The sequence below is a fragment of the Paludibacterium denitrificans genome (assembly GCF_009707705.1).
GTDB lineage: Bacteria > Pseudomonadota > Gammaproteobacteria > Burkholderiales > Chromobacteriaceae > Paludibacterium_A > Paludibacterium_A denitrificans.
On sequence record NZ_WLYX01000001.1, the window covers coordinates 1,375,490 to 1,591,296 of the forward strand.

Annotated in this window: 247 protein-coding genes, 4 tRNA genes, 6 rRNA genes, 67 pseudogenes and 1 riboswitch (1 of these 325 cut by a window edge); of the genes and pseudogenes, 170 read left to right on the top strand and 154 right to left on the bottom strand. The window is 59.6% G+C overall.

Annotated features, from left to right (window positions below; all coding sequences use genetic code 11):
- Positions 1-1,728, bottom strand: a pseudogene (parC, locus tag GKE73_RS09115) (DNA topoisomerase IV subunit A) (it extends 629 nt beyond the left edge of the window).
- A 295-nt stretch (positions 1,729-2,023) separates the two neighbouring features.
- On the opposite strand from parC, the gene GKE73_RS23100 reads away from it, so the two are divergent.
- From GKE73_RS23100 to yedF, 14 genes and pseudogenes are all read left to right on the top strand, one after another.
- Positions 2,024-2,497, top strand: a complete 474-nt coding sequence (locus tag GKE73_RS23100; RefSeq protein ID WP_280954853.1) for a thiamine pyrophosphate-binding protein — start codon at positions 2,024-2,026, stop codon at positions 2,495-2,497.
- A 35-nt stretch (positions 2,498-2,532) separates the two neighbouring features.
- Positions 2,533-2,962: pseudogene (locus tag GKE73_RS23105) on the top strand (thiamine pyrophosphate-binding protein); the annotation flags it as partial.
- Between the two features lie 49 nt (positions 2,963-3,011).
- A complete protein-coding gene (locus GKE73_RS09125) occupies positions 3,012-3,938 on the top strand; it encodes a transketolase-like TK C-terminal-containing protein (RefSeq protein ID WP_230369816.1) in 927 nt (308 codons plus the stop codon).
- A gap of 202 nt (positions 3,939-4,140) precedes the next feature.
- A pseudogene (gene gap, locus GKE73_RS09130) lies at positions 4,141-5,153 on the top strand (type I glyceraldehyde-3-phosphate dehydrogenase).
- A gap of 142 nt (positions 5,154-5,295) precedes the next feature.
- Positions 5,296-6,374, top strand: a pseudogene (locus tag GKE73_RS09135) (phosphoglycerate kinase).
- 337 nt (positions 6,375-6,711) lie between these two features.
- A complete protein-coding gene (locus GKE73_RS09140) occupies positions 6,712-7,152 on the top strand; it encodes a LysE family translocator (protein ID WP_230369817.1) in 441 nt (146 codons plus the stop codon).
- Positions 7,153-7,234: 82 nt separating this feature from the next.
- Positions 7,235-8,297 (top strand): annotated as a pseudogene (fba, locus tag GKE73_RS09145) (class II fructose-bisphosphate aldolase).
- A gap of 91 nt (positions 8,298-8,388) precedes the next feature.
- A complete protein-coding gene (locus GKE73_RS23110; protein WP_280954855.1) occupies positions 8,389-8,523 on the top strand; it encodes a hypothetical protein in 135 nt (44 codons plus the stop codon).
- 63 nt (positions 8,524-8,586) lie between these two features.
- On the top strand, positions 8,587-8,757 hold the full coding sequence (locus GKE73_RS25605; RefSeq protein WP_230369818.1) for an AIM24 family protein: 171 nt from the start codon (positions 8,587-8,589) through the stop codon (positions 8,755-8,757).
- Entirely contained in the window at positions 8,712-9,815 is a 1,104-nt protein-coding gene (locus tag GKE73_RS25610; RefSeq protein ID WP_230369819.1) for an AIM24 family protein, read from the top strand. Before GKE73_RS25605 ends, GKE73_RS25610 begins: the two co-directional genes overlap by 46 nt.
- Positions 9,816-9,899: 84 nt before the next feature.
- The gene (locus tag GKE73_RS09160) at positions 9,900-10,472 is read left to right on the top strand and encodes a YeeE/YedE thiosulfate transporter family protein (protein WP_230369820.1); all 573 of its coding nucleotides are present in this window, start codon (positions 9,900-9,902) and stop codon (positions 10,470-10,472) included.
- Positions 10,450-10,500: pseudogene (locus GKE73_RS25615) on the top strand (hypothetical protein); the annotation flags it as partial. The gene GKE73_RS09160 and the pseudogene GKE73_RS25615, both read left to right, overlap by 23 nt.
- Before the next feature lie 28 nt (positions 10,501-10,528).
- Entirely contained in the window at positions 10,529-10,759 is a 231-nt protein-coding gene (locus GKE73_RS09165; RefSeq protein WP_230369821.1) for a hypothetical protein, read from the top strand.
- A 32-nt stretch (positions 10,760-10,791) separates the two neighbouring features.
- Positions 10,792-10,989: pseudogene (gene yedF / locus GKE73_RS09170) on the top strand (sulfurtransferase-like selenium metabolism protein YedF); the annotation flags it as partial.
- A gap of 97 nt (positions 10,990-11,086) precedes the next feature.
- Here yedF and GKE73_RS09175 read toward each other — a convergent pair.
- The 13 genes and pseudogenes from GKE73_RS09175 to GKE73_RS09235 form a co-directional block, all read right to left on the bottom strand.
- Positions 11,087-12,166, bottom strand: a pseudogene (locus GKE73_RS09175) (3-deoxy-7-phosphoheptulonate synthase).
- Positions 12,167-12,919: 753 nt separating this feature from the next.
- Complete coding sequence (locus GKE73_RS09180; RefSeq protein ID WP_230369823.1) at positions 12,920-13,384, bottom strand: hypothetical protein; 465 nt, start codon at positions 13,382-13,384, stop codon at positions 12,920-12,922.
- Positions 13,342-13,578 (bottom strand): hypothetical protein, encoded by a 237-nt coding sequence (locus GKE73_RS09185; protein ID WP_230369824.1) that lies wholly within the window; start codon positions 13,576-13,578, stop codon positions 13,342-13,344. Before GKE73_RS09185 ends, GKE73_RS09180 begins: the two co-directional genes overlap by 43 nt.
- Before the next feature lie 41 nt (positions 13,579-13,619).
- Positions 13,620-14,580: pseudogene (locus GKE73_RS09190) on the bottom strand (IS5 family transposase).
- Positions 14,581-14,654: 74 nt separating this feature from the next.
- A complete protein-coding gene (locus GKE73_RS09195; protein ID WP_230369825.1) occupies positions 14,655-15,014 on the bottom strand; it encodes a hypothetical protein in 360 nt (119 codons plus the stop codon).
- A gap of 49 nt (positions 15,015-15,063) precedes the next feature.
- Positions 15,064-15,450 (bottom strand): hypothetical protein, encoded by a 387-nt coding sequence (locus GKE73_RS09200; protein ID WP_230369826.1) that lies wholly within the window; start codon positions 15,448-15,450, stop codon positions 15,064-15,066.
- 550 nt (positions 15,451-16,000) lie between these two features.
- Positions 16,001-17,510, bottom strand: a pseudogene (locus GKE73_RS09205) (DUF2345 domain-containing protein); the annotation flags it as partial.
- A 240-nt stretch (positions 17,511-17,750) separates the two neighbouring features.
- Entirely contained in the window at positions 17,751-18,161 is a 411-nt protein-coding gene (gene dksA / locus GKE73_RS09210; protein WP_230369827.1) for an RNA polymerase-binding protein DksA, read from the bottom strand.
- 201 nt (positions 18,162-18,362) lie between these two features.
- A complete protein-coding gene (locus GKE73_RS09215) occupies positions 18,363-18,668 on the bottom strand; it encodes a c-type cytochrome (protein ID WP_230369828.1) in 306 nt (101 codons plus the stop codon).
- Between the two features lie 81 nt (positions 18,669-18,749).
- A complete protein-coding gene (locus GKE73_RS09220; RefSeq protein WP_230369829.1) occupies positions 18,750-19,022 on the bottom strand; it encodes a YggT family protein in 273 nt (90 codons plus the stop codon).
- A complete protein-coding gene (locus tag GKE73_RS09225; protein ID WP_230369830.1) occupies positions 18,986-19,327 on the bottom strand; it encodes a YggT family protein in 342 nt (113 codons plus the stop codon). Before GKE73_RS09225 ends, GKE73_RS09220 begins: the two co-directional genes overlap by 37 nt.
- Before the next feature lie 2 nt (positions 19,328-19,329).
- A complete protein-coding gene (gene proC, locus GKE73_RS09230; protein ID WP_230369831.1) occupies positions 19,330-20,136 on the bottom strand; it encodes a pyrroline-5-carboxylate reductase in 807 nt (268 codons plus the stop codon).
- 67 nt (positions 20,137-20,203) lie between these two features.
- Entirely contained in the window at positions 20,204-20,896 is a 693-nt protein-coding gene (locus tag GKE73_RS09235; RefSeq protein WP_230371447.1) for a YggS family pyridoxal phosphate-dependent enzyme, read from the bottom strand.
- Between the two features lie 158 nt (positions 20,897-21,054).
- Here GKE73_RS09235 and GKE73_RS09240 point away from each other — a divergent pair.
- The 3 genes and pseudogenes from GKE73_RS09240 (at position 21,055) to thpR (ending at position 23,857) form a co-directional block, all read left to right on the top strand.
- A pseudogene (locus tag GKE73_RS09240) lies at positions 21,055-22,093 on the top strand (type IV pilus twitching motility protein PilT).
- Positions 22,094-22,138: 45 nt separating this feature from the next.
- A pseudogene (locus GKE73_RS09245) lies at positions 22,139-23,271 on the top strand (PilT/PilU family type 4a pilus ATPase).
- Positions 23,243-23,857, top strand: coding sequence for an RNA 2',3'-cyclic phosphodiesterase (thpR, locus tag GKE73_RS09250; RefSeq protein WP_230369832.1), 615 nt, complete (start codon positions 23,243-23,245; stop codon positions 23,855-23,857). Before GKE73_RS09245 ends, thpR begins: the two are co-directional and overlap by 29 nt.
- Before the next feature lie 84 nt (positions 23,858-23,941).
- On the opposite strand, the gene GKE73_RS09255 is transcribed toward thpR, so the two are convergent.
- From GKE73_RS09255 to cyaY, 9 genes and pseudogenes are all read right to left on the bottom strand, one after another.
- Positions 23,942-24,676: an amino acid ABC transporter ATP-binding protein gene (locus tag GKE73_RS09255; RefSeq protein ID WP_230371448.1), complete on the bottom strand. Its 735-nt coding sequence runs from the start codon at positions 24,674-24,676 to the stop codon at positions 23,942-23,944.
- Between the two features lie 79 nt (positions 24,677-24,755).
- Positions 24,756-25,253 (bottom strand): ABC transporter permease subunit, encoded by a 498-nt coding sequence (locus tag GKE73_RS09260; protein ID WP_230369833.1) that lies wholly within the window; start codon positions 25,251-25,253, stop codon positions 24,756-24,758.
- A 102-nt stretch (positions 25,254-25,355) separates the two neighbouring features.
- Entirely contained in the window at positions 25,356-26,099 is a 744-nt protein-coding gene (locus GKE73_RS09265) for an amino acid ABC transporter permease (RefSeq protein WP_230369834.1), read from the bottom strand.
- A 126-nt stretch (positions 26,100-26,225) separates the two neighbouring features.
- Entirely contained in the window at positions 26,226-27,125 is a 900-nt protein-coding gene (locus GKE73_RS09270) for a glutamate/aspartate ABC transporter substrate-binding protein (RefSeq protein WP_280954857.1), read from the bottom strand.
- 207 nt (positions 27,126-27,332) lie between these two features.
- Positions 27,333-28,070, bottom strand: a complete 738-nt coding sequence (locus GKE73_RS09275; protein WP_230369835.1) for an amino acid ABC transporter ATP-binding protein — start codon at positions 28,068-28,070, stop codon at positions 27,333-27,335.
- Between the two features lie 153 nt (positions 28,071-28,223).
- A pseudogene (rsmA, locus tag GKE73_RS09280) lies at positions 28,224-28,963 on the bottom strand (16S rRNA (adenine(1518)-N(6)/adenine(1519)-N(6))-dimethyltransferase RsmA).
- Between the two features lie 267 nt (positions 28,964-29,230).
- Positions 29,231-29,434 carry a hypothetical protein gene (locus GKE73_RS09285; RefSeq protein WP_230369836.1) on the bottom strand — a complete coding sequence of 68 codons (204 nt, stop codon included), beginning with the start codon at positions 29,432-29,434 and terminating at the stop codon, positions 29,231-29,233.
- Positions 29,435-29,437: 3 nt separating this feature from the next.
- Positions 29,438-29,566, bottom strand: a complete 129-nt coding sequence (locus GKE73_RS23125; RefSeq protein ID WP_280954858.1) for a hypothetical protein — start codon at positions 29,564-29,566, stop codon at positions 29,438-29,440.
- Complete coding sequence (gene cyaY, locus GKE73_RS09290) at positions 29,566-29,883, bottom strand: iron donor protein CyaY (RefSeq protein WP_230369837.1); 318 nt, start codon at positions 29,881-29,883, stop codon at positions 29,566-29,568. Before cyaY ends, GKE73_RS23125 begins: the two co-directional genes overlap by 1 nt.
- Positions 29,884-29,989: 106 nt before the next feature.
- Here cyaY and lptM point away from each other — a divergent pair, with 106 nt between their 5' ends.
- Entirely contained in the window at positions 29,990-30,127 is a 138-nt protein-coding gene (gene lptM / locus GKE73_RS09295) for an LPS translocon maturation chaperone LptM (protein WP_230371450.1), read from the top strand.
- 44 nt (positions 30,128-30,171) lie between these two features.
- On the opposite strand, the gene GKE73_RS09300 is transcribed toward lptM, so the two are convergent.
- The 3 genes from GKE73_RS09300 to GKE73_RS23130 are packed head-to-tail and all read right to left on the bottom strand — an operon-like array spanning position 30,172 to position 31,705.
- Entirely contained in the window at positions 30,172-31,008 is an 837-nt protein-coding gene (locus GKE73_RS09300) for an MFS transporter (RefSeq protein WP_230369838.1), read from the bottom strand.
- Entirely contained in the window at positions 30,996-31,568 is a 573-nt protein-coding gene (locus tag GKE73_RS09305; RefSeq protein ID WP_230369839.1) for an MFS transporter, read from the bottom strand. Before GKE73_RS09305 ends, GKE73_RS09300 begins: the two co-directional genes overlap by 13 nt.
- A gap of 2 nt (positions 31,569-31,570) precedes the next feature.
- Positions 31,571-31,705, bottom strand: a complete 135-nt coding sequence (locus GKE73_RS23130; protein WP_280954859.1) for a hypothetical protein — start codon at positions 31,703-31,705, stop codon at positions 31,571-31,573.
- Positions 31,706-31,765: 60 nt separating this feature from the next.
- Between GKE73_RS23130 and GKE73_RS09310 the strand changes: the two genes are divergently transcribed.
- From GKE73_RS09310 to GKE73_RS09320, 3 genes are read left to right on the top strand one after another with little or no spacing between them, the layout of a single operon-like run.
- Positions 31,766-32,053 carry a LysR family transcriptional regulator gene (locus GKE73_RS09310; protein WP_230369840.1) on the top strand — a complete coding sequence of 96 codons (288 nt, stop codon included), beginning with the start codon at positions 31,766-31,768 and terminating at the stop codon, positions 32,051-32,053.
- A gap of 53 nt (positions 32,054-32,106) precedes the next feature.
- Positions 32,107-32,247, top strand: a complete 141-nt coding sequence (locus GKE73_RS09315; protein ID WP_230369841.1) for a type 2 periplasmic-binding domain-containing protein — start codon at positions 32,107-32,109, stop codon at positions 32,245-32,247.
- Positions 32,207-32,692: a type 2 periplasmic-binding domain-containing protein gene (locus tag GKE73_RS09320; RefSeq protein ID WP_230369842.1), complete on the top strand. Its 486-nt coding sequence runs from the start codon at positions 32,207-32,209 to the stop codon at positions 32,690-32,692. The genes GKE73_RS09315 and GKE73_RS09320 overlap by 41 nt, the downstream gene beginning before the upstream one ends.
- Positions 32,693-32,772: 80 nt before the next feature.
- Here the strand turns inward: GKE73_RS09320 and GKE73_RS26985 are convergent, their stop codons facing one another.
- From GKE73_RS26985 to GKE73_RS09335, 4 genes are all read right to left on the bottom strand, one after another.
- Positions 32,773-32,847, bottom strand: coding sequence for a hypothetical protein (locus GKE73_RS26985; protein ID WP_512698920.1), 75 nt, complete (start codon positions 32,845-32,847; stop codon positions 32,773-32,775).
- Positions 32,814-33,128 carry an FKBP-type peptidyl-prolyl cis-trans isomerase gene (locus tag GKE73_RS09325; RefSeq protein ID WP_512698921.1) on the bottom strand — a complete coding sequence of 105 codons (315 nt, stop codon included), beginning with the start codon at positions 33,126-33,128 and terminating at the stop codon, positions 32,814-32,816. Before GKE73_RS09325 ends, GKE73_RS26985 begins: the two co-directional genes overlap by 34 nt.
- Positions 33,129-33,348: 220 nt before the next feature.
- The gene (locus tag GKE73_RS09330; protein WP_230369843.1) at positions 33,349-34,017 is read right to left on the bottom strand and encodes a LysR substrate-binding domain-containing protein; all 669 of its coding nucleotides are present in this window, start codon (positions 34,015-34,017) and stop codon (positions 33,349-33,351) included.
- Between the two features lie 5 nt (positions 34,018-34,022).
- Positions 34,023-34,202 carry a helix-turn-helix domain-containing protein gene (locus tag GKE73_RS09335; RefSeq protein WP_230369844.1) on the bottom strand — a complete coding sequence of 60 codons (180 nt, stop codon included), beginning with the start codon at positions 34,200-34,202 and terminating at the stop codon, positions 34,023-34,025.
- Between the two features lie 99 nt (positions 34,203-34,301).
- Here GKE73_RS09335 and GKE73_RS09340 point away from each other — a divergent pair, with 99 nt between their 5' ends.
- The 3 genes from GKE73_RS09340 to GKE73_RS09350 are packed head-to-tail and all read left to right on the top strand — an operon-like array spanning position 34,302 to position 35,394.
- A complete protein-coding gene (locus tag GKE73_RS09340; RefSeq protein ID WP_230369845.1) occupies positions 34,302-34,847 on the top strand; it encodes an EamA family transporter in 546 nt (181 codons plus the stop codon).
- 26 nt (positions 34,848-34,873) lie between these two features.
- The gene (locus GKE73_RS09345; RefSeq protein WP_230369846.1) at positions 34,874-35,203 is read left to right on the top strand and encodes an EamA family transporter; all 330 of its coding nucleotides are present in this window, start codon (positions 34,874-34,876) and stop codon (positions 35,201-35,203) included.
- Positions 35,191-35,394 (top strand): tautomerase family protein, encoded by a 204-nt coding sequence (locus tag GKE73_RS09350; protein ID WP_230369847.1) that lies wholly within the window; start codon positions 35,191-35,193, stop codon positions 35,392-35,394. Before GKE73_RS09345 ends, GKE73_RS09350 begins: the two co-directional genes overlap by 13 nt.
- An 84-nt stretch (positions 35,395-35,478) precedes the next feature.
- On the opposite strand, the pseudogene hemL reads toward GKE73_RS09350, so the two are convergent.
- From hemL to GKE73_RS09380, 6 genes and pseudogenes are all read right to left on the bottom strand, one after another.
- Positions 35,479-36,761 (bottom strand): annotated as a pseudogene (gene hemL / locus GKE73_RS09355) (glutamate-1-semialdehyde 2,1-aminomutase).
- Positions 36,762-36,809: 48 nt separating this feature from the next.
- On the bottom strand, positions 36,810-37,280 hold the full coding sequence (locus GKE73_RS09360) for a CYTH domain-containing protein (protein ID WP_230369848.1): 471 nt from the start codon (positions 37,278-37,280) through the stop codon (positions 36,810-36,812).
- Positions 37,281-37,294: 14 nt separating this feature from the next.
- Positions 37,295-37,711, bottom strand: a complete 417-nt coding sequence (locus GKE73_RS09365; protein WP_230369849.1) for a CopD family protein — start codon at positions 37,709-37,711, stop codon at positions 37,295-37,297.
- Positions 37,712-37,786: 75 nt separating this feature from the next.
- Positions 37,787-38,350, bottom strand: coding sequence for a M48 family metallopeptidase (locus GKE73_RS09370; protein WP_230369850.1), 564 nt, complete (start codon positions 38,348-38,350; stop codon positions 37,787-37,789).
- A complete protein-coding gene (locus GKE73_RS09375) occupies positions 38,305-38,631 on the bottom strand; it encodes a hypothetical protein (protein WP_230369851.1) in 327 nt (108 codons plus the stop codon). The genes GKE73_RS09370 and GKE73_RS09375 overlap by 46 nt, the downstream gene beginning before the upstream one ends.
- A gap of 24 nt (positions 38,632-38,655) precedes the next feature.
- Complete coding sequence (locus GKE73_RS09380; RefSeq protein WP_230369852.1) at positions 38,656-38,820, bottom strand: rubredoxin; 165 nt, start codon at positions 38,818-38,820, stop codon at positions 38,656-38,658.
- 155 nt (positions 38,821-38,975) lie between these two features.
- Between GKE73_RS09380 and thiD the strand changes: the two genes are divergently transcribed.
- The 3 genes from thiD to thiE are packed head-to-tail and all read left to right on the top strand — an operon-like array spanning position 38,976 to position 40,322.
- Positions 38,976-39,578: a bifunctional hydroxymethylpyrimidine kinase/phosphomethylpyrimidine kinase gene (gene thiD, locus GKE73_RS09385; RefSeq protein ID WP_230369853.1), complete on the top strand. Its 603-nt coding sequence runs from the start codon at positions 38,976-38,978 to the stop codon at positions 39,576-39,578.
- A 2-nt stretch (positions 39,579-39,580) separates the two neighbouring features.
- On the top strand, positions 39,581-39,754 hold the full coding sequence (locus tag GKE73_RS26505; RefSeq protein WP_230369854.1) for a hydroxymethylpyrimidine/phosphomethylpyrimidine kinase: 174 nt from the start codon (positions 39,581-39,583) through the stop codon (positions 39,752-39,754).
- On the top strand, positions 39,741-40,322 hold the full coding sequence (gene thiE, locus GKE73_RS09395) for a thiamine phosphate synthase (RefSeq protein ID WP_230369855.1): 582 nt from the start codon (positions 39,741-39,743) through the stop codon (positions 40,320-40,322). The genes GKE73_RS26505 and thiE overlap by 14 nt, the downstream gene beginning before the upstream one ends.
- 106 nt (positions 40,323-40,428) lie before the next feature.
- On the opposite strand, the gene GKE73_RS09400 is transcribed toward thiE, so the two are convergent.
- The 8 genes and pseudogenes from GKE73_RS09400 to waaC all read right to left on the bottom strand — a co-directional run bounded on the left by GKE73_RS09400 (position 40,429) and on the right by waaC (position 45,263).
- Positions 40,429-40,644: a TOBE domain-containing protein gene (locus GKE73_RS09400; protein WP_230369856.1), complete on the bottom strand. Its 216-nt coding sequence runs from the start codon at positions 40,642-40,644 to the stop codon at positions 40,429-40,431.
- A 29-nt stretch (positions 40,645-40,673) separates the two neighbouring features.
- A complete protein-coding gene (locus GKE73_RS09405) occupies positions 40,674-40,919 on the bottom strand; it encodes a P-loop NTPase family protein (protein ID WP_230369857.1) in 246 nt (81 codons plus the stop codon).
- A 35-nt stretch (positions 40,920-40,954) separates the two neighbouring features.
- Positions 40,955-41,308, bottom strand: a complete 354-nt coding sequence (locus GKE73_RS09410) for an ATP-binding cassette domain-containing protein (RefSeq protein WP_230369858.1) — start codon at positions 41,306-41,308, stop codon at positions 40,955-40,957.
- Positions 41,309-41,319: 11 nt separating this feature from the next.
- Positions 41,320-41,973 (bottom strand): aliphatic sulfonate ABC transporter permease SsuC, encoded by a 654-nt coding sequence (gene ssuC, locus GKE73_RS09415; protein ID WP_230369859.1) that lies wholly within the window; start codon positions 41,971-41,973, stop codon positions 41,320-41,322.
- Positions 41,936-42,169: a hypothetical protein gene (locus GKE73_RS09420; RefSeq protein WP_230369860.1), complete on the bottom strand. Its 234-nt coding sequence runs from the start codon at positions 42,167-42,169 to the stop codon at positions 41,936-41,938. The genes ssuC and GKE73_RS09420 overlap by 38 nt, the downstream gene beginning before the upstream one ends.
- Positions 42,170-42,262: 93 nt before the next feature.
- Positions 42,263-42,852 (bottom strand): annotated as a pseudogene (gene ssuE, locus GKE73_RS25620) (NADPH-dependent FMN reductase).
- A gap of 161 nt (positions 42,853-43,013) precedes the next feature.
- Entirely contained in the window at positions 43,014-44,303 is a 1,290-nt protein-coding gene (waaA, locus tag GKE73_RS09430) for a lipid IV(A) 3-deoxy-D-manno-octulosonic acid transferase (RefSeq protein ID WP_230369861.1), read from the bottom strand.
- Positions 44,300-45,263: pseudogene (gene waaC / locus GKE73_RS09435) on the bottom strand (lipopolysaccharide heptosyltransferase I). Before waaC ends, waaA begins: the two are co-directional and overlap by 4 nt.
- 548 nt (positions 45,264-45,811) lie before the next feature.
- Here waaC and GKE73_RS09440 point away from each other — a divergent pair.
- From GKE73_RS09440 to GKE73_RS25635, 6 genes are all read left to right on the top strand, one after another.
- On the top strand, positions 45,812-46,519 hold the full coding sequence (locus GKE73_RS09440; RefSeq protein ID WP_230369862.1) for a glycosyltransferase family 2 protein: 708 nt from the start codon (positions 45,812-45,814) through the stop codon (positions 46,517-46,519).
- Positions 46,516-47,331 (top strand): SDR family NAD(P)-dependent oxidoreductase, encoded by an 816-nt coding sequence (locus GKE73_RS09445; protein WP_230369863.1) that lies wholly within the window; start codon positions 46,516-46,518, stop codon positions 47,329-47,331. Before GKE73_RS09440 ends, GKE73_RS09445 begins: the two co-directional genes overlap by 4 nt.
- 14 nt (positions 47,332-47,345) lie before the next feature.
- Entirely contained in the window at positions 47,346-47,486 is a 141-nt protein-coding gene (locus tag GKE73_RS09450) for a hypothetical protein (protein ID WP_230369864.1), read from the top strand.
- Positions 47,487-47,969: 483 nt separating this feature from the next.
- Positions 47,970-48,233 (top strand): hypothetical protein, encoded by a 264-nt coding sequence (locus GKE73_RS25625; RefSeq protein WP_376767319.1) that lies wholly within the window; start codon positions 47,970-47,972, stop codon positions 48,231-48,233.
- On the top strand, positions 48,191-48,616 hold the full coding sequence (locus tag GKE73_RS25630; RefSeq protein WP_376767321.1) for a hypothetical protein: 426 nt from the start codon (positions 48,191-48,193) through the stop codon (positions 48,614-48,616). The genes GKE73_RS25625 and GKE73_RS25630 overlap by 43 nt, the downstream gene beginning before the upstream one ends.
- 218 nt (positions 48,617-48,834) lie before the next feature.
- Positions 48,835-49,422 carry an acetyl-CoA hydrolase/transferase C-terminal domain-containing protein gene (locus GKE73_RS25635; RefSeq protein WP_376767322.1) on the top strand — a complete coding sequence of 196 codons (588 nt, stop codon included), beginning with the start codon at positions 48,835-48,837 and terminating at the stop codon, positions 49,420-49,422.
- A 73-nt stretch (positions 49,423-49,495) separates the two neighbouring features.
- Here the strand turns inward: GKE73_RS25635 and GKE73_RS09460 are convergent, their stop codons facing one another.
- The 6 genes and pseudogenes from GKE73_RS09460 to GKE73_RS09485 all read right to left on the bottom strand — a co-directional run bounded on the left by GKE73_RS09460 (position 49,496) and on the right by GKE73_RS09485 (position 52,741).
- Positions 49,496-50,020, bottom strand: a complete 525-nt coding sequence (locus tag GKE73_RS09460; protein ID WP_245393836.1) for a transporter associated domain-containing protein — start codon at positions 50,018-50,020, stop codon at positions 49,496-49,498.
- A 54-nt stretch (positions 50,021-50,074) separates the two neighbouring features.
- A pseudogene (locus GKE73_RS25640) lies at positions 50,075-50,248 on the bottom strand (hypothetical protein); the annotation flags it as partial.
- Between the two features lie 34 nt (positions 50,249-50,282).
- Positions 50,283-50,759, bottom strand: a pseudogene (locus GKE73_RS25645) (CNNM domain-containing protein); the annotation flags it as partial.
- A 152-nt stretch (positions 50,760-50,911) separates the two neighbouring features.
- A pseudogene (gene ung, locus GKE73_RS09475) lies at positions 50,912-51,668 on the bottom strand (uracil-DNA glycosylase).
- A gap of 88 nt (positions 51,669-51,756) precedes the next feature.
- Positions 51,757-52,083, bottom strand: coding sequence for a rhodanese-like domain-containing protein (locus GKE73_RS09480; RefSeq protein ID WP_230369868.1), 327 nt, complete (start codon positions 52,081-52,083; stop codon positions 51,757-51,759).
- Positions 52,083-52,741 (bottom strand): annotated as a pseudogene (locus GKE73_RS09485) (protein-L-isoaspartate O-methyltransferase family protein). Before GKE73_RS09485 ends, GKE73_RS09480 begins: the two are co-directional and overlap by 1 nt.
- 419 nt (positions 52,742-53,160) lie before the next feature.
- Between GKE73_RS09485 and GKE73_RS09490 the strand changes: the two are divergent.
- Positions 53,161-53,605, top strand: a pseudogene (locus tag GKE73_RS09490) (phosphomethylpyrimidine synthase ThiC); the annotation flags it as partial.
- Positions 53,582-55,035, top strand: a pseudogene (gene thiC, locus GKE73_RS09495) (phosphomethylpyrimidine synthase ThiC). The pseudogenes GKE73_RS09490 and thiC, both read left to right, overlap by 24 nt.
- A 124-nt stretch (positions 55,036-55,159) precedes the next feature.
- Here thiC and GKE73_RS09500 read toward each other — a convergent pair.
- On the bottom strand, positions 55,160-55,444 hold the full coding sequence (locus tag GKE73_RS09500; protein ID WP_230369870.1) for a hypothetical protein: 285 nt from the start codon (positions 55,442-55,444) through the stop codon (positions 55,160-55,162).
- 158 nt (positions 55,445-55,602) lie between these two features.
- Here GKE73_RS09500 and GKE73_RS09505 point away from each other — a divergent pair, with 158 nt between their 5' ends.
- Complete coding sequence (locus GKE73_RS09505) at positions 55,603-55,770, top strand: hypothetical protein (RefSeq protein ID WP_230369871.1); 168 nt, start codon at positions 55,603-55,605, stop codon at positions 55,768-55,770.
- 71 nt (positions 55,771-55,841) lie between these two features.
- Here GKE73_RS09505 and GKE73_RS09510 read toward each other — a convergent pair whose 3' ends face one another.
- The 3 genes from GKE73_RS09510 to GKE73_RS09520 are packed head-to-tail and all read right to left on the bottom strand — an operon-like array spanning position 55,842 to position 57,227.
- On the bottom strand, positions 55,842-56,285 hold the full coding sequence (locus tag GKE73_RS09510) for an acetyl-CoA hydrolase/transferase C-terminal domain-containing protein (RefSeq protein WP_230369872.1): 444 nt from the start codon (positions 56,283-56,285) through the stop codon (positions 55,842-55,844).
- Complete coding sequence (locus GKE73_RS09515; RefSeq protein WP_230369873.1) at positions 56,227-56,763, bottom strand: hypothetical protein; 537 nt, start codon at positions 56,761-56,763, stop codon at positions 56,227-56,229. The genes GKE73_RS09510 and GKE73_RS09515 overlap by 59 nt, the downstream gene beginning before the upstream one ends.
- A complete protein-coding gene (locus GKE73_RS09520; protein WP_230369874.1) occupies positions 56,736-57,227 on the bottom strand; it encodes a sugar phosphate isomerase family in 492 nt (163 codons plus the stop codon). The genes GKE73_RS09515 and GKE73_RS09520 overlap by 28 nt, the downstream gene beginning before the upstream one ends.
- Before the next feature lie 235 nt (positions 57,228-57,462).
- Between GKE73_RS09520 and GKE73_RS09525 the strand changes: the two genes are divergently transcribed.
- The 10 genes and pseudogenes from GKE73_RS09525 to GKE73_RS23155 form a co-directional block, all read left to right on the top strand.
- Positions 57,463-59,088: a peptidase U32 family protein gene (locus GKE73_RS09525; protein ID WP_312854414.1), complete on the top strand. Its 1,626-nt coding sequence runs from the start codon at positions 57,463-57,465 to the stop codon at positions 59,086-59,088.
- 33 nt (positions 59,089-59,121) lie between these two features.
- On the top strand, positions 59,122-59,484 hold the full coding sequence (locus GKE73_RS24725; RefSeq protein WP_312854415.1) for a hypothetical protein: 363 nt from the start codon (positions 59,122-59,124) through the stop codon (positions 59,482-59,484).
- 17 nt (positions 59,485-59,501) lie between these two features.
- Entirely contained in the window at positions 59,502-59,969 is a 468-nt protein-coding gene (locus tag GKE73_RS09530; RefSeq protein ID WP_230369875.1) for a DMT family transporter, read from the top strand.
- A gap of 156 nt (positions 59,970-60,125) precedes the next feature.
- Positions 60,126-60,626, top strand: coding sequence for an HD-GYP domain-containing protein (locus tag GKE73_RS09535; protein WP_230369876.1), 501 nt, complete (start codon positions 60,126-60,128; stop codon positions 60,624-60,626).
- A gap of 29 nt (positions 60,627-60,655) precedes the next feature.
- Positions 60,656-60,778: a hypothetical protein gene (locus GKE73_RS23145; protein WP_280954861.1), complete on the top strand. Its 123-nt coding sequence runs from the start codon at positions 60,656-60,658 to the stop codon at positions 60,776-60,778.
- Positions 60,766-61,743: an HD-GYP domain-containing protein gene (locus GKE73_RS26510; protein ID WP_230369877.1), complete on the top strand. Its 978-nt coding sequence runs from the start codon at positions 60,766-60,768 to the stop codon at positions 61,741-61,743. The genes GKE73_RS23145 and GKE73_RS26510 overlap by 13 nt, the downstream gene beginning before the upstream one ends.
- A 412-nt stretch (positions 61,744-62,155) precedes the next feature.
- A complete protein-coding gene (locus tag GKE73_RS09545; RefSeq protein ID WP_230369878.1) occupies positions 62,156-62,428 on the top strand; it encodes a VF530 family protein in 273 nt (90 codons plus the stop codon).
- 88 nt (positions 62,429-62,516) lie between these two features.
- On the top strand, positions 62,517-62,867 hold the full coding sequence (locus tag GKE73_RS09550) for a nucleotide pyrophosphohydrolase (RefSeq protein WP_230369879.1): 351 nt from the start codon (positions 62,517-62,519) through the stop codon (positions 62,865-62,867).
- 80 nt (positions 62,868-62,947) lie between these two features.
- On the top strand, positions 62,948-63,364 hold the full coding sequence (locus tag GKE73_RS23150) for an SIR2 family NAD-dependent protein deacylase (RefSeq protein ID WP_280954862.1): 417 nt from the start codon (positions 62,948-62,950) through the stop codon (positions 63,362-63,364).
- Positions 63,303-63,476 (top strand): annotated as a pseudogene (locus GKE73_RS23155) (Sir2 family NAD-dependent protein deacetylase); the annotation flags it as partial. The gene GKE73_RS23150 and the pseudogene GKE73_RS23155, both read left to right, overlap by 62 nt.
- A gap of 39 nt (positions 63,477-63,515) precedes the next feature.
- Here GKE73_RS23155 and GKE73_RS09560 read toward each other — a convergent pair.
- Positions 63,516-64,949: a cyclic di-GMP phosphodiesterase gene (locus tag GKE73_RS09560; protein WP_230369880.1), complete on the bottom strand. Its 1,434-nt coding sequence runs from the start codon at positions 64,947-64,949 to the stop codon at positions 63,516-63,518.
- A gap of 445 nt (positions 64,950-65,394) precedes the next feature.
- On the opposite strand from GKE73_RS09560, the gene pyrB reads away from it, so the two are divergent.
- On the top strand, positions 65,395-66,315 hold the full coding sequence (gene pyrB, locus GKE73_RS09565; protein WP_230369881.1) for an aspartate carbamoyltransferase: 921 nt from the start codon (positions 65,395-65,397) through the stop codon (positions 66,313-66,315).
- A 79-nt stretch (positions 66,316-66,394) separates the two neighbouring features.
- A pseudogene (gene pyrI / locus GKE73_RS09570) lies at positions 66,395-66,852 on the top strand (aspartate carbamoyltransferase regulatory subunit).
- A 120-nt stretch (positions 66,853-66,972) separates the two neighbouring features.
- Here pyrI and GKE73_RS09575 read toward each other — a convergent pair.
- Entirely contained in the window at positions 66,973-67,398 is a 426-nt protein-coding gene (locus GKE73_RS09575; protein ID WP_280954863.1) for a GNAT family N-acetyltransferase, read from the bottom strand.
- 215 nt (positions 67,399-67,613) lie between these two features.
- On the opposite strand from GKE73_RS09575, the gene GKE73_RS09580 reads away from it, so the two are divergent.
- From GKE73_RS09580 to GKE73_RS09600, 5 genes are all read left to right on the top strand, one after another.
- Positions 67,614-67,826: a hypothetical protein gene (locus GKE73_RS09580; protein WP_230369882.1), complete on the top strand. Its 213-nt coding sequence runs from the start codon at positions 67,614-67,616 to the stop codon at positions 67,824-67,826.
- A 441-nt stretch (positions 67,827-68,267) separates the two neighbouring features.
- Positions 68,268-68,672 (top strand): EamA family transporter, encoded by a 405-nt coding sequence (locus GKE73_RS09585; protein ID WP_230369883.1) that lies wholly within the window; start codon positions 68,268-68,270, stop codon positions 68,670-68,672.
- Positions 68,653-69,135, top strand: coding sequence for an EamA family transporter (locus tag GKE73_RS09590; RefSeq protein WP_230369884.1), 483 nt, complete (start codon positions 68,653-68,655; stop codon positions 69,133-69,135). Before GKE73_RS09585 ends, GKE73_RS09590 begins: the two co-directional genes overlap by 20 nt.
- A 107-nt stretch (positions 69,136-69,242) precedes the next feature.
- Entirely contained in the window at positions 69,243-69,761 is a 519-nt protein-coding gene (locus GKE73_RS09595; protein WP_230369885.1) for an alanyl-tRNA editing protein, read from the top strand.
- Positions 69,762-69,772: 11 nt separating this feature from the next.
- On the top strand, positions 69,773-69,883 hold the full coding sequence (locus GKE73_RS09600) for a hypothetical protein (protein WP_230369886.1): 111 nt from the start codon (positions 69,773-69,775) through the stop codon (positions 69,881-69,883).
- Between the two features lie 26 nt (positions 69,884-69,909).
- Here the strand turns inward: GKE73_RS09600 and GKE73_RS09605 are convergent.
- Positions 69,910-70,698, bottom strand: a pseudogene (locus GKE73_RS09605) (inositol monophosphatase family protein).
- A gap of 209 nt (positions 70,699-70,907) precedes the next feature.
- On the opposite strand from GKE73_RS09605, the pseudogene GKE73_RS09610 reads away from it, so the two are divergent.
- Positions 70,908-71,637, top strand: a pseudogene (locus GKE73_RS09610) (16S rRNA (uracil(1498)-N(3))-methyltransferase).
- 54 nt (positions 71,638-71,691) lie between these two features.
- Here GKE73_RS09610 and GKE73_RS09615 read toward each other — a convergent pair.
- From GKE73_RS09615 to GKE73_RS09645, 7 genes and pseudogenes are all read right to left on the bottom strand, one after another.
- Complete coding sequence (locus GKE73_RS09615) at positions 71,692-71,913, bottom strand: hypothetical protein (RefSeq protein WP_230369887.1); 222 nt, start codon at positions 71,911-71,913, stop codon at positions 71,692-71,694.
- 185 nt (positions 71,914-72,098) lie between these two features.
- Positions 72,099-72,278 carry a hypothetical protein gene (locus GKE73_RS09620; RefSeq protein WP_230369888.1) on the bottom strand — a complete coding sequence of 60 codons (180 nt, stop codon included), beginning with the start codon at positions 72,276-72,278 and terminating at the stop codon, positions 72,099-72,101.
- A gap of 192 nt (positions 72,279-72,470) precedes the next feature.
- Positions 72,471-73,256 carry a MetQ/NlpA family ABC transporter substrate-binding protein gene (locus tag GKE73_RS09625; RefSeq protein ID WP_230369889.1) on the bottom strand — a complete coding sequence of 262 codons (786 nt, stop codon included), beginning with the start codon at positions 73,254-73,256 and terminating at the stop codon, positions 72,471-72,473.
- 92 nt (positions 73,257-73,348) lie between these two features.
- Entirely contained in the window at positions 73,349-74,026 is a 678-nt protein-coding gene (locus GKE73_RS09630; protein WP_230369890.1) for a methionine ABC transporter permease, read from the bottom strand.
- Positions 74,023-74,259 carry an NIL domain-containing protein gene (locus tag GKE73_RS26515; RefSeq protein ID WP_230371453.1) on the bottom strand — a complete coding sequence of 79 codons (237 nt, stop codon included), beginning with the start codon at positions 74,257-74,259 and terminating at the stop codon, positions 74,023-74,025. Before GKE73_RS26515 ends, GKE73_RS09630 begins: the two co-directional genes overlap by 4 nt.
- A 45-nt stretch (positions 74,260-74,304) precedes the next feature.
- Positions 74,305-74,981 (bottom strand): annotated as a pseudogene (locus GKE73_RS26520) (methionine ABC transporter ATP-binding protein); the annotation flags it as partial.
- Between the two features lie 270 nt (positions 74,982-75,251).
- Positions 75,252-75,545 carry a DUF2059 domain-containing protein gene (locus tag GKE73_RS09645; protein WP_312854554.1) on the bottom strand — a complete coding sequence of 98 codons (294 nt, stop codon included), beginning with the start codon at positions 75,543-75,545 and terminating at the stop codon, positions 75,252-75,254.
- On the opposite strand from GKE73_RS09645, the gene GKE73_RS09650 reads away from it, so the two are divergent.
- Positions 75,517-75,834, top strand: a complete 318-nt coding sequence (locus GKE73_RS09650; protein ID WP_230369891.1) for a hypothetical protein — start codon at positions 75,517-75,519, stop codon at positions 75,832-75,834. The two genes, GKE73_RS09645 and GKE73_RS09650, sit on opposite strands and share 29 nt — an antisense overlap.
- Before the next feature lie 145 nt (positions 75,835-75,979).
- Here GKE73_RS09650 and GKE73_RS09660 read toward each other — a convergent pair whose 3' ends face one another.
- Both GKE73_RS09660 and GKE73_RS09665 read right to left on the bottom strand, forming a co-directional pair.
- Positions 75,980-76,510 carry an RBBP9/YdeN family alpha/beta hydrolase gene (locus GKE73_RS09660; RefSeq protein ID WP_376767325.1) on the bottom strand — a complete coding sequence of 177 codons (531 nt, stop codon included), beginning with the start codon at positions 76,508-76,510 and terminating at the stop codon, positions 75,980-75,982.
- Between the two features lie 138 nt (positions 76,511-76,648).
- Positions 76,649-77,386: a hypothetical protein gene (locus tag GKE73_RS09665; protein WP_230369893.1), complete on the bottom strand. Its 738-nt coding sequence runs from the start codon at positions 77,384-77,386 to the stop codon at positions 76,649-76,651.
- A 438-nt stretch (positions 77,387-77,824) separates the two neighbouring features.
- Between GKE73_RS09665 and GKE73_RS09670 the strand changes: the two are divergent.
- The 4 genes and pseudogenes from GKE73_RS09670 (at position 77,825) to GKE73_RS23165 (ending at position 79,915) form a co-directional block, all read left to right on the top strand.
- Positions 77,825-78,515 (top strand): annotated as a pseudogene (locus GKE73_RS09670) (response regulator).
- Positions 78,516-78,517: 2 nt separating this feature from the next.
- Positions 78,518-79,423: a HAMP domain-containing protein gene (locus GKE73_RS09675; protein WP_230369894.1), complete on the top strand. Its 906-nt coding sequence runs from the start codon at positions 78,518-78,520 to the stop codon at positions 79,421-79,423.
- Positions 79,360-79,761, top strand: a complete 402-nt coding sequence (locus GKE73_RS23160) for a sensor histidine kinase (protein ID WP_280954864.1) — start codon at positions 79,360-79,362, stop codon at positions 79,759-79,761. Before GKE73_RS09675 ends, GKE73_RS23160 begins: the two co-directional genes overlap by 64 nt.
- A 37-nt stretch (positions 79,762-79,798) precedes the next feature.
- Positions 79,799-79,915, top strand: a complete 117-nt coding sequence (locus GKE73_RS23165) for a hypothetical protein (RefSeq protein WP_312854555.1) — start codon at positions 79,799-79,801, stop codon at positions 79,913-79,915.
- A 163-nt stretch (positions 79,916-80,078) separates the two neighbouring features.
- On the opposite strand, the pseudogene GKE73_RS09685 reads toward GKE73_RS23165, so the two are convergent.
- Positions 80,079-81,080: pseudogene (locus GKE73_RS09685) on the bottom strand (aminotransferase-like domain-containing protein); the annotation flags it as partial.
- A 151-nt stretch (positions 81,081-81,231) separates the two neighbouring features.
- A pseudogene (locus GKE73_RS09690) lies at positions 81,232-81,336 on the bottom strand (hypothetical protein); the annotation flags it as partial.
- Between the two features lie 154 nt (positions 81,337-81,490).
- Here GKE73_RS09690 and GKE73_RS23170 point away from each other — a divergent pair.
- From GKE73_RS23170 to GKE73_RS09710, 5 genes and pseudogenes are all read left to right on the top strand, one after another.
- The gene (locus GKE73_RS23170) at positions 81,491-82,243 is read left to right on the top strand and encodes a benzoate/H(+) symporter BenE family transporter (RefSeq protein WP_280954865.1); all 753 of its coding nucleotides are present in this window, start codon (positions 81,491-81,493) and stop codon (positions 82,241-82,243) included.
- Positions 82,240-82,707 (top strand): benzoate/H(+) symporter BenE family transporter, encoded by a 468-nt coding sequence (locus GKE73_RS23175; protein ID WP_312854416.1) that lies wholly within the window; start codon positions 82,240-82,242, stop codon positions 82,705-82,707. Before GKE73_RS23170 ends, GKE73_RS23175 begins: the two co-directional genes overlap by 4 nt.
- Before the next feature lie 134 nt (positions 82,708-82,841).
- The gene (locus GKE73_RS09700; RefSeq protein WP_230369895.1) at positions 82,842-83,966 is read left to right on the top strand and encodes an OmpP1/FadL family transporter; all 1,125 of its coding nucleotides are present in this window, start codon (positions 82,842-82,844) and stop codon (positions 83,964-83,966) included.
- Between the two features lie 276 nt (positions 83,967-84,242).
- On the top strand, positions 84,243-84,530 hold the full coding sequence (locus tag GKE73_RS09705) for a hypothetical protein (RefSeq protein ID WP_230369896.1): 288 nt from the start codon (positions 84,243-84,245) through the stop codon (positions 84,528-84,530).
- Positions 84,531-84,564: 34 nt separating this feature from the next.
- A pseudogene (locus tag GKE73_RS09710) lies at positions 84,565-85,137 on the top strand (methylated-DNA--[protein]-cysteine S-methyltransferase).
- Here the strand turns inward: GKE73_RS09710 and GKE73_RS09715 are convergent.
- The 7 genes and pseudogenes from GKE73_RS09715 to GKE73_RS09740 all read right to left on the bottom strand — a co-directional run.
- Positions 85,115-85,264 (bottom strand): ATP-binding protein, encoded by a 150-nt coding sequence (locus GKE73_RS09715; RefSeq protein ID WP_230369897.1) that lies wholly within the window; start codon positions 85,262-85,264, stop codon positions 85,115-85,117. The pseudogene GKE73_RS09710 and the gene GKE73_RS09715 overlap by 23 nt on opposite strands.
- 47 nt (positions 85,265-85,311) lie before the next feature.
- Complete coding sequence (locus GKE73_RS09720) at positions 85,312-85,581, bottom strand: ATP-binding protein (protein ID WP_230369898.1); 270 nt, start codon at positions 85,579-85,581, stop codon at positions 85,312-85,314.
- Positions 85,556-86,305, bottom strand: coding sequence for a HAMP domain-containing protein (locus tag GKE73_RS09725; RefSeq protein WP_230369899.1), 750 nt, complete (start codon positions 86,303-86,305; stop codon positions 85,556-85,558). The genes GKE73_RS09720 and GKE73_RS09725 overlap by 26 nt, the downstream gene beginning before the upstream one ends.
- 116 nt (positions 86,306-86,421) lie before the next feature.
- On the bottom strand, positions 86,422-86,862 hold the full coding sequence (locus GKE73_RS09730; protein WP_376767420.1) for a winged helix-turn-helix domain-containing protein: 441 nt from the start codon (positions 86,860-86,862) through the stop codon (positions 86,422-86,424).
- A pseudogene (locus tag GKE73_RS23180) lies at positions 86,860-87,146 on the bottom strand (response regulator); the annotation flags it as partial. The gene GKE73_RS09730 and the pseudogene GKE73_RS23180, both read right to left, overlap by 3 nt.
- Positions 87,147-87,893: 747 nt before the next feature.
- A complete protein-coding gene (locus GKE73_RS09735; protein WP_312854556.1) occupies positions 87,894-88,496 on the bottom strand; it encodes a zinc-binding dehydrogenase in 603 nt (200 codons plus the stop codon).
- Positions 88,497-88,662: 166 nt separating this feature from the next.
- Positions 88,663-88,767 (bottom strand): annotated as a pseudogene (locus GKE73_RS09740) (quinone oxidoreductase); the annotation flags it as partial.
- On the opposite strand from GKE73_RS09740, the gene GKE73_RS09745 reads away from it, so the two are divergent.
- Complete coding sequence (locus GKE73_RS09745; RefSeq protein ID WP_230371557.1) at positions 88,717-88,872, top strand: hypothetical protein; 156 nt, start codon at positions 88,717-88,719, stop codon at positions 88,870-88,872. The pseudogene GKE73_RS09740 and the gene GKE73_RS09745 sit on opposite strands and share 51 nt — an antisense overlap.
- Positions 88,873-88,950: 78 nt before the next feature.
- On the opposite strand, the gene GKE73_RS09750 is transcribed toward GKE73_RS09745, so the two are convergent.
- Both GKE73_RS09750 and GKE73_RS09755 read right to left on the bottom strand, forming a co-directional pair.
- A complete protein-coding gene (locus GKE73_RS09750) occupies positions 88,951-89,604 on the bottom strand; it encodes a YqiA/YcfP family alpha/beta fold hydrolase (RefSeq protein WP_230369900.1) in 654 nt (217 codons plus the stop codon).
- 12 nt (positions 89,605-89,616) lie between these two features.
- Positions 89,617-90,165, bottom strand: coding sequence for a substrate-binding periplasmic protein (locus GKE73_RS09755; RefSeq protein WP_230369901.1), 549 nt, complete (start codon positions 90,163-90,165; stop codon positions 89,617-89,619).
- A 329-nt stretch (positions 90,166-90,494) separates the two neighbouring features.
- Between GKE73_RS09755 and metH the strand changes: the two are divergent.
- Positions 90,495-94,209 (top strand): annotated as a pseudogene (gene metH, locus GKE73_RS23185) (methionine synthase).
- A 185-nt stretch (positions 94,210-94,394) separates the two neighbouring features.
- On the opposite strand, the gene GKE73_RS09775 reads toward metH, so the two are convergent.
- The 10 genes and pseudogenes from GKE73_RS09775 to GKE73_RS09820 all read right to left on the bottom strand — a co-directional run bounded on the left by GKE73_RS09775 (position 94,395) and on the right by GKE73_RS09820 (position 102,792).
- Entirely contained in the window at positions 94,395-94,997 is a 603-nt protein-coding gene (locus GKE73_RS09775) for a hypothetical protein (protein WP_230369467.1), read from the bottom strand.
- A gap of 32 nt (positions 94,998-95,029) precedes the next feature.
- Positions 95,030-95,737, bottom strand: coding sequence for a hypothetical protein (locus GKE73_RS09780; RefSeq protein ID WP_230369903.1), 708 nt, complete (start codon positions 95,735-95,737; stop codon positions 95,030-95,032).
- Positions 95,738-96,430: 693 nt separating this feature from the next.
- The gene (locus GKE73_RS09785) at positions 96,431-96,568 is read right to left on the bottom strand and encodes a hypothetical protein (protein ID WP_230369904.1); all 138 of its coding nucleotides are present in this window, start codon (positions 96,566-96,568) and stop codon (positions 96,431-96,433) included.
- The gene (locus GKE73_RS09790) at positions 96,565-97,149 is read right to left on the bottom strand and encodes a hypothetical protein (RefSeq protein WP_230369905.1); all 585 of its coding nucleotides are present in this window, start codon (positions 97,147-97,149) and stop codon (positions 96,565-96,567) included. Before GKE73_RS09790 ends, GKE73_RS09785 begins: the two co-directional genes overlap by 4 nt.
- Before the next feature lie 7 nt (positions 97,150-97,156).
- Positions 97,157-97,882 (bottom strand): hypothetical protein, encoded by a 726-nt coding sequence (locus tag GKE73_RS09795; protein ID WP_230369906.1) that lies wholly within the window; start codon positions 97,880-97,882, stop codon positions 97,157-97,159.
- A gap of 7 nt (positions 97,883-97,889) precedes the next feature.
- Positions 97,890-98,027 carry a hypothetical protein gene (locus tag GKE73_RS09800; RefSeq protein ID WP_230369907.1) on the bottom strand — a complete coding sequence of 46 codons (138 nt, stop codon included), beginning with the start codon at positions 98,025-98,027 and terminating at the stop codon, positions 97,890-97,892.
- A complete protein-coding gene (locus tag GKE73_RS09805) occupies positions 98,024-98,602 on the bottom strand; it encodes a hypothetical protein (RefSeq protein WP_230369908.1) in 579 nt (192 codons plus the stop codon). Before GKE73_RS09805 ends, GKE73_RS09800 begins: the two co-directional genes overlap by 4 nt.
- A pseudogene (locus tag GKE73_RS09810) lies at positions 98,574-99,976 on the bottom strand (LysM peptidoglycan-binding domain-containing protein). Before GKE73_RS09810 ends, GKE73_RS09805 begins: the two are co-directional and overlap by 29 nt.
- The gene (locus GKE73_RS09815) at positions 99,939-100,232 is read right to left on the bottom strand and encodes a hypothetical protein (protein ID WP_230371558.1); all 294 of its coding nucleotides are present in this window, start codon (positions 100,230-100,232) and stop codon (positions 99,939-99,941) included. The pseudogene GKE73_RS09810 and the gene GKE73_RS09815 overlap by 38 nt, the downstream one beginning before the upstream one ends.
- Positions 100,189-102,792, bottom strand: a pseudogene (locus GKE73_RS09820) (type VI secretion system Vgr family protein). The gene GKE73_RS09815 and the pseudogene GKE73_RS09820 overlap by 44 nt, the downstream one beginning before the upstream one ends.
- Before the next feature lie 409 nt (positions 102,793-103,201).
- Here GKE73_RS09820 and GKE73_RS09825 point away from each other — a divergent pair.
- On the top strand, positions 103,202-103,741 hold the full coding sequence (locus tag GKE73_RS09825) for a flavin reductase family protein (RefSeq protein ID WP_230369910.1): 540 nt from the start codon (positions 103,202-103,204) through the stop codon (positions 103,739-103,741).
- Between the two features lie 122 nt (positions 103,742-103,863).
- Positions 103,864-104,079 (top strand): HP1242/YdcH family protein, encoded by a 216-nt coding sequence (locus GKE73_RS09830; RefSeq protein ID WP_230369911.1) that lies wholly within the window; start codon positions 103,864-103,866, stop codon positions 104,077-104,079.
- Positions 104,080-104,152: 73 nt separating this feature from the next.
- On the opposite strand, the gene GKE73_RS09835 is transcribed toward GKE73_RS09830, so the two are convergent.
- Positions 104,153-104,335 carry a Lar family restriction alleviation protein gene (locus tag GKE73_RS09835; RefSeq protein WP_230369912.1) on the bottom strand — a complete coding sequence of 61 codons (183 nt, stop codon included), beginning with the start codon at positions 104,333-104,335 and terminating at the stop codon, positions 104,153-104,155.
- A 339-nt stretch (positions 104,336-104,674) separates the two neighbouring features.
- Between GKE73_RS09835 and GKE73_RS09840 the strand changes: the two genes are divergently transcribed.
- Positions 104,675-105,376: a transporter substrate-binding domain-containing protein gene (locus GKE73_RS09840; protein WP_230369913.1), complete on the top strand. Its 702-nt coding sequence runs from the start codon at positions 104,675-104,677 to the stop codon at positions 105,374-105,376.
- A 40-nt stretch (positions 105,377-105,416) separates the two neighbouring features.
- Here the strand turns inward: GKE73_RS09840 and GKE73_RS09845 are convergent, their stop codons facing one another.
- Positions 105,417-106,139 carry a hypothetical protein gene (locus GKE73_RS09845; RefSeq protein ID WP_230369914.1) on the bottom strand — a complete coding sequence of 241 codons (723 nt, stop codon included), beginning with the start codon at positions 106,137-106,139 and terminating at the stop codon, positions 105,417-105,419.
- 238 nt (positions 106,140-106,377) lie between these two features.
- Here GKE73_RS09845 and GKE73_RS24730 point away from each other — a divergent pair, with 238 nt between their 5' ends.
- A complete protein-coding gene (locus GKE73_RS24730) occupies positions 106,378-106,614 on the top strand; it encodes a glycine zipper 2TM domain-containing protein (RefSeq protein WP_230369915.1) in 237 nt (78 codons plus the stop codon).
- Positions 106,598-106,822, top strand: a complete 225-nt coding sequence (locus GKE73_RS09855; RefSeq protein ID WP_230369916.1) for a hypothetical protein — start codon at positions 106,598-106,600, stop codon at positions 106,820-106,822. Before GKE73_RS24730 ends, GKE73_RS09855 begins: the two co-directional genes overlap by 17 nt.
- A gap of 68 nt (positions 106,823-106,890) precedes the next feature.
- Here the strand turns inward: GKE73_RS09855 and GKE73_RS09860 are convergent, their stop codons facing one another.
- A complete protein-coding gene (locus GKE73_RS09860; protein WP_230369917.1) occupies positions 106,891-107,460 on the bottom strand; it encodes a helix-turn-helix domain-containing protein in 570 nt (189 codons plus the stop codon).
- A gap of 99 nt (positions 107,461-107,559) precedes the next feature.
- Between GKE73_RS09860 and GKE73_RS09865 the strand changes: the two genes are divergently transcribed.
- Positions 107,560-108,030 carry an EamA family transporter gene (locus GKE73_RS09865; RefSeq protein WP_230369918.1) on the top strand — a complete coding sequence of 157 codons (471 nt, stop codon included), beginning with the start codon at positions 107,560-107,562 and terminating at the stop codon, positions 108,028-108,030.
- Positions 108,005-108,460, top strand: a complete 456-nt coding sequence (locus GKE73_RS09870; protein WP_230369919.1) for an EamA family transporter — start codon at positions 108,005-108,007, stop codon at positions 108,458-108,460. The genes GKE73_RS09865 and GKE73_RS09870 overlap by 26 nt, the downstream gene beginning before the upstream one ends.
- A gap of 60 nt (positions 108,461-108,520) precedes the next feature.
- Here GKE73_RS09870 and GKE73_RS09875 read toward each other — a convergent pair whose 3' ends face one another.
- Both GKE73_RS09875 and GKE73_RS25680 read right to left on the bottom strand, forming a co-directional pair.
- The gene (locus GKE73_RS09875; RefSeq protein ID WP_230369920.1) at positions 108,521-108,913 is read right to left on the bottom strand and encodes a class I SAM-dependent rRNA methyltransferase; all 393 of its coding nucleotides are present in this window, start codon (positions 108,911-108,913) and stop codon (positions 108,521-108,523) included.
- On the bottom strand, positions 108,816-109,148 hold the full coding sequence (locus tag GKE73_RS25680; RefSeq protein ID WP_512698902.1) for a class I SAM-dependent methyltransferase: 333 nt from the start codon (positions 109,146-109,148) through the stop codon (positions 108,816-108,818). The genes GKE73_RS09875 and GKE73_RS25680 overlap by 98 nt, the downstream gene beginning before the upstream one ends.
- 14 nt (positions 109,149-109,162) lie before the next feature.
- Between GKE73_RS25680 and GKE73_RS26990 the strand changes: the two genes are divergently transcribed.
- From GKE73_RS26990 to GKE73_RS09900, 4 genes are read left to right on the top strand one after another with little or no spacing between them, the layout of a single operon-like run.
- Positions 109,163-109,675, top strand: a complete 513-nt coding sequence (locus GKE73_RS26990; protein ID WP_512698903.1) for a hypothetical protein — start codon at positions 109,163-109,165, stop codon at positions 109,673-109,675.
- Positions 109,676-109,715: 40 nt separating this feature from the next.
- On the top strand, positions 109,716-110,381 hold the full coding sequence (locus GKE73_RS09890) for an MFS transporter (RefSeq protein WP_230369923.1): 666 nt from the start codon (positions 109,716-109,718) through the stop codon (positions 110,379-110,381).
- Positions 110,365-110,541 carry a hypothetical protein gene (locus GKE73_RS09895; protein WP_230369924.1) on the top strand — a complete coding sequence of 59 codons (177 nt, stop codon included), beginning with the start codon at positions 110,365-110,367 and terminating at the stop codon, positions 110,539-110,541. The genes GKE73_RS09890 and GKE73_RS09895 overlap by 17 nt, the downstream gene beginning before the upstream one ends.
- Positions 110,517-110,864 (top strand): MFS transporter, encoded by a 348-nt coding sequence (locus GKE73_RS09900; protein WP_230369925.1) that lies wholly within the window; start codon positions 110,517-110,519, stop codon positions 110,862-110,864. Before GKE73_RS09895 ends, GKE73_RS09900 begins: the two co-directional genes overlap by 25 nt.
- 95 nt (positions 110,865-110,959) lie before the next feature.
- On the opposite strand, the gene GKE73_RS09905 is transcribed toward GKE73_RS09900, so the two are convergent.
- The 4 genes from GKE73_RS09905 to GKE73_RS09920 form a co-directional block, all read right to left on the bottom strand.
- Positions 110,960-111,514 (bottom strand): YgjP-like metallopeptidase domain-containing protein, encoded by a 555-nt coding sequence (locus GKE73_RS09905; protein ID WP_230369926.1) that lies wholly within the window; start codon positions 111,512-111,514, stop codon positions 110,960-110,962.
- A 222-nt stretch (positions 111,515-111,736) separates the two neighbouring features.
- Positions 111,737-112,087, bottom strand: a complete 351-nt coding sequence (locus tag GKE73_RS09910) for a YaeQ family protein (protein WP_230369927.1) — start codon at positions 112,085-112,087, stop codon at positions 111,737-111,739.
- Between the two features lie 54 nt (positions 112,088-112,141).
- Positions 112,142-112,630, bottom strand: coding sequence for an MliC family protein (locus tag GKE73_RS24735; protein ID WP_230369928.1), 489 nt, complete (start codon positions 112,628-112,630; stop codon positions 112,142-112,144).
- Positions 112,612-112,749: a lysozyme inhibitor LprI family protein gene (locus tag GKE73_RS09920; RefSeq protein WP_230369929.1), complete on the bottom strand. Its 138-nt coding sequence runs from the start codon at positions 112,747-112,749 to the stop codon at positions 112,612-112,614. Before GKE73_RS09920 ends, GKE73_RS24735 begins: the two co-directional genes overlap by 19 nt.
- A gap of 368 nt (positions 112,750-113,117) precedes the next feature.
- Between GKE73_RS09920 and GKE73_RS24740 the strand changes: the two genes are divergently transcribed.
- From GKE73_RS24740 to GKE73_RS24750, 3 genes and pseudogenes are all read left to right on the top strand, one after another.
- A complete protein-coding gene (locus tag GKE73_RS24740; RefSeq protein WP_312854417.1) occupies positions 113,118-113,366 on the top strand; it encodes a DEAD/DEAH box helicase in 249 nt (82 codons plus the stop codon).
- A 26-nt stretch (positions 113,367-113,392) separates the two neighbouring features.
- Positions 113,393-113,515: pseudogene (locus tag GKE73_RS24745) on the top strand (hypothetical protein); the annotation flags it as partial.
- A 346-nt stretch (positions 113,516-113,861) separates the two neighbouring features.
- Positions 113,862-114,560 carry a helicase-related protein gene (locus tag GKE73_RS24750; RefSeq protein WP_312854418.1) on the top strand — a complete coding sequence of 233 codons (699 nt, stop codon included), beginning with the start codon at positions 113,862-113,864 and terminating at the stop codon, positions 114,558-114,560.
- A gap of 86 nt (positions 114,561-114,646) precedes the next feature.
- Here GKE73_RS24750 and GKE73_RS25685 read toward each other — a convergent pair whose 3' ends face one another.
- Positions 114,647-115,042 carry a TetR family transcriptional regulator C-terminal domain-containing protein gene (locus tag GKE73_RS25685; RefSeq protein ID WP_376767422.1) on the bottom strand — a complete coding sequence of 132 codons (396 nt, stop codon included), beginning with the start codon at positions 115,040-115,042 and terminating at the stop codon, positions 114,647-114,649.
- The gene (locus GKE73_RS09930) at positions 114,960-115,253 is read right to left on the bottom strand and encodes a TetR/AcrR family transcriptional regulator (RefSeq protein ID WP_230369930.1); all 294 of its coding nucleotides are present in this window, start codon (positions 115,251-115,253) and stop codon (positions 114,960-114,962) included. Before GKE73_RS09930 ends, GKE73_RS25685 begins: the two co-directional genes overlap by 83 nt.
- 630 nt (positions 115,254-115,883) lie before the next feature.
- Here GKE73_RS09930 and GKE73_RS09935 point away from each other — a divergent pair.
- Genes GKE73_RS09935 through GKE73_RS09945 form a run of 3 tightly spaced genes read left to right on the top strand, consistent with a single transcriptional unit; the run spans position 115,884 to position 118,273 of the window.
- A complete protein-coding gene (locus GKE73_RS09935) occupies positions 115,884-116,855 on the top strand; it encodes an MASE1 domain-containing protein (RefSeq protein WP_230369931.1) in 972 nt (323 codons plus the stop codon).
- Positions 116,801-117,505, top strand: a complete 705-nt coding sequence (locus tag GKE73_RS09940; protein ID WP_230369932.1) for a sensor domain-containing diguanylate cyclase — start codon at positions 116,801-116,803, stop codon at positions 117,503-117,505. The genes GKE73_RS09935 and GKE73_RS09940 overlap by 55 nt, the downstream gene beginning before the upstream one ends.
- Before the next feature lie 54 nt (positions 117,506-117,559).
- Complete coding sequence (locus tag GKE73_RS09945; RefSeq protein ID WP_230369933.1) at positions 117,560-118,273, top strand: RNA pseudouridine synthase; 714 nt, start codon at positions 117,560-117,562, stop codon at positions 118,271-118,273.
- Between the two features lie 75 nt (positions 118,274-118,348).
- On the opposite strand, the gene GKE73_RS09950 is transcribed toward GKE73_RS09945, so the two are convergent.
- The 3 genes and pseudogenes from GKE73_RS09950 to GKE73_RS09960 all read right to left on the bottom strand — a co-directional run.
- Positions 118,349-118,693, bottom strand: a complete 345-nt coding sequence (locus GKE73_RS09950) for a rhodanese-like domain-containing protein (RefSeq protein ID WP_230369934.1) — start codon at positions 118,691-118,693, stop codon at positions 118,349-118,351.
- Positions 118,694-118,992: 299 nt separating this feature from the next.
- Positions 118,993-119,049, bottom strand: coding sequence for a hypothetical protein (locus tag GKE73_RS09955; RefSeq protein WP_230371457.1), 57 nt, complete (start codon positions 119,047-119,049; stop codon positions 118,993-118,995).
- A 140-nt stretch (positions 119,050-119,189) separates the two neighbouring features.
- Positions 119,190-120,803 (bottom strand): annotated as a pseudogene (locus GKE73_RS09960) (sigma-54-dependent Fis family transcriptional regulator); the annotation flags it as partial.
- A 358-nt stretch (positions 120,804-121,161) separates the two neighbouring features.
- Here GKE73_RS09960 and GKE73_RS25690 point away from each other — a divergent pair.
- The 6 genes and pseudogenes from GKE73_RS25690 to GKE73_RS26535 all read left to right on the top strand — a co-directional run bounded on the left by GKE73_RS25690 (position 121,162) and on the right by GKE73_RS26535 (position 123,959).
- A complete protein-coding gene (locus tag GKE73_RS25690) occupies positions 121,162-121,695 on the top strand; it encodes an aldehyde dehydrogenase family protein (RefSeq protein ID WP_376767326.1) in 534 nt (177 codons plus the stop codon).
- Positions 121,696-121,702: 7 nt separating this feature from the next.
- Positions 121,703-122,376: pseudogene (locus GKE73_RS25695) on the top strand (aldehyde dehydrogenase family protein); the annotation flags it as partial.
- 68 nt (positions 122,377-122,444) lie between these two features.
- Entirely contained in the window at positions 122,445-122,666 is a 222-nt protein-coding gene (locus GKE73_RS25700; RefSeq protein ID WP_376767327.1) for an aldehyde dehydrogenase family protein, read from the top strand.
- A gap of 387 nt (positions 122,667-123,053) precedes the next feature.
- A complete protein-coding gene (locus GKE73_RS26525; protein WP_446686326.1) occupies positions 123,054-123,371 on the top strand; it encodes an iron-containing alcohol dehydrogenase in 318 nt (105 codons plus the stop codon).
- 14 nt (positions 123,372-123,385) lie between these two features.
- Positions 123,386-123,571, top strand: coding sequence for a dehydroquinate synthase/iron-containing alcohol dehydrogenase family protein (locus GKE73_RS26530; protein WP_280954867.1), 186 nt, complete (start codon positions 123,386-123,388; stop codon positions 123,569-123,571).
- Positions 123,561-123,959, top strand: coding sequence for a dehydroquinate synthase/iron-containing alcohol dehydrogenase family protein (locus GKE73_RS26535; RefSeq protein ID WP_280954868.1), 399 nt, complete (start codon positions 123,561-123,563; stop codon positions 123,957-123,959). Before GKE73_RS26530 ends, GKE73_RS26535 begins: the two co-directional genes overlap by 11 nt.
- A 374-nt stretch (positions 123,960-124,333) precedes the next feature.
- On the opposite strand, the gene GKE73_RS09975 is transcribed toward GKE73_RS26535, so the two are convergent.
- From GKE73_RS09975 to GKE73_RS10005, 6 genes and pseudogenes are all read right to left on the bottom strand, one after another.
- Positions 124,334-125,014: a Fe2+-dependent dioxygenase gene (locus GKE73_RS09975; RefSeq protein WP_230369935.1), complete on the bottom strand. Its 681-nt coding sequence runs from the start codon at positions 125,012-125,014 to the stop codon at positions 124,334-124,336.
- 97 nt (positions 125,015-125,111) lie between these two features.
- Positions 125,112-127,279: pseudogene (locus GKE73_RS09985) on the bottom strand (TonB-dependent receptor).
- A gap of 174 nt (positions 127,280-127,453) precedes the next feature.
- Positions 127,454-127,865: pseudogene (locus tag GKE73_RS23205) on the bottom strand (ExbD/TolR family protein).
- Positions 127,852-128,525 (bottom strand): annotated as a pseudogene (locus GKE73_RS09995) (MotA/TolQ/ExbB proton channel family protein). Before GKE73_RS09995 ends, GKE73_RS23205 begins: the two co-directional pseudogenes overlap by 14 nt.
- Positions 128,522-128,818 carry an energy transducer TonB gene (locus GKE73_RS10000; RefSeq protein ID WP_230369937.1) on the bottom strand — a complete coding sequence of 99 codons (297 nt, stop codon included), beginning with the start codon at positions 128,816-128,818 and terminating at the stop codon, positions 128,522-128,524. Before GKE73_RS10000 ends, GKE73_RS09995 begins: the two are co-directional and overlap by 4 nt.
- A 70-nt stretch (positions 128,819-128,888) precedes the next feature.
- Positions 128,889-129,164, bottom strand: a complete 276-nt coding sequence (locus GKE73_RS10005; RefSeq protein WP_230369938.1) for a hypothetical protein — start codon at positions 129,162-129,164, stop codon at positions 128,889-128,891.
- A gap of 228 nt (positions 129,165-129,392) precedes the next feature.
- Here GKE73_RS10005 and hslV point away from each other — a divergent pair, with 228 nt between their 5' ends.
- From hslV to GKE73_RS25710, 3 genes are all read left to right on the top strand, one after another.
- Entirely contained in the window at positions 129,393-129,929 is a 537-nt protein-coding gene (gene hslV / locus GKE73_RS10010) for an ATP-dependent protease subunit HslV (RefSeq protein ID WP_230369939.1), read from the top strand.
- Positions 129,930-130,005: 76 nt separating this feature from the next.
- Positions 130,006-130,425, top strand: a complete 420-nt coding sequence (locus tag GKE73_RS25705; protein ID WP_376767328.1) for an AAA family ATPase — start codon at positions 130,006-130,008, stop codon at positions 130,423-130,425.
- 78 nt (positions 130,426-130,503) lie between these two features.
- On the top strand, positions 130,504-130,647 hold the full coding sequence (locus GKE73_RS25710) for a hypothetical protein (RefSeq protein ID WP_376767329.1): 144 nt from the start codon (positions 130,504-130,506) through the stop codon (positions 130,645-130,647).
- On the opposite strand, the gene GKE73_RS25715 is transcribed toward GKE73_RS25710, so the two are convergent.
- The gene (locus GKE73_RS25715; RefSeq protein ID WP_376767330.1) at positions 130,644-130,769 is read right to left on the bottom strand and encodes a hypothetical protein; all 126 of its coding nucleotides are present in this window, start codon (positions 130,767-130,769) and stop codon (positions 130,644-130,646) included. The two genes, GKE73_RS25710 and GKE73_RS25715, sit on opposite strands and share 4 nt — an antisense overlap.
- Positions 130,770-130,792: 23 nt before the next feature.
- Here GKE73_RS25715 and GKE73_RS25720 point away from each other — a divergent pair, with 23 nt between their 5' ends.
- The 26 genes and pseudogenes from GKE73_RS25720 (at position 130,793) to murA (ending at position 154,187) form a co-directional block, all read left to right on the top strand.
- A complete protein-coding gene (locus tag GKE73_RS25720) occupies positions 130,793-131,416 on the top strand; it encodes an AAA family ATPase (RefSeq protein ID WP_376767423.1) in 624 nt (207 codons plus the stop codon).
- 376 nt (positions 131,417-131,792) lie between these two features.
- A 16S ribosomal RNA gene (locus tag GKE73_RS10020) occupies positions 131,793-133,327 on the top strand.
- Positions 133,328-133,424: 97 nt separating this feature from the next.
- Positions 133,425-133,501, top strand: a tRNA-Ile gene (locus GKE73_RS10025).
- Between the two features lie 11 nt (positions 133,502-133,512).
- Positions 133,513-133,588, top strand: a tRNA-Ala gene (locus GKE73_RS10030).
- 271 nt (positions 133,589-133,859) lie between these two features.
- Positions 133,860-136,748, top strand: a 23S ribosomal RNA gene (locus GKE73_RS10035).
- 129 nt (positions 136,749-136,877) lie between these two features.
- Positions 136,878-136,992 (top strand): 5S ribosomal RNA (gene rrf / locus GKE73_RS10040).
- Together the 16S, 23S and 5S rRNA genes with 2 tRNA genes alongside form the textbook arrangement of a ribosomal RNA operon.
- Positions 136,993-137,380: 388 nt before the next feature.
- Positions 137,381-138,010, top strand: coding sequence for a GspH/FimT family pseudopilin (locus tag GKE73_RS10045; RefSeq protein WP_230369940.1), 630 nt, complete (start codon positions 137,381-137,383; stop codon positions 138,008-138,010).
- The gene (gene pilV / locus GKE73_RS10050) at positions 138,007-138,618 is read left to right on the top strand and encodes a type IV pilus modification protein PilV (protein WP_230371459.1); all 612 of its coding nucleotides are present in this window, start codon (positions 138,007-138,009) and stop codon (positions 138,616-138,618) included. Before GKE73_RS10045 ends, pilV begins: the two co-directional genes overlap by 4 nt.
- Positions 138,615-138,743, top strand: a complete 129-nt coding sequence (locus tag GKE73_RS10055) for a PilW family protein (RefSeq protein WP_230369941.1) — start codon at positions 138,615-138,617, stop codon at positions 138,741-138,743. The genes pilV and GKE73_RS10055 overlap by 4 nt, the downstream gene beginning before the upstream one ends.
- Complete coding sequence (locus GKE73_RS10060) at positions 138,743-139,600, top strand: PilW family protein (RefSeq protein ID WP_230369942.1); 858 nt, start codon at positions 138,743-138,745, stop codon at positions 139,598-139,600. Before GKE73_RS10055 ends, GKE73_RS10060 begins: the two co-directional genes overlap by 1 nt.
- Complete coding sequence (locus tag GKE73_RS10065) at positions 139,582-140,133, top strand: pilus assembly PilX family protein (protein WP_230369943.1); 552 nt, start codon at positions 139,582-139,584, stop codon at positions 140,131-140,133. The genes GKE73_RS10060 and GKE73_RS10065 overlap by 19 nt, the downstream gene beginning before the upstream one ends.
- A gap of 12 nt (positions 140,134-140,145) precedes the next feature.
- Positions 140,146-142,011, top strand: a complete 1,866-nt coding sequence (locus GKE73_RS23215; protein ID WP_280954870.1) for a PilC/PilY family type IV pilus protein — start codon at positions 140,146-140,148, stop codon at positions 142,009-142,011.
- On the top strand, positions 141,998-143,152 hold the full coding sequence (locus GKE73_RS10070; RefSeq protein ID WP_312854420.1) for a PilC/PilY family type IV pilus protein: 1,155 nt from the start codon (positions 141,998-142,000) through the stop codon (positions 143,150-143,152). The genes GKE73_RS23215 and GKE73_RS10070 overlap by 14 nt, the downstream gene beginning before the upstream one ends.
- A 9-nt stretch (positions 143,153-143,161) precedes the next feature.
- Positions 143,162-143,698, top strand: coding sequence for a type IV pilin protein (locus tag GKE73_RS10080; RefSeq protein ID WP_280954871.1), 537 nt, complete (start codon positions 143,162-143,164; stop codon positions 143,696-143,698).
- A 26-nt stretch (positions 143,699-143,724) separates the two neighbouring features.
- Positions 143,725-144,150, top strand: a complete 426-nt coding sequence (locus tag GKE73_RS10085) for a type IV pilin protein (protein ID WP_230369944.1) — start codon at positions 143,725-143,727, stop codon at positions 144,148-144,150.
- Between the two features lie 251 nt (positions 144,151-144,401).
- Positions 144,402-145,565: an efflux RND transporter periplasmic adaptor subunit gene (locus GKE73_RS10090; protein ID WP_230369945.1), complete on the top strand. Its 1,164-nt coding sequence runs from the start codon at positions 144,402-144,404 to the stop codon at positions 145,563-145,565.
- 69 nt (positions 145,566-145,634) lie between these two features.
- A pseudogene (locus tag GKE73_RS23220) lies at positions 145,635-147,237 on the top strand (efflux RND transporter permease subunit); the annotation flags it as partial.
- Between the two features lie 157 nt (positions 147,238-147,394).
- Positions 147,395-148,946 (top strand): annotated as a pseudogene (locus GKE73_RS23225) (efflux RND transporter permease subunit).
- Positions 148,947-148,953: 7 nt separating this feature from the next.
- Positions 148,954-149,103 (top strand): annotated as a pseudogene (locus GKE73_RS23230) (TolC family protein); the annotation flags it as partial.
- Positions 149,104-149,131: 28 nt separating this feature from the next.
- Positions 149,132-150,040, top strand: coding sequence for an efflux transporter outer membrane subunit (locus tag GKE73_RS23235; protein WP_280954872.1), 909 nt, complete (start codon positions 149,132-149,134; stop codon positions 150,038-150,040).
- Complete coding sequence (locus GKE73_RS23240) at positions 150,012-150,155, top strand: hypothetical protein (RefSeq protein WP_280954873.1); 144 nt, start codon at positions 150,012-150,014, stop codon at positions 150,153-150,155. The genes GKE73_RS23235 and GKE73_RS23240 overlap by 29 nt, the downstream gene beginning before the upstream one ends.
- Positions 150,156-150,283: 128 nt before the next feature.
- The gene (locus GKE73_RS10105) at positions 150,284-150,922 is read left to right on the top strand and encodes a TetR family transcriptional regulator (RefSeq protein WP_230369946.1); all 639 of its coding nucleotides are present in this window, start codon (positions 150,284-150,286) and stop codon (positions 150,920-150,922) included.
- 59 nt (positions 150,923-150,981) lie between these two features.
- Positions 150,982-151,886 (top strand): annotated as a pseudogene (locus GKE73_RS10110) (ABC transporter ATP-binding protein).
- On the top strand, positions 151,886-152,641 hold the full coding sequence (locus GKE73_RS10115; protein ID WP_230369947.1) for an ABC transporter permease: 756 nt from the start codon (positions 151,886-151,888) through the stop codon (positions 152,639-152,641). Before GKE73_RS10110 ends, GKE73_RS10115 begins: the two are co-directional and overlap by 1 nt.
- A 37-nt stretch (positions 152,642-152,678) precedes the next feature.
- Positions 152,679-152,927, top strand: a complete 249-nt coding sequence (locus tag GKE73_RS10120; protein ID WP_230369948.1) for a BolA family protein — start codon at positions 152,679-152,681, stop codon at positions 152,925-152,927.
- Positions 152,928-152,934: 7 nt separating this feature from the next.
- Positions 152,935-154,187, top strand: a pseudogene (gene murA / locus GKE73_RS10125) (UDP-N-acetylglucosamine 1-carboxyvinyltransferase).
- A gap of 70 nt (positions 154,188-154,257) precedes the next feature.
- Here the strand turns inward: murA and GKE73_RS10130 are convergent.
- The 15 genes and pseudogenes from GKE73_RS10130 to GKE73_RS24760 form a co-directional block, all read right to left on the bottom strand.
- On the bottom strand, positions 154,258-155,055 hold the full coding sequence (locus GKE73_RS10130) for an MlaA family lipoprotein (RefSeq protein WP_230369949.1): 798 nt from the start codon (positions 155,053-155,055) through the stop codon (positions 154,258-154,260).
- Between the two features lie 2 nt (positions 155,056-155,057).
- Positions 155,058-155,351, bottom strand: coding sequence for an STAS domain-containing protein (locus GKE73_RS10135; protein ID WP_230369950.1), 294 nt, complete (start codon positions 155,349-155,351; stop codon positions 155,058-155,060).
- Between the two features lie 5 nt (positions 155,352-155,356).
- Positions 155,357-155,620 carry an MlaC/ttg2D family ABC transporter substrate-binding protein gene (locus GKE73_RS23245; RefSeq protein ID WP_280954874.1) on the bottom strand — a complete coding sequence of 88 codons (264 nt, stop codon included), beginning with the start codon at positions 155,618-155,620 and terminating at the stop codon, positions 155,357-155,359.
- The gene (locus GKE73_RS23250; protein WP_280954875.1) at positions 155,590-155,970 is read right to left on the bottom strand and encodes an ABC transporter substrate-binding protein; all 381 of its coding nucleotides are present in this window, start codon (positions 155,968-155,970) and stop codon (positions 155,590-155,592) included. The genes GKE73_RS23245 and GKE73_RS23250 overlap by 31 nt, the downstream gene beginning before the upstream one ends.
- A 159-nt stretch (positions 155,971-156,129) precedes the next feature.
- Positions 156,130-156,616 (bottom strand): annotated as a pseudogene (gene mlaD / locus GKE73_RS10145) (outer membrane lipid asymmetry maintenance protein MlaD).
- A gap of 10 nt (positions 156,617-156,626) precedes the next feature.
- Entirely contained in the window at positions 156,627-157,058 is a 432-nt protein-coding gene (locus GKE73_RS10150; RefSeq protein WP_230369951.1) for an ABC transporter permease, read from the bottom strand.
- A 7-nt stretch (positions 157,059-157,065) separates the two neighbouring features.
- A complete protein-coding gene (locus GKE73_RS10155) occupies positions 157,066-157,413 on the bottom strand; it encodes an ABC transporter permease (RefSeq protein ID WP_230369952.1) in 348 nt (115 codons plus the stop codon).
- Positions 157,406-157,786 (bottom strand): ATP-binding cassette domain-containing protein, encoded by a 381-nt coding sequence (locus GKE73_RS26995; RefSeq protein WP_512698923.1) that lies wholly within the window; start codon positions 157,784-157,786, stop codon positions 157,406-157,408. The genes GKE73_RS10155 and GKE73_RS26995 overlap by 8 nt, the downstream gene beginning before the upstream one ends.
- Complete coding sequence (locus GKE73_RS27000; RefSeq protein ID WP_512698922.1) at positions 157,735-158,226, bottom strand: ABC transporter ATP-binding protein; 492 nt, start codon at positions 158,224-158,226, stop codon at positions 157,735-157,737. The genes GKE73_RS26995 and GKE73_RS27000 overlap by 52 nt, the downstream gene beginning before the upstream one ends.
- Positions 158,227-158,412: 186 nt before the next feature.
- Positions 158,413-159,233: pseudogene (gene dapD / locus GKE73_RS10165) on the bottom strand (2,3,4,5-tetrahydropyridine-2,6-dicarboxylate N-succinyltransferase).
- Between the two features lie 58 nt (positions 159,234-159,291).
- The gene (gene dapC / locus GKE73_RS10170) at positions 159,292-160,476 is read right to left on the bottom strand and encodes a succinyldiaminopimelate transaminase (protein ID WP_230369953.1); all 1,185 of its coding nucleotides are present in this window, start codon (positions 160,474-160,476) and stop codon (positions 159,292-159,294) included.
- Positions 160,477-160,639: 163 nt separating this feature from the next.
- Positions 160,640-160,864 carry a SlyX family protein gene (locus GKE73_RS10175; protein WP_230369954.1) on the bottom strand — a complete coding sequence of 75 codons (225 nt, stop codon included), beginning with the start codon at positions 160,862-160,864 and terminating at the stop codon, positions 160,640-160,642.
- A gap of 9 nt (positions 160,865-160,873) precedes the next feature.
- Positions 160,874-161,215, bottom strand: a complete 342-nt coding sequence (locus tag GKE73_RS10180) for a type 2 periplasmic-binding domain-containing protein (RefSeq protein ID WP_230371559.1) — start codon at positions 161,213-161,215, stop codon at positions 160,874-160,876.
- A complete protein-coding gene (locus tag GKE73_RS10185) occupies positions 161,149-161,523 on the bottom strand; it encodes a LysR substrate-binding domain-containing protein (protein ID WP_230371461.1) in 375 nt (124 codons plus the stop codon). The genes GKE73_RS10180 and GKE73_RS10185 overlap by 67 nt, the downstream gene beginning before the upstream one ends.
- Before the next feature lie 178 nt (positions 161,524-161,701).
- Positions 161,702-161,866, bottom strand: a pseudogene (locus GKE73_RS24760) (LysR family transcriptional regulator); the annotation flags it as partial.
- Positions 161,867-161,950: 84 nt separating this feature from the next.
- On the opposite strand from GKE73_RS24760, the gene GKE73_RS10195 reads away from it, so the two are divergent.
- Together GKE73_RS10195 and GKE73_RS10200 are read left to right on the top strand one after the other, a co-directional pair.
- Positions 161,951-163,465, top strand: coding sequence for an MFS transporter (locus GKE73_RS10195; RefSeq protein ID WP_230369955.1), 1,515 nt, complete (start codon positions 161,951-161,953; stop codon positions 163,463-163,465).
- Positions 163,466-163,628: 163 nt separating this feature from the next.
- A complete protein-coding gene (locus tag GKE73_RS10200) occupies positions 163,629-163,922 on the top strand; it encodes a DUF2325 domain-containing protein (RefSeq protein ID WP_230369956.1) in 294 nt (97 codons plus the stop codon).
- A 25-nt stretch (positions 163,923-163,947) separates the two neighbouring features.
- Here GKE73_RS10200 and GKE73_RS10205 read toward each other — a convergent pair whose 3' ends face one another.
- From GKE73_RS10205 to GKE73_RS26540, 3 genes are read right to left on the bottom strand one after another with little or no spacing between them, the layout of a single operon-like run.
- Positions 163,948-164,727: a class I SAM-dependent methyltransferase gene (locus GKE73_RS10205; RefSeq protein WP_230369957.1), complete on the bottom strand. Its 780-nt coding sequence runs from the start codon at positions 164,725-164,727 to the stop codon at positions 163,948-163,950.
- Positions 164,728-164,744: 17 nt separating this feature from the next.
- Positions 164,745-165,134, bottom strand: coding sequence for a TIGR00645 family protein (locus GKE73_RS10210; protein ID WP_312854558.1), 390 nt, complete (start codon positions 165,132-165,134; stop codon positions 164,745-164,747).
- Positions 165,074-165,262, bottom strand: coding sequence for a hypothetical protein (locus GKE73_RS26540; protein WP_230369958.1), 189 nt, complete (start codon positions 165,260-165,262; stop codon positions 165,074-165,076). The genes GKE73_RS10210 and GKE73_RS26540 overlap by 61 nt, the downstream gene beginning before the upstream one ends.
- Positions 165,263-165,566: 304 nt before the next feature.
- Between GKE73_RS26540 and GKE73_RS10220 the strand changes: the two genes are divergently transcribed.
- The gene (locus tag GKE73_RS10220) at positions 165,567-166,931 is read left to right on the top strand and encodes a ComEC/Rec2 family competence protein (RefSeq protein ID WP_230369959.1); all 1,365 of its coding nucleotides are present in this window, start codon (positions 165,567-165,569) and stop codon (positions 166,929-166,931) included.
- Positions 166,823-167,710 (top strand): ComEC/Rec2 family competence protein, encoded by an 888-nt coding sequence (locus tag GKE73_RS10225; protein WP_230369960.1) that lies wholly within the window; start codon positions 166,823-166,825, stop codon positions 167,708-167,710. The genes GKE73_RS10220 and GKE73_RS10225 overlap by 109 nt, the downstream gene beginning before the upstream one ends.
- On the opposite strand, the gene GKE73_RS10230 is transcribed toward GKE73_RS10225, so the two are convergent.
- The 7 genes and pseudogenes from GKE73_RS10230 to GKE73_RS10260 form a co-directional block, all read right to left on the bottom strand.
- Positions 167,653-168,591, bottom strand: coding sequence for an ATP-binding response regulator (locus GKE73_RS10230; protein WP_230369961.1), 939 nt, complete (start codon positions 168,589-168,591; stop codon positions 167,653-167,655). The two genes, GKE73_RS10225 and GKE73_RS10230, sit on opposite strands and share 58 nt — an antisense overlap.
- A pseudogene (locus tag GKE73_RS10235) lies at positions 168,566-169,410 on the bottom strand (sensor histidine kinase). The gene GKE73_RS10230 and the pseudogene GKE73_RS10235 overlap by 26 nt, the downstream one beginning before the upstream one ends.
- 8 nt (positions 169,411-169,418) lie before the next feature.
- Positions 169,419-169,661 (bottom strand): hypothetical protein, encoded by a 243-nt coding sequence (locus GKE73_RS10240; protein ID WP_376767331.1) that lies wholly within the window; start codon positions 169,659-169,661, stop codon positions 169,419-169,421.
- Positions 169,552-170,232, bottom strand: a complete 681-nt coding sequence (locus tag GKE73_RS10245; RefSeq protein WP_512698924.1) for a PAS domain-containing protein — start codon at positions 170,230-170,232, stop codon at positions 169,552-169,554. The genes GKE73_RS10240 and GKE73_RS10245 overlap by 110 nt, the downstream gene beginning before the upstream one ends.
- On the bottom strand, positions 170,210-171,166 hold the full coding sequence (locus GKE73_RS10250; RefSeq protein ID WP_376767424.1) for a CHASE domain-containing protein: 957 nt from the start codon (positions 171,164-171,166) through the stop codon (positions 170,210-170,212). The genes GKE73_RS10245 and GKE73_RS10250 overlap by 23 nt, the downstream gene beginning before the upstream one ends.
- A 21-nt stretch (positions 171,167-171,187) precedes the next feature.
- Positions 171,188-171,956: pseudogene (locus GKE73_RS10255) on the bottom strand (ParA family protein); the annotation flags it as partial.
- 153 nt (positions 171,957-172,109) lie between these two features.
- Positions 172,110-172,505, bottom strand: coding sequence for a hypothetical protein (locus GKE73_RS10260; RefSeq protein ID WP_230369967.1), 396 nt, complete (start codon positions 172,503-172,505; stop codon positions 172,110-172,112).
- A 258-nt stretch (positions 172,506-172,763) separates the two neighbouring features.
- Here GKE73_RS10260 and recQ point away from each other — a divergent pair.
- The 19 genes and pseudogenes from recQ to speB form a co-directional block, all read left to right on the top strand.
- A pseudogene (gene recQ, locus GKE73_RS10265) lies at positions 172,764-174,538 on the top strand (DNA helicase RecQ); the annotation flags it as partial.
- A 132-nt stretch (positions 174,539-174,670) separates the two neighbouring features.
- A pseudogene (gene argJ / locus GKE73_RS10270) lies at positions 174,671-175,885 on the top strand (bifunctional glutamate N-acetyltransferase/amino-acid acetyltransferase ArgJ).
- Between the two features lie 458 nt (positions 175,886-176,343).
- Positions 176,344-177,881, top strand: a 16S ribosomal RNA gene (locus GKE73_RS10275).
- A gap of 97 nt (positions 177,882-177,978) precedes the next feature.
- Positions 177,979-178,055 (top strand) — tRNA-Ile (locus tag GKE73_RS10280).
- An 11-nt stretch (positions 178,056-178,066) separates the two neighbouring features.
- Positions 178,067-178,142 (top strand) — tRNA-Ala (locus tag GKE73_RS10285).
- Positions 178,143-178,413: 271 nt separating this feature from the next.
- Positions 178,414-181,302, top strand: a 23S ribosomal RNA gene (locus tag GKE73_RS10290).
- A gap of 129 nt (positions 181,303-181,431) precedes the next feature.
- Positions 181,432-181,546: ribosomal RNA gene (gene rrf / locus GKE73_RS10295) — 5S ribosomal RNA — on the top strand.
- 275 nt (positions 181,547-181,821) lie between these two features.
- Positions 181,822-182,322, top strand: a complete 501-nt coding sequence (gene rfaE2 / locus GKE73_RS10300) for a D-glycero-beta-D-manno-heptose 1-phosphate adenylyltransferase (protein ID WP_230369968.1) — start codon at positions 181,822-181,824, stop codon at positions 182,320-182,322.
- Positions 182,319-182,609 (top strand): HTH domain-containing protein, encoded by a 291-nt coding sequence (locus tag GKE73_RS10305; RefSeq protein ID WP_230369969.1) that lies wholly within the window; start codon positions 182,319-182,321, stop codon positions 182,607-182,609. Before rfaE2 ends, GKE73_RS10305 begins: the two co-directional genes overlap by 4 nt.
- A complete protein-coding gene (locus tag GKE73_RS10310) occupies positions 182,573-182,974 on the top strand; it encodes a biotin--[acetyl-CoA-carboxylase] ligase (protein ID WP_230369970.1) in 402 nt (133 codons plus the stop codon). Before GKE73_RS10305 ends, GKE73_RS10310 begins: the two co-directional genes overlap by 37 nt.
- Positions 182,928-183,284 carry a biotin protein ligase-related protein gene (locus tag GKE73_RS24765; protein WP_230369971.1) on the top strand — a complete coding sequence of 119 codons (357 nt, stop codon included), beginning with the start codon at positions 182,928-182,930 and terminating at the stop codon, positions 183,282-183,284. The genes GKE73_RS10310 and GKE73_RS24765 overlap by 47 nt, the downstream gene beginning before the upstream one ends.
- A complete protein-coding gene (locus GKE73_RS23255; RefSeq protein ID WP_280954876.1) occupies positions 183,281-183,643 on the top strand; it encodes a type III pantothenate kinase in 363 nt (120 codons plus the stop codon). Before GKE73_RS24765 ends, GKE73_RS23255 begins: the two co-directional genes overlap by 4 nt.
- Positions 183,616-183,999, top strand: coding sequence for a type III pantothenate kinase (locus GKE73_RS23260; RefSeq protein WP_312854421.1), 384 nt, complete (start codon positions 183,616-183,618; stop codon positions 183,997-183,999). Before GKE73_RS23255 ends, GKE73_RS23260 begins: the two co-directional genes overlap by 28 nt.
- On the top strand, positions 183,996-184,187 hold the full coding sequence (locus GKE73_RS10325; RefSeq protein WP_230369972.1) for a hypothetical protein: 192 nt from the start codon (positions 183,996-183,998) through the stop codon (positions 184,185-184,187). Before GKE73_RS23260 ends, GKE73_RS10325 begins: the two co-directional genes overlap by 4 nt.
- Positions 184,188-184,306: 119 nt before the next feature.
- Positions 184,307-184,819, top strand: a complete 513-nt coding sequence (locus tag GKE73_RS10330) for an SPOR domain-containing protein (RefSeq protein WP_230369973.1) — start codon at positions 184,307-184,309, stop codon at positions 184,817-184,819.
- A gap of 8 nt (positions 184,820-184,827) precedes the next feature.
- Entirely contained in the window at positions 184,828-185,016 is a 189-nt protein-coding gene (locus tag GKE73_RS10335) for a hypothetical protein (RefSeq protein WP_230369974.1), read from the top strand.
- Positions 185,017-185,046: 30 nt separating this feature from the next.
- On the top strand, positions 185,047-185,187 hold the full coding sequence (locus tag GKE73_RS23265; RefSeq protein ID WP_312854422.1) for a DUF1275 family protein: 141 nt from the start codon (positions 185,047-185,049) through the stop codon (positions 185,185-185,187).
- Entirely contained in the window at positions 185,151-185,792 is a 642-nt protein-coding gene (locus GKE73_RS10340) for a YoaK family protein (RefSeq protein WP_312854423.1), read from the top strand. Before GKE73_RS23265 ends, GKE73_RS10340 begins: the two co-directional genes overlap by 37 nt.
- A 143-nt stretch (positions 185,793-185,935) precedes the next feature.
- A pseudogene (speB, locus tag GKE73_RS10345) lies at positions 185,936-186,903 on the top strand (agmatinase).
- A 22-nt stretch (positions 186,904-186,925) separates the two neighbouring features.
- Here speB and GKE73_RS10350 read toward each other — a convergent pair.
- The 11 genes and pseudogenes from GKE73_RS10350 to GKE73_RS10400 all read right to left on the bottom strand — a co-directional run bounded on the left by GKE73_RS10350 (position 186,926) and on the right by GKE73_RS10400 (position 192,078).
- A pseudogene (locus GKE73_RS10350) lies at positions 186,926-187,544 on the bottom strand (GGDEF domain-containing protein).
- A gap of 31 nt (positions 187,545-187,575) precedes the next feature.
- Positions 187,576-188,061 (bottom strand): annotated as a pseudogene (locus tag GKE73_RS10355) (PAS domain-containing protein); the annotation flags it as partial.
- Positions 188,062-188,268: 207 nt separating this feature from the next.
- The gene (locus tag GKE73_RS10360; RefSeq protein WP_312854559.1) at positions 188,269-188,613 is read right to left on the bottom strand and encodes a PAS domain-containing protein; all 345 of its coding nucleotides are present in this window, start codon (positions 188,611-188,613) and stop codon (positions 188,269-188,271) included.
- 45 nt (positions 188,614-188,658) lie between these two features.
- On the bottom strand, positions 188,659-189,009 hold the full coding sequence (locus GKE73_RS10365) for a PDC sensor domain-containing protein (protein WP_230369976.1): 351 nt from the start codon (positions 189,007-189,009) through the stop codon (positions 188,659-188,661).
- On the bottom strand, positions 188,975-189,553 hold the full coding sequence (locus GKE73_RS10370) for a PDC sensor domain-containing protein (protein ID WP_230369977.1): 579 nt from the start codon (positions 189,551-189,553) through the stop codon (positions 188,975-188,977). The genes GKE73_RS10365 and GKE73_RS10370 overlap by 35 nt, the downstream gene beginning before the upstream one ends.
- Positions 189,554-189,669: 116 nt before the next feature.
- Complete coding sequence (locus GKE73_RS26545) at positions 189,670-190,410, bottom strand: adenosylcobinamide-GDP ribazoletransferase (protein WP_446686327.1); 741 nt, start codon at positions 190,408-190,410, stop codon at positions 189,670-189,672.
- Positions 190,411-190,431: 21 nt separating this feature from the next.
- Entirely contained in the window at positions 190,432-190,602 is a 171-nt protein-coding gene (locus GKE73_RS10385; RefSeq protein ID WP_230369978.1) for a histidine phosphatase family protein, read from the bottom strand.
- The gene (locus tag GKE73_RS23270) at positions 190,566-191,246 is read right to left on the bottom strand and encodes a histidine phosphatase family protein (RefSeq protein WP_312854424.1); all 681 of its coding nucleotides are present in this window, start codon (positions 191,244-191,246) and stop codon (positions 190,566-190,568) included. Before GKE73_RS23270 ends, GKE73_RS10385 begins: the two co-directional genes overlap by 37 nt.
- 127 nt (positions 191,247-191,373) lie before the next feature.
- Positions 191,374-191,565: pseudogene (locus GKE73_RS23275) on the bottom strand (nicotinate-nucleotide--dimethylbenzimidazole phosphoribosyltransferase); the annotation flags it as partial.
- 13 nt (positions 191,566-191,578) lie between these two features.
- The gene (locus tag GKE73_RS23280; protein WP_312854560.1) at positions 191,579-191,983 is read right to left on the bottom strand and encodes a nicotinate-nucleotide--dimethylbenzimidazole phosphoribosyltransferase; all 405 of its coding nucleotides are present in this window, start codon (positions 191,981-191,983) and stop codon (positions 191,579-191,581) included.
- Positions 191,914-192,078, bottom strand: coding sequence for a nicotinate-nucleotide--dimethylbenzimidazole phosphoribosyltransferase (locus GKE73_RS10400; RefSeq protein ID WP_230369979.1), 165 nt, complete (start codon positions 192,076-192,078; stop codon positions 191,914-191,916). Before GKE73_RS10400 ends, GKE73_RS23280 begins: the two co-directional genes overlap by 70 nt.
- Before the next feature lie 157 nt (positions 192,079-192,235).
- A riboswitch (cobalamin riboswitch) is annotated at positions 192,236-192,447 on the top strand.
- Between the two features lie 222 nt (positions 192,448-192,669).
- Here GKE73_RS10400 and GKE73_RS10405 point away from each other — a divergent pair.
- From GKE73_RS10405 to GKE73_RS10480, 19 genes and pseudogenes are all read left to right on the top strand, one after another.
- Positions 192,670-194,535, top strand: coding sequence for a TonB-dependent receptor domain-containing protein (locus GKE73_RS10405; protein WP_230369980.1), 1,866 nt, complete (start codon positions 192,670-192,672; stop codon positions 194,533-194,535).
- 53 nt (positions 194,536-194,588) lie between these two features.
- A pseudogene (gene cobU / locus GKE73_RS10410) lies at positions 194,589-195,118 on the top strand (bifunctional adenosylcobinamide kinase/adenosylcobinamide-phosphate guanylyltransferase).
- A 1-nt stretch (position 195,119) separates the two neighbouring features.
- Positions 195,120-195,311, top strand: coding sequence for a hypothetical protein (locus tag GKE73_RS10415; protein ID WP_230369981.1), 192 nt, complete (start codon positions 195,120-195,122; stop codon positions 195,309-195,311).
- 11 nt (positions 195,312-195,322) lie between these two features.
- Positions 195,323-196,018, top strand: a complete 696-nt coding sequence (locus tag GKE73_RS10420) for a cobalamin-binding protein (RefSeq protein ID WP_230369982.1) — start codon at positions 195,323-195,325, stop codon at positions 196,016-196,018.
- Positions 196,019-196,039: 21 nt separating this feature from the next.
- Positions 196,040-196,261, top strand: coding sequence for a hypothetical protein (locus GKE73_RS10425; protein ID WP_230369983.1), 222 nt, complete (start codon positions 196,040-196,042; stop codon positions 196,259-196,261).
- Complete coding sequence (locus GKE73_RS10430) at positions 196,258-196,572, top strand: cell division protein ZapA (protein ID WP_230369984.1); 315 nt, start codon at positions 196,258-196,260, stop codon at positions 196,570-196,572. Before GKE73_RS10425 ends, GKE73_RS10430 begins: the two co-directional genes overlap by 4 nt.
- Positions 196,573-196,810: 238 nt before the next feature.
- Positions 196,811-197,374, top strand: a pseudogene (locus tag GKE73_RS25725) (5-formyltetrahydrofolate cyclo-ligase); the annotation flags it as partial.
- Positions 197,375-197,858: 484 nt separating this feature from the next.
- A pseudogene (locus GKE73_RS25730) lies at positions 197,859-197,996 on the top strand (cold shock domain-containing protein); the annotation flags it as partial.
- A 54-nt stretch (positions 197,997-198,050) separates the two neighbouring features.
- Positions 198,051-198,467, top strand: coding sequence for a DUF1294 domain-containing protein (locus GKE73_RS10440; protein ID WP_230369986.1), 417 nt, complete (start codon positions 198,051-198,053; stop codon positions 198,465-198,467).
- Between the two features lie 56 nt (positions 198,468-198,523).
- Complete coding sequence (locus GKE73_RS10445; protein WP_230369987.1) at positions 198,524-198,967, top strand: EVE domain-containing protein; 444 nt, start codon at positions 198,524-198,526, stop codon at positions 198,965-198,967.
- The gene (locus tag GKE73_RS24770) at positions 198,967-199,149 is read left to right on the top strand and encodes a hypothetical protein (protein WP_312854425.1); all 183 of its coding nucleotides are present in this window, start codon (positions 198,967-198,969) and stop codon (positions 199,147-199,149) included. The genes GKE73_RS10445 and GKE73_RS24770 overlap by 1 nt, the downstream gene beginning before the upstream one ends.
- The gene (locus GKE73_RS10450) at positions 199,149-199,775 is read left to right on the top strand and encodes a sulfite exporter TauE/SafE family protein (RefSeq protein WP_312854426.1); all 627 of its coding nucleotides are present in this window, start codon (positions 199,149-199,151) and stop codon (positions 199,773-199,775) included. The genes GKE73_RS24770 and GKE73_RS10450 overlap by 1 nt, the downstream gene beginning before the upstream one ends.
- Positions 199,776-199,804: 29 nt before the next feature.
- A complete protein-coding gene (pip, locus tag GKE73_RS10455) occupies positions 199,805-200,743 on the top strand; it encodes a prolyl aminopeptidase (protein WP_230369988.1) in 939 nt (312 codons plus the stop codon).
- Positions 200,744-200,857: 114 nt separating this feature from the next.
- A complete protein-coding gene (locus GKE73_RS23285; RefSeq protein ID WP_280954878.1) occupies positions 200,858-201,370 on the top strand; it encodes a class I tRNA ligase family protein in 513 nt (170 codons plus the stop codon).
- Complete coding sequence (gene leuS / locus GKE73_RS10460; RefSeq protein WP_280954879.1) at positions 201,270-203,411, top strand: leucine--tRNA ligase; 2,142 nt, start codon at positions 201,270-201,272, stop codon at positions 203,409-203,411. Before GKE73_RS23285 ends, leuS begins: the two co-directional genes overlap by 101 nt.
- Complete coding sequence (locus tag GKE73_RS10465) at positions 203,293-203,838, top strand: class I tRNA ligase family protein (RefSeq protein ID WP_230369989.1); 546 nt, start codon at positions 203,293-203,295, stop codon at positions 203,836-203,838. Before leuS ends, GKE73_RS10465 begins: the two co-directional genes overlap by 119 nt.
- On the top strand, positions 203,777-204,238 hold the full coding sequence (locus GKE73_RS10470) for an LPS-assembly lipoprotein LptE (RefSeq protein WP_230369990.1): 462 nt from the start codon (positions 203,777-203,779) through the stop codon (positions 204,236-204,238). The genes GKE73_RS10465 and GKE73_RS10470 overlap by 62 nt, the downstream gene beginning before the upstream one ends.
- An 18-nt stretch (positions 204,239-204,256) precedes the next feature.
- A pseudogene (holA, locus tag GKE73_RS10475) lies at positions 204,257-205,224 on the top strand (DNA polymerase III subunit delta).
- A gap of 388 nt (positions 205,225-205,612) precedes the next feature.
- Complete coding sequence (locus GKE73_RS10480; protein ID WP_230369991.1) at positions 205,613-205,918, top strand: hypothetical protein; 306 nt, start codon at positions 205,613-205,615, stop codon at positions 205,916-205,918.
- Between the two features lie 80 nt (positions 205,919-205,998).
- Here the strand turns inward: GKE73_RS10480 and GKE73_RS10485 are convergent, their stop codons facing one another.
- The 3 genes and pseudogenes from GKE73_RS10485 to GKE73_RS10495 all read right to left on the bottom strand — a co-directional run bounded on the left by GKE73_RS10485 (position 205,999) and on the right by GKE73_RS10495 (position 206,707).
- Positions 205,999-206,157 (bottom strand): hypothetical protein, encoded by a 159-nt coding sequence (locus GKE73_RS10485; protein ID WP_230369992.1) that lies wholly within the window; start codon positions 206,155-206,157, stop codon positions 205,999-206,001.
- Positions 206,123-206,490 (bottom strand): annotated as a pseudogene (locus GKE73_RS24775) (transglycosylase SLT domain-containing protein). The gene GKE73_RS10485 and the pseudogene GKE73_RS24775 overlap by 35 nt, the downstream one beginning before the upstream one ends.
- Positions 206,462-206,707, bottom strand: a complete 246-nt coding sequence (locus GKE73_RS10495) for a DUF4124 domain-containing protein (RefSeq protein ID WP_230369994.1) — start codon at positions 206,705-206,707, stop codon at positions 206,462-206,464. Before GKE73_RS10495 ends, GKE73_RS24775 begins: the two are co-directional and overlap by 29 nt.
- A gap of 107 nt (positions 206,708-206,814) precedes the next feature.
- Here GKE73_RS10495 and GKE73_RS10500 point away from each other — a divergent pair, with 107 nt between their 5' ends.
- Positions 206,815-207,210 (top strand): YidB family protein, encoded by a 396-nt coding sequence (locus tag GKE73_RS10500; protein ID WP_230369995.1) that lies wholly within the window; start codon positions 206,815-206,817, stop codon positions 207,208-207,210.
- Positions 207,211-207,279: 69 nt separating this feature from the next.
- On the opposite strand, the gene rlmH is transcribed toward GKE73_RS10500, so the two are convergent.
- The 7 genes and pseudogenes from rlmH to GKE73_RS21685 all read right to left on the bottom strand — a co-directional run.
- On the bottom strand, positions 207,280-207,750 hold the full coding sequence (rlmH, locus tag GKE73_RS10505) for a 23S rRNA (pseudouridine(1915)-N(3))-methyltransferase RlmH (protein WP_230369996.1): 471 nt from the start codon (positions 207,748-207,750) through the stop codon (positions 207,280-207,282).
- Positions 207,751-207,825: 75 nt separating this feature from the next.
- A pseudogene (rsfS, locus tag GKE73_RS10510) lies at positions 207,826-208,196 on the bottom strand (ribosome silencing factor).
- A 231-nt stretch (positions 208,197-208,427) separates the two neighbouring features.
- The gene (locus GKE73_RS10515) at positions 208,428-208,835 is read right to left on the bottom strand and encodes a nicotinate-nicotinamide nucleotide adenylyltransferase (protein ID WP_280954880.1); all 408 of its coding nucleotides are present in this window, start codon (positions 208,833-208,835) and stop codon (positions 208,428-208,430) included.
- 74 nt (positions 208,836-208,909) lie between these two features.
- A pseudogene (locus GKE73_RS23290) lies at positions 208,910-209,014 on the bottom strand (nicotinate-nucleotide adenylyltransferase); the annotation flags it as partial.
- Positions 209,011-209,625 (bottom strand): annotated as a pseudogene (locus tag GKE73_RS10520) (beta-class carbonic anhydrase). The pseudogenes GKE73_RS10520 and GKE73_RS23290, both read right to left, overlap by 4 nt.
- A gap of 343 nt (positions 209,626-209,968) precedes the next feature.
- Entirely contained in the window at positions 209,969-210,385 is a 417-nt protein-coding gene (locus tag GKE73_RS21680; RefSeq protein ID WP_245394144.1) for an MBL fold metallo-hydrolase, read from the bottom strand.
- Between the two features lie 67 nt (positions 210,386-210,452).
- A pseudogene (locus GKE73_RS21685) lies at positions 210,453-210,743 on the bottom strand (MBL fold metallo-hydrolase); the annotation flags it as partial.
- Positions 210,744-211,105: 362 nt separating this feature from the next.
- On the opposite strand from GKE73_RS21685, the gene GKE73_RS10530 reads away from it, so the two are divergent.
- The 9 genes from GKE73_RS10530 to GKE73_RS10570 all read left to right on the top strand — a co-directional run bounded on the left by GKE73_RS10530 (position 211,106) and on the right by GKE73_RS10570 (position 215,574).
- Positions 211,106-211,423: an ArsR/SmtB family transcription factor gene (locus tag GKE73_RS10530; protein ID WP_230369997.1), complete on the top strand. Its 318-nt coding sequence runs from the start codon at positions 211,106-211,108 to the stop codon at positions 211,421-211,423.
- Positions 211,424-211,495: 72 nt separating this feature from the next.
- Positions 211,496-211,669 (top strand): YeeE/YedE family protein, encoded by a 174-nt coding sequence (locus GKE73_RS10535; RefSeq protein WP_230369998.1) that lies wholly within the window; start codon positions 211,496-211,498, stop codon positions 211,667-211,669.
- Between the two features lie 8 nt (positions 211,670-211,677).
- On the top strand, positions 211,678-211,872 hold the full coding sequence (locus tag GKE73_RS10540; protein ID WP_230369999.1) for a YeeE/YedE family protein: 195 nt from the start codon (positions 211,678-211,680) through the stop codon (positions 211,870-211,872).
- Between the two features lie 7 nt (positions 211,873-211,879).
- On the top strand, positions 211,880-212,311 hold the full coding sequence (locus GKE73_RS10545) for a DUF6691 family protein (protein ID WP_230370000.1): 432 nt from the start codon (positions 211,880-211,882) through the stop codon (positions 212,309-212,311).
- Between the two features lie 75 nt (positions 212,312-212,386).
- Complete coding sequence (locus GKE73_RS26550; protein ID WP_446686328.1) at positions 212,387-213,601, top strand: SulP family inorganic anion transporter; 1,215 nt, start codon at positions 212,387-212,389, stop codon at positions 213,599-213,601.
- Between the two features lie 6 nt (positions 213,602-213,607).
- The gene (locus GKE73_RS10555; protein WP_230370001.1) at positions 213,608-214,027 is read left to right on the top strand and encodes a sodium-independent anion transporter; all 420 of its coding nucleotides are present in this window, start codon (positions 213,608-213,610) and stop codon (positions 214,025-214,027) included.
- A gap of 3 nt (positions 214,028-214,030) precedes the next feature.
- On the top strand, positions 214,031-214,681 hold the full coding sequence (locus tag GKE73_RS10560) for a M48 family metalloprotease (protein ID WP_230370002.1): 651 nt from the start codon (positions 214,031-214,033) through the stop codon (positions 214,679-214,681).
- 33 nt (positions 214,682-214,714) lie between these two features.
- Positions 214,715-215,080 carry a M48 family metalloprotease gene (locus GKE73_RS10565; RefSeq protein WP_230370003.1) on the top strand — a complete coding sequence of 122 codons (366 nt, stop codon included), beginning with the start codon at positions 214,715-214,717 and terminating at the stop codon, positions 215,078-215,080.
- Positions 215,032-215,574 carry a tetratricopeptide repeat protein gene (locus GKE73_RS10570; RefSeq protein ID WP_230370004.1) on the top strand — a complete coding sequence of 181 codons (543 nt, stop codon included), beginning with the start codon at positions 215,032-215,034 and terminating at the stop codon, positions 215,572-215,574. Before GKE73_RS10565 ends, GKE73_RS10570 begins: the two co-directional genes overlap by 49 nt.
- Positions 215,575-215,807 lie beyond the last annotated feature (233 nt).

The window sequence follows — 215,807 nt, forward strand, 5'->3', positions numbered from 1 at the left end:
CACCGTGAACAGCGCATCGCCATCCTTGAAATTGAGCGTCGACAGATCGACGCTGTGGCCCACGCGCGCGCGCAGCCAGCCTTTTTGCGACAGGATGATGGTGATCGGCTCGTCTGCCATGCTCTGGTTGAGCACCGCGCGTTCCGCCACCTTGATCTCGCTGCGGCGGGCGTCGCCATACTTGGCGGCATCGGCGCGAATTTCCTCGCGGATCAGCCCGCGCAGCGCGTCCGGCGTGGCCAGCAGGTGCAGCAGCTTGTCGCGTTCTTCGCGCAGGTCGCCCAGCTCCTTCTCCAGCTTGAAGCCTTCCAGCCGCGCCAATTGGCGCAGGCGGATTTCCAGAATGTCTTCCGCCCTGGATTTCGGTCAGGCCAAACGCCTTCATCAGATCGGGCTTGGGCTCGTCCGACTCGCGAATCACCCGGATCACCTCGTCGATGTGAATGAAGGCAATCATCCGCCCTTCGAGGATATGGATGCGTTTTTCCACCTGCCCCAACCGGTGCTGCAAGCGGCGCGTCACCGTCTGGCGGCGGAAATCCAGCCACTCGCTGAGGATCGGTTTCAGCCCCTTCTGCGCCGGGCGGCCGTCCAGTCCGATCATCACCAGGTTCATCGAGGTGTTGCCTTCCAGACTGGTCTGGGCAAGCAGGGTATTGATGAAGTCGTCCGGGTCTTGTCGGCTGGATTTGGGTTCGAACACCAGCCGCACCGGATGCTGGCTGTCCGATTCATCGCGCACCCGGTCGAGCAGCGACAGCATCAGGCTCTTGAGGTTTTGCTGGTCTTGCGTCAGCGTTTTCTTGCCGCTCTTGAGCTTGGGGTTGGTGGCTTCTTCGATTTCGGCCAACACCTTCTGCGCCGACGACCCCGGAGGCAGCTCGGACACAATCACGCGCCACTGGCCGCGCGCCAGTTTTTCCACTTCCCACTTGGCGCGCACGCGCACGCTGCCGCGACCGCTTTCATAGGCGGCCGGGATGTCGGCTTCCGGCGTGATGATCTGCCCGCCACCGGGGAAATCCGGGCCGGGAATATGGCGCATCAACTCGGCGGTGGTGAGTTCCGGATTGTCCAGCAACGCCAGACAGGCGCGCGCCACTTCGGTCAGGTTATGCGGCGGAATTTCCGTGGCCAGCCCCACGGCAATGCCGCTGGCGCCGTTGAGCAGCACCATTGGCAGGCGTGCCAGCAGGCGCGGCTCGTCGAAGGCGCCGTCGTAGTTGGGCACAAAATCCACCGTGCCCATGTCGATTTCGGCCAACAGCAGTTCGGCAATCGGCGTCAGGCGCGCCTCGGTGTAACGCATGGCAGCGGCACCGTCGCCATCGCGGCTACCGAAGTTGCCCGGCCGTCGATCAGCGGGTAGCGCAGGGTAAAGTCCTGCGCCATGCGCACCAGCGCTTCGTAGGCCGAGCTGTCACCGTGCGGGTGGTATTTACCCAGAATCTCGCCCACCACGCGCGCCGATTTCACCGGCTTGGCGCCATGCACCAGCCCCATGTCGCGCATGGCATACAGGATGCGCCGCTGCACCGGCTTCTGGCCGTCGGCCACCTCCGGCAACGCCCGCCCCTTGACCACGCTCATGGCGTATTCCAGATAGGCGCGCTCGGCATAAAGATCGAGCGGAATCCAGTCGCCCTCGGCGCTGGCGGCAGGCGGAGCGCTCGGCGGCGGTTGATCGCTATCGGGCTCGGACGGGGCAAAGAGATCGTTACTGTTCATAGACGGGCAACATGTAGATGAAGATCGGCGCCGGAAGGCGGGCCGGGCGCATGCCGCTTTCCGGCGGTGCGCTGCGTCGGCAATTCTACTATGCTCGGCCGCCAACCGTGCCACTGGCACGACATTCAGGGCTGCCCGGCATGGCGTTACACGGCCCAGCGGTTGCCGCACCCTGTCAAAATCGGCGATAATTTCATGATTTCGCGGCGGTTATCCACCCCACCCACTGGTATCGGCAGACGGGCTGGATGATGGTCGTTCCGGCTCCCCCTACCAGTTTTGAGGTTTTTCCGACATGGTCACCCGTACCGAGCTTGCCAACGCGATCCGTTTTCTTTCCATGGACGCGGTGGAAAAGGCCAAATCCGGTCACCCGGGCGCCCCGATGGGCATGGCAGACATTGCCGAAGTACTCTGGCGCGACTATCTGAAACACAATCCGGCCAACCCGCACTGGGCCAACCGCGACCGTTTCGTGCTCTCCAACGGGCACGGCTCCATGCTCATCTATAGCCTGCTGCACCTCACCGGCTACGACCTGTCGATCGACGATCTCAAAAACTTCCGCCAGCTGCACTCCAAAACCCCGGGCCACCCGGAATACGGCTACACCCCGGGCGTGGAAACCACCACCGGGCCGCTGGGTCAGGGCATCACCAACGCCGTGGGCATGGCGTTGGCCGAAAAAATGCTGGCGGCTCAGTTCAACCGCCCCGGCCACACCGTGGTCGACCACAACACCGGGTCTTCCTCGGCGACGGCTGCCTGATGGAAGGCATCAGCCATGAAGCCTGTTCGCTGGCTTACACTGGGCCTGTCCAAGCTGACCGCCTTCTGGGACGACAACGGCATCTCCATCGACGGCGAAGTGGAAGGCTGGTTCACCGACGACACCCCGGCCCGCTTTGAAGCCTACGGCTGGCAGGTGATCCGCGGCGTGGACGGCCACGATGCAGCGGAAATCAAGACCGCCATCGAGACCGCGCGCAAGGACACGCAACGCCCGACGCTGATCTGCTGCAAGACCACCATCGGCTGCGGCGCCCCCAACAAACAGGGCGGCCACAACGTGCACGGCTCGCCGCTGGGTGGCGATGAAATCGCCGCCGCACGCGCGCACCTGCAATGGCCGCACGCGCCGTTCGAAATCCCGGCCGACATCTACGCTGCCCGGAACGCCCGCGACAAGGGTGCCGCCGTGGAAAACGACTGGAACAAAACGTTCGACGCCTATCGCGCCGCCTTCCCGGAACTGGCCGCCGAGTTCACCCGCCGCATGAGCGGTGAACTGCCTTGCTGCACGGGACGAAGCGCGCGATGCCGCACTGGCCAAGATCAACGCCGCCGCGCAAACCGTGGCCACGCGCAAGGCCAGTCAGATCGCACTGGAAGCACTGTCGTTAGGCGCTGCCGGAATTTGTCGGCGGTTCGGCCGACCTGACCGGCTCCAACCTGACCAACTGGTCCGGTTCGCAGTGGATCGACGAAGCAACGGCAACTACATCAGCTACGGCGTGCGCGAATTCGGCATGGCCGCCATCATCAACGGCATGACGCTGCACGGCGGCCTGCGCCCGTACGGCGGCACCTTCCTGATGTTCAGCGAATACGCCCGCAACGCCCTGCGCATGGCCTCGCTGATGAAGATCAACCCGATTTTCGTGTTCACCCACGACTCGATCGGTCTGGGCGAAGACGGCCCGACCCACCAGCCGGTGGAACAAGTCGCCACGCTGCGCTACATCCCCAACCATCACGTTTGGCGTCCGTGTGACACCAGCGAAACCGCGGCAGCCTGGGCCAGCGCCATCGAACAGCGCCACACCCCGTCCAGCCTGATTCTCAGCCGCCAGAACCTGCCGTTTGTCGAGCGTAGCGCCCAACAACTGGCCGATATCCGCAAGGGCGGCTATGTGCTGTCCGATGCCGACGGCGCCCGCGCCGTGCTGCTGGCCACCGGCTCGGAAGTCGATCTGGCGCTCAAGGCACAAGCCAGGTTGGCCGAACAGGGTATCGCGGTACGCGTGGTATCCATGCCGTGTACCAACCTGTTCGATGCGCAGGACAAGGCCTATCAGGCCAGCGTTCTGCCCGCCGGTTTGCCGCGTCTGGCGATTGAAGCCGGTGTCTCCGACTTCTGGCGCAAGTACGTCGGGCTGGAAGGCGATGTCATCGGGCTGGACCGCTTTGGCGAATCCGCACCGGCTTAGCCAGCTGTTTGCCGAATTCGGCTTTACCGTCGACAACGTGGTGGCAAAAACCACGGCGTTGCTTAACTGATACACAACACAGCCACCCCGCGGCGGGGTGGCATTGATTTGAGATGATGGCTACCCGGGCTTAGCCAGCTGGGGAGCACGGCCACCCGCCATGGCAGTCATCATCGTGATCCATTTCCGGGAGAAAAAGACCATGACCATCCGTATCGCCATCAACGGCTATGGCCGTATCGGCCGCCAGGCTCTGCGTTCCATCTACGAATACAACCTGCGCAACGACTTTGAAATCGTTGCCGTGAACGCTTCCGGCGACCGGCCACCAACGCCCACCTGACCAAGTTTGACACCGTGCACGGCCGCTTTGCCGCCGAAGTCAGCCACGATGACAGCAACCTGATCGTCAATGGCGACGTCATCCCGTTTTTCTCCACCCGCAACCCGGCCGAACTGCCGTGGCAAGCGCTGAATGTCGATCTGGTACTGGAATGTACCGGCGCCTTCACCAGCAAGGAAAAATGCCAGGCACACATCAATGCTTACGCCAAGAAAGTGCTGATCTCGGCACCGGGCGGCGATGACGTGGACGCCACCGTAGTCTACGGCGTCAACCACGACGTGCTGCGCAGCGACATGACCGTGGTATCCAACGCTTCCTGCACCACCAACTGTCTGGCTCCGGTAGCCAAGGCACTGAACGACGAACTGGGCATCGTCAAAGGCCTGATGACCACCATCCACGCCTTCACCAACGACCAGGTGCTGACCGACGTTCGTCACAAAGACCTGCGCCGCGCCCGTTCCGCCGTGGAAAACATGATCCCGACCAAGACCGGTGCCGCCAAGGCCGTCGGTCTGGTGCTGCCGCAACTGAAAGGCAAGCTGGATGGCTTTGCCGTACGCGTGCCGACCATCAATGTTTCGCTGGTTGACCTGACGTTCGAAGCTGGCCGCGCCACCAGCGTGGACGACGTCAATGCCATCGTCAAAGCCGCCTCGGAAGGCAAGATGAAGGGCATTCTGGGCTACAACACCCTGCCGCTGGTTTCCAGCGACTTCAACCACACCACCGAAGGCTCCACCTTCGACGCCACGCTGACCAAGGTGTCCAACGGCAACATGGTGAAAGTGCTGGCCTGGTACGACAACGAGTGGGGCTTCTGCCAGCAGATGCTGCGCACCGCCCGCGCCATGTTCGCGGCCCAATAAGCCGCCCGCGCCTGCCGTTCGGCCAACCTCCACGCGTTGCAGGTTGGCCGAAACCGTCCCTTAGCAACCGGACAGAACCATGCAATTCAAGAAACTGACCGAACAAAACCTCGCCGGTAAACGCGTGCTGATCCGCGTCGACATGAACGTGCCGGTGAAAAACGGCGTGATCGGCGACGACACCCGCATCCGTGCCTCGCTGCCGTCCATCCTGCACTGCCTGAAGGCCGGTGCCGCCGTCATCCTGATGACCCACCTCGGCCGCCCGACCGAAGGCGAACCGAAACCGGAAGACAGCCTGGCTCCCGTGGCCCAGCGCCTGTCCGAGCTGCTGACGCAGACCGTGCCGGTAGTGGCTGACTGGCAAAACGGCCTCGACATCAAGGCCGGTGAAGTGGTGATGCTGGAAAACGTGCGCCTGAACAAGGGCGAGAAAAAGAACAACGAAGACCGGGGCGCGCCTACGCCAGCCTGTGCGACGTGTTCGTCAACGACGCCTTTGGCACCGCGCACCGCGCCGAAGCCTCCACCCACGCTGTGGCTCAATTTGCGCCCATCGCCTGTGCCGGGGTACTGCTGGCAGCGGAACTGGAAGCGCTGGGCAAAGCCCTGCAGGCTCCGGCCCGCCCGCTGGTGGCCATCGTCGCCGGTTCCAAGGTATCGACCAAGTTGACCATCCTCGAATCGCTGGCAGATAAAGTCGACCAGCTGATCGTCGGCGGCGGCATCGCCAACACCTTCCTGCTGGCCGAAGGCAAAGGCGTAGGCAAGAGTCTGGCCGAGCCGGATCTGGTGGGCGAAGCCAAGAAAGTCATCGACAAGATCCGCGCCCGTGGCGGTAACGTGCCGCTGCCGACCGACGTGGTCTGCGCGCCGGAATTCTCGGAAAACGCCGACGACACGCTGAAAGACGTGTCGGAAGTGACCAAGGCCGACATGATCCTCGACATTGGCCCGCAATCCGCCAAGGAGTTGGCCGACATCGTGGCACAAGCCGGTACCGTGGTCTGGAACGGCCCGGTTGGCGTGTTCGAATTCGACCAGTTCAGCCACGGCACGCGCACGCTGGCCGAAGCGATTGCCGAATCCAAGGCCTTCTCGATTGCTTACGGTGGCGACACCTTGTCGGCGATTGCCAAGTTTGGCGTCACTGGCAAAATCAGCTATATCTCCACCGGTGGCGGTGCCTTCCCGGAATTCCCGGAAGGCAAGGAGCCTTAAGCGGTTGCCGTACTGGCTGCCCGCGCCAACGGCTAGGCTAGTTCCACCCGGCAGTAGCTTACCGCGGTGTGACGGTCTAAACTGATGGACTGACTGTTTGCCCGGAGCCACCCCATGCCGCTCAATACCTGGTTGCTGTTTGTCACCACCGTGTTCTTCGTCTCGGCCACGCCGGGGCCCAACATGCTGCTGGCCATGACGCACGGCATTCATCATGGGGTACGCAAGACCTTCATCACCTGCACCGGGCTGCTGACCGGGCTGGCACTGATCATGGCTAAGCTCGGCCGCCGGGCTGGGGGCGCTGCTTGCCACGTCGGAACTGCTGTTTTCCATCGTGAAATATGCCGGTGCCGCCTACCTGATCTATCTGGGCATCCGCACTTGGCGTGCGGTGCCGCGACCGGTGACGGAAGTGCAGCAACAGGACGCCAGCCGTCACACGCCGTGGGCGCTGTTCCGCACCGGTTTTCTGGTGTCGATGAGCAACCCCAAGGCGTTCATCTTTTTTACCGCGCTGTTCCCGCAGTTCATGGACGCGCATTTGCCGCAAGGGCCGCAACTGGCGGCGCTGGCGGCCACGTTTTTCGTGATCGAATCGTCCCGGCAGCTTGTCTATGCTGCTTCGGCGGTTCGCGGCTGGCGGGCTGGCTCAATTCGGCCCGTCGCCTCAAGCTGGTCAACCAGGTATCCGGCGGGGCCTTCGTCGGCGCTGGCGTGCTGCTGTCGGGCATTTCCCGTCACTGACGCGCCACGGTTGGCCGTAACCGTATCGTGATGGCAACAGGGCGTCCACAAGGCGCCCGTTTCACTACTGTAACTTTGCTTCCGCCAGCGGCGGAAGGTATTGGGAGAGATTCATGGCACTTGTTTCAATGCGACAACTGCTGGACCACGCCGCCGAACACAGCTACGGCCTGCTAGGCGTTCAACGTCAACAATCTGGAACAGATGCGCGCCATCATGGAAGCCGCCGACAAGGTGGATGCTCCGGTTATCGTGCAGGCTTCGTGTGGCGCCCGCAAATACAGCCGACGCGCCGTTCCTGCGCCACCTGATCCTGGCGGCAGTAGAAGAATTCCCGCACATCCCGGTGGTGATGCATCAGGACCACGGCACCAGCCCGGACGTTTGCCAACGCTCGATCCAGCTCGGCTTCTCCTCGGTGATGATGGACGGCTCGCTCAAGTCCGACGGCAAAACCCCGGCCGACTATGACTACAACGTCGGCGTAACCCGCACCGTGGTCAACTTCGCCCACGCCTGCGGCGTGTCGGTGGAAGGCGAGATCGGTTGTCTGGGCAGCTCGGAAACCGGCAAGGCGAGGAAGATGGCGTTGGCGCCGAAGGTACGCTGGATCACAGCCAGTTGCTGACCGATCCGGAAGAAGCCGCCCGCTTCGTCAAGGACACCGGCGTGGACGCGCTGGCCATCGCCATCGGCACCAGCCACGGTGCCTACAAGTTCACCAAACGCCCGACCGGCGACGTGCTGCGTATCGACCGCATCAAGGAAATCCACGCCCGCATCCCCAACACCCATCTGGTGATGCACGGCTCCTCCTCGGTGCCGCAAGACTGGCTGGCCATCATCAATGAATTCGGCGGCGAAATTCCGGAAACCTACGGTGTGCCGGTGGAAGAAATCGTGCAGGGCATCAAGCACGGCGTGCGCAAGGTGAATATCGACACCGACCTGCGTCTGGCCAGCACCGGCGCCATCCGCCGTTATCTGGCGCAACACCCGGCCGATTTCGACCCGCGCAAATACTTTGCCGAATCGATCAAGGCCATGCGCGACATCTGCATCGCCCGCTACGAAGCCTTCGGTTCTGCCGGTCAGGCCAGCAAGATCAAGGCCGTCAACCTCGACACCATGGCCGCCAAGTACGCCAAGGGCGAACTGGCGCAGATCGTGAAATAAACGGCAGCGCCCATTGTCATCATCAGGCCACCCGCAAGGTGGCCTTTTTTCGGCCAACCCGCCAAGGTTGGCCGAAACAGGAAACCCGAACATGACCGAACTGTTATCGCCGCTGGAATGGGTATTTGTCATCCTGCTCGGGCTGGTGCCGCTTGTCGGGCTGGCTTTCCACCTGTGGGTGATGCTGGCCGGACACGGCAAGCCCAACCCGGACGACGCCGACTGAGCCGCTTGCCGCGTGTGGCAGATGGCATAGTATGCAATCACCACGCCACTACAGGAGCTGCCCATGAGTATGGATGTCATCGACTACGAAATCTTCGGCGACGACATGCAGTATGTCGAAGTGGAACTGGACCCGGGCGAAGCCGCCGTGGGTGAAGCGCCCTGTATTACATGCAGGACGGCATCGCCATGGACACGATCTTCGGTGATGGCTCCGCGGCCCAGAGCGGGCTGATGGGCAAGCTGCTGGGCGCAGGCAAACGCCTGCTCACCGGCGAGTCACTGTTCACCAGCGTGTTCGTCAACCGGGGCCACGGCAAGCGCCGCGTCGCCTTTGCCGCTGCCACCCCCGGCAAGATTGTGCCGGTACATCTGCTGGAACTGGGCGGCGTGCTGTATGCGCAGAAAGACAGCTTTCTGTGTGCAGCCAAGGGCGTCAGCCTGGGCATTGCCTTGCAGAAAAAGTTTGGCGTCGGCCTGTTTGGCGGCGAGGGCTTCATCCTGCAAAAACTGGAAGGCGATGGCTACGTCTTTCTGCACGCTGGCGGCACGCTGACCGAACGCCAGCTGGCACCGGGCGAAACCCTGCGCGTCGACACCGGCTGTCTGGTGGCCTACCAGCCAACCGTCAGCTTCGACATCGAATATGTCGGCAAGATCAAAAGCGCTCTGTTTGTTAAGCGAAGGACTGTTCCCCGGCGCGCCTCAGCGGGCCGGGCAAAGTCTGGCTGCAATCGCTACCGCTGTCACGACTGGCCGACCGCCTGCTGGCAGCCGCCCCGCGTGCCGGGGGCGAGCAGAAAGAACAAGGCTCGCTGCTGGGTGGATGGCTGGGCGACCGCGACGGCTAACGCCCACCGATCAGGCAACCGGCATTGCTGGCCGATAGGATTCGGTGCGAAAATCCGGCCATCCACAGAAATGGCCGCACGGCTGTTTCGCCTCAACGGCACCGCATGGTGCCGTTTGCTTTTTATCCAACTGCCGGGACATGTCCCAAGCCATAGAGAGGAACGTCTGGCGATGAGCTGGCAAGAGTTCAAACGTGATTATCTGGTGCGCTTCTGGTCGCCGGTACCGGCGGTGATCGCCGCCGGGGTACTGTCGGCCTATTACTTCGGCCTCACCGGTACCTTCTGGGCCGTAACCGGCGAATTCACCCGCTGGGGTGGCCATCTGTTGCAACTGCTGGGTTATCACCCGGAAACCCGGGGCTATTTCAAGGTCATCCATCTGGATGGCACACCGCTGGATCGAGTCGACGGCATGATGATTCTGGGCATGTTTGCTTAGGCTGCCTGTCCGCCGCGCTATGGGCCAATAACGTCAAGCTGCGCCTGCCGCAGCACCGCATCCGTATCGTGCAGGCGGTGGCCGGTGGCATCATTGCTTAACTTCGGCGCACGACTGGCCATGGGCTGTAACCTTGCCGCCTTCTTCACCGGCATTCCGCAGTTTTCGCTGCACGCCTGGTTCTTTGCCCTGACCGCCGCTGTCGGCTCGTGGTTTGGCGCCCGTTTTACCATGTTGCCCCTGTTCCGCGTACCGGTAAAACTGCAGGCCGTCAGCGCCGCGCAGCCGTTAAGCCAGGATGCCGGTCAGGCCAGCCGCCGCTTCCGCCTTGGCATGCTGGTGTTTGCCGCCTTTGTGCTGTGGACGGTGGCCAAAACCTTCAACGCGCCCAAACTGGGGCTGGCTTACTTGTTCGGGGTGGCTTTCGGCCTGATCATCGAACGGGCGCAAGTCTGCTTCACCTCGGCCTTCCGCGACCTGTGGATCACTGGCCGCACGCAGATGGCCAAGGCCATCATCATCGGTATGGCCGTGAGTACCATCGGCGTCTACAGCTATGTGCAGCTGGGCGTGGCACCCAAGATCATGTGGGCCCCCCAATGCGGTGATCGGTGGCTTGCTGTTCGGCTTTGGCATCGTGCTGGCTGGCGGCTGTGAAACCGGCTGGATGTACCGCGCGGTAGAAGGTCAGGTGCACTATTGGTGGGTGGGCCTTGGCAACATCATTGGTGCCACCTTGCTCGCTGCCCTGGTGGGACAATCTGGCCCCGCTGGTGGCCACCCGTTACGACAAGGTCAACCTGCTGCAGGTCTTTGGCCCGCAGGGTGGCCTGATCGTCACCTACCTGCTGTTGGCGCTGGCCATGCTGGCCGTGCTGTGGTGGGAAAAACGCTTCTTTGCCCGTCAGGCGGGTGCCTCGCAACTGGCCAAGGAATCAGCATGAGCAACTATGTCCCCAACTATCGCCTGAACATGATGGGCGAACCGTGTCCCTATCCGGCTGTCGCCACGCTGGAAGCCATGCCGCAACTGCAACCGGGCGAGATTCTGGAAGTAGTCACCGATTGCCCGCAATCCATCAACAATATCCCGGTCGATGCGCGCAACCATGGCTATGAAGTGCTGGAAATCCAGCAGGATGGGCCAACCATCCGTTACCTGATCCGCCGCTAAATCCGCCAAGTCAGCATGAAAAAACCGCTACTCTTTGGAGTAGCGGTTTTTATTTGCCCGGGCGTTTCGGCCAACCCCGGCCAACGCCAAGCTGGCATTACTTGCCGGACGGTACGCCCACCTTGGCACGCCGTGCCTTGACCGCATCGGCCAAGGTCTGCAGCATTTTCTCGGTGTCATCCCAACCGATACAGGCATCGGTAATGCTCTGGCCATAGGTCAGCTCGCAACCCGGCTTCAGGTCCTGACGGCCTTCCACCAGATGGCTTTCCACCATCACGCCAAAAATGTGCTGATCGCCAGCGGCCAGTTGCCCGGCCACATCGTCGGCCACTTCCATCTGGCGCTTGAAATCCTTGCGGCTGTTGGCATGGCTGAAGTCGATCATCAGCTTTTGCGGCAAGCCGACGGCGGCCAGTTCTGCCGCCGCCGCCTTGACGTGGGTAGCCGAATAATTCGGTTCCTTGCCACCGCGCAGGATGACATGGCAATCGGGGTTGCCACCGGTTTGCACAATGGCAGAATGGCCGGTTTTTGTCACCGACAGGAAGTGGTGCGGCTGACTGGCGGCGCGAATCGCATCCACGGCAATCTTCAGATTGCCATCGGTGCCGTTCTTGAAGCCCACCGGACAAGACAAGCCAGAGGCCAGTTCGCGGTGTACTTGGCTTTCCGTGGTACGGGCACCAATCGCCCCCCAGCTGATCAGGTCGGCAAAGTACTGCGGCGTGATCATGTCGAGGAATTCGGTCGCGGCTTAAGCATGCCCATATCGTTCAGCGTCAGCAGCAGGCGACGGGCAATACGCAGACCGGCGTTGATGTCATACGATTCATCCAGGGCGCGGATCGTTGATCAAGCCCTTCCAGCCAACCGTCGTACGCGGTTTTTCAAAGTACACCCGCATCACCACCACCAGCTCGTTCGACAGCTCGCGGCGTAGCTTCATCAGGCGCTCGGCATATTCGATCGCGCCTTGCGTATCGTGAATCGAACAGGGACCCACCACCACCAGCAGGCGATCGTCTTCGCCATGCAGCAGCGCGGAAATGTCACGACGGGTATGGTAGATCACGTCTGCCGCGGAAGAGGTAATCGGCAGCTCGTACAGGTGGGCAATCGGCGGCAATAATTCTTTGATATCACGAATTCGGACATCGTCGGTCTGGCGTTGCATGGGTGTCCCTATTGGTCTTCAGTTTCTACATTGCATGGCAGCAAGATACCCTTATTCCGCGCATGGCGACAACCCCCTCAACCAGCTGGAACAGCCGCTGCACGCGCCAAACGCCATAACATCCATCTATCACTGACTGGTACACAAACTATGTTAAGGAGAACCATTCAAAGCGGACGACGTTCCCTCTTCGTCAGGACCACTGAAGATCAGAATTCAGTGCCAATGAAGGGACGGCAAGAGCAGCCCGTTATTTGGATGCAAGCCGAGGTCAAACTACCGAGCCCCGCTTCTGCCTCTCCTCAATTCCCAGCGACATCTTTCTATCTCAATACGGGCATAAGCCAAGTTGGTAAACTCGAACTTGTTCAGGTATTCATTGCACAAGACCCGTTGAAGGAGTAAATAGAAGCATTCTGACTCATCTTGGCCAGTTCAATCTGTGGTAGCGCCCCCTACTAAATATATCCAGTTCAATATAGTTTTGCGGCAGGACTCTGTGCCGTTATCGGTGCTGATTACCTGTGAGAAGCTACATACTTAGGCATAAATCCGGAAAATATATGCCGTCAGCACAGCTCCTTGATGGCGTACCCCACTTTCGCTTCACACAAAAAACTGATAATTTTTCCTCAGAAAACGCTTGTCAACGTTCGGCCAAATTTATTAAAAACATTTAAACAAAATAAAAGATAACTCAATCATTAAAAACGCCATCAAAACACACGAGTTGATTTTTTTGATAAATTATATCTAATTTTTATTTTTTAATTTAATTAAAAACTCTCTAGACTCTATCGAGGAAAAATTAGATTGACATAATTTACAATAAATGTATTCGTTCTTTTCGACAAGTTTTTTAAACTCGTCACTAGACATATCTTTCCAGTGTGCTTTGCCAAAGACCACCTCAATTGTTAGAACACCCCCATCCATTATTACATCATCTGAACCACCATTACCAACCGTTTTATTTGATTCGGTATAATGACGTCCCTTATCGCTATCAAAACTACAAAATAATGTTGGCGCCTTAACCTGCCAAGATGGCATAAGCTTTACAATAACTCCACGGGTTGTCATTTTGAATTTAATGACTTCAACCGTTCTAATGAACGGCCATAAGCTATACCAATAAGCCACTAAAACCCACAAAGATAAAGCGCTCAAAAAAACTAATAAATAAAGCTTTTTACTGTATTTTCTAATATTTGCCAAGTAGTAACTCCTATAGAAGTTTTTGCTCGCATTGCTAATAGGATATGGGCGTGATCAACATCAACACCATCATTAATATCCGGGTCATTTGGCAATGGCCTTCTTCTTCCCTTAGGATTAAATCTCCCACCCACATTCGCAACCAGATTATCAAGTTCGAAATTATTTTTCGTATAGCCAAGGCTTTGTTGCACAAATCAGTTCAAGGCCGAGCCGCCCCAATGCCCAGACGGACTTATCCCATACGGACTGTTTGTGGCGTGCACAGTGCTGTGAAGCGATTCAGAATCGCTGCACAGATTTGAAGCTCCGCCACCTGCCGGTCAAAGTCCCGTGACTTAACTCGGTCTGCCAGCAATTTGAAACAGTGCATCTTCGTTTCGACCAGACTGCGGCGATGGTAGCCGCTCCACTTTTTCCAGAGTGTGCGCCCTAGATACTTCACTGAGCGTAGCGACTCATTTCGAGCCTGATTGCCCAGTGAACTCCCTTTCCAGAATTGGCCGTTTCTGCGCGGGGGAATGATGGCCGCCGCCCCACGCTCGGCAATCGCTGCGTGACATAGGCGTGTGTCGTACGCCCCATCCGTGGTCAGAGTCACCAGTCCCTCTGCCGCCGGAATTTGCGATAGCAGCTCTGGCAGCATCGTGGCATCTCCAGTGCGATTGTCGGTCATTTCCATTGCCCGGATTTCCAGCGTTTGCGCATCAATGCCCAAGTGCACCTTGCGCCATTGACGGCGGTAGTCAGCACCATGCCTTTTCACTTTCCACTCGCCTTCACCCATCATCTTGATGCCGGTGCTGTCCACCAAGAGATGCAGACAACCCTGCTTCTTCTGCACCGGAATGCGAACTTGCAGGTCCTTCTGACGGCGGGAAAGCGTACTGAAGTCGGGGACGGCCCAGTCAAGCCCAGCCGGGCGCAACATGCTTTCGACCATACCTGTGGCTTGCCGTAGCGCCAGACCAAAGAGGCATTTGATGGTGAGACAGAACTGGATGGCAGCATCGGAGAAAGTTGGCTGCCGTCCCCCGTTTGCCGGTAGCAGGTGCCAGCCAGTTCATGCCTTTGTCGAGCCAGAGAAGGAGCTGCCCTCGTTGCTTGAGGGATTGGTTGTAGGACTGCCAGTTGAGGGATTGGTTGTAGGACTGCCAGTTGATGGTTTGGTACTTGGGGGGAAGGGGCGTGCTCATGCTGTCATTCTACCGGACGGGCGCAAGCCCTGATTTGTGCAACAAAGCCCAACAAATCCGTATTTCTATATTTATTAGGTGTGAAACTTTATTCGATAAACGGGAATTTGATTGTTTCCCAAGCAGTCTGTTGATAGCCTTAAACCATACTCATGACCACGCTGAAGTGGGTATTTCATGGCTTTGGATATGTCAATGTAAGTATTTTCCTTAAATACGGGGCCCGAGTCGGGATACTCAGAGAAAACTAATTCAGAGATGCTTTCACCATTTTGGTTGTCTAAGGAAATAGCGCTGTATTCGCAATTTTTTTTGAATAAAATTACATGTCTGCCATGTAAAATTTCTATTGTTGCAAGTTTTTCTATTGGTCTGCCGTTCCATGCAGCTATTATCAAAACGAAAGTTGCAATTAATATAATTATTTTTTTCATACTAAATTCCATTGGGATTTAAGATCTCTTGGTCTACGAGTTGCATTGTCTATTTCTTCAAAAAAATTTTCCAATGTTTTCTCGTAAAAAAAGTTGACCTAATTCTTCTGTTTGATTTTTTTCCCATATAGCCATGATGTCCCATAATTTCACTTATGAAATAATCTGCAAGTATTTCAGCTTGTGATTCCATGTTGTATTCAAAAAAATCTTTTGGGGGGGTGCCCTTGTAAGTGTATGGATCTATCGAGCCAGCAATGTCTTTGCCGATTTCTTCGATTGATGTGGGCAGTAACTCAGAAATGGCCTCAATGATTTGAGCCACTCCTGTGGCTGGTGCATACGCTGCCCCACAGATTACGAGCAATCCACGGCTAAGTTTCTTCTTTCTTTGATACTGCCAAACATGTGATGTTTCGTGAATGAAATGATGCAAATCTCGTATGTCTAGCTGGCCTTTTATAATGGAAAAATCGTTCTTGTAGTTTTTTCAGGCATATACAACTCTCCCCATGGTGTCATGGACACTTGACCAGACTGCACACCGGAATGAGTTTTCCTTTATGTATTCTTACGAAACGATAGTCGATTGCGTTGCCAAAAAGCTTTTTGCAAAGCTCAATTTCACCTGAGGTAAGCTTCCGGCCATCATCCATGGATAGCTCTTTCTGACTATCTTTGGTAGTGTTGGTAGCGCCGTGGCTTTTTATAGTGCCAAGCATTAGTAGTCCCCTTCATCTAGTTTAATAACGGTAGACGGCAATATGTCAATGCTACTTATCTCTTCTGATTGTTTGGTATAGTGTCTGCCAGTAGCGCCCGCCTTATCCAGAGTACCCTCTTTTACTTGGTTATCAGCAAGTGTCATGCGATATTTGTAGCCACGATATAAATTCAGACTTTCGATACTGTTTATTTTGAACTTCTCATCATGAACATCTTTAGTGCCAAGAATCTTGGGGAAATCAAAGTTGAATCTAGCTAAGCCCACACAGTGTATGACTGGCCCCCTTCACACTCACCGAGCCCGGGCAGTGAATCTCGATGTTCCCCCCCCTTCAGCCGGATATAGCCGCCCCCGCTGGTCAGCAGGATTTCCGGCTGGCGGCAATCGTCACCTTGCCCTTACACGACGTAACGGTGACATCCTGGTCCGCCGTCAGCTCCATCTCCCCACTCTGTGCCTGCACCTGTACCTTGCCTTTGGCCGCGATCAGCTTCAGCGCCACCTTGTCCTTCACCCCCGCCACAAACAGGCTGATGTGCTGGCCGACGTTGTGCAGCCAGCGGCGACCGGTGGTGTGGTTGCTGTCGCGCTGGGCGATCAGGTTAAGGTTGGTGCTTAGGCGCTGAGGGTCTGGCTTTGTTCACTGGCACTGGCGATACCGGCCGGGCCGGACAGGATGAGTAACGGTTGCTGACCGCTTTGGTCTTTGGCGGTCTTGCCCTCTTTATCGGTGTTGCTGCTTACTTCCCGGGCTTTGAGGGCCGCGACGTGGTGTTGCAGGTGGCCGCTGTCTTTCTTTCCGGCGGCGCTGTTGTCCGGATTGATGGCCTCCGGCCCGGTTTCCATGCGGTCGGCCAACTGGGCGCTGGCGGTGTCGGCCAGTGCTTTGGCTCAGGTTGAGGGCGGCATCGAGCTGGCTTTGCACGTGTTCCCGTGCCAGCTGTGGGTAAGCGGCCCCGTTCTGTGCCTCGGTCGTGAGCAGCAGACCGTGGGCGGCGCGGATCGCGCCGTGCTGGTCGGTCCGCAGTTCGAAGCCGTTACCGCGCGGCTGGGCTTTGCCGTTCGTGCGCGGCTGGGTCAGAAAGCCCTGGTTGAGCTGGGTCTTGCCGGATTCGCTGCTGAGTTTGGCCCGCACTTCGCCGGGGGTGTCGTCGAACAGCAGTTCGTTGTATTGCCCACCCTGATGTTCTTTCGACTTGATGCCGGACAGGGTCTTGTTGGCTTAAGCAGGGCACCGGCGCCGCTAAAGGCCGGGGTGGCATGACTACCGTTGTACAGCACGCCCACAATCACCGGGCGGTCGATGTCGCCTTCGATGAAGTCGACCAGCACTTCCTGACCGATGCGCGGAATGAACTGGTGCCCCCAGCTAAGCGCCAGCCGAGGGCATGGCCACCCGTAGCCAGCAGGAGGACTGGTCATCGAGATTGGCGCCGAGGGTCGGGTGTTCGTCTGGCCGCTGCCAGTGGAACTGCACCTTGATGCGCCCCGGGCATCGGTATACACCTCCTCACCGGCCGGGCCGACCACCGTGGCGGTCTGTACCCCCGGGAGGTCGGTCGGGCCAGCTCGCTGTGTGCATACGCTGGCGTCAGCGGCAGACCGCGCCGCTGGGCGGTGAATTCGGTCTCGAACGGCGACTTGGCCGCATCCGCCTCGGGTTGGCCGATCAGGCCGGACAGCGCCCCCTGCAGGTCGACGGGCAGGTTGTTACGCGCCCGGAAGGTCTGCCGGGTGACGACGAATTCACGCTGTTCACGGCTGTCCCCCCTCGGTACGGAGGGGCTGCTGCAGACCAGGTAGATGCGTATTTATGCCACCCGGCCAGCCGCTCAGATACGCTGATGAAAAGCAACGAAGCAGCAAAGATTCTTTACTACTGCTGTAATCAGGTGGCCGGTCTAATCTGTAATACCCAATCCATTTAATGCTTATTGCTTGATGATAAAGCAAACAAAAAGCGCCCCCGCATTGCGGATGGCGCTTATCAAGCTAACAACCGGGGCGTTTTAGTCGGCGTACTGGCGTTTCATGCGTTCGCGGCGTTCCTGAGCTTCCACCGACAATGAAGCCGTCGGACGAGCCAGCAAACGCTTCAGGCCGATCGGCTCACCGGTGTCTTCGCAGAAACCGTAGGAGCCGTCATCGATCAGGCGCAGGGTGGCCTGGATCTTTTGCAGCAGTTTGCGTTCACGATCGCGCGTGCGCAGTTCCAGCGCGTATTCTTCTTCCAACGTGGCGCGGTCGGCAGGGTCCGGCGTGGCTTCCTGCTCCTGCAGATGGTTGGCAGTGGCGTTGGCGTTATGGAGCAACTCCTGCTGCATCTGCAGTAACCGCTCCTTGAAGAACTCAAGGTGGTCGGCGTTCATGTAATCGTCGCCGTCCCAGTTGAGGATATCTTGTTCGGTCAGCTTGGCCATAATTGGTGCTTCCAGCATAGAGTTGGCAACAGGCGGAGAAGATTACCGGCGGCATGATGTTTGTGCAACTGTCTTGTCAGACATCATGCAGCAAAAGCCCCTGCTGCTGACATTGTGTATAGCTCATCAGGCCCGTGCTACAAGGATTTCTCGCAACAAAAAGGCGGCTTGCGCCGCCTTGCCTGATATTGCTTGTCCTGCTTATTTCAGGGACAGGATCCACTTAACCAGCGTTTTCACGTCGGCGTCTTTGACTTGGGTGTTCGGCGGCATCGGAACCGGACCCCATACGCCGCTACCACCGGCCTTGACCTTGGCAACCAGCTTGGCTTCGGCGCCAGCCCGGCCTTTGTATTTCTTGGCAACGTCTTTGTATGCCGGGCCCACTACCTTCTTGTCAACAGAGTGACAGGACAGGCAGTTGTTTTTCTGGGCCAGTTGCAGGTTGGCCATCGCCGGAGCGGCCATGGAACCCAATACCAGCGCAGCAAGCAGAGTTTTTTTCATCACGAATCTCCCGGTTATTGAAGCCATATCGCCACCCTAAACCAAACGGCGGCAATAAAGCATGATAAATAATCACATTTGCTAGATGGAGACCTTGAGTTGAGTCAAAAAGGTCACATCCAGCGTGCTTACAACCAACAACAACACCTGAATAATCAGCAACACAATCAGCGGAGACAAATCCACCCCGCCCACCTGAAAGCGGCGGAACGGTCGCAGATACGGCCGGGTGAGGGCGTCGAGGATGGGCGACAGCGCGTGGTAAGGATTGACCCAGCTCATGACCGCCTGCACGATTACCGCGCCCATCAGCAGGGTCAGCGACTGGCGGAACACCTCCAGCAGCGCGCGCAACACCAGTGCAACCCAGACCGGGGCAGGGCAAAGATATCCGGCACGGAATTGATCGCCGCCACCAGCACCCCGGCCAGCAGGCTCACCGCCCGTGCCAGCACCATGGTGGCGGTATCGTAGCCGTGAATGGACGGTAACAGCTTGCGCGTCGGCAGGACGGCAAAGTTGGTCACCGCCATGACAAACTGACACAGCGGATGTTTGAACGGGGCGCGTGCCACTTGCAGGTAAAAACGCAGCAGCAGGACCAGCACAAACAGCCGGGACAGGGTTTCGATCAGAAATTGCAGGATATCGAGCAGCATGTTCAATCCCGGCTCAGTTGTTGACCCAGCTCGATGGAACGATCGCGACAGTCCAGCGCCCCGGCAACGATGGCCGCTTTGACGCCTTCGGCTTCAAAACGCTGGATCGCGCGCTCGGTGGTGCCGCCTTTGGACATCACGTTCTGACGCAGGGTCGCAACCGGCAACGGGCTTTGCCGCGCCAATTCCAGCGCGCCATCGAAGGTGGCCAATACCAGTCGGCGTGCTTCGTCGGCGGAAAAACCGACTTGCTGTGCGCCTTCGATCATGCTTTCGATGAAATAGAACACATAGGCCGGGCCGCTGCCGGAGACGCTGGTAATGTCATCGATGCCGCTTTCTTCCGGCAGCCAGACGGTAATACCAGCGGCCTGCATAATGGTTTCGGCAGCCCCTGGCGGTCGCTTTCGGCCAACCCTGCCGGAGCGTACAGCCCGGCCACACCCTTGCCCACCATGGCTAAGCGTATTGGGCATGACGCGGACGATACGCTCGGTTTGCAGCCAGTGCGCCAGCGCCTCGATCCGGATACCGGCGGCAATCGACACCACCTGCGCGCCGTTCAGGCGCGAGGCCAGTTGCAGACAAATTTCCTTGAGCTGTTGCGGCTTGACGGCGAGCACCACCACGTCGCTGGCGGTAAAGCTGTCCGGCAGGTCATGGCTGCCGACGGCACCGAACTCGCGGTAAAGGTAAGTCAACTTGTCGGCGTTGGGATCGACCACGTGCAGGGAGTGACCGCCCTGTTTAACCAGGCCGCCGATGATGGCGGTTGCCATGTTGCCGCCGCCGATGAAGGTAATCTGCATGCTGTTTTCCTCTCTGGTTCCGGCCAGCGAGACCGGAAATAGGCAACCGGCAAGCCGGTTGCAATCGTCAATGATAGTTCCGGGCGCCAAAAATGGCCGAGCCGACGCGCACCAGCGTCGCGCCCTCGTGCACGGCCAGCGCCATGTCGGCCGACATGCCCATGGACAAGGTATCCAGTGCCGGGCCATCCGCCTGCAACTGCTGGAAAATCGTCCGCAACAGGGCAAACTGCGCCGCCAACCGCGAGGCGTCCTCGGTGGGTTCGGGAATGCACATCAGGCCGCGCAGGCGCAAATGCGGCAGGGCCGCCACGGCTTGGGCCAGTGCACGTGCCTCCGCCGGAGCGCAGCCGCTTTTGCTGGCTTCGCCGGAAACGTTGACCTGTACGCAGACGTTGAGCAGAGCCAGTTCCGGTGGACGCTGCGCCGATAGCCGCTCGGCAATCTTCAGCCGCTCCACCGAGTGCACCCAGTGTGCGGTTTGTGCCACCGGCCGGGTTTTATTGGATTGCAATGGCCCGATGAAGTGCCACTCGATGGCCAGATCGGCCAATTCCTGCGCCTTGCTTTCCAGCTCCTGCACGTAGTTTTCGCCAAACGCGCGTTGCCCGTCAGCATACGCCTCGCGGATCGCCGCCGCCGGGAAGGTTTTGCTCACGGCGAGCAGCGTTACACTGCCAGCGGGCCGTCCGGCTTCCTGTTCGGCCAACGTGAGGCGCTGCCGTACGGCCTGCAGTGCTTGAGGGATTGATGAGGTCATGAAATGTCCTTGCCAGCGGCAATACGTGCCGGTTTGCCACGCCACGTGCCCGGCGTGATGCGTTGATACCACATGCCATACCCACGGCACGCCGCTTGCGCTTACAATCGGATTGAATAATGCCGGTCAGGCACCTGCCAGCTATCGTGGAGAATTATATGGAAATTTCCGAGCTCTTGGCGTTTACCGTCAAGAACAAGGCATCCGACTTGCACCTGTCGGCCGGGCTGCCACCGATGATTCGCGTCAACGGCGATATCCGCCGCATCAACCTGCCGCCGCTGGATCACCATGATGTGCACGACATGGTGTACGACATCATGAACGACTACCAGCGCAAGACCTTTGAAGACACGCTGGAATGCGACTTTTCGTTTGAACTGCCCGGCATCGCCCGTTTCCGTGTCAACTCCTTCGTGCAGAACCGCGGGATGGGTTCGGTATTCCGCGTGATTCCCTCCAAGGTGCTGACGCTCGAGCAACTGGGCGCGCCAAAGATTTTCCGAGGACATTTCCAGCTATCCGCGCGGGCTGGTGCTGGTCACCGGGCCGACCGGCTCTGGTAAATCCACCACGCTGGCAGCGATGGTGGACTACGTCAACGACAATCAGTTTTCCCACATCCTGACAGTGGAAGACCCAATCGAATTCGTGCACGACAGCAAGAAGAGCCTGATCAACCAGCGTGAACTGGGACAGCAGACGCACAGCTTTGCGGCAGCGTTGCGCAGCGCGCTGCGCGAAGACCCGGACGTCATCCTAGTGGGCGAATTGCGCGATCTGGAAACCATCCGTCTGGCGCTAACCGCCGCCGAAACCGGTCACCTGGTCTTTGGCACGCTGCACACCAGCTCAGCCGCCAAAACCATCGACCGTATCGTCGACGTGTTCCCGGCAGGCGAGAAGGAAATGGTGCGCTCGATGTTGTCCGAATCGATCCGCGCGGTCATTTCGCAAACGCTGCTCAAGACCAAGGAAGGCAACGGCCGCGTGGCGGCGCACGAGATCATGATCGGCACGTCAGCCATCCGTAACCTGATCCGCGAGAACAAGATCGCGCAGATCAACTCGATGATCCAGACCGGCCAGCAGTACGGCATGCAGACGCTGGACCAGTGTTTGCAGGAGTTGGTGCGTCGTAACGTGGTGAGCCCGCTAGAAGCGCGCATCAAGGCGGCCAACAAGGACGCATTCTAACGGCCTTAAGCCGCGTCCGCCCGTTACGCACAGGGAGAATTCCAGATGGAAAAAGACCAGGCCTCCAAGTTTATTCACGACCTGCTCACTCACGCCGTCGGCAAGAATGCGTCGGACGTTTTCATTTCCGCCGACTTTCCCCCGGCGATGAAGATCGACGGCAAGATCACCCCGGTATCGCCACAACCGCTATCGGCCCAGCACACCAAGGAGCTGGTGCGCTCGGTGATGAACGACCGCCAGACCGAAGAGTTCGAATCGAAAAAGGAAGCCAACTTCGCCATCAACCCGCCGGGCATCGGCCGTTTCCGCGTCAGCGCCTTCATCCAGCAGGGGGCGGCGGGCATGGTGTTGCGCAAGATCAACACCGAGATTCCGCACTTTGACGAGCTGAACATGCCGGACGTGCTGCGTGATATCGCCATGATCAAGCGCGGCCTGGTGATCTTTGTCGGCGGTACCGGTTCCGGTAAATCCACCTCGCTGGCGGCGCTGGTGGACTGGCGCAACAGCAATGCGCAAGACCACATCATCACCATCGAAGACCCGATCGAATTTGTCCATCAGCACAAGAAGAGCATCGTTACCCAGCGTGAAATCGGCGTGGATACCGAGAGCTGGGATGTGGCGCTGAAGAACACGCTGCGCCGGGCACCGGACGTGATCCTGATGGGTGAAATCCGCGACCGCGAGACCATGGGCTACGCCCTGCAGTTTGCCGAAACCGGCCACTTGTGTCTGGCCACGCTGCACGCCAACAACTCCAACCAGGCGCTGGACCGCATCCTCAACTTCTTCCCGGAAGAACGCCACCAGCAGGTGCTGATGGATTTGTCGCTCAACATGCGCGCAATCATTTCCCAGCGGTTGTTGCCGAAGAAAACCGGCAAAGGCCGTATCGCGGCGGTGGAGATTCTGCTCAACACGCCGCTGATCTCCGACATGATCTTCAAGGGCGAAATTGCCGGGCTGAAGGAGGTAATGTCGCGCTCGCGTGAAAGCGGCATGCAGACCTTCGACCAATCGCTGTTCGACTTGTACGAAGCTGGATCAGCTATGAAGATGCGCTGCGCAATGCCGACTCGATCAACGACCTGCGTCTGAAAATCAAGCTGTACGGCGAAGACGCCAAAACCCGCGACCCGATGGATGGCATCGGCCATCTCGACATCGTCTGAGCCGCCGCACGGGCAGTGCGCGTCCGGCTTCGGCCAACCTCAGTCGGCCTCGCACCGGCTGAGGTTGTTTCTGGCAGTCTGGCCGGGCGAGGCGACCCACAAAAAACTGCGGGCCGCGCAATCCGCCCTGCAGCAACAGGTAGCGGGGCGACCGGTCAAGCCAGCGTTGTGGCACCTGACGCTGGCGTTTCTTGGTGATGTTCCTGCCCAGCGCCTGACGGCGCTCACCACGGCGCTGGCGCCACTGGCCAGACAGCATGCCGCGTTGTGTTTGCACTTCAACCGTTGTGGCAGCTGGCGCAACGGTATCGGTTATCTGGCGCCTGCACACACGCCGGCGAGCCTGCTGGCACTGGTGCATGCCATCCGTCAGCAGCTGCACGTCTGCGGCATTGCCAGCGACTCGCGCCATTACACGCCGCACCTGACACTGTTGCGCCATACCCGTGAGGTGCTGGCACCCCAACCGGTTCCGGCCATCGACTACCGGCTGGATCATCTGGCGCTGGTACAGTCCACGCTGGGGCCGCACGGGGCACATTACCGGCAATTGGCCCGCTGGCCGCTGGGGCATAGCCAGACATGAAAAAGCCACCGCAATGCGGTGGCTTTGCTAACGCCAGACAGGTTGGCCGAACACTGACGGCGACCAACCCGATGCGTCGTACGATCAGTGTTGCAGGATCTTGGACAGGAACTGGCGCGCACGCTCGGAGCGGGCGTTGATGTTGCCGAAAAATTCCTCGGTTGCGCAGTCTTCCACGATGCAACCACGGTCCATGAAGATCACGCGGTTGGCCACGCGGCGGGCAAAGCCCATTTCGTGCGTGACGCACATCATGGTCATGCCTTCCTGTGCCAGTTCCACCATCACATCCAGCACTTCGTTGACCATTTCCGGATCCAGTGCCGAAGTCGGTTCGTCAAACAGCATGGCAATCGGGTCCATCGCCAGCGCACGGGCGATGGCGACGCGTTGCTGCTGACCACCGGAGAGCTGGCCGGGGAACTTGTCGGCATGCGCTTTCAGACCGACGCGCTCCAGCAGCTTCAGCCCCTTGGCCATGGCTTCGTCACGGCTGCGGCCCAGCACCTTGATCTGGGCAATGGCCGGGTTCTCGGTGATGGACAGATGCGGGAACAGCTCGAAGTGCTGGAACACCATGCCGACGCGGCTGCGCAGCTTGGGCAAGTTGGTCTTGGGATCGCCCACCGAGATACCGTCCACGATGATGTCGCCCTTCTGGAACGGCTCCAGCGCGTTGACGGTCTTGATCAGCGTGGATTTACCCGAGCCGGACGGCCCGCACACCACGACCACTTCGCCTTTTTTCACGTCGGTGGTGCAATCGGTCAGCACCTGAAAGTCGCCATACCATTTGCTGACGTGCTGGATAGAGATCATTGCGCTCATACTGCCAACCTTTTCTGCAAGCGCTTCACCGCAATGGAAGCGCCAAAACTGATCACGAAGTACACCGCGCTTAAGCAAAAATCAGAAACTCATGCGGCAAACCGATGATGTCACCCTTGGAGCGGGCCGTGTTGAGGAAGTCCATGAGACCGACCGCATACACCAGCGAGGTATCCTGAAACAGGATGATGGATTGCTGCAATAACAGCGGCATCATCTTGCGGAACGCCTGCGGCAGGATCACCAGACGCATCGCCTGTGCATAAGTCATGCCCAGCGCGTAGGCGGCATTGATCTGCCCCTTGGCAATGGACTGGATACCGGCACGCACGATCTCCGAGAAATACGCCGCCTCGAACATCACGAACGCCACCAGGCAGGAGGTAAACGCCCCCACCGGCTCCAGATTGCCGGTGATCCAGCTGATGATCATCGGCACCACCAGATAGAACCAGGAAATCACCAGCAGCAACGGGATGGAACGGAAAATATTGACGTAGTAACGCGCCAGCCGCGACAACACAGGCTGACTGGACAGGCGCGCCAGTGCCAATAACGTCCCCAGCACGACCCCAGCTTACCACCGCCATGCCCAACAGCTTGAGCGTCAGCATCATGCCATCGGCCATGCCGGGCAGCGCCGGACCAATCTGACTGAAATCGAAGGCCATTATTTGCTTCCTCCCATCATGCCGGGGATGCGTACCCGGCGCTCGATCCAGCCCATCAGGCCCATCAGGCTCATGTTGAGCACAAAGTAGATGAGCGTGGCCAGCGTGAAGGCTTCAAAGATGTTGGCCGAAAACTCTGCCGTCTGCTTGGTCTGAGCCAGCAGCTCCATCAGGCCGATCAGCGAGGCCACCGACGAGTTCTTGAAGATATTGAGGAACTCGCTGGTCAGTGGCGGAATGATGATGCGAAACGCCTGCGGCAACAGCACATGGCGATACACCTGCGGCAGGGTGAAACCCATCGCCAGCGCGGCATTACCTTGTCCTTTGGGCAGCGCCTGAATGCCGGTACGCACCTGTTCACACACCCGAGCGGCGGTAAACAGCCCCAGACACACCACGACCGACAGGAACGCCGAGGTTGCCGGGCTAAGATCCTGTTTGAACCAGACCTGCAGCGGTTCGGGCAACAGATCGGGCACCGGGAAGTACCAGACAAACAGCTGAACCAGCAGCGGCACGTTGCGGAACAGCTCGACATAAGCGGTCGCGACCGTGGACAGCAGACGGTTCGGCACCGTACGCATCACCCCCAGCACCGAGCCGAGCAGCAGCGCGATAACCCAACCGGCCAGCGATACGGCCAGCGTCCAGCCCGAGCCCGTGATGAACCAGTTGAGGTAGATTTCGCTGCCAACACCGGTGGACTGGAAGAAGATGCCCCAGTTCCAGTTGTAATTCATGCAAACCTCCAATGAAAAAGGGACGCGAGCGCCATCCGCCGCCGGGCACGCCAGATGGCGCACAACCGGCAGCCGGAGCGCCGGTGGGCGCCCCTTCAGTCGTCAGGCTTTGTCAGCAACGCCGGGTTACTCGGCAGCCTTGTCGGTCGGCTTGGCAATCAGGGTCTTGAACTCGTTGGACATCGGGAAGTTTAGGTTCAGGCCTTTAGGCGGTACCGGATGCTGGAACCACTTGCTGTACAGTTTCTTCACTTCGCCAGACTTGTAGGTGGCTTTCAGCGCATCATCCACTACCTTCTTGAAGGCCGGGTCGCCCTTGCGCATCATGCAGCCGTAAATTTCAAACGATTGCGGCTTGCCGGTGACCACCCAGTTGGCCGGGTTCTTGGCCTTGACCATTTCGCCATACAGCAGCACATCGTCCATCATGAATGCGGCGGCACGGCCGGATTCCAGCATCAGGAACGATTCGCCGTGGTCCTTGGCGGAGATGATGTTCATGCCCATTTGTTTTTCGGCATTCATCGCCTTCAACAGACGCTCGGAGGTGGTCCCGGCCGTGGTGACGACGTTTTTGCCTTTCAGGTTCGGGAAGTCTTTGATGCCGGAATTCTTGGCGGTCAGCAGACGGGTGCCAACTTCAAAGATGCCCACGGAGAAGGCGACTTGTTTCTGGCGTTCCACGTTGTTGGTGGTGGAACCACATTCCAGATCGACCGTACCGTTTTGTACCAGCGGGATGCGGGTCTGCGAGGTCACCAGGTTGTAGCGCACCTTCAGGTTCGGCATCTTCAGTTCTTTTTTCACCTGCTCGGCCACTTTATTGGCCGGGTCAACCGAGTAGCCAATCGGCTTCTGGCTGTTGTCGAGGTAAGAGAACGGGATGGAGGAGTCGCGGTTACCCAGCACGATGGTGCCGGATTCCTTGATCTTTTTCAGGGTGCCGGTCAGTTCGGCGGCCATCAACGGGGTAGCGGCCAGTGCCGACAGCGTAGCGGCGCAAATGAGACGGGTGCAAAAACGCATGACAGTTTCTCCTTTGATACAGGGGGACAAGGCTGTGCCAGCCACGGCATCGGTCATTGGCCATCCCTCCGGCCGACTCGCAACGAAAACGTAGCAAGAGCCGGACGTGACGGTGGCCACATTTCAACGATTGTTAATAATGGTTAGCACAAGCCATCTGTTTCGGCCAACCCTGGTCGGGCTGGCCGCGAACAACTTCGGGGTACGTCAGTTATTCATGGGCGTCAGTAACTGGCGCAGGAACTGTTTGGCACGGTCGTGCTGCGGATTGAGGAAAAACTCCTCGGGAGGGGCTTCTTCAAGAATCTGGCCGTGATCAACAAAAATCACCCGGTCGGCCACTTCGCGGGCAAATCCCATTTCGTGGGTCACCACCATCATGGTCATGCCGGATTCGGCAAGGTCTTTCATCACCTTGAGCACTTCGCCGATCATTTCCGGATCGAGGGCCGAGGTGGGTTCATCAAACAGCATCACCTTGGGCTGCATGGCCAGACCACGGGCAATGGCAACGCGCTGCTGCTGGCCACCGGACAATTGCGCCGGGAAGGCATTTTGCTTGTGTGCCGTGCCAACACGCTCCAGCAGCTGCACCGCCAGTTTCTCCGCCGCGGCCTTGTCCATTTTCTTGACCGCAATGGGCGAGAGGGTGATGTTGTCCAGCACCGACAAGTGCGGGTACAAGTTGAAATGCTGGAATACGAAGCCGACTTCGGCGCGCAGGGCGTTAAGGTTGGTCTTGGGGTCTGCCACGTTTTTGCCGTTCACCCAGATCTCGCCGTCGTTAATGCTTTCCAGCTGGTTGGCGGTACGGATCAGGGTGGATTTGCCGGAGCCGGAGGGGCCGCAGACCACCACCACTTCACCGGCTTGCACGTGCAGGTTGATGCCGTTCAGGACATGCAGATCCTTGAACCATTTGTGCACGTTGATAAAACGTATCATGACTTCCCTTCCCACCTTTGTAACTCGATATTACCGTCTCTTGTGGATGGACGGCCCAAGACTTTCCTGCCGGGGATGTTGGCCGGAAAGCCAGTGATTGTGTGATGCAATTGTCGCCAGCGCAAGCCGCAATGCAACATAATCGCTTGATTGTTATGGCGCTTTGCTGGCCGCTGCAGCCAGATAATTGGCCAGCCGCACGTAATCGGCCACGGCCACGTTTTCCGGCTTAAGCAACCCGGGTCGAGGGCCAGCGCGGCAAAACCGGCATCGTCCAGCACGCCCTTGAGGTTATTGCGCAGCGTTTTGCGCCGCTGGGCAAACGCCTTGATCACCGTGGCTTCCAGCAACGCTTCATCCTGCGCCACGCCGCAGCGCCCCGGCGCCGAAGCATCATGCGCACCACGGCCGAATCCACCTTCGGAGGCGGCCAGAACGCTTCCGGCGGTACATGCAGGATGTGTTCCATCTCGAAACGGTACTGCAACATTACGCTCAGGCGACCGTAGTCCGGCGTCGAGGGTTCGGCCAACATGCGATCAACCACTTCCTTTTGCAGCATGAAGTGCATGTCGATGACGCGTTGGCCGAAACTGGCCAGATGAAACAGCAGCGGTGTGGAAATGTTATAGGGCAGGTTGCCGACGATCTTGATCGGCCCGGTGCCCACGCTGGCAAAATCAAAAGCCAGCGCATCGCCTTCGTGGATGGTCAGCCGGTCCGGCGCAAACTCGCTACGCAGGCGGCTGATGATGTCGCGGTCGATTTCCACCACGTGCAGATGCTTGAGACGCTGCAGCAACGGGCGGGTGATCGCCCCCGGTGCCGGGGCCGATTTCGATGACGGTGTCGTCGGGCTGCGGATTGACCGCATGAACGATGTTGTCGATCACGCTGGCATCCTGCAGAAAATTCTGCCCGAAGCGCTTGCGGGGTATGTGCTGGTTCATGGAAATTCAATGTGTTGGCTGGGGCGATTGTAAACTGCCGGACAAGACCTGTGCCAATTGTTGTGGCGGAAAACCGGCATTTTATGCAGATGAAATCAGGCGGGTGGCGGGCGGGCCGCGTCAGGCTTCAATGCGGCCGCCAGAACAACACCCCCAGTGCCAGAACCGCATAACGCGCCGCCTTGCCGACGGTGAGCCAGAGCAGGCAGCTCAGTTTGGGCAACCGCAACCAGCCGCATGGCCAGCGGCAGGGCATCGCCGATGAATGGTACCCGTGGCAAGGCTCAACACCGCCGGGCCAAAGCGGTCAAACCAGCGTTGCAACCGGGGCGACAGGGTTTTGGGCGGTACGCGGCTGCCCAGCCACAGGCTGGTGGCACTGCCTACGCTGTTGGCGAGCGTGGCCAGCAGCAACGCTTACCACAGCCAATCCGGCCAGCGGTAGAGAAACGCCGACAACGCCAGTTCGGAATTACCGGGCAGCAGGGTGGCAGACAGGAAGGCGGACAGCGCCACGCCGCCCAGCGCCAGCCAAGCCGCGTCCATCAGGCTTCAAGCTGGAAGTCTTCGCCGCTCGCGTCGCGGATGGCGGCGCTCAGCGTGCTGAAGAATTCGGCACCGTCGCGGGCGGCAATCCATTGTTCGCCGCTACGGGCAAAGTGATAACCGCCGCTCTTGGCGGCAATCCACAGTTCCTGATTGGCGGTGTGGCGGTTGACGACGATCTTGCTGCCGTTGTCGAACTCGATTTCCAGCACGTTGCCGTTGGTCAGGTAGTCGGCATCCGTGCCTGCGTCATCGATGGCGGCTTCGATGCGCGAGAAAATGCCGTCGGTCAGATTCAGGAATTCACTTTCAGTCATGGGGCGTCTTTCTGCTCAGGGCAAGGGCAGGGCGGATACCCGTCCCCGCCGCGCTTTGTTAGTATCGCCATTTTGCCACATCGGATTACCCAGCATGCGAACCCTGATGGCCTGTGTTGCCCTGACCCTGTTGTTGACTGCCTGCGGTTATAAAGGCGCGTTGTATCTGCCAAAGAAACAAGCGCCCACCGCGCCAGCCTCGGCACCGGCTAACGCCCCGCGGGCCGCTTCGGCTGCACACTGACGTTTGGTGCCGGTTGGCCAATGTTCGGCCAACCTTGACCCGGCCTAGACCAGATGGCGCTGGAGCATGACGGCCAGCATGGCCAGTGCCGCCACCCCGGCCATGACCAACAACAGAAGCTGCCCCGCCAGTAGCGTGGCCTGCTGATTGACGCTGTCCGATAGCTGCGCCAGCCACTCCGGCGTTAACGGCTGGTTGGCAGTGGCCAACTGATAGGGCGTCAGCCGTTCGATCAGTACCGTGCGCGCGGCGGCCTGACTGTTTTGCAATTGCAGGCATGCCAACCCAGTGCCGACGGTGCGCGCCAGTTCGCGCAGGATGTTCTTCAACTGGTAGGCGTGGGCAAAATCGCCCGGTTCCAGCTCCAGATAGGTCATCGACGCCACCTGCACCACGGCCAGTACCGGCACCAGCCCATGCAGCAGCAACGGCGGCAACAAGGCATCGACCGACAGCCCGCTCATCAGGCTTTGCGCCGTCCACAGGCAGCTGACCATCAGCAGGCCAAAGCCCAGCACGATATAGCCGCGCCGCCGCGCGATGTATTGGCTGAAATACAGATAGCCCATTGCCACCAGCACGGTAACGCTGCTGCTCAGGCTCATGACGCGGCCGGTAGTGATGAAATTGAAGCCCAGCCCGTTTTCCAGCAACACCGGCAACACGTAGTTCCAGCCGCCATTGCACAGGTAATACAGCATGTAAAACGCCAGACCGGTGAGGTAACGGCGCCGCACCAGGCTGCGTAAATCCAGCCGAGGGATCGACGTGATGCCACAGCCGCCAGCCGGTCCAGCCCAGCAGCGCCAGCCCCAGCACACCACCGGCCAATGCCACAGGGTTGGCCGAAGGGCGCAACAACTGCACGTCATCGCCCGCATGCAGCAACAGCAGCATGCCCAGAGCCAAACGCCAGCACCGCCCAGCCGTCGAGTTTTCCCTGCTGTCCGGCGGCTGGCTGGCCATCGTGCGGCGGATAGCACTGTTCCATCAACAGCCATACCGGTAACGCCAGCAGCGCCTGCACGCCAAACACCCCTTGCCAGCCCGCCTGTTCCACCACCATGGCTGACAACCACGGAATCAGCGCACCAAAGCCGAAACAGCCCAGCAGAAAACCGTACATCAGCGGTTTGCGTTCACGCGGCAGGGCCACCAGCTGGATCAGCACCCGTGACGCGGTAAACAACCCACCTGCCGCCAACCCTTGCAGCAAACGCGCCAACGCCAGATAGCGGATATCCGGCGCCACGCTACAGGCCAGCGTCGCCAGCATGAACAACCACAGGGCAAAGCGGGTGTAACGACGGTAGCCGATGCGGCGCGCCAGCTGCCCGATCAGCAAATTGGCGATCACCGTGCCGCAAGCAAAGCTGGTGAGCACCCAGAGAAATTCGTTCGGCGTGGCACCGATACCGCCCTGAATGTGGCTGGCAGCCATGGCTAATGCATGCCGGAGGCGATGAAATCCATGCCGGTGACCAGACCCAGCGTCAGCCCGAACAGATACACCTGCCACGGCGGATAACCGGGATGTGCCGAGAGCAAAACCGCGCTGCTGCGAGAAAAAAGTTGCATCAGCACACTGTATATTGTGCAGAATTGCGGATAAATTTCTATTTTTGAATTGATTGTTCAATGAACCGTACAAACGACTGGAACGACTGGTATCTGTTTGCCTGCGTTGCCAATCTGGGCAATTTCACGCGCGCGGCCGAACGGCTGGATTTGCCCAAATCGTCGGTCAGCACGGCCATCTCGCGGCTGGAGAAACGGTTGGGCCTTCGCCTCCTAGAACGCAGCACGCGTCATTTGCGGCTGACCGAAGCGGGCAACCGACTGCTGCAAGACATCAACCCGTTGTTTGCCCGGCTGGACGATGTCGCCGACCACCTGGCAGGGTTGGCCGAAGCCCCACTGGCTTAAGCACGCTGCGTATTGCCGCGCCGTATGAATTTGCCGGGCTGCATCTGAGTCCGGTGGTCAACGGCTTGCTCGCCGACTACCCGGAGTTGCGGGTCGAGGTGGAAGTGGTGTCCGGCATTACCGATCCGCTCTCCAGCGGCTTCGATGTGAGTTTTGTCATCACCAGCCAGCCGTTGCCGGACTCCAGCCAGTGATGCGCCGCATGTACAGCATCGAACAAGCGGTGTACGCCGCCCCCAGCCTGATTGCCCGTCTGGGGATGCCGACACACCCGGACGCGCTGCACCACTGGCCGCTGCTGGGTTCGGCCACGGCCTTGCCCGGCATTTCAGCCATCAGGACGGGGAGCGTTATCTGCTGGAAGCCGCGCTGCGTTTGCAAACACCCAACGCCGGTTTACGCCAGCAGGCGGCGGTGGCAGGCATCGGCGCCGGGCTGCTCGGGCGCAATTACACGACGGCAGCGGTACAACGTGGAGAACTGGTGGAATTGCTGCCCGGCTGGTGCGCCGAGCCACTCAAGACCTATGCGCTGATGCCCAATCGCACTCTGCTGCCAACCAAGACACGCTTATTGCTGCAAGGGCTGGAACAAAAACTGCAGGAGCAGGGCGAGCGCAGCGGGATGTCTGCGGCGTAAGAGAAAAGGAAACGGATCACAACGGCCGAACTGGCCAGCCCTCATCGGCTAGATGGCTGGCCACGGCAACGCTTATCACGCTAGTCGCGCGTCAGCACTTCCAGCAATTCAATCTCGAAGATCAGATTGGAGTTGGGTTGGATATGCGCACCAATCTGGCGGTCGCCATAAGCCAGATGCGCTTAAGCACCCACAGCTTGCGTTTACCGCCCACTTTCATGCCCATCAGGCCCTGATCCCAGCCCTTGATCACGCGGCCGGTGCCAATCACGCACTGAAACGGCTTGCCGCGCATGTAGGACGAATCGAACACGGTGCCGTCTTCCAGCCAGCCGGTGTACTGGGTGGTAATCAGCGCGCCCTTGACCGCCGCCTTGCCTTCGCCCAATTGCAGGTCTTCCACCCGAAGCGTATCGCTCATCTTGCCTCTCTCCATCTGCCAGAACAGTAACGGCGGCTATTTTAACGGTTTGGCCGGAGCCGTTGCGTTATCCCGCTTTCTGGCAAAACACAGCAGGAAAAATTACATTCGGCCCGGACGCGGCGCCGTAGCATAACAACCATTCCTTTACCCAAACCCGCGTCGCATTGGGCGCCGCGGTTGCTGCAGGATGATGTGCTGACAGCGTTATCAGCCAGCTAACTCGGCAGTGGAGTCATCCAGCAACAAGGCGGTGAGGGCATCGATCGTCTGACGCCAGCAGGCCGTGACGGCGCACCAGCAGCGTTTCGGCCTGAGCCAGATCGGGCGGCAGCGCATGGATGGACACCGCCTGCGCCCCCGGCAAACACGCCAGCAAACGACGCGGAATCAGCGCCAGCCCCATGCCGCTGGCCGCGCAGCCGATCATGGTGTGGTAAGACGACATCTCCACAATGCGGTCGGTACTGACGCCACTACGCTCCAGCCAGGCTTCCAGCCGGTGCCGATAGGCGCAACCGGGAGCAAAGGCGAGCAGGGACGGCGCGTGGGCATCGGCGGCGGAGCGCATGGGCGGGTGGTTTTTTTCCGCCACCACCACCAGCTCTTCGCAATACACCGGCGTTGCCTGCAGTCGCGGATCAGTCACCGGCCCGCACACCAGCACGCCGTCAAAGTCTCCATCCAGCAGGCTGGACAGCAGTGGGCCGGAGGCACCGGTTTTCAGCTCCAGCCGCACTTCCGGATAACGCGCATGAAACGCCGCCAGCACCGGCGCCAGATGTATCGCGGCGGTACTTTCCATCGACCCCAGACGCAACTGACCACGCGGCTGGCGGCCCGTCACCGCCGCGCGCGCCTCGTCGGCCAACGTCAACAGGCGCTGGGCATAGTCGCCCAGCAATTGGCTTAAGCGGAGGGAATCAGGCGTTTGCCTTCGCGCAGAAACAGCGCCACGCCCAGATCGTCTTCCAGCTGGCGAATGCGCGTGGTGATGTTGGACTGCACCCGGTTAAGGCGGTTGGCAGCACGGGTAATCCCGCCTTCCTGCAGTACCGTCTGGAAAATCAACAAGTCATCCAGCCCCATTACATTCTCTCCACGAGATGGTTTTAATCATAATAATTCATTTTTAAAGAATATAAAGCCCGGCTAGGCTTGGGTTATCGCCATGCAACGGAGGCTTGTATGTCTTCCCCTTCCATCCGGCACGGCTATCTGGCCGCCATCGGTACGGTGCTCATCTGGAGCGGTTTCATCGTCATCTCGCGGCTGGGTGGTACCAGCATCCTGACGCCTTACGACATTCTGGCGCTGCGGCTGACCACGGCTTCGCTGATTTTGCTGGCGCTGTTCGGGCCACTGCCACGCCCACACTGGCAGGATGGCCGCCTGTGGCTGCTGGCGGCACTCGGCGGCGTGGGTTATGGCGTACTGGCCTATGCTCGGCTTCAAGTGGGCGGCTTGGCACACGGGGCGATTCTGCTGCCGGGGCTGCAGCCTTTTCTGATTGCCCTGCTGGCTTGGCTGTTGGCCGGTGAACGACCGGGGCCAGAGCGCGTGCTGGGTTATGGCCTGATCGCCACCGGCGTGGTGCTGACGGCGATTCCGCTGCTGTCGGGCACCGGGCATGCCGGGCAGTGGGGCGGCGATGCGCTGCTGCTGGGCGCGTCACTGGCCCGGGCGCTGTTCAGCGTGCTGACCAAACGCTGGGCGTTTTCGCCCGGCTGCTGACACGTTTTGTCGCGCTGGCCTCGGCCATGCTGTACCTGCCGGTTTATCTGCTGCTGTTACCCAAAGCCATTACCGTCGCGCCGCTCAGTGCGCTGCTGTTGCAGGCGCTGTATCAGGGTATCGGGCCGACGATTATCGCCATGATGCTGTTTCTCAAGGCGGTGGAAGCGCTGGGCCCGGCCCGCGTGGGCGCCTTGATCGCACTGGTGCCGGTACTGGTGGGGCTGGTGTCGGCTCCGCTGCTGCACGAACCGCTGACGCTCTGGCTGGGTGCCGGGCTGCTTACCGTTTCTTGCGGCGCATTTCTCGCGTCGCGTCCACTCAACCGCACAAGGAAAACCTCATGCCCTACGTAAACATCAAGATCACGCGCGAAGGTGCCAGCACCGAGCAGAAAGCCGAGCTGATTGCCGGGGTCACCGCGTTGCTGCGCGACACGCTTGGCAAGAATCCACAAACCACGGTGGTGGTGATCGACGAAGTGGAGACGGATAACTGGGGCATTGGCGGCGAGAGCATCACCGTGCGCCGCGCCCGTGGCGGTTAAGCACCGCCAGCATGCAAAACAGGCCACCCGCTGGGTGGCCTGTTGGCGTGTGGCCAAGGTTGGCCGAAAGCAGAAAGATCGACGTTAAATGCGGGCAAACGCGCGCTGGGCCGCCGCGATGGTGCTGTCGATGATCTCGTCGCTATGGGCGATGGAGACAAAACCGGCCTCGAAGGCCGACGGCGCAAAGTACACGCCTTCGTCCAGCATGGCATGGAAGAAGCGTTTGAACGCCTCCTGATCGGTTTGCATCATGTCGGCGTAGCAGGTCGGCACGCGGCCGCTGAAATACAGGCCAAACATGCCGCCCACGCTGTCGGCAGCCATGTTCACGCCGTTACGGCCTTGGCGGCTTCCTGCAAACCGTTGGCCAGACGCGCCGTCCGTGCGGCCAGCGTTTGGTGGAAGCCCGGCTGCTGGATCAGCTTGAGCGTGGTCAGGCCAGCGGCCACGGCCACCGGGTTACCCGACAGGGTGCCTGCCTGATAGACATTTCCCAGCGGCGAAATCTTGCTCATGATGTCGGCACGGCCACCAAACGCCGCCATCGGCATGCCACCGCCGATCACCTTGCCCAGCGTGGTCAGGTCCGGGGTCACGCCATGCAGCCCTTGGGCGCAGCCCAGATCAACACGGAAACCGGTCATCACTTCGTCGTAGATCAACACGCTGCCGTGTTTTTCCGTCAGCGCGCGCAGTGCCTTGACGAATTCGGCGCTCGGTTTCACCAGGTTCATGTTGCTTAAGCAAACGGTTCGACGATGACGCAGGCGATCTGGTCGCCCAGTTTTTCAAAGGTGGTTTCCAGCTGCGCAACGTTGTTGTACTCCAGCACCAGCGTGTGTTTGGTGCAGTCGGCCGGGACCCCACCGGAAGACGGATTGCCAAAGGTCAGCAGGCCGGAACCGGCTTTCACCAGCAGGCTGTCGGAGTGGCCGTGGTAGCAGCCCTCGAACTTGATGATGGCGTCGCGCCCGGTGAAGCCGCGCGCCAGCCGGATGGCGCTCATGGTGGCTTCGGTGCCGGACGAGACCAGCCGCACCTGTTCGACCGACGGCAACAGCTTGCAGATTTCTTCGGCGATGTCGATTTCGCCTTCCGTCGGCGCGCCAAACGACAAACCGCCCTCGGCGGCCTTTTTCACCGCCTCGATCACCTCGGGATGGGCGTGGCCGAGAATGGCCGGGCCCCGTGGAGCCGATGTAGTCGATGTAACGCTTGTCGTCGGCATCCCAGAAATACGCGCCCTCGGCACGCTGCACGAAACGCGGCGTGCCGCCGACCGAGCCGAAGGCCCGCACCGGCGAGTTCACGCCGCCGGGAATGGTTTTCTTGCCACGTTCAAACAGTTCGAGATTGCGGGACATGTTGAGTTCCTGTGTAACCAATGCAAAAGGTTGGCCGAAACACGCCGCTCAGGCGTGCGGCCAACGGGTATAAGGGTTCTGCGACAGATAGGCGTTGGTATAGCGGCCATCGTGGGTCACTTCCTCGCCGACCCAGTCGGGCTTGTCAAACGGGGTGTCTTCGCTCGGCAGTTCGATTTCGGCCAACACCAATCCGGCATTGTCGCCGAAAAATTCGTCCACTTCCCAGATAAAGCCGCCATGCTCGATCTTGTGGCGATGCTTGTCCACCACCATCGGGCACATGCTGTCCATCATGGTCTGGGCATCGGCCAGCGGAATCGGGTATTCGAATTCATGGCGGCTGATGTCGCTGATCTGTCCTTTGAGAGTCAGCCAGGCTTGCGAGCCGACGATGCGCACGCGCACGGTGCGTTCCTTCTGTACCGACAGATAACCCTGCCGGTAGGGCACGCCCGGTGCCAGCTTGCGCCGGGCATCGCCATGCACGATAAAACGCCGTTCAATTTCCACAGCCATGATGTGCTTTCTGCTTAAAACGGTTTGACCACTACCAGAATCACCACCGCCACCAGCGCCAGCACCGGAATCTCGTTAAAGAAACGGAACCAGACATGGTTTTTGTGATTCTGATGGGCGACAAAATCGCGGTACAGCTTGCCACAATAAAAATGGTAAGCCACCAGCCCAGCCACCAGCGTCAGCTTGGCGTGCATCCACGCACCGCTGATGCCATAGCCCAGCCACAACACCAGCCCGAACACCAGCGCCAGCAGGCCGATGGGCGTGACAAAGCGGTACAGCTTTCGCGCCATCAGCAACAGCCGGTCGTATTCGGCACCTTCGCTTACCATGGCCAGATTGACGAAAATACGCGGCAGGTAAAACAGCCCGGCAAACCACGACACCACAAAGATGATGTGGAACGCCTTGAAATAAAGGTAAGCCAATTCAAACTCCATCATCACCGGCACAGGCCAAGGCCTGTTCGGCCAACCTGTGCCGGTTTCACGTGAAACGTGTGCTTAACGGCGGTTAGGCGTCGCCGCCAGATATAATGGCATCACCTGCGGGATATGCGCCTGCAGCTCCTGAATGCGCGAACTGCCGGACGGGTGGGTGGACAGGAACTCCGGCATGCGGCTGCCACCACCAATGGACTGCATCTTGTTCCAGACATTCACCGCCGCATTGGGGTTGTAGCTTACGCGCGCCATCAGCTCCAGACCGATCACGTCCGCCTCGCTTTCCATGGTGCGGCTGTGCGGCTTGGACAGCGCCACATCCGCCACGGTCGAAACGGCCTTCATCTGCCCCTGATTCAACCCGGCAAGAGAACCAAAGATCGACAAGCCCATGTTCTGCGCATACGCCCGGCTCATGCCCTCGCGCGAGTGCTCACGCAAGGCGTGCGCCATCTCATGGCCCATCACGGCGGCCAGTTCGTCGTCGCTCAGTTTCAGCGTTTTCACCAAGCCGGAATACACCATGATCTTGCCGCCTACCATGGCGTAGGCGTTGAGTTCCTGACTGTCTGCCACATTCACGTCCCAGCGCCAGCGCACCGCATCCGGGCGGAATGTGCCCACCGGGCAATCAGCCGCTTGGCCACCCGCCGCACGCGCGCGGTCAGTTGTGGGTCGCGATTGAGCTTGCCGCTTTGCCGCGCCTGCGTCACTTGCTGCGCATAGGATTTGGCCGACAGCTGTTCGACCTCCTGCGCCGACAAGAACATGGTCTGTTTACGGTTAATGCCGACCACGCCGGACTGGGTGGTATTGACCTGTGCGCAACCTGCCAGCGCGGCCACGGTCAACACGGCGGTTAGCGTTTTCTTCCAGAATTTCTGCATGAAGATCGTTCCCGTCACCGTCATTCTGCCGGTTTTACCGGATCAGATTTCCACCATTTCAAAGTCTTCCTTGCGCGCGTCGCAATCCGGGCAAGTCCAGTTGGGTGGCACGTCTTCCCACACGGTGCCCGGCGCAATGCCGTCTTCCGGACGGCCGGTTTCCTCGTCATAGATGAAACCGCAGATCAGACACATCCAGGTACGCATACCTTTACCCTTTAGTCGGTTAAAATAACAATTGTAAATCTTGCCATCGCAAAGAGGTTAAGCCTTGTCCACTTTACCCCCTCCACCGGCTGTACTGACGCTGGCTTAGCTCCGATCCCTCGGGCGGTGCCGGTATTCAGGCCGATATTCTGACGTTGGCGAGCCTCGGTTGCCACCCCCTGTCGGTGATTACCGCCGTCACCGTGCAGGATACCGTAGGCGTGGACGATTTCATGGTGATGGAAGCCGACTGGGTCAATGATCAGGCGCGCTTCCTGCTGGAAGACATCCCGGTGGCGGCCTTCAAGATCGGCATGCTCGGCAGCGTGGAAAACGTCGCCGTGGTGGCACAGCTGCTGGCCGACTATCCCGACATCCCGGTCGTACTCGACCCGGTGCTGGCCAGTGGCGGCGGCAATGAACTGGCCGATGAAGATCTGGCCAGCGCGCTGCGCGACATGCTGATCCCGCAGGTATCCATCCTCACGCCCAACACCATCGAGGCACGCCGTCTGGCCAGCAACGACCCGGATGAGGATGAAGAGCTGTCGCTGGAACAATGCGCCACGCGCTTATTGGCACTCGGTTGCCAGCACCTGCTGATTACCGGTACGCACGACAACACGCGTGAAGTGGTCAATACCCTGTACGGCCATGGCGGTATGCAAGGCAGCAAGGTGATTCGCGCCGACCGCTGGGAGCGGCTGCCGCACAGCTATCACGGCTCCGGCTGCACGCTGGCCTCGGCCATTGCTTAAGCATGTTGGCCTCCGGCCTGCAAATGCCGGAAGCAGTGCGCGAGGCGCAGGACTACACCTACCAGACCCTGCTCAACGGCATGCGTCTGGGCATGGGCCAGTTCATTCCCGACCGGCTGTTCTGGGCGCGCGCCGATGCGGAAGAGGAAGAAAGGTCCGGCCATGACAAGGCTTGAAGGGCTGTATGCCATCACCCCGGACAGCGACGACAGCGAATGGCTGATCGAACAGGTCAGTAACGTGCTGCCGCATGGCGTGCGGCTGCTGCAATACCGCAACAAGAGCGGCGATACCGTACGCCGTCTGTGGCAGGCCAACCTGCTGGCCAGCCTGTGTCGCAGTCAGGATGTGGCCTTCATCATCAACGATGACATCGAGCTGGCACTGGCGGTGGGGGCCGATGGCGTACACGTTGGCCGAACCGACGCCGCGGTCGCCGAAGCGCGCGCCCGGCTCGGCCCCGGCGCCATCGTCGGCGCCTCCTGCTACAACGATTTACAGTTGGCCGAAAACGCCGTGGCAGCCGGGGCCAGCTATATCGCCTTTGGTGCGGTGTTTCCCTCGCAAACCAAACCCGATGCCTGCGCCGCGCCGCTGACACTGTTTGCCGCCGCCAAACCATTGGGCGTGGCCAGCGTCGCCATTGGCGGCATCACAGCGGACAATGCCCCCGGTGGTGACGGCGGGCGCCGATATGCTGGCCGTGATTGGCGGCTTGTTCGATACCGCCGATCCGGCTGCTAGCGCCAGCGCACTGGCCGGGCTTTATCCGGCCGCCTGACGCACCGCGCCCACGTAACAAAAAAAGCCCACCGCCAAACGGTGGGCTTTTTTGCCAATCCAGCCAGCGTTACAGCTTGGCGATCGACACCTCGGTAGATTTGACGAAGGCAATCACGTCGGAGCCGGGCTGCAGTTGCAGTTCGCGAATGGAACGGGTGGTGATGACCGAGGTGACAATGCCAGCCGGGGTTTCGACATCCACTTCCGACAGCACCGGGCCTTCGATGATTTCCTTGATGGTGCCTTTGAACTGGTTACGTACATTGATGGATTTGATGCTCATGTCAGTGGTCCTTTAGCGGGTTATCGGGGTTACAACGCCCAGTGCAATTGCAACGGGCTGATGACGGGAGTCGGCTCGACACTTTCCGTGGCCGACGGTTGTTGTTGCAGCACACGGGCCAGTACCTCGCTTTCCAGCGCGACAAAACGCGGGTGAGCACGGTCACGCGGGCGCGGCAGGTCAATCGCCAGATCCAGCCCCACCTTGCCGTCTTCGATCAGTACCACCCGGTCGGCCAATGCCACCGCTTCGCTGACGTCATGCGTGACCAGCAAGGTGGTGCACCGGTATTGCTGCCACAGCCGCTCGATCAGCCGAGGCCAACTTCTTGCAGCGCGTGTTGCGCCCGCGCTTGCCAATCACCGCGCAAGCCCAGCCCGACGTTGTCCAGTACCGTTTTCCACGGCAGCAGGCGGGCATCCTGAAACATCACCCGCACCTGATCGGCATCACGGTTAGCCAGTAGCCCCTCATCGGGCTGTTCCAGCGCGGCCACCAGCCGCAACAGCGTGCTCTTGCCGCAGCCAGAGCGCCCGACCACCGCCACAAACTGGCCGACCGGGATATGCAGATCCAGCCCGTTCAGCACGGTGCGCTCGCCAAACCGCTTGGTCAGGCCACTGAGCACCACGGCGCTCTCTTGCAGCGTGTCACGTGCACTCATGAGTATTCTCCTTATTGCCCACTGGTCTGATAGGACGGATGCCAGCGCAGGCTGCGCCGTTCGATCGCCCGCGCCAGCATGTCCACCAGCTTGCCCAACAGGGCGTACAGCAGAATCGCCAGCACCACCACTTCGGTCTGCAGGAATTCGCGTGCATTCATCGCCAGATAGCCGATGCCACTGTTGGCCGAAATGGTTTCCGCCACGATCAGGATGATCCGGGCAATGCCCAGCGCGTAACGCACGCCAACCAGAATGGACGGCAACGCCCCCGGCAACAGCACGTGCCGGAACAGGGCAAAACCCTGCAAACCGTAGCTGCGCGCCATTTCCAACAAGGCCGGATCGATGGTGCGGATACCGTGATAGGTATTCAGATAAAGCGGAAACAGCACGCCAAACGCCACCAGAAACACCTTGGCCGATTCATCGATGCCAAACCACAGGATCACCAGCGGAATCAGCGCCAACGGCGGAATATTGCGCAGCATTTGCAGAGAGGTATCCAGCACGCCTTCACCCAGTTTCGACAACCCGCTGATCAGGCCCAGCAGCAAACCCAGGCTGCCACCAATGGCAAACCCGACGCTGACACGCCAGAAGCTGATCTTCAGATGCGTCCAGATATCACCGCTGACCGTCAGCTCCACCCCGGCCTTGACCACCTCCAGCGGCGCTTAACAACACACGATGATTGATCCAGCCAAGCGCCGAGGCCACTTGCCACACCACAACCAGCAGCAGCGGCACCAGCCACGGCAAGCCGTGGCGGACGATGGCGCGGCCGATGTTTGAAAACGAAAACGGCGGCGCCACGCTCGGGCTGCCCCCATGCCAAGAGAAAAACCGGAAAACATTCATGATGGATGTCCTGAAAAACAACTAAGTAGGCAGATAGCGATTCAGGGTTGGCCGAATCACCGCCAGCAGGCAGCGGCCCTGACCAGACCCCGATCAGACACTGACGCGCAACGCCACCAGGCTGTCGCGCAGTTCATTAGGACCGGGCAGAGGGGGATGCAGGGTTTTGAGGTTATCGGCAAAGCTCGCCACGGCCTTGGTCAGCCGTGTTGCCAGCTCTGGCACCAATACCGGCTGGCCGCTGGGCGATACCGATAGCTGGCTTTCCACCGCGAACACGCCGCTGTGAATTTCCTGCGCCTTGAGTGCGCCCAGCACCGGTTTGACCGCATAGTCCACCGCCAGCAGGTGTGCCGCCGTACCACCGCTCACCAGTGGCAGCACCGGTTTGTGCTCCAGCGCGCCTTCCGGCAACACATCCAGCAACAGTTTGAGCGCACCGGCATAGGCGGCCTTGTAGACCGGAGTAGCCACGATCAGGCGGACTGCTTGACCAGTTGCTGCAGGTTCTTGATGGCCGGGCTATCGAAACGGCCATAGAGAATGTCTTCCGCCGCGAAGTCGTACACGCTGATCACCACGGTTTCCACACCTTGTTCACGCAACAGCGGGATCGCGGCGTCCACCAACCGGGCAGTGCGAGAAGGACGGCTGGGGCTACCCAGCAAAGCAACAACGTACATGCGGCACCTTTAGCTATCTTGAGTTATCAAACGCAACCTCGTTTGAGGCACAAGATAACAGCGCCTATTTATCACTGGAAATTATAAAAAATTGATATGAATTGCAGAAAAAATATATAGCGCAGGGCAGGTGGCTCGCCACCAGAAAAAAGAGGGACAGATCAGCTTAGTCGACGTTTGTCGGGGGAAGCAGACGCCAGCGCGGCATCAATCATCGTCACGATGCGCGCACAGGCGCCACGGTGCGCGGCGGTAAAGGCAAGCGCTGCGGTGTGCATGCTTTGGCGTGTAGCGGGATCAGCCAGCAGTTGCCGGGCGGTAGTCACCAGTTGCGCCGCATCAGCCACCTGACGGGCGGCCCCGGCGGCGAGGGCGTGTGCGCTGGCTTCGGCAAAATTGAACATCGACGGGCCAAACAGCACCGGCAGACCGATGCTGGCCGGTTCGATCAGATTTTGCCCACCCAGCGGCAACAGGCTACCGCCGACAAAGGCAACATCGGCGGCGGCGTAGTAGGCAAACAACTCGCCCATGCTATCGCCCAGCCAGACGCGCGTGGTCGGCGCCAGCGGCTGCTCATCACTACGCCGTTGCAGCGGGAAACCGAGGTTTTCGGCCAACTGCACCACGCTGTCGAAGCGTTCCGGATGGCGCGGGACCAACACCAGCAAGGTATCGCCCAGCTGGTCTGCCGCCTCCTGCCAGGCTTGCAGGATCAACGCTTCCTCGCCGTCGCGCGTGCTGGCACACACCAGCACCGGCCGCGCACCGATTCGTTGCCTGAAGATCTGGCCCAGCGCCAGTTTGTCGGCGGGCGGGGTGAAATCGTACTTGGTATTGCCGCACACCTGCGGTAGCGGTCCACCCAGCTGTTGCAGCCGTTCGGCGTCACCCGCACTTTGCGCGGCAATGGCCGTCAGCGCCGCCAGCGCCGGGCCAATCAGGCTGCGGATCTTGCGATAACCATTGAGCGATTTGGCCGACAGGCGGGCGTTGACCAGAAACAGCGGAACATGCGCCTGCTGCGCCGCGTGCATCAGGTTTGGCCACAATTCGGTTTCCATCAGCACGCCAAAGCGCGGCTGATAGGCCTGCAAAAAACGGCGTACGGCTTGCGGCCGGTCGTACGGCAGATAACGCACTTCGGCATCGGGAAACAGCTGCTCGGCAGTGGCGCGGCCGGTGGGCGTCATCTGCGTCAGCAACAACGGCGCCTCCGGCCAGCGCGCCCGCAAGGCGTTGACCAGCGGCAGCGCCGCACGCGTTTCGCCGACGGAAACCGCATGCACCCAGATCGCGCCTGTGGCTCGCGGCTTACAAGGTTGGCCGAAACGCTCGTCCCAATGCTGCAGATACGCCGGGGCTTTTTGCGCACGTTTTTTCAGGTAGCGGCGCACCAGCGGCAGCGCCAGCGTCCACAGTGCCGAATACAGCGTGCGCTGCCAGCTCATTGCCAGCCCTGCCGTGCCTGTAAGGCGCCCAATACTTCATCCACCGACGGACATTGGCCAATGTTGCCCAGATTGGTCGCCTGCGCGGTTTCCACCACGCCGGTCTTGTGCGGATCGGTATCGGTATAGATCGCCACCAGCGGCACCTTGAGTGCATTGGCCAGATGGGTGAGGCCAGTATCCACGCCGATCACCGCGCTGGCGTGTCCGATCAGCCCGGCGGCCTCCAGCAGCGATAATTTCGGCGCTACCACCGCCGTTAAAGCAACGCAGCGGCCAGGCGCTCTGCCCGTTGTTTCTCTGCCGCATTGCCCCACGGCAACACCAGCACCATGTCGTGCTGCTGCGCCAGCTGCTTGCCCAGCGCGATCCAGTGCGCTTCCGGCCATTCCTTGGAAGCCCGGCTGGTGGCATGCAGCAACACCGCGTAACGCCCGGACAGCAGCCACGATGGCCGTTCGCCCGGCTGCACGCCAAAAACCGGTTCACCTTGCGGCGTGTAACCAAAAATCTTGCCAAACAGCTGGCGGTTACGCTCGATGGCCGACAAATCCTTGCTCACCTGATGACGTTTGTCATAGAGCAGGCTAGCCAGTGGCTCGCGAATGCTCTGCCAGTTGTAGCCGGTCAACGGCGCCTTGGCCCATTTGGCCGGGATGGCGCTTTTGAGCAGGCCCCGGCTATCCACCACCAATTCCCAGCGCGTGGCGCGCAGTGTCTGGCGCAACGCGGCGATTTCACGCCAGGTTGCGAGCTGCCACAAATGCTTGCGCCAGCGCCGCCGAGGCAAGCGGAATCACCTGCGCCACAGCCGGGTGCAGGCGAGCCATGTCGGCAAAACTTTCTTCGGCCAACCAGGCAATGCGGAAATTGGGGTAGTGCGCTTTCAGTTCGGTAATGGCTAATACCGGTGTGGATAAGGTCGCCCATCGACGAGGTGCGCACAATCAGCACATTCATCATGGCGCGCATTGTACGAGCGGGCCTGTGGTTAACCAAGTAAAATCCACGCAGAGCATTTGTGGATAACTGGTTGTGAATAACTTTCCTGCATTTTATCCACATCCTGTCAGATCATCGTGCACCAAAACAATCCCATGCTCATCAACAAGGCAAACAACTGAAGTGATTGATGTTTTTCACGGTTATCCACAGAAACGGCTGATATCATCAGTTTTATCAAATAAATAATGCGGTAATGATTAACTGACGACGTCTGCAGAAAATGCCCGTTCACAGACCTGTTGGCACAGCTTACGCACAGCATGTGGATAAAGCACGAAATACAGAACGCGATAAAACTATCCACAACTGATCAAAGCGACAATCACACGTTGGACAACAGCTTTTGTAGCAAGGTAATCAGCTGAATTAAAACAGGAAAACATGGTTATCCACAGTAATCAGTGATGTTCTACCAGTTTCATCAAAATAATTACGGGAATACTAAGAAAAGATGCGAGTCGCACTTAGCGTGGTCATCATTACCAAAAATGCAGCCGAGGCAATTGGAACAAACCTTGCAAAGCGTCAGCTGGGCGAATGAACTGGTGATTGTCGATTCAGGCAGTACTGACCAGACTCTGGCCATAGCCTCTGCCTATCACGCTAAAGTTATCCACCAGGACTGGTTGGGATTCGGCCCACAAAAGCAATTTGCGGTACAGCAAGCCAGCCACGACTGGGTGTTGTGTCTGGATGCGGATGAATGGCTATCGACAGAATTGCAATTGGAAATCAAGGAATTACTGAACAATCCACAGGCAGAAGCCTATCGTTTTCCCCGTTGCAACCGTTTTATGGGTCGTTTCCTGAAACACGGAGAAGGCTATCCGGACTGGAGTCTGCGGCTGTTTGATCGACGACATGCCCGCTGGTCAGATGATCTGGTGCATGAATACGTGATCAGCGATCTGCCTGTGGAAAACCTCAAACACGACCTGATGCACGAATCGGGTGAAGACATTGCGCTCTACCTGAGCAAGCAAAACCGCTACACCACGCTGCAGGCAGAAACGCTGCACCGGCGCGGCAAACGCGTAGGTTGGCCGAAACTGCTGTTCAGCCCGCTGCTGCGCTTTTTCAAATTCTATGTACTACGACGCGGCTTTCTCGATGGCGTACCGGGGCTGGTACACATCAGCATTGGCTGTTTCAACAGCTATATCAAATACGCCAAGCTGATCGAACTGCGTCGTCTGGAGAAACACTCATGAAAATTCTGGTCACCGGCGCCGCCGGTTTCATCGGACGTGCGGTCTGTGATCGCCTGCTCAACGAAGGCGGCATCAGCGTCGTTGGGGTCGATAACCTGAACGATTACTACGCTGTGGAGCTGAAACAGGCTCGTCTTGCCACGTTAACCGGCCGTGACGGCTTTTTCTTCCAGCAACTGGATCTGGCTGACTGGAACGCCGTACGCGCGCTGTACGAGGCTCAGGGCTTCGATTACGTGATTCATCTGGCGGCTCAGGCTGGCGTGCGCTATTCCATCCAGAACCCGCACGTCTACGCGCAAAGCAATCTGGTGGGCATGACCAACATCCCGGAAGCCTGTCGCCAGTACCCGGTCAAGCATCTGGTGTTTGCCAGCTCCAGCAGTGTGTACGGCAAAAATGCCAAAGTGCCGTTCAGCGAAGACGACCGCGTGGATGAACCGGTCAGCTTCTACGCCGCCACCAAGAAAGCCAACGAAGTGATGGCGCACAGCTACGCCCATCTCTACCAGTACCCGATCACCGGGCTGCGCTTTTTCACGGTATACGGCCCGTGGGGACGACCAGACATGGCGCCGTGGCTGTTTACCGAGGCCATTCTCAACGGCAAGCCGATCAAGGTGTTCAACCACGGCAAGATGCAGCGTGATTTCACTTACATCGACGACATCGTGGAAGGCATCTTGCGCGTGATGCGCCATCCGGCCAGCGGCGCAGTGCCGTTTGCCGTCTACAACATCGGCAACCACAACCCGGTGGAGCTGATGGCGTTCATTGAAGCCATTGAGCAATCCTGCGGCCGGAAGCGGTAAAAGAGTACTACCCGATGCAGGATGGCGATGTGCCGATCACCTATGCCGATACCGCCCGTCTGCGCGCCGCGGTAGGGTTCTCGCCCGATACGCCGCTACGTGTTGGCATGCAGCGTTTTGTCGACTGGTATCGCGCCTACCATCAGCAAGACTGACGACGACAAGGTTGGCCGAACTTTGGCCAACCTCACTGCGCTGTTGCCTGCCAAATGGCATCGACACTGTGTTGTCGATAAGACAAATTGATGAAGCTGATAAAAAAAGCGCAGAAAAAGTGCAGCTTGCTGCCGTTTTCCCGCTGACAAGCGCCGATTTCGGTTTATCATGTTGGGCTTCCGGGAATGGCTGTGTGCTCCGGGCTTGCCATAATCACCCCAACAGAGGGTAAATGGCGGCCTCCCGATGTGGCCCTTTCCGGCGTAAGCGTCGGCCGCTTTACTGGCTAACGTTTACGTTAAGTAGATAACACCACAAGACCTCATACCGAGGCCGAGTCCCCCATAACAAGACGGAACCACGATGTTCCGCCACCGCAGGCCGCAGGGCATAACTGCCGGGACTCCTCATACAGTCAACGTCAAGGGATAGCTAGAATGTACGAAGACCGCATTCGCATGCGTTCGCTCATGGACCGAGTCATGAGCGCTGATGAAGCCGCCAAACTGATTGATGACGGCATGGTGGTTGGCATGAGTGGTTTTACCCGTGCGGGTGATGCCAAGGACATGCCGATTGCCATGGCCAAGCGCGCCAAAGAGCATCCGATGAAGGTGACGCTGATCACCGGTGCCTCGCTGGGTCATGATTCCGACAAAACCCTGACCGAATCCGGCATCTTGGCACGCCGTCTGCCGTTCCGGTGGATACCACGCTGCGTGGCGCCATCAACCACGGCGACGTGATGTTTACCGACCAGCACTTGTCGGAAACGGTGGAATTCCTGCGTGCCGGTGTTTACGGCAAGCTGGATGTGGCCGTGATTGAAGCCGTATCGATTACCGAAAACGGCGGCATCGTGCCCAGTTCGTCGGTGGGTAACTCGGCCAGCTTTGCCATCCTGGCGGAAAAGGTGATCGTCGAGATCAACCTGTCGCAGCCGCTGGGCTTTGAAGGCATGCACGACATCTGGATTCCGGGTCGTCGTCCGAACCGCGAACCGCTGCCGATCATGAACGCCGCTGACCGCGTCGGCACCACCGAAGTGAAGATTGACCCGGCCAAGATTGCCGCCATCATCATCACCGATACGCCGGACAGTGCGTCCAACGCCATGCTAAGCCGATGAAGAAACCCAGATGATTGCCAATCACCTGATCGAATTCTTCATCCACGAAGTGAAACGTGGCCGCATGCTTAAGCACAGCTGCTTACCATTCAGTCCGGTATCGGCACCATTGCCAACGCCGTGCTGACCGGCTTCAAGAATTCGCCGTTCGAAAATCTGGAGATGTACTCTGAAGTGCTGCAGGACTCCACCTTCGAACTGATGGATGCTTAAGCAAGATGAACTTTGCTTCCTGTTCGTCCATCACCGTGTCCAAGGCGATGCAGGAAAAGGTCTTCAAGAACCTCGACCAGTACCGCAACAAGCTGGTGTTGCGTCCGCAAGAAGTCAGCAACCATCCGGAAGTGATCCGCCGTCTGGGCCTGATCGCCCTGAACACCGCGCTGGAAGCCGACATCTACGGTAACGTCAACTCCACCCATGTTCGTGGCACGCACATGATGAACGGCATTGGCGGTTCCGGTGACTTTGCCCGTAACGCCTTCATGGCAATCTTCGCCACCAAATCGGTGGCCAAGGACGGCAAGATCTCCAGTATCGTCCCGATGGTGCCACACGTGGACCACAACGAGCACGATGTCGACATCATCGTGACCGAACAGGGTCTGGCCGATCTGCGTACGCTGTCGCCGCGCGAACGCGTACCGTTGATCATCGAAAACTGTGCTCATCCGAGCTACCGCGACGTGCTGCGCGATTACTACAAGGATGCGCTCAAATACGGTGGTCAAACCCCGCATGCGCTGGAACGTGCTTACGAAATGCACATCCGCCTGCGTGATACCGGCTCCATGCTGCTTACCTGAGCTTGTGGTTCTGGCTGTTAAAAAAGCCCGCTTCGGCGGGCTTTTTTGCGTGTCAGGGTTGGCCGAAAACCGGTCAGCTATCGTTCATCTGCATGACGCTTTGCGGGTGACGTACCACCATGATCTTGTCGACACGTGTCTTGTCCATGTCCATGATCTCGAAGGTGAAGCCATCCCAGTCAAAGCGATCAGTCACCACCGGCACCCGTCCCAGCGCAAACATCATGACGCCGCCCAGCGTGTGGATGTTGCCGGTATCTTCGCCCGGCAGCGTCACGTCGCTCAGGTCGAAAAATTCGCGGAAACGGTCGAGCGAGACCATGCCGTCGATCAGCCAGCTGCCATCCTCGCGTTGCAGAATTTCGTCATCTTCCGGCCCGGTTGCCGGAAGATCGCCGACGATCGCTTCCAGTACATCGTTCATGGTCACCAGCCCCTCCAGCTCGCCATATTCATCCACCACCAGCGCGATATGGCTGCGTGACAGCTTGAACTGTTCCAGCAGTTGCTTGAGCGAAACCGTGGCCGGGACGAACAGCGGCGGCAGCAGGTTGGCGGCAAAGTCCACCGGTTGACCGGACAGCGTCAGGTTGAGCATGCGCTTGGAATCGAGAATGCCCAGCACATGTTCCATGCCACCCTTGCACACCGGAAAACGTGAATAGCTGCTGGCCTGCAACAGCTGGCGGTTGTCGGCCAGCGCGTCTTCCATGTCGATGGATACGATGTCCTTGCGCGGCGTCATGATGGCCGCGACGCGGCGGTCGTCCAGGGCGGAAGATGTTTTCCACCAGTTCCTGTTCCGCCCGGTCGAACACGCCTTCATCCGCGCCTTGCTCCATCAGCACGCGGATTTCTTCTTCGGTGATCGATGGCTCCTGACTTTGGTGGGCGCCCATCAGCCGCAACACGCTGTCGGTGGCCTGACTCAATAACCGCACCAGCGGTGCCACCGAGCGTGACAGCCAGCGCATTGGGCGCGACAGGGCAATGGCCACCTTTTCCGGATTGAGCATGGCCAGCCGTTTGGGCACCAGTTCACCCAGAATCAACGACAGGGTGGTGATGAAGATCACCATCAGGGTCAGCGACAGCGGTTTGCTATACGGTGCCAGCAGCGGATAGCCCTGCAACCAGTGGCGTAATTGCTCGGCAATCGCCGCTTCGCCATACACCCCGGACAGGATGCTGATGGAAGTAATGCCGATCTGCACGGTGGAGAGAAAGCGGGTGGGTTCTTCGGCCAACTGCAACGCGGCCTGCGCGCCTTTGTGGCCATCGTCGGCCCATTGTTGCAGGCGAATCTTACGCGACGACACGATAGCGATTTCCGACATGGCAAACACGCCATTGAGGAGAATCAGCAACAGCAAAATGAAAATATCCACGATCGCGCTAACTGAATGATGGGACGTTCAAGCTTAGGGGAATGCCCGTCGGCTGGGAAGGGCGTTTTGCCGCACAACCAGCCGCTGGCTGGCCGTGAGGATCAGAACAGGCTGGTTTGCCGTGTGGCGCTGGCGGCGTGCCAGTCCAGCGTGGGACGGCCATGCGCAGCCAGCCGGGCATTGACACGGGAAAAATGCTTACGCTAGCCATGAAACCCGCGGCTGGCAGACAGCGGCGAAGGGTGCGCGGCGGTGAGAACCAGATGGCGCTGGCTGTCGATACGTTCGGCCTTGCCTTGCGCCCAGTTGCCCCACAACAGGAACACGCAGCCGGGATTGTCGCGATTAACGGCATCGATCAGCGCGTCGCTAACAGCTTGCCAGCCTACTTTGGCATGACTGCTTACACGATCCTGTTCCACGGTCAGCACGCTATTGAGCAGTAATACCCCTTGGGCCGCCCAATGGCTCAGATCGCCACTTTCCGGGCTGCCACCGCCCAGATCCGCCATCATTTCCTTGTAGATATTGCGCAGCGAAGGCGGGATACGCACGCCGGGCGGAACCGAAAACGACAACCCCATGGCCTCACCGGCGCCGTGATAGGGGTCTTGCCCCAGAATCACCACGCGCACATCTTCTGGTGCCTGAAAAGACAGGGCATTGAATATCAATGGGCGTGGTGGGAACAGGGTTTTGCCTGCCGCGGCCAATTGGCTCAAGGCGCGGTCGATCTGCACCAGCCGGGGCGCCACGTCGGGCGCGGTCAATACCGTTTCCCAGTGCCGGATGCACGCGTGCCAGCGCTGGTGCCAGATAATCAAGTGAGAGGGATGTTGCAGACAGTACAGTATTCATGCCGAATCAGACCGGAGGCGATGCCGTGGGTTCAAAATAAAAGGCCATTCACGCGAATGGCCTTGGCTCTGGCGATAACAAGTGTTGGCTAGTAGTGCGCCATGCTGGTGTCGACTTCGTTGGCCCACGCTTCCACGCCACCACGCAGGCTAATCACATCGGCAAAGCCGACGTCGCTCAGGTAAATGCCAACCTGATAGCTACGTACGCCGTGGTGGCAGATGATGACCAGCGGTTGATCGTCCGGCAGCTCGGACTGGCGCAGCGGTACCAAGTGCATCGGAATATGTTCCGAACCCGGTATCTTGGCCAGCGCCACTTCCCAGTCTTCACGAACATCCAGCAGGTAAGGCGGCTCCAGCGTGGCATCTGCCAGCCAAGCGGCCAGATCACTGGCCGTAATTTCCCGTACCATCAGAAAGCGAAGCGTTCCGGCTCGATGGCTTCGTACTTGGCCGGGCGCGCGATACAGGTTTCGAACAGGTTGGTTTCGCTGAAACCGGTTTCACTCTCGCGTTTGATCAGCTTGGTGGTCATTACCGGCTTGTCGCCAACGATCACGATCATGCGGCCACCAATGGCCAGCTGCGCCTTCAGGTTTTCCGGTACCACCGGCAGCGAACCGCCAACCACGATGACGTCAAACGGTGCTTGCGAAGCCAGGCCTTCCAGACCGTTGCCTTCCACCAGCGTTACGTTGCTGATGCCTACTTTTTCAGGTTTTCAGCCGCCTGTGCCTTGATGTCGGCATCGATTTCCACGCTGTATACGTGGCAGCCGAGTTTGGCCAGCAGGGCAGTCAGATAACCGGCGCCGGTGCCAATTTCCAGCACCTTGTCTTCTGCGCGCACGCCCACGTCCTGAGCCAGACGCGCTTCCAGTTTAGGCTGCAGCATCTTGCTGCCGTTTTTCATCGGCAGTTCGGTATCGACAAAAGCCAGCGTGCGCTGGGCGGCATCGACAAACTCTTCACGTTTCACGTGAAACAGCAGATCCAGAACCTTAGGGTCAAGGACATCCCACGGACGAATTTGCTGTTCGACCATGTTGAAACGGGCTTTTTCAAAATCCATCAGCTCACTCCGGAGGGGCAGAAACCTCGGACGAAAACCGCGCGCTGCCTGCAACAGGCTGTGCTATACCGGTTTTGACGGGTTTCTCTTGATGACGACAACTTGCGATTATCCCACATTTACCTTACCTTCACAGCATCGCTAGGGGTCCTGCCTGCCGGTTTTTCGCCAAAGTTGGCCGAATAAACCGGGTGTTGCGTCAAATCGCGCGGCAGGTGAGAAACACCCTTGGAACCTGACCCGGCTAATACCGGCGTAGGGAAGCGAACCGTGAAAGCCGGTTTCTTGCCGTCTTCATCCTGCCGCATTGATATTGCTTAGGCATGTGTCCGCCCCCTGCGTTGTTTCATCGAGTCAAGCGTTATGGATCAACCGGTGGAGACAGTACGATGAACACGCCTGTAAAACTCAACGAACAGATGGTGGTGGATAGTGCCGCCATCCAGCCTTTGCCCAATTCCCGCAAGATTTATGTCGAGGGCAGCCGCCCGGATATTCGCGTCCCGATGCGCGAAATTAGCCGAGCCGATACGCCGACCCAGTTTGGCGGCGAACAGAACCCGCCGATTTACGTGTACGACACCAGCGGCGCGTATAGCGACCCGCAAGCGCAGATCGACATCCGTTCCGGGCTGGCTCCGCTGCGTGCGGCCTGGATTGAAGAACGTGACGACACCGAAGTGCTGCTTAGCGCTGTCCAGCGAATATGGCCGCGCCCGCGCGGCAGACAGCAAGCTGGATGAACTGCGCTTTAACCTGAAACGCCAGCCGCGCCGTGCCAAGGTTGGCCGAAACGTGTCGCAGATGCACTACGCGCGACAGGGGATCATTACGCCGGAAATGGAGTTCGTGGCGATCCGCGAAAACCTTAATCGCCGGGCATATATCGAGTCGCTCAAAGCCAGCGGCAACAGCCGTCTGCTGGAACTGATGACGCGCCAACATGCCGGGCAGAGCTTTGGTGCTGGTCTGGTAGAGGAAATCACCCCGGAATTTGTGCGTCAGGAAGTGGCCGCCGGTCGTGCGATCATCCCTAGCAACATCAATCACCCGGAAAGCGAACCGATGATCATCGGCCGTAATTTTCTGGTGAAAATAAACGGTAATATCGGTAATAGTGCGGTAACGTCTTCGATTTCTGAAGAAGTTGACAAAATGACCTGGGGTATCCGCTGGGGCGCGGATACCATCATGGACCTGTCCACCGGCAAGAACATCCATGAAACGCGCGAGTGGATTTTGCGTAACAGCCCGGTGCCGATTGGTACGGTGCCGATCTACCAAGCGCTGGAAAAGGTCAACGGCAAGGCCGAAGACCTGACCGGGAAATTTTCCGCGACACGCTGATCGAACAAGCCGAGCAGGGCGTCGATTACTTCACCATCCACGCTCGGCGTGCTGCTGCGTTATGTACCGCTTACGGCCAACCGTATGACCGGGATCGTGTCACGTGGCGGCTCTATTCTGGCCAAGTGGTGTCTGGCGCATCATAAAGAAAACTTCCTCTACACCCACTTCGAAGAGATCTGCGAAATCATGAAGGCCTACGACGTGGCCTTCAGTCTGGGTGATGGCTTGCGTCCGGGCAGCGCCCGGGATGCCAATGATGAAGCGCAACTGGGCGAACTGAAAACGCTGGGTGAGCTGACGCAGATTGCCCGGAAACACGATGTGCAGGTGATGATCGAAGGCCCGGCCATGTTCCGATGCAGTTGATCAAGGAGAACATGGACAAGGAACTGGAGTGGTGCCATGAAGCGCCGTTCTACACGCTGGGGCCGCTGACCACCGACATCGCTCCGGGTTATGACCACATCACCTCGGCCATCGGCGCGGCGCAGATCGGCTGGTATGGCACCGCCATGCTGTGCTACGTAACGCAGAAGGAACACTTGGGTCTACCCAACAAGGATGACGTCAAGGAAGGCATCATCACCTACAAGCTGGCCGCGCACGCCGCCGATCTGGCCAAGGGCCATCCGGGCGCGCAGATTCGCGATAACGCCTTGTCCAAGGCGCGTTTTGAATTCCGCTGGGAAGACCAGTTCAATCTGGGGCTGGACCCGGACAAGGCGCGCGACTTCCACGACGAAACGCTGCCGAAAGACAGCGCCAAGGTGGCGCACTTCTGCTCAATGTGCGGCCCGCATTTCTGCAGCATGAAGATCACGCAGGACGTGCGCGAGTTCGCCGCCCAGCAAGGGTTGGCCGAAGACGAGGCACTGCAAAAGGGGATGGAAGTGAAGTCGATCGAATTTGTTAAGGGCGGCGCCAAGCTGTACGACAAGGTATAAACCGCTCGCCTTGATCGGCACCACAGCAACAGGCCGCAAGCGTTGACAGCGCTTGCGGCCTGATTTTTTATGGCCTTAAGCCAAACCGGGCCAGCCGAACTGGCTAAGCTAGATTTGCGTTGGCTTACTCGCCCGGAGCGTGACGGACCACGCCCAGCGCGGCCGAAGCCTGCTGTTTGACCTGATCGAGTTTTTCCTTCAATTGCGGATTGAGCAACACGGCGGCTCCTGCTGCCGCACTGGCGTGTTTTTTCAGTTCACCCAGAGGTTGGCTGCTGGCTTCTACGCTCTTGTGCACGGCACCGATGGCGGCGGAAGCGGTTTGCTGCAATTGGCTGGTTTGCTTTTCGCTGCAGGCAGCGAGCAAAAGCAAGGCGGCGAAGGTGAGGCAAGGGCGGAATTGACGCATGATGTGAGCAATGAAGTGAAAAGGTCAGCCCCAAGCGTAGCAAACCCGGGCACAGCTGCCCAGACACACTTGTTAACATTTGTCGCGAGTGCGTTAAGCTAACCATAACCTTGCGCACCGATGATGGCTCCATCAGTTAACCACACAGGAGCCATAACATGATTTTATTTACCGAATTGCTGCGTTCCCCGGCTGGCATCATGAGCCTGATCGGCATGCTGTTGGCGCTGGCCAAGTTTGGCTGGATCATCGGCTATTTCATCATCAAATCACACGAAGAGCTGAAGATGACACAACCGCTCCGGCAACCAGCCATCAGACGGTGAGCCAGTGACTGCGCATAAAAAACGGCAGCCGCAAGGGCTGCCGTTTGATGCATGAACCGGCCGAGCCGAAATCAGGCCAGATTCATCTTTTTGGCCGTAGCCAGTAGTTCACCACGGAAGTCCGGATGGGCAACCGCAATCAGTTCCTGTACGCGCTGACGGATGGTTTTGCCACGCAGCGTCGCCACACCGTATTCGGTCACCACATAGTTGACGTCGTTCTTGCTGGTCGACACCAGCGTGCCTTCGGTCAGCATCGGCACAATGCGCGAAATGGTGCCGTTCTTGGCGGTAGACGGAGTCACGATCATGGCTCGACCGCCCTTGGAGCGGTTGGCGGCGCGGATGAAGTCGGTTTGACCGCCGGTGCTGGAATAGAAGCGCGGGCCGATACTTTCCGAACCACACTGACCCATCAGGTCGACCTGTAGCGTACCGTTGATGGCAACCAGATTGTCATTCTGCCCGGCAATGGCCGGATCGTTGACGTAGTCGGCCGGACGCATTTCCAGCATCAGGTTGTGATCCATCGCCTTGTAGAGCAGATCGGTGCCCAGTGGCAAAGGTGGCAATCATCTTGCCGCGATTGAAGTTTTTCTTGTTGCAGGTGATGGCACCGCTTTGCAGCAGGGTGATGATGCCGTCGCCGATCATTTCCGTGTGGATACCCAGATCATGCTTGTGGGTCAGCTGGGTGACCACCGCATCCGGGATGCCGCCAAAGCCGATTTGCAGGGTGTCACCGTCATTGATCAGGTCAGCCACGTAGCCGCCGATGGTGCGTTCCACTTCACCGATTTCGCCCAGCGGAATGCTGCGTACCGGCTGGTTGCTTTCCACCAGTGCCGATACTTGCGAGATGTGAACGTGGCAGTCGCCATAGGCAAACGGTACGTTGGGATTTACTTCCAGCACGATGGCGCGTGCCTTGGAAACGGCGGCCATGGTGTAGTCGGCACCCGTGCTCAGCGAGAAGAAACCGTTGCTGTCCATCGGCGATGCCGGGAGAAGACCACATCGGCAGGGATTTCCTCGCGCTTGATCATGCGCGGGATTTCCGAGAAATGGTTGGGCAGCAGGTCGATCCAGCCTTCATGGCAACCCTTGCGTACCGTGCCGCTCAGGAAGTAGGACACATGGCGGACATGCTCAACCGTTTGCGGGTCGAGATAGGCGTAATTGCCCATGGCCAGCAATTGCCATACCTTGACGTCTCTGAAGTGGGTGCGGTTTTCGGAGAGGGCGGTCAGCAGTTCCGGCGGCTCGGCTATCCCGGTGGGAACAATGATGGAATCGCCGTTGCGAACGAGGCCAATGGCTTCTGCTGCGTGGGTCAGCTTCTGTTGATAGAGGTCCTGTACCGATGACATACCTGTTGTTTCCCTTCCTACGTAACGATCGCGTTGCGCCAGTCCGTCGACATGCGGCTTGGCATGGGGTGCCTGTTGATTAGGCATTATTTTTATTCCATTGCCGTTAATTATACTCCTGCTGTCATGGCCCGTGGCGGCACGATAACCTTGACGTTTACGTCAACTTGACACGTACCGGCGCGGCTGACAGCAATGGGCGGCAAAGGTTGGCCGAATCGGCGGCCAGAATGGCCTATTCCCGGTTTTGCTGCCGTTAAGTGACTGATTCCGCGCTATACTTTCGTCCCCACCCGAGTCAGAGCGTTAGCCAAGGATTGTCATGAGTCTCATGCCGCATCAAGTTGAACTGTTATCCCCCGCCAAAACCGTAGAAATCGGGCGTGAAGCCATTTTGCACGGCGCCGATGCCGTGTATATCGGCGGCCCCAGTTTTGGCGCGCGGCATAATGCGTGCAACAGTGTGCAGGAGATTGCCGAGCTGACCCGCTTTGCCCACCGTTACCACGCGCGCATTTTTGCCACGCTGAATACCATTTTGCATGATTCCGAACTGGAACCGGCGCGCAAGTTGATCTGGCAGTTGTACGACGCCGGTGTCGATGCCCTGATCGTGCAGGATTTGGGCATTCTGGAAATGGATCTGCCGCCTTTGCAGTTGCACGCCTCCACCCAATGCGACATTCGCACGGTGGAAAAGGCGCGGTTTCTGGCTGATTCCGGTTTTTCCCAGCTGGTGCTGGCGCGCGAGCTGACCATCCCGCAAATCCGCACGCTGGCCGAGGCGGTGGGGGATGACACCACGATCGAATACTTCATCCACGGCGCCCTGTGCGTGGCGTTTTCCGGCCAGTGTTTCATCAGCCATGCCGAAACCGGACGCAGCGCCAACCGTGGTGATTGCTCACAGGCGTGTCGTCTGCCGTATACGCTGACTGATCAGCACGGCGGGGTGGTGGCGTTCGACAAGCATCTGCTGTCGATGAAGGACAACAACCAGAGCGCCAATCTGGAAGCGTTGCTGGATGCCGGAGTGCGCTCGCTCAAGATCGAGGGGCGCTACAAGGACGTGTCCTACGTCAAAAACATCACTGCCCATTACCGCCTGCTGCTGGATGAAATTATCGAGCGGCGGCCAGAACTGGCGCGTGCGTCCAGTGGCAGCAGTGAAATCTTCTTTGCGCCCGACCCGGACAAAACCTTCCATCGCGGGGCAACCGATTATTTTGCCACCGGCCGCAAGGGCGATATCGGCGCCTTTGATTCGCCCAAGTTTGTTGGTCTGGCGCTGGGGCAGGTGCACCGCGTGGGGCCGGACTGGCTGGAGATCGTTACGCGCGACAGCATGAGCAATGGCGATGGCATCAATTTCATGCGCAAGCGTGAAGTGGTGGGCGTGCAGGCCAATACCGTGCAAAAGGTTGGCCGAACGGATGACGGCGATATTTGGCGCGTGGTGCCGAATGATCCGACGGTGCTGCTTGGCCTGAAACCGGGAACTGACATCAGCCGCAACCGCGATCACGCCCGGGAATTGGCGCTGCTGAAAAAATCGGCTGAGCGCCGCGTTGGCGTCTGGTTGACGCTGGATGAATCCGCCGACGGGCTGACGCTGACCATGACGGATGAAGATGGCCTGAGCGCCAGCGCCAGCTGTGTGCTGGAATTGCAGCCAGCCCGGGAAGCCGAGCGTGCGGCGGCGGGCCTGCGCGACAATCTGGCGAAACTGGGCAATACCATGTTTGTGGCGCATGACGTGACCTTGAACCTGTCCCAGCCTTGGTTTGTCTTAAGGCATCGCTCATCAACGCGCTGCGCCGCGAGGCGGTGGCCAAGTTGGAAGAAGTACGCGTTGCCGCTTGGGCCCGGCTTAAGCACGCAAGGCGGAGGTGCAGCCACCGGTGGCTTATCCGGAGAAGACACTGAGTTATCTCGCCAATGTCTATAATTCGCTGGCCGGCAGTTCTACCGCCGCCATGGCGTGGAAGTAATCGATGCGGCCTATGAAGCGCACGAGGAAGAGGGCGAGGTGTCATTGATGATCACCAAGCACTGTCTGCGCTTTTCCTTCAACCTGTGCCCCAAGCAGGCCAAGGGGGTGAAGGGGGTAATGGGGCAGGTACGCGCCGACCCGATGACGCTCAAGTCCGGTAACGAAACCTATACGCTGAAGTTTGAATGCTTAGCCGTGCGAGATGCACGTGATGGGCAAGATGAAAAAACACGTTCTCAAATCGCCGCCGCCCAGCGAATTGCCCTATACCGCCCCGCTGACTTTTTTCAAGCAGCGCCCGCAATAATGCTGGCGGCTGTTTCACGTGAAACCGCCAATCCGTGTGCTTGACGACGAGAACAATCATCATGAATGTGCTTTCTGCCTTACTGGCGCTGACCATTGGTCTGGTTCTACCGATGCAGGCCGCTATCAATAACCAGCTCAAACCCGTGATTGGCGGCAGTGCGCTGATGGCGGCGCTGGTGTCGTTTACGGTGGGCAGCCTGACCTTGGCGCTGATTGCGCTGCTCACCGGGCAAAAGTGGCACGGCATGGCCAACTTGCCGCGAGTGGAAAGCTGGATGCTGCTGGGCGGGGTGATGGGCGCGCTGTTTGTGTTTGGTACCACCTTGCTGGCTCCCCGGCTGGGGCTGGCGACCATGATGTCGCTGATCATTGCCGGGCAGATTTGCATGTCGCTCCTGTTTGACCGTTATGGCTGGCTGGGCGCGGTGCTGCGCGAGGTCAATGGCTGGCGGCTGGCCGGGGCGGTGCTGATGGTGCTTGGCGTGCTGCTGGTGAATTTTGGCGACAAGTGGTTTGCCAGCCGCTGACGCTGATTTTTCTGCTATGGAGTTTGGTTGTTTGTGATTATGCTGTTCGGGTGATGGTCATCCGGCCCGACGGGCCGTCAACGTACGGTTACCACCTGATGGAACCGGACGCTTAATCAAGGGGTTAACCCCAGTGCGCTGTCTCGGAGGTGGACTATGAACATACAAGCGGATTTACGCCACGTCATTTATGCCTTGTCCGACGCTCTGGATCTGGTGGGGGTGGACGACGTTTCGCACGGCAAGCGCGTCGGCATCATGGCGGCGGAGTGCGCCAAGGTACAAGGGTTGGCCGAAGCGGAGCAGATTTTCCTGTTTGACCTCGGCATGCTGCACGACATCGGTGTCTCGAATACCCAAACGCACAGCAAGTTGGTGGGCGAGTTCGATTGGGACGGTTCACAGCTGCACGCCCGTATTGGCGGTGCCTTGCTCAGCACCTTTGCGCCATTGGCGCGCATGGGCTTGCCGGTGCATTACCACCACACGCGCTGGGAACATTTGTTGCGCGATGGCGTGGATGACAGCGTTGCCCGTCTCGCCAACCAGATTTATCTGGTCGACCGCGTCGATGCGCTGGCGGCGCCGTATTACAGCAACAACACCTTGCTGCAACACAGCGAAGATATTCGTCATTCCATCCGCCAATATGCTTAAGCAGTTATTTCTCGCCAGAGCTGGTCGAGGTGTTTTGGCAGGCATCCGCGTCCGAGGCCTTCTGGCTGCGACTGGAACCACGGGCACTGCAAGGCTATCTGCAAGACTTCCTGTCGCGTGGCCAGCCGTACCGGCCAGCATGTCCGAGTTGAAACAGTTGGCCGAAATCTTTTCGCGCATTGTCGATGCCAAGAGCCCGTTCACGGCGCAGCATTCGCTTGGCGTCTCGCAACTGGCGCGCTTTCTGGCCGAACGCATGGGCGTCAGCCGGAGAATTGCGACAAACTGGAAATTTGTAAGCCTGCTACATGATCTGGGCAAGCTGCGTGTCCCGGACGAGATTCTGGACAAACCGGCCAAACTCGACCCAAACGAACGCTGGGTGATCAATACCCACAGTTTTGAAACCTTCCAGATTCTGCGCAACATCAAGGGTTTTGAAGAGATCGCCCCGTGGGCGGCCTACCACCATGAAGAGCCGGGCGGCACCGGTTATCCGTTCCATCTGCATGGCGAAACTCTGCCGCTGGAGGCGCGCATTTTGCGCGTTTCCGACATCTTCCAGTGCCATGGTACAAAACCGGCCCTATCGTCAGGGGCTGTCGGCGGCGGCGGTGACCGAATTCATGAATGCCATGGTAGCCAATGGCAAGGTGGATGCCGACATCGTGGCCGTGCTGGAACAACATCTGGACGAGGCGATGCAGGTGGCCCAGCCTGTGTATCAGCCATTGGCCAGCCTGGCGGGCTGATCGTCAGCTTGGCCTGTTGGCACAAAAAAACGGCAGCGATCACGCTGCCGTTTTTGATTGTCTCTGGTGCGGTTGGGGGCTACACCGCAACCAGAGGCCAAGGCTTATTTTGTCGGTTGATTCGGGAATTGACGTCCCATGCGGCCACGCGGGCCAGCCATGCGGGCTGCATCGCTATCCATGATCTTTTGCTGTTCCGGCGTCAGTTGGTTGTAAAACGTCTTGAAGGCTTCCAGATGTTTTTGCATGGCTTCCTGATGAGCGCCCATCAGCTTGATTTGCTGTTCCATGCGTTCCGGAGCCTTGGCGGCCGGGTTCGCTTAAGCGGCGGCATCATTTGGCCCGGTTTCATGCTTTCGGTGTAGGCTTTCCGGGCCGCTTCCTGTTTTGGCTGGATTTTCAGCTTGTCATGCAGGACCTTTTGGCGTTGGGCAATAAAGGCGTCGCGTTTGGCCGGGTCCATGCGCTGCCAGCCGCGTTCGGCATGCCATCCCTGTTCCCCCATCGGCCCGATCGGACAGTTAGCGTCTACGGCAAACGCAGCCGTTGCCGTGCTTAACGAGCAGACTACCGATCAACAACATTTTCAATGTTTTCATGGGATTTGTTCCTTGAGTGGATGACGACAACTTCACTTTAGACAATAAATGTCAACCAAGTATTTTAAACCGCCGAAAAATGTTTATGAGTGTGAAGGCGGGATGGCGCCGCCGGATAGCGGCGCGGCCGGGGACGAATCGGCTACACTACGCGTATTCTTTTTTGATGTGACCGATCATGAGCAGCCAAGCCAATAATCCTACCCATGGCGTTACGCTGGAAAACATGCTGAACGCGCTGGTGGAGCGTTATGGCTGGGAAGAGTTGGGGCGGCGCGTGACGATTCGTTGTTTCCAGTTTGATCCCAGCATCAAGTCCAGCCTGACCTTTTTGCGGCGCACGCCCTGGGCGCGACAACAGGTGGAAGCGCTTTACCTGCACATGGTGGCGCGACCGTCACCGGCGGCGGATACCCGTCCGCGCCTGTTTGCCAAAAAGCCGCAAGGCTGACTTACGCATGGCCCGGCCGGGGAAACCTTGCGCCTAAGCCAACATGCCAACTTTCCTATTGCCCGAGCATAAAGACACGGTAGCTATCATGAATTCTCCCCGTCTGATTGATGCCGACGCGCTGATCGCGGCCTTGCAACGGTTTGCCGACGAGCGTGACTGGCAGCCTTTTCACACGCCACGCAACCTGATGCTGGCACTCACTGGCGAAGTGGGCGAGTTGGCCGAAATCTTTCAGTGGCTGACCGATGACGAGGCCGCGCGTCTGGCGGATGATCCGGCGCGTTATACCCACTTGCAGGAAGAAATCGCCGACGTATTGCTGTATCTGGTGCGGCTGGCGAGTGTCATGCAAGTTGATCTCAATCAGGCGGTGGCTGACAAATTGGTGAAAAATGCCATCAAGTACCCGGCGCCTGTGGCGAAGGCAGAAACTTGAAACGGCAACCTGCCATGCGGCTGCTTAAGCAAAACGGGCGGGGGTCATCACATCATGCTTGGGGCAAGAGAGAACGTGGTATGACTGAGCAAACGCTGCAACAACTGGGCCGCTTATTGGCCGATGCCGAACACATTGCCGTGCTGACCGGTGCGGGGATGAGTACCGAGTCGGGTATTCCGGATTTCCGCTCGGCCGATGGTTTGTGGAGCCGTGATCGCAGTCTGGCCGATGTGGTGTCGATCAATTATTTCCGTGAGCAGCCGGAGGCGTTCTGGCAGGCGTTCAAGGACATTTTCCGTATCAAGCTGATGCGCGATTACCTGCCCAATGACGGCCATCATTTTCTTGCGGCGCTGGAGCAGGCTTACAAGCGGGTGAGCGTGCTGACGCAGAATATCGACGGCCTGCATCATCGTGTTAAGCAGCCGCCACGTGCTGGAACTGCATGGCACCTTGCTCACCGCCAGTTGCCCGTCTTGTGGCGCGGTGCATGATCTGGATTACGTCAATTATCACGCGCTGCCGGAGTGCACCCACTGCCACGACATTCTCAAGCCGGATGTGGTGCTGTACGGCGAATCAGTGCCGATGATCGAACAGGCCTTCGTGCACGCCGTGGACGCGGATGTGTTGCTGGTGATGGGATCATCGCTGGAGGTGTCGCCGGTCAACCTGATTCCGCTGGAAGCGGCGCGTGCCGGGGTGGCGACTGCACTGGTAAATTTTTCCACGACCCGCATGGATCATCTGTTTGATGTCCGGATTACTGGCGGAATCGGTGAAACCTGCCGCGCCTTGCAACAGCAGATGGCGTTGGGATGAGTTTCGGCCAACCCCAAGGTTGGCCGAATAGAGGAAATCCGTTACAGAAAGCGCAGCGGATCGATCTGCCACTTTTCTGCCGATTCGTGGCGCACGATCTTGTCGCCACCGCTGGCGCCCAGTGCCGCGTGACAGGTCGACCACTTCCGGCGGGATGTGCGTATTGCTGCGGGTACTGAAAAACACCTTTACCTTGGGGGCGATCAGGTTGTTGTCGTTCTGTTCAATCACCACGCCCAGCCGTCCGCTTTCCAGCTTCACCAGCGTTCCTACCGGATAGATGCCAATGCTGCGCATGAAGGCTTGCACCAGCGTGGGGTTGAAGTGGAACTTTGACCATTCGTAGATCTTGCGCAGCGCATCGGTCGGCGCCATGCCCTTGTGGTAGCAGCGGTCGGAGGTGAGCGCATCGTAGACATCGACAATCGCCGCCATCTGCCCCAGCTGGGAAATCTGATCGCCCTTTAGCCCCAGTGGATAACCGCTGCCATCGTGGCGCTCATGGTGTTGTGCCGCCACGTTGATGGCGATCTGGGTGATGCCTTCGGTTACGCTCAGGATTTTCTTGCTCTCCACCACGTGACATTTCATCACGGCAAATTCCTGATCGGTGAGCTTGCCCGGCTTGTTCAGCACGCTGTCGGGAATCTTCATCTTGCCAATGTCGTGCAACATGCCACCGATGCCTGCCTCATGAATGGTTTGTGCATCCATATCCATGGCATTGCAAAAACTCACCATCAAGGCACCCACGCTGACCGAGTGCAAAAAGGTGTAGTCGTCCTTGTGCTTGATGCGGCAGAGCGACAGCAAGGCACCGCCGTTGCGCAGGATGGATTCGGTCATGCGCGCCACCGACGGCTCCACCCGTTCCAGCTGCACCTGTTTGCCCAGCCGTACATCCTGCATGATGCCGCGCACGATCTGATGCGCTTCCTGATGGATCTGCCGCGCGCGGTCAAATTCTTCGGCGGCTTCCACTTTGCGTACCAGCGCGGATTCATGCTGGGCAAATTCGCGGATTTCTTCTTCCAGCTGGCGTTTGACTTCCGTTACCGTCGGCGCATGGGCAACGTCCATACCTTTGCCGGTATCGATATAGACTTCGTGAATGCCGGAGTCGGTGATTTTCTCGATTTCTGCCTCGTCCTTGATCAGAAAGCGCTTGAGCAAGAACGGGTGGGACATCCAGTCGCAATTGAGGTCGTGGATGAACATACCGGGGCGAAGGTCGGAAACGTTAATACACTTGATCATGCGTTATGGTTATGTGTGGCGGTAAGGATATTTTTATTTTAACAAAAAATAGATTGAGCAATATACATAATTACGCCGACAGTTATCATCAAATCATTGAAAACAAATAATAAACACATGGAATAGGGCTATTCGGCCAACCTTGCCGGGCAGGGTGGATGGACTACAAAAAATGGCAAAGTGATCCATTAAAAAGCGACACGGGGCCTTATCAAGCAGGCCGGTTTGGGATTAAAATTTAACGATTTTGTTCGGAAAGCAGGCACAAGCATGCAGCGCATGGTATCTCTGGCGGATTCCCGCATTGCCCGTCTGGGCAGCTTGGAGTATTGCTGCCGTCAGCCTCTTTCCGGCCCCACGTGTTGACAAAAACAGGCTCCTGATCCCGCAGGGGCCTTTTTTTGTACCAGTACCAAACAGCCGAATACAGCAAGGAAGCGCGATCATGGCCAATTCCCTTTACCGGAAACACATCATTTCCATCCCGGACTTCACGCGTGAAGAACTGGAGCTTGTCGTGGAAACGGCAGGGAAACTCAAGCGGCAGCCGCGGCAGGATCTGCTGCAGGACAAGCTGATCGCCAGCTGCTTCTTTGAACCATCCACGCGTACCCGGCTGTCGTTTGAAACCGCGGTACAGCGCCCGGGCGGCCGCGTTATCGGTTTTGCCGATGGCGCCAATACCTCGGCCAAGAAGGGCGAAACTCTGGCCGATACCATTCGTATCGTCAGCTCCTACACTGACGCGGTGGTGATGCGCCACCCCAAGGAAGGCGCGGCGCGGCTGGCCAGCGAATTCTCCGCCGTACCGGTGATCAATGGCGGCGATGGCTCCAACCAGCACCCGTCGCAAACCTTGCTTGATCTGTTCACTATCAGCGAAACACAGGGCACGCTGGAAAACCTGACGCTGGCGTTTGTTGGCGATCTGAAATACGGCCGCACCGTGCACTCGCTGGCGCAGGCGTTGTCGCTGTTCAACGTGAAACTGTATTTTGTCTCGCCGGAGCAACTGGCAATGCCGGAATACATCTGCGAAGAACTGGATGAGCGCGGCATCAGCTATACCGTGGTGGACACGCTGGAAGAGGTGATTCCGCAGGTGGATATCCTCTACATGACGCGGGTGCAGCGCGAACGCTTTGACGAAGCCGAGTTCAAGAAGATTCAGGGCCAGTTCGTGCTCAAGGCTGAGATGCTGAAACACGCGCGCCCCAACATGAAGATCATGCACCCGCTGCCGCGCGTGGATGAAATCGAGACGGACGTGGATGCCACGGCGCATGCCTATTACTTCGAGCAGGCCAAGAACGGTGTGTTTGCCCGTCAGGCCTTGCTGTCGCTGGTGTTGAACGAAACGGTCTGAGCGCCGCCGTCTGCCAGTAATCGTCATTAGTCACGTGATGGCCAGAGCGCCGTCACGCTGCGCAAGTAAAGGAATCATCATGGAATACACCCGTACCGTTGAGGCTCTGAAACAGGGCACCGTCATCGACCATATCCCGGCTGGCCGGGGCTGCGCATCTTGCATCTGTTCAAGTTGACCGAAACCGGCGAACGCGTGACCGTGGGGCTGAACCTGTCCAGCCGCCACATGGGGGCCAAGGACATCATCAAGGTGGAAAACATTGCCCTGACCGAAGATCAGGCCAATGAACTGGCGCTGTTTGCCCCCAAGGCGACGGTGAACGTGATCGAGAATTTCGAGGTGGTGAAGAAGCACAAACTGGAAATGCCGGAAAGCATTGAGGGTATTTTTGCCTGCCCCAACTCCAATTGCATCTCGCACAATGAGCCGGTAAACAGCTTTTTTTACGTTAAATCACAGCAAAACGACACAAAAATGAAATGCAAGTATTGCGAAAAGTCGTTCAGTAAGGATATTGTTGTCGACGTGCGCTAAGTCGTACAGAGGAACAGAGAAACATCAAGCTCGTTATACGCTGCGCTCGACAGCGACATCAAAAAAAGGAAACGCCGCGGCAAGGGTCGCGGCGTTTTCCATTCTGGCGCCGGGATGGCGTCAGTCCAGCTGGATTTGCAGCAGTACCATATCCAGCCAGCGGCCAAATTTCTTGCCCACTTGCGGCATGCGAGCCGTTTCGACAAACCCCAACCGTTGGTGAAAACGGATCGAGCCCTGATTGGCACCGTCCACGGCGGCAATCATCACGTGCTTGCCCAATTGGCGCGCCAGCGGCAGCAGCGCCTTGACCAGTTCCGTACCGATGCCCTTGCCGCGTGCCTGCGGTGCCAGATGGACGCTGTGTTCCACGGTGTAGCGGAACCCCGGATAGCTGCGGAAATCGCCAAAACTGGCAAAGCCGATGACTTCGCCGTCGTCTTCGGCCACCAGTACCGGATAACCCTGCGTCTGGCGGGATTCAAACCACTGGCGGCGGTCATCCAGCGAAACCGGGTTGTCGCAATACACGGCGGATGACGTCATGATGACTTCATTGTAGATATCCAGAATGGTCTAGCAGATCTTCCAGCCGGCCTCGCGTATCAGCATGGTACGGTCCTTAAGTGGTGGAACTTGATGGTGCCATGCTAAGCCGCTGCTTTTGCCGCTGTCAAAGACTGTGCGGTTTTGCCCAATACGCTTGGCATGACACTTGCTGTAAGGTAAGGGAATCGACACCGCTAAATCGGAGGTTAGTCATGAAGCTCTTTTCTCGTTCCCACAAGGAACAGCCTAAAACGAGCGATATCGTCATGTTCAACTATAAACGTCCGGCACGTGCCCGTCAGGTGGCGCTGGGCAGTGGCGGCCGCATCTGGCTGGTGGAAACCCGGATGCCGTGCATGGCGTCTGGGTGTGGCAGGATGAATGCGCCGGGGTGGACGATGCGCTGGACGAGGCACGCCGCCTGAGCCTGATGTTGGCCTGATTTCTGCTCTGGCAGGCCCGCTCTGGGGCGCAAAATGGTTTGGGCGCACAAAAACAGGGCGGCTGGACCCGGCGGCGGAGCCGGGTTGTTGCTGGTATACCTACTGTTCGCTGGCTAAAGCGGGAGACTGGCCATTCGGCCAACCTGTTGGCAAGGTAGATGATGTTCTGGCGGGCGATGGCATCTTGACCCGCTGGTTGCTGTATTACGCGTCGCTGCTGACATGTCGTTAGACGTGGGCTTGCGCGGCGATAGTTTGATGCGTTGGCCTTGCCGATTGTTTGGCTGCGGGAACAACCTGTTGCGTCATCATGGTTTTTTCCCGGCGGTGAACAGGCTAAGCTGCTTGCCTGATTCACCTCAAATATCGGCTGTGTATGTCTTCCCCTTCCTCCGCGCATTCGGAAACCACGGTTGGCGTGTTGTGCGCCATTGGTGCCTATTTCACCGGGGCTTGTTCCCGCTGTACTGGAAGCCGCTGCATGCGGTGCCCGCGCTGCAAATCCTCTGTCATCGCATTGTCTGGTCGGCACTGTTTGTCACGCTGGTGCTGCTCTACAAACAGCACTGGCGCTGGCTGTTTCGGCTGGTGCAACAACCGCGCAATGTGGCGCTGTTTGCGTTGTCGTCGGCCACGCTGACGCTTAACTGGGGGATTTATATTTGGGCGGTGAATCAGGGCAAGGTGGTGGAGGCTAGCCCGGGCTACTTCATCAATCCGCTGGTCAATGTTCTGCTGGGGCGGTTGTTTCTGGCCGAGCGCCTGAATCGCCCGCAGGCGCTGGCGGTGGGGCTAGCCTGTCTTAAGCGTGCTCTGGCTGACTGTTAATCTTGGTGGATTGCCGTGGGTGGCGTTGTTGTTGGCGTTGTCGTTCGGTTTTTATGGGCTGTTGCGCAAACAGGCGCCGCTAGGGGCGCTGGAAGGGCTGACGCTGGAAACCTTCCTGATGCTGCCGTTGGCGCTGGCCGCCTTGCTGTGGTTCCATTGGCAAGGCGTTGGCAGCCCGGGCCACATCAGCCGTAGCGTGGATGCGCTGCTGGTGGGCGCGGGGGTGGTTACGGCGGTGCCTTTGCTGTGGTTTGCCGCCGGGGCGCGGCGCCTGACTTTGGCAACCATGGGGGTGATCCAGTATCTGTCGCCCAGCATGCAGCTGTTGCTCGGGGTGGCGTTGTATCACGAACCGTTTGGTGGCGCGCGGCTGGTAGGGTTTGGTTTGATCTGGGCGGGTTTGCTGGTGTATTCCGGGGCCGGTTTGTGCCGGTTGTGGCAAGGACGGCGGCTGGCGGCGTAAGCGCGTGGCGGGCAGGATGTTAGACGGCAGGCTGCCATCGGCCTGCCGTTTTTCATGGCTGACGCTCAGGCGTACCCTGTGGCAGGTTGGCCGAAAAGGAGTAAACGATGACGCACAAAGTGTTCTGGGATGACCCCTATCAGACTCGCCTGATGACGACCATTGCGCGGGTGGAGGCTGACCGTGTGTGGCTGGCGGCCACCATTTTCTATGCGTTTTCCGGTGGTCAGGAAAGCGATCACGGCACTATCGCCGGACAACCGGTGTTGCTGGCGGAAAAGACCGGGCTGGATATTGCCTATAGCTTGCCGCCGGAACATGGTTTGCAACCGGGCGAACAGGTGGAGGTGGTGATCGACTGGCCACGGCGTTACCGCTTGATGCGCCTGCACTTTGCCGCGGAATTGACGCTGGAAACCATTTATCGCGATTTCCCCGGGGTGGAAAAACTGGGCGCGCACATTGCCGAGGACAAGGCGCGCATCGACTTTGCGCTGGCAGAGCCGATAACCCCGCATCTGGCTGCAATTAGCCAACAGGTACAAGCCATCATCGATGCCGATTTACCCATCATCAGCGCCTTTTCTGACCCGCTCCAGCAGCGGCGCTATTGGGAAGTGGCTTAAGCTACAGCCGCGTGCCGTGTGGCGGTACCCATCTGCGCCGCACGGGCGAAGTTGGCACGCTACAGCTCAAGCGCAAGAACGTGGGCAAAGGCAAGGAGCGGGTAGAGATTCTGCTGGCCTAGTCAAAGGTTGGCCGAAAACCCGCTGGTTACTGGTTGGCGCGTACCCAGCGCAGCCATTGGCTGAACAGCTCCGGATTGAGCGCGGCAATGGCCGAGCGTTTCCACGGCTGGTCTTCCCAGTAGGCATCGGTGTTGAGGCTGGCGATCTGGCCACCGGCTTCTTCCAGAATCACCGCGCTGCTACGGCGTAATCCCACAGACGCTGGCCGCCATGCAGGTACAGGTCATAGCGGCTTAGCCGCCAGAAAGCACCAGTCGAGCGTGCTGGAACCCATGTTGCGCTGGCTTCCGCACGGCGCCACGCTGTTGATGCGCGCGGCCAGCTTGCCGGAGCGCAGATACTTCACTTCCACGCTGGCGACGGCGTCGCCCATGCTGTTGGAAATGCTCTTGAGCGGCAGCGGTATACCGTTCATGAACGCGCCGTGGCCGCGGCGGGCGTAAAACATCTCGTTGGCCACCGGGTTGTAGATCACCCCCAGTTCGCTGATGCCATTGACCATCAGCGCGACGGAAATGGCAAAAAACGGCAAACCGTTGACGAAGTTGGTGGTGCCATCGATCGGGTCCACTACCCACAGCCCGTCCTGATGCTGCTGCCACAGGGTTTCCTGCAGCTCCTGGCTCATTTCCTCGCCCAGCACCGGGTGCGGCAGGATTTCCGGCAACGCGTCGATCAACGCTTGCTGGCAGGCGAGGTCGGCTTCAGTAAACAGGGTGCCATCGTCCTTGCGGTTTTTGCCTACACGCAAAAAGCGTGGCATGACCTCAGTGCGTGCCACATGGCGCACTGTCTGGATCACCTGTTCGACCACCTGCATCCCGTGTCTCCTGCTAATTGTCATGTGCCCTGGTAGGGCGTGCGGGGTGTGTTTGTGCGGGTAAACCGGCGACCCAGGATACAGGGCCGTGACCGGTTTGCGTCGCGCGGCGGGCCGGAAAGCGCGCGCCACGCAAGGATGGGTTGTTGTGACAACCGTAAACAAAGCAAAATACCGCCATCAACACGGACTTTCAATACGTCATGCCAAGGTTTTTCTATGAAGAGGGGTTAACCCTCGGCCAGACACTGGCGTTGCCCGATGCGCTGGTGCGCCATGTTCAGGTGCTGCGCCTGAATGAAGGCGACGCGATCACGCTGTTTAACGGCCAAGGTGGCGAGTACGCCTGCACGCTGACTGGCGTGATGAAACGGGCGGCGCATTGCGTGGTGGAGCGCTTTGATGCGGTGTCGCGCGAATCGCCGGTGTGGCTGGGGCTGGCACAGGCCATTTCGGCGGGCGACAAGATGGAATTCACGCTGCAAAAAGGCGTGGAGATGGGCGTGAGCGTGTTTCAGCCACTGACTTCGGAGCGTTCCATCGTCAAGCTGTCCGGCGAGCGGGCGGACAAGCGCGTGGCACGCTGGCAGGAAATCGTCATCTCCGCCTGCGAGCAGTGCGGGCGCAATACCTTGCCGCAAGTGCGGCCGATCATGACGTTGGCCGAATGGCTGCGCCAGTTACCAGCAGCCGAAGCGCATCTGATCCTGTCGCCGCTGGGCACGCAGCGGCTGGCGGATATTTCCGCCGCGCCGTCACGCGCCCTGGCTGATGGCCGGGCCGGAGGGCGGTTTCTCCGCGCGCGAGGAGCAACAGGCGCTCGCTGCTGGCTGGACACCGCTCAAGCTCGGCCCGCGCATCTTGCGCACGGAAACCGCCGCGCTGGCAGCGGTAGCGGCGATACAAACGGTATGGGGGGATTATTCCGCCTGAACAGAACCGGGTTGACCGTTTTCGGCCAACCCGGGCGGATGTGCAACAGGCGGTTTAGCTGGCGCTGGCTTGATCCAGCGGGTCTTTTTCCTGCTGATAGATCAACCGGCCCGCCAGCAGCAACTGGCTTTCACTCAGCGGCCACTGCCCGCTGGGCGGCATGGCGCGCTCAAAGACAAAACGCTGGCCCTGATATTCCACCCGGGCATTGATCGGCAGGTCCTGAAAACGGCCGAGGATGTCGTCCGACAGCGTGACCTGACTGCTGTCTTCCACGATGACCCCCTTGTGCGCCGGGGTATTGTCGGTTTCTTCCCATTCATCGTGCAGTATCGGCTGCGGCTGATGGCGGGTGGCCAGCTTGAGCCACAGGCGGAACAGCCGAGGCGGGCAACAGCACGCGGTGCACGTGTTTGTCCGGCGTAATCACGCAGGCGATGGGGAAACGCGTGTGGCAGTGCTTAACAGGTGGCTTCGGCGTGCAGATACAGGCGATCTTGCAGCAGGTGAGCGCTGCCCAGCATGCTTTCGGCCCCGACCATGGCATGGCAATGCGGGCAATGTTTGCCGAAGCGTCGAACCTTGATGCCATTGGGGAAGGTAACGGGAAGATAGCGGGAAATCTGTTCGGGTCTGGCCATTAACTGCGGTATCCACGGCTGGTGAAGTGCTGTTCCAGTATACCAAGTTACCGCTTGGCAAGGTCAAGACGACTGGCGTGCCCGCGACGGGGTGGAGAATATTCATGACAAAACCCCGGCCTGTTCCACGTGAAACAGGCCGGGGCGGTGGTCAGCATGACGGCGGCGTCGCCGTGGTTGCGGCGCTGTCGATCAGAATGCCGGAACGACGGCGCCTTTGTAGTGGGTCTCGATGAACTTCTTCGCTTCCGGGCTGGTAAGCGCCGTGGCCAGTTTCTTCACGGCGTCGCTGTTTTTGTTATCCGGGCGGGCCACCAGCAGGTTGGCATAGGGCGAGGTGGTTTCGACCAGCAGCGCATCGCGTTTCGGGTTGAGTTTGGCTTCCAGCGCGTAGTTGGCGTTGATCAGCGCCAGATCAACCTGATTGAGCACGCGCGGCAACGTGGCGGCTTTCAGTTCCTTGATCTTGATGTGTTTCGGGTTGGCGGCAATGTCTTTCAGCGTGGGATAGATGTTGCTGCGGTTTTTCAGCTTGATCACGCCGCCTTGATCCAGTAGCAGCAGTGCGCGCCCGGCATTGGTCGGATCATTGGGAATTGCCACCGTGGCGCCCTGTGGCAGATCGGCCAGTTTTTTTACCTTGCCGGAATAGGCGCCAAACGGTTCGATATGCACCGGTTTACTGGCGCTGACCAGATGCGTGCCACGGTCCTTGTTGAATTTTTCCAGATAGGGAATGTGCTGGAAGTAGTTGGCGTCCAGATGCTTTTCTTCCACTTGCAGGTTGGGTTGCACGTAATCGTTGAACACTTTCACGTCCAGTTCCACACCTTGTTTGGCCAGTGTCGGTTTGAGCGCTTCGAGCAATTCGGCTTGCGGAATCGGCGTGGCGGCCACGGTCAGTTTTACCGGTTGGGCCAGAGTCAGGGCGCTGCTAACCAATGCGGCGATCGCAGCAAGTTTGGCGATGTGTTTCATGATGGGTTTCCTTGTGGGAGAGCGAATGGACACGGTCATGCGGCCAAATGGCCGGGCAAAATCACTACAAAACGGAACGGTTTATCTTGCGGTCAGTGACGCTGAAACTGCCGGACCAAGCGGTCGCCCAGCGTCTGGATCAGCTGTACCAGCACCAGTAGCAACAGCACGGTGACAATCATCACTTCGGTCTGAAAACGCTGGTAACCGTAGCGCACGGCCAGGTCGCCCAGACCGCCGCCGCCAATCACGCCGGACATGGCGGTGTAGGACACCAGCGTCACACAGGTGACGGTTGCCGCGGCAATCAGCCCGGGCAGGGCTTCCGGCAACAGCACGCGCAGGACAACTTGTCGCAGGCTGGCGCCCATCGACTGGCTGGCTTCGATCACGCCCTTGTCCACTTCGCGCAGGACGTTTTCCACCAGCCGGGCGAAGAACGGCGAGGCACCGGCCACCAGCGGCGGAATGGAACCGGCGACGCCAATCGAGGTGCCCACCAGCTTGAGCGTCAGCGGAATCAGCACGATCAGCAAGATGACGAACGGCAAGGAACGGCAGATGTTCACGGCGAACGACAGCACGGCATACAACCGTGGCCGCGCCCAGATCTGCCGAGGCGAGGTGAGATACAGCACCACGCCAAGCGGTAGGCCGAAGGCGATGGTAAACAGCAGCGAAGCCCCCAGCATGGTGAGAGTGTCGAGCCCGGCCCGGCCGATTTCCAGCCAGTCCACCGTGAGCAGTTGCGACAGGGACAGCGCACTCATGACAGCACCTCGCATTGCACGCCTTCGCGCGCAAAGATGTCGGGCAAATGGCTCAACGGCGTGGTGGAGGCAATCACGCCCGCCACCAGTTGGCCGAACGGCGTGCCCTTGATTTCCGACAGCGTGCCGTTTACCAGATTGACGCGCAGGCCAAACTCACGGCCTACCTTGTCCAGCACCGGTTGCAGCGCCGGTTGACCGACGAAGGTCAGCTTGATCAGCGGCACGCCCACGCGCTGTTGCCGGGACTGGCGCGTTTGCTCCTGATACAGGCCGGTTTCGGCCAACAGGCTGCGGGTGACCTCGTGCTGTGGGTGAAGGAACACGTCCAGCACGCGGCCCTGTTCCACGATACGGCCCTGATTGAGCACCGCCACCCGGTCGCACAGTTGGCGGATGACGCGCATGTCGTGGGTGATCAGCACGATGGTCAGGCCCAGCTGACGATTGATGTCGGCCAACAGCGCCAATATTGAATCCGTGGTTTCCGGGTCGAGGGCCGAGGTGGCTTCGTCGCTCAACAGCACATCCGGGCGATTGGCCAGCGCGCGGGCAATGCCGACGCGTTGTTTTTGTCCACCGGAAAGCTGCGCCGGATAACTGTTGCGCTGTTCACTCAGGCCAACCAGTTCAAGCAGTTCGCTGACCCGTGCGTCGATGCTTAAGCCGCCTCGTCATGGCTTAGCCAGCTCCAGCGGGAAGCGCACATTGCTTACCACGGTGCGGGATTTGAGCAGATTGAAATGCTGGAACACCATGCCGATGCGTTGGCGGCGCTGCTGCAAGGCTTTGCCGTCCAGCCGGGTGATGTCCTGACCGTCAATCCGCACCGGCCAGAGCTGGGCCGCTCCAGCAGGTTGAGGCAGCGGATCAGGGTGCTTTTGCTTGCGCCAGAACGGCCGATGATGCCAAAGATCTCGCCTTTGGCTATCGACAGGTTGATGTCATGCAGCGCCTAAGGTGGGCGGCCATCCACCTGATAATGTTTGTGTAGTGCTTCAACGTCGATCATGGATATCGTCTGCCTTACCGGCAGGGTGACAAGATGGCCACAGTCTAGTCGAGGTATCTATCTACAAAAAACAATATAAATTAGTTTTTTTATGAACAAATCGAATATGTGAGGCGGGCGGGAGGGTGAGCGTAGCAGCGGGAATTTGCCGGGTGGCCGTCATGAAAAACGGCCCTGACGGGCCGTTGCGGGGAAACGAGGCGGGGGACGCGCTTACTTTCTTGCGCTCTTGCCGTATTCGACCGCGGCAGCCTGCATTTTCGGCAGCAGCGATTTGTCGGCCGATTTCAGCATCTCGGTGGCAACGCCGTTGACGATCTTGGCTTGCTGTTTCATCAGCTTCTGACCGGCGCTGGTTTTGTAGAAGGCCACGATCTGCTTGAGTTCGTCGGTGCTGAACTGGCTGCTGTACGCCTTGTTGATGGCGCTCTGGAACTGCTGTTTGGCGGCGGCGGAGGCAAAGTAGTCGGAAGCCAGCTTGCGTTGGCGTTCGACGTACGGCTTCAGGCTTCTGGACTTTTTTCTGTTGCTCGGCCGACAGGGAAATCTTGTTCTTCACAAAATATTCCTGCAGCAGCGGCACGGCCGAACCGGAGGTTTGTTGCACCAGCGACGGCAGCAGGCTGTCCAGATGGGCGATTTCTACCAGTTCCTTGATGATGGCATCCTGCGCGGCATCGGCGTGGGCCAGCATCGGCAAGGTCAGGGCGGCGGCACTGAGGGCCAGTTTGAAGGTGCGAGCGCTAAGCATGGGGAATCCTTTTGTCATGGCTTTTCACATGGTCAGGGAGTGTGACACCAGCGCGGCCATGTGGTCAAAGACTATGGGACGAGCAAGGATAAGCAAGGTTCCCGTGCGGTCGGCAAGGTTGGCCGAAACCGGCGCGGCGCAGAGGCCGGGATTCAGGCAGCGCACGCGGCCCGGCTGGTGACCCGGGCGCTCAAGGCGTGCAGGTGGGATAGCCCGTCTTCCCACTGGCTGTGGCCGGAATCGACATTGATGTGGCCTGTTGCAGCCAGTTGAGCGGGCTTTGCCAGTAGAAAGCCAGCCGTGCGCTGCGCGAGGCTTTGCAAAACGGGTCATTGGTGCTGGCGATCAGGCGGGTGGGAAAAGGCAGCGCCGGGCGGGGCACCGGGGCAAAGCTCATCAGCTCGCGCGGGGCAAAGGCGCGTTCCACGTCGGCAGGCGCTACCAGCAGCGCTCCGGCGATACGGCCGGGGTGGCGTGCTGCGTGGTGCGCCACCGTGATGCAGCCCAGTGCTATGGGCGATGACAATGGCCGGGCGGCGGGCCTGATCCAGTGCCCGGTCCAGCGCCGCCAGCCGGTGTCCAGTTGCGGCTGCTCCCAATTGTCGTGCTCGACGCGGATGGCACCCAACAGCTGTTGCCAGTGACTTTGCCAATGCTGGGGGCCGGAATTTTTCCAGCCCGGCTGGATAATGAAATCCACCCCGAAATCGATCTGTGCCATGGGTTGTGCTCCGCCTGTTGATGGACGCACTATAAACCGGCTTTGTTATTCTAAAAAATAATATTAAGTTGTTTTGTTATTCCGTAAATAAAAATCCGGTTGCCAGATCACTCCGGCAACCGGCGCTTGCCCGGCCCATCAGGAATAGGTGCTGACCACATTGCCCACGGCCGAAGTGGCCGATCCGGAATGGCTTTGCAGGTTGTTCAGCAAGTTGCCGAGGAAGGTTTGCAAGTTGGCCGAACTGCTAGTGCTGCTGTTGCCGCCATTGGCCGCCTGCAAGGAACTGAGCAGGTTGGAGAAGTCCGATTGCAGCGTACTCAGATTGCTGTTGCCGGAGCTGGACGAGTTGCTGCCACCGGAACTGTTGTCCGACGACGAGGACGCGCTACCCAGCTCGCTGATCAGCTGTTGCAGGCCGCTGGTCATGCTGGCGTAGGGCGAGGTGGCAGAGGTGCCGCTGGTGGCGGTGGTGCTGCTGTCATTGTCGCCATCACTGTCACTGGAACTGCTGCCCGACTGGTTCTTGATGGCGCTGAACAGGTCGTGCATCAGCGTGCTCAATGCCTGCATCGGGTTACTGCTGCTGTCCGTGCTGCTGGTGCTGGTGTCAGAGTCGCCATCCTGATCGCCACCCGGCGGCGGTGGAGGCATGTCGCCACTGGCACTGCTACTACTGCTGCCGCTGGGCGGTTGCAGGCTGATGGAAATCCCCATGTCGCTGAACGCCTGTTGCAGGCTTTGCATGAAATCGCCGTCGCCACCGCCTTTGTGGTGTTGCTTGGCGACCTGACCGCTGCTGGTGGTCGACTGGGTGCTGCTGGATGACAGCGCGCTGGTGTAGAGCGCATTGCTGTTGATTGCGGAAATGCTCATGCTGGCTCCTTTCAGATTCCGATAAATGACAACCGTACGCAGGGTGAGCCGGTTGTGGTGCTGGCCCTTATGCAAGTTATCGGCCTGCTTGCGCCGGTTTACGCTGCCCGGCGGGTAAAGTTGGGTTAGCTGATGTAAAGAAATGTTAAGAGTCACGGCGGGCCACGCCATTTGGCTACCCTATGGGCGGCCAAGGGGGTGTGCGAGCAGGCTAAACCCTTGCCAGATCAGGGCGGACGGCAAGAATTGCCGCTGCCGGTCGGGGGCGGAAAACGCTAGCCAACGCGCCGTTTGCCATGCACTGGCGCCGGTCCGGGCAGCCAGTTTCAGCGGTTAGCGGCAAAGTTTGCCGTGCGGTGCCGGGGCAGGTTGGCCGAAGCGTGAACGGAAGGGCGGCTGGCGCGGTGGCCAGCCCATCATGATGAGAGTGTGAAGGCGATGCCCAAGATTTTGCTGGTGGATGACGATATCGAGTTGGCCGACATGCTGCAGACCTATCTGCAAGGTGAGGGCTGTGAGGTGACGGTGGAACATGAGGGAGAACGCGGCATTGCGCGGGCGCTGTCCGGCGAGGTGGAACTGATGGTGCTGGACGTGATGATGCCCGGCCTTAGCGGTATCGAAGTGCTGCGCCGCGTGCGCCAGCACAGCGCGTTGCCGGTCATCATGCTCACGGCCAAGGGCGACGACATGGACCGGGTGGTGGGGCTGGAATTGGGCGCCGATGACTATGTGGCCAAACCGTGTACCCCGCGCGAACTGATTGCCCGCATCCGCGCGATTCTGCGCCGCAGCGCTGGCCCGGTCAGCGTGCCGCAGGGCGGTGACAGCTTGCGCGAGGGGCCGTTGCAGATCTGGTCGGGCGAACGCCGCGCCAGTTGGCAAGGGCAGCCGCTGACGCTGACCAGTACCGAATTCAGCCTGCTGGAAATGCTGGTGCGCCATGCTTAAGCCAGCCAGTGAGCAAACAGGACCTGTCGCGCCACGCGCTGGTAAACCGCTGGCACGCTTTGATCGCAGCATCGACGTGCATGTCAGCAGCATCCGCCAGAAGCTGGGGTTGCTGCCGGACGGCCGCTGTTGCATCCAGACCGTGGTGCGGCGCGGTTATCAGTTTCTCAAGGGTTGAGCATGGGCCGCCTGTTCTGGAAGCTGTTTTTCATTCTGTGGCTGACGCAAATCGCCACCGGGCTGGGCGTTGGCGTGGCGTTCTGGCTTAAACACCGCACGGTGGCCAGCCAGACGCAACATTTGCAGCGTGAGCACGCCTTGCTGGAAGTGGCGGTGGTGACCCTGCAGCAAGGTGGCGAACCGGCATTGCGTACCTTGCTGACCAGCTGGTCACGCGCGCCGCTGCCGCTGGTGTATGCGCTGAATGAACAGCAGCAAGACCTGCTGGGGCGGCCGGTGCCCGCCCTCAGCCCAACCGATCCGGGCTGGGCGCAGCAGTGGGTGCGCACACAGCAGGGGCAGAATTTCCGGCTGGTGATGCGCCTGCCGCCCCCGCCATTATTGCCGGGTGGTTTCCTGCTGGGCGCCGGTGGCCCGCCTCCTGTCGCCCCCTTGGCGCGTGGCGCGTTGCCCCCGCCGCGGCCGCATGATTTTCCGTGGATTCCGCTGGCGGTGGGCATGCTGGTGAGCCTGATCATGGGCGCCTTGCTGGCGCGCTACCTGTCGCGCCCGATCCGCCTGTTGCAGCAGGCGTTTCAATCGGTGGCCGAGGGCGATCTGGCGGTGAACCTCACCGCGCAGCTGGGGCGGCAGCGCGATGAACTGGCCGACCTTGGGCGTGAATTCGACCGCGTGGCCAGCCAGTTGTCGCGGCTGATGGAAGACAAGAAACGGCTGCTGCACGATGTTTCGCACGAATTGCGTTCGCCACTGGCGCGGCTGGCGGTGGCGGTGGAGCTGGCGCGGCAACAGCCGGACAAACTGGACACCGGCTGGAGCGCATGGAGCGCGAGGCCCATCGCATGGACAAGCTGGTGGGCGAGTTGCTGGCGCTGGCGCGGCTGGATGCCGAGGGCGCGGCGCTGAGTCGGGAAGCCGTCAGCTTGCGCGCATTCCTGACGCCCTTGCTGGCGGACGCGCGCTTCGAGGCGGCGGCGCATGACGTCCAGCCGTTGTTGCAGATGGAGCAGGAGGTGTCGGTATGGATACAGCCGGAGCTGTTGCGGCGGGCGGTGGAAAATGTGCTGCGTAACGCCATCCGTCATAGCGCGCCGGGCAGCACCATCTTGATCGAGGTGACGTCATGTGCCGAACAACCGGGGTGGGTGCACGTGGTGATCAGCGACCGGGGGCCGGGCGTGCCAGCCGCGCAGCTGGACAGCATTTTTGAGCCGTTTTTCCGCCACGCCAGCCTAGCCGGATGACCGTGGTTATGGTCTGGGGCTGGCGATTGCGCGGCGGGTGGTCGAGGCGCATCACGGCCGGATCTACGCCCGTAACCGGCCTGCGGGCGGGCTGGAAGTGACGCTGGAGCTACCGCTGGCACGCCCGCCTGACGTCGTTTCGGCCAACCCCTGAGTCCCTGCCTGCGCTGACGGCTTACGCGGCTTACCAGTTGTTCGCGCGCCAGCCGCCCCAGCGTGGCGATGGCATCGGCCAGCCCCGGCGACCGGGGTTGGCCGAACTTCAGGCGCAGACAGTGGTTAAAGCGTGGTTCGGCAGAAAACACCACGCCCGGCGCAAAGCTGATCGACTGCTGCAACGCGCGCTGCAACAGCTGGTTGCTGTCCAGCGCCTCCGGCCCCTGCACCCACAGCAGCATGCCGCCTTGCGGCCGGCGGACCTGCGTACCGTGCGGGAAAGCGGCCAGCACCGCGTCGGCCAGCTGCTGCATTTGCTGCGCTAGCTGTTGGCGCAGCCGGGCGCTGCGGCGGGCGTATTCGCCGCTGGTCAGGGCGTCGGCCAGCACCCGTTGCAACAGCGAGGATGCCGCCAGACTGCTGCTGTCGCGCAGCCGGGTGAGCGCGGCGTGGTGGCGCCCGCCGGACAGCCAGCCCAGCCGGAACGCCGGGGCAAAGCTCTTGGTAAACGAGGCGCAGTAGATCACGTCGCCGTCGCGGTCCCACGCCTTGAGCGGCGTTGGCCGCTGTTGGCCGAAGTACAGGTCGCCAAACACATCATCCTCGATCACCGTCACGCCGTGGCGCCGCGCCAGCGCCAGCAGCCGCTTCTTGTGTTCGTCCGGCATCAGCGCGCCGGTGGGGTTCTGGAAGTTGGGCACGCACACCAGACACTTCACCGCCGGGCCGTGGCGCAGGGCAAATTCCAGCGCTTCCAGTGACAGCCCGCTATCCGGCGTGCAGGGGATTTCCAGCGCCTTCAGCCCAAGGCTTTCCAGCGTTTGCAGCAGGCCGAAGTACACCGGCGTTTCCACCGCCACGGTATCGCCGGGGCGAGTGAGGTGACGCAGCGCCAGACTGATGGCTTCGGTGATGCCGTGCGTCACCAGAATCTGGTTTTCGGCCAACTCCAGTTGCCAGCTGGCGGCCAGCCGGGTGATTTCGCGGTGCAGCTGTTGCTGGTCCTGCGGCGACAGATGGGTGTCGATCAGCGTTGGCTGGCGCAGCAGCGCCTGTTGCAGTTGCTGCGCCAGTTCCTGGGTCGGGTAGAGCTCGCTCACCGCCTCGGCCATGTGCAGCTGGTACTGGATGGCGGAACTGGAGAGCTGGATCAGCGTCGACATGCGGCTGCTGACGTTTACCCAGTGCGGCGGGCGAAGGCAGCGGCACGGCGGGTGTCTGGGTCTGGCGGCTGCTGGCGCCGGGCAGGGCGGCGTAGAACCCGGCACGTGGCCGCGCCACCACCCGTTGCTGTTGTTCCAGCTGGCGATAGGCGGCCAGTACGGTCAGCACGTTGACGCGGTAATGCTGTGCCAGCGTGCGCAGCGACGGCAGGCGGCAACCGGGCGGAAATTCGCCGTTATCCAGCCGCGCTTGCAACTCGTGCTACGATGTGCAGGTAAAGCGGAGTGGTGGTCATGGCTGTTATATAGAACAGATTGCTTAAGCATGCTAAGCTGTTTACCCGGCTGTGTGAAGGCAGCGGCGCCCGGTTTTGCTACGGTGTGGCCATGATTATTCATGGAGGAATGCCATGTCGCTGTTTGCCTGGCGTGATCTGTCGCCATCGGTAGTGCTGGCCGCCGTGCTGGCGTTGCTGGTGGGCTATTCCGGCCCGTTTCTCATCATCGTGCACGCCGCGCAGTCGGCCGGGCTGTCGGCCAGCCAGCTTGGCTCGTGGGTGTGGGCCATTTCCGTTGGCTCGGGCGTGGCCGGGCTGTGGCTGTCGTTGCGCTGGAAAATGCCGGTGATTACCGCCTGGTCGACGCCGGGCGCGGCCTTGCTGCTGGCGGCGTTGCCCGGCACGCCGTATCCGGCGGCGGTGGGGGCGTTTCTGGCCTCGGCGCTGCTGATTACGCTGATCGGCGTGACCGGCCTGTTTGACCGGTTGATGCGCCACTTTCCGGCCGCGCTGGCCGCCGCCATGTTGGGCGGCATCCTGTTCCGCTTTGTGGCGGAACTGGCCGGGGCGGCGGCGCAGAATGCGCTGCTGGTGGTGCCAATGGCCTTGCTGTTTTTCCCGGGCCGCCGTTTCTTTCCGCGTTATGCCTTGCCACTGGCGATTGTGCTCGGGCTGACCATCGCCGCCGGGCAGGGGTTGTTTGTTCCGGCTGCCGCCAGCCACGGTGCCAGTGGCCCGTTGTGGACCACGCCGCAATGGTCGTGGAGCGCCTTTGGCAATATCGCCCTGCCGCTGACGCTGGTGGCGTTGACCGGCCAGTTCATGCCGGGCATGGCGGTGCTGAATGCCTCCGGCTATCACCTGCCTAAGCCCGCTCGCCGGTGACGGTGCTGGGCGCAACGTCGATGCTGACCGCGCCGTTCGGTAGCCACGGGGTGGTGCTGGCGGCCATTACCGCTGCCATTTGTACCGGCACGGAAGCGCATCCCGATCCGCAACGGCGCTACATGGCCGGTGTGGTGTGTGGCGTGCTGTATATCCTGCTGGGGCTGGTGGGCGGAGCGCTGGCCGGGCTGATTCTGAGCCTGCCCAAGGCGCTGGTGGTGACGGCGGCGGGGCTGGCGTTGTTTGGCACGCTGGCGTCGTCGCTGACTTCGGCGCTGACCGATGCGGCGCATCGCGAGGCGGCGTTGCTGACTTTTGTGGTGGCGGCTTCCGGCATCACCATTGGCGGTTTGGGTGCGCCGCTGTGGGCCATGCTGGCCGGTGGCACGGTGTCGTTCTTGCTACACAGCAAGGTTGGCCGAAAAACAGCCGGAGGGCACGGGGGCAGCGTAGTAAAGCCATGATTATAAATAACTTGGCCAAGATAGCCTTAGCTATATAACCATATTTCAGTTATTTATATTATATTTTTACTTTATTCTTTTTGATTCTTAGTTATCATGGGCGCCTGACTATTTTCGCTATATCAGGTGCCCACATGAAACCCACCCTGTCCCTGCTGGTTGCCGGTGCGCTGGCCACTCTGGCCTCCTCGGCCGCTCTGGCCACCAACGGCTATTTTGCTCATGGCTACGGTGTCAAAGCCGAAGGCATTGTCGGCATCGGCATTGCGCTGCCGCAAGATTCGCTGGCTGCCGCTGCCAACCCGGCCGGGGTGGCATGGGTGGGGGATCGTCTTGATCTGGGCATCAACGTGTTCACGCCGGAACGCTCGTCCGACATTCACGGCAACGGCTATGGCCTGAATGGCCATTACGACGGTAACGATACCCGCCAGTTTTATATTCCGGAATTTGGCTATACCCGCCAGCTGTCGCCGAGCCTCGGTTTTGGTCTGGCGGTGTATGGCAATGGCGGCATGAACACCGACTACAAACGCAACCCGTTTGCCGCGATCGGTGCGCAGGGCAGCGCGGGGGTGGACCTGTCGCAGCTGTTCATCACCCCGTCGCTGGCCTGGAAGGTGAACGACAGCAACTCGATCGGCATCGGCATCAATCTGGCTTACCAGCAGTTCACCGCCAAGGGCCTGCAGCCGTTTGCCCAGCCCGGATTCTCGGCTGACCCCAATGCTGTCACCAGCAACCAGCATGATTCCTCCACCGGCGCCGGTGTGCGCTTGGGCTGGACCGGCCAGATCACCCCGGACATCACGCTGGGGGCAACCTGGTCGTCACGCACCCGCATGGGCAAGTTCGACAAGTACAAGGGCCTGTTTGCCGATCAGGGTGGTTTCGATATTCCGGAAAACTACGGCGTCGGCCTCACCTATAAAGCCACGCCGCGCCTGACGCTGGCCACCGAAGTGCAGCGCATTCTGTATAGCGACGTGAGCGCAGTGGGCAACCCGATCAATGGCTTGCTGCAAGGTCAGGCGCTGGGCAGCAGCGGCGGCCCCGGCTTTGGCTGGAAGGACATCAACGTCTACCGCCCGGGCGCGAGCTACGACCTGTCCGACACCCTGACGCTGCGTGGCGGCTATAGCCATGCCGATCAGCCGGTGCCCAGCAGCCAGACCTTGTTCAACGTGCTGGCGCCGGGCGTGGTGCAAAACCATGTGTCGCTGGGCGCGACCGGAAGCCGAGCAAGAGCGGCGAGTTGAGCGTGGCCTATACCCATGGTTTCAAGAAAACCGTACGTGGCAACCAGTCGATTCCGGTTTAGCTTCGGTGGCGGCGAGGCGGATGTCAGCCTGTCGGAAAACGTCTGGGGCGTGTCCTACGGCTGGAAGTTCTGATTATTCGGCCAACCTTGACGTTGCCAAACCGCCCGTTGCCCGGGCGGTTTTTTTATGCCGACGGGCCGGGTGACCGGTGCGCAAGAATCGGGTCGCCAAGCGCGGGGGAGTTGCCTACACTCTGGCGACAAGGAGATTGCCATGACCTTAGTTGCCAGCCCCGATACCGCCGGTGAGCGCGATTACCAGCGTATCCGCGCGGCCATCCGCTATCTGGTGGCGCATGCCGATCAGCAACCGACACTGGCCGAACTGGCCGCCGAGCTGGCGCTGTCGGAAGCCCATCTGCAACGGCTGTTCACCCGCTGGGCTAGGCGTCAGCCCCAAGCGCTTTTTGCAGCAGATTACCTGCGAAGCCGCCAAAGTGCGGCTGGCGGCCGGGGCGGCGGTATTGCCGCTGGCACACGAACTGGGGCTGTCTGGCGCTAGCCGCCTGCACGATCTGTTTGTCACGCTGGAGGCGATGACGCCGGGGGAATACCAGCACGGTGGCGCGGCGCTGCAGCTGACATGGAGCGTGGCTACCAGCCGGTTTGGCCCGCTACTGATCGCCACCACCGCGCGCGGCCTGTGTGCCCTGCAGTTTGTTGCCGATGAGCACGAAGCGCTGGCGCAGCTACGCCAACGTTGGCCGAATGCCCGCTTCCAGCACCAGCCGGGCGCCGGGCAGGCACTGGCCGACCGGTTGTTCGAACCGTTGTCGGCCCGCGTGGCCACGCCGTTGGCGTTGCGCGTGCAGGGCAGCAATTTCCAGATTCAGGTGTGGCGCGCTTTGCTGGCGATTCCCTATGGCCACTTGGTCAGCTACGGCCAGTTGGCCGAAGCCATCGGCTAACCGTCGGCCGTCCGGGCGGTGGGCACGGCGGTGGGTGCCAACCCGGTGGCCTGGCTGATTCCCTGTCACCGCGTGATCCGCGCCGAGGGCGTGCTCGGGGCGTACCGCTGGGGCGCGGAGCGCAAGGTGGATTTGATCGGTTGGGAAGCCGCCCGGGCGTGCCGGGCTGCGGAGGATGTCAATGGTCCAGCGGCAAGGTGATGCGGATGCGGAAGCCGCCATCGGCCTCGTCTTCAAACGCCAGCGTGCCGTGGTGCTGTTTCACCACGCGCGACACGATGGCCAGCCCCAGCCCGCTGCCGCCGTCGGTGCCACGATGTTCGGCCAACCTTTCAAACGGCGCCAGCGCGGCACTGCGCTGCGCCGCCGGAATGCTTAAGCACCGTGGTCGATGACGCTTAACACCGCTTGCTGATCCTGCTGTGCCACCTGCACCGTCACCGGTGGCTGGCCGTAGCGGCGGGCGTTTTCCAGCAGGTTCGACAGCAAGCGCTCCAGCGCCAGCGCATCGCCCTGCAGTTCCGGTTCGGCCTCGCGTTGCAGCGTCACGTCCATGCCGTTGCGGGCAAAGCGCGACACCACGTTGTCGGCCAGTTCGGCCAATCCTACCGGCTCGCGCCTACTGATTTCCCTCGGCGCGGGCAAAGTCGATGAACTGCTGCACGATGCGGGACAGCTCGTCGATGTCGGACAGCATGTCCGGCTTGTCCGGCGTGTCGTCCTGCAGCTCCACCGTCAGTTTCAGGCGGGTGAGCGGCGTGCGCAGGTCGTGTGACAGCCCGGCCAGCATCAGCCGCCGTTCGCGCGCGGCACTATCCAGCGACTGCGCCATGCGGTTGAAGCCGCGCGCCAGTGCCTGCACTTCCAGCGGACCTTCTTCTGCCAGCGGCGCTGGCGTGGTGCCAGCACCCAGCTGACGGCTGGCGCGCACCACCTTGCTGATCGGTCGGGTAATGCGCCAGGCCACCACCGAGGCCAGCAGCGTGGCCACCAGCGCGGCCAGAATGGCGGCCATGATCACCGAATCATGCTGGTCGCTGTAGCGGCCAAACGGAATCACCAGCCAGTACGGTTCGGCCAGCACATGCACGCTGACCCATAGCTCGCGCCGGTCCTCGACATGCGCCATGCGCGCCGTCACCGGCTCGCCCAGCACATGGGTCAGCCGTTCGGCCAACGCCTGCCCGAGGCGCGGCACGCTGCTGCCAAATTCCACCCCGTCGGCGGCTTGGGGCGGCAACAGGCGCGGGACGCCGGGACGGTTGTAGTTGGCCAGAAAATCGGTGCGTTCCGACTGGCTCAGATCCTCCATCGAGCCTTCCAGAAACGCCAGCGTATCCACCACCTGCGCGTACAGCTGCTTGTCCATCAGCTTGTGGCGTTCGTGTCGGCCAGCCACAGCGTGAAGAACTGCGTGGTCAGCACCACCAGCAGCACCAGTACGGCCAGACGGAAGAATAGCGAGCCGGTCAGTTTGCGCACCGCTTACTCCCGCGGCGTGCCGTCCGGCACGAAGACATAACCGTAACCCCACACCGTCTGGATGTAGCGCAGTGCGCTGTCGCCGGTTTCCAGCGCCTTGCGCAGGCGCGAGATGTGCACGTCGATGCTGCGGTCGAGCGATTCTCCATTGCCCTTGCCCAGCGCCATTTCCATCAGCTGTTCACGGGTCAGCGGGCGGCGCGGGTGGCTGACCAGCACCGACAGCACGGCAAATTCGGCGCTGGTCAGCGGCATCGGCTGATCCTGCCGTGTCAGCTCGCGTCGGCCAAGGTGCAGGGCAAAGTCGCCGAATTCCACTTTGTCGTCGGCATCGTGGCGTGCCGACAGCGCCGGTGTGGCATGGTGGCGGCGCAGCACCGATTGGATGCGCGCGGTCAGTTCGCGCGGGTTGAACGGTTTGGGCAGGTAGTCGTCGGCGCCCATTTCCAGCCCGAGAATGCGATCGATGTCCTCGCCGCGCGCGGTCAGCATGATCACCGGCAGGCTTTCGCCCGGGCGCGCAGGCGGCGCACCACGGCCAGCCCGTCTTCACCCGGCATCATCACGTCCAGCACCATCAGGTCCGGGCGGTTGCGTGCCAGCTTGCGGTCGATATCCTTGGCATCGGGCAGGGTTTCCACCACGTAGCCCTGTTGCGTCAGGTAGCGCGTCAGCAGTTCGCGCAGTTTGGCGTCGTCGTCAACGACAAGAATCCGGTTGTGTTCCATGAGGGTTGTCCTTTGGCAGCGGTGCCCAGCTTAACGCGTCGGCGCGGCGGCCGTGAAGGGCGGTGTGAACAACTGTGTCGCGGCACAACGCTGTTTACATAAATTAACATTTGCCGCCGGGCGCCACATGGATACGCAACGCCATCTGCCTAAAATTTGAGCGTTCCCCCAATCATGGCCCTCCCGGCCGCCCGGCGCGAGCGCGTGGCAGCCCGCAGACCGACAGGATAGAATGCAACCATGAAGCATCAGGTATTTGCAGCGGTGCTGGCAGCCTTGCTGGCCTCGCATACAGTGTGCGCGCAGGCCTTAGCAATGGGCGTGGGGCGCGGGAAGATGGCGTCCGGCCGCGTGGGCGGGGTTGTTGCCGTCACGGCTGCAGACGCTGGCCAGTGACGGGCAGCCGCTCGACGATGGGGCATGAGCCGGGGCGTCCCGGGCGGGAAAACCGCCGCTTGCGTAATCTGCGTCTGAAAGAGGCGGTGCAGGAAGGTGATTTGTCGTACTAACCGAGGCGCGGCGCGCCATGCAGGGGCGGCCGCGGCCGCACGCCGGGGGCGACTGGCCGGGTGCCGGGCCGGAGGCACCGCCGCCGGGCAAACGCAATTTCTGGCGTGACCGCTTAAAAAATTCCAGCAGCAGAACGACTGAATCCAGCGCGCTGTCTGCCGTCATAACAAAGGGTTGGCCATATTCGGCCAACCCTTTGTCGTTCTGGTGCGGTGTGGCGGGCTTAAGGCAACAGGATCAGCGAACCGGTGGTCTTGCGACCTTCCAGATCGCGGTGTGCCTGCGCCACGTCGGCCAGCGCATAACGGTGCGACGGCCCGGCCTTGATGTCGTAATTACCAGTACCCGCTCGAACAGTGCCTGAGCGGATTCTTCCAGTTCCGGGCGGGTGGCGATGTAATCGCCCAGCTTGGGTCGGGTGAAGAACAGCGAGCCTTTTTGCGACAGCAGCAGCGGTTCAAACGGCGGTACGGCGCCAGAGGCATTGCCAAAGCTGACGAACATGCCGCGCGGCGCCAAGCTGTTGATCGACATGTCGAAGGTGCTCTTGCCGACCGAGTCATACACCACCGGCACGCCCTTGCCGCCGGTGAGTTCCCGCACGCGTTCCACCACGTTCTCGGTGGAATAGTTGATCACATGCCAGCAGCCCAGTTTGGCCGCCAGTTCTGCCTTGGCGGTGGAGCCGACGGTGCCGATCACCTTGACGCCCAGCGCGTTCAGCCATTGCACCGCAATCTGGCCAACGCCACCGGCGGCGGCATGCCACAGCACGGTCTGGCCCGGCTGCACGGCGTAGGTGCGGCGAATCAGGTATTCCACGGTCATGCCTTGCAGCATGATGCTGGCGGCCACGTCGTCGCTGATGCCGTCCGGCAGTTTCACCAGCAGGTTGGCCGAAATCAGCCGGTGCGTGCTGTAGGCGCCCAGCGGGCCTGCCGGCGTAAGCCACGCGGTCGCCCACCGCGACGTTTTCCACGCCGCTACCCACGGCGTCCACCACCCCGGCGGCTTCCTGACCAAGGCCGGAGGGCAGGGCAACCGGATACAGGCCGCCACGTTGATAGGTGTCGATGAAATTGATGCCGATGGCGGTGTGGCGCAGGCGCACTTCGCCGGGGCCGGGCTCACCCACGCTCACGGCTTCGTAGGACAGCACTTCCGGACCGCCGGTCTGGTGAAAACGGATGGCATGGCTCATAACGCAGTCTCCTGAACAGTGTGTTAACCGGCGGTGTCAGGCACCGCACGGGCAGGCAGCTAGTGTGTGGCGTTGGCGGGCAGGCCGCAAGGCTCAGGCCGGAACAGTCTGTTCCGTTGCCGGGGCGGCCAGCGCCCGTGCCAGCACATCCGGCAGGCATTCGGGCCAGCGCGCCAGACGGTGGTCGTCGCCGTTGAATACGGTCAGGCGATTGCCGTCATAACGACGTACCGCTTCTTTCCAGTCCAGCACTTCGTCGCCGCTGCCCAGAATCACCCAGTAGCGGTTGGGCGATATCTGCTTGGCCCGGTGTGCCCGCAAGGTGTGCATGTCATCGTCGGTCAACGTGTAGTGCTCGCCGGTATAAGGATGGATTTGCTCGCCCGGATAAGTACTGAGCAAGTGATACGGCCGCACCGCCGGGTTGATCAGAATGGCGCGCAGGCCATGCTGTTCGGCCAACCAGGTGGCGTAAAAGCCGCCGAGCGAACTGCCGATCAGCACGGTATCGGCGGGCAGGCTTACCAGCAGGGTTTCCAGTGCCTGCAAGGCGTCGGCCGGATGCGGCGACAGTTGCGGGCAATGAAAGGTGACGTCCGGTGCGTGCTGGACGAGATAGGCCGCTGTTTCACGCGCCTTCAGCGACTGGGGGCTGGAGTTGAAGCCATGCAGGAAAACCAGATGCATGATGGTGCCTTCGTCAGAATGTCGGTACTTCAGCGTGGGCGAGAGCAGTGCGAAAAGCAAGCTGGCGCTGTGTTAACGCGCCTGCCACTGGTAGCGTTTCAGGATGGCCTGCAAGGTGCCGCGGCGGTGCAGTGCATCGATCGCCTGATTCAGCCGCGCCAGCGACAGCGGCGCGTGCGGCGACACGGCGCACATGGTGGGCATCGAGGTCACCACCAGCGGGTGCAGCTTGAAATCGCGCGCGTCGTGCGGGTGGTTGCGCGCCCACCGGGCAAATTCCAGCTCGGAATTAATGGCAACATTGGTGAGCTGTTTTTGCAGTGATTTGAGCAGAAGTTCCTGCTTGGCTTCTTCCACCCGGCTGCTGCGGCCGCTGGCCCACAGCCGCTCCAGCGTCGGGTAGTTGTAGCCAAAGATGGTGCCGATGCGTTTGCCTTCCAGCTCCTCCGCCTTGTGGATGTCCGGCAGGTCGTGCAGCGAAATGGCACGTTCCACTTGCGGATACAACTCGTGGCTCCAGAGCAGCCCGGTGGCGTTGCCATACCATTCCGGATTGGCATTGCAGACGATGTGGATGCGCCCGCTTTCCACCATCGGTTCAATCCGTTTGCGCGCCAGCACCGGTACTCCGGCGTCATGTGCAATTGCGCCGCCAGCGCGTCGCCCAGTTCGCGTGACAGCCCGCCCCGCAGCGTGTGCCCGTCGGCCGCCAGCTCCACGATGGGCGGTGCATCGGCATCGGTGACGCCGATCTTCAGCACGCCACCCGCCAGACAGAGAGGGGAGGTCAACAGGCCAAACAGCAGAGCGAGAGCGGGTTTTTTCAATGCAAACATGGGCTTCTTTCTATTTTTATCGTTTTATGCTCTTAGTGCACCGGGCGGCGGATGGTAAGATGCTTGGCTGACTTTACGGTCATTTTACGTTTTAGACAAAAATACCCACTTGCCATGACCACGACCACTGCCCACCCCGTTTATGCCCAGCTTGCCCAACGTATCCTGATTCTGGATGGCGGCATGGGCACCATGATCCAGCGCCACCAACTGACGGAGGCCGATTATCGGGGTGAACGTTTTGCCGACTGGCGGTGTGACGTGAAAGGCAATAACGACCTGCTGGTGCTGACCCGGCCGGACGTGATCGGCGGCATTCATCAGGCCTATCTGGATGCCGGTGCCGACATCATCGAAACCAACACCTTCAACGCCACTTCCATCGCCATGGCGGACTACCACATGGAAGAGCTGGTGTGGGAAATCAACTACCAGGCCGCCAAGCTGGTCAAGGAGTTGTGTCAGCAGGCCACTTCGGCCAACCCCGGCAAACCGCGCTTCTGTGCTTAAGCGTTCTTGGCCCCACCAACCGCACCTGTAGCATCAGCCCGGACGTCAACGACCCGGGTTACCGCAACGTCACTTTCGATGCGCTGGTGGAAAGTTACACCGAATCGATCGATGGTCTGGTCAAGGGCGGGGCGGATTTCCTGCTGGTGGAAACCATCTTCGATACGCTCAACGCCAAGGCGGCGGTGTTTGCCATTCACCAGTACTTTGACGCACACCCGGAAACGCCGCGTCTGCCGATCATGATTTCCGGCACCATCACCGACCAGTCCGGCCGCACGCTCACCGGCCAGACCACCGAGGCCTTCTACAACAGTCTGGCGCACGCCAACGCCATGAGCTTTGGCCTCAACTGCGCGCTGGGGCCGGACTTGCTGCGTCCCTATGTGGAAGAAATGGCGCGCGTGTCGGCCACCTACGTATCGGTGCACGCCAACGCTTAAGCCTGCCCAACGCCTTTGGCGGCTATGACCTGACGCCGGAAGACATGGCCAAATCGGTACGGGAATGGGCCGAAGCCGGGCTGGTGAACATCATCGGTGGCTGCTGTGGCACCACACCCGAACACATCGCCGCCATCCATCAGGCGGTCAACCGCATCGCGCCGCGCCGCCTGCCGCAGATCGAAGCCAAGTGCCGCCTGTCCGGGCTGGAGCCGTTCAACATCGGCGACCACGACCTGTTCGTCAACGTTGGCGAGCGTACCAACGTCACCGGCAGCCGCGCCTTTGCCAAGCTGATTCTCAATGGCGACTATGCCACCGCGCTGGACGTAGCGCGCCAGCAGGTGGAAAACGGCGCGCAGATCATCGATATCAACATGGACGAGGGCATGCTGGACGCTCACGCCGCCATGGTGCGCTTCCTCAACCTGATCGCCGCCGAGCCGGACATCGCGCGCGTGCCGATCATGATCGACAGCTCCAAGTGGGACGTGATCGAAGCCTACCTGAAGTGCATTCAGGGCAAGGGCATCGTCAACTCCATCTCGATGAAAGAAGGCAAGGACAAGTTCGTGCAGCAGGCCCGCCTGTTGCGCCGCTACGGTGCTGCCGTGATCGTGATGGCGTTCGACGAAGCCGGTCAGGCCGATACCTACGCGCGCAAGGTGGAAATCTGCGAAAAGAGCTACCGCATCCTGGTGGACGAAGTCGGCTTCCCGCCGGAAGACATCATCTTCGACCCCAACGTCTTTGCCGTGGCCACCGGTATCGAAGAACACGCCCGTTACGGCCTCGACTTCATCGAAGCCACCGGCTGGATCAAGCAACACCTGCCGCATGCCAAGATTTCCGGCGGCGTGTCCAACGTGTCGTTCTCGTTCCGCGGTAACAACAAGGTGCGCGAGGCCATCCACGCCGTCTTCCTCTACCACGCTATCCAGCGCGGCATGACCATGGGCATCGTCAAGCCGCTTGCACTGGAAGTGTACGATCAGGTTGACCCGGTACTGCGCGAGCGCATCGAAGACGTGGTGCTGATGCGCGGCGACGACAGCATGGCCGCCACCGAGGCGCTGATCACGTTGGCCGAAAGCTTCAAGGGCGACGCCAGCGGCGAGAAAAAGACCGAAGACCTCGCCTGGCGTGAACTGCCGGTCGAAAAACGGCTGGAACACGCGCTGGTCAAGGGCATCACCACCTATATCGTTGAAGATACCGAAGAAGTGCGCCTCAAGAGCGAGCGCCCGATCCACGTGATCGAAGGCCCGCTGATGGACGGCATGAACGTGGTGGGCGACCTGTTTGGCGCTAAACAAGATGTTCCTGCCGCAAGTGGTGAAATCGGCGCGCGTGATGAAGGCGGCCGTGGCGCATCTGGAACCGTTCATCGAGGAAGAAAAAATCCGCATGGGGCTGGCCGACGCGCTTACCAAGGGCGTGATCATCATGGCCACGGTGAAAGGCGACGTGCACGACATCGGCAAGAACATCGTCGGCGTGGTACTGCGCTGTAATAACTACAAGGTGATCGATCTGGGCGTGATGGTGCCGTGCCAGACCATCCTGGACGCCGCGCGCGAACACAAGGCCGACATCATCGGCCTGTCCGGCCTGATCACCCCCAGCCTGGAAGAGATGAGCCATGTCGCCAAGGAAATGCAGCGCCGGGCTTTGATATTCCGCTGCTGATTGGCGGCGCCACCACCTCCAAGGTGCATACCGCGGTGAAGATTGCCCCGCATTATGACCAGCCGGTGGTCTACGTGCCGGACGCCAGCCGCGCCGTCGGCGTGTGTTCCAATCTGCTGTCCGATACGCTGCGCGACGGCTTCGTGGCCGAGATCGCCGCCGACTACCAGCGCGCGCGCGAAGGCCATGCCAACAAGCAACAACGCAAAGTGCTGTCGTTGGCCGACGCCCGCCAGAACAAACAACACACCGACTGGGCCAGCTACACACCGCCCAAGCCCAACTGGCTGGGGGTGCGCCGCTTCGAGCATTATCCGTTGGCCGAAATCGCACAACAGATCGACTGGACGCCGTTCTTCCAGAGCTGGGAATTGGCTGGCCGCTACCCGCGTATCCTGCAAGACGAAGTGGTCGGTGAATCGGCGCGCGCGCTGTGGGCCGACGCACAAGCCATGCTCAAGCAGATCATCGACGAAAACTGGCTGACCGCCAACGCCGTCATCGGCCTGTTCCCGGCCAACAGCGTTAACGACGACGATATCGAAATCTACTCGCCCGACAGCGGCGCCAGCCTGATGACCTGGGTGGGATTGCGCCAGCAACTGCCCAAGGCCGATGGCAAGCCGGACTGGGCGCTGGCCGATTACATCGCGCCGCGCGACAGCGGCAAGCAGGACTATATCGGCGCCTTTGCCGTCACCGCCGGTCTGGGCATCGACGAGCACGTCAAACGCTTTGAAGAAGCCAACGACGACTATTCGGCCATCTTGCTCAAGGCGCTGGCCGACCGTCTGGCCGAAGCCTTTGCCGAGCTGATGCACCAGCGCGTGCGCCGCGAGTTCTGGGGCTATGCCGCGGACGAAGCGTTGAATAATGAAGAGCTGATCGACGAAAAATATCGCGGCATCCGTCCGGCGCCCGGCTACCCGGCCTGCCCGGATCACACGGTCAAGAAAGAACTGTTCGAGCTGCTGGACGCGCCACGCATCGGCATGACCCTGACCGAAGGCTATGCCATGTTGCCCACCGCCGCGGTCTCTGGCTTCTACTTCAGCCATCCGGAATCGCGTTACTTTGGGGTCGGCAAGATCGAAAAGGATCAGGTCACCAGCTACGCGCTGCGCCGTGGTGTGACGCTGGAGCAGGCCGAACGCGATCTGGCCCCCAATCTGGGTTACGAGGCCTGAGTGGCAGCCAGTTGTGCTCTGTAGCGGGGGCCGCTGTATTGTCTGGCATCCCGCGTGCCTGGCGGCGTTTGTGCTTCCAATGGCCTCTTGATGCTTGAGGTTTCCCGCGCTCGTCAAAATAAAACCAGCTGACCTGATAAGTACCTATGCTTATCAGGTCAGCTGGTTTTCTGAATGCCCCCAACTTATTTCAGTTCACGCCAATACAACGAATGAAACTGGTACTTCCAGATCCGGTTCTTTTCCGCCTCGTAGTACCGGGCATAAGCCATCCCGTCATCGGTTTCCTCCCATTTACGACCTTTGTCGGTACTGACCAAGGTAATCGAATCGCTCATGATCTGGTCCGGTTTGCGGCTGTCTCCTGCCAGCACTAACTGATCCTGTGGCCCGATAAACAGCGCACCGGGAATGACGCGTGGCTCAAACACATGGCGGAACTCTTCTTTGCCTTTCGCCCAATGTACGTAGGCCGCTGTGCGACGCGGAGCGTCAGCCACACGTTCTGGCGGTAACTGGCCTTGCAGGGCCATCAGATGCAGGCTGCCGTCACGCGAGGCTTTGATGTCTACGATGGACTGCTTTGGCAGTACGATATCCGGTTGCATCCAGCGGTGTGACAGCTCCTCAAGCGGGGCGGTTAATGGCAAGCTATAGAGCAAAGTGCTCTCTTTCACTTCACCAATCCCTGCCGCCAATTTCGCTTTACGAATGTAAAAAGCCACTCGCAACGTACCATCCTCGGCCAGATCAAAGGCACTAAAGGTGGCTTGGCTGTCCTTTATCATTGGCAACAGGCCGTTACCACTGGGATGCCCCGTCAACTGTTGATTCGTCCAGGCTGGCAGTACGATGGCTTGCCAATGGTCACCGCCATCAAGGGTGCGCCAGATGCGCATGCCATCCGCCACCAGGAAGCCGCGCTTGCCATCGGGCAGGAACAAGGGCTGACCCGGAGGGATACGGTCAGGCCGGGCAGCTTCTGCCAGTGTTGCCCGCCGTCGGTGGATTTCCACAAGCTGGTCCAGCGCTGACCATACCCGTCAGGCCCCGGGGGAGGTGAAAGTTGGTCCACTCGGTACTGACGTAAAGGGTCTGCCAGTCCGGCGACAACCACCGAGGCCCCATCTTGACCGGGCTTTTCAAAGATACGACGAATACCTTGATCCATGTCGCCACGTAGCAGGCGAATCGTATAGCGGTTGAGTTCTTCGTTGGTGTCATTCATCCATGGCTCGGTAAATTCGGCCACTTCAGGGTCTTTCAATTGAGCTGTTGGCTTGAACTTAAGTTCCGGACCAATTGGCTTGAATACCATCACTTGCCGTCCCCGGATGCGCATATCGCCGCCACCGTACGGCTTATCATGTTCCATTAAATCCGTTTCATAGGTCCACATGCTTAGCATCCTGTACATGCCATAAGCGCTTACTCCAAGTAACACGATTCCAAAAATGCCAATCAATAACCATTTAGTCAACGTATATAAAAGGCGAAGCGGAAGTAATAAAATTTCTTTGGCGTGCATGGTTAAAATCCATCACATTTATATTGTGGAGTGCCGCTGTTTGGTGATTGCTGTTTTTTATTAGTGGCTTGAAATGTCGTGTTTTATTGTGCCAAGCCTATTATAAAATTAGGTAGGCTAACCCGGTGTAGTCAGTAGATGCAGGTTATTACTATGTTGCTGGTATAGTGTTTCGCCCAACAAGAGATAAAGCCGAATGGCTATAGCGAGGAAGGTGGGATATTTCTTGGTTAGATGTGTTTGTGATGATTTAATTTATTTAGTTGTTTAACTAAATGTTTTTTTGCCATAATTATTATGGTAGTTTTTTATATATTAATTCTGGCGGGTGCAGGGAAAATACCATCTTATAATATTTAAATTTTTTGTCGTTCGCCAGTTGCTTCTGAAAAACCAAGTGTGAATTTGCTACGCTTTATTTTTTAATAAGATTTTGCTGTGTTCGCGATTTTTTGAAATAAATTATTTGCGTTTTCTGTGGAATTGCCTACGCCTACAAACCCTACCTCCGGTTTGTTGCTCCATGTAATGGCAAGAGTTATTAAAATAATGACTAATATAAATATTTACTCATTTTAAATTTCACCGTGTGGTGATATTTATTGGTTTGCTATTTTATAAATCTATTTCTCCTGAAAAATAACTGCTACTTGGCCATGATTTTAATATTTAGTTCTTATATTTTTGTGCCGCTTACTGACTTTCACAACGGGATAATGCCTTGCGGGCGGCGGGAATGCCTTTGTACTTGTTGGGGTTGCCAAGGCAGTGGTCATCCTGAGTCAGGGTGAGTTTGTCATTTGCCTCAGCAAACCGGATCAGGACCGTCATATAGCGCCAACCCGGCCAATATCTTCTGGGCGTTTTGCCGGGGAACTATTGGTTAGGTAGTAGCTGAGGGAAACAAGAACGCCATCACGGCCTTTACCGGCAGAACCGATGCCTTCCACACCGTTACACCAAGTGCCGTAATGGTTCTCAGGGAGAGAAATTTTGAGTGCGGCAGCCTTGTTGAGGTGTTTGTCATTTACGTAAAGAACACAGGCGCCACCGCCGGGCAATGCTTGAGGTTTCCGCTTCACGGCTAAGGCCCTGTCGTATTCTTTTTCTTGTGCAGCGGTTTGGTAGTTGAACGCTCGTAAATAATAGACCTTGCCATTGAAGATGGCATGTGCATGGCCGTATGCCCCCCAAGAGATCAGCGACTCCGGGGTGATCTCGTTTCTGGCGAGCAGGTCGGCTTTGATTTTTTCCTCGTGCTTCTCAAAAAATTTGCTCACAAGAGATGTATCGTCTAGCTGCCTGAGCTCTTTGTCATACCCAAGATATTTAGTATCAAGAGTCAATTCGGCGTGGACGCTCGCTGAGAGAAAAAAAGCAGCACCAAGCAGTATTCTTACAATTGGATTCATGGGGCGTTTACTGACTTTCACAACGAGATAATGCCTTGCGGGCAGCGGGAATGCCTTTGTACTTGTTGGGGTTACCAAGGCAGTGGTCATCCTGAGTCAGGGTGAGTTTGCCATTTGTTTCAGCAAACCGGATCAGGACCGTCATATAGCGCCAGTCTTGGCCAATATCTTCAGCACGCTTCGCTAGTTTGTTATCGGTGAGGTAATAGCTGAGAGAAACAAGAACGCCATCGCGGCCTTTACCGGCAGAACCGATGCCCTCCACACCATTACACCAAGTGCCGTAATGGTTTTCGGGGAGTGATATCTTGAGTGCCGCGACCTTTTTTAGGTGTTTGTCATTTACGTAAAGAACACAGGCTCCACCACCGGGTAATGCTTGAGATTTCCGCTTCGCGGCCAAGGACTTGTCGTATTCTTTATCTTGTGCAGCAGTTTGGTAGTTGAAAGCTCGCAAGTAATAATCTTTGCCATTAAACATGACATGCGCATGGCCGTATGCCCCCCAAGTGATCATGGACTCCGGGGTGATCTCATTTCTGGCAAGCAGGTCGGCTCTGATGGTTTTGTCCTCATGTTCCATGAATTTATCTACTGGCTTGCTTTCGTCCCAGCCTAACTGGCTGAGTTCTTTACTTAGGCCAAGATATTTAGTATCAAGAGTCAATTCGGCGTGGACGGTTGTCGAGAGAAAAAAAGCAGCACCAAGCAGTATTCTTACAATTGGATTCATGGGTCGTTTACTGACTTTCGCAACGAGATAATGCCTTGCGGGCAGCGGGAATGCCTTTGTACTTGTTAGGGTTGCCAAGACAGTGGTCATCCTGAGTCAGGGTGAGTTTGCCATTTGCCTCAGCAAACCGGATCAGGACCGTCATATAGCGCCAACCCGGCCAATATCTTCTGGGCGTTTTGCCGGGGAACTATTGGTTAGGTAGTAGCTGAGGGAAACAAGAACGCCATCGCGGCCTTTACCGGCAGAACCGATGCCTTCCACACCGTTACACCAAGTACCGTAATGGTTCTCAGGGAGAGAGACTTTGAGTGCGGCAGCCTTTTTAAGGTTTTTGTCATTTACGTAAAGAACGCAGGCACCACCACCGGGAATCACTTTTGAGTGAACATCCGCCCTGCTTCTTCGATCCTGTTCAGCGGTTTGGTAGTTGAAAGCTCGCAAGTAATAATCTTTGCCATTGAAAATGGCATGTGCATGGCCATATGCCCCCCAAGTGATCAGGGATTCCGGGGTGATCTCATTTCTGGCAAGCAGGTCGGCTTTGATGGTTTTCTCTTCATTCCTCATGAAGTTAAACATAGGCTGTCTTTCATCCCACTCCATCTGGCTGTATTCCTTTTTTGCACCAAGATATTTAGTGTCAAGAATTAGTTCGGCGTGGACGGTTGTCGAGAGGAACAAAACAGCACTAAGCAGTGTTCTTGCAGTAATATTCATAAGATTCTTTCAATTTTACATCGTAGTCGGTGTCGTTCTTGTAATTAGGTCCGTTGTAGTGGTAGGCAATCAAATGCCAGTTCTTTTCCTTGACCGCTTGCCAGAGCTTGGGGTTTTTCTTGATAAAGTTACTAAAAGTTCAATCTGACCAACTTCGTTGCGACACATTTTTATCACAAACGTTTGAATATCATTTAAACCGCAGGCGCCGAAATTTTCTCCCATAACCTGAAACTTCCCCCAAGATGCAGATTTCAATGCCGCGTCTTTGTTCAAGCGGTAAGCGTTTATCAGCCGCAGATAGTCTCGCTGATTGTCGCGAATGTCATCTTGGTCTACTTGGTTGTCGTGCATCTGGTTATCGTGCTGGTTCAGCTTCTTACGCGAGCGATAACCTATTGGCCAACAGATATCGTGGTGGTCATCATATGGGCTTTTACAGCCCGGCACCCCCTTGCCATGACGTAGCTTTGTCTTGGTGTTGGGTAGCGGGCCATTAGCACAGGTCAGGCGATGGAAATAATGCCGTTCAAACATGATCTTGGGTGCATGTACCTTGTGCGCGGCAGTGTCATTGATGACCCAGAAGGCCGAACGGCCACCGGACTCTACTTTGGCAATCGCCTTCAGCACATTTATTTCGCATAGCAGGCTATCGGCAAGAATTTTCCAATCACCCTCGGTAATCGGCTTGTCTTCGTACGCCTGCATATAAGCCAGTAACTTATTGGGCAGGTCGATGCCAATCTCGATAACGGATTCGCCACCTTTGCCTTTTTTCTTTTTCTTTCTCACGTCCGGGTTGTTGGGCATGGGGCTGCCGCTTGGCTTTGGCGGTAGGGTGGGTTTTGATTTTTGCGGAGCAGGATGTTTACGCCCCGGGTTTGGTGTGGTGGGGGCTTCCGGTGGGTGTGGCTCCAGCTTGTCTTTGAAAGATATATAGGGGCTGATGAGTGTGATCAGCTTTTCGCCATATCCTGATACGGTGCTGCCTACTTTCTGCCAGTTTCCAACCGCATCCTTGATCAGAATCTCAACACTGGATTTTGCATGGGCGGTGATTTTTTCAAAGGACAGGCCGTCTTTTCCGGTTTTCCCTTGATGCACTTTCCCATCGGTTATAAGTTGGTAGACCAAGTTTCCAATCGGATAGCGTACGGCGTCGAGAAATAGTGCTTTAACTGAAAATGCTGCATGTTCGTTCAGATAAATAACCCGGCCGCTTTGTAAGCTTTTTAGATTCTTCAAACCATTGAACTTGATTAAGCTGGGCACCGGAACACCGGTTGTCCTGGCAATTTTTGCCAAAGTGTCACCCTTTTGGACAACATAGACTTCAGAGGTTGTCTGTGTCATCGCTTTCTTCCTCCGCATAATCTTGCCAATCGGCAATGCCTTCTTCTATTTGCCAGTCTTCCTTCAGCATCAGCATATGAGTCAGTTTTTCTTCCATGTGACTGGTTGCACTGGCTGTTTCCGGTTGTTCCGGGTTGGCGTGAAGGGCGGCGATCTGTTGGCTTTCCAGTAAGCTGTTGGACTTGAATTTATTGGCAAACGGGAGCCGGGCCGTCGGAAAATCTGGCCATTCAAGCTTTTGGCTGTAACGCACCATCTCTTTTGGCTGCGGCATGGCGACAGGAGGGAAATGTAAACTCTAGCTTCCCACACAAACTATGACTGGCCCCCTTCACACTCACCGAGCCCGGGCAGTGAATCTCGATGTTCCCCCCCCTTCAGCCGGATATAGCCGCCCCCGCTGGTCAGCAGGATTTCTTCTTTGGCCGCAATCGTGACCTTGCCTTTACACGACGTAACGGTGACATCCTTGTCCGCCGTCAGCTCCATCTCCCCACTCTGTGCCTGCACCTGTACCTTGCCTTTGGCCGCAATCAGCTTCAGCGCCACCTTGTCCTTCACCCCCGCCACAAACAGGCTGATGTGCTGGCCGACGTTGTGCAGCCAGCGGCGACCGGTGGTGTGGTTGCTGTCGCGCTGGGCGATCAGGTTAAGGTTGGTTTAGCGCTGAGGGTCTGGCTTTGTTCACTGGCACTGGCGATACCGGCCGGGCCGGACAGGATGAGTAACGGTTGCTGACCGCTTTGGTCTTTGGCGGTCTTGCCCTCTTTATCGGTGTTGCTGCTTACTTCCCGGGCTTTGAGGGCCGCGACGTGGTGTTGCAGGTGGCCGCTGTCTTTCTTTCCGGCGGCGCTGTTGTCCGGATTGATGGCCTCCGGCCCGGTTTCCATGCGGTCGGCCAACTGGGCGCTGGCGGTGTCGGCCAGGCTTTGGCTCAGGTTGAGGGCGGCATCGAGCTGGCTTTGTACGTGCTCCCGTGCCAGCTGTGGGTCGGCGGCCCCATTCTGTGCCTCGGTCGTGAGCAGCAGACCGTGGGCGGCGCGGATCGCGCCGTGCTGGTCGGTCCGCAGTTCGAAGCCGTTACCGCGCGGCTGGGCTTTGCCGTTCGTGCGCGGCTGGGTCAGAAAGCCCTGGTTGAGCTGGGTCTTGCCGGATTCGCTGCTGAGTTTGGCCCGCACTTCGCCGGGGGTGTCGTCGAACAGCAGTTCGTTGTATTGCCCACCCTGATGTTCTTTCGACTTGATGCCGGACAGGGTCTTGTTGGCTAAGCAAGGCACCGGCGCCGCTAAAGGCCGGGGTGGCATGACTACCGTTGTACAGCACGCCCACAATCACCGGGCGGTCGATGTCGCCTTCGATGAAGTCGACCAGCACTTCCTGACCGATGCGCGGAATGAACTGGTGCCCCCAAAGCGCTTAGCCGAGGGCATGGCCACCCGTAGCCAGCAGGAGGACTGGTCATCGAGATTGGCGCCGAGGGTCGGGTGTTCGTCTGGCCGCTGCCAGTGGAACTGCACCTTGATGCGCCCCCGGGCATCGGTATACACCTCCTCACCCGCCGGGCCGACCACCGTGGCGGTCTGTACCCCCCGGGAGGTCGGTCGGGCCAGCTCGCTGTGTGCATACGCTGGCGTCAGCGGCAGACCGCGCCGCTGGGCGGTGAATTCGGTCTCGAACGGCGACTTGGCCGCATCCGCCTCGGGTTGGCCGATCAGGCCGGACAGCGCCCCCTGCAGGTCGACGGGCAGGTTGTTACGCGCCCGGAAGGTCTGCCGGGTAACCACGAATTCACGCTGCTCACGGCTGTCCCCCTCGTGCGCCGGATGATCATCCAGCCGGAACCATTGGCTACACACAGACCACGGACTGACCCGCTGCCGCTGAAGGTCTTGGCCGGGCATCGTGTGCCTGCTGGCGCAGCTGGGCATACTGGCCAAGCTGATCGGCGTCATTGGCATAGTGGAGCGATTGCGGATCGTAGTCCTGCAAGGTGGATTGCAGCGTCTCGCCGCGTGCCCCCTGATCGATACGGCTCTGGTCAAGGCTGTGCTGGGTCGCCACCGGCTGGTAGTCAAAGCTGGCCAACGCCACCTGACTGGCGACCACCTGACGGCTGGCCGACCAGTCGGTCAGCCCGTCTTCGTCCTCGGTGGCATCACGACGGTGATAGCGCACCCGCTCCAACGGCGCGGCGGGCAGGCTGTAAGGATCGTCGAACACCACCAGTTCCACCTGTGGCGTCTCCCCGTCGTGGTGCTCGAAACGCCGGGCATAGCCTTCTTCCTGCAACAGCCGCACGATGAAATCGAAATCGCTCTCGCGGTACTGCAGACAATACCGGCGGGGAGCGGCTGGCTGGGTGTGAAAGCTCAGCGTCTGCACCGGGCAAAGACGGCATTATTGGCCTGATGCTCGTGGAGGATCTGCGTCACGATCTCCGGGACGGTCAGATCCTGAAACACCCGTGAAGTCCGGCGGTGGCGCAACAGGGCAAACGGCGGCTCGAGGGTCAGCGCATACTTGGCGAAACCGCCATCGGCGCCCAACAACTCGGCGCGCGAGACGACGCCACAGCGGATACTCTCCCGGCCATCGGCCTCCTGTACCCCCAGCCGGGCGGTCAGGCCGAGCAGCGACTTGAGTTCAAGATGGGTATCGGGAGACAGACAGGTGAGCTGATAGAGATAGGCCTCGGAGACGCCCTCGCGGCCGTCCAGCGCGTGGGGCAACAACGATTCGGCGCTGAGCGATGGGGCCTCGAGCTGCAGGGTGAGCAGGCGCTGGTGCTGGGTGAAGGCGCTGGCGAAGCTGGCGAGCAGGGCAGACAGATCCATGGAGTCTTGTCACGTCGGGTGACGTGAGTGTTCACGAACGGTTGAAAGCGCGAGTTTATGCCGACGACATGGCTGGGGCAAGGCAGCGTGGCAGGGGTAAGTATTTGTACGGAGGGGGAGACCGGTTCGTTTCTGACTTGGATATTCACCCCGGCTTTTTATCTTGCTGACAGATTATCGAGTGGCTAGAAACAAAGATGTATTGCTGCCGGGATGGACTGGCTGTATTGCGAATGTCAGAGGTGGCTTGCGGTGTGGCTGGTATTGAAATGGCCTTGGCTATTCTCTTGCTGCGCCAGCTTGGCAGTTATATCAGCCGTTTGACTGGTTCGGAGCCTGATGGCGTGTAGATATTAACCGGCACAGGAGTTTGGAACGTGTGCGATAACCTGTTACCCGGGAGGTGACCATGTCGAAACAGGCATTTCCACTTGGCAAAGTGTATTCCTTGCTGGAACCGGGGCCGGTGGTGCTGTTGGTGACCGCCGGGGCCAAGCGGCCCAATGTCATGCCGATGTCGTGGTTGACCATGCTGGAGTTCGAGCCGCCGCTGGTGGGCATCGTGGTCAGTCAGAACAATTACAGCTTCGGCCTGCTGGCCGAGGGCAAGGCGTGTTCGCTCAACATCCCGACGGCAGAGTTGGCCGAACAGGTGGTGGGCTGCGGCAATTGTTCCGGGCGCGAGGTGGACAAGTTTGCCCGCTTTGGCCTGACGACCCGTCCGGCGCAGACGATGGCTCCGCCGTTGCTTGAGCAGTGTTATGCCAGCCTGGAATGTCGTCTGGTGGATGCCAGCATGGCCGAGCGCTACAACTTGTTTGTGCTGGAGGTGGTGCAAGCCCTGGGTGGACCCGACGGTCAAGGCGGCGCAAACGCTGCATCACCGTGGCTATGGTACGTTCATGCTGGCTTAAGCAACGAGATCACTCTGCCGTCGCGCATGAAATAACGGGCAGCGCCAGTGCAGGCGCGGTGGTGGTGTGAGCTAGATCAAGGACGGAGCAGGTGGTTTGCCGCTAGCATGAAAACGTAGACAAAACCTGTCATCACCCACCCTTTAAGGAGTTGCCTATGTTTCCGGAATACCGTGAACTGATTTCCAAGCTGAAAAATGATGATCTGCATTTTTCCAAGCTGTTCGACAAACACAATGAACTGGATCAGCAGATCAAGAATATCGAAGCACACATTGCCGACGGCAGCAGCGATGATATTGAAACGCTGAAGAAAGAAAAGCTGCGTCTGAAAGACGAGTTGTACGCGCTGTTGAAAAACGCCGCGGCCTGATCCGCTTCGTTTGGTGCCGATAACCCACCTTGACGGTGGGTTTTGTTTTTTGCGCGGGCTGCCGGAGTGGGCATTAGCGCTTGTTGTTCCAGTTGAGAAGGGCTTCTTTCTTGTTGTCGGCTTGGGCGCCGATAGCGTTGCAGTTGCCATTGCCGTATTGCGTGCACTGCACCCAGAAGCGGCGCGATCCGGCCTTGATCAGTTCGGCGCGCGCGCCACATTTCGGGCAGGGTTTCAGGGCGGTGGTTTCGGTCATACGGTTATCCTGCGGAAGATAAAGTCGGCATGGGCCAGCCGGTAATCGGACTGATATGGTGCTGCGCGATCATAGCCTAACCATGGCGGGCGCGGGAGTCTGATCGACACCGGCGCAGGCATTGCCCATCTTGGGTAATGGCTCAAACGGTGGGGCGCGGAACAAGAAGCCTTGTCGCTCAGTAGCTTAGCGTAAGCGTTGTAGCGGTGTGGATGGCGACGGTGAGCGGGCTTGGCTGCTACCGGGCTGTTTTGCCGGGGGTTTTTGGTTACATTGTCCGATGAGAATCGGTCAACGATGGATACGTTCTGCAAGGGACGATCAAAGGTAGCAATCCTGATGAAGTGGATGGTATTGGTTGTTGGCGCGTTGCTGGCCGCACAGGCGGCGTTGGCGCTGCCAACGATTGAGCTGGTGACGCATGATATTCCGCCGTATGTGATGCTGGACGCGGTGGGGACGCCGGTGGATGGCATGGCGCTACGCACGTTGCAGTGCGCGCTGCAGCAACTGGGTGTGCCGTATCGTCTGCGCAATACGCCGTGGGCGCGAGGTCAGAAGAGCGTGGAGCTGGGGCAGGCGGCCGGATTTTTCCCGGCGTCACGCAATAGCGAGCGCGATGGCTGGGCGGTGTATGCCGGTCCGCTGGCGCCGCAGGAGTGGCGCTGGTATCTCTTGAAGGAGAGCCGCTGGGAGCCATCCAGCCGCCTGTTTCGCGATCATGCCGTGGTGACGGCCTATCATGGTTCCAACATGATGCAATGGCTGAACAATAGCCACTATCGCATTCTGGGTAACCCGTTGTCGCATGATCAGTTGTTGGATGTGTTGCTCAACCAGCGCGTGGATGCGGTGCTGGCCGCCAACCTGACCATGGACGAATTGATGCGCAAGGCCGGTGTGGCCGGTCGCATCCGTTCGGTATTGCAGGAAAATCGCCCGCTGGGCGTGTATTTCAGCCGCAAGTTTCTGGCGCAGATGCCTGCCGATTTCATCCCGCGTTTCAATGCCCGCGCCGTACAGTGCCGGGCGCATGGCTGAGGCCGGATGGCGCTTCGGCCAACCCTGACCGGCGCTGGCGTTACGGTTGGCCGCACACGGCCTTGCGGAAGGTGTTGTAATTCACCAGCTGGCGCGTTTTGCACATGTTGACGCACAGCTTGTCAAAATTCCCCGTCTTGAAGCCCGGTTGATGGGCGATGGCGGCTACGCCGCGATAGGTGACGCCGGGAAAGGTGTCCTGCGGGCTGCGGCAGCTGACATCGCTTTGTGCGGCTTCCACGCAGCCGGCGGCGTATTCGTAAGTCCATTTGCAATCGGCGGCGTTCAGCGGGCGGGCGGTGACGGCGGCCAATTCTATTTTCAGCGTACTGCCATCGTAGACGGCCAGTTTGCGCTTGCGGTTTTCAAAGCCCAGATCAATCACCAGCTGTTTGCCATTGGCTTGCGGGTTGACCGTGCCGTCGTTGGAATAAAAATGCTTGTGGCCGATGATCCGCGGGCCTTGGCCCGGTGCCAGCACCACCAGCGACAGGTCATCGTTGGGGCAACCGGTGCCGCCGCAGTTGGAACCCAGCAGCACGACGTCCTGCGTGCCCAATTCGAAACGCTGGTAGAGGTTGAGGTGATAGGCTTCCTCGCGCCACAGCTGGCGTTTGCCCAGCATCAGGGTATCGCTGATGCCCAGCTCCGGGTCGCTTGGCACCAGCCGGAGCGTGCCGTAGCGGGTTTTGAGCAGGGCTTCGGCTTGGCTGCCAGCCGCCAGTAGCAGGCAGGCCAGCGCGAGAGGGGCGAGCGCTTTCATGATGGGTCCTGTGCATGTTCCGAATCCTATTGTAACCACGCTATGCCGAATGTGTATCGCCAGGTTTGCGTAGGGATTAACAATTGCTAACACCGTTTTACAAGGCGTTAAACCTTGGCTGGCTATACTCGGCGCATCACTCACAGGAGAAAACCGAACATGAAACGCCTGCTGCTCCCGCTGCTGTTGCTGGCCACTAGCGCCGCCCGAGGCCGCGACTTTTACCGATAGTGCCACGGTGATCCGCCATGAACCGATCTACGGGGCGGTGAACGATGGCAGTTGTGCGCTTACCACGACGGCCAGTGCGGGCACGTCGGCGGCCAATTCCGTGCTGGGCGGCCTGATCACGGCGGAAAACGGCGGTGCCTTGCTGGGCGGGCTGGTTGGCGGCGTGCTGGGGCATCAGGTGGGTGGTGGCAAGGGCAAGACGGCGGCCACCATCGTTGGTACGCTGGGTGGCGCGCTGGCTTAGCCGTGAGATTGCCCGCAATAGCGGCGTGGGGGCGACGGGTAGCAGTCCGGCTGCGCAGCCGGTGTGCAATGCGGCGTCCGGCCAGCAAGGCGTGACCGGCTACCGCGTCACTTACGATTACCACGGCCAGCGTGACACGGTGATCCTGCCCTATGATCCGGGCAAAAAACTGCAGTTGCAGGTAACGGTACAGCCGCTGGCGCAGTAAGCGCGTTAGCCGGAGAGCCGAACCAACCGCCAGTGGCTGCGCCTTGGCGGTTTTTGCATGGCCGTGGCTTAGTACGGCCCGGTCATCACCATGTTCTTGGTAAAGCGCAGCAGGCGGTCGCCCAGATTGCGGTAGTGGTATTCGGCGTCGGAGGCAAAGCTGAACGACTGGCCGGGGCGCAGCGTGTGTGAGGTGCCACGCAGGGTCAGGGTCAGTTCGCCTTCCATCACGTACACCAGTTCATGGCTGCCGGGCGCATCGGCTTCGGCATGGTAGCTGTCCTGCGGCGCCAGTTGCCACACCCACAATTCCACCGCTACGCCATGGTGCAGCAGGCTTTCCAGCAAGGTGCCGTGGCTGTCTGGCTGGGCGCCTTGCCAGACTTTGAGCGGCGTGCCGAGGCTGGTGGCACTGGCTGGCGGGCGCACCAGCTGGGCAAAGGTCAGCCCCAGTGCGGCGGCCAGTTTGTCGAGCGTGGCGATGCTGACGTTGCTTTCGCCCGCCTCGATATTTACCAGCATGCGGCGGCTGACGCCGCCGTTGGCGGCCAATTTTTCCTGACTCCACTGGCGGCTTTGCCGCGCCTGTTTCAGGTTGGCCGAAACATTCTGGATGACCGGTATGGTGTAGTCTGCCATGGATTGCGCACTATATTGCACTAACTGAGAAATGAGTGCAGTATAGTGCGCAACTGTAGGGTGCGCCAAGTGGCGTGCCTGTGATGGATGGATACCTGCATGACTGCTTCTGTGATGACCGATGCCGCGCCCTCGCGCTTGCCCGACCTGGTTCTGGTTGGGGTGACGCTGATCTGGGGCTCGACTTTTCTGATTGTGCAAACCGCCTTGCAATGGGTGGGGCCGTTTGGCTTTGTGGCGCTGCGTTTTGGCGTGGCGGCGCTGGTGGCCTTGCTGTTGTCGTGGCGCGAACTGCGCCGTGTGACGCGCGCGGAATGGCGCTCCGGCCTGCTGATTGGCAGCGTGTTGTTTGCCAGCTACTCGTTGCAGACCATGGGGTTGGCCGAAATCGCCAGCAGCAAGTCGGCGTTTCTGACTGGGTTGTATGTGCCGCTGGTGCCGTTGCTGCAACTGCTGTTGTTCCGCCGCCCGCCGGGCGCGGCGGCCCTGGCTGGGGATTGCCATCGCGTTTGCCGGGCTGGTTTTGCTGTCCGACCCGCGTGGCATGCAGTGGGCGTTTGGCCGTGGTGAAGCGCTGACGCTGGCTGGCGCGGCGATGATTGCGCTGGAGATTTGTCTGGTCAGCCGTTTTGCCCGGCAATGCCACCCGCGCCGGGTGTCGCTGGTGCAGTTGCTGGTGGTGGCGGTGCTGGCGCTGCTTACCGCCTATGTGCACGGCGAAGCCCTGCCACAGCTGCAGCCGGGCTTGTTGGCCTGCGTGCTGTTTATCGGTTTGGCGACCGCGGGTATCCAGATCGCCATGAACTGGGCGCAGAAGAGCGTACCTGCCACCCGCGCGACCGTAATCTACGCCATGGAACCGGTGTGGGGTGGGTTGGTGGGCTGGCTGGCGGGGGAAACGCTGACCGTGCTGGGCGTGACTGGCGCGCTATTGGTGGTGACCAGCGTATTGGTCAGCGAGCTGCTGCCGAGACGCTCGGAGCAGGCTGACGCCGCCTGAGCCTGAGGGCAGGAGACAACAAAAAGGTTGGCCGAACAGTTTTCGGCCAACCTTTTTCATTCAGACGTGCAGCACCACGACCTTGAGCGGCGGGTTGCCGTCGCTGCTGGGGAAATCGGCTTCCGGCGCGATCCATTCCACCTGGCGGATGGGGCGGCCAGCCTTGTTGGCGCAGCGTTGCAGCGCGTCCAGCCAGCTTTCGCGTTCGACCGCGGCAACGTTGTTGCAGCAGATCAGGATGCCGCCCGGTGCCGTGCTGAGCAGGGCCGGTTTGAACAGCGCCTGATAGTCGTTGACCAGATCCACCACGCCAAACGGGCTCTTGGCGTAGCGCGGCGGGTCGAGGAATACCAGATCAAACTGGCGCGGTTCCAGTACCGGGAAGGCCTGGCATTTTCTTGCCGCGTACCATCTTGGGTTGGCCGATACCGGAGAGCTGGCGCAGGGCGGCAAACACGTCGCTATGCAGGCAGCGCGGACGAGTGGTCAGGCTGTTGAGTTTGGCGTTGGCGCGGCCCACGGCCGGGCTGGATTCGGCAAAGTCGACGTTGAGCACGAACTGCGCGCCGCCCTTGGCTGCCGCCAGCCCGACGCCGCAGGTGTAGGCAAACAGGTTGAGTACCGACTTTTGCCGGCGGCCAGTTCGCGCACGCGGCGGCGCGCGGCGCGCAAGTCGAGGAACAACCACGGATCTTGCCCGTCATGGCGTGCCTGAATGTGATAGCTGATCCCCATCTCTTTGGCGATGCGCGGCAGCTCGGCGCGTTCCTGCCGCTCGGCGGTGAGCGGATTACGGATGCGCGAGTTGTTGCCGCCGCGGTCGTTGTAGATCAGTTCCAGTTCCGGGTGACGGCGCTGGTAGTAGTTGCTCAGTTCCAGCAGTTCGTCATCCGGCAAGGTGTGGTGGAAGCTTTGCACCAGCAACAAATCGCCATAGCGGTCGACGGTCAGCCCCGGATGGCCTTCTACGCTACCGTGAAACAGGCGATAAATATTGGTGTCTTCGGCCTCCAGCGCGGCAATCAGCCCGGCGCGGCGGTCTTCGGCCTGTTGCAGCAGGTCGGTCAGCGATGTGGTCATGGGACGCTTTCAATGGGTAATGTCGGCATTGTAAGCCCCGGCGCGCTTTCCTCCCACTACCGCTTTCGGCCAACCCGGAACAGAGTGTTCTGGCTTAGGCGAACAGGCCAGCCGTGGCGTGACGCGCGACGGTAGCGTAGGCTTGAGAGCTTTTCCGTTGTTACTGTCTGCCATCATGACTGACGCTGTCGTTTCGCCGCCGCCTTCGTTGCGGCATTCCCGCCCGTTCTGGACGTTCTGGCTGGCGCGCGTGCTGCTCACCGGCGGCTTCCAGATTCTCACCGTGGCCATTGGCTGGCAGGTATATGCCATTACCGGCCGGGCGCTGGATCTGGGGCTGGTCGGCCTGTTGCAGTTCTTGCCGCGCGTGCTCTTGGTGCTGGTCACCGGCTCGGCGGCGGATCGTTACGACCGGCGTGCCATCGTCGCCATCAGCATGGCGGTGCAGGCGCTGGTGTCGGCGGTCTTGCTGCTGGGCAGTCTGGGCGTAAACTTTCATATCAGCCGTGAGCTGATTTTTGTCCTGTCGGTGTTGATCGGCATTTGCCGCGCCTTTGACATGCCCACCATGCAGTCGCTGCTGCCCAATCTGGTGCCCAGTACGCTGCTGGCGCCCGCCATTGCGCTGGCGGCTTCGGCCAACGAGGCGGCCACCATCATCGCCCCGGCGCTGGGCGGCCTGCTGTTTGCACTGGGCGCGTCGTTTACTTATGGGCTGGATTTTGCCGTCTACTTTACCGGCATGTTGCTGATGCTCAGCCTGCAGCCGCGCTTAACAGATCGTCAGCGCTGGCCGGGTCACGCTCGATTCGTTGCTGCTGGGGGTGCGCTACATCGGTAGCCTACCGGACATTCTGGGCGCTATTTCGCTCGACTTGTTTGCCGTGCTGCTGGGCGGTGCCACGGCGCTGTTGCCGATCTACGCCAAGGATATTCTGCATACCGGGCCGTGGGGGCTGGGGCTGCTGCGCTCGGCGTGCGGGCGGTGGGCGCCTTGCTGATGTCGGCGTGGCTGATGCGCCGTCCGGTCAAACAGCGCGTCGGGCGGGTGATGTTTGCCGCCGTGGCGATGTTTGGCGTGGCCACCATCGTGTTTGGCCTGTCCACCTCGTTTGGCCTGTCGCTGGCGGCACTGGTGCTGCTGGGCGCTTCCGACATCATCAGCGTGGTGATCCGCAGTACCTTGATCCAGCTGGAAACGCCGGACGACATGCGCGGCCGCGTCAATTCGGTCAACTCGTTGTTTATTGGCGCTTCCAACCAGCTGGGCGAATTCGAATCGGGCGTTACCGCTGCGTGGTTTGGCACCGTCCTTAAGCCGTAGTGCTCGGCGGCCTTGGTACCTTGCTGGTGGTGGTGGTGTGGATGCGTTGCTTCCCGGCGCTGGCGCGCCGCGACCGGCTGGTGGAGTGAGCTGGTTCAGTCGCCCAATTCGCGCCAGGTCAGCCACAGGCGCAGGTCGAATTCCAGCTGGTGATAGCCCGCGTCCATGTGGCAGCACAGTTGGTAAAACGCCTTGTTGTGGTCTTTTTCTTTCAGATGCGCCAGCTCGTGGATCACGATCATGCGCAGGAACTCCGGCGGCGTCTGGCGGAATAGCGTGGCGATGCGGATCTCGTTCTTGCTCTTGAGCTTGCTGCCCTGCACGCGGGCGATGAAGGTGTTGGTGCCCAGCGTGCCCTGTACCGGATGCTGGCGGCTGTCGAACTGCACCTTGGCCAGCGCCGGGCTGTTTTTCAGATAGCGCTGTTTCAGATCGCTGACATAGTCGTACAGCGCGCGGTCGGTCTGCACCGCATGGCGTTCCGGGTAGCGCTCGTTCAGCCAGCTGCCCAGCCGCCCGGTGTCGATCAGGGCGCGGACCTGTGCCAGCAGGCTGGGCGGGTAATGTTGCAGATAGGTCAGGGTGGTCATCTTGGCCGCCATGTCATTGCGGTGTTCGGCCAACCTGGCGGCGGCCGTTGTAGGCCGCATCGCCGGTTGGCGCGGGGAGTCAGCGGGTGGCGCGTTTCAGCGCTTCGGCTTCCACCAGCACGCTGTGGCCATCGTCCGAGGACAGCCACAGCTGGCCGTCCTGAATGGTGGCGTTCAGTTGCATGCTGCGCTGGCACAGGCTTAGCCAGTTCGGCCAACGTGGCCGGGCTGATACGGTAGACGCTGAGGTTGTCCAGCTAAGCCCAGTTTGCTTTCCAGCGCTTACCACCACACTTCGCTGGCGCGGCCGCCGTAGCTGTACAGCACCACCTGTTCGGCGCGGCTACAGGCTTTTTTCAGCCGTTTCTCATCCGGTTCGCCCAGATCGATCCACAGTTCGATCTCGTCGCTGTAATTCTTCTGCCATAGCTCCGGTTCGTCGTCGGCACACAGGCCACGGGTGAAGCTGAGGGTATCGCTGGCGTGCAGGGCAAAAGCGGTCAGGCGCAGCATCAGCCGTTCGATGGTTTCCGACGGGTGCTGGGCCAGCGTCAGGTTGTGGCTGGCGTAATAACTGCGGTCCATGTCGGACAGCGTCAGGTTGACTTTGTAAATGGTGGCGGACAGTGCCATGCAGCGGGTTCCGTACAACAAGGTTGGCCGCCGGGGCGGCCAGTGGTTAGCAGATCAGGGCGCAGGCGGCGTGGGCTGGCTGATGCATTCCAGCGGTTCGCCTTTCCAGCTGACGCTGGCTTCCTTGCCCTTGATCCAGAATTCGACGTTCTGGCCCCGGTAGCGTGCGCCGCTGCCACTGACCGGTTCCTGATGCACGATCACCGTGTTGCCGCCGGATGTCAGCTTGGCGGTGGCCGGTCGGGTGCGGTAGAAGGTGGCCAGAATGGTGCGTTTGCCGTTGCAGACATAGCGCAGCGGGGTGAGCGCCGAAGCCAGCCCCCAGTGGGCCTGCAGCTCGGAGATGCGCAGGATATAGGTATCACCCAGACACAGGTGCGGATCATCGTTGTGCAGGCAGTCGCGCAGGTTGCGCGTCCAATGGCGCTGTTCGGCTAGCAGCTTGCCCAGTGCGCCGGGGCGGTTTTCTTCCGCCGCTTGCTGGGCTTGGGCAAACACTTTTTCCAGCCGGTTATCCAGTCGGGTCAGGCCATCGTCCGGCACACCATGGTTTCGATGGTATTGGCCGGTTTGTTGCAGTCAAACGGGGTGGCCTGCACCCATGGCGGGGGAGGCACGCTGGCCGGATCGTTGTTCTTGCTGGCCACTTTGACCGGCGGCACTTTGATGGCATCGCCATCGTGGCCGGGTTGTTGCGCCAGCGCCAGTGCCTAAGCAGCAACACGATCAAGGCAGTCAGGAGCCGGGCCGAGTGGGGCATGGTGCTTTCCTCTGGGCGGCGGTGCGGTGGTAGACCCGCGCCGCCATGGTATTCGCGGTTTGATTCACTGACCGCGCGGTGTCGCAGTCAGCCCTATAGCATCGCATGAATTTCCCTTGAATGGGGAATGACGGTACACTGCCGCGTCCCGCGTCTGGCCAATCGGCGCGCTGGCCGGTTTCACTCCGAAGCCGGTTTCCTGTTTTCAACCTTGTTCTCGTCTGCCGGATTGGTGTCGCACTGCGGCGATAGGCCGTCGCAGGAGTCCCCATGTCTGAATTAACCTTTGCCGACCTCGGGTTGGCCGAACCCCTATTGCGTGCGGTAGCCGATACCGGTTACACCACCCCGACGCCGATTCAGGCGCAGGCCATTCCGCAAGTGCTGCAAGGCGGCGACTTGCTGGCGGCCGCGCAAACCGGCACCGGCAAGACCATGCCTCTTCACCCTGCCGATGCTGCAACACCTGATGCAACATCCGTCACATCAGGCTGGCTTAGCCGCGCGCGCTGGTGCTGACGCCGACGCGCGAACTGGCGGCGCAGGTGGAAGAATCGGTCCGCGCCTACAGCAAATACCTCAACCTGCGCTCCATGGTGATGTTTGGCGGCGTCAGCATCAATCCGCAAATCAGCGCGCTGCGCAAGCCGGTGGATATTCTGGTCGCCACGCCGGGCCGCCTGCTTGACCACGTCAACCAGCGCACGCTGGACTTGTCGCAGGTGGAAATCCGGTGCTGGACGAAGCCGACCGCATGCTGGACATGGGCTTCATCCACGATATCCGCAAGGTATTGGCGCTTTTGCCGCCCAAACGGCAGAACCTGCTGTTCTCCGCCACCTTCTCCGAAGACATCAAGGCGCTGGCCGACCGCCTGCTGGATAACCCCAAGCTGGTGGAAGTGGCGCGGCGCAACACCACCAACGAACTGGTGGCGCAGAAAGTGCATCTGGTAGACCGTGATCGCAAGACCGATCTGCTGATCCACCTGATCCGCGAGCACAACTGGTTCCGGTGCTGGTGTTTACCCGCACCAAGCACGGCGCCAACCGTCTGGCCGAACGGCTGGACAAGATCGGCATCCCGTCCGCCGCGATTCACGGTAACAAGAGCCAGAACGCACGTACCCGTGCCTTGGCTGACTTCAAGGATGGCACGCTGCAAGTGCTGGTTGCCACCGACATCGCCGCCCGTGGGCTGGACATCGACCAGTTGCCGCAGGTGGTCAACTTCGAATTGCCCAATGTGCCGGAAGACTACGTGCACCGTATCGGTCGTACCGGCCGCGCTGGTAGTACCGGTCAAGCACTGTCGCTGGTGTGCGTGGACGAGTTCAGCTTCCTGCGCGACATCGAAAAACTGACCAAACAGAGCATTGAACGCATTACCGTGCCGGGGTTTGAAGCCGATTTGAGCGTCAAGCCGGAGCCGATTCCGATGGGCGGCGCCGGGCGTGGCCGTGGTCAGGGCCAAGGCCAGCGTTCCCGTTCTGGCCGGGTCAAGGTCAGCACGGCAAACCGCGTCATGAACAACAGGCCAAGCCTGCCGGTCATGGTCACCGCACCCCGGCCAATGGTGGCAATGCCGGGCGTAAGCCCACCGGCCGGGCCGCAGCAGCCAGAGCACGGGCACGGCACAACCTGCGGCCACCCGCAGCAAGCCGTCCGGCCAGCGTCCGGTTTCGGCGCTGTTGTCGCCAGCCAAGGGGCGTAGCTCGCGCGGTTAACGTCGCGGGTGGGGTAAGTAAACGAAACGGGCCAAATGGCCCGTTTTTTGCATTGGCTGACAGCGCGCGTCAGTTAAAGGTTGGCCGAACCGCCGCCGCTGGCCTCGTCGTCGGCCTGCAGGGCGTGCCGGGCATCGTCCACGATGCGGTCAGACAGCGCCTCATCCGTCACCAGCCGCGACAGCAGCAAGGCGCCGACCATCAGCGCCAGTTGCGCCGTGGCGGGTAACGCACTGGCCTCGCCATGCGCGCGGTCCTGCTCGTTGGCCGCTGACAGCACCGCCAATTGCTGCGCCAGCCCGGCGGTGACGGCCTGACGTACCGGTTTGCTCTGCCGCGCCAGTTCGCTGCCCAGCGCCGCAAGGATGCAGCCGCTATCGGGGAAATCACGGTGCGCGCGCGTCAGGTAACTGGCGGCCAGCGTGGCGCTGGCCGTCTGGCGGGTGTGCCAAACGCTGTTGCCAGTCAGCCGCCAGCGCCAGTATCGCTTGCTGGCTGGCCTCGGCCACCAGCTGTTGTTTGCTGTCAAAGTGCGCGTAAAAGCCGCCGTGGGTAAGCCCCAGATCGGCCATCAGGTTGGCGATGCCGACGTTGGCGAGCCCTTCGGCCCGAAAACGTAGCGCCGCCATGTCCAGCAGGCGCCGGTGGGTTTCCGCCTTGTGTTGCGGCTGATAACGCATGGCCTGTGTGCTCCGGTAACAGGTAGGGTAACGTTGTTTACATGATAGTTATCATATAAACAAACTCCATGCTAATCAGCAAGATAGCTGGGAGGCATCCTTGCACAAAAAACAGGCAATAAGCGGCGTGTGAAAATCTGCCATCGTGCACCGTGTCCACCTTGCTGTAACCCGCTGGTTGTAGATCTGCCGCAACACATAAAACCATTTGCTTGGAATATTCATAGATTTATCCAAAATAGATGATTATGCTGATCGGCTTATGAATCAGGCCTCCGCACCTGGCCTGCTGTTCTCTCCATCACACGCATCCGCTGGCATGACGCCAGACGGGGAGATGCTTTGTCATGTTGAAACCGGATATACCACTCGATCGCTGGTGGCAGCAGCGATTGCGGATTGCCATGGTGGCGCTGGTCTACGGACTGTGCGGCGTACTGGCGGCGCGCGGGTTGGTGCCCGGTGGCGATAGCCTGCTGGCGCCGGTATGGCTGCTTACTGGTGTGGCGCTCGCCGCAACCATCCGCTGGGGCACCCGTGTCTGGCCGGGTTTGCTGCTGGCGGGAGTTTGGCTGGCACATGGCGAATTGGGCTTGCCGTGGTGGTCGGCCCTGCTGCTGGCCGCCGGTAATGTGGCTAAACCCGGTGCTGGCGGCTTCGCTGTTACGCCGCCGCCAGTGTGGCTATTTGCCGTTCTATCGCTTGTCCTGTGTGCTCTATTTTCTTGGCTATGGCATTTACCTGTCGCCGTTGCTGGCGGCCTTGAGCCATGCGCTGATCTCGCAGCCCGGCGCGATGTTCCAGCTGGGACGACAGTTTGTCTTCGGCTGGCTGTCGCACGCCGTTGGCACCTTGTTGCTGACGCCGTTGCTGCTGTTTGCCCTGACACCGGAACCCACGCGTTACCGCCGTGTTGCCGCCGCGCCGATGGAACTGGGCACGGTGGCGCTGGTGACGCTGGTACTGGCCGCGCTGGTGTCCTGGTTGTTGACCAGTCCGGCCGGGCTGTATGCCTTACCCTATCTTTTCATCATTCCGCTGTTGTGGGTGGCGTTCCGCGCACGGCTGGCGCTGGCGCATGCGTTGTCGCTGGCGATCATTCTGCTGGCGCTGGGTGGCGCCATGCAGGCACGCGGTGCGTTTTACATCGACTCGATACCACAGGCCGTGCTGGCGGTTGGCATGCTGGCGCTGGTGCAATCCATTACTTTGTTGATTGTCGGTGCGTTGTTGTCCGAGCGGCGCCATACGGAAAACTGGCTGCGGCAGGCCAACCAGCGGCTGGAACACAAGATGGCCGAGCGCAACCGGCAGTTGGCCGAAAGCGAAGCCCGCCTGCAGTTGATGGCCGATGCGTCACCGTTTCCCATGGTGATGAACGTGTTGAGTGGCGAACTGATTTACGCCAATGCCCGCGCCGAACAGTTATTCAAAAGCTCGATGCCCGCCAACCGCTGCGCGTACAGGATTTCTATGTCGATAGCGTGGCGCGCAGCCGGGTCAGCCAGCTGTTGCGGCGCCATGGCTCGGTGCGCGATCACGAAATCATGCTGCGCGATGCCAGCGGCCGCGAGTTCTGGGCGCTGGTGTCTTGCAGCGTGATCAAGAGCGCCATGTCGCGCTATGTGATTACCGGCATCAACGACATCAGTGAGCGCAAACGGCTGGAAAAGAACCTGCGCAATGCCAATCAGGCGCTGCGCCAGCATGTCAGCGAAATCGAAACCTTGCAGCAGGGCCTGCGCGAACAGGCGCTGCGCGATCCGCTTACCGGGCTGTTCAATCGTCGCTATCTGGACGATACCTTGCCGCAATTGCTGGCAAAACAGCGTGAGGTCGCGGTGTTGATGCTGGATGCGGATCATTTCAAACGCATCAACGATACCCACGGTCACAAGAGTGGCGACCGGGTGTTGAGCGCACTGGGCGCGCATCTGAGCGACCGTTTCCGCAGCAGCGACGTGGTGTGCCGCTATGGTGGCGAGGAGTTTCTCATCCTGTTGCCGGGGTCGTCGCTGGAGTCGGCGTATGCCAAGGCCGAGGAGTTGTGCCGTGAGGTGCGCCAGATGCCGATTGCCATTCCCGGCAATACTCTGCACGTTACGCTGTCGATCGGCGTAGCGGTGTATCCGCTGCATGGTAACGATGCCGAAAGCATGATCTACGCTGCCGATGCCGCCCTGTATCAGGCCAAGCATCAAGGGCGCGACCGGGTCTGCGCCGCCCGGCTGCCGCAACAGCAGTCGGTGTGAGGCACGGCGACGCCATTTCCGGCGAGGCCGTGAGCGGCGTGCTACCATTTCGCCATGGAACTTTACCGCTTATTGCAACAACAAGGCTTTGGCAGCCGCAAGGAATGTCGCCAGCTGGTGGATTACGGGCTGGTGGAAATCAATGGCGAGGTGGCAGAGGATTATCGCGCCGACATCGACCCGGTCAGCATTGACGAACTGGTGGTGGACGGCGAGCCGTGGCCGTTGCTGCACTTGCCGCTTTACCTGATGCTGCACAAGCCGGATGGCTACGAAACCTCGCATAAACCGCTGCACAACCCCAGTGTCTATACCCTGTTGCCGTGGCAACTGGGCAATCTGGGCATTTCTGCCGTGGGCCGTCTGGACGTGGATACCACCGGCTTGCTGCTGCTGACCACCGATGGCCAGTTCATCCATGCGCTGACGTCCCCCAAACGCCACGTACCCAAGCGTTACGAGGTGACACTCAAGCATCCGGTCACGCCGGAGTTCGTCAAACACCTGACCGCTTACGTGTTTCTCAAGGACGAAAACGAGAAGATTGCTGCCGATGCGGTGGATGTGCTGGATGAAATCACCATCCTGCTGACCATTACCCAAGGTAAATATCATCAGGTCAAGCGCATGGTGGCGGCGGCCAGCAACCGCGTGGCGCAATTACACCGGGTTGGCATTGGTGTGCTGCAGTTGGGTGAACTGGAAGAAGGCGCCCGGCGCCTGTTGACGGCCGCCGAGCTGGCCGAGTTGGGGTTTGCGGCGGATTGATGCCGCGCAGGTTGGCCGAAACAAAACGCCACGGTACGGGACCGTGGCGTTTTCATTAGGTGTGCAAGCGAGTGATCAGTACAAGGCGTCGGCGTAACGCAACAGCGCTTCATCCAGCGTTCTGGCCTCGTCGACCTGTTGATAGCCCAGTTCGTTCAGTTGCTGACGTGCCTGCGTGGCTTGCTGGTCGGCATGGCCGTACAGCGCAATCGGCGTGCTCTTGTCCGGCACCAGCGCGGCGATGCGGGCCGTCAGCTGGTCCAGCGGCAGCAGTTGGGCTCCCGGGACGTGGCTCTGGCGGTATTCTTCCGGCGTGCGCACGTCGATGATGACCCGCCCGCGTGAGGGGGTGTCGGTCAGACGCTGGGCAAAGGCAGCGGTGGTCACGCCGCCCAGTAGTACGCCAAAAAGATGGTTCATGATGACTGCTGTTCCCAATGAGAAGGTTGCCCGCGGTAGGGCATGGCTGCGCACAGAGCAAGTCGTGCTTCATGTGACGTGGCAAGTTTCTCATGCCAAATGATTGTTTGGCATTGTGGGAACTACCTATTCACTGCCCATTTTGGGGTGTGGCAATAGGTGACATCGGTGACGCTGGCGCTTGATCGGTAGTTATTGACTATTAATCAATTGCTTAGGTTGTTTTTTGCTGTTTGCACCGGCACATCCACTGGTCAGGCGGCGATGTAAAAAAGCGTTAACAACCATCCTCCGGGCCGTTAGCGTTCTGCCGTTTTGCCTAGGCGCCGGTACAGTGTGCTGCGGCTGATGCCCAGCGCGCGCGCGGTGGCGCTGGCGTTGCCGCCAAACCGGCCAGCATGGTAGCGGTGGCATCGGTCTCATCTGTGCGGGTGGCGCGTTGTGTGTCGCGGCGTTCCATGTCTTCACGCAAGGTCTCCGGTAGATGTTCGACGCCCAGCTGGGTGTGATCGTCGACCAGCGCCAGCAGCGTCATCAGCAGATTGTCGAGTTCACGCAGATTGCCGGGCCAGTGGTAGCGGCGGAGCAACGCTGCCAGTGGCGGTGTCAGTGCAATGCCGCGCCGCGGGGCGCCGTGCCGTTCCAGCAGGCGTTGTGCAATGGTGGCCACATCGCCGCGTTGGCGTAGCGGCGGCAGGCGCAGCGGGTAATGGCACAGGCGGTAATACAGGTCGGCCCGGAAGCTGCCTTGCTCCACCATCTGGCGCAGGTCGCGGTGTGTGGCACAGATCAGGCGGATGTCGACCTGATGCGATGGCCCGCCGCCCAGTGGCGTCACCACCCGTTCCTGTAACACGCGCAACAGCCGTGCCTGCAGCGGCAATGGCATATCGCCGATTTCGTCCAGAAACAGCACGCCGCCGTGGGCTTCACGCAAGCGTCCGCGGCTGCCCTGACGGCGCGCGCCGGTAAAGGCGCCTTCTTCATAGCCAAACAGCTCTGCTTCCACCAGTCCATCCGGAATCGCCGCGCAGTTGACGGCGACCAGTGGCCCTTTGGCACGCGTGCTGGCCTGATGCAGCGCCTTGGCAAACTTTTCCTTGCCGGTGCCGGTTTCGCCCAGTACCAGCACCGGTATGTCGGCAGCCAGTAGCTTTAGGCCGGTGGCCAACAGGCTGGCGGGCAGGTTACTCACATCTTCCGCCGGAGCGCTGGCCGGGCTGGCGGTGGCAGGGTTGGCCGAAGTGGGGCGCGGACGACTGCTGGTGGTGGCGGGCAAGATCGGCGGCAGGGCGCGTGCCGATAGTCGCTGCGCGCCATGGCTCAACAGGGCAATGCCGGTGCCAGCGTGGTGTAGCCAGTGGCTCAGGGTTTCGCCAAACAGGTCGGCAAAGTGCTGCTGGCGGATGGCCGTCCAGTCCAGCCCCAACAGGGCGATGGCAACGCGGTTGGCGGCAATCAGCCGCTCGTCCTGGTCAAAAGCCAGCCGGGCCGCCCGCGAAGTGGCCAGCTGGCTGGCATCCAGATGCAGTAAAAAAGTCGTGGCCTGTTGGCTGTGTACTTCGAACAGTCGCTGCTCGATCAGCCGTGCGGCGGCTTCCACCGCGGCACCATAGGGGTGGCCCAGTTTGCGTGGCAGACCGGAAATGTCGATGGCGCCGACAGGTTGGCCGAACGGATCGAGAATGGGGCTGGCGACACAGGCCAACTGGCGGTTGCGCTCCAGATAGTGTTCGCCACCGCGTACCAGAATGGTTTCGCGGCGCGACAGGGCCGTGCCGATAGCATTGGTGCCGCGCACTTCCTCGCCCCAGTCCATACCCGGCCGCAACGACACCCGCTCGGCCTTGTCGAGAAAGGTCGGGTGGCCCATTTCATCCAGAATGACGCCGTGGCGATCGGCCACGATCACCACATGGCCTTCATCCACCACGCTTTCAAACAGGGTGTCCAGATGCGGTCTGGCCAGTTGCAGCCAGTCGGCATTGGCCTCGTGGCGGCGCGACAGTTCCGCGGCTTCCAGTGCTTGGCTGTGGTAACCCGATGCTCGGCAGACCCAGACCGCGACAGCGTTGCCGGGATTGCAGGATGGTCGGCGCAATGACGCCATCCGGCAGCGGCGCGTCGTCAAAGAAGCGGCGGCGGATTTCCTGTAAGGACAGTGAGTGGAGTGTGGTCATCGGTCAGAGACTCCCGGTGTATCAGGTGTAGCGCGACAACTGTCGCAGGGCGTGACAGCGTATCCCCGCTGATTGGCCTGATTATCGGTGCTTCTGCGTGCACTGCAAGCGATTGTTTCTGCGGGGTTTGTGCTGCATTGCAAAAAAAATTAAGGCAAAAGCTCTAATAGCGACGCTTTGCCTGTTGTTGCACTGCAAAGAGCCATTGGGCTGGCACGCTGTGTGCACTGTGGTAATCCGGCCCGATCCGGGTTTGACGCACAAAATAACAGCATCAGGAGACTCACCATGTCGCACATCCGCCCATCTTTCGAACTGAAGCAGCGTTATGCCAATTACATCGGTGGCCAATGGGTGCCGCCGGTCAATGGCCAGTATTTTGAAAACCTGACGCCGATTACCGGCAAGCCTTTGTGCGAAGTGCCGCGTTCCGACGAACAGGATATCGAGCTGGCGCTGGATGCCGCTCATGCCGCCCGCGCCAAGTGGGGCCACACCCCGGTTGCGCATCGCGCCGGTGTACTCAACCAGATTGCCGACCGCATGGAAGCCAACCTCAAGCTGTTGGCCGAAGTGGAAACCCGGGACAACGGCAAGCCGATCCGCGAAACGCTGGCTGCCGACATCCCGCTGGCGATTGACCATTTCCGCTACTTCGCCTCCTGCATCCGGGCGCAGGAAGGGAGCCCGGGTGAAATTGACAGCAATACCGTGTCCTATCATTTCCACGAACCGCTGGGTGTTGTCGGCCAGATCATTCCGTGGAATTTCCCGTTGTTGATGGCAGCCCTGGAAGCTGGCTCCGGCTCTGGCGGCGGGTAACTGTGTCGTGCTCAAACCGGCCGAACAGACACCGCTGTCGATTCTGGTGTTGGCCGAACTGATTGGCGACTTGCTGCCGCCGGGCGTGTTGAACATCGTCAACGGCTATGGCACCGAAGCGGGCAAGGCGTTGGCCACTTCCACGCGCATCGCCAAGATTGCCTTTACCGGCTCCACGCCGGTGGGCCGCCTGATCATGGGCTATGCCAGCCAGAACCTGATTCCGGTCACGCTGGAACTGGGTGGCAAATCGCCCAACATCTTCTTTGCCGATGTTGCCGATCAGGATGATGCCTTCTTCGACAAGGCCATCGAAGGCTTTGTGATGTTTGCGCTGAACCGAGGTGAGGTCTGCACCTGCCCGAGCCGTGCGCTGATCCACGAATCCATCTACGACCGCTTCATGCAGCGCGCGCTGGAGCGTGTTGCCGCCATCAAGCAGGGTAACCCGCTTGATCCGTCCACCATGATCGGCGCGCAGGCGTCGCTGGAGCAGATGGACAAGATTCAGGGCTATCTGGAAATTGGTCGTAACGAAGGCGCCAAAGTGCTGGTAAACGGTGCGCGTGCCCATCTCGGTGGTGACTTGGAAGACGGCTACTACATCCAGCCGACGGTGTTCCGTGGCCACAACAAGATGCGCGTGTTCCGGAAGAAATCTTTGGCCCGGTGGTGTCGGTGACCACCTTCAAAGACACCGAAGAAGCCCTGCACATTGCCAACGACACGCCGTTTGGCCGGGTTCCGGGGTGTGGACGCGTAACATCAATACCGCCTTTGCCATGGGCCGCCATATCGAAGCTTACCGGGTCTGGACCAACTGCTACCACGCCTATCCGGCGCACGCGGCCTTTGGTGGCTACAAGCAATCCGGTATCGGCCGGGAAACCCACAAGATGATGCTGGAACACTATCAGCAAACCAAGAACCTGTTGGTCAGCTACTCCGAGGATAAGCTAGGCTTCTTCTAAGCCTGCCGTATAGGTCGCGCTCTCTGCTGCTTACGCGCCCGCGACGGACTTGTGATCCTGGACAAAACTTGCATGGCGCGCCCTGCGTACCATGCCAGCAGTCGTCGCTACCCGCGGCGCGCTGAACCGACAGAAAAGGATAGTTAATGAGCACCTCTACCTTCTTTATCCCAGCCGTCAACATGATGGGCGAAGGCAGTCTGCAAGAGGCCATGACGGCCATTCGCGGTTACGGTTTTCGCCATGCACTGATCGTGACCGATAAGCCCTGTCCCGTGCTGGTGTGGCGACCAAAGTGGCCGAATTACTGCGCCAGCAAAATCTGCAAGCCACCATTTTTGATGGTGCCAAGCCCAATCCGACCGTCGGCAATGTGGAAGCTTGGCCGTGTTGCGCGAAAACGGCTGCGACTGCGTGATTTCACTCGGCGGCGGTTCGCCGCATGACTGTGCCAAGGGGATTGCGCTGGTAGCCACCAATGGCGGCCATATCGGCGATTATGAAGGGGTGGACAAGTCCGCCAAGCCGCAGTTGCCGCTGATCGCGATCAATACCACGGCGGGCACGGCCAGCGAGATGACCCGGTTCTGCATCATTACCGATGAATCGCGCCACATCAAAATGGCCATTGTCGACCGTAACGTCACGCCGATGTTGTCGGTCAATGATCCGACCCTGATGCTGGCCAAACCGCTTAAGCACTGACGGCCGCTACCGGCATGGATGCACTGACGCACGCCGTGGAAGCCTACGTTTCCACCGCCGCTACCCCGATTACCGATGCCTGCGCGCTCAAAGCGGTCGCGCTGATTTCGGCCAACCTGCGTGCCGCCGTGAAGAACGGTCAGGATCTGCACGCCCGTGAGCAAATGGCCTATGCCCAGTTCCCTGTGCATGGCGTTTAACAATGCGTCGCTTGGTTATGTGCATGCCATGGCGCACCAGCTGGGCGGTTTCTACGACCTGCCGCATGGCGTGTGCAATGCCGTGTTGCTGCCGCACGTGGAAGCGTTCAATGCCGAAACCTCCGCCGCGCGTCTGGCTGACGTGGCCCGCGCCATGGGCGTGAACGTGGCTGGCCTGACCGATGCCGATGCCGCAGAAGCCTGCCTGAACGCCATTCGCCTGTTGTCGGCTGATATCGGTATCCCTGCAGGCCTGACTGAACTGGGCGTCAAGACCAGTGACATTCCTACGTTGGCCGAAAACGCACTGCGTGATGCCTGCGGCCTGACTAACCCGCGCAAGGCAAGCCAGGCCGATATCGAAGCCATCTTCCAGAACGCGTTGTAACCTTTGTTGTGACCCTCCAGTACCCTCTGTGGGTACACCCGTTTGACCGCCCTTCGGGGCGGTTTTTTTTCGCGGCACGCCTTTGGTGAAGGTGGTGATGCCCCAACGCGCTTGCCGCACCGTCCACATGATGTGCTGGCCGTGAGCCGTGCTCGTGTCAGTGCCATGCTGACGTCGTAAACGGCGATCCGTCTGACGGTTTGTCGGATCGGCTGGCCGTTGGGGGATAGAACGTAGTGCTGCTGGGGTGAGGAAATTAAGAGCATCTCCTCGCCATAGGTAGCATGCAAAACGACCTCGCCAAACAATTTGTAATTTATTTAATGTTTTACGTTATTTATCTACGTAATTATTGCGTTACCGTACGGGTGGTTTCACAGTTCGGCCCACATGCGCAGCAGGTTGTGATAGCTGGCGGTTAGAGTCACCAGCTCCTCGGTATCGCCGTGTTGCTGGCGCAAGCGGGAAATGGCCATGTCCATGTCAAACAGCAAGGTGCGCCGGGCATCATCGCGGACCATGCTCTGGGTCCAGAAAAACGAGGCCAGCCGGGCGCCCCGCGTTACCGGTTCTACCCGGTGCAGGCTGGTGGCCGGGTACAGCACCATGTCGCCGGCGGGCAGTTTGACGCTGTGTAAGCCGTAGGCATCTTCCACCACCAGTTCGCCGCCGTCGTACTCGTCCGGCTGGCTGAAAAACAGCGTGCACGAGACATCCGTACGGACCCAGCTGCCGTCAAACGGATGCGAACGTACGGCGTTATCCACATGGTTGCCAAAATCCATGCCGCCCTGATAGCAATTGAACAGCGGAGGGAAAACCGTTTTCGGCAGCGCAGCAGAGAAAAACTGGCTATTGCGTTTGAGTGCCGCCTCCACCATGGCCTGCAGCTCGCGTGCCGTTTGCTGTTGTTGTGGCAATTGTAGGTTGCGTTTGACTTGCGCCGATTGGGTTCCGGCCGTCAGGCGGCCATCGGCCCAATCGGCCTGACTCAACAGACGGCGGCCGTGCGCCAGTTCTTCCTGAGTTAAAACATTGGGAATATGTAACAGCATGGGGAATCCTTGTTCTTGATCATCGATGGCCCACGACGAGCTGTGCAGCCCGTCGTGGGGGCTTTCGGCCAACCTTCCGTTGGATGTCGCGGCTGATTTAGTACTTCAGCCCTACGGTCAGCTGCGCTTCACGCGGGGTGCCCAGCGTGGCGTGCCCGCCGTAGGCGCCGTCGTAATAGGTCTTGTTGGTCAGGTTGTAGAGATTGAGTTGCAGCCGGTAGTGCCTGGTTTCATAACTCAGCATGGCGTTGGCAACCGTGTAGGACGGCAGGTAGTTGCTGTTGGTCTCGTTGGCGTAGCGCTTGCCAACATAGGTCGCGCCGATGCCGCCGGTAATCCCGTCGGTAAAGCGATAGGTGGTCCACACATTGGCGGTGGCGCGTGGCGTGTAACGCGGCATCTTGCCTTCGGTGCCGGTCTGCCCCAGTGCCGGTGGTGCCGCCTTGTCGATTTTGGAGTCCATCAGCGTGACGCCCGCCGATAGTTCCCAGCGCTCGGTCAGGCGGCCATTGCCTTCCAGTTCCAGCCCCGGGTGTGGCGTTTGCCGGAGAGTACCACCACGCTGGTGTCGTCCGGGTCGGTATTGCGCTCGTTGGTTTTTTCGATCCGGAACAGCGCCGCGCGCAGGCTGGCATCGCCATCCAGCACATCCCATTTGGCACCCACTTCAATGTTGCGGTTCTTTTCCGGGTCGACCTTGCTGGTTCCCTTGTCCAGCGCGTAGGTCTCGCCAGACGGATTGAACGACGTGCCATAGCTGGCGTAATACGACTGGACAAAATCCGGTTGCCAGATCAGCCCGCCGCGCCAGCTCCATACCCGGTCAGTGCGCGACAGATCATAAGTGTTGTTGCCATTGACCGAGCCGTCGCGGTTATAGCCATGGGTGCTGTAGTCGCCGGAAAAGCGGTCAAAGCGGGTGCCAAACACGGCTTTCCACCGGGGATTCAGTTCCAGCGTATCCATCGCATACACGCCAATATTGTTGGCATCAAACGTGGTGTTGCTGGTGCGATAGCGTGACAGGTTGACCGGGTCGGCTGCATTCGGGTTGCCCACCGTAGTGGTCGGTACTGTGCCGTACAGCGCGTAGCGGCTGGTGTCCGACTGTTCGTAGCTCAGTTCCAGCCCGCTCAAGAGCGTGTGTTTGATCGCGCCGGTGGTAAAGCTTTGCGTCAGGTCGGTCTGGTTGTTCCATGACTGGTCCGCGCCGCTGCGCAGCGGTTTGCTGCGGCGCATGATGCTGTCGGCGCTCAGGTTGTTGGAACTGGCCGGGCGTGGGGCGGTTGGGTTCACATCGCGCCAGAAGCGGTTGTAGCGCAACTGGTTGGTCAGTTCGGTGCCATCGCCAAAGTCGTGGCTCAGTTTGGCGGTCACGATGTCGGCCGAAGTCTTTTCGTAGTCGCTATCCAGCCCGTAAAACCTGTCGCGTGCCACATTCAGTGGTTGGTGGGTATTGGCGTTATACGGCACGCCATAGTCCGGCACGTTGTCTTCTTCCTGGTGGAAGTAAGACAGGGTCAGCGTGGTGGGTTCTCCCAGCCCAAATGCCACCGATGGTGCCACGCCCCAGCGGGTATTTTTGGCCGCGCCACGGTCGCTGCCATCGTGGGTGTCCATCAGGTTGAGGCGAACGGCGGAGTGTTCGCCGGTCATCTGGTTGATGTCAGCCGTCACGCGCTGATAATCATGCGTACCCGTGGTAAAGTCGGCTTCCAGCTTGTCGTTTAACAGGGGAGATTTGCTCACCTGATTGACCACCCCGCCGGTCGAGCCGCGCCCAAACAACATTGAGCTGGCACCCTTCAACACCTCCACGCGCTCATCATTAAAGGCATCGCGGTTGTACTGGCCGATGTCGCGCATGCCGTCGCGGTAGGTATCGGTTGCCGCAGAGAAGCCGCGGATGACCACCTGATCGCCGGTGCGTCCGCCTTCTCCTGCCGCAAAGGTAATGCCCGGCACGTTGCGCAATGCCTCTTTCATGGTGGCGGCGCCCTGATCCTGCATCAGTTGCTGGTTGACCACCGAAACCGATTGCGGGATGTCGCGCAGCTTCTGTTTGATCTTGCCAATGGTGGACGTCTCCGTCTTGTAGGTTCCCCGTACCGGGGCATCACCTTCCACGGTGACGGTATCCAGCGTCTGGGTGCTCTCGCTGCGGCCGGTGGCCGGGCTGAGTGCCACGGCCAGCATGCCCGCCGCCACGCTGGCCGGTAGCTTGTGCTGCCCCAGATACTCGGAGCGCATCAGGCGATTTTTCATGGTGTCCTCTTTATGGTGTGTGGTTGTGTCAAACACGGTTGTGAAGGTGCACCTGTCCCGGGACGTTGCTCGCGCGCGCAGCCGTCCCCGCACACTGGTGGGCAGTGTGTTATTGGCAGACAGGAGGGGAGGGGCGGAAACCGTTATGTCCCGCCCCGGAAACGGCAGGCGGCGCTAAGGCGCGGTGGTGACAAAGCCGATACGGCTGATACCGCTACGCTGCGCGGTGGCCAGCGCCTGCGCCACGCTGTCATAGCGCAGGGATTTGTCTGCTTGCAGCGCCAGCTCCACATTCGGTTCGCGGGATACGGCCGCCGCAAAGCGCGGGCCCAATTCGTCGCGGCTCACCGGCTGACCATCCCAGTAATGCTGACCTCTGGCATCAATCGCCAGCCGGATCTGGCGTCTTAAGCGGTTGTGCTGTGCTGGAGGCTGCCTGTGGCAAATCCACGCGCACCTGCTGGGTGAGTAGCGGCGTAGTAATGATGAACACCACCAGCAGCACCAGCATCACGTCCACCAGCGGCGTGGTATTGATCTCTGCCATTGGCGTGCCCGTGCCGCGGTCAAAACTACCGAACGCCATGTGCGTGCTCCGGTTGGGTCAGTAACTGGGCGTGTAGATCGTGGGCAAAATGATCCAGTTGCTGTGCCAGCAGACGCTGGGCGCGCGTCAGCGCGTTATAGGCCAGTACCGCCGGAATCGCCGCGGCCAGCCCGGCCGCCGTGGCAATCAGGGCTTCGCCAATCGGGCTACCGTGGCGATGTTGACCTGTCCAGACAGGCCGATCGACGTCAGTGCGTGATAAATCCCCCATACTGTGCCAAACAGGCCGATGAACGGGGCGGTAGAGCCCACCGAAGCCAGTAGTGTCATGCCGGTTTCCTGACGCGCGGTCTCCTGTGCCGGGGACTGGCGGATGGCGCGGGTGAGAAACTCGTTGAGCGGGCAGGTCTTGCCCAGTGAGTGCTCGGCATGTCGCTGGTGGTGGCGTAAGGCTTCCAGCCCTTCTCGCGTTAGTTGGGCAATCGGCGCGCTCGACCGGGCAATGGCCTGTTCGGCTTCCTGCCAGTTACTGGCGGCCCAGACCGCGTTTTCGGCCAACCTGTTGGCTCGCCGGGTGCGCAGCGTCTGGATGCCGCGCAACAGAATCAGATACCGGGTAGCCAGAGACATCAAAACCAGCAGGCTGAAGGTGATCATCAGGACCACATCGCCTTGTTCAAATACAGTCAGCAGTTTCATGATGGGCGTACAGCTTTCAGGGAAAATTCAACAGGAACAATAAAGGTATAAGGAATGGCCTCATCGCCTTGGCGCGCCGGGACAAATTTCCAGCGGCGCACAGCGGTCAGTGCCGCCCGGTCCAGCCGCGGAAAACCACTGCTCTGCGCCAGCTCGACCACACTCGGCCAACCCTGTGCGCTTACCTGCACCCGCAGGCGCACGGTGCCCTGTTCCGCCAGTTCCAGCGATAACGGCGGATAGAGCGGCTTGGGGTTGTTCAGATAACCACCGCGATACAGTGGCTCATGCACTGTGGCGGTACTGGTCTGGCGTGGGCCACCGCTGGCCGCGGAGGGTGGGTTATCCGCTAATGGGTGGCCATCACCTTCGTTGCTGCTGGCGGGTGCGGGCTTGGCATGGGGTGAAGTCGCCTGTTCGGACGGCGCTGATAGCGTAACCGGTGCGGTTGTGCTGGCTTGCCGACGCCCTGGTCGGCGTTTGTCGTGTTACCGGGTGCGGGGTGGCCGTTGTGCTGTCGGGCTGAGACTGTTCCGTGCTCGTCAGCGTCATCATTGGCAGGCTGGCCAAGCGCGGCGGCTGGATCGGCGTTGGCGTGAGCAGATAGCCGCTCACCGCCAGTGCCGCCAGCAGATGCAAGGCGCCACTGCTCGCTAGTGCTGCGGTAGGCAAGGAAGGTCGAAAGGGTCGAGGTTGCGTGTCCATTCATTTATGGTAATGCAAATCATTATCATTAACAATAATTTTCGAAGGACGGTTATTCCCTGAGGTTTTGCTCGGTGGATCACTTGTAATTACCGGCTCTGCCTTGATATTGACAGCGCGGATCTGCTGCGGAGCAGACCAGTTCAAGGATGGAAACAGCACATGCAGCAGTTTGATGGTACGACTATAGTTTCTGTGCGACGCGGCTCACGCGTGGCGCTGGGTGGGGATGGCCAGGTTACGCTGGGCAATATTGTCATCAAGGCGACTGCCCGCAAGATTCGCCGCTTGTATCACGACAAAGTGCTGGCTGGTTTTGCCGGTGGCACGGCCGATGCCTTTACCCTGTTCGAACGCTTCGAAGCCAAGCTGGAAAAGCATCAGGGGCATCTGGTGCGCTCGGCGGTGGAGTTGGCCAAAGACTGGCGTACCGATCGCATGCTGCGCCGCCCGGAAGCGATGCTGATCGTGGCCGACCACGAAAGCACGCTCATCATCACCGGTAACGGCGATGTACTGGAGCCGGAGCAGGGCATCGCCGCCATCGGCTCCGGTGGCGCCTTCGCGCAGTCTGCCGCGCGTGCACTGTTCGAGAATACCGAACTCGATCCCGAAGTGATCGTGAAAAAGTCGCTGGAAATCGCCGGTGACATCTGTATCTACACCAACCAGAATCATCTGATCGAAACGCTGGGTTGATCCCGCACACCAGATCAAACGCCGGGTTGGCCGAAGCGCAAGCGTACATTCGGCCAACTTGGTTCGGAGGTTTCCCATGACACAAATGACCCCACAAGAAATTGTTCACGAACTGAACAAACACATCATCGGCCAGGACGCCGCCAAGCGTGCCGTGGCCATCGCCCTGCGTAACCGCTGGCGTCGTCAGCAGGTGGACGAGCCGCTGCGTAGCGAAATCACTCCCAAGAATATTCTGATGATCGGCCCCACCGGCGTGGGCAAGACCGAAATCGCCCGCCGTCTGGCCAAATTGTCCGGTGCGCCGTTTATCAAGGTCGAGGCCACCAAGTTTACCGAGGTCGGCTATGTTGGCCGCGATGTGGACACCATCATCCGCGACTTGATGGAAGTGGCGATCAAGGAAACGCGCGATGCCGCGATCAAGCGTAATCGCACCCGCGCCGAAGATGCAGCAGAGGACCGTATTCTCGACGTGCTGCTGCCGCTTACGTAGCCATGCCGGTTTCTTTGGTGGCGAGCTGCCGAAACGGCCAAGCCGGAGGACGGCGCCACCCGCCAGAAATTCCGCAAGATGCTGCGCGAGGGTAAGCTGGACGACAAGGAAATCGAGATCGACGTTGCTGCTCCGCAAAGCAAGATGGAAATCTTTGCCCCGCCGGGTATGGAAGATTTCTCCAGCCAATTGCAGAGCATGTTCCAGGGCATGAACGCTTAAGCAAAACCAAGGCCGCCAAGCTGAAGGTGGCCGAGGCATTCAAGCTGTTGATCGACGAGGAAGCCGCCAAACTGGTCAGCGAAGACGATATCAAGGCCGAAGCACTGAAGAACGTCGAGCAAAACGGCATTGTCTTCCGGATGAAATCGATAAGGTTACCAGCCGTTCGGAAGGCAGTGGCGCCGACGTATCACGCGCCGGCGTGCAGCGCGACCTGCTGCCTTTGGTGGAAGGCACCACCGTTTCTACCAAATACGGCATGGTCAAGACGGATCACATCTTGTTTATCGCTTCCGGCGCCTTCCAGTTGTCCAAACCATCCGACCTGATCCCGGAACTGCAAGGGCGCCTGCCGATCCGCGTCGAGCTGTCATCGTTGTCGGTGGATGACTTCAAGCAAATCCTCACCAGTACCGATGCCTGCCTGACCCGTCAGTATCAGGCATTGCTGGAAACCGAAGGAGTTGAGCTGGTGTTTGCCGAATCCGGCATTCAAAGGTTGGCCGAAATCGCCCGGCAGGTAAACGAAAAGACCGAAAACATCGGCGCCCGTCGGTTGTATACCGTCATGGAAAAACTGCTGGAAGAAGTGTCCTTCTCCACCACCGCAGGCCAAGTGGAAATCGACAGTGCCTACGTCGACAGCAAGCTGGACCTGCTGTCGCAGCGTGAGGACCGGCGCGCTACGTCCTTTAACTGGCCTGCCCAACATTACCTATATATAGATGCGGCAGTCAGCGCCACGTTGATTCGTCCGTTCGCTGACTAAAAAGCCCCGATAACGGGGCTTTTTTCTTGTCTGGCGCGATGCCCGGATATGAAGGCATATGCCTCTTGTGAAATGAGCCCAATCATTTGCCGAAACCCTAAATGGATAAGTAGATGAATAACAGCAGGTTAGGGTGTGGTCGGGTAATTGTATTGAAATAATTGGCCAGAAAGTGTTGACGGGATTGGCCGGGGTGGGTATAGTTCGCCTCCTCAGCTGACGACGCAACGGAAACGAAGCGGTTGGCACCGATCTTTAACAGAAAGAATAACCGATAGGTGTGAGTGCTTGGTAGAAGCCAACACTTGCACTGCAAGAGACAGAAATACTTGTTTTATTTCTTTGATCTTGCGTGCCAGAAATTTGCTAAGAGATTGAACTGAAGAGTTTGATCCTGGCTCAGATTGAACGCTGGCGGCATGCTTTACACATGCAAGTCGAACGGCAGCACGGGAGCTTGCTCCTGGTGGCGAGTGGCGAACGGGTGAGTAATGCGTCGGAACGTGCCGAGTAATGGGGGATAACGCTTCGAAAGGAGTGCTAATACCGCATACGCTCTGAGGAGGAAAGCGGGGGACCTTCGGGCCTCGCGTTATTCGAGCGGCCGACGTCGGATTAGCTAGTTGGTGGGGTAAAGGCTTACCAAGGCGACGATCCGTAGCGGGTCTGAGAGGATGATCCGCCACACTGGGACTGAGACACGGCCCAGACTCCTACGGGAGGCAGCAGTGGGGAATTTTGGACAATGGGGGCAACCCTGATCCAGCCATGCCGCGTGTCTGAAGAAGGCCTTCGGGTTGTAAAGGACTTTTGTCAGGGAGGAAATCCTGAGCGTTAATAGCGTTTGGGGATGACAGTACCTGAAGAATAAGCACCGGCTAACTACGTGCCAGCAGCCGCGGTAATACGTAGGGTGCGAGCGTTAATCGGAATTACTGGGCGTAAAGCGTGCGCAGGCGGTTGTGCAAGTCTGATGTGAAAGCCCCGGGCTTAACCCGGGAACGGCATTGGAGACTGCACGACTAGAGTACGTCAGAGGGGGGTAGAATTCCACGTGTAGCAGTGAAATGCGTAGAGATGTGGAGGAATACCGATGGCGAAGGCAGCCCCCGGGATGATACTGACGCTCATGCACGAAAGCGTGGGGAGCAAACAGGATTAGATACCCGGTAGTCCACGCCCTAAACGATGTCAATTAGCTGTTGGGGGTTTGAATCCTTGGTAGCGTAGCTAACGCGTGAAATTGACCGCCCGGGAGTACGGCCGCAAGGTTAAAACTCAAAGGAATTGACGGGGACCCGCACAAGCGGTGGATGATGTGGATTAATTCGATGCAACGCGAAAAACCTTACCTGCTCTTGACATGTACCGAACCTCTGAGAGATTAGAGGGTGCCCGAAAGGGAGCGGTAACACAGGTGCTGCATGGCTGTCGTCAGCTCGTGTCGTGAGATGTTGGGTTAAGTCCCGCAACGAGCGCAACCCTTGTCATTAGTTGCCATCATTAAGTTGGGCACTCTAATGAGACTGCCGGTGACAAACCGGAGGAAGGTGGGGATGACGTCAAGTCCTCATGGCCCTTATGAGCAGGGCTTCACACGTCATACAATGGTCGGTACAGAGGGTTGCCAAGCCGCGAGGTGGAGCTAATCTCAGAAAACCGATCGTAGTCCGGATCGCACTCTGCAACTCGAGTGCGTGAAGTCGGAATCGCTAGTAATCGCAGATCAGCATGCTGCGGTGAATACGTTCCCGGGTCTTGTACACACCGCCCGTCACACCATGGGAGTGGGGGATACCAGAAGTGGCTAGGATAACCTTCGGGGGTCCGGTTACCACGGTATGCTTCATGACTGGGGTGAAGTCGTAACAAGGTAGCCGTAGGGGAACCTGCGGCTGGATCACCTCCTTTCTAGAGAAAGGCGGAAGCCGAGTACTCACAACCTATCGGTTGTTCTGGAAGTTAAGGGCATGGAGTTTAGCCGGAAGGCGAGACGCCATCGTCAACTGGGTTTGTAGCTCAGCTGGTTAGAGCACCGTCTTGATAAGGCGGGGGTCGTTGGTTCGAGTCCAACCAGACCCACCATTTGACCTGTTGGGGGATTAGCTCAGTTGGGAGAGCACCTGCTTTGCAAGCAGGGGGTCGTCGGTTCGATCCCGTCATCCTCCACCACTCAGCCCAAACAAAAGCGCATCGTCGAGAGGCGGTGAATTTTTGTTTGCGTTGACAGACCGCAAGGTCGTACGCTCGATCTTTAACAAACTGAAGAAGCCGAATTAACAAGACGGCAAGAAGGAAAACGGAGTTAAGTCTTCGTTGGAAAGCTTGTCGACTTTGGGTAATTTGATTGTATCGATGTCATGTCGCCATATCAAAAGGGGCGGTGTGACATGTCGCACAAACACAGCCTGTTGTGGAAGTAACCAGGTTACTGAAATGATAGGGTCAAGCGACTAAGTGCATCTGGTGGATGCCTTGGCGATCACAGGCGATGAAGGACGTGTAAGCCTGCGAAAAGCGCGGGGGAGCTGGCAATAGAGCTTTGATCCCGCGATATCCGAATGGGGAAACCCACCTAGCAATAGGTATCCCTGACTGAATACATAGGTCAGTGGAAGCGAACCGAGTGAACTGAAACATCTAAGTAACTCGAGGAAAAGAAATCAACCGAGATTCCGTCAGTAGTGGCGAGCGAACGCGGAACAGCCTGTACTCTTTATGACTTGGCTTAGTCGAAGGCTCTGGAAAGTGCCACCGTAGTGGGTGATAGTCCCGTAGACGAAAAGCCATGGCAAGAACTAAGTGTACGAAAAGTAAGGCGGGACACGCGAAATCCTGTCCGAAGATGGGGGGACCATCCTCCAAGGCTAAATACTCGTGATCGACCGATAGTGAACCAGTACCGTGAGGGAAAGGCGAAAAGAACCCCGGGAGGGGAGTGAAATAGAACCTGAAACCGGATGCATACAAACAGTGGGAGCCTCGCAAGGGGTGACTGCGTACCTTTTGTATAATGGGTCAGCGACTTACATTCAGTGGCAAGCTTAACCGAATAGGGGAGGCGTAGGGAAACCGAGTCCGAATAGGGCGTCTTAGTCGCTGGGTGTAGACCCGAAACCGAGTGATCTATCCATGGCCGGGATGAAGGTGCGGTAACACGCACTGGAGGTCCGAACCCACTAATGTTGCAAAATTAGGGGATGAGCTGTGGATAGGGGTGAAAGGCTAAACAAACTCGGAGATAGCTGGTTCTCCCCGAAAACTATTTAGGTAGTGCCTCATGTATCACTTCCGGGGGTAAAGCACTGTTATGGCTAGGGGGTCATTGCGATTTACCAAACCATGGCAAACTCTGAATACCGGAAAGTGCAAGCATGGGAGACAGACGGTGGGTGCTAACGTCCATCGTCAAGAGGGAAACAACCCAGACCGCCAGCTAAGGTCCCAAATGATAAGCTAAGTGGTAAACGAGGTGGGAAGGCCTAGACAGCCGGGATGTTGGCTTAGAAGCAGCCATCATTTAAAGAAAGCGTAATAGCTCACTGGTCGAGTCGTCCTGCGCGGAAGATGTAACGGGGCTCAAGCTTATAACCGAAGCTGCGGATGCACAGTTTACTGTGCGTGGTAGGGGAGCGTTCTGTAGGTCTGTGAAGGTGTGTCGTAAGGCATGCTGGAGATATCAGAAGTGCGAATGCTGACATGAGTAGCGATAAAGCGGGTGAAAAGCCCGCTCGCCGAAAGCCCAAGGTTTCCTACGCAACGTTCATCGGCGTAGGGTGAGTCGGCCCCTAAGGCGAGGCTGAAAAGCGTAGTCGATGGGAAACGGGTTAAAATTCCCGTACTTTCGTATAGTGCGATGTGGGGACGGAGAAGGTTAGGTCAGCCGGTGTTGGATGCCCTGGTTCAAGCCGGTAGGCTGGAGAGGTAGGCAAATCCGCCTCTCCTTAAGGCCGAGACGTGATAACGAGGATCTACGGATCTGAAGTGACTGATACCACGCTTCCGGGAAAAGCCACTAAGCTTCAGCTATACGAGAACCGTACCGCAAACCGACACAGGTGGGCAGGATGAAAATTCTAAGGCGCTTGAGAGAACTCAGGAGAAGGAACTCGGCAAATTGATACCGTAACTTCGGGAGAAGGTATGCCTGTTGTGGTGTAAACCCTTGCGGTTGAAGCTACGACAGGTCGCAGAGAATCGGTGGCTGCGACTGTTTAACAAAAACACAGCACTCTGCCAACACGAAAGTGGACGTATAGGGTGTGACGCCTGCCCGGTGCCGGAAGGTTAAGTGATGGGGTGCAAGCTCTTGATCGAAGCCCCGGTAAACGGCGGCCGTAACTATAACGGTCCTAAGGTAGCGAAATTCCTTGTCGGGTAAGTTCCGACCCGCACGAATGGCGTAACGATGGCCACACTGTCTCCTCCTGAGACTCAGCGAAGTTGAAGTGTTTGTGAAGATGCAATCTACCCGCTGCTAGACGGAAAGACCCCGTGAACCTTTACTGTAGCTTTGCATTGGACTTTGAAGTGGTTTGTGTAGGATAGGTGGGAGGCTTAGAAGCCGGGACGCTAGTTCTGGTGGAGCCAACCTTGAAATACCACCCTGACCCCTTTGAGGTTCTAACTTTGGTCCGTTATCCGGATCGGGGACAGTGCATGGTAGGCAGTTTGACTGGGGCGGTCTCCTCCCAAAGTGTAACGGAGGAGTTCGAAGGTTACCTAGGTACGGTCGGAAATCGTGCTGATAGTGCAATGGCAAAAGGTAGCTTAACTGCGAGACCGACAAGTCGAGCAGGTGCGAAAGCAGGACATAGTGATCCGGTGGTTCTGAATGGAAGGGCCATCGCTCAACGGATAAAAGGTACTCCGGGGATAACAGGCTGATTCCGCCCAAGAGTTCACATCGACGGCGGAGTTTGGCACCTCGATGTCGGCTCATCACATCCTGGGGCTGTAGCCGGTCCCAAGGGTATGGCTGTTCGCCATTTAAAGTGGTACGTGAGCTGGGTTCAAAACGTCGTGAGACAGTTTGGTCCCTATCTGCAGTGGGCGTTGGAAGTTTGACGGGGGCTGCTCCTAGTACGAGAGGACCGGAGTGGACGAACCTCTGGTGTACCGGTTGTCACGCCAGTGGCATTGCCGGGTAGCTAAGTTCGGAAGAGATAACCGCTGAAAGCATCTAAGCGGGAAACTCGCCTGAAGATGAGACTTCCCTGAGGGCTTGACCCTCCTGAAGAGTCGTTCGAGACCGGGACGTTGATAGGTCGGGTGTGGAAGCGCTGTGAGGCGTGAAGCTAACCGATACTAATTGCTCGTGAGGCTTGATCCTATCATTTGAGTGGCTTGGGAAACCGAGCTGGCTGTAAATGTGCGACGTGCAATCAATTACCGAAATCATAAGTTAATTCAGGGTTGAGAGATCAACCCAAGGCTTCTTGCAGTTTGTTGACAGCTTATGTCTGGTGGCCATAGCGAGGTGGTCCCACGCCTTCCCATCCCGAACAGGACCGTGAAACGCCTTAGCGCCGATGATAGTGTGGCATTCGCCATGTGAAAGTAGGACACCGCCAGACTCCCCTTACGAAGCCCAGCTCAATCAGCTGGGCTTCTTGCTTTTCACACCGGCCACCGCGCCTTCTTCTCTGGCTCGAGCGTCGCGCCTTCCCGTGGCGACGCGCTTTGAGGATTCCTTGGTTTCTCCGGCTCCGCATCCTGTCCTGTCTTAATCCGTGAACAAGCGGTCCCTGCCCATGTTGAGCAAAGAAGAAGCTCCCTTTTCCCCTCACATACCGCTTAACGCACCAAGAAATTAGCCATTGATTTAATCACTTTCATTGCTTTGCATAAAAAATCTTATTCTGGAATATAATTGTTTGACATCCGGCAGATGCCGAGATGGCGGTATTTGGTATACCTACCAAACTCGTCAAAATTCTGTGATGCAGGAAGAAGGGTCGGGATATGAATCTCCGTCATGTATCGGCTGATATCAGTCCACGTGGGGCATTGGGTTTTACCTTGGTGGAACTGTTGGTGACGTTATCCGTTGCTGTGATTGTTTTGGCTATTGCCGTGCCGAGTTTTGCGGCATTGGTGGCGACCAATCGAGTTTCTGTGGAGGCCAACCGTCTGGTCGCCGGGCTTAACTATGCTCGCGCAGAAGCCGTACGACGCAATCAGCCGGTATACGTGTGTTCGGCCAACCTTAAGGATAATTTTGACGTGCAGGGGTGTCTGGATGCGGCAGTGTCGGGCCAGAAGAACTGGGGGGAAGGGCTATTACTGTATGCCGATGCCGCCAGTGGCGGAACAACGGCTAGCTATGATAGCAACGAGAGTGTCAAGGTCATTACCTTTCTCGGTGAAAATGGCAATAAGGCTGCCATCAATCTGGTGATGTCTACCTCTCCTGTTGGAACGACCAACCAGATAGCTTTTGGCAGTGACGGCCGATTGATGGATGGCAGCAATCGCAAGTTTCTGCTGCGTGATACGGCCAATTCGCTTTGTCGGGTGATTCTGATCAACGGTTCTGGTCGTGCTCAGGCATGTGATAGCGCCAGTGATAGTAGCTGCGGGGCGTGCTCATGAAGCGTGGGTCAGGGTTTACCTTGCTTGAGGTGTTGGTGTCTATTCTGGTTGTGGGAATCGGGCTGCTTGCCTTGGCCGCCACGCAAGGGCGCTCCTTGAAGGCCGCGCGAGAGGCGGAAATGCAAGGTGTTGCCGCCATCTTTTCAGAGCAAATCGCCGATGCCATGCGGGCGAATAGCAGCGCTACCATCAATGCCAGTGGCAATGTCGCAGAAGACTGGTCGGGTTATGTCGAGTCTTCTTATAACGACCATAGTTCTGTTCCAACGACTAAATGTACGGCTACTGCCAGTGATACGGCCTGTACCAGTAGCGATATGGCGGCCTATGACCTGTACAAATTCAAGAGTGGCTTGGCATCGGCATTTAATGGTACGACGGTGCGCGCCATCGTTTGCCGGGATAGCTCTGCTTCCAGTTCCATCAGTTTTGATGATGACAAACTGGGGGGCTGTACCGGGGGAAGCAAGCTGATGATCCGTGTGGCCGGAAAGCGGCGCTGGAAAAATCGACAAACAGTGCTTTGGGCTCCAATGCTTAGCAATAACGCATCCGCAACGGCCACCAACAGCCGGGTGTATGGCTATGTTGTGCAGTTTGAACCATGAGGCTGGCGATGAAGAATGAGCGCGGTTTTACCCTGATCGAACTGATGATTGCCATGACGCTCAGTTTGATCATTCTGGGCGCCGTGGTGGCCGCCTATCTCAATAGCAAGCGCACTTACCGGTAATGAACGAACGCGTCAGTATGCAACAGGATGCGCGCATTGCCTTGATGCAAATTGCCCGTGATCTACGCATGGCTGGTAGCTATGGTTGCGCTACGCTGGATGCGACGAACACAGCTGCCTCCGCTGTGGTGACTGTCGATACCTCTGGGGTGGCATCTGCCGCGGTTTATCAGACCTTGCTGAGCCCTGCCAGTGGTACTTATGTGCCTTTTCAGAGTTATGCCGACAGCAGTGGTGGTGCGTGGTTAGGGGATCAAACGGCTTCTAGCGGAACTGATGTCCTTGCAGTGCAATATGGCCGTGGGACAGCGCAGGCTAATAGCGTGGTGGCGTCTACCGGCGTCGCTACTTTTTCCGCTCCGGCCAATCGCCAGCGGAGTTATACCGTAGGCCAGCATTATTGGGTGGCGTCCACGTGTCAGCGTATTCAGTTAAAAAGTAGTGCAGGCCTGGCATCCAGCGGGGTAACCGCCAGCCTTGGAGTGGATACTTCCGGTGCCGATATCATGGATTTTGTGTCCCGTGCCTATTTTGTGAATGCCAGCAATGCCTTGGTCATGACGGAGCTCGGTCAGTCGGGCTCGCTGGTGGGGCCGAGCGAGCTCATTTCCCGTGTGACCGGGTTTACCGTGGAATATGGGGAGATTAAAGATGCTGACCGTGCTGGCTGCCTCGTGACTTATCGTAAACGTTCATCGGTAAGCAACTGGCGTAATGTTTCGACGGTACGCATCACGTTATCGGTTCAGAGCCGGAACCAAGTGCCGCTGGCGTCCACGGGGGTTAATGGTTTCCTGACACAAACCTATCAGACCACGGCCGCGATTCGGGGTAAGCAATGCTACAAGAGCAGTTAATTCCACTTCGTAAGCAGCAAGGCGCTGCCTTGCTGGTGGCAGTAATCATGCTGATGGTGATTACCATTCTGGTGGTGTATGGCTCCCAGTCCTTACTGACCGAGCAGAAGGTGGCCAGTAATCAGAACGACAAGGCGATAGCGTTTCAGTTGGCCGAACTGGCGCTCAAATCTGGAGAGACGTATGTATCTACGAACAAGCCTTTATCTGGGTTTAGTGATGCTTGTAAGACGACTCCGTCGACGACGGGCTTATGCACCACCAGCGAGGTAGCCGGAGGTACCAATGCCCGGGAGAGGGCTAATGTGTTCACCGGCACCTATGCCAATATGGTTTCCCGCCAATGTACTTCATGCACGATTGGGTTTTCCGTATCACAACAGCCGCGTTACATCGTAGAACTCATTAATAGCAACTATACCGATCCGGTAACGGGTAATGCGGGTGTGGCGTTGTATCGAATTACTGCAAGAGCCCGGGGGCGTAGCTTGAATACTCAAGTCACGCTGCAAAGCTATTATGTGGTGTCGTAAAAGGCTTATGCCATGATGATGAATCGATTTGTTGTCGTATTGATTGGGTTGTGCTGGGCAATCCCTGCTGTGGCTACTTCACCATATCCGAGTATGCCGCTTTATCTAAACCAAAAGACAGTGAGACCCAATATTGCATTATTGGTTGATGACTCCGGCAGTATGAAGCAAGCTCCTAATGGACAGTCTGTTTCTACGTCAAACCCATCAAAGATCACTATAGCAAGAGGCGTTCTATCCGATCTTATTAATAATAATTGGGATATGGCTTATTGGGCACTTTTCCATTTTCAATATGGCGATTACTATTCTACTCGTCATGGCAGTGGGTATTATGCGCTTAGGTCAAGTCTGAAATTGGACGGATGGAGTGATCCTGATTCTGGTTCATCGGCTACGCAAAAAAGTGGCTTTATTAGTGATATTACAGCCACGGCAGACGGAACAGGTCTTACGGATTATCTCGGTACGCCAAGTGCTGGAGCTTTCTATAATTTGATGAAGTCTTTTGCTGGGAAAAATGGGTGGAATGGCCAGCCGAGCTACAAAGCCCCGCAAGACTATACTGGCTTGTCACCAATAAAATATACTTGCCAAAAAAACTTTGTTATTTTTATTTCTGATGGCTATCCAAATGACGAGGTGGTGAATGCCACAGAGAAAGATAAATATAATCAAGATGTTAAAATAAATGATTATTCCCCGGTGGGAGCAGTATTGCCTGCTGTTGGTGGATCGGTAGACACTAGATTAATTCGTTATGCAAGTTTTTATTATCAAAATGGCATTATTCCAAATGGGGTTGTTTCTGATCTGGAAGGTAATTTTTTTGATGCTTCCAATGCGCAGCCTATCACGACGTATACGATAGGATTCGGCTTGCCCAATACTGATGATGGTCAAAAAGTTCTGAATGCTACGGCGCAGGCTGGTGGAGGGTTAAGTTTTAACTCAAACGATTCTGTGTCGTTGACTAATTCGTTGAAAGCTATTATCAATAGTATTAAATCAGTGACGGCATCTAATGTTCCTATTGTGAGTAGTCAACCGACAAATCCAACGGAAGCATTTCAGGCGACGTTTTATTCTGGTGACTGGTCTGGGCAAATTAAGGCTTACAAGACCAAGTCAAATGGATTGGTGGACTTAAACAGCTCTATCCCTGTGTATTTTAATCAAGATTTACGTGCTACTACTATTTTCAGTAGTAAGGCTGGTGGTAATGGGGTTGGGGTAAATTTCACGGATATTCAGAATACGGTGGCAGGTGCAGATGGTAGTAAGCTAGCGGCTTATTTGGCTGGCGGCACACCAACTGGTTGGCGTGATCGCGCCGGTGATAAATCAAGTCCCGCTACGCTTGGCGACATTGTCGATTCGATGCCTATAGCATTTGGTGCTTCTTCTCCTGCTGGTTTTGCCGTAGGCTCCAATGATGGTATGTTGCATGTTTTTGGACGAAAGCTAGATAACTACACTGAGAGCTTTTCGTATATCCCTCGAGCTGTTCAGCCTAATTTAATGAGTCTTGGTAAGACAACCTATGGCAAAGCTGATCCTCATCTTTATTTTGTGAATGGCGCATTAACATTTAACAATGTTACCGGCGGTGATGATCAATTTGATAGTAAAGCATACTCCGTTTTGACTGGATCGTTGGCGCAGGGTGGGCAAGGCATTTTTGCTTTGGATATTAGTAAGACAGTTGCTAAACCTGCTGCGACAGATGCTTCGGATTTGTTTTCTGCATCAAATGTATTATGGGATCATACTTCCTCTGACACGAGTTTTACCAATCTTGGCTATACTTTTTCCAAACCGGTTGTGGCACAAGTCTATTTAGCCTGGGAAAAAAAAATGGGCCGTGATTACTGGTAATGGCTATGACTCGACCAGTAAGAAAACCAGTCTGATGGTGATTGACCTGAAAACGGGAGACAAGTTGTATGAAATTGATACGGATACTGCTTCTAATGGCTTGTCTTCCCCTGTTGTACTAGATAAGGACAGCGATAAGGTCGCTGATTATGTCTATGCCGGTGATCAGTCTGGTAATGTCTGGCGTTTTAAGTTACAGGCAAAAACTGATGCAACGACCAGTGCGACAAAATTTTTTACAACGCAGGGTAATCAGCCCGTGACTGGGGCGCCTGCTATTTATAAGATACCGGCTGGTGGTTATATGCTTTATGTTGGTTCAGGCAGAATGATTTATGAAAACACAACTGTAAATGACCGGACGACCACTTATGCGCAGTCTTTGTACGGTATTTATGATGATCTGACAAAGTCTAATCTTACCTATAGCAGCACCACCTTCATTCAAAATGGTGAAATTTCGACCAAAACAGGTGACACCGCTTCAATAGATGGCTCTACCACATCCTCCTCGGGTGCCAATAAGGGAGCGAGTGTTGATTTCCGTGAAACGACACCGATTACTCTTACTGATTCGATTGGACCTGGCGGGACCAAGTCTGGTTGGGTCTTCAATATGAATGCTACCAATGGTGAGCGGATGATTTATCAACCGATTGTGGCATTGGGTCGCCTGTATTTCACCACTCAGGTTCTGAAAGGTACGGATAAGGTTTGTAGTAATGTCAACCAGCAGTCCGGCTGGGTGATGGCGCTTGATCTGATGACGGGGGGGGCGCCGAGTTCACCTGCTTTTGATTTGAATGGTGATGGCAAGTTGAACAGCGCTGCGACTAGCCCGGATGGCGATGTGGTGACGTTTAGTGATGGCAAGACAAAAGCGCCAGCTGGTATTGATTACCACATCGGGATTCCTTCGGCGCTGGCGGTGACGTTTACCAAAACCGTGGTCAACTTGGGTGACTATTTGACAAGTGATTCCGGGCAGCTAGGCAGCTACCCTTATCCCTCTAGTACCAGTAGCAATGAGGTGCTGAATTTCCATGTTGGTGGCACAGGCGGTACTAATGGTAATGCGGCTGCCGGTAAGCTGTTGCCCTGGGGCCGTTGCCGGTGGTGGTCGGCGTATTGCCCGGCGTGAATTGTTCTAATGGCTGAGGATGAAATGAAATTCAACCATGGTTTTACCCTGATCGAATTGGTAATTACGGTGGCGATTATCGGCATTTTGTCTGCGATTGCCTATCCGTCTTATACCCAGTATGTCATTCGTACCAATCAGGCTCAGGCCAAGGCGAATCTGGTGGAGGATGCCCACTTCCCGGCGAGGTATTATGCAGAAAAAGGAACGTATGCCTCGGCAACGTTACCGATTACCCAGTCGCCGAGTGCTGGGACTTCGCTGTTTAATGTGGCGGCTAGTGGTGTATTGAGCGCTGATAGTTATGTACTGGTAGCGACTCCTGCGTCTGGTGTTAGCCAAGCTGGGACGGAATTAGTGTCAATCGATCAGGATGGTAATGTCCGGTACTGTCTTGTTTCTAGCCCGGTAGTTGCCATCTGTGATTACGGTGGGTGGGGATTGTTGAAAAGCCAGACCAAGTGGTCTGGCTTTTTTCTTGCAATTTATCCTGCGATGTGGAGTGGTGGCGCTAGCTTGAAAAGCTCAAATGGCTATCTATATTGAAATGTCATTATTTTTTGGCATTGATCATGAAGGGCTTTACGTTATTAAACCTGCTATTTGCTTTGCTACTGGTTGCGTTACTGCTGGGTTTGGCTTATCCCACCTATCAGACATACGTGGTCCGTGGGCACCATGCCAAGGTGAAAGCGATGCTGCTGGAAAACGCTCACTTTATGACGAGATGGTATGCGGAGCATGGTGGTTATCGTTTGGATTCGACCCATATGCCGAATTTGCCCCATACGCGTTATCCGGAGGAAGGTAGTACCTTGTTTCAGGTAGTTTTTGTTGCCAATAATGTAAAGGGCAATGACAAGCGTGATGAATTTACGATTCGTGCCACTCCGTCAAAAAATACGCTTGTTGCAGCCGAAACGCTGGAGATTGATCAGGATGGCAATATTCAGATTTGTCCGGTCGGAAAGCCGACAGCGGTGACCTGCCATCAGTAAGCGGGTTACTCCGCAGATTGGCGTCACGGCAAAGGAAGTGGCTGGATTGATGGTGTGATAACGAGCACGTGACTTGGTGTTTTTTCTTGTTCTGTTTGTACTCAGCGTTCTCCTGAAGTGTCCTGATTGTTCAATAATCTCGCTTACATACATTCTTGAATGTATGTAGAATGCGAACATACTAGAAATACTCTTTATGGTCGCCGCTTTGGCGCCGATCTTTACACACCGTCATTCCTACGGGGAGCTTCATGCCTACCAAGCCTCGCTTTCTTCCCCTCGTGCCGGTTATCGCTATGGCGGTAACGCTGGCTTTGAGCAGTTGTGGTCAGAACCAGCAAGGGGCCATGCCCAAGGCTGGTCCCGCTGAAGTAGGGGTTGTTACCCTGCAGCCGCAACGTGCGGCAATTACCCGCGAACTGCCTGCTCGTGTCTCTGCATTTACTGTGGCAGAAATCCGCCCGCAAGTGGGCGGGATTATCCTCAAGCGTCTGTTTACCGAAGGTAGTGAGGTAAAGCGTGGGCAGGTGCTGTACCAGATTAATCCAGAAACCTATCAGGCGGCTTACCAGACGGCGGCCGCTAACCCGGCCAAAGCGCAAGCAAACCTGACCGCCGCTGAGCTGAAAGCCAAGCGTTATTCCGAACTGGTCGAAATCAAGGCGATCAGCAAGCAGGATAACGATGACGCCCAGTCTGCGCTGTTGCAGGCACGGGCTAGTGTGGCATCCAGCAAGGCAGATCTCGAAACGGCGCGTATCAACCTCTCGTATACCCGTATTGTGTCGCCGGTTAGTGGTCGTATCGGCAAGTCCAGTGTAACGGCCGGGGCGCTGGTAACGGCTAATCAGGCGACGGCGTTGGCCACGGTGCAGCAGTTGTCGACCGTATATGTGGACATGACGCAGTCCAGTGCCGAGATGACGCGGTTGCGGCGTGATTTTGCCAATGGCGCGCTCAAAGGTGCGGGCAGCAAGGCGCAGGTGAAGCTGATTCTGGAAGACGGTTCGGAATACAGCAAACCGGGTGTGCTGGAGTTTGCCGATGTGACGGTCGATGCCTCAACCGGCATGGTGACGTTGCGCGCGGTATTCCCCAATCCGGCTGGTGAGTTGTTGCCGGGTATGTTTGTGCGGGCACGGCTGGAGCAGGGCGTTCGTGACAATGCCTTGTTGGTGCCGCAGCAGGCGGTAAGCCGCACACCGAAGGGTGAGCCGACGGTGATGGTGGTGGGCGCTGATAACAAGGTAGCCGCGCGGGTGATCAAGGCCAGCCAGACGGTGGGTGACAAGTGGCTGGTGGATGGTGGCCTGAAGAGTGGTGAGCGGGTAGTGGTAGAGGGCCTGCAGAAGATTCAGGAAGGTGCCGTTGTCAAAGTGGCACCGGCCAAACCTGCTGCCTCGGCTGCGCACTGACGAGGGGCTGTCATGTCAAAATTCTTTATTGATCGCCCGATTTTTGCCCGGGTGATTGCCATTGTCATCATGCTGGCGGGCCTGCTGGCGATTCGGACCTTGCCCGTGTCGCAGTATCCGGCCATTGCTCCGCCGCAGGTGGCGATTAACGCCACCTATCCCGGTGCTTCGGCCAAGACGGTGGAAGACAGTGTCACGCAGGTGATCGAGCAGAAAATGCAGGGGATTGACCACTTGCGTTATATGTCGTCCACCAGTGATGACAACGGCAGTGTCACCATTACCCTGACGTTTGATGCCGGTACCAACCCGGATATTGCGCAAGTACAGGTGCAAAACAAGCTGCAGGCGGCCATGTCCACCTTGCCAAGTGTGGTGCAGCAGCAAGGGATTACCGTGGTCAAATCCGCGCGTAACTTCCTGATGGTGCTGGGCTTTACCTCGCAAGACGGTTCGATGAGCAATACTGACCTCAGCGATTTTGTGGCATCCAGTCTGCAAGATACGTTGAGCCGGGTGCCGGGCGTGGGCGAGACGCAGTTGTTTGGTGCACAGTACGCCATGCGCATCTGGTTGAACCCGGATCAGCTCAATAGTTACAAGCTGACGGTGGCCGATGTGGTCACGGCGTTGCAGGCACAAAACACGCAAGTGTCGGCTGGCCAGCTGGGTGGCTTGCCTGCCGTGCCGGGGCAACAGCTCAATGCCACCATTGTGGCGCAGACCCGCTTGGAAAATGTTGACCAGTTCGGTCGCATTCTGCTCAAGGTCAACAGCGATGGTTCGCAGGTACGCCTGAAAGACGTAGCGCGCATCGAGTTGGGTTCGGACAACTACCGTACCAAGGCCTTGTTCAATGGCAAGCTACCGGTCTGGCCGTGAAGCTGGCCAGTGGTGCCAATGCGCTGGATACCGCTGCGGCAGTGCGGGCCAAGGTCAAGGAGATGGCGCCGTTCTTCCCCAAGGGCGTGCAGGCGATTTACCCGTATGACACCACGCCGTTTGTGCAGCTTTCCATCGAGGAAGTGGTGAAAACGCTGGTAGAAGCCATCGCGCTGGTGTTTGTGGTGATGTATGTGTTCCTGCAAAACTTCCGTGCCACGCTGATTCCGACCATTGCGGTGCCGGTGGTGTTGCTGGGGACGTTCGGGGTGATGTCGGCTACCGGCTTTTCCATCAATACGCTGACCATGTTTGGTATGGTGCTGGCGATTGGTTTGCTGGTGGATGATGCCATCGTGGTGGTGGAAAACGTCGAACGGGTGATGAGCGAAGAGGGCTTGTCGCCACGTGAAGCCACGCGCAAGTCGATGACTCAGATTACCGGCGCCCTGGTGGGGATTGCGCTGGTATTGGCGGCCGTGTTCGTGCCGATGGCGTTTTTTGGCGGCTCGACCGGGGTTATTTACCGCCAGTTCTCCATCACGGTAGTGTCGGCGATGGCGCTGTCGGTGCTGGTGGCGTTGGTCCTGACGCCCTGTGCGCGACCTTGCTCAAACCGATTCATAAGGGCGAATTGCATGAGCAGAAAGGCTTCTTTGGCTGGTTCAACCGTCAGTTTGATCGCAGCAGTGCGCGCTACCAGACGCTAGTTGGCCGAATGTTGCAGCGGACGATGCGTTACATGGTGATCTATGGCGTGATTATCGCGGCCATGACGGTGATGTTCCTGCGCTTGCCGACGTCGTTCCTGCCGGATGAAGATCAGGGCATTGTGTTTACCAGGTACAACCTGTTAAGCTGGGTGCCAGCAGTGAGCGTACCGATGGTGTGCTCAAGCAGGTGCGTGAGCATTTCCGGCGGACAAGGCCGTGAAGTCGATCTTTACCGTGTCCGGTTTCAGCTTTGCCGGTTCGGGCCAGAACATGGGCTTGGGCTTTGTGCAGCTGAAACCGTGGGACCAACGGCAGAGCCCGGACCTCAACATCAAGGCGGTAGCTGGCCGGGCCATGGGGGCGTTCTCGCAGATTCGTGATGCCATGGTGTTTGCCTTTGCGCCGTGCATGGTGATGGAACTGGGGAATGCCACCGGTTTTGACCTGCAGCTGCAGGACAAGGCCGGGGTAGGCCATGACCAGCTGATGGCCGCGCGTAACCAGCTGTTGGGGATGTCGATGAAGAACCCCAATTTGGTCGCCGTGCGCCCGAACGGCCTGAACGACGCGCCGCAGTATCGCCTCGATGTTGATCACGAGAAGGCAAATGCCTTGGGCGTGACGGTGGGGGATCTGAACAATACCCTGAGCGTGGCGTGGGGCGGCAGTTATGTGAATGACTTTATCGATCGCGGTCGGGTGAAGAAGGTATACATGCAGGCCGATGCGCCGTATCGCATGGCTCCGGAAGACCTCGCCAAGTGGTATGTGCGTAATGCTACCGGCAACATGGTGCCGTTCTCGGCCTTTGCCTCGTCGCACTGGGCCTACGGTTCGCCGCGGCTGGAGCGTTACAACGGCCAGCCGTCGACGGAAATCATGGGGCAGGCCGCGCCGGGCAAGAGTACCGGTCAGGCGATGGCCGAGATGGAAAACATGATCAAGCAGCTGCCTCCGGGCATTGGCTACGAATGGACCGGCCTGTCGTATGAAGAGCGGCTGTCCGGTGCGCAGGCGCCAGCGCTGTATGCCATCTCCATGCTGATTGTGTTCCTGTGTCTGGCGGCGTTGTACGAAAGCTGGTCGATTCCGTTCTCGGTGATGATGGTGGTGCCGCTGGGGGTGGTCGGTGCGCTGGCGGCGACCATGCTGCGTGGCTTGTCCAACGACGTTTATTTCGGTGGGCTTGTTGACCACCATCGGCCCGGCTGCCAAGAACGCCATTCTGATCGTGGAGTTTGCCAAGGAACAGCAGGAGCACGGCAAGGAGCTGATTGCTGCCACCATGGAAGCGGTGCGCATGCGTTTGCGCCCGATCCTGATGACTTCGCTGGCCTTTATCCCGGGTATCTTGCCACTGGTGTTGAGCCACGGCGCTTACTCCGGCAGCCAGAACGCGCTGGGTACCGGCGTGATGGGCGGGATGATCTCCGCCACCGTGTTGGCCATTTTCCGGTGCCGGTGTTCTTTGTGGTGGTGCGTCGCCGCTTCCCGCCGAAACCAAGGCCGCTTACCAGCCATCATTACAACAAGGAGGGACGCTGAGCATGCGCATCGTTCCCAAGAGTCTGACTGTGGCGCTGGCCGCTGCCCTGCTGGGTGGTTGCTCGCTGATTCCGGCCTACCAGCGCCCGGCGGCGCCGGTGGCTGCCAACTGGCCCACTGGCCCGGCCTATCAGCATGGCGCCAAGGTTGGCCGAAATGCCGAGCAGATCGCCCGGCAGGAGTTTTTTGCCGAGGAAAAACTGCGCAAGCTGATTGGCCTGGCGCTGGAAAACAACCGTGACCTGCGGGTGGCGGCACTGAATATCGAGGCCGCCCGGGCGCAGTACCAGATTGAGCGCGCCAACCTGTTCCCGGCGGTGAATGCTGCGGGCAGTGGCAGCAACATGCGGGTGCCGGTGAGCACCAGCACCACCGGCCATGAATACACCGCGCATACCTACTCGGCTACGCTCGGTTTTAGCGCCTATGAGCTGGATTTCTTTGGCCGCCTGCGCAGCCTGGAAGGAACAGGCGCTGGAGAATTATTTCTCGCTGGAGGAAACGCGGCGCAGCACGCAGATCTCGCTGGTGGCCGAAGTGGCCAACGCCTATCTGACCTTGCTGGCCGACCGCGAGCACCTGCAGCTGGCCAAGGATACGCTGCACTCGCAACAGGCGTCCTACCAGCTGACCCGCCAGAAGCTGCAGGCCGGTGCCGCGACCGAACTCGATTTGAGTGATGCCGATACCACGGTGCAGTCGGCGCGGGTGGATGTTGCCGGTTATACCAGTCAGGTGGCGCGTGATGAAAACGCGCTGACGCTGCTGGTGGGTGCGTCGATTCCGCCAGAGTTATTGCAGGATGCTTCGCTGACGCAGCAAAGCCATCTGACTGACCTGCCTCCCGGCTTGCCGTCAGAGTTGCTGCAACGCCGTCCGGATGTTCTCGCGGCGGAACACGACCTGAAGGCGGCCAATGCCAACATCGGCGCGGCACGGGCACGTTTCTTCCCCAGCATTTCGCTGACCGGCAGCTATGGCAGTGCCAGCAGCAAGCTGTCCGACCTGTTCAAGGGCGGTTCGGAAATGTGGTCGTTCGGACCGAGCATCAACCTGCCGATCTTCAACGCGGGCAGCCTTTCGGCCAACCTTGACGCCGCCAAGGTGGCACGCGAGATTGCCGTGGCCCGGTACGAGAAATCGATCCAGTCCGCCTTCCGCGAAGTGGCCGATGCGTTGGCCCAGCGGGGTACGTTGGCCGAACAGCTCAATGCCCAGCAAGCGCTGGTGCGTGCCAGTGAAAAGCGCTACACGCTGTCGCAGGCGCGGTTCCGTGTGGGTGTGGACAGCTACCTCACCTTGCTCGATGCCCAGCGCTCGTACTATTCCAGCTAAGCAAAGCCTGATCAGTACCCGGTTGTCGCGGGCGGCCAATCTGGTCACCTTGTACAAGGTACTGGGCGGCGGCTGGCAACAACCGGCTTCAGGCACCACGGCGGCGGCCAATTGAGCCTGTGCTATCTATCCCCCTGCTGCGGCAGGGGGATTTTTTCGCCCCGTTGCTAAACTGGTATGATGTGCCGCCCTCGCTGCGGGGCGAATTAACCGAGTGACTCCTACCATGTCTTTTGTACGCTGATGGCACGCAAAACCAAGCAAGAAGCCGAACAAACCCGGCAATTACTGATCGATACCGCCGAGCGGCTGTTCTGGGAAAAAGGCGTCAGCCGCACTTCGCTGGCGGATATCGCCACGGCTGCTGGCGTGACGCGCGGGGCGATCTACTGGCATTTTGCCAACAAGATCGACCTGTTCAATGCCATGTGCGACCGGATGCACTCGGCCTTTGAACATGCCGCCGCCTTGCTCGACCCCTCGGATGACATCTCCCCGGCGCGTCGGCTGTGGGAGCATTCTTGCAATATTCTGCTGACTGTCGGCACCAACCCGCAGGTCAGTCGCATTATCGGCATCCTCAGCCTGCGTTGTGAGTACGTGGGCGAAATGGCCAATGTGTTTGTGCTGGATCGCACCTGGTTTTCGTCCATTCTGGGGCGGCTGGAAAACACCCTGCGCGAGGCTGCCGAGATCGGCCAAGTGCGCGACGGCGTCAATCTGCATTGCGCCGCGCACAGCCTGCATGCCACGGTTTGCGGGCTGATGGATGCCCTGGTTGATCAACCCGGACGATATCGATTTGGCGGCGGATACACCGCAACTTTTAACCCCTTATTTTGCAGGGATTTTCCGCGATCAATGCTGGCTGGAAGCTACTGACGCCGCTTAAGAACTAGCGCTATACTTGCTACTATTTATTCCGCGCCCATTCGTCACGCATGCCCAGTGCCATCCGCATCGATCAGGTCAGCAAACAGTTTGGCGACCTGACCGCGCTAGATTCTGTCAGTTTCACCGTCGAACCCGGAGAATTCTTTGCCTTGCTTGGCCCCAACGGGGCGGGCAAAACCACGCTGATTTCCGCCATGGCTTAGGCCTGTCGCGCCCCAGTCGCGGCAGTATCCAGATCATGGGGCACGACGTGGTGACCGATTACCGCTCAGCGCGCATGAGCCTGGGCGTGGTGCCGCAGGAGCTGGTGTTCGACCCGTTCTTGTCGGTACGCGAAACGCTGCGTTTTCAGTCGGGCTATTTCGGCCTCACCCGTAACGATGACTGGATTGATGAATTACTGAGCAAGCTGGGGCTGGCCGACAAGGCTGAGGCCAATATGCGTGCGCTGTCTGGCGGCATGAAACGGCGGGTGATGGTGGCGCAGGCCCCGGTGCACCGTCCGCCGGTGATCGTGCTGGATGAACCGACCGCCGGGGTCGACGTGGAGCTGCGCCAGAGCCTGTGGGCGTTTGTGCAGGAACTGAACGCCGCTGGCCACACCATTGTGTTGACCACCCATTATCTGGAAGAGGCACAAACCCTGTGCAGCCGGATTGCCATGCTCAAACGCGGCAAGCTGGTGGCGCTGGAAACCAAGGACAAGCTGTTGTCGCACGGTGCCGGGCGTGAAGTGGCACTCAAGCTGTCGGCACCGCTGCCGGACACGCTGTTGCCGTTGAAGGTGCGTGAGGAAGACGGCTATCAGGTGCTGAGGTTGGCCGAAATCGCCGAACTGGAAGGCGTGCTGGCCACGTTGCGTACAGCCGGTGTGCGCATTGGCGAATTGAATGTGGTGGAAGTGGATCTGGAAAGCGTGTTTGTCAAAATGATGCACGGCAGGGAGCAGTAATGCAGGGGTTTCTCACGCTTTTCAAGAAAGAACTGGTGCGATTCTGGAAAGTCTCGTTCCAGACTGTTGCCGCGCCGGTGCTGACCGCGCTGATGTATCAACTGATCTTTTCTCATGTCATGGCAAAGCATGCCGGTGTTTACCCCGGCGTTAGCTATACCGCCTTCCTGATTCCGGGCCCGGCCATGATGTCGATGGCGCAAAACGCCTTTGCCAACAGCTCTTCCAGCCTGATCCAGTCCAAGATCACCGGCAATATCGTGTTCCTGCTGTTGCCGCCGTTGACGGCTCTGGAGTTCTTTGCGGCCTATCTGGGCGCTGCCATGGTGCGCGGGCTGGCTGTGGGGCTGGGCGTATTGCTGGTTACCGCCCTGGTTTGGCCTGCCCGGCCAACCCAGCCGCTGTGGGCGCTGTTGTTTGCCATGCTCGGCTGTGGCGTGCTGGGCGCGTTGGGTGTCATCGCCGGGATCTGGGCGGAGAAATTTGACCAACTGGCGGCTTTCCAGAACTTTCTCATCATGCCGCTGACGTTTCTGTCCGGCGTGTTCTATTCGATTAACAGCCTGCCGCCAATTTGGCGTGCCGCTTCGCATGCCAACCCGGTATTCTTCATGATTGATGGCTTCCGCTATGGCTTCTTTGGTCAGGCGGATGTCAGCCCATGGCTGTCGGCGGCGGTGGTGGGCGGCAGTTTTCTGCTGCTGAGTGCTCTGGCGTTGCGTCTGATTCACAGCGGTTACAAACTGCGTCACTGAACGGGCGTTGCCGCCCGCATTTTCTCTAGGATTTACAATGGCTACTGCTGAACAGGTCAAACAGTATCTTGCGGCCGGTCTGGATTGCTCTCACCTCGAGGTCGAAGGCGACGGCCATCATTTTTACGCTACGGTGGTTTCGCCGCAGTTTGTCGGCGTGCGCCTGATCGACCGTCACCGCATGGTGAAAGACGTCATCAAGGACCAGCTGGCCAGTAACGAAATTCATGCGCTATCCATCGTCAAGGCGGCCACGCCGGACGAATGGGCCAAACTTCAAGGTTGATCACCCCATGGAAAAACTGCATATCCGTGCCAACGGTCCGCTGACCGGCGAAATCCGCGTATCGGGCGCCAAAAACGCCGCCCTGCCGATTCTGTGTGCCAGTTTGCTGACCGCGGATACCATGCGCTTCACCAACGTGCCGATGCTGCGCGACATCTCCACCACGCAAAAGCTGCTGCAAGGCATGGGCGTGCGGGTGATGACCGACAACATCAGCGTGTTCGAGATCACCGCTGATCATCTGGATAGCCTGGTGGCGCCGTATGAGCTGGTGAAAACCATGCGCGCCTCCATCCTGGTGCTGGGGCCGACTCTGGCGCGTTTTGGCGAGGCCACGGTCTCGTTGCCGGGAGGCTGTGCCATTGGCAGCTTACCGGTCGATCAGCACATCAAGGGACTGATTGCCATGGGTGCCGAGGTGGTGATTGAGCATGGTTACGTCAAGGCCAAGGCTAGCCGCCTGAAGGGGGCCAACATCGTGATGGATGTGGTTACCGTCGGCGGGACGGAAAACCTGCTGATGGCCGCTACGTTGGCCGAAGGCACTACGGTGCTGGAAAACGCCGCGCGTGAGCCGGAAGTGACCGATCTGGCGCTGTGTCTGGTGGCGATGGGCGCCAAGATCAGCGGTATTGGCACCGACCGGTTGGTGATTGAGGGCGTGGAGTGCCTGCACGGGGCGGAATACGCGGTGATGCCGGACCGTATCGAAGCCGGTACTTTCCGGTGGTAAGCGCGGTGACGCGTGGCCATGTCATCTTGCGCCATGCCGCGCCCAAGTCGATGGAGTCGATTCTCGACAAGCTGGTGGAAACCGGTGCCATCGTGGAATGTGGCGATGACTGGATCTCGCTCGACATGAAACGCCGCCCCAAGGCGGTGAATGTTCGTACGCTGCCGTATCCGGCCTTTCCGACCGACATGCAGGCGCAGCTGATGACGCTCAACGCCATCGCCGAAGGCACGGCCAAGATGACCGAAACCATCTTCGAGAACCGCTTCATGCATGTGCCGGAACTCAACCGCATGGGCGCGCACATCGAGGTGGAGGGCAACACGGCGCTGGTGCGTGGCGTGGAACGTCTGTCTGGCGCCACCGTCATGGCAACCGACCTGCGCGCCTCGGCCAGTCTGGTGATCGCCGGGCTGGTGGCGGAAGGCGAAACCATCGTTGACCGCATTTACCATCTGGACCGCGGTTACGAGCATATCGAAAAGAAACTCAATGCCGTGGGGGCGCTGATCGAACGCCTCAACTGAGGTGGTCAGTTCGCCTGTAAACGAAAAAAAGGACAGCCTGAGCTGTCCTTTTTTATGGCGGCAGGGCCGGTTACTGCGCGGCCGAGGCATCCCGGGCGGGAGCAGTCTGTGTGGCCGGTGCCGAGCTGTCGGCCTTGCCGTTAGGCGAGCTGATCAGATCGTCGATATTGATTTCGTCCTGCTGGGTCGGATTGGGCTGGCCCAGCTGACTGGCACGCAGTTGCAGAAAACCATCGCGCATGTAGACATACGGGTCGAGGGCGGCTTCGCGCAGCGATTCGTCCAGATCCAGCAACCGTTCGCGCGTGCTGATGCCGGTCATCCCGTAGTAGGCCACTGCTTCGCGTGAGTTGTGATACACGCTTTGCGCCGGGCCGGGAGCGGCCAGCGTGATGACCGTGCCGGTGCCGTCACGCACGGTAGACGGCCCCAGAAGTGGCAGCACCAGATAGTTGCTGTTCTGCCAGCCCCAGCTGGCAAAAGTGTCGCCCAGCGTGTTCTTGTTGTTTTTCAACCCGGCCGGGGTGGCGATGTCGATCAGCCCGAACAGGCCAAAGGTACTGTTCAGGGCAACCCGCATGATGTCGTTGAGGGTTTTCTCACCCTCGCCACGCAAGGCATTGCTGGCAATGCTGTACACATCGCGCAGGTTATCGAAGAAATTACCGACAGCGGTACGTGCCGGTTGCGGAGTGACCGCGCGATAGCCTTGGGCCACCGGCTTCAGTACATAGCGGTCGGCCTTGTCGTTGAAGCTGTACATCGCCCGGTTATAGGGCTCGTACGGGTCCTTGGGGTTGGCCGGATTGGCCGCGCAACCGGCCAGCACGAGCACGGAAGCGGCTACGAGTAATCGCAGTCGGGGCATGTTCATGTTCCTATCGGGGCGGTGAGTACGTCATCCAGCGCGTAGAGCTGTGCCAGCGTCAGCAGGCTGGCGGGCCAGCCGGTCAGGGTCAGGCGATGTCCGCTGGCCAGACTGGCGCGCTTGGCTTGCAGCAGCAAGGCCACCGCAGCCGAGTCGGCCTCGCTGATCGCCGACAGATCCAGTTCCAGATCTTCCTGCCGGGCGAGCGCCACCAGCGGTTGCACCATCTGCGCGATGCTGTGCATGTCCAGACGCCCACTCAGGCGGGCGTGACCCGGCGCGGTGTGTTCAAGCATCAGGCTTACCCTTTGCTGCTGGTGCTTACTGTGCCGCTGTTCTTGTTCTGCAGCAGCTTGATCAGGCCATCGACACCGGTCTTGTTGATTTCCTGGCTGAACTGGTTGCGATACACCGTGACCAGGCTGGCGCCTTCTACCGTTACGTTGAATACCTTCCAGCCTTGGGCGGTGCGGTACATGGTGTAATCCACCGAGACCGGGCCCTTGTTGTTGTTGGGCAGGGTTACTTCGGTTTTCACCGTGGCTTCGCGGCCGCCGTTACCCATGACCGCGGCTTGACGTCGATCTGTGCACCCTTGAAGCGGGTCATGGTGGAGGAATAGGTGCGTACCATCAGCGTCTGGAACTGCTGGGCGAGTGCAGCCTGTTGCGTCGGGTTGGCCTGACGCCAGCCAAGGCCAACTGCCAGAGCGGTCATGCGCTGAAAATCGAACTTGGGTACGGCCACGCCTTCAACCTGCTGGCGAATTTGACGGGTATTGCGGCCATTTTCCTGCTTGATGATATCCAGCACCTGGCGCGAGGTATCGCGGACCAGTTCCACCGGCGTATCGGCGGCCAGAACGGGGGTGGAAATCCCCAGCAGAAGACAGAACAGTGCAAACAGTTTTTTCATGATAATCAGCCTACGTGTTTTTGTTGCGCGCTACGCCTGTGGGCGGCGCTTGGAACCAGTATTGCCATGCCGGTGCTTTGGCTGGCGGGAGTGCCCGGTAGCGAATGCCAAGATGACCGCCGGGCGATTGCGATGCTTGAGGCCGTCTGCGGCCAGTATTTATTGCGCGGCCGACGCCGTGTCATGGGCGCCTTTTTCGGCCGAGTTGGTCATGAACTTGCCGATCAACTGTTCCAGCACCAGCGCCGACGAGGTGAGCGTGATGTGCTCGCCCGGCTTCAGCGTGTCCGGATCGCCACCTTGCAGCAGGCCGACATATTGTTCTCCCAGCAGGCCGGAGGTCAGGATTTCGGCGCTGGCATCGCGGCTGAGGGTGTACTGCTTGTCGATATTCAGACTGACGCGGGCGCGGTAAGTTTTGTTATCCAGCTGGATATCGGCGACTCGCCCCACCACGACAGCAAGCCTGTTTCACCGGGGCCTTGATCTTGAGCCCGCCGATGTTGTCGAAGTCGGCATAGAGCACGTAGGTCTGGTCGGAGCTTTGCGGTGTCAGGTTAGCCACCTTGAGTGACAGGAACGTCACGGCGGCAATGCCGATGGCGACAAAAATGCCCACCCACAAGTCGATAGTAGAGCGTTTCATTACTTTTTTCCTAGAACATGAAGGCGGTCAGGATGAAATCCAGTGCCAGAATCACCAGTGCAGAGGTCACGACGGTACGCGTGGTGGCGGATGAGACGCTACGGCCGTCGGGGTGGCATCGTAGCCTTCGAACACCGCGATCAGCGTCACGGCCATGCCGAATACCAGTGCTCTTGATCAGACCGTTGATGACATCCTGATGCAGATCGACGCTGTTTTGCATCTGCGACCAGAAGGTGCCGGAATCCAGCCCGATCATTTCCACCCCCACCAGATAGCCGCCGAAGATGCCCATGACGTTGAACAGTGCGGCCAGAATGGGCATGGAGATCACTCCGGCCCAGAAGCGCGGTGCCACCACGCGGGCGATGGGGTTGACCGCCATCACGCTCATGGCGTCGAGCTGTTCGGTCGCTTTCATCAGGCCGATTTCGGCGGTCATGGCACTGCTAAGCGCGGCTGGAGAACAGCAGGGCAGCGAGTACCGGGCCGAGTTCGCGCAACAGGGCCAGTGCCACCACGGCGCCGAGCGCATCGGCTGAACCGAAGCGGACCAGCGTGGTATAGCCCTGCAGCCCCAGCACCATGCCGACAAACAGCCCGGAAACGATGATGATGATCAGCGACAGCACACCGGCGAAGTAGATTTCGCGGATGGTCAGGCTGAAGCGGCGCAGGCTCTGGCCGGAGTAGAGCAGAATCGCGGCCAGAAAGCGGCTGGCAAAGCCCAGCCGCCAGATGGCGTTGATGGTGAGGTTGCCCAGTTTTCTGAGCGGTGCGGTCAGGGCGTCAAGCATGGTCGCCTCCTTGCAGACCGAGGTCTTCGGCCAGGCTGTGTGCGGCCGGGTAGGCAAAATGCACCGGACCGTCGGTTTCGCCCCAGATGAACTGGTGTACCCGGGGCGAGGTGGAGGCGCGGACCTGATCGGCCGTGCCCTCGGCGATGATCTCGCCGTTGGCGACAAAATAGACGTAATCGACGATATCCAGCGACTTGTGCACGTCATGGGTGACCATGATGGAGGTGGTGCCGAGGGTATCGTTGAGTTTCTTGGTGAGGTGCGCAATTACGCCAAGCGAGATCGGGTCGAGGCCGGTGAATGGCTCGTCGTACAGCATCAGCGCCGGGTCGAGTGCAATGGCACGCGCCAGTGCCACGCGCCGTGCCATGCCGCCGGAGAGCTCGGCTTAAGCATCAGGTCTTGCGTGCCACGCAGGCCGACGGCGTTCAGCTTCATGATGACCAGATCGCGGATGACGGTTTCGGGCAACTTGGTGTGTTCGCGCATCGGGAACGCGACGTTTTCGAACACCGACAAGTCGGTGAACAGGGCGCCAAACTGAAACAGCATGCCCATGCGACGGCGGTGTTCGAACAGTTCGCTATGGCTCATGGCGGCGACGTTCTTGCCATCGACAATCACCTCGCCTTGCTGGGGCCGTTGCTGACCGGCAATGAGCCGCAGCATGGTGGTTTTGCCGCTGCCGCTGCCGCCCATGATGGCGACCAGCTTGCCGCGCGGGATGCGCAAGTTGAGGTTTTTCAGGATGGGTCGTTCGCCATAGGCAAAGCTGACGTTCCTGAATTCAATGAAAGAGTCTGACGACACAGGTGTTCCGGATTGGTGGCTGTTGGGTGGGATTACCCATAAGACATAGGCGATTTTATCGGGTTAGCCGACAATCGCCAATGTCTGCAGGTAGTAACGCACTTAATTGTTGTAATTAGAACAATTTACGCGTCAACAGGTTGGCCGAAACCGGCATGCCTAACGTTTACCACCTGTCCGGGCTGCTTAAATCCCGCGCAGCAGGTCGTTGATGCTGGTCTTGCTGCGGGTCTTGGCGTCGACCTTCTTGACGATGACGGCGCAGTACAGGCTGTGGCTGCCATCCTTGGACGGCAGGTTGCCGGAGACCACAACCGAGCCCGGCGGAATGCGGCCGTAGCTGACTTCGCCGGTTTCGCGGTCATAGATCTTGGTGGACTGGCCGATGTACACGCCCATGGAAATGACCGAGCCTTCGCCGACGATCACGCCTTCCACTACTTCGGAACGGGCGCCGATAAAGCAGTTGTCTTCGATGATGGTCGGGTTGGCTTGCAGCGGTTCTAGCACGCCACCGATGCCGACGCCGCCGGACAGGTGCACGTTCTTGCCGATCTGGGCGCAGGAGCCGACGGTAGCCCGGTGTCGACCATAGTGCCTTCGTCAACGTAGGCGCCGATATTGGTGAACGACGGCATCAGTACGGTGTTTTTGGCGATGAAGCTGCCCTTGCGCGCCACGGCACCCGGTACCACGCGGAAACCGGCCTGTTCGAAGTGCAATTCGCTCCAGTCGGCAAACTTGGTGTCGACCTTGTCGTAGAAACGGTTGACGCCGTCTTTCATCACTTCGTTGTTATGGATGCGGAACGACAGCAGCACGGCTTTTTTCACCCATTGGTGGGTGATCCATTCGCCGTCCACTTTTTCTGCTACGCGCAGGGTGCTCGGCATCCAGTTCTTCGATGACTGGGTGATAGCATCGCGCAGATCCGGCGATACGGTGCTGGGGGTGATTTCGGCGCGGCGTTCAAACGCCTCTTCGATCAGGGACTGAATCGGGTGCATGGAGTTGAGTCCTTTGGCAATGTGGATGGATACCGGCATAGAGTATGTCGTATGGCTTTCAGTAGTGGGTAACAAACTGGCGCAGGCGTTCGGCGCCCTGCACGCAGTCTTCGAGGGTGGCGACCAGTGCGATGCGGATATAGCCCTTGCCCGGATTGACGCCGTGGGCATCGCGGGCGAGGAACGAGCCGGGCAGTACCGTGATGTGTTCCTGCTGGAACAGCCGCTGGGCAAAGGCGGTGTCATCGCCGCCGGGCACCTTGGCCCACAGGTAGAAGCTGGCATCCGGGCGGCTGACTTCCAGCACGTCCTCTAACAGCGGCAGGACGGCGTCGAACTTGGCGCTATACGCCGCACGGTTGGCTTCAACGTGTGCTTCGTCGTCCCAAGCGGCCACGCTGGCAACCTGAATGCTCGGGCACATGGCGCTGCCGTGGTAGGTGCGGTACAGCAGGAATTTTTCCAGCAGCGCGGCATCGCTTACGACAAAGCCGGAACGCATGCCCGGTGCATTGGAGCGTTTGGACAGGCTGGTGAACATGACCAGCCGTTCGTGGCTACGTCCCAGTTGTTGCGCGGCTTGCAGCCCTCCCAGCGGAGGTTGGCCGAAATGGATTTCCGAATAGCATTCATCGCTGGCGATGACAAAGCCGTAGCGGTCAGACAGCTCGAACAGGTTTTTCCAGTCGTCCAGCGTCATCACCGCGCCGGTGGGGTTGCCCGGGCTGCAGACGAATACCAGCTGGGTGCGTTGCCAGATGGCTTCCGGCACCGCTTGCCAGTCTGGCTGGAAGCGGTTGCTGGCCAGACAGTTGACGTAGTAAGGCTCGGCGCCTGCCAGCAGCGCGGCGCCTTCGTAGATCTGGTAAAACGGGTTGGGCGAAATCACCACCGGCTTTCTGGCGCTCGGGTCGATGACCGTCTGGGTGAAGGCAAACAGCGCTTCGCGGCTGCCGTTGACCGGCAGGATTTCCTTAGCCGGGTCGAGGTTCAGGCCGTAGCGACGTTGCAGCCAGCGGCCGCATGCCTGACGCAGATCTTCACTGCCGAGGGTGGCCGGGTAGCTGGCCAGCCCGCCCAGCGCGCCCACTAGCGCGGTTTTGATGACGTCCGGCGTGGGGTGTTTGGGCTCGCCGATCGACAGGTTGATGTGGTTTTTGCCGGGCGGCGGGGTGATGCCCGCCATCAGGGCGCGTAGCCGCTGGAACGGATAGGGCTGCAAGCTGGCCAGATTTGGGTTCACGGGGTGGTTTCTCCACACTAATGCATAAGGTTGGCGGCGCGTACCGGAGAGCCGGGCAGCGCGGCTAAGCCATGTTAAAAAATTGCTTAGCCCAGTTGTAAAACGAAAGCGTCGGCTGCCGCCGCCCCGGCGGCGCTCGGGCGGCAAGGTTGGCCGAACCGGTTCAGTAATGGGGCGGAATGTCGTCGCGCAACGAATGGGCTTCGCCGCCGCTGCCATCGGGCTGGCTGGCGCGCAGCTGCTGATAGAGCAGGCGCAGTTGCTGTTGTAACAGATCAAGCTGCTGCTGTTGCCGGGCGACGGTGCTGTTGAGCGCGTCGAGCAGATCATCCTGAAAGGCCAGTTTCACTTCCAGTTCGGCCAGCCGGGTATCGGTTGAGGTTTCCATGGCGCCATTCTAACCCGACGCCGTGTGGCGTGCCGCGTTCTGCTCGCCCGGCACGGCGGGTGTGTCGCCAAATCGGCATTGCTGTTGCTGACACAGCAGCGTGCGCAGGAAGCGGTGCAGCGGCTGCTTGTCATTGCGGCAATGCCAGACCATGTTGATGTTGATGTGCACGGTGTCATCCAGCGGCGTGCAGACGATGTCCGGCGTGCTGCGGAACAGCGGCAGGTAGAGCGTGGGTTGCACCGAAACCAGCGGCGCCCGGCGGATGATGTGGCTGATGGCGATCAGGCTGGCCGACATGGCGACGATGCGGCGGGCGAGGCCATTGGCGGCAAACAGATGGTCCACCACGCCGTTACGGCCGAGCCACGATAACTGCTGGCGACATGGTCGCAGCGCGCGAGGTCGGCCAGCGTCGGCGGATCGGGCAGGTTCAGCTGGCTTTGGGCATGGATGGCGGTAAAACCCGACTGCATCAGCAGCTGATGCGAATGCCAGTCGCGCAGTGGCAGCGGTGTGGCGGTAATCAACAAATCGACATCGTCGTTGTCCAGCGCCGTGAGCTGTTGATCGGTTTCCAGCAGGTAGGAACGTAGCTGTACGCCCGGTGCCTGCGTACGTAACTGCCCAATCAGTGCCGGGTAGAGGATGGCTTCCATGCCGTCCGGTGCGGCCGAGCTGAAGGTGGCCTGCGCTTGTGCCGGGTCGAAGTTGTCCGGAGCAAACAGAAACTGGTTGGCATCTTCCAGCCAGGGCGCGAATGTGCGGGGCGAGTGCCTGCGCCCGTGCCGTCGGTTCCATCTGGTTGCCGGTGCGAACAAACAGCGGGTCGCCCAGCACGTCGCGCAGCCGCGCCAGCGCATGGCTCATGGCGGGTTGGCCGACAAAAAGCCGCGCCGCCGCCCGGCTGACGTGGCGCTCTTGCATCAAGGCATCAAACGCGACCAGCAGGTTGAGATCGATGCGGCGGAAATCCCCATGATGTAAATCGAAGCTGTGCATGATTTGTATTATATCAATTGATTTCCATCATAACGCGCCGTGCGTGACAATTGCTGCTTCCAGTACCATTCCCGAACTCATTCCATGTCGTTTTCGTCGTCTTCGCGGTTGTCGTTGCACCACGTCTCCATTGCCATGATCGTGATGCTCGAATACCTGCAAACCATCATGGTGGCATTTGCTTCCAGCTATATCAGCGGGGGCATCGACGCGGCGCCGGAGGAGTTCAGTCTGGCTGCTGCCTGTTACGCCGCCGTGGCCGTGGTGATGATTCTGAGCCACCGCTGGCTGGTGCAGCAGTTTGGCTACCGCACCATGCTGCGGCTGTCGTTGCTGTCGTTTGGTATCGGTGCGCTGATGTGCGGCTGTGCCAATAACGTGCCGGAATTCATTGTCGGCCGCATGGTGCAGGCGGTGGGCGGCGCGGCGTTCTTTACCGCCTCGCGCGTGCAGATTCTGCACTATCAGGGCAAGGCGCGGATTCCGGCCATGCTGGCCATGCCGGTGGGCATTATCTTCGGCTCCGGTCTTGCTCCGGTGCTGGCGGCCTTCATGGTGGAAAACTACAGCTGGCGCGGCATGTTCCTGATCATGGTGCCGCTGGCGTTGCTGGTGGACATCGTGGTGGCGCGCGCGGTGCCGGAACGTGAGCCGGTCGAAAACGAACAGCCGGACGAGCTGCACCCACGGGGCGTGCTGATGTTGGCTGGCGGCATCTTCCTGTTGCAGTTTGCGCTGGAACGCGCGCGTTTTGACTTGTTCTCCAATGGCCTGCACCTGTGGGCCTTGGGCTTCTTTGCCGTGGCCATCCTGCTGGGCACGTTGTGGCATGAATGGCGCCGCGAGACCCCACTGATTTCCTACCGCGAATTCACCAGCGAGCGCTATGTGCTGGGGCTGTCGGTGTACTGCTTTGGCTACCTGATCGTGTCTGCCTGCAACTATATCCTGCCGGTATTCATGGTGCAGGGGCTGGGTATTGCCGTGCAAAACACCGGCTTGCTGATGGGGTTGAGCACGCTGATTGGTGTGCCTGTGGCGTTTGGTCATTTGAAGCTGATGATGCGCTGGCCCTACATCAAGTATTACCTGTTGTGTGGTCTTGGCCTGTTGCTGATTTTCGGCGTGATGATGGAGCGCCTGAGCGAAGACGTGCCGCTGGCAACCATGGTTATCCCGGTGATGTTGTTAAGTGGCCTGTTCATGCCACTGGTGTTGGGTACCGCTGCCGCCGGGACCTTCCGTGGGGTGGAAGAAAAGGTGTTTACCCACGCTTATCAGGTGAAGAACGCCATGCGTGAGGTGGCCAACTCCATGGGGCTGTCGTGGGCCACCATCATCCTGCAGATGCGCAGCAACCTGCATTACCACCGTCTGGCGGAAAGTACCGGCCAGATGTCGCCGTGGTACGGCGGTGCCGGTGTCGGGGCCGACCCGTGGGGGCTGCTGACGAACCCGTCATCCAGCTCGCTGGCTCAATTGGGCGTGGCGTTGACGCGTCAGTCCACGCTGATGGCATGTCAGGATTTCTTCTGGGGCGTTGGCATGGTGGCCTTGCTGGCCGCGGTGCTGGTGGCCTGGCAGCGACGATTTATTTAAGGGCCCAAGTTGGCCGAACCACCGGCGCCGTCTGGTCGGTGGTCTTTTTTATTCAAAAAAGCGATATAAAACGCACTTAATATCGCTTTACGCCATTAATGGGCGACGTTAAGTTTGACCTGTCCCCGCGCCCGCGCGCGGTATGTGCTGACAGGAAAACACGATGAACGCCTTGCTGATTGGTGCCGACAGTCTGGGGAAAATCCCGGAGATTCTGGCCAGTTACAATATCCGTATCGCCCAACACATTTCCGGGCGCAATACCGCGCATTCGCGCAAAACCACGTTACCGAAGAATACCGAGCTGCTGATCTTGCTGACGGATTTTCTGTGCCACAACGCCATGCGTCATTATCGCGACACGGCGGCGGCGCGGGGGATTCCGGTGCTGGCCTGTCGCCGATCCGCCACGGCGGTACAGGAACGGTTGCAGCACGACGGCTGGAAACTGCACTGAGCCTTGGTCTGGCGCGAAGTGGCCGTCAGGCGGCCGGGCTGCTGTTCAGCGCCTTGATGCTGTAAAGGTCGAAGCGGGTGGATTTGCCATCCAGTACCGCCGACGGGGCGATACCTGCAATCGCCGGCCCGAGGCGCGGACGTTTTACCACCACCCGGCGTCGTGCCGCCGCCAGCGCGGCACTGAGCAGCGCAAGCGTATCCAGATCGTCGCCAATCACCTGCTGGAACGCCTGCATGTCTTTCTTGGCGGCCGCCGATTTCTTGTCGGTGTCGGGGAACATCGGGTCGACCAGCACGACATCCGGCTTGTCGGCCTCGGCCAGCGTGGCGAGCCAATCGATGGCATTGGCATGTACCAGCACCATGCGGGCGGCGATGTCGGCGGTATCGGTATGGCTGCTGGCGCGGTCCAGCGCATCAAACAGCAAGGCCGCCGCGACCGGCGAGCGTTCCACCAGCGTTACATGACACCCCAGGCTGGCCAGCACGAAGCTGTCGCGGCCAAGGGCGGTGGCATCTACCACGCTGGGGATTTCCTTGGCACCTTTCAGCCCGATGGCCTTGGCCACCGGCTGGCCGCGGCCGCCGCCTTGTTCGCGCCGATGCCGCGCCGCGCCTTCGACAAATTCGGCATAGACCGCGCCGTGCTTGCCGGTGGTGACCAGCTCCAGCCGCTCTGCCCCCAGTTCCAGCCAATAGCCGTCCGTGGGACGGCGCGACAGCAGGGGCAGCTGGAAACGTTCGGCCAACCTTTGCGCGTAATCGCGGCGGGCGGCCTCGGCACAATACAGGGGAGTGGTCATGCGAGCGGTCTATCCGGTTAATGTTTGGTCAGTTTGTCGAGCATGCCCATGACAAACGCCGACAGCACAAACGTCAGGTGGATGACGACATACCACAGCAGCTTGTCATTGCTGACGTTGCCCGCGTTCATGAACAGCTTGAGCAGATGGATGGATGAGATGGCCACGATGGAGGCGGCCACCTTGTTCTTCAGGCTGGTGGAGTCCATCTTGCCCAGCCAGCTAAGTTTTTCGTGATCTTCGCTCAGGTCCAGCCGCGACACGAAGTTCTCGTAGCTGGACAGCATCACCATGACGATCAGCCCGCCTACCAGCGAGATGTCGATCATCGATAGCACCACCAGAATCAGGTCGGCTTCCGCAATGGTAAAGATGGCCGGTAGTACATGGGCCAGCTCCGGAAAAATTTTATCGCCAGCGCCACCAGCGTCAGGCTGAGGCCGAGATAGATGGGGGCCAGAATCCAGCGCGAGGCGTACATCAGGCGTTCGAGTAGTTTTTCTATCATCACGTCGTGTTCGTTAGGGTTGGACAAGGGAGGCCCGGCGCAGCAAAGGCCCGGCGATCGGGCACAAAGTGTAGCACGCCGTACCGTGGGCGATGCCGTGTCAGCTTGAAAATGGCTACCCGCATGGCATGATCGGTTGAGTGGTGACCAGCAAGTCTGGTTGTCGTCCCTTAATGGCTGACGGGAGCACACTATGCCGGTGCTGGCGGCGTTTGTGATGGGCGTGGTGCTGTGTGGGTACGGACCGGTGCTGTCTGGCAACAGTGTCGGCTTGCTGCTGCTCGCTAGCCGTGGCCGCCGTGTGTAGCCGCGGACGCTGGCGCCGGGCCTGGTGGCTGCTGGCGGCGTTGCTGTTGGGCCTGAGCTATGCCAGCTGGCGCGCCGAGTGGCGTCTGGCGCAAACCTTGCCGACTGGCAGCAGCAGCCGATCGAGCTGGTGGGCGTGGTGCGCGGTCTGCCCGATGCCAGTGAATTCGGTTGGCGCCTGACCTTGCAGGTGGAGCGGGTGCTGACGGCTGGCGTGACGGTGCCGTCGCGCGTGCAGCTGACCGACTATCGCGGCGGGAACTGGCTTAAAGGGGGCAGCCGCTGGCAACTGACGGTACGGCTGAAACAGCGCCACGCTTCGGCCAACCCCTACGGCTTTGATGCCGAGCAGTGGATGTGGTCGGAAGGGCTGCTTGCCAGCGGCGCCATTGGCAAAAATCCGCAGCGGCTGGCCGATGCCGATGATGCGCGCGCGTACATCGACCGGCTGCGGGCAGCAGTGGTTGCCCGTATCGAACAGGCGCTGGGGCCGGGGCGTGAGGCGGCGTTGATTGCCGCACTGACGGTGGGCGACCAGCAAGGAATCGATCGCGCTGACTGGGCGTTGTTTGCCCGTACCGGGCTGACGCATCTGGTCTCCATTTCCGGGTTGCATATCACCATGGTGGCGGGTTTGGCCGGGTTGTTGGCGCGCGCCCTGCTACGGCGCTGGCCGACGCGCCGCGTGCCGCCACGCGTGGTGGTGGCTTACGTGACACTGGCGGTGGCGACGTTCTATGCCGTGCTCGCCGGGCTGTCGGTGCCGACGCAGCGCACGCTGTTCATGCTGGCCGTGGTGGTGCTGATGCTGCTGTGGCGGCGGGCCAGTTCGCCGTTTCAGATCTGGTGGCTGGCGCTGACACTGGTGTTGCTGCTCGATCCGTTTGCCGTGCTGGCGCCGGGGTTGTGGCTGTCGTTCGGGCTGGTGGCAGCGCTGATGGCCAGCACCCTTGGCCGTCGGCGGCCACCCGGCAAATGGCGCGCGGCGCTGGCCGGACAGTGGGCGGTGCTGGTGATGTCGCTGGTGCCCTTGCTGGTGTTCTTTGGCAATGTGCCGCTGCTCTCGCCACTGGCCAATGCGCTGGCCATTCCGCTGGTGTCGGGATTGTTGACGCCCTTGTCGCTGCTGGCGGTGGCTTTGCCGTGGGATGGCGGTTTACAACTGGCTGCGGCCGTGGTGCGGCTGTTTTATCTGGGTGTGGACTGGCTGGCGCAGTGGCCGCCATGGAGTTTGCCCGGCCAGCCGTGGCCACTGCTCGCGCTGGCGTTGGGCGGCACGTGTTGGCTGATCGCGCCGCGCGGGGTGCCGGGTCGGGCACTGGGCGCCTGTTTGTTGCTGCCGCTGCTGGTGTTTCGGCCAACCTTGCCCGCGCCGGGCAGCTGCGCGTGACGGTGCTGGATGTCGGTCAGGGTCTGGCGGTCTTGCTGCAAACCGCGCGCCATAACCTGCTGTTTGACACCGGACCGGGTGAGGCGGGCCGCATCGTGTTGCCGCAATTGGCCGGGTTGGGGGTGGAGCGGCTTGATACCGTGCTGCTGTCACACCATGACAACGATCACGATGGCGCGGCGGCAAGCCTGCTGGCGGGCATCAAGGTTGGCCGAATTCTGGCCGGGCAGCCACAGAGTCTGGCTGAAATGGGGTTGCGTGGCAGTGCCTGCCTGCGCGGTCAGAGCTGGGTTTGGGACGGCGTACGCTTTGATGTGTTGTCTCCGGGGGCGCAGGAGATGGCGGCCGATGACAACAGTCACAGTTGCGTGCTGCGCGTTGCTACCCGCCAGCAGGCGATCATGTTGAGCGGCGATGCGCCGCAAGCGGTGGAAAGCGAATTGGTGCGCCGTTATGGCCCGGCGCTAGGCAGCACCGTGCTGGTGGCCGGGCACCATGGCAGTAAGACGTCCAGCGCGGATGACTGGCTGGCCGCGCTGCACCCGGCCTGGTTGGTGGTCAGTGCCGGTTATCTCAACCGCTATCACCATCCGCATCCGTCGGTGTTGGCTCGTGTGCAGCAGGCGGCCATTTCGGTGCTGCGTACCGATCTGGATGGCGCCATTACCTTGCAACTTGGCGCAACGACGGTGCCTTCCTGTTATCGCACCGCGGCACGGCGTTACTGGCGTGCAGAGGGCGATTGCGGAGCGCCGCCAGCGGCTGGCCGAGGGCTATAACTGCACCGGGCAACCACCTCGTTGCCACAGCCGCGGTATTCCAGCGTGTCGAACGACAGCTTACGCGCAATCAGGATGCCGCGGCCATGGCGACTGAGCAGCGTGGCGTGGTCGGCATGCTGGTAGGACGACCAGTCGAAGCCTTCGCCCATGTCGCGGATGGTGAAGCTGATGTGTGTCGCCGCGCGTTCGAATGTCACCTCGACCCGGCGTGTCTGGTAATAGGGCAGGGATAACCGTTGTTCCAGCTCCGCTTCCCAGATGCCGTGTTGCTGCAGCGTGCTTTTTTCCGCGTAGTTGATCGACAGATTGCCATGTTCGATGGCATTGACCAGCAGTTCGAACAGGCCAGTAGCCACCCGTTCCGGCTGCGGACAGGTGCGCGCCAGCAGTGCCGACACGCTTTGTGCTTCTTTGTGATGGCGCAGGCTGAATTGTGCCTGCTGCAGATGTGGCAGCGCGTCCAGCTGCTGGGTGGCCAGTTCCTTGAAACGCGAGTGGCGGTCCCAGTGGCTGACGGCCGCCGCTACCACGGCCAATAGCATGTCGCGTGAGAACGGCTTGGTCAGGTAGTAAAACGCCCCCGCCGCCAGCCCTTGCTGCACGCTGGTGGCGGTACCCATGGCGGTTTGCATGATCACCGGCAAGAATTCCAGCGCTGGCGTGGCCTTGATGCGCCTGAGCAGCTCAAAGCCATCCATCCCGGGCATCATCTTGTCGAGCAAAATGGCGGAAAACGTTTCGCCTTGTTCGCTCAGGCACTGCCGGGCGGCGTCGCCACTTTCCACGCTGACCGTGTCATAGCCACAACTGGACAGGTGCTCGCTCAGCAATTCCAGATTGAATGGTTCGTCGTCAACGAGGAGTAGACGATGGGGCATGACTGATCTCGCTAGCGCCGGTCAGCTGCGGCTGGCGCGGCAGGATAAAGGTGAAGGCCGCTCCGCCCTGCGGTCGGTTGCGGACGTGAATCGAGCCGTGGTGGGCATGGATGATTTCGCGGCAGATGGCCAGCCCAGGCCGGAACCACCCGCGCCGGTGCGGGTGAAACGGCTTTGCACGAATTTGTCGAAGATGGCTTCCCGCTCGTCCGCTGGGACGCCCGGCCCGTGGTCCTCGACGCAAACCCACAAATCGCCTTCACCGCCCTTGGGCCGTTGCCCCAGCCGGATATGAATTTCCTGCCCGGCCGGGCTGAACTTGATGGCATTGGACAGCAAATTGCGCAGCACCTGACCGATGCGCAGCGGATCGAACCAGCCCAGCAGTTGCGCGGGAGCATCCAGTTTCAGGCTCAGCTGGCGTTCCGTGGCCACGGCGGTGAGTTCGTCGCAAGCTTCGCGCACACAGGCCACCAGATCGTGCTCAGCCAGATGATATTCCATGCGCCCCGCGTCCATCTTGGACAGGTCGAGCAGGTCGTTCAGCAGCGCCAGCAGGCGCTCGCCACTGCTGTGAATGCGCTGGAAGTAACGCGCCAGCGTATCGTGCGGCAACCGCGTCACGTTGAGCTGGCCCATTTCGGCAAAGCCGAGGATGGCGTGCATTGGCGTGCGCAATTCGTGCGACATGTTGGCGAGGAATTCGGTCTTGGCGCGGCTGGATTGTTCGGCCAACTGTTTGGCATGGCGCAGCGTTTCTTCCGCCTCGCGTTGCGCGGAAATGTCCTGATACAGCCAGATGGCACCGAGCTTGGGCACCGACGGATTTAACGCCTTGGCAAACAGGCGGCACCAGAACGGCCCTGACCGGTGAGCAGGCGCACTTCGGCCTGTGCCACCAAACCATCGTTAATTTGATGGAACAGCGCGTTGCCGGTGCGTTCCCATTGTTGCGGGTTTTCAAAGTACGGCAGGGTGCCGCCGTCGATCACGTCGGCCTCGCGCCGCTCGAACAGCTCCAGAAACGCCCGGTTCACCTGCTTGATGGTGCGATCGACAATGTACGCCATGGCCAGCGGGCTGGCTTCCAGCAGCGCCGACAGCTGCTTCGCTCTGCATTTCCACCTGTTCGGTCAGGCTGTTTTTCAGGTTGATCAGCGCGGCTTCCTGCTGCTTGCGCAGGCTGATGTCACGGCACACGGCCACGTAGAAGCAGTCGTTGGGCATGACCACGTGGTTGAGCGTCAGTTCCACCGGCAGCGGGTGCTGATCACTGCGCGTGAGTTCGGTTTCAAACGGCGTACCTTCGTGCTGGTCGGCCATCTGTGCAAACGGCTGCTCGCCCGGCAAGCGGTAAAAGTCAGGCAGCAGCACACCCAGCGGCAGCTGTTCCAGCGATTGCGCCGGTTGGCCCGCCAGCCGTGCGGTGGCCGGATTGGCCCGCAGGATCTTGCCATGCTGATCGGTCAGCACAATGGCGTCCGAGCTGGCCTGCAAGGCGGCGCGCAACAGCGCTTCGCTTTCGGCCAACGCCTGTTCGGAATGCAGGCGCTCGTTAATCTGCTGGCGCAACGAGCGGTTACTGTCTTCCAGTTGCTGGCGTTGGCGATTCAATTGCTTAGCGCAGTCTGGTATTGGCACTCAACTGGTATTGATGCAGCGCCATCAGCAACGCCAGCAGCAGCGCCGACAGGCCTAGCATCAGGTAGCTGGACGAACTGAGCGTGGGTGGGCTGCTGTCCAGCGCATAGGCGCCAAACAGCACATCGCTGCCACCCAGCGTATGTTTGATGGTCAGCAGCGGCGTACCGACCGGAGCGGGCAGGTTGGGGTGGGAGTCGAGGCTCGGGCTGTCTGGCTGGTCAGCGGTCCACGCCACCAGCCGCACGTGTTGCAGCAGCAGGTTGCTGGCCGGGGTGCTGAGGCTGGACTGCACCAGCCGTTCGCTGCGCAGGTTGACCAGCAGCATCCGCCCTTCCTCGTCCAGATTGGTGACGATGTCCAGTAAGCGATGGCCGTTGCTCGGCGTACTGAACAGCAGCATGGGCAAGCCGCGGTTGCGCGCCATTTCCAGCGTGCGGCGGCTGCTCAGCAGGCTGCCCATGTCCAGCCCTTGCGGCAAGGCGTTGGCGTCGTCCGGCAGATAGCTTTCCAGCGGGTAATACACCGGCAGGCTCGGGCTGGGCAGCAGGTGGCCGTTTTTCAGCATGCGGATGTTGTTGGCGATCTGCGCTTCGAAGGCCGTGCGTTGGGTCGGCATGATCTTGCGCACAATCCCCAGTCCGCGATAGTTACTGTCGTCGCGCAGCAGGGTTTGCGCGATATGGCTCAAGGTGGCCGGGTTGCGCAGGCTGGCCGACTGGTGCGCAAGGCTTTGTGTCAGCAGCGCGGTGTGGTCCAGCGCCTCCTGCAGGCGCACGGCCAGCAGCTCTGCGCCCAGTTCGCCCCAGTGGCGCAAGCGCTCCTGTTCGCTGGAGCGGTCGTAATTGAGCAGCAGTCCGTATTCGGCCAACAGTAGCGCGAGCGCCAGCACGCCGCTCAGCAGCACGGAGGTCAGTCGATGGATGCGGACCATGGATGGGGCGCGATCAGGCGTCAGTTCGGTGTAGAGCGCCTCGAATTCCTGCGCCAGTTTGTGGCGTGGCTCAAGGTAGATCATCGGCCGGGCGACATCGTGGGATTCGCGGATCTTGACCGACGCCGACAGCGTGGCGTCCAGCACCGGCAGTCCTTCGCCTTTCAGCTCGTTTACCAGTGCGCTGCGGCAGGCTGGCGCGTGGCTGGAACTGATTGACGACAATGCCCTCGATGCGCAGCGCCGGGTTGTGATCGGCACGGATTTCCTCGGCGCTGTTCATCAGGTTGTACAGCGCCTGACGCGAGAACGCATCGCAGTCGAAGGGAATCAGGCAGCGCTCGGCGGCGATCAGGGCGGAGCGGGTGAAAAAGTTCAGCGCCGACGGTGTGTCGATCCAGACTTCATCGTACTTGTCGGCCAGTTGGTCCAGCGCTTCCTTCAGCTTGAACATCTTGTAGCGCGCTTCCAGCTTGACCATCAGTTCGGCCAACTCCGGATGAGACGCCAGCAACGACAGGCCGTCAAACGGCGTGGCCACGACAAAGTCCTGCGGCGCCTTGTTGAACAGGCTGATGTTGAGCATGTCGCCAAAGAAGTCGGCGGCGCTCGGCGTGATCCCGCTGGCCGCTTGCCCCAGCAGGTAGTGGCTGGCATTGCCTTGCGGGTCCAGATCGATCACCAGTACCCGCTTGCCTTGCCGGGCGGCCACGGCTGCCGGGTTGACGGTGATGGTGGATTTGCCGACTCCACCTTTCTGGTTGAATACCACACGTCGGATGGCGTGCATGGTGACGTCCTTTCGCATACGGCGTTATCGGGGAGGATCTGCCGCCGGGCGCCAGACCCTGACCGTGGAGAGGCGGCTCAGAGCGCGTTATGGCCCGGCACACCGACTGCATTTGCTGATAGCTGGCCGAGTTCTGAACCACCGGCATTGGCTTTATCTGCCCGTCATTGTAAGTGAAGCTGGCGATCTGGCGACCATTCTCGTCAAATAACACCATGGCCTTGAGCCAGAAGGTGCGCGCGTTGCAGTCCATCTGCCGGTATTGATCGATACCTTGTGGCGCGGGGTGGACAGGAAGTTTTCCTTCTTCAGGTTGAAGATGGTCTTGCGGTCGCGGAACGTCACCAGCGTTCCCTCGCGCTTGATCGACAACTTGTCCAGCTCATTCAGGATGTTGCCATTGGGGCTGACCCCGGTGTTTTCCCAGTCGGCGCTGGGCTGGTTGACCGGCGGGCGCGCCGGTCGGTGCGACAGGGTGGACGTCGGGGCGCTGGCGCAGCTTACCAGAATGCTGGCGGCCGCCATCAGGGCAAGCACACGGTAATTCATCGGAGTTCTCCATTGGATGGTGCAAGTGTCGCACAGCGCCCCGGCGGCGAAAACCTCTGTGGTCTCCATGGGGCGCAGAGGCACGCCGCTTTCATGCCCGCCAGCTGACGGTTCGGCCAACTGCGGGTTGGCCGAAAGCGGCGGAGAGTCGCCGTACAGCGGGCGCCTGACGACGTTGTGGCCGCCCGTCTGGCTTTTTTCCCGGTCGTAGCGGGCGCTTGCCGTACAATAAGCGCCTTCTTACCGATAGCGCATCACATGCAGGACGCCTCCTCCTTACTTAACAACATCTTCGGCTACCCGGAATTTCGCGGGCAGCAAGGGGAGATCGTCGAACACGTGGCGCACGGCGGCCATGCGCTGGTGTTGATGCCCACCGGCGGTGGCAAATCGCTGTGTTACCAGATCCCGGCGCTGATGCGCGACGGCGTGGCCATCGTGGTATCGCCGCTGATCGCGCTGATGCAGGATCAGGTGGCCACGCTGACCGAGCTGGGCGTGGCGGCCGCCTGCCTTAATTCCGCCACGGCGCCGGATGAGGCGCGCGACATCGCCCGGCAGGCGCAGGCGTAACACGCTGGATTTGCTTTATGTGGCGCCGGAGCGCTTGCTGACACCGCGCTTTCTCGATTTTCTGGCGCGGCTCAACATCGCCCTGTTTGCCATCGACGAAGCACACTGCGTCAGCCACTGGGGGCACGACTTCCGCCCGGAATACCAGCAGCTGGGCGTGTTGGCCGACCGCTTCCCGCAGGTGCCGCGTATCGCCCTGACCGCCACCGCCGATGCGCAAACCCGCGCCGACATCCTGCATTACCTCAAGCTGGGCGACGCCCGTGTGTTTCTGGCCAGCTTCGACCGTCCCAACCTGTTTTATCAGGTGGTGGAAAAGCACAACGCCAAAAAGCAGTTGCTGGAGTTCATCCGCAGTGCCTACCTCGGCGCTTCCGGCATCGTCTACTGCCTGTCGCGCAAGCGCGTGGAAGACACCGCCGAATGGCTGTGCAGCAACGGCATCCACGCCTTGCCTTACCATGCCGGGCTGTCGCACGCGGTGCGCGAGGCCAACCAGCGTGCGTTTATCCGCGAGGAAGGCATCGTCATGGTGGCGACCATCGCCTTTGGCATGGGCATCGACAAACCGGATGTGCGCTTCGTGGCACACATCGACCTGCCCAAAAGCCCGGAAAACTTCTATCAGGAATCCGGCCGTGCCGGGCGTGACGGCCTGCCTACTACCAGCTGGTTGTGCTACGGCCTCAACGACATGGTGCAACTGACGCAGATGATCCAGTCATCGGAAATGGCTGATCTGCAAAAACAGGTGGAACTGGCCAAGCTGGATGCCATGCTGGCGTTCTGCGAAACCGCCGGTTGCCGCCGCCAGCACATCCTCAGCCACTTTGGCGAGCGCAGCCAGCCATGCGGTCATTGCGACAATTGCCTGCATCCGCCCGCCACCTTCGACGCCACCGTGCCGGTGCAAAAACTGTTGTCCTGTATCTATAGAGTGGGCCAGCGCTGTTCGGCCAACCATGTGGTGGATGTGTTGCTCGGCCGCGCCAATCAGCACGTCACCAGTTTTGGCCACGACCAGCTGTCCACCTTTGGCATTGGCCGCGAGCTCAACCAGCGCGCCCTGGCGCTCGGTCATCCGCCAGCTGGTGGCGCGCAAGATCATTGAAGTGGACATCGCCCGCGGCCAGTCGCTGGTGCTGACCGAAGCCTGCTTACCATTGCTCAAAGGCCAGCAGCCCATCGCGCTGCGCCCGGTGGCCGATGACAGCCGCGGCCGCAAGACCGACAACGACCGCTGGCTGCGCACCGAGCGCGAAGAGCGGCTATGGCAGGCGCTACGCCGCTGGCGGCGCCAGGTGGCAGACGAACACAATGTTCCCGCCTACGCCGTGTGTTCCGACCGTACCTTGCGCGAGCTGGTCGAGCAAAAGCCCGACAATAGCGCCGGGCTGGCGCGCGTTTACGGGCTGGGCGAACTGAAACTGGCGCGCTACGGCAGTGCCATTCTGCAAATCTTGTCGGAACACAACATGCAGGGCGAGTGATTCCGCTACAATCATCCCCATTACCTGACACCGCTTTCGGCCAACCTTGAGCGAGCGAGGCTCGGCTGACCGCAGCGGGTTTACTACCCGGAGAAACCGTACATGGCAGTCAATCTCAACCCCGTCAGTGCCGACCAACTGGCCCCCATCGCCGGGGTGGACCTCAGCGTCGCCGAAGCATCAAAAAAGCCAACCGCAAAGACGTGCTGGTGATCCGTCTGGACAAAGGCAACACCGTTGCTGGCGTGTTCACGCAAAACCGCTTCTGCGCCGCTCCCGTCCAGCTGTGCAAGAAACACCTGAACGCCGGCGTCCAGATCCGCGCACTGGTGGTCAATACCGGTAACGCCAACGCTTACACCGGTGAAGACGGCCGCCAGCGTGCCCTGTCGGTATGTCAGGCACTGGCCGACGAGCTGGACTGCGGCATCGAACAAATCCTGCCGTTTTCCACCGGCGTCATCCTCGAACCGCTGCCGTCCGACAAGATCATCCAGGCGCTGCCGACACGCCGTTCGGCCAACTGGGCCGAAGCGGCTGAAGCCATCATGACTACTGACACCGCGCCCAAAGTCACCAGCCGCACGCTGGCACTGGAGGGTAGCTCCGTGTCCATCACCGGCATCGCCAAGGGCGGCCAAGCATGATTCACCCCAACATGGCCACCATGCTGGGCTTCATCGCCACCGACGCCGCCATCACCCGCCCGGTGTTGGAGCAACTGGTCAAGGAAGTGGCCGACCTGTCGTTCAACTGCATCTCGGTCGATGGCGACACCTCCACCAACGACAGCTTCATCCTCATGTCCACCGGGCAAAGCCAGGCGCCGCTGATCGACTCCAACCAGCATCCCGCTTACGCCACGCTCAAGGCAGCGCTGGTTGACGTTGCCACCGAACTGGCCCAAGCCATCGTGCGCGACGGCGAAGGTGCCACCAAGTTCATCACCGTTACCGTCGAAGGCGGCCGCTCCGTCTCCGAGTGCAAGGACGTCGCTTACGCTATCGCCCGTTCCCCGCTGGTGAAAACCGCCTTCTTCGCTTCCGACCCCAACCTTGGTCGCCTGCTCTGCGCCATCGGCTACGCTGGCGTCAACGATCTGGACGTCGACCGCATGGAACTGTATCTGGATGACGTACTGGTTGCCGCTAACGGTGGCCGTCATCCCGACTATCAGGAAGAAGATGGCCAGCGCGTCATGGCCAAGCCGGAAATCACCGTGCGCGTCGTCCTCAATCGTGGCGAAGCCAGGCCACCGTCTGGACCTGCGACTTCTCCTACGACTACGTTAAAATCAACGCCGACTACCGCAGTTGAGCGCCCCCCGTCAGGGAAACCCGTAAAAAGGTTGGCTTCGGCCAACCTTTTTGTTGTTCTGCGGGCGTGTAAGACGGTTAGCGGAGCATTAAAGTGGCAGTAGACCCTGCTGGCGAAGATGGCGAGTCGAGCAGGGTGGTGGCTTGAGAGGAAAAGTCTGCAAAAACCCGGCTGTAATAAGGCGTTCAGGAACAGCGGGTTGCGGGGGATTGGGGTGGGTTTTTGGCGGAAAGAGTCAGGAAAAGGCGCAGAAAGTGTTGACGGGAGTGGTTGGGGTGGGTATAGTTCGCCTCCTCAGCTGACGACGCAACGGAAACGAAGCGGTTGGCACCGATCTTTAACAGAAAGAATAACCGATAGGTGTGAGTGCTTGGTAGAAGCCAACACTTGCACTGCAAGAGACAGAAATACTTGTTTTATTTCTTTGATCTTGCGTGCCAGAAATTTGCTAAGAGATTGAACTGAAGAGTTTGATCCTGGCTCAGATTGAACGCTGGCGGCATGCTTTACACATGCAAGTCGAACGGCAGCACGGGAGCTTGCTCCTGGTGGCGAGTGGCGAACGGGTGAGTAATGCGTCGGAACGTGCCGAGTAATGGGGGATAACGCTTCGAAAGGAGTGCTAATACCGCATACGCTCTGAGGAGGAAAGCGGGGGACCTTCGGGCCTCGCGTTATTCGAGCGGCCGACGTCGGATTAGCTAGTTGGTGGGGTAAAGGCTTACCAAGGCGATGATCCGTAGCGGGTCTGAGAGGATGATCCGCCACACTGGGACTGAGACACGGCCCAGACTCCTACGGGAGGCAGCAGTGGGGAATTTTGGACAATGGGGGCAACCCTGATCCAGCCATGCCGCGTGTCTGAAGAAGGCCTTCGGGTTGTAAAGGACTTTTGTCAGGGAGGAAATCCTGAGCGTTAATAGCGTTTGGGGATGACAGTACCTGAAGAATAAGCACCGGCTAACTACGTGCCAGCAGCCGCGGTAATACGTAGGGTGCGAGCGTTAATCGGAATTACTGGGCGTAAAGCGTGCGCAGGCGGTTGTGCAAGTCTGATGTGAAAGCCCCGGGCTTAACCCGGGAACGGCATTGGAGACTGCACGACTAGAGTACGTCAGAGGGGGGTAGAATTCCACGTGTAGCAGTGAAATGCGTAGAGATGTGGAGGAATACCGATGGCGAAGGCAGCCCCCCGGGATGATACTGACGCTCATGCACGAAAGCGTGGGGAGCAAACAGGATTAGATACCACGGTAGTCCACGCCCTAAACGATGTCAATTAGCTGTTGGGGGTTTGAATCCTTGGTAGCGTAGCTAACGCGTGAAATTGACCGCCCTGGGAGTACGGCCGCAAGGTTAAAACTCAAAGGAATTGACGGGGACCCGCACAAGCGGTGGATGATGTGGATTAATTCGATGCAACGCGAAAAACCTTACCTGCTCTTGACATGTACCGAACCTCTGAGAGATTAGAGGGTGCCCGAAAGGGAGCGGTAACACAGGTGCTGCATGGCTGTCGTCAGCTCGTGTCGTGAGATGTTGGGTTAAGTCCCGCAACGAGCGCAACCCTTGTCATTAGTTGCCATCATTAAGTTGGGCACTCTAATGAGACTGCCGGTGACAAACCGGAGGAAGGTGGGGATGACGTCAAGTCCTCATGGCCCTTATGAGCAGGGCTTCACACGTCATACAATGGTCGGTACAGAGGGTTGCCAAGCCGCGAGGTGGAGCTAATCTCAGAAAACCGATCGTAGTCCGGATCGCACTCTGCAACTCGAGTGCGTGAAGTCGGAATCGCTAGTAATCGCAGATCAGCATGCTGCGGTGAATACGTTCCCGGGTCTTGTACACACCGCCCGTCACACCATGGGAGTGGGGGATACCAGAAGTGGCTAGGATAACCTTCGGGGGTCCGGTTACCACGGTATGCTTCATGACTGGGGTGAAGTCGTAACAAGGTAGCCGTAGGGGAACCTGCGGCTGGATCACCTCCTTTCTAGAGAAAGGCGGAAGCCGAGTACTCACAACCTATCGGTTGTTCTGGAAGTTAAGGGCATGGAGTTTAGCCGGAAGGCGAGACGCCATCGTCAACTGGGTTTGTAGCTCAGCTGGTTAGAGCACCGTCTTGATAAGGCGGGGGTCGTTGGTTCGAGTCCAACCAGACCCACCATTTGACCTGTTGGGGGATTAGCTCAGTTGGGAGAGCACCTGCTTTGCAAGCAGGGGGTCGTCGGTTCGATCCCGTCATCCTCCACCACTCAGCCCAAACAAAAGCGCATCGTCGAGAGGCGGTGAATTTTTGTTTGCGTTGACAGACCGCAAGGTCGTACGCTCGATCTTTAACAAACTGAAGAAGCCGAATTAACAAGACGGCAAGAAGGAAAACGGAGTTAAGTCTTCGTTGGAAAGCTTGTCGACTTTGGGTAATTTGATTGTATCGATGTCATGTCGCCATATCAAAAGGGGCGGTGTGACATGTCGCACAAACACAGCCTGTTGTGGAAGTAACCAGGTTACTGAAATGATAGGGTCAAGCGACTAAGTGCATCTGGTGGATGCCTTGGCGATCACAGGCGATGAAGGACGTGTAAGCCTGCGAAAAGCGCGGGGGAGCTGGCAATAGAGCTTTGATCCCGCGATATCCGAATGGGGAAACCCACCTAGCAATAGGTATCCCTGACTGAATACATAGGTCAGTGGAAGCGAACCGAGTGAACTGAAACATCTAAGTAACTCGAGGAAAAGAAATCAACCGAGATTCCGTCAGTAGTGGCGAGCGAACGCGGAACAGCCTGTACTCTTTATGACTTGGCTTAGTCGAAGGCTCTGGAAAGTGCCACCGTAGTGGGTGATAGTCCCGTAGACGAAAAGCCATGGCAAGAACTAAGTGTACGAAAAGTAAGGCGGGACACGCGAAATCCTGTCCGAAGATGGGGGGACCATCCTCCAAGGCTAAATACTCGTGATCGACCGATAGTGAACCAGTACCGTGAGGGAAAGGCGAAAAGAACCCCGGGAGGGGAGTGAAATAGAACCTGAAACCGGATGCATACAAACAGTGGGAGCCTCGCAAGGGGTGACTGCGTACCTTTTGTATAATGGGTCAGCGACTTACATTCAGTGGCAAGCTTAACCGAATAGGGGAGGCGTAGGGAAACCGAGTCCGAATAGGGCGTCTTAGTCGCTGGGTGTAGACCCGAAACCGAGTGATCTATCCATGGCCAGGATGAAGGTGCGGTAACACGCACTGGAGGTCCGAACCCACTAATGTTGCAAAATTAGGGGATGAGCTGTGGATAGGGGTGAAAGGCTAAACAAACTCGGAGATAGCTGGTTCTCCCCGAAAACTATTTAGGTAGTGCCTCATGTATCACTTCCGGGGGTAAAGCACTGTTATGGCTAGGGGGTCATTGCGATTTACCAAACCATGGCAAACTCTGAATACCGGAAAGTGCAAGCATGGGAGACAGACGGTGGGTGCTAACGTCCATCGTCAAGAGGGAAACAACCCAGACCGCCAGCTAAGGTCCCAAATGATAAGCTAAGTGGTAAACGAGGTGGGAAGGCCTAGACAGCCGGGATGTTGGCTTAGAAGCAGCCATCATTTAAAGAAAGCGTAATAGCTCACTGGTCGAGTCGTCCTGCGCGGAAGATGTAACGGGGCTCAAGCTTATAACCGAAGCTGCGGATGCACAGTTTACTGTGCGTGGTAGGGGAGCGTTCTGTAGGTCTGTGAAGGTGTGTCGTAAGGCATGCTGGAGATATCAGAAGTGCGAATGCTGACATGAGTAGCGATAAAGCGGGTGAAAAGCCCGCTCGCCGAAAGCCCAAGGTTTCCTACGCAACGTTCATCGGCGTAGGGTGAGTCGGCCCCTAAGGCGAGGCTGAAAAGCGTAGTCGATGGGAAACGGGTTAAAATTCCCGTACTTTCGTATAGTGCGATGTGGGGACGGAGAAGGTTAGGTCAGCCGGTGTTGGATGCCCTGGTTCAAGCCGGTAGGCTGGAGAGGTAGGCAAATCCGCCTCTCCTTAAGGCCGAGACGTGATAACGAGGATCTACGGATCTGAAGTGACTGATACCACGCTTCCGGGAAAAGCCACTAAGCTTCAGCTATACGAGAACCGTACCGCAAACCGACACAGGTGGGCAGGATGAAAATTCTAAGGCGCTTGAGAGAACTCAGGAGAAGGAACTCGGCAAATTGATACCGTAACTTCGGGAGAAGGTATGCCTGTTGTGGTGTAAACCCTTGCGGTTGAAGCTACGACAGGTCGCAGAGAATCGGTGGCTGCGACTGTTTAACAAAAACACAGCACTCTGCCAACACGAAAGTGGACGTATAGGGTGTGACGCCTGCCCGGTGCCGGAAGGTTAAGTGATGGGGTGCAAGCTCTTGATCGAAGCCCCGGTAAACGGCGGCCGTAACTATAACGGTCCTAAGGTAGCGAAATTCCTTGTCGGGTAAGTTCCGACCCGCACGAATGGCGTAACGATGGCCACACTGTCTCCTCCTGAGACTCAGCGAAGTTGAAGTGTTTGTGAAGATGCAATCTACCCGCTGCTAGACGGAAAGACCCCGTGAACCTTTACTGTAGCTTTGCATTGGACTTTGAAGTGGTTTGTGTAGGATAGGTGGGAGGCTTAGAAGCCGGGACGCTAGTTCTGGTGGAGCCAACCTTGAAATACCACCCTGACCCCTTTGAGGTTCTAACTTTGGTCCGTTATCCGGATCGGGGACAGTGCATGGTAGGCAGTTTGACTGGGGCGGTCTCCTCCCAAAGTGTAACGGAGGAGTTCGAAGGTTACCTAGGTACGGTCGGAAATCGTGCTGATAGTGCAATGGCAAAAGGTAGCTTAACTGCGAGACCGACAAGTCGAGCAGGTGCGAAAGCAGGACATAGTGATCCGGTGGTTCTGAATGGAAGGGCCATCGCTCAACGGATAAAAGGTACTCCGGGGATAACAGGCTGATTCCGCCCAAGAGTTCACATCGACGGCGGAGTTTGGCACCTCGATGTCGGCTCATCACATCCCGGGGCTGTAGCCGGTCCCAAGGGTATGGCTGTTCGCCATTTAAAGTGGTACGTGAGCTGGGTTCAAAACGTCGTGAGACAGTTTGGTCCCTATCTGCAGTGGGCGTTGGAAGTTTGACGGGGGCTGCTCCTAGTACGAGAGGACCGGAGTGGACGAACCTCTGGTGTACCGGTTGTCACGCCAGTGGCATTGCCGGGTAGCTAAGTTCGGAAGAGATAACCGCTGAAAGCATCTAAGCGGGAAACTCGCCTGAAGATGAGACTTCCCTGAGGGCTTGACCCTCCTGAAGAGTCGTTCGAGACCAGGACGTTGATAGGTCGGGTGTGGAAGCGCTGTGAGGCGTGAAGCTAACCGATACTAATTGCTCGTGAGGCTTGATCCTATCATTTGAGTGGCTTGGGAAACCGAGCTGGCTGTAAATGTGCGACGTGCAATCAATTACCGAAATCATAAGTTAATTCAGGGTTGAGAGATCAACCCAAGGCTTCTTGCAGTTTGTTGACAGCTTATGTCTGGTGGCCATAGCGAGGTGGTCCCACGCCTTCCCATCCCGAACAGGACCGTGAAACGCCTTAGCGCCGATGATAGTGTGGCATTCGCCATGTGAAAGTAGGACACCGCCAGACTCCCCTTACGAAGCCCAGCTCTCTCAGCTGGGCTTCTTGCTTTTCACAACGGCCAGCGTGCCTTCTCCTATTCTCCTCATTTCTGACCGCTATTGCGGATAATCGGTGCTTGGGGGCAAGCTAAATTCCTGCTTAAGCCGATGCTGCTTTATCCTTGGCGATTGCCACGCTCTCACGCTCTTGGGCCGATTGGTCCTGAATGGTATGCTTCTTTCCTTGTTGTTGCCGTGAAGCGCGCTTGCGCCAAGCGTGGCCATGATCTGCCAAGGAAACCCATGTCATATCCTACCCCCGCTTTCGAAAAAAAATTGTGTTCCCCCGCGCTGTTGGCTGAGAAGTTGGCCGAATTGCCGCGACCGTTGGTGTTTACCAATGGCTGCTTCGATATTCTGCATCGCGGTCATGTAACTTATCTGGCTCAGGCTCGTGCCTTGGGCGCCAGCTTGGTGGTGGGCCTGAATACCGATGCTTCGGTCAAGCGTCAGGGCAAGGGGGATGACCGCCCGATCAACAATGAACTGAATCGTGCTGCGGTACTGGCAGCGCTGGAGAGTGTCAGCCTGGTGACCTGGTTTGACAGCGATACACCGGCTGAGCTGATCGAGCTGATTAAGCCGGATGTGCTGGTCAAAGGCGGCGATTGGAGTGTCGACCGCATTGTCGGCAGCGCCGAAACGCTGACGCGCGGTGGTTCGGTACATTCCATTCCTTTCCTGTTTGATACCTCGACCACCGCTACCATCCAGAAGATTCGCCACGCTGAGGAGCAGGCGTGAGCGAGCATGCCTTTGCCGTGTTGCGCCATCTGGCGGATGGTCGCTTCCATTCCGGCGAGGACATTGCCCAGTCGCTCGGCTGTTCCCGTACGCTGGTCTGGCAGGCTGTGCACGCCATTGAGCAAGAGTTTGGCCTGACGGTGTTCAGCGTGCGTGGGCAGGGCTACAAGTTGGCCGAACCCTTTGAATGGCTGGATGTGGCGAGCATTCGGGCTTGTCTGGCCCGGCGGCCGATGCTTTTACTCTGGCCGTGGCGGAGCAGACGGACTCCACCAACAGCCAGCTGATGCTGCGCGCAGCGTCCGGTGGTTTGCATGGACTGGTTCTCGCTGCCGAGCAGCAAAGCGCCGGGCGCGGCCGTCAGGGTAAGCGCTGGCAGATGAAGCTGGGCTCTGGCTTGATGTTTTCCGTCTTGTGGCGCTTTGAGCGCGGGATGGCGCAGTTGGCCGGGCTGTCGCTGGCCGTGGGGCTGGCGTTGGCGCGGGCGTTGCGCGAACTGCAGGTACCGGTTGCCCTGAAATGGCCGAATGATTTGCTGTTGAACGGCAACAAGCTGGCTGGGATCTTGATCGAACTGTCGGGCGATGCCTTGGGGCTATACCAGCGTGGTGATTGGCATCGGGGTGAACCTGACGCCTCCCGGCGAGGTTGACCAGCCGGTGGCTACCTTGCAGGACGCCGGGGTCAAGGTTGGCCGAAATGCCGTGCTGGCGCTGCTGTTGAACCAGTTGCAGCAGGTGCTGACCGAGTTTGATGCTAACGGTTTTGCCCCGTTGCGCGAGGAGTGGATGACCATGTCGGCGCACCAGAATCAGCGGGTGCGTCTGAGTTTTTCGCATGGTGAACCGGTGGAAGGCGTGGCGCGTGGCGTGGCGGACAACGGTGCCTTGCTGGTGGAAACCGCCGAAGGATTGCAGACCTTCCATGTGGGTGAAGTGAGCTTGCGACGGGCCGAGTCATGATCTTGCTGATTGATGCCGGGAATAGCCGGGTGAAGTGGGCGATTTATCAGCAGGGACGTTGGCTGGCGGATGGCGTGGTGGTGCACGACGCCGTGCCGCAACTGGCCGAGGAGTGGCGGCGTTGGCCGCTGACGCGCGCGCTGGCCTCATCCGTGGCCGAGCCGCAGGTGGGAGCAGCGTTGCAGGCGGCGCTGCCTTGCCCGGTGCAATGGGTGCGCGCGCAAGCGGCGTTTGGCGACGTGACCAATCATTATCGCCGAGGCCGCCGAGCAGGGGGCGGATCGCTGGCTGGCGGTCCCTGGCGGCACGGCAGATCTGCGCGGGTGATGTGGTGGTGGCTTGTGCCGGTACCGCCTTGACGGTGGAGGCATTGACCGCGGAAGGCGATTATCTGGGGGGCTGTATTTTGCCGGGCTATCGTTTGATGCTGGCCAGCTGGCGCGCGGTACGGCGAATCTGGACCGGCTGGCTAAGCGAAGTGGCGGCCTTTCCACAAGGTACGGCGGATGCGCTGGCCACTGGCGTGGTTGATGCCATGGTTGGCGCCATCGAGCGCATGTGCCTGAGGTTGGCCGAAAAAACCGGGCGGGGCCGTCCCCAGCTGTTGTTGACCGGCGGCGATGCCGCGCAGTTGGCACCATGGCTCGCGGAGCCGGTGCGTATCGTGGATAATCTGGTGCTAATGGGTCTCTTGAGAGTGGCTGGCGAGCAATGAAATGGTTTTTGGCATTGGTGGTAATCCTCAATCTGCTGGTGGCGGGGTATGGGCTGTTCAAGCAGCATCCCTCCTCGGATATTCACGCGCAGGAAATCAGCCCAGAACAGGTAAAGCTGTTGCCGCCTGACTGGACCCCGGCGAGTGCGCCAGCGGTAGCCGTCGCCCAGCCGAGCTTCGGCGCTTAAGCAACGGAACCCCTGCACGCGGCGGCGGCCAAAGCGGCTTCCGCACCAGTGGCGGACAAGTCCGCCAAGGCTGCCCCGATGCCAGCCAAACCGGCACAGCTTAAGCCAAGCCCGAAGCGGTGACACCGCCCGTGGAAGCCAAGCCGAAGCCAGCTGCCAAGCCGGTAGCCTGCTACAACTGGGGCGTGCTGGATGGCAAGCTGTTGGCCCGGGTCAAGGGTGGCTTGCCGGGCTTGAAACTGAAGCCGGAACAATTGGTGGAAACGGCCAAGGGTGAGAGCAAGGGCACCGGCAAGTTCTGGGTGTATTACCCGGCGCTCGCCACCAAGGCAGAAACCCAGACGCTGGCGGCGGAGTTGAAAGACAAGGGCTTTGACAACTACATGGTCAATAATGCCGAGTTCAAGGGCACCTTGTCGCTTGGCCTGTTTGGCAAGGAAGAAGGTGCCAAGGCGCTGGTAGCCAAGATCAAGGCAGCAGGGTTCGACAAGGTGAGCATGCAGCAAAAGGGCAAGACCACCGAATCGTCGTTGCTGACGTTCAAGGCGCTGGATGACGCCCAAGTAAGCAAACTGCAGGCGCTGCAAAAACGACTGACGCCGGGCATTGCGCTGAAAAGCTGCCAGCCCTGAGCGTTGTTTTGCTGTCCGTGCCCACCCATGACGGGCTGGCGCGGCAGCCTCCACAGACGGCGGCGGTGTGCGCCGTCTTTTTTGCCTGTGCCTACTTCATGTCTCGACATGTGAACATCACCCGGTTGCTGGACCGGGGAACCTTTAATGATCACGTTATCCGCCAGCTGGGCGGCTCGATGGCGTTTATTGCTTAGCCGGCGCTCAACGCGGGCGGTTTTCTGGCCGTGCACCGCTATACGTCGCACATGTCCGGCATCATTTCCGGCATGGCGGACGAGTTGGCGCTGGGCGAGGTGCGGCTCGCGTTGTCGTTGCTGGTGATGCTGATGTGTTTTATCGGCGGGGCCATGCACTCGACCGGCTGATCATCTGGGCGCGGCGCCAGCGGTTGCGCGGCGGCTATGGCGTATCGATGATGGAAGAGTCGCTGTGGCTGTTGCTGTTTGGTTTGCTGGGCGCCGGGCTGACCTTGCACAAGGGCTTGTTCACGCCGGTGACGGTGATGCTGCTGTGTTTCATCATGGGCATGCATAACACCGTGGTGACCAAATTGTCCGGCGGCCTCTTGCGTACCACGCACATGACCGGTACCGCGACCGATATCGGTATCGAGCTGGCCAAGGCCAGCTATTACAACCGCTCGCACAGCCACAAGGTGCGGGATATTCGCGTCAACCGCCGCAAGCTGCGCATCCTTAGCCTGATTCTGGTGTCGTTCTTTCTTGGCGGCGTGGTGGGGGCGCTGGGCTTCAAACATCTGGGCTACAGCTTTACCGTGCCGCTGGCTACCTTTCTGTTTTTGCTCGGGCTGCGGCCGATCTGGTACGACATCAAGCTGCGTTTTCGCTGGTGGCGCTTAGCGTCGGCCGGGCTGAAGGGTGCGACGGGGGTTTTCGGCCAACCTTGTTGCCGCCGTGGTGCTTGCGTGCGCGCAGAAGGTGTCTGGTCCCCCCGTGCTAGCGCTGGCTGACCGGATAGGGCTTGCTCGCGCCTGACTGGCACGGCACACTGCCGGTTCCACGCCGTGGGGTGTGGCAGCCTTAACCCGTCGGCTGTGCAAGATGGACGGGAAGCGTGGGAGCCTTCCCGCGTCCTCTCTGACGGAGAGTGTTCATGTCTGACGTTATCAAGGGTGACGGCGCCATCCGCCGCACCAGCCTGTACGGCTCTTCCATCGAAAATACTTACGGCCGGCGTGCTGTCGTTCATGCGTCGCAACTACAGCCGCGACCTGACCGGTGCCGACGTGGTGGTGTCTGGTATTCCGCTGGATCTGTCCACCACTTTCCGCTCCGGCGCGCGCTTGGGGCCGCAGGCCATCCGTGCCGCCAGCGTGCAGTTGGCCGAACTCAAGCCTTATCCGTGGGGTTTTGACCCGTTTGATGACCTGGCGGTGATCGACTATGGCGACTGCTGGTTTGACGCGCACAACCCGCTCACCATCAAGTCGACCATCATCGAGCATGCGCGCCATATTCTGGCGTCTGGCGCCCGCATGCTGACCTTTGGTGGTGACCATTTCATTACCTATCCGCTGTTGCTTGCCCACGCGGAAAAGTTCGGCCAACCCCCGGCGCTGCTGCATTTCGACGCCCACTGTGATACCTGGCCGGATGATGAGCCGGACAGCCTGAATCACGGCACGATGTTTTACAAGGCGGTGAAGGAAGGGCTGATCGACCCGGCGCATTCGGTGCAGGTGGGCATCCGCACCTTCAACGACGACTTCATGGGAATGAATATTCTGGATGCGGCCTGGGTGCATGACCATGGCGCCGAGCAGACCATCGCCGGGGATTGGCGAAATCATCGGCGACCGGCCGGTGTATCTGACCTTTGATATCGACTGTCTTGATCCGGCCTATGCGCCGGGCACCGGCACGCCGGTACCGGGCGGGTTGACCAGCGCGCAGGCGCTGAAGATTGTGCGCAACCTTGGCGGGCTGAATATCGTCGGCATGGACGTGGTGGAAGTTGCACCGGCCTATGACCACAGCGAGGTGACGGCGCTGGCTGCCGCCCACCTCGCCTGTGACATGCTGTGCCTGCTGCGTAACCGCAAACTGGCTGGCACCCTCTAGACGGGCCTCGCCGCCGTACCGCTCAGGCTAGCTGATGATGCACGTTCGGCTGGCTTTCCACCCGGTTGCGCCCGTGCTCCTTGGCCTGATACAGCGCCTGGTCGGCGCGGGCCAGCGCGACGTCGATCTGCGCATCTTCGGTTTGTAGCGCGGTGACGCCAAAGCTGGAGGTCATGATGATGGGGGCGTGATCGGTGGCGATCGGGCTGCTGGCCAGCCGGGCGCGCAGGCGTTCGGCAAATTGCAGCGCACCACTGAGCGACGCCTGCACCAGCAAGATGGCAAATTCCTCGCCACCGAGCAATATCCCCGATGCGCAATTCGTCGCGGATCAGGTGGCTGACATGGTGCAGCACATGGTCGCCCATGGCGTGGCCGTAGTCGTCGTTGACGCGCTTGAAGTGGTCCAGATCCAGCATCACCAGCGCCCCCGGCGGGCCGCCGTAACGCTTGACCCGTGCCAGTTCTGCATTGGCCAGCTCGTAGAAGTTGCGGCGGTTGTTGAGGCCGGTGAGTGCGTCGCTGGTGGCCAGCTGCTTGAGCTGTTCTTCCCCTTGTTTGCGCTCGGTGATGTCGGTGGTGTAACCGTTCCACAGCGTGCTGCCATCGTTTTCCCGTTCCGGTTTGGCGTGGGTCAGCACCCAGCGCCACTGCCCGTCTGGTACGGCGCATGCGCCATTCCGTTTCCCAGACTTTCATGTCCCGTGACGACTGGTAGAGCGATTCGACCAGACGGCGACGGTCATCCGGGTGAACCAGATCGAACAGTTCGCCCGCATCCTGTGCTACCTGTTCCGGCCGCACGCCATAGTGGGTATACATGCCCGGGCTGGCGTAGGGCAGCCCGATGCGGCCATCCGGGCGCAGACGCAGCTGGTACACCACGCCGGGAATTTGCGAGGTGAGTTTTTCCAGCCGGATTTGCCGGGCTCGACGTTCTTCATCGGCGGTCTTGCGCGTGGTGATGTCCATGTGGGTGCCCAGCGCCCGTTGCGGGCTGCCGTCGTCACCGTGGCGCATCACCTGACCATGCGCCAGTATCCAGCTCCAGCGTCCGTCCGGCCGTGCCATGCGGTATTCGCATTCGTAGTGGGCGCTATGGCCCGCCAGGTGCTCTTGCAGCCGCCTCTCCACCCGAGGCAGGTCGTCCGGGTGCATCAGAGCGCGCCGGTATTGATGTGCGGCTGAATATCCTGCACCTGCCGTCCCAGCATGCTGGCCCAGCGGGTATCGACATCGAAGTTCCGCTGGGGATGTCCCAGTCCCATAACCCGAGTTCCCCGCCGCGTAGCGCCAGTGACAGCCGCTCTTCGCTTTCGGCCAACTGTGCGCGGGCGTCGTGCTGGGCGCTGATGTCGGTGAGGGTTACCACCGGCCCTGACGCGGATCGTCCGCGCACGCCAGACTGAGTGTCAGCCAGCGCGGGTTAGCGGAGCCGAGGTTTTCCAGTTCGATGCTGACATGTGCTTCATGGCGCGTGGCGGCCAGCCAGTCGGTCGAATGCGGGGTATGGTCGCGGTGAACCGGGCGGTAGTGTTGCAGCAGCTCGGCCAGCGGCTGATGGTGGAAGTCGGCCACGCCCAGCAGTTGGGCGGCACTGGCGTTGCCACTGCTGACGCGACCATCGCTGTCGGTGAGCAGTACGCCCATTGGAACCAGTTGATAGACGGTGCGCAGCGTGTGGCGCTCTTTTTCCTGACGGTAAAGCAGCCAGGGCGATCAGCAGGCTGGCTGCCAGAATCACCGCGCTGGTGATCAGGCTGCGCCAGACAGCATGGTTGATGGCCAGCCGCTCGGCGTGCAGGGCATCTTGCAGGTCCAGCCCCACCGACAGCACCAGCGGCAGGCCGTTGACGCGTTGCCAGCCATAGGTGCGCGGGATGTGGTCAATATCCACGGTGGCGCGGTAAGAACCGGAATTAAGCTGCGGGTTGGTGAGAAATGGCTTAAGCTGCTGGGTACGCGTTTGCCGATAAAGTCTTCCATGCGTGCCGAACGCGCGAGATAGGCGCCATCACTGCGCAGCAGCAGAATCACATCGTGCGGGTTGGCTGCCACCTGCCGGAACTGGTCAGCCAGATACTGCGGCGTGACGGCGGCAATCACCACCCCGGCAAGCTGGCCATGGCGGAACACCGGGCGTGAGAAATGCAGCGACCATTGGTGCGAGATTCGCCCCATGGCTAAGCCGGTCGATGAACAGACGGGCGTTGCTGGTGCCCAGATGGGCGCGGAAATAGGGCCGGTCAGCGACGGACAGCCGTCCTTTGAAACCCATGTTGGAATACAGCACATTGCCGTTGACATCGGCAACGGCCAACTGCAGGAAAGTGCCGTCCGGATAGGCGGCCTGAGCGTTATTGATGCTGACTTCCAGCCCGGCGATACCACGGCTGGCGTAGTCGTTGGCCATGTTTTGCAGGACGAAATCCAGCCCGCGCATCATGGTGGCAACTTGCAAGGCGACGGCGCTGGCGGTGCGTTCGGCACGCAGTTGCGATTTTTGGGTAGTGGTTTCCACCAGCGTGCGCTGCGCGCTGAGTAATTCCAGCCAATACAATCCGAGAAAAACCACAACCACTAGTGGCACGGCTATCCAGCCGGACAGGCGAAAACGTCGCTGTCGTGGCTCAGAACCGGTGTCAGCCATATAGCCCCTTGCATCAAAACATATTTAGTGAATACTTTTTCGCTATTATGCCGTGAAATCAGCGGTTTGTGCTTGGTTTTAAGCGGTTTTTGGCGGGTTGAGCCGGTATTTTGCCGTTATCCGGCCAAGACATGCAGGCTGATGACGCCAAGGCCCAGCAGCACGATTTCACACACCTCAATGCTTAGGCGCCGAGGCAGTCGCCGGTCATGCCGCCCAGACGGCGTTTGAGGAAACCCCACCAGCCCACGCCCGCCAGCGGTGCCAGCAGCAGCCACGGTGCCAGATAGCCGCAGAGGATGAGTAGCCCCGCGCAGCCGATGAGCAGGCTGGGCCAGTGGCGTTGCCGGGCAAAGCGCTCGCCACTGCCGGGCGCCAGTGCTTAAGCAAGGTGGCGGACCGAAGCCACAGCAAACAGCCGCGCCCGGGCGGGGATCAGGATGAGTGGGTAAAGGTTGGCCGAAAACCTGACCAGCAGCATCAGCAGCACCAGTTTGCTCGCCAGCGCCAGCACCAGCGTCAGCACGCCAAAACTGCCGACATGCGGGTCTTTCAGCACGGCAAGGAAGCGCTCCTGATTGCGGTGCGCGGCGCCCAGCGCGTCGGCCCAGGTCTCCCAGCCCATCCAGATGCAGGCCTCCGGTGACCCACACCCAGCAGATCAGCCCGAGCAGCGCTCCCAGCCACGGGTCGATGTGCTGGCCGATGGCTGTTGCCGCTGCCACCAGCGCTCCCACCAGCAGGCCGACCACGGCAAACCAGCGGGCGCTGTCACTCAGCCAGGACGGCTGGAATTCCTTCAGCAGCCGACGTGGGCAGGCGGGTGAGAAACTGGATGGCCAGCCGCAGCGCCACATGCCACGGTGCGCGGGCGGGATTCATACCGGTTCGGGCGCCTCCAGCCGCATCAGGTAGGCCGGATGACCGGTCAGGATAGACAGCTGGGCAAAGCCGCCGCGCTGTACCGTCATCAGCTTGGCCACGGAGAAATCGGTGCCCAGCAACTCCGCCATCAACACGGTGATGACGCCGCCGTGGGTGACCAGCACCCGGTGGCTGCCGTGCGAGGCGGCAATCCAGTCGTGAAAGCTTCCAGCACGCGCTGGCGGAACAGGGCATAACTTTCGCCACCGGGCGGCACCAGTTGGTGTCGCACCAGCGCCTGACGCCAGTCTGGGTGCTGCGCGCTCAGGCTGTTGAGACTCATGCCATCCCAGTCGCCAAAATCGATTTCGGCAAACCGTTCGTCCACTTTCAACGGCAGCGCGGCCTGTAGAGCCTGATATACGGCAAATTCGCGGCAGCGTTGCAGCGGCGAGGTGGCCATGCTGGTCACCGGCGCCAGACTGTTCAGCCGCTGCCAGCTGCGCGCCATCTGCGTGATGCCGCTATCGTTGGCGGGCAGGTCGGTCTGGCCGATCAGCCTGCCCTCGTGATCGATGTCGCCATGGCGCAGCAGCGTCAGGGTGTAGGGGAACATCAGTCCTTCTCCGTCACGCCTAACTTCGGCAAAGGTGGCCATTTCGTTGTGCAGGCGGATGGCCAGTTGCAGCAGCGGCACGCACAGCGCGGCACCGGAGCCTTCGCCCAGCCGCAGGCCGATGCCGATCAGCGGTGTCAGGCCCAGCGCTTGCAGCGCAAGCGCGTGGCCGGTTTCTTCCGAGCAGTGGCTGGCCAGCAGCCAGCTTGCCACGGCCGGGTCGATGGCGCGGGCGGCCAGCGCGGCGGCGCTGCAATGAAGCCGTCGACCAGTGCTTAAGCACGCCAAGGTGGGCGGCTTCCAGATAGAAACCGGCCATGGCGGCGATCTCCAGCCCGCCCAGTTCGGCCAACGTGTCGAGGCCGCTGAGCGAACGGTATTGCAGGCGCGCCAGTGCTTGCGCCACCACGCGGCATTTGAGTGCCAGACCGGCATCGTCCACGCCGGTGCCTCGCCCGACCACCTGTGCCGGTTGTGCGCCGGTGAACTGGCAGATCAGCGCGGCGGAAGGCGTGGTATTGCCGATGCCCATGTCGCTCGAGCAATCAGCAGGTTGGCGCCGTTTGCCACGGCGCGGCGGGCGGCCTCCCGACCAGCGGCCAGCGCCGGGCGGTTTCTTCCTGCGTCATCGCCGCTTCTACCATCAGGTTGCGCGTACCGGCGCGCACCCGGGCGTGCACGATGGGCAGATCGTCCAGCGGGCTGAGTACGCCAACATCCACCACTTCCAGTCGCGCCTCAATGGCGCGCGCCAGTACGCAGATGGCGGCGCCACCGGCGACGAAGTTCTTGACCATTTCGCCGGTTACCACCGACGGATAGGCGGATACGCCTTCGGCAGTGACGCCGTGGTCGCTGGCAAACACGGTAATGGCCGGTGTCAGCGCGGCCGGGCAGGTCTGGCCTTGCCGGGCGGCAAAGCGGCAGGCGATGTCTTCCAGTTGTCCCAGGGCTGCTTAGCTGGTTTGGTCAGGCAGGACTGGCGCTGGCGGGCGGCGCTCAGGGCTTGGCTATCGGGTGGGGTGATGAGGTGTGTATCGGACATGGTATTCGGGCTCTGGCGGTTGCAGGGGTTGGCCATAGACGGGGTGATCGGCGGCTACGGCGTGGTGTGCCACGGACTCTAAGCCATCGGGCGGTGGGGGACAAGCGGTGTGGCCGTTGGCGGGCGCTGTTTGCCGCGCAGGGCTGGGCAGGCTGCGGTATACTCGCTGCCCGCAGGTGTCTGTGGTGCGCTCGGGCGTGCCACAGGTGAAACGGGAAGCCGGTGTGAATCCGGCGCTGCCCCCGCAACGGTAAGGTCTGGCACTTTTGTGCTCAGGTATCGCTCTCTCTATGCCACTGCCCGCTATGGGTGGGAAGGCGCGCTACCGCAAGACCCAGCCCGGAGACCGGCCTGCACTGGATACCTTCGGAAGAGGTATTCGCGCTGGAGTATCGCGGGGAGGCGATTCGACAGGCGGTGCCGCGCTCCGTGCCGGTATTGTCCCTTTTTCTATTGCACCAGTTGCCTTTGCTGCCCTCCGGGCAGGCGGGGCTGGTCGATTGCAAGCCTTCTTCGCACTCCTTGTTTCCGGCCCCTGTGTCACAGGTTGGCCGAAACAATTCCGATGACAACATCCAAGGAGTGTGTTTCATGTTCAAACCGCAACAACTTGCCGTTCTGGTGCCGCTGGCCTGTGCCAGCCTGGCCCGAGCCAATGACACGCCGCAGTTCCGTGGCGATGAAGTGGTGGTGACGGCTACGCGTCAGCCACAGGCGATCAGCAAGACCCTGTCTGATGTCACGGTGATCACCCGGGAAGAGATCGACAACAGTAGTGTTAGCACTTTGCCGCAACTGCTGGCGCGCCAGCCGGGGATGGAGGTGGTCAGCAGCGGCGGCGTTGGCAGCCCGACCAGCGTATTCATGCGTGGCACCAACTCCAACCACGTGGTGGTGCTGGTGGATGGCGTGCGCATTGTTTCTGCCACTCTGCCTAGCACCACGGCACTGGCGAATATTCCGTTGTCCGTGGTGGAGCGCGTGGAAATCCTGCGCGGCAACAGCTCCAGCCTGTACGGTGCTGATGCCATCGGCGGGGTAATCCAGATTTTCACCCGGCAGGGCAGCGGCAAGCCGCGCTTCAACTTCAACGTTGGCGTGGGCGACCACGGCATGGTGAAAGTGGGCGGCGGCGTGGACGGCAAGGTGGATAACACGGCCTTCAGCCTGCAACTGAGCCAGCAGACCACCGACGGCATCTCGGCCACCAACAAGGACAACACCTTCAGCTACAACCCGGACCGGGACGGCTACCGTAACCTAGCGTATAGCGCCAATCTGACCCAGACGCTGGCCACAGGCCATGACCTGAGTTTCCGCGCGTTCCAGTCGTTCGGCAAAGTCGGTTATGACGCCTCGGCCTTCAACCTCAAGGAAGACCTGCAGCGTATGCGCCAGACCGGCCTGTCGCTGGAGTCCAGAAATGCCTTTACCAGCAACTGGACCAGCACCCTGCGCTACAGCCGCAGCGTGGATCGGCAGGAATCCTGGACCGGTGGCGACATGGTCAATCGCAACAGCCTGTTTCAAACCAGCCAGAACGATTGGCTGTGGCAGAACGATCTGAAAACGGCCCTCGGCAGTTTCCTGTTGGGCGCCGACTACACCCAGCAGCGCGTGGACAGTCAAGGCGAACTGACCACTACTGAGCGCCACAACACGGCGTTCTTCGGCGGTTATAGCGGAGAATTCGGCCAGCATCTGTTGCAAGCCAATGTGCGTCATGATCAGGACGAGCAGTTTGGTGGCAAAACCACCGGTGTGCTGGGCTATGGTTATCGACTCACCGACAGCCTGACCGCACGCGCCAGCTTTGGCACCGCCTTCAAAGCGCCGACGTTCGATGATCTTTACTATCCGGACGACGGTTATTACTCGGGTAACCCCAACCTGAAGCCGGAGACCTCGCGTAACAGTGAGTTGGCACTGAGCTACCACGCTGGCGCGACCAAAGCGTCGGTAACGGCCTTCCACAACAGTATCGACAACCTCATCACCTACGTGACCGATCCGGTGACCTATCACGGCACCATGATGAACGTAAACAAGGCCACCATCACCGGTGTAACGCTGGCGGCATCTAGCAGTTGGGGCAACTGGGATCTCTCCGGCTCCGCGACCTATCAGGACCCGAAAGACGATACCAAGCACCTGCTATTGCTGCGCCGCTCCCGTGCCTTCGGCCAACTTGCCGCCGGTTATGACTGGGGCAAGTTGACGACCGGCATTGAGTGGTCGGCCAGTGCCAAGCGCCGTGATTATGATTTCAGCAACTACAAGGATGTCTGGCTGGGCGGCTACAGCCTGACCAACCTGTACGCCAATTACCGTCTGAGCAAGACCTGGACGGCCACGGCCCGTGTGACCAACCTGTTCGAACGTCGATACACCACCGCCTACGGTTACAATACCCAAGGCTTGGGTGGCTTTATTGGCGTCAACTATCAGGGCGAGTAAGCGGCCTTGCCCGTCGGGTGACGGGCCGGTTTAGCAGACTAAGGAACAATTTGGTGCCTCACCTCATCACCGGCGGTGCCCGTTCGGGCAAAAGCGCCTATGCCGAACAACTGGCCCATACTCACCGCGGGCCGGTGTGTTACCTCGCCACGGCCGAAGTGCGGGATGACGAATTCCGCCAGCGCGTGGCGCGGCACCGCCGCCCGCCAACCCGCACTGGCAGGTGGTTGAAGTGGGGCAAGGGTTGGCCGAAACGCTCCGGCAACACGATCAGCCCGGCACCTTGCAGCTGGTCGATTGTCTGGGCATGTGGCTGATGCGCTTCTTTGGCCCGGATGACGGCTTTGATGAGGTGGCCTATCTCGCGCAACGCCGGGCGCTGTTACAGGCGCTGGCGGCGTTGCAGGGCGAGGCCGTGCTGGTGAGCAATGAAATTGGCTGGGGCGTGGTGCCGCTGGGAACCACGTCGCGCCGTTTTGTCGATGAACTGGGCTGGCTGAATCAGGCGGTGGCGGCCGTTTGCCAGCAGGTGACGCTGGTGGCCTGCGGCTTGCCGCTGGTGCTCAAACAGGAAACGCGCTGACATGCCGGTCGCCTGCCTGCGCCGTTTTCGGCCAACCTGCTGGCTGCTGGCGATTGCCCTGTCCTCGCCGGTTTTGGCCGCTGTCAGCGTACTCGATGCCAGTGGCCAAGCCGTCACGTTGGTGCATCCCGCCAGCCGTATTGTCAGCCTGTCACCGCATGCCACCGAATTGCTGTTTGCCATTGGTGCTTAAGCAGCAAGGTGGTGGCGACGGTGGATTACAGCAACACGCCCGCGGCGGCCCGGCGTTTGCCGCGCGTGGGCAGTTACACTGGCATCAGTCTGGAAGCCGTGCTGCGCCAGCGCCCCGATCTGGTGGTGGCGTGGCAGGACGGCGGCTCCCCGCGTGAACGCGAACGCCTCAAAGCCATGGGCGTGGCGGTGTTTGTCAGCCATCCGTTGCGTCTGGATGACGTGGCGCGCGAAATGCTGCTGCTGGGCCAATTGACCGGCACCACGGCGCCCGCCCGTCAGGCCGCGCAGGCTTATCGCCAACAGCTGGCCACGTTGTCGGCACGTTATGCCCGTCGGCCACCGGTCAGCGTGTTTTATCAGGTCAGTGCGCTGCCGCTGTTTACCATCAGCCAGTCCAGTTTCCTTGGCGCGGTGATTAACCTGTGTGGCGGCCGCAATGTCTTCGGCCAACTTACCCAACCGGCGCCACAGGTTTCAACCGAAGCGGTCATCGCCGCCCGGCCACAGGTGATGCTGGCCGCCCGTCAGGCCGATCTGGCCATGTGGAACCGCTGGCGCAGCATTCCGGCAGTGGCACACGGCACCCGTTATGCGGTGGATGACAGCACCCTGACCATCCCCGGCCCGCGGCTGATGCAGGCTGCCGCCGCCTTGTGTACCACGCTGGACACAGCCCGACGCCAACTCGGTTTGACGTCAAACTGAGCGACGGCTATCCTCGCCGCCATGGACAAGGAACTGGAATACCTCGAATCCCGGGTGCAGGCGCTGATCGCCCGCATCAAGGAGCTGGAAACGCAGAACGGCCGTTTTGCCGAAGCGCTGGCTCAGGCGCTCAAGGACAATGCCGAACTGACGTTTCGTGTCAATGAAACCCGCAGCCGCGTAGCGGCCCTGGTTGAACGTCTGCCCAAAGACGAGGCGGATGCGGAAGGGAGTGCGCAATGAGCGAAGTGGTTCAGGTCGATATCGAACTGCTCGGGCGGCATTTTGCCATCGGCTCCCCGCTGGACGAGCGTGACACCCTGCTGGAAGCCGTCCATTTGCTGTCGGACAAGATCCAGCTGATCCAGCAAGGCGGCAAGGTGATGGACGCCGACAAGATCGCCATCATGGCGGCCCTCAACATCGCGCACGACCTGCTGAAAACAAAAGTGGGCGGCGGCTTGGAAATAGCCGAATTCCAACGTAAAATAAGAGACATGAGCGAAGCCGCCGATACGGCACTTCGCGAAAGCCAGCAAGCTCTGTTTGAATAACAGGCGGCTGGTAAAACATTACAGGTCAGTTTTCCCCTGCGGTGTTTGAGACGGCACACATTCCTTTGTACCAATGCGTTCGCTTTTGGTTGCCGGTTCGAGTCACAGGTGTGTCGCGTCCCTTGCGGATGCGCCCGACGTGGCTGGTTGGTGGCCCTCCCCGGAAACAGGGTACAAGCGGATTTAGCCCGATCGACACTCGCGGGGGTCCCCCCCTCTTTATCTTTCCCTGTTACGCATGTCTGCACCGAGTTCCGTTATCCCGGCTGATAAAGTGGCGTTGCGCCGCGCGATTCGTCGTGCCCGCATGGCACTGTCGGCCCGCTATCGCCAGCATGCCCAGCGTCAGGTGGCGCGCCATGCCTCGCGCCTGCTGGCCCGCGGCAAACGTATCGGCGCTTATCTGGCGACCGGCTCCGAGCTGGATCTGGAACCGCTGCTCAGCAGTGCGCTGTTTCGTGGCGCCGAGGTGTTCTTGCCGCAGATTCCGCAGCGAGGACGCCGGTTGTGGTTTTCCCGGCTGGGCGGTGCCAACCAGTGGTATCTGCACCCGCGTTACCAGATCGCCGAATACGATGGCCCGCGCTTGCGTGCAGAAAAACTGGATGTACTGTTTGTCCCGCTGCTGGCGGTGGATGACGAAGGCTATCGCATGGGGCAGGGCGGTGGTTTTTACGACAGTACGCTAGCGTTCCGGCGCCGTCATGCCCGTTTCGGCAAACCCTTGCTGGTCGGCGTGGCGTTTGACTGTCAGCGCGTGGCACAGGTGCCGCGCGAGCCGTGGGACGTGCAACTGGACTGGCTAGTGACCGAATCCGGGTTGTATCGCTCGGGTGGTGTTAAGCAGGGCCGGTCAGTTTCCCGCCAAGTTATGAAAAAGGCCGCGTCAGCGGCCTTTTCATGCGGCGTTGTGGTTAGCAACGGCCTTTGCGTGCTTGCCCCGGCGGGCAAAAATCGCCATCGTCATCATGGTGGCGGCTGTGTTCCGGCTCCACCACCACAGCCGGTTCCAGTACCACCGGTGAGCGCACGCGTACGCGCGCCGGTTGCACGACACAGGCAGACAGGCTCGCAGCGGCGAGCAGCGTTAATAGTACGGTTTTCATGCAAATTCTCCTCAAATGGGGCGGCCTGCGGCGTTTGCCTTGTCCGGGACAACACTGCACACTCGGCCTGTGCGCTGTCTATTGAAGCACAATGCTCATGGCGAGTGGTTTGTAAATGGCTAACAATTATTAATCTTGGCGCGCAACGACCGGGCGCGGCCCATAGGTTGAAGGAGAGGCATGCGTTATCAGGGGCAGCTGGTGCGCTGGCAGGATCAGCAGGGATTCGGCTTTATCCAGTGCCTTGGCACGGATCGGCAGGTTTTTGTGCATATCTCGTCTTTCATGTCGGCGTCGCGCTTACCGCTGGTGGCGGATCGGCTGAGTTTCGAGCTGCAGCGCGATCGTCAGGGCCGCTGGCAGGCGGTGCAGGTGCAGTGGCTGGATGTGCCGCAAGCGGGCGTGGTTCGGCCAACGGTGCTTAAGGCGCGGGTGTGGATGACGCTGCTGGTGTTTTTTGCCGGTTTGGTGCTGGCCGTCTGGTCGGAGCGTCTGGTGACCGGGGTGCCGTTGTGCTACCTGCTGATGAGCGCGTTGACGTTTTGCTGCTATGGCATGGACAAGCGTGCCGCACGGCAAGGGCGCTGGCGCGTGGCCGAGCAAACGCTGCACGCTCTGGCTTTGCTGGGCGGCTGGCCGGGTGCGCTGCTGGGCCAGCAGGTGTTCCGTCATAAAACCCGCAAGCTGGCGTTCCGCTGGCTGTTTGGTGTGACGGTGGCGTTGAATCTGGCCGGGTTGTGGCTGCTGGTGCGATCGGATCTGCTGCGCCCGGTGCTTGCGGTACACTGACGCGCTGTGCCCAGTTCTTGAAGTTGTCGAGCCTTCTGCTTATGTCTTACTGGTTGATGAAATCCGAACCGCACGAACTGTCGATGGACGATCTGCTGCGGGAGCCGCCGCGCGCCTTTGAATGGACTGGCGTGCGCAATTATCAGGCACGCAATTTCATGCGTGACCAGATGCAGCCGGGCGATCAGGTATTGTTCTGGCATTCCAGCTGCCCTCAGCCGGGGATTGCCGGGTTGGCCGAAGTCGCTTCTGCGGCCGTGGCCGACTCCAGCCAGTTTGATCCGGCAAGCCCGTATTTCGATGCACGCTCGCGGCCGGAGGCACCGCGCTGGGTGAGCGTGACGGTACGCGGCCTGCGCCCCACGCGGCTGATCAGCCCGGCGGAATTACGGAGCCACGCTGAACTGGCGGAGATGACCGTCCTCAAGCGCGGCAATCGCCTGTCGATTACCCCTGTCACGCCCGCCGAATGGGCATTCATTACGGAGCAATTGATCTGATGTTGTCGTTACCCTTGTTTGCGGTGTTGTTGGGCTTTGGCGCGTTGGCGGGGTTTCTCGCCTACTTGCTGGGCGTGGGCGGCGGGCTGGTGATTGTGCCGGTGGTGGTGGGGGTGCTGTCGGCGGCGCATCTGGGCGGCAATCATGTGCAACACCGGCGGTGGGCACGTCGCTGGCGGTAATGGTGTTTACCAGCCTGTCTAGCGTGCGTGCGCACCACAAGCGCGGCGCGGTGGACTGGTCGATTGTGCGCCACATGGCGCCCGGCATGATTCTGGGCACGCTGGGTGGCAGCCTGGTGGCCGGTTTTATCCCCAACGACGGTCTGAAATGGTTCTTTGTGGTGTACGCCTACGCTGCCGGTCTGCAGATGTTCTTTGGCGCCAAGCCCACCTCGACGCGCGAGATGCCGACAGTGGCCGGGCAATGGGGCGCCGGTGGCCTGATCGGCATGATTTCCAGTTGGGTGGGCATTGGCGGCGGCTCGATGAGTGTGCCGTTCATGGCGTGGTGCAATGTGCCGGTGCATACCGCCATTGCCACCAGTGCGGCGCTGGGCTGGCCGATTGCCGTGTCCGGCGCGCTGGGCTATGTGTTCAGTGGCTGGCAGGTCAGCGGGTTGCCGTGGGGCGCGGTGGGCTTCATTTACCTGCTTACCATGCTGACGCTGATGGTGATGACAGTGTTGATGGCGCCACACGGCGCACGCATGGCGCATCGTTTGCCGGTGGCGCAGCTGAAAAAGGGTTTCGCGCTGCTGATGGTGGTGCTGGCCACGCAGATGCTGCTGTCGTTGTTGCGCGGCTGATGGTGGTTCGGCCAACCTGAAAGAGCGCGATGTTTCCTCCGATCGAGCCGCGACGCGGCGGCTGGCTGCCGCTGGATGAACGCCACCGCATGTATTGGGAAGAGTGCGGCGCGGCGCAAGGCCAGCCGGTGCTCTACCTGCATGGCGGGCCGGGCGATGGCTGTGCGCCTGCCTGCCGTCAGCTGTTTGATTCGCAGTTTTACCGCGTGGTGCTGTTTGACCAGCGCGGCTGTGGCCGCTCGTTGCCGCGCGGCGAATGGCGTGACAACACTACGGCGCATCTGCTGCAGGATATCGAACGGCTGCGTGTGCATCTCGGGATCGAACGCTGGCTGCTGTTTGGCGGTTCCTGGGGCAGCACGCTGGCGCTGGCGTATGCCGAGGCCTATCCGGACCGGGTGCAGGGGCTGTTGTTGCGCGGGGTGTTTCTTGGCAGGCAACGCGAGATCGACTGGTTCCTGTCCGGCATGGGGCGGTTCTTCCCCGCCGCCCGGCAGCGGTTTGCCGAGTTCATCCCGGCGGCAGAACGCCACGATTTGCTGGCGGCTTATCTGCAACGGCTGCTGGACGACGATCCGGCCGTGCATCTGCCCGCCGCGCGCGCCCGGGCGCAGTATGAAGCCGCGTGCGTGGTGCTTTGGCCCAATGCCGCGCTGGTTGAGCGCGCCGCTGACGACGCGCTGGCGCTGCCATTGGCCCGGCTGGAAGCCTACTACTTTGCCAACCGGCTGTTTCTGGACGAAAGCCAGTTGCTGGCGCAGGTGGAGCGTATCCGCCATCTGCCGTGCGTCATCGTGCAGGGGCGTTATGACGTGGTGTGCCCGCCGCAGGGCGCGCATGAGCTGGCGCGTGCCCGGCCAGAGGCCGAGTGCCTGCTGGTGGAAGGTGCTGGCCATTCGATGTGGGAACCGGCCATTTTGCAGGCACTGCTGGTTCAACTGGCACGCTTCCGCCAGCGCCCGGGCTAGCGTTGACCGGTTGTCAGGTTGGCCGAAACAGCACTTCGGCCAACCTTTTGTTTTTCCGGGGCCTTATCGTAGTACTGGCGATGCCCGCTATAATGGCCCGCTAACGCCGCCGACATGGACGGACTCCCCAAGCTTGCTGCGCCCCGCCGGGCGGCGGTTTGGGCAGTCCGCCCCGGACAGTTTCCCGCCGGTTGCCGCCTGATGCGCAGGCGACCGGCCTTACCGTATTACGCATTCCAGAATCTGAAGACCACCATGCAAGAACACTACAGCCCGCGTGACGTTGAAACCGCCGCGCAACAGAAATGGCAACAGACCGCCGCCTTCAAGGCCGTGGAAGATACCAGCCGTCCCAAGTATTACGCCCTGTCCATGTTCCCGTACCCGTCCGGCAAGCTGCACATGGGCCACGTGCGCAACTACACCATTACCGACGCGCTGGCGCGCTTCAAACGTTTTCAGGGCTATAACGTGCTGCAACCGATGGGCTGGGATGCCTTTGGTCTGCTTAGCCGAAAACGCCGCCATGAAAAACGGTGGTGCCCCGGCCGCTTGGACCTACGCCAACATCGACTACATGAAGGGCCAGCTCAACAGCCTGGGCTTTGCGCTGGACTGGGAACGTGAACTGGCCACCTGCAAGCCGGATTACTACCGCTGGGAACAGTGGCTGTTTACCCGCCTGTTTGAAAAAGGCGTGATCTACAAGAAAAACGGTGTGGTCAACTGGGACCCGGTGGACCAGACCGTACTGGCCAACGAACAAGTGATCGACGGCCGCGGCTGGCGCTCCGGCGCGCTGGTGGAAAAGCGCGAAATCCCGATGTACTACTTCGCCATCACCCAGTACGCCGACGAACTGCTCTCCAGCCTGGATACGCTGGACGGTTGGCCGGAACAGGTCAAAACCATGCAGCGCAACTGGATCGGCAAGAGCTATGGCGCCGATGTCAGCTTTGCCTATGACGAGGCCAGCATTGGTCACGCCGGTGCGCTCAAGGTCTACACCACGCGCCCGGATACCCTGATGGGAGCCACCTATGTTGCCGTGGCGGCTGAACACCCGCTGGCGCAGCAGGCGGCCGGATCGAATCCCGCGCTGCAGGCGTTCATCGCCGAATGCAAGGGCTTACCAGTAGCCGAAGCCGATGTTGCCAAGATGGAAAAGAAAGGCATGGACACCGGTCTGTGCGTCATCCATCCGCTTACCGGCGCCAAACTGCCGGTGTGGGTCGCCAACTACGTGCTGTGGGGCTACGGCGAAGGCGCGGTGATGGCCGTACCGGCGCACGACGAGCGCGATTTTGAATTTGCCAACAAGTATGGCCTGACCATCCAGCAGGTGTACCGTCCGCTTGAAGGTGCCGACAACTTCGACAGCAAGCTATGGCAGGACTGGTATGCCAGCAAGGATGACTCCATCCGTACCGTCAACAGCGGCAAGTACGACAACCTGAGCTACTCTGCAGCGTTCGACGCCATCGTGGCCGATCTGGAAGCCAAGTCGGCCGGTGCCAAGAAAACCCAATACCGCCTGCGCGACTGGGGTATCAGCCGTCAGCGTTACTGGGGCTGCCCGATCCCCATCATCCACTGCCCGTGCTGTGGTGATGTGCCGGTGCCGGAGAAAGACCTGCCGGTGGTGTTGCCGGAAAACGTGATTCCGGATGGCGCCGGTTCGCCGCTGGCCAAGATGCCGGAATTCTACGAAACCACCTGCCCGAAATGCGGTGGCGCCGCCAAGCGCGAAACCGACACCATGGATACCTTTGTCGAATCCAGCTGGTACTACGCCCGTTATGCCAGCCCGCAGTGCGACAGCGCCATGGTGGACAAAAAGGCGGCCGATTACTGGCTGCCGGTCGATCAATATGTCGGCGGTATCGAACACGCCATCCTGCACCTGCTGTACGCCCGCTTCTTCCACAAGCTGATGCGTGACGAGGGCCTGGTATCGAGTGACGAGCCGTTCAAGAGCCTGCTGACACAGGGCATGGTGGTGTGCGAAACCTTCTACCGTGACCTACCCAATGGCAGCAAGGACTGGATCGCCCCGCAAGACGTGGTGCTGGAGCGCGACGGCAAGGGCAAGATCATTGCCGCCACCCATCGCGTTGACGGCCAGCCGGTGGCCATCGGCGGCATCGAGAAGATGTCCAAGTCCAAGAACAACGGTGTCGACCCGCAAGCCTTCATCGAACACTACGGTGCCGATACCGCCCGCCTGTTCATGATGTTTGCGGCGCCGCCGGAACAGAGTCTGGAATGGTCGGATGCTGGCGTGGAAGGCGCGTTCCGCTTCCTCAAGCGCCTGTGGAAAGTGGTCAAAGACCATGCCGACGGTGGCGTGGTAGCGGCTTACACCGCTGGGGAATTGTCGGCCGACTTGAAAGCGCTGCGCTTCAAGCTGCACAGCACCATCCAGAAGGTGGCTGACGATTATGGCCGTCGTCAGCAATTCAACACCGCCATCGCCGCGGTGATGGAACTGCTCAACACCTACGACAAGACCGACAAGTGGCGCCGCTGGCCGTGCAGTGGGTCAGGAAGTGCTGGAAGCCGTCACCATCCTGCTGGCGCCGATCGTGCCGCACATCACCGATGCGTTGTGGAACGCCCTGCGTCCGGGCAGCGAGCTGCTGGCGCAAGGTTGGCCGAACGTGGATGAAGCCGCGTTGGTGAAGAGCGAAATCGAGCTGATGATTCAGGTCAACGGCAAACTGCGCGGCAGCGTCACCGTGGCGGCGGATGCCGGTAAGGACGCGATCGAAGCGGCGGCTCTGGCCACCGACAGCGTGCAGAAGTTCCCCGGATGGCAAGGCGCCGAAGAAGGTGATCGTGGTGCCGGGCCGTCTGGTCAATATTGTTGCCTGAGCATTGTCCGGGCAGCGACCCTCTGTCACAGGCCGGGATGTCCCGGCCTGTTGTTAACCGGAGACTTTCATGATCCGATCGTTGTCATGGCTCGTGCTGGCCGCTCTGACGCTGCTGTTGTCCGCTTGCGGTTTTCAACTGCGCGGGCTGGGCGCCAACATGAAACCGCTACCCTTTGCCAGCCTGTATCTGGACACCGGCAAATCCGGTATCGCCGGTGATTTGCAACTGCTGTTGGCGCGCGATAACCGGCTGACGCTGACCAAGTCGCCCAAAGATGCCGCGGCGGTGCTGTCAGTGCTGTATGAGAACCAGAAAAAAGAAGTCCTCACCATCAACTCCGGTGGCCGCGTCAACGAGTATCAGCTGGTTTACCGGATAGCCGTGCGGACCGTGATCAACGGCGTGCCGGTGGAACCGGACATGAGCGTGATCGTCCGCCGCGAAATGAACTACTCGGATAGCGCCATTCTGGGCAAGGAACAGGAAGAAGCGCTGCTGTGGAGTGACGCGCGACGCGATGCGGCCGACCAGATCGTCCGTCGGTTGGCCTATCTGAAACGTCCGGCGGCGAGCGAGCAGCCTGCTGCGAAACCGGCTCATGCCATCACTCAGCCCTGATGCCCTGCTTAGGCGGCGCTGGCCAAGCGACTGGCACCGCTGTACCTGATTCACGGCGAAGAAACGCTGCTGGCGCTGGAGGCGGCCGATGCGTTGCGTCAGGCCGCGCGTAGCCGGGCTATCTGGAGCGCGAAGTGCTGACCGTGGAAGCGGGGTTTGACTGGTCATTGTTGACCGGCTCCCTCGCCAGTGTGTCGCTGTTTGCCGAGCGCAAGCTACTGGAGGTACGCATCAGCAACGGCAAGCCGGGCAGTGACGGCGCCGAGGCGCTGCAACGGCTGGCCGCTGCGCCACCGGACGATACCATCACGCTGGTGTTGCTGCCCAAGCTGGAGCGCAGCCAGTTGCAGGCCAAATGGTTTCAGGCGCTGGAAAAAGCTGCCGTGGTGATCGAAGCCAAGGCTTTGGGGCGCGCGGAATTGCCCGGCTGGATCAGCCGCCGCTTACAGCAACAGGGATTGCAGCTGACAGCGGAGGCGTTAGCGTTTTTCGCCGACCGTGTGGAAGGCAATTTGCTGGCGGCTAAGCAGGAAGTGGACAAGCTGGCGCTGCTCTATCCGGCGGGCGAACTGGGTTTGCCGCAGTTACAGCAGGCGGTGGCCAATGTAGCACGCTTCGACGTCTTTCAGCTGTCGACCGCCTGGCTAGCCGGTGATGGTGCCCGCGTGCTGCGCATGCTGGACGGGCTGTTGGCCGAAGGTGAAGCGCCGGTGCTGGTGTTGTGGTCGTTTAGCGAAGACATCCGCATGCTGATCCGCCCGGGGCGTGGCCTCAAAGAAGGGCGCAGCGTGCGCGATCTGGCGCGTGATCTGCGCCTGTGGGGCGACAAGCAAAGGTTGGCCGAACCCGCGCTGCGCCGCATTGGCGCCCGTAAATTGATGGCGGCCCTGCAGGAATGTGCGCGTATCGATCAGCAGATTAAAGGCGTGGCAGCCGGTGATCCGTGGCAGACCTTGCGCCGTCTGGCGAGTTTGCTGGCGGGCTAGGGTTTCCCGTCTGTTTGGCGTACTTGTCTGTCAATCATCAATATGGCTGTTGTTTGATGATTGTCAGGCAAAGTACTGCTTGTGCGGTCACGTTATTCTGTTCTTCTCTTGATATTTCCCGGTTTTTCCCCTGCCTTGGCGCTCCCTGTGCCCGCGATTCGGCCAACTCTTTCTGTTGGTCGGGAAATATATAAATTGTTTATTTTCATTGCTTTATCTTTAACTTTCGCGCGGACTTCGTTGCGGCTGGCAGGCCAGTTTCTTTGTCTTTAATCAAATAATTATCAACTTTACTTATTTCTGTTATTAACCACTTGTCATTAATAAAGGGCTGGCATACACTCCGCCCCTTGTGGGGTTAATCAATGGCAAGAACAGGTCTGATACCATGATAAGTGAACTGGTAATGGCGCCGTCCGATATCGCCGTCGGGGCGCACCGAACTCGCAGTAAAATGGCGTTGGTAGAAACCGTCCATCAGGCATTGGAAGTGTTACTGATGGCCGAAGACGCGCGCGTGGTGCACTGGGATGGCCGCATTCTGCGTATCCACAAGCTGACATCGCGCAAGGCCAATCAGTTGTTACATACGCCGGAAGCCTTTCCCGGCTTGCTGGGTGTGTTTGACCATCGCGCCTCGTACCGCGACCGGCCGAGCCGCTGGGTGATATCTTGGGGTTGCAGCTTTAACTGAGATAACCGTTTGCCGCAGTGATGATCCCACCATAAAAAAGCCGCTCGTTTGAGCGGCTTTTTTATGGTGATCACCATGGCTTACAGTGAGGTATCCGGGCGGATGATGGCATGTATCCGTCCGCCCGGACGGCGCGGTATGGCCGCCAGCCCGCCGCGTTTTTCGTACGACGCCAGCACCTTGGCGACATAATCGCGGGTTTCGTCATAAGGCGGAATGGTGTTGCGGTACTTTTGCACGGCGCCTTCGGCCGGCATTGTAGGCGGCAATCACCAGCGGCAGATCGTTGTGGAACAAGGTCATCAGAAAACGCAGATAGCGCGCGCACGCAGGTTATGCTTGGGATCATCCAGCGCGCTGATGCCAAAGCGTGCACCGGTGGCCGGTAGTACCTGCATCAGGCCGACGGCGCCCTTGGCGGAAATGGCCTGCGGGTTGTAGCCCGATTCCACGGTGACAATTGAGTGCAGCAGGTTGGCGTCCAGTTTGAACTCGCGCGCGGTCTGTGCGATCAGATGGGAATAGATTGCCGCACGTTTCGGATCATACGCGGGGGCCTTGCCGCTTTTCACGCCGGGACTGGCTTAAGCGCCAGAGTGTCCAGTGCCAGATTGTCGTTGAGATGGCCGCTGCCGGTGGGGTTTTCTGGAACAGCTGGTAGCGTTGATCCAGTGCGCTGCTGGCTAAATGGACCTCGCCCTGTGCGTCGACATAACCGTAGACATCCGCGTGAGCGGAGACCGCAGGGAGTAGAGCAAGGAGGGGCAACAGGACGGCGGACAGGCGCATGCGGAATGGCCGGTTGAAGTAGGGCATGTACGTATTATACTGATTTTTATGTAGTATTTTCAAATTGCTATCGGATGGATGGCAGTTTCTAACCGAAAGGCGGGCGTATGGGACTGTTTGATCAGCTGACTGAAATGGTATCCGGGCAACAGGCAGGCGGGCTGGGTGGCGCGCTAAGTGATCTGTTAAACCAGCAGGGTGGCGTGTCTGGTCTGGTGGAGAAGTTCCAGAGCGGCGGCCTGGGCGAGGTGGTGAATTCCTGGGTGGGCAGCGGGGAAAACCTGCCGGTTTCGGCCGAACAGGTGCAGCAAGTGCTGGGCAACGAGCAGATTGCCGGGTTGGCCGAAAAACTGGGTATCGAGCCGGGACAGCTGGCTCAGAATCTGTCGGAATCGCTGCCGCAGCTGGTGGATAAGCTGACGCCCGGCGGTCAGGTGCCAGCGGCGGGCGACAACTTGTTGTCGCAAGGGCTGGAGGCGATCAAGGGGCTGTTTGGCCACTAGTTCCCGGTATTGCCGTCAGGGTTGTCGCGGGTCGCGTGAGCGGCCCGTTGACTTGATTGGCACCGCCGGTTATTCGCGGTGATAGGGGTGATGGTTGAGGATGGAGTAGGCGCGGTATAGCTGTTCGGCCAACATCACCCGCACCATGCCGTGCGGCAGCGTCATCGCCGACAATTGCAACAGCTCATCGGCGCGGGCCTTGAGTTCGGCGGATAGCCCGTCGGCTCCGCCGATGATAAAGCACACGTCGTCGCCACCGGCCATCCAGTCCTTCAGGTGCTCGGCCAGACGGACCGAGGTCCAGTTCTTGCCGCGTTCGTCCAGCACCACCAGCCGGGCGCGCGCCGGGATGGCGGCTACCAGCCGCTCGTGTTCGGCTGCGATGCCTTTTTCTGCCGTGACCCCGCCGCCGCGTTTTTCCGGCTTGATCTCTTTGAGTTCCAGCGTGATGTCGCGGCCAAAGCGTTTGGCGTAGTCGTGATAGGCTTCGTCAACCCAACGCGGCATTTTGGTGCCGACAGCCAGTAGGGTGATTTTCATCAGTGATCCAGCGCAGTTGGCCGAACGCCGTTCGGCCAACCTGAGTGCGGTGTCATGTCGTGCGGCGGAGGGGAATCAGGCCGCTTTCCACGGGCGACCGCCAACCGGCGTGAAGCTCGGTTTCTGACCGCCCCACAGGGCTTCCAGATCATAGTAGTCGCGCACGGCTTAAGCAGCATGACGTGAATCACCACGTCACCGGCATCGACCAGGACCCATTCGCCACTTTCGTGGCCTTCGGTGCCGACCAGTTCCACGCCAGCTTCCTTGAGCGTGACGGCCACGTTGTTGGCCAGAGCCTTGACCTGACGGTTGGAATCGCCGGTGGCGACGATCATGCGTTGAAACAGCGAGGTGAGATTGCTGGTGTCCATCTCGACAATATCTTTGCCTTTGACGTCTTCCAGTGCTTCGATGGCCAGTTTGGCAATATCTTGAACTTCCATGGTGTCCTTTTTTTCCTGTTGTGGTACGTGGCGGTTGCGACGGGCGCGCCGAGGCGCGGCGGTTGGCCAGAGGTCCCTTGAAAGAGCATGTGCAGCCAGACAGGCTGCCAGTGTCATGAGTGGTGACAGCGCGGCAAACGGTAGGCGTGAATAGCGCCGCCGGAGGCTTAGTCCTGTCGTTTACGGTATAGCCGGTGCTGGCGAATATAGGCCAGTACAGCCGGGCAAAGTTCAGCGCTGACATCCTGCCCTTGCGCCAGCCGTTGCCGGATGGCGGTGGCGGACATCTCGACCGGTGTCAATGCCGGGGGCGGATTGTACCGGAAGGCGTACGTTTTGAAAAATCAGTGACTTGGCGGGCGTACCATTCTTCGCGCACCGGCGCGGGCAACTGGTCCAGACTGAAGCCGGGACGCAGCGCCACCGCCATGTTGGCGCAGTCGAACAGTTCATGCCAGCGGTGCCGGTATGCAGCTGGGTCAGCGAGTCGCCGCCGATGAGAAACCACAACTCCGCAGTCGGCCCCAGTTCGGCGCGGACTTCTTCCAGCGTTTCGATGGTGTAGGCCGGGCGTGGGCGGGCCACCTCGCGCGCATCGACGCATAGCCCGCTTTCCCCTTGCAGCGCCAGCCGCACCATCTCCAGCCGTTGCGCCGGGCTGGCCTGCGGGCCGCTGCCACGGTGATAGGGCAGGCCGTGGCGGGAATCAGCCTGATTTCGGCCAACTCCAGTTCGTCGCGAAACGCCTGTGCCAAGCGCAGATGGGCGCGGTGGATCGGGTCGAACGTGCCGCCGAACAGGCCGATCGGGTCACTCATGCGTGCGGGTGGTCGTGATGGCGCGGCGCGTGCGGCGGGGCTTCGCCGGTATAACCGTCGATGATGACTTCCAGCCTAAGCCGGTGGACGGGTGAATCACCAGACCATGCACCGGAATGTCCTTGGGCAGCAGCGGGTGGTTGCGGATGGTTTGCACCGTGTGGCGGACGCTGTCGTTGACGTTGTCGAAGCCTTGCAACCAGGTGTCCAGATCAATGCTTCGGCGGCGCGTAGCGTGGTGATGGTGTCCGGGCTGATGCCGCGATCAACAGCGTGTTGCAACACCCGTTCCGGATCAATCGCGCGCATGCCACAGTCACGGTGGGCGACCACGCAGATTTCTTCCGCCCGTAATTCGTACACGGCCACGATCAGGCTGCGCATGACCGAACCCCACGGGTGGGTAACCAGTGCGGTAAGCTGTTTTTGATCAGTTTGACGTCGCCGTTTTTCAATCCCATCGACTTGGGTAGTAATTCCACCATGCGAGCATCCATGCACGACAGGATGGCAAGACCCTTATCCGGAAATTTGTCGGTTTTGAATTTTTCGTATTCGCGGTTTTCGACAAATGCCCGGTTGTGCTCAAGAATGGTGTTTAGCACGCCCATTGGTATGTTCTCCTTAGTCTGAGAGGGGCTGTTCCGGGTGGGATACACCGTTGGCCTGATCATCGGGTTGCCGGGCGGAACAGGGCACGACACGCCGCGTAATGGTAGTGAGGCGGCGTTGTGCATGACAGTGCGGGTAAATGCCCGAAGGGCGTGCGGGAGGAACTGATGACCGCTTACGACGCAGGGCAGGTCAGGCCGCTGCTTGTCTGATGCCGACTAGTTTACCCGGTTTTGAGCCGGATTTTGCCCGACGCGAGGGAAATCCCTGATCGCGCCCATCCGGTTGGTGCCTTATGAAGGAGAGATTGGACGCGCTCAGGGCCGGGTGGCGTCGCCGCGCTTACAACGCATCCAGCGGTATTTTCAGGTAGCGCGTGCCATTGGCCTCGGGCGGTGGCAATTGGCTTAGCCCGGATGTTGATCTGCACTGCCTAAGCAGGATGAGCACCGGCATTTCCAGTTCGGCATCGCGTGCCTGCCGCAAGGCCACGAATGCATCCTTGCTGATGCCGTCGCGCAGATGCAGGTTGTGCTGCTTCTGTTCCGCCACCGTGGTTTGCCATTGGGGCTGGCGCGCGCTCGGGGGATAATCGTGGCACATGAACAGCCGGGTTTGTGGCGGGAAGGACAGTAGCCGTTGCACCGACTGGTACAACACGTGGGCATTGCCACCGGGGAAATCGCAGCGGGCGCTGCCAACGTCCGGCATGAACAGGGTGTCGCCGACAAAAATGCAGTCGCCGATCTTGTAAGCCATGTCGGTTAGGCGTGTGGCCGGGGACGAACAGTGCCTGTGCTTCCAGCTGGCCGATGCGGAAGGTTTCGCCATCGGCCAACAGGTGATCAAACTGGCTGCCGTCTACGGCAAATTCTGCTTCCAGATGGAAAATCTGTTTGAAAATCGTTTGCACTTGGCTAATGTGTGAGCCGATGGCTGTTTTGCCTCCGGTCTGTGCGCGCAGCCAAGCGGCGGCAGAGAGGTGGTCGGCATGGGCATGGGTTTCCAGAATCCAGTCGACGGTCAGTTGTTGCTGGTGGATAAAATCCAGCAGCTGTTGGGCCGAATGCGTGCGCGTGCGGCCGGATTTGGGGTCGTAGTCCAGTACCGGGTCGATGATGGCGGCGTGTCCGCCAGCGACGTCGAACACCACGTAGGACACGGTCGAGGTGGCGGGGTCGAAGAAAGCATTAACCTGTGGCTGCATGACGCACTCCAGAATAACGGGCCAGCGGCCCGTGCCGATCACGGTAAGGTTGGCGAATGTGTCGGAAAAACGCTAGCGGTTGCGTTAGCGTTTTTCAATTTAGCACTCAAGTGCGCGGCAGGGTGTAACCCGCAGTCAGGCCGGGCACGCAGGATAAAGCCTTCACAATAAGGCCGGTGAAGGACTACTATCAATATATTGATCGACATTATATAAGTCAATATAATGTCGATATAACGTATAACTATATGGCGGGTTGTGAGGATTAAGTCATGGATCTGACACTGTTGCGTGAAAATGCCAGCAAGGCATCGTCCTTGCTCAAAAGCCCGGCCAACGAGGACCGGCTGATGCTGTTGTGTCAATTGGTGGAAGGCGAGAAGTCGGTGTCCGAGCTGGAAAAGCTCACCGGTATCCGTCAGCCGACCCTATCCCAGCAACTTGGGGTGCTGCGTACCGAGGAGCTGGTGTCGACGCGGCGTGAAGGCAAATGGATTTATTACAGCATTGCCAGCGAAGAAGCGATGGTGATGCTGTCGGCCTTGCATGGGGTGTTCTGCGCCGAACGCGCGGATACGCTTACAAGCTGATTGGGAGAATGAAAATGCAAATAGCGTGGGCGGTGTTTACGCCGTGGGCCTCGTTGGCCGGTGGCGTGCTGATTGGGCTGGCGGCAGCCCTGGTTTGTGCTGGGCAATGGCCGCATTACCGGTATCAGCGGCATTGTTGGCGGTCTGGTGGATCGCGTCGGCGATTGGCCTTGGCGCTTGGCGTTTGTCGCCGGTTTGCTGGCGGCACCGCTGGTGTGGCATCTGGCCGTAGGCCCGATGCCTTAACGAGTGAGGTGGCCGCTTCCTACCCGCTGCTGATTGCTGCCGGTGTGCTGGTGGGCGTTGGCACGCGTCTGGCGTCCGGTTGTACCAGTGGTCATGGCGTTTGCGGCTTGTCGCGCCTGTCGCCGCGGTCGCTGGTGGCAACGCTTTCCTTCATGACCGCGGGCTTTGTTACGGTCTATCTGCTTCGTCACGTTTTGGGGTAAGACGACCATGACGCATTCGTGGATCAAGAATTTGTCGGCGCTTGGCGTCGGTTTGCTGTTTGGTTTGGGATTGATTCTCTCCGGCATGGCCAATCCGGCCAAGGTGACCGGGTTTCTCGATCTGGCTGGCGCCCGGGACCCGAGCCCGGGGCTGGTGATGGGTGGTGCGATTGGCGTGGGTTTTTTCGCTTTTCGTCTAGCGGCGCAGCGCAAGCAGTCGTGGCTGGGCGAGCCGATCCATTTGCCTGGCACGCGTGAGATTACGCCGCGCCTGATCGTCGGTAGCCTGCTGTTCGGCATCGGCTGGGGGCTGGCCGGTATCTGTCCGGGGCCGGGGATCGTGCTGGTAGGGGCGCTGTCGGTCAAGGGGCTGGTGTTTGTGCTGGCCATGCTGGCCGGGATGCGCGTGTATCACCTGCTGAATAAGCCGCTGGCATGACTTCGTTGTTCTTGAGCCGGTGGTGGCGCGCGTACCCGCGCGCCCTGGCTGGCCGGTGACCTGACGGCCGGGGTGGTGGTGACGCTGCTGCTGGTGCCGCAGAGCCCGGCCTACGCGCTGGTGGTAAACTTTTTAAGACAGGCCGGGTTGTACGCCAGCCTGGTGCCATTGCTGATTTATGCCTTTACCGGCCGTAGCCATGCGCAGTCGGTGGGGCCGATGGCAGTCACCTCACTGTTGACCGCCGCCACGCTGGTCAGGTTGGCCGAAATGGGGTCGGCCAACTATCTGGCGCTGGCGATCTGGCTGGCGCTGTTGTCCGGCGCCATGCTGGTGCTGCTGGGCTTGTCCCGACTCGGCTTCATGGCCGATTTCCTGTCGTCGCCGGTTCTGGCGGCGTTTACCTCTGCTTCTGCCATCATCATCGTGGTGTCGCAACTGGCCCCGCTGGCCGGTTTTCGCGCCGGTGGCGCCTCGCTGCCGCAATTGCTGGCCTACTTGCTGCATGGCGTAGATAGGGGCAATCCGTTGGCGCTGGCTCTGGGGCTATCGGCATTGCTCTGGCTGCTGCTGACCCGCCATGTCGCCGGGCCGCTGCTGGCGCGGCTGGGCGTGTCGCGGCGCTGGGCGGTGACGCTGGTGCGCGCGGCGCCGATTGTGGCGGTGGTGGCGGGCATGCTGGTGGTGCAGGGCGCTGGCCTTGCCAACCGGCTGCCGGTGGTGGGAACAGTGCCCGGCGGCCTGCCGGGGCTGGCGTTACCGCGGATTTCTGCCGAGCAGTTCAGCAGCCTGATCCTGCCTAGCGTTTTTCATCGCCCTGATCAATTACGTGCAAAGCTTGTCGGTGGCGCAGATTCTCGCCACCCGGCGCGGCGAAACGGTCGATCCCGATCGCGAACTGGTGGCCTTGGGCTTGTGCAATCTGGGCGCCGGGCTGTTTGGCGGGTTTCCGGTGACCGGTGGCCTGACCCGGTCCATGGTCAATGCCGATGCTTAAGCGCACATAGCCAGCTGGCTTCGCTGGTGACGGCGCTGGGCATGGTGCTGGTGATGTTGCTGGCAACTTCGGCGTTGGCGTCGCTGCCGCTGGCGGTGCTGGCGGCCACCATAGTGGCGTCGGTGGCTGGCATGGTGAATTTCTCGGCCTTGCGCCGGGCGTGGAAAACCGACCGCGCTGACGCGGTGGCTTTTGTGCTGACCTTTGCGCTGGTGCTATGGCTGGGCGTGGATAGTGGCATCGTGGCGGGCATGACGGTGTCGCTCGCCGCCATGCTGTGGCGTGCCAGCTAACCGCACATGGTGGAGGTTGGCCGTGTGCCGGGCACCCATCATTTTCGTAATCGTCAGCGTTTCAACGTCGAGCGGCTGCCCGGCGTGTTGTTCCTGCGCGTGGACGAGAGCCTGTTTTTTGGCAACGCGCGTCAGGTGCGGCTGGCCATCTTGCGACATGTCGCCGAGGCGCCGGAAACACGTCGGCTGGTGCTGATCATGAGCGCGGTCAATCGTGTCGATACCAGCGCGGTGGCCATGCTGGAGCAGCTGGACGATACGCTGGCGGCCGAAGGCATCCGCTTTGATCTGGCCGAAGTCAAAGGCCCGGTTTCCGATGTTCTGCAACGCGCCGGCGTGGCGCGCCGCTTCGATGGCCGCATCTTCCTCTCCACCCAGAGCGCCCGGGCCATGCACCGTTCGCTGTCGCCGGACTACTGTATCTGAGCGTTGTTGCGCCTGCTGTCGCCGCCCTTTCGGCCAACCTTGCGCTGTGCCATGCAACCTTCACGGCTTCGGGGCTATCATAACGGCATGCTCAAGAATATTCTGCTGACCGCCATGCTGGCGCTGTGGCTGCCGCACGCCGTGCAGGCGCAATCCGATCTGCCCGATCTGGGCGAAGTCTCCGACGCCACCTTGTCGCTGGCGGATGAAGCCCGTATCGGCCGCGAAGTCATGCGCGCCATGCGCGAGTCGGGCCAGATGCTGGACGACGTTGAAGTGTCGGCTTACCTGAACGAACTGGGCGGGCGGCTGGCGGCGTTTGCCCAACTGCCCGGCGGGCACTTCAGCTACTTTGCCGTCAACGATAACTCCATCAACGCCTTTGCCATGCCCGGTGGCTATATCGGCGTGCACAGCGGTCTGATTCTGGCCACGCAGAGCGAAGGCGAACTGGCTTCGGTGCTGGCGCACGAAACCGCACACGAAGCGCAGCGCCACATCGCCCGCATGCAGGCGGCGAGCAACGCCACCAGCCCGTGGCTGCTGGTACGGCACGGTGGCGGCGGCGATTCTGGCTTCGCGCGCCGGTGGCGGTCAGGGCGCCATGGGAGCACTGTCGGCCTAGCATGGGGTTGTCCATTTCCAATCAGCTGACCTATTCGCGCGATTTCGAACGCGAGGCCGACCGTGTCGGCATGCAATATCTGGCCAAGGCTTAGCTATGACGTACGCACCATGCCGATGTTCTTTGCCCGGCTGGACAAGGCCAACCGCTACAGCGACAACGCGGCCTTCGCCTTTTTGCGCACCCACCCGGTCACGACCGAACGCATCAGCGAGGCGGAAAACCGCGCGCAGGACTACCCGGTGGTGATGCGCGCGGACAGCCTGACCTACCTGCTGGTGCGCGAAAAAATCCGCGTACTCGGGCAAACCCCGGAAGAAGCCAGTGCCTATTACCACACGGCGCTGGAGCGGCGGCTATTCTTGAACGAAGGCGCACAGTGGTATGGCTTGGCCCGTGCACGTCTGGCGGCACACGATCTGGCTTAAGCGCGCGCAGTGATCTGGCCGAGGCCCGGCGGCGGCTGGCCTCGCATCCGATGCTGTTTACGCTGGAAGTGGCCATCGAACGCGAGGCGCGCAACTGGCCCGCGGCGCGGCGCGCAGTGCACCGTGGCTTGGCGGCCTTTCCGCAGAACCCGGCCTTGCAGTTGGCCGACATTGACGTGTTGATCGATAGCGGTGCGCGCGACGAGGCGCTGGTGGCCGTGCGGCGCCAGCTGGAGCGGCGGCCCGGCGATGCCAGCCTGTACCGGCGTCAAGCCAGCCTGTATGCCGACCGCGACGATCTGCGCTATCACGCGGCGTTGGGCAACGCGTTCTATTACGAACAGCGCTATGGCCCGGCGCTGGAGCAATACCAGCTGGCCGGACAGGCCAAGGGCAATGATTTTTACCTGCGCTCATCCATCGAGGCCCGGCTGCGCGAAGTGGAAAAACTGCTGAAAGACGAAAAAGCCCAGAGCGGCAAGATAGGTCAATAATGCTGAGGTATCTCAAAAATACAACATGGTGCGCCGCATCATCTTGAATAAAACAGGAGTTTTCGAGTGAAAACCCTAATTGCCTATTCCTTTTCGAACTCGTCACACTTTACACTCGCTAAGAATCCGCTATATGTTCGAAAACGAAAATATAGATGAATAAATTGCTCGACTATAATCAGCAATGAACGTTGTCGGTTCGACCGCGAACCGGCTAGAACAATACGGGCCCG

Bases quoted from the DNA above. Each gene is read 5' to 3' on its own strand.
- GKE73_RS23100 (WP_280954853.1), top strand. From the start codon at position 2,024: ATGGTCACCCGTACCGAGCTTGCCAACGCGATCCGTTTTCTTTCCATG.
- GKE73_RS23110 (WP_280954855.1), top strand. From the start codon at position 8,389: ATGACCGAACTGTTATCGCCGCTGGAATGGGTATTTGTCATCCTGCTC.
- GKE73_RS25605 (WP_230369818.1), top strand. From the start codon at position 8,587: ATGAGTATGGATGTCATCGACTACGAAATCTTCGGCGACGACATGCAG.
- GKE73_RS25610 (WP_230369819.1), top strand. From the start codon at position 8,712: ATGGACACGATCTTCGGTGATGGCTCCGCGGCCCAGAGCGGGCTGATG.
- GKE73_RS09195 (WP_230369825.1), bottom strand. From the start codon at position 15,014: ATGAAAAAAATAATTATATTAATTGCAACTTTCGTTTTGATAATAGCT.
- dksA (WP_230369827.1), bottom strand. From the start codon at position 18,161: ATGGCCAAGCTGACCGAACAAGATATCCTCAACTGGGACGGCGACGAT.
- GKE73_RS09215 (WP_230369828.1), bottom strand. From the start codon at position 18,668: ATGAAAAAAACTCTGCTTGCTGCGCTGGTATTGGGTTCCATGGCCGCT.
- GKE73_RS09225 (WP_230369830.1), bottom strand. From the start codon at position 19,327: ATGCTGCTCGATATCCTGCAATTTCTGATCGAAACCCTGTCCCGGCTG.
- proC (WP_230369831.1), bottom strand. From the start codon at position 20,136: ATGCAGATTACCTTCATCGGCGGCGGCAACATGGCAACCGCCATCATC.
- GKE73_RS09235 (WP_230371447.1), bottom strand. From the start codon at position 20,896: ATGACCTCATCAATCCCTCAAGCACTGCAGGCCGTACGGCAGCGCCTC.
- thpR (WP_230369832.1), top strand. From the start codon at position 23,243: ATGGCATCGGCCATCTCGACATCGTCTGAGCCGCCGCACGGGCAGTGC.
- GKE73_RS09255 (WP_230371448.1), bottom strand. From the start codon at position 24,676: ATGATCTCTATCCAGCACGTCAGCAAATGGTATGGCGACTTTCAGGTG.
- GKE73_RS09265 (WP_230369834.1), bottom strand. From the start codon at position 26,099: ATGAATTACAACTGGAACTGGGGCATCTTCTTCCAGTCCACCGGTGTT.
- GKE73_RS09270 (WP_280954857.1), bottom strand. From the start codon at position 27,125: ATGCGTTTTTGCACCCGTCTCATTTGCGCCGCTACGCTGTCGGCACTG.
- GKE73_RS09275 (WP_230369835.1), bottom strand. From the start codon at position 28,070: ATGATACGTTTTATCAACGTGCACAAATGGTTCAAGGATCTGCATGTC.
- GKE73_RS23125 (WP_280954858.1), bottom strand. From the start codon at position 29,566: ATGGACGCGGCTTGGCTGGCGCTGGGCGGCGTGGCGCTGTCCGCCTTC.
- cyaY (WP_230369837.1), bottom strand. From the start codon at position 29,883: ATGACTGAAAGTGAATTCCTGAATCTGACCGACGGCATTTTCTCGCGC.
- lptM (WP_230371450.1), top strand. From the start codon at position 29,990: ATGGCCTGTGTTGCCCTGACCCTGTTGTTGACTGCCTGCGGTTATAAA.
- GKE73_RS09300 (WP_230369838.1), bottom strand. From the start codon at position 31,008: ATGCGGGCGATGACGTGCAGTTGTTGCGCCCTTCGGCCAACCCTGTGG.
- GKE73_RS09305 (WP_230369839.1), bottom strand. From the start codon at position 31,568: ATGGCTGCCAGCCACATTCAGGGCGGTATCGGTGCCACGCCGAACGAA.
- GKE73_RS23130 (WP_280954859.1), bottom strand. From the start codon at position 31,705: ATGCAACTTTTTTCTCGCAGCAGCGCGGTTTTGCTCTCGGCACATCCC.
- GKE73_RS09310 (WP_230369840.1), top strand. From the start codon at position 31,766: ATGAACCGTACAAACGACTGGAACGACTGGTATCTGTTTGCCTGCGTT.
- GKE73_RS09325 (WP_512698921.1), bottom strand. From the start codon at position 33,128: ATGGAGAGAGGCAAGATGAGCGATACGCTTCGGGTGGAAGACCTGCAA.
- GKE73_RS09335 (WP_230369844.1), bottom strand. From the start codon at position 34,202: ATGGGGCTGGATGACTTGTTGATTTTCCAGACGGTACTGCAGGAAGGC.
- GKE73_RS09340 (WP_230369845.1), top strand. From the start codon at position 34,302: ATGTCTTCCCCTTCCATCCGGCACGGCTATCTGGCCGCCATCGGTACG.
- GKE73_RS09345 (WP_230369846.1), top strand. From the start codon at position 34,874: ATGCTGTACCTGCCGGTTTATCTGCTGCTGTTACCCAAAGCCATTACC.
- GKE73_RS09350 (WP_230369847.1), top strand. From the start codon at position 35,191: ATGCCCTACGTAAACATCAAGATCACGCGCGAAGGTGCCAGCACCGAG.
- GKE73_RS09360 (WP_230369848.1), bottom strand. From the start codon at position 37,280: ATGGCTGTGGAAATTGAACGGCGTTTTATCGTGCATGGCGATGCCCGG.
- GKE73_RS09380 (WP_230369852.1), bottom strand. From the start codon at position 38,820: ATGCGTACCTGGATGTGTCTGATCTGCGGTTTCATCTATGACGAGGAA.
- GKE73_RS26505 (WP_230369854.1), top strand. From the start codon at position 39,581: ATGTTGGCCTCCGGCCTGCAAATGCCGGAAGCAGTGCGCGAGGCGCAG.
- thiE (WP_230369855.1), top strand. From the start codon at position 39,741: ATGACAAGGCTTGAAGGGCTGTATGCCATCACCCCGGACAGCGACGAC.
- GKE73_RS09400 (WP_230369856.1), bottom strand. From the start codon at position 40,644: ATGAGCATCAAATCCATCAATGTACGTAACCAGTTCAAAGGCACCATC.
- GKE73_RS09410 (WP_230369858.1), bottom strand. From the start codon at position 41,308: ATGAGTGCACGTGACACGCTGCAAGAGAGCGCCGTGGTGCTCAGTGGC.
- GKE73_RS09420 (WP_230369860.1), bottom strand. From the start codon at position 42,169: ATGAATGTTTTCCGGTTTTTCTCTTGGCATGGGGGCAGCCCGAGCGTG.
- waaA (WP_230369861.1), bottom strand. From the start codon at position 44,303: ATGAGCTGGCAGCGCACGCTGTATTCGGCACTGTGGACGCTGGCGCTG.
- GKE73_RS09445 (WP_230369863.1), top strand. From the start codon at position 46,516: ATGAAAATTCTGGTCACCGGCGCCGCCGGTTTCATCGGACGTGCGGTC.
- GKE73_RS09450 (WP_230369864.1), top strand. From the start codon at position 47,346: ATGCAGGATGGCGATGTGCCGATCACCTATGCCGATACCGCCCGTCTG.
- GKE73_RS25625 (WP_376767319.1), top strand. From the start codon at position 47,970: ATGAGCGCTGATGAAGCCGCCAAACTGATTGATGACGGCATGGTGGTT.
- GKE73_RS25635 (WP_376767322.1), top strand. From the start codon at position 48,835: ATGAACTTTGCTTCCTGTTCGTCCATCACCGTGTCCAAGGCGATGCAG.
- GKE73_RS09460 (WP_245393836.1), bottom strand. From the start codon at position 50,020: ATGCTCAACCTGACGCTGTCCGGTCAACCGGTGGACTTTGCCGCCAAC.
- GKE73_RS09480 (WP_230369868.1), bottom strand. From the start codon at position 52,083: ATGGTACGGGAAATTACGGCCAGTGATCTGGCCGCTTGGCTGGCAGAT.
- GKE73_RS09500 (WP_230369870.1), bottom strand. From the start codon at position 55,444: ATGCGTCAATTCCGCCCTTGCCTCACCTTCGCCGCCTTGCTTTTGCTC.
- GKE73_RS09505 (WP_230369871.1), top strand. From the start codon at position 55,603: ATGATTTTATTTACCGAATTGCTGCGTTCCCCGGCTGGCATCATGAGC.
- GKE73_RS09510 (WP_230369872.1), bottom strand. From the start codon at position 56,285: ATGCTGGAAATGCGTCCGGCCGACTACGTCAACGATCCGGCCATTGCC.
- GKE73_RS09515 (WP_230369873.1), bottom strand. From the start codon at position 56,763: ATGGACAGCAACGGTTTCTTCTCGCTGAGCACGGGTGCCGACTACACC.
- GKE73_RS09520 (WP_230369874.1), bottom strand. From the start codon at position 57,227: ATGCCTAATCAACAGGCACCCCATGCCAAGCCGCATGTCGACGGACTG.
- GKE73_RS09525 (WP_312854414.1), top strand. From the start codon at position 57,463: ATGAGTCTCATGCCGCATCAAGTTGAACTGTTATCCCCCGCCAAAACC.
- GKE73_RS09530 (WP_230369875.1), top strand. From the start codon at position 59,502: ATGAATGTGCTTTCTGCCTTACTGGCGCTGACCATTGGTCTGGTTCTA.
- GKE73_RS09535 (WP_230369876.1), top strand. From the start codon at position 60,126: ATGAACATACAAGCGGATTTACGCCACGTCATTTATGCCTTGTCCGAC.
- GKE73_RS26510 (WP_230369877.1), top strand. From the start codon at position 60,766: ATGTCCGAGTTGAAACAGTTGGCCGAAATCTTTTCGCGCATTGTCGAT.
- GKE73_RS09545 (WP_230369878.1), top strand. From the start codon at position 62,156: ATGAGCAGCCAAGCCAATAATCCTACCCATGGCGTTACGCTGGAAAAC.
- GKE73_RS09550 (WP_230369879.1), top strand. From the start codon at position 62,517: ATGAATTCTCCCCGTCTGATTGATGCCGACGCGCTGATCGCGGCCTTG.
- GKE73_RS23150 (WP_280954862.1), top strand. From the start codon at position 62,948: ATGACTGAGCAAACGCTGCAACAACTGGGCCGCTTATTGGCCGATGCC.
- GKE73_RS09560 (WP_230369880.1), bottom strand. From the start codon at position 64,949: ATGATCAAGTGTATTAACGTTTCCGACCTTCGCCCCGGTATGTTCATC.
- pyrB (WP_230369881.1), top strand. From the start codon at position 65,395: ATGGCCAATTCCCTTTACCGGAAACACATCATTTCCATCCCGGACTTC.
- GKE73_RS09575 (WP_280954863.1), bottom strand. From the start codon at position 67,398: ATGACGTCATCCGCCGTGTATTGCGACAACCCGGTTTCGCTGGATGAC.
- GKE73_RS09580 (WP_230369882.1), top strand. From the start codon at position 67,614: ATGAAGCTCTTTTCTCGTTCCCACAAGGAACAGCCTAAAACGAGCGAT.
- GKE73_RS09595 (WP_230369885.1), top strand. From the start codon at position 69,243: ATGACGCACAAAGTGTTCTGGGATGACCCCTATCAGACTCGCCTGATG.
- GKE73_RS09620 (WP_230369888.1), bottom strand. From the start codon at position 72,278: ATGGCCAGACCCGAACAGATTTCCCGCTATCTTCCCGTTACCTTCCCC.
- GKE73_RS09625 (WP_230369889.1), bottom strand. From the start codon at position 73,256: ATGAAACACATCGCCAAACTTGCTGCGATCGCCGCATTGGTTAGCAGC.
- GKE73_RS09630 (WP_230369890.1), bottom strand. From the start codon at position 74,026: ATGAGTGCGCTGTCCCTGTCGCAACTGCTCACGGTGGACTGGCTGGAA.
- GKE73_RS09660 (WP_376767325.1), bottom strand. From the start codon at position 76,510: ATGGCACAGATCGATTTCGGGGTGGATTTCATTATCCAGCCGGGCTGG.
- GKE73_RS09665 (WP_230369893.1), bottom strand. From the start codon at position 77,386: ATGAGCATTTCCGCAATCAACAGCAATGCGCTCTACACCAGCGCGCTG.
- GKE73_RS09675 (WP_230369894.1), top strand. From the start codon at position 78,518: ATGGGCCGCCTGTTCTGGAAGCTGTTTTTCATTCTGTGGCTGACGCAA.
- GKE73_RS23160 (WP_280954864.1), top strand. From the start codon at position 79,360: ATGGACAAGCTGGTGGGCGAGTTGCTGGCGCTGGCGCGGCTGGATGCC.
- GKE73_RS23170 (WP_280954865.1), top strand. From the start codon at position 81,491: ATGTCGCTGTTTGCCTGGCGTGATCTGTCGCCATCGGTAGTGCTGGCC.
- GKE73_RS09700 (WP_230369895.1), top strand. From the start codon at position 82,842: ATGAAACCCACCCTGTCCCTGCTGGTTGCCGGTGCGCTGGCCACTCTG.
- GKE73_RS09705 (WP_230369896.1), top strand. From the start codon at position 84,243: ATGACCTTAGTTGCCAGCCCCGATACCGCCGGTGAGCGCGATTACCAG.
- GKE73_RS09725 (WP_230369899.1), bottom strand. From the start codon at position 86,305: ATGGACAAGCAGCTGTACGCGCAGGTGGTGGATACGCTGGCGTTTCTG.
- GKE73_RS09730 (WP_376767420.1), bottom strand. From the start codon at position 86,862: ATGGGCGCCGACGACTACCTGCCCAAACCGTTCAACCCGCGCGAACTG.
- GKE73_RS09735 (WP_312854556.1), bottom strand. From the start codon at position 88,496: ATGCTGCAAGGCATGACCGTGGAATACCTGATTCGCCGCACCTACGCC.
- GKE73_RS09775 (WP_230369467.1), bottom strand. From the start codon at position 94,997: ATGATAAAGGACAGCCAAGCCACCTTTAGTGCCTTTGATCTGGCCGAG.
- GKE73_RS09780 (WP_230369903.1), bottom strand. From the start codon at position 95,737: ATGCACGCCAAAGAAATTTTATTACTTCCGCTTCGCCTTTTATATACG.
- GKE73_RS09785 (WP_230369904.1), bottom strand. From the start codon at position 96,568: ATGACGGTCCTGATCCGGTTTGCTGAGGCAAATGACAAACTCACCCTG.
- GKE73_RS09790 (WP_230369905.1), bottom strand. From the start codon at position 97,149: ATGAATCCAATTGTAAGAATACTGCTTGGTGCTGCTTTTTTTCTCTCA.
- GKE73_RS09795 (WP_230369906.1), bottom strand. From the start codon at position 97,882: ATGAATCCAATTGTAAGAATACTGCTTGGTGCTGCTTTTTTTCTCTCG.
- GKE73_RS09800 (WP_230369907.1), bottom strand. From the start codon at position 98,027: ATGACGGTCCTGATCCGGTTTGCTGAGGCAAATGGCAAACTCACCCTG.
- GKE73_RS09805 (WP_230369908.1), bottom strand. From the start codon at position 98,602: ATGAATATTACTGCAAGAACACTGCTTAGTGCTGTTTTGTTCCTCTCG.
- GKE73_RS09815 (WP_230371558.1), bottom strand. From the start codon at position 100,232: ATGCCGCAGCCAAAAGAGATGGTGCGTTACAGCCAAAAGCTTGAATGG.
- GKE73_RS09825 (WP_230369910.1), top strand. From the start codon at position 103,202: ATGTCGAAACAGGCATTTCCACTTGGCAAAGTGTATTCCTTGCTGGAA.
- GKE73_RS09830 (WP_230369911.1), top strand. From the start codon at position 103,864: ATGTTTCCGGAATACCGTGAACTGATTTCCAAGCTGAAAAATGATGAT.
- GKE73_RS09835 (WP_230369912.1), bottom strand. From the start codon at position 104,335: ATGACCGAAACCACCGCCCTGAAACCCTGCCCGAAATGTGGCGCGCGC.
- GKE73_RS09840 (WP_230369913.1), top strand. From the start codon at position 104,675: ATGAAGTGGATGGTATTGGTTGTTGGCGCGTTGCTGGCCGCACAGGCG.
- GKE73_RS09845 (WP_230369914.1), bottom strand. From the start codon at position 106,139: ATGAAAGCGCTCGCCCCTCTCGCGCTGGCCTGCCTGCTACTGGCGGCT.
- GKE73_RS09860 (WP_230369917.1), bottom strand. From the start codon at position 107,460: ATGGCAGACTACACCATACCGGTCATCCAGAATGTTTCGGCCAACCTG.
- GKE73_RS09865 (WP_230369918.1), top strand. From the start codon at position 107,560: ATGACTGCTTCTGTGATGACCGATGCCGCGCCCTCGCGCTTGCCCGAC.
- GKE73_RS09870 (WP_230369919.1), top strand. From the start codon at position 108,005: ATGCAGTGGGCGTTTGGCCGTGGTGAAGCGCTGACGCTGGCTGGCGCG.
- GKE73_RS26990 (WP_512698903.1), top strand. From the start codon at position 109,163: ATGGCGTGCCTGAATGTGATAGCTGATCCCCATCTCTTTGGCGATGCG.
- GKE73_RS09890 (WP_230369923.1), top strand. From the start codon at position 109,716: ATGACTGACGCTGTCGTTTCGCCGCCGCCTTCGTTGCGGCATTCCCGC.
- GKE73_RS09905 (WP_230369926.1), bottom strand. From the start codon at position 111,514: ATGCGGCCTACAACGGCCGCCGCCAGGTTGGCCGAACACCGCAATGAC.
- GKE73_RS09910 (WP_230369927.1), bottom strand. From the start codon at position 112,087: ATGGCACTGTCCGCCACCATTTACAAAGTCAACCTGACGCTGTCCGAC.
- GKE73_RS24740 (WP_312854417.1), top strand. From the start codon at position 113,118: ATGTCTGAATTAACCTTTGCCGACCTCGGGTTGGCCGAACCCCTATTG.
- GKE73_RS09930 (WP_230369930.1), bottom strand. From the start codon at position 115,253: ATGCGTTATCAGCCGCAACACAAGGCGGAAACCCACCGGCGCCTGCTG.
- GKE73_RS09935 (WP_230369931.1), top strand. From the start codon at position 115,884: ATGTGGCTAAACCCGGTGCTGGCGGCTTCGCTGTTACGCCGCCGCCAG.
- GKE73_RS09940 (WP_230369932.1), top strand. From the start codon at position 116,801: ATGCTGCGCGATGCCAGCGGCCGCGAGTTCTGGGCGCTGGTGTCTTGC.
- GKE73_RS09945 (WP_230369933.1), top strand. From the start codon at position 117,560: ATGGAACTTTACCGCTTATTGCAACAACAAGGCTTTGGCAGCCGCAAG.
- GKE73_RS09950 (WP_230369934.1), bottom strand. From the start codon at position 118,693: ATGAACCATCTTTTTGGCGTACTACTGGGCGGCGTGACCACCGCTGCC.
- GKE73_RS25690 (WP_376767326.1), top strand. From the start codon at position 121,162: ATGTCGCACATCCGCCCATCTTTCGAACTGAAGCAGCGTTATGCCAAT.
- GKE73_RS26530 (WP_280954867.1), top strand. From the start codon at position 123,386: ATGGATGCACTGACGCACGCCGTGGAAGCCTACGTTTCCACCGCCGCT.
- GKE73_RS26535 (WP_280954868.1), top strand. From the start codon at position 123,561: ATGGCGTTTAACAATGCGTCGCTTGGTTATGTGCATGCCATGGCGCAC.
- GKE73_RS09975 (WP_230369935.1), bottom strand. From the start codon at position 125,014: ATGCTGTTACATATTCCCAATGTTTTAACTCAGGAAGAACTGGCGCAC.
- hslV (WP_230369939.1), top strand. From the start codon at position 129,393: ATGCAGCAGTTTGATGGTACGACTATAGTTTCTGTGCGACGCGGCTCA.
- GKE73_RS25705 (WP_376767328.1), top strand. From the start codon at position 130,006: ATGACACAAATGACCCCACAAGAAATTGTTCACGAACTGAACAAACAC.
- GKE73_RS25710 (WP_376767329.1), top strand. From the start codon at position 130,504: ATGCTGCGCGAGGGTAAGCTGGACGACAAGGAAATCGAGATCGACGTT.
- GKE73_RS10045 (WP_230369940.1), top strand. From the start codon at position 137,381: ATGAATCTCCGTCATGTATCGGCTGATATCAGTCCACGTGGGGCATTG.
- pilV (WP_230371459.1), top strand. From the start codon at position 138,007: ATGAAGCGTGGGTCAGGGTTTACCTTGCTTGAGGTGTTGGTGTCTATT.
- GKE73_RS10055 (WP_230369941.1), top strand. From the start codon at position 138,615: ATGAGGCTGGCGATGAAGAATGAGCGCGGTTTTACCCTGATCGAACTG.
- GKE73_RS10060 (WP_230369942.1), top strand. From the start codon at position 138,743: ATGAACGAACGCGTCAGTATGCAACAGGATGCGCGCATTGCCTTGATG.
- GKE73_RS10065 (WP_230369943.1), top strand. From the start codon at position 139,582: ATGCTACAAGAGCAGTTAATTCCACTTCGTAAGCAGCAAGGCGCTGCC.
- GKE73_RS23215 (WP_280954870.1), top strand. From the start codon at position 140,146: ATGATGATGAATCGATTTGTTGTCGTATTGATTGGGTTGTGCTGGGCA.
- GKE73_RS10080 (WP_280954871.1), top strand. From the start codon at position 143,162: ATGGCTGAGGATGAAATGAAATTCAACCATGGTTTTACCCTGATCGAA.
- GKE73_RS10085 (WP_230369944.1), top strand. From the start codon at position 143,725: ATGAAGGGCTTTACGTTATTAAACCTGCTATTTGCTTTGCTACTGGTT.
- GKE73_RS10090 (WP_230369945.1), top strand. From the start codon at position 144,402: ATGCCTACCAAGCCTCGCTTTCTTCCCCTCGTGCCGGTTATCGCTATG.
- GKE73_RS23235 (WP_280954872.1), top strand. From the start codon at position 149,132: ATGAGCTGGATTTCTTTGGCCGCCTGCGCAGCCTGGAAGGAACAGGCG.
- GKE73_RS23240 (WP_280954873.1), top strand. From the start codon at position 150,012: ATGCCCAGCGCTCGTACTATTCCAGCTAAGCAAAGCCTGATCAGTACC.
- GKE73_RS10105 (WP_230369946.1), top strand. From the start codon at position 150,284: ATGGCACGCAAAACCAAGCAAGAAGCCGAACAAACCCGGCAATTACTG.
- GKE73_RS10115 (WP_230369947.1), top strand. From the start codon at position 151,886: ATGCAGGGGTTTCTCACGCTTTTCAAGAAAGAACTGGTGCGATTCTGG.
- GKE73_RS10120 (WP_230369948.1), top strand. From the start codon at position 152,679: ATGGCTACTGCTGAACAGGTCAAACAGTATCTTGCGGCCGGTCTGGAT.
- GKE73_RS10130 (WP_230369949.1), bottom strand. From the start codon at position 155,055: ATGCCCCGACTGCGATTACTCGTAGCCGCTTCCGTGCTCGTGCTGGCC.
- GKE73_RS10135 (WP_230369950.1), bottom strand. From the start codon at position 155,351: ATGCTTGAACACACCGCGCCGGGTCACGCCCGCCTGAGTGGGCGTCTG.
- GKE73_RS23245 (WP_280954874.1), bottom strand. From the start codon at position 155,620: ATGGGTAACGGCGGCCGCGAAGCCACGGTGAAAACCGAAGTAACCCTG.
- GKE73_RS23250 (WP_280954875.1), bottom strand. From the start codon at position 155,970: ATGAAAAAACTGTTTGCACTGTTCTGTCTTCTGCTGGGGATTTCCACC.
- GKE73_RS10150 (WP_230369951.1), bottom strand. From the start codon at position 157,058: ATGACCGCCGAAATCGGCCTGATGAAAGCGACCGAACAGCTCGACGCC.
- GKE73_RS10155 (WP_230369952.1), bottom strand. From the start codon at position 157,413: ATGCTTGACGCCCTGACCGCACCGCTCAGAAAACTGGGCAACCTCACC.
- GKE73_RS26995 (WP_512698923.1), bottom strand. From the start codon at position 157,786: ATGGCACGGCGCGTGGCACTGGCGCGTGCCATTGCACTCGACCCGGCG.
- GKE73_RS10175 (WP_230369954.1), bottom strand. From the start codon at position 160,864: ATGGAAACCTCAACCGATACCCGGCTGGCCGAACTGGAAGTGAAACTG.
- GKE73_RS10185 (WP_230371461.1), bottom strand. From the start codon at position 161,523: ATGGAAGCCATCCTCTACCCGGCACTGATTGGGCAGTTACGTACGCAG.
- GKE73_RS10195 (WP_230369955.1), top strand. From the start codon at position 161,951: ATGTCGTTTTCGTCGTCTTCGCGGTTGTCGTTGCACCACGTCTCCATT.
- GKE73_RS10200 (WP_230369956.1), top strand. From the start codon at position 163,629: ATGAACGCCTTGCTGATTGGTGCCGACAGTCTGGGGAAAATCCCGGAG.
- GKE73_RS10205 (WP_230369957.1), bottom strand. From the start codon at position 164,727: ATGACCACTCCCCTGTATTGTGCCGAGGCCGCCCGCCGCGATTACGCG.
- GKE73_RS10230 (WP_230369961.1), bottom strand. From the start codon at position 168,591: ATGCCCCATCGTCTACTCCTCGTTGACGACGAACCATTCAATCTGGAA.
- GKE73_RS10240 (WP_376767331.1), bottom strand. From the start codon at position 169,661: ATGGCGTACATTGTCGATCGCACCATCAAGCAGGTGAACCGGGCGTTT.
- GKE73_RS10250 (WP_376767424.1), bottom strand. From the start codon at position 171,166: ATGGTCCGCATCCATCGACTGACCTCCGTGCTGCTGAGCGGCGTGCTG.
- GKE73_RS10260 (WP_230369967.1), bottom strand. From the start codon at position 172,505: ATGAATTACCGTGTGCTTGCCCTGATGGCGGCCGCCAGCATTCTGGTA.
- rfaE2 (WP_230369968.1), top strand. From the start codon at position 181,822: ATGTCATATCCTACCCCCGCTTTCGAAAAAAAATTGTGTTCCCCCGCG.
- GKE73_RS23255 (WP_280954876.1), top strand. From the start codon at position 183,281: ATGATCTTGCTGATTGATGCCGGGAATAGCCGGGTGAAGTGGGCGATT.
- GKE73_RS10325 (WP_230369972.1), top strand. From the start codon at position 183,996: ATGAAATGGTTTTTGGCATTGGTGGTAATCCTCAATCTGCTGGTGGCG.
- GKE73_RS10370 (WP_230369977.1), bottom strand. From the start codon at position 189,553: ATGGCTGACACCGGTTCTGAGCCACGACAGCGACGTTTTCGCCTGTCC.
- GKE73_RS26545 (WP_446686327.1), bottom strand. From the start codon at position 190,410: ATGTGGCGCTGCGGCTGGCCATCCAGTTTCTCACCCGCCTGCCCACGT.
- GKE73_RS10400 (WP_230369979.1), bottom strand. From the start codon at position 192,078: ATGTCCGATACACACCTCATCACCCCACCCGATAGCCAAGCCCTGAGC.
- GKE73_RS10405 (WP_230369980.1), top strand. From the start codon at position 192,670: ATGTTCAAACCGCAACAACTTGCCGTTCTGGTGCCGCTGGCCTGTGCC.
- GKE73_RS10415 (WP_230369981.1), top strand. From the start codon at position 195,120: ATGCCGGTCGCCTGCCTGCGCCGTTTTCGGCCAACCTGCTGGCTGCTG.
- GKE73_RS10425 (WP_230369983.1), top strand. From the start codon at position 196,040: ATGGACAAGGAACTGGAATACCTCGAATCCCGGGTGCAGGCGCTGATC.
- GKE73_RS10430 (WP_230369984.1), top strand. From the start codon at position 196,258: ATGAGCGAAGTGGTTCAGGTCGATATCGAACTGCTCGGGCGGCATTTT.
- GKE73_RS10445 (WP_230369987.1), top strand. From the start codon at position 198,524: ATGAAATCCGAACCGCACGAACTGTCGATGGACGATCTGCTGCGGGAG.
- GKE73_RS24770 (WP_312854425.1), top strand. From the start codon at position 198,967: ATGTTGTCGTTACCCTTGTTTGCGGTGTTGTTGGGCTTTGGCGCGTTG.
- GKE73_RS10450 (WP_312854426.1), top strand. From the start codon at position 199,149: ATGGTGTTTACCAGCCTGTCTAGCGTGCGTGCGCACCACAAGCGCGGC.
- pip (WP_230369988.1), top strand. From the start codon at position 199,805: ATGTTTCCTCCGATCGAGCCGCGACGCGGCGGCTGGCTGCCGCTGGAT.
- GKE73_RS23285 (WP_280954878.1), top strand. From the start codon at position 200,858: ATGGACGGACTCCCCAAGCTTGCTGCGCCCCGCCGGGCGGCGGTTTGG.
- leuS (WP_280954879.1), top strand. From the start codon at position 201,270: ATGAAAAACGGTGGTGCCCCGGCCGCTTGGACCTACGCCAACATCGAC.
- GKE73_RS10470 (WP_230369990.1), top strand. From the start codon at position 203,777: ATGAAACCGCTACCCTTTGCCAGCCTGTATCTGGACACCGGCAAATCC.
- GKE73_RS10480 (WP_230369991.1), top strand. From the start codon at position 205,613: ATGATAAGTGAACTGGTAATGGCGCCGTCCGATATCGCCGTCGGGGCG.
- GKE73_RS10495 (WP_230369994.1), bottom strand. From the start codon at position 206,707: ATGCGCCTGTCCGCCGTCCTGTTGCCCCTCCTTGCTCTACTCCCTGCG.
- GKE73_RS10500 (WP_230369995.1), top strand. From the start codon at position 206,815: ATGGGACTGTTTGATCAGCTGACTGAAATGGTATCCGGGCAACAGGCA.
- rlmH (WP_230369996.1), bottom strand. From the start codon at position 207,750: ATGAAAATCACCCTACTGGCTGTCGGCACCAAAATGCCGCGTTGGGTT.
- GKE73_RS10515 (WP_280954880.1), bottom strand. From the start codon at position 208,835: ATGGTGCGGCTGGCGCTGCAAGGGGAAAGCGGGCTATGCGTCGATGCG.
- GKE73_RS21680 (WP_245394144.1), bottom strand. From the start codon at position 210,385: ATGGCTTACAAGATCGGCGACTGCATTTTTGTCGGCGACACCCTGTTC.
- GKE73_RS10530 (WP_230369997.1), top strand. From the start codon at position 211,106: ATGGATCTGACACTGTTGCGTGAAAATGCCAGCAAGGCATCGTCCTTG.
- GKE73_RS10545 (WP_230370000.1), top strand. From the start codon at position 211,880: ATGACGCATTCGTGGATCAAGAATTTGTCGGCGCTTGGCGTCGGTTTG.
- GKE73_RS10555 (WP_230370001.1), top strand. From the start codon at position 213,608: ATGGTGGAGGTTGGCCGTGTGCCGGGCACCCATCATTTTCGTAATCGT.